Genomic DNA, 230,686 nt, shown 5'->3' with positions numbered 1-230,686 from the left:
ACGACAGAACAAAACCGATCACCAGCCACATTAACATAAATTTATGGTGAGGGAACTGGGAATACAGCATTGTGCGTCTCAGAGAATACATTATAAATGCAGCAGGGTTAAAATTAAGCAGGAGATTCTTAATAGGTGCCGGTATCTGATTCATAGAATCTATTGCATAAAATACTCCTGACATATAAAAGATCAATTTCAAAAATACCGTCAAAATATTCTGCAGGTCTTCGATAAATACACCAAAATGGCATACGATTGCACTTATACCAAAGGTAAACAGACAAAGAATCAGGATCAGCGGTATGAAATATAAGATCTTAAAACTAAATGGTACTCTCCAGATAACCATCATGATAATTACCAGTCCAAAAGAAACCATCATTTTAAATCCGTTTACCAGCATATTTTTTAAAATCAGCATATATTTTGGTACATACACTTTAGAAACAACCGCACTATTGCTTTTTACAACCCTTACACTGCTGATGACCACCTTATTGAAGAAATTCCAGACAGAAAGGCCGATAAATACATAGATTGGGAAAAAATCTATTTTTTTATTGCTGAACACTATCTGAGCAATAAAAGTATATACCATCATAAAAAGCAGCGGATCTAATATCCACCACAGCCAGTTTAAATAAGAACTGGCAACTTCCGATTTCAGCTCAGATCTGGCAGCATACATGGTATATTGATAAAATTTTTTAATATCATTAATAAATCGTTTCATGAATTTTCCGGCTCCTATTTCTTTAAATCCTGTTTTATCTGAGTTGTGGAAATCTCAGGCGTTCTGGGCAGATATACCACATCACAGTATTCTTTCAGGAAATCAAACTTTCCTTCCCAGTCATCCCCCATTACAAAGGTATCCACTTTGAATTCTTTCACATCACTGATCTTCTGGTCCCAGGAATTTTCAGGGATCACAAGATCCACGTAGCGGATCGACTCCAGCAGACGTTTCCTTTCACTATATGGAAAATAACATTTTTTCTGTTTTTCATCCCAGTTAAATTCATCCGTAGACAATGCTACGATCAGGTAGTCTCCAAGCGCCTTGGCTCTCTGAAGCAGATTAACATGTCCATAATGGAGTAAATCATATGTTCCATAGGTAATAATTTTTTTCATCTTTATGCCCATTGCATACCGCAGGTTTTCTGCGATACTGCCACAAATAAAACAAGTTGAAAGAATTACAGCGTGGCTTCCTTTCCATTTCTTATTTTTTCTTTCAACGTTTCACCTCATCTAAATGTACGTTCCGTAATAAACATTCCAGATATTATATCATACAACATTTCCAGGTGCAACTCCCGGCGCAGTTTCACAGATGTTTCAAATTTCATGACACGTCTGCCTCACTGCCTGAACATATCACGCATCATCCCCTCTTAGGATCTGATACAGGTTTCCAGCACGGCACGGCTTGCATTTTCTCCGCAGTGCGGATTGTAAATTTCATTGAATTGTCTGTACTTTTCATCATACCGGAACTCGTCCATAGCTTCCCGGATAGCACCGGGCAATTCCTCTTCTGTCTTTATAATTGTCCCCGGCAGGGTGTCCACATCTATATAAAAGTCCCGCATCTCGTTTTTATACTGTTCAAAATCATACATGTAGTAAATGATTGGCCTCTTCAGGTTAGCGTAATCAAAGAATACACTGGAATAATCCGTCATCAGCAAATCACTGACAATATACAGATCATTAATATCTCCATACTCTGAAACGTCGATGACAAATCCTTCAAACTGCTTTAGATCAATGACATTTTTAATGAAGTAATGGGTCCGGAACAAGATGACACATTCTTCTTTAAATTTTTCCTGCAGAACTGCAAAATCCAGTCCAAGGCTATAGGTACATCCAATGCCCACCTCCTGCATGCTGTCACGCCAGGTAGGTGCATACAGAATCACCTTTTTCCCTTGTGGGATATGAAGTTTACGCTTGATTGCTTCTGCCTGGTCTTCTGTATACTGATACAGAAAATCATTTCTGGGATACCCTTTTTCCACAAAAATATCCGCTTTTCCTAGCGCTTTCAGATTAAATGCGGATGTAATCTTTTCTGTATAGAACGGTGACGGAGATATAATATAATCATATTTCATAGCATCGTATTCATACTCTCTGTTCAGTTCCCGTTCTTCCTGGGCACCGCCTTTATGCACTTTCACATCAAACCCTAATCGCTTCAGCGGCGTACCGTGCCAGCACTGAATATAGACCTGATCCTTCTTTTTCTGTATTTCATCCAGCATCCTGCTGTTTGTCACCCAGTATTTTGCCTGTGCCGCATAACGGAAATACTTTTTACTTCTATGCCGGATCACTATGGTATCTTTTCTATCCGCTAAATCCCGGTGGCACTCAGGATCTTCAAAGGCCCATACTTTCTTATATTCGTCATACCTGCTGTCCCGGATCATCTCTTCATAGACCGCCTTTGGACTGCAGCTGTAACTCTTGCCCTTATAGGCCTCAAATAAAATTAATTTTTCCTGGGTAGCATAACGCCTTTCATACTCCAGCTTGTTACGCGTCCTCCGGTAAAAACTGCGCAGCCTTACACAACCTTCCCGCACAGCGGGATTGGCGCTTAGCATTTTCAGTATTTCTCTTTTCATGGGTACCTCTTTTTCTTTCATTTCAAACACGTTCCAGCCCCTTTAGAGACTGCTTTAAATTGCTCCTATTTGCTAATGCCCGCAAATTCCAGCAGCCTTCTGCAGTTCCCTCCGCCTTTGTAATGATTTACCTTATCATTAATTTCAAGACGTTTTTCCTTATAAGCATCCTCACCTGCAATACAATCTTCTAAAAATCCATAGAAACCTTCCTGGCTTTCAATAATCTCTCCCGGCATGTAATCCAGGGGATTGTCCACTACAAAACCTCTGTGGCTTCCATATTCTTTCATGTCTTCTATGATAAAAGCTTCCGGTTTATCCAGAAGTAAATAATCAAAATATACAGATGAATAATCGGTAATCAAGGCATCGGTATCTTTCAGCAGTCGATACAAACGGACTCTTTTCTGATCCAGATAAGCATTTGTCAGTATCTTAATATTGCTCATATCCTTAATCGCCAGCGCCTCCAGATTCTGTGCCGGATGGAGTTTGATCAGCAGCAGGCTGTTATGCTCCTTCATAAAAGCATTTAGTTTTGTAAAGCTCTCTGCCGTATGAAACAAGGGAATGCCTGCATTTTTTACATAATCCTCACTGGAATCCATAATCAGCTTATCCCGTGAAATACGATAGGTGGGCATCCAGGCAAATACCTTTTGATAATCTCCCTTTACAATTGAAAGCTTATGAAATTCATCTTTTTTTGAAAACAAATCATCATTCCGAGGATGTCCGGCAATGATTACCTGATTCAGTTTGCAGTTAAAAGCTTCCGCCATAATCGGACGGAACATTTCACTTGGCGCTGTTAAATAGGTAAAAAAATCATAGTGGTAATCTCCCAGCTTGTCCTCCAGCATATGATTGATCTTTTTTAAAGGGGTTCCATGCCAGTAGTCAATCGACACCTGATCTTTTGTGGGCATGATTGCCAGAATTTCCCCATGGTAAAAAATAAATCCCGCCGTCATAATTTCCTTTAAACTTCCCGCCAGATTTACAAACCGGACATTTTTTCTCACCAGTTTCTGATAGTCCCGGGGTCTGCCAACTGCACAGACAATCTCATATTTTTCATAAAATTTATACTTCATCAGATAGCAGAACAGTGTTTCGCTGTTATCATAAAGTTCTCCTTTACAGAAGATCAGGATTTTTCTCTTATTTTTGGGAATCACCTTATTTACTGCCGATAATACTGATCCTCCGGCAAAATATATTTTCCGTTTTGCTTTTCCTTTAACCATAAACGCTCCTACTTTGTCTTTCTTAAAATTACTTCATAGAATTTCTTCCGGAAGCCATTGGGTAAAATGCAGATCAGAACCTGTCCGCCTGCCGAAATCAGAAAATCCATCCAGGTAGAAATACCGTTCTTCTTTAAATACCACCTGAACTTCACTGCCAGTTTTGCATAAGCCATACCGCCCCGTCTTGCAAACATGCTCTCTCCTGTTCGCACATAAACAAGCGGCTCTTGTATATTATATCCAACAGCACCGTTTTTCAACATTCTGGCCCAGAGATAATAGTCCTCAAAATAAGGGAAGTCCTGATAACCACCGGCCTTTATCACCGCGCTTTTACGATACATCACCGTTACGTGGTTAAATGGATTTCTCCTGCCTGCACACTTTAAAATGGCTTCATTGGTCTTCGGCGTTACCCTTTTCCCTGAGATTTCATGCATATCACTTGCAAATTCCTCGATAATCCCACCTGTAATGTCCACCTGTTTTTTATTAAATATATAGAGCTGCTTCTCACAACGGTCATTCCGGCTGATATCATCGCTGTCCATGCGGGCAATCAACTCATTTCTGCAATGCTTTATTCCGGTCTGCAGCGCCGGCCCCAGACCGCCGCATTCCTTTAAACGTACAACAAGGAACACCTCCGGATATTGCTCCAGGAAATGTTCCACCACTTCGTCTAATGCTTCTGTTAAAGGTCCGTCACAGACCAGTACAAACTGGTCCGGAAGCACTGTCTGATCCATCATACTGGAAATTGCCGCTTTTAAAAATGCGGGTTCTTCCTTTTTATATACAGACATTAATACAGAATATTTATTTATTTGTTCTCTTTTTTTGCTTCTTCCTCTTTTGTCGCCGCTGTCACCTGCCATGCCTCTACTCCTTCCGTATTTTCTTTCTGAAAGAGAATTTTAACTGTCATCAGCATAAGCTTCCAGTCCAAAAGATAGGTATAATTTTCAATATACGCTAAATCCAGTTTGAGCTTATCGTAAGGAGTGGTATTATACTTACCATACACCTGTGCATATCCGGTGAGTCCGGCCTTCACCTTTAAGCGGTAATCGAACTCCGGAATCTTTTCTTTGTATTCCTTTGTAATCTGCGGACGCTCCGGTCTTGGACCTACCAGAGACATATCCCCTTTCAAAATATTGAATAACTGAGGCAGCTCATCAAAATGAATGTTACGGAGCACCCTTCCAACCGGTGTTACCCTGCTGTCCTGCTTCATCGCAAGGCGTGCTCCCTCTTTCTCAGAATCTACTCTCATGCTTCGAAACTTCAGTACATAAAATGTCCTGCCGCGCTCGGTCAGTCGTTCCTGACGGTAAAACACAGGACCTCTGTCATAGCATTTGATTAAAAGCGCAATGATCAGCATAAACGGAGATGCAATTACAACTCCAAGACCGGAAATAATAATATCGGTCAGACGTTTTGCCGTCTTCTGTTCAATCGTAAGGCCTCTGTTGCGAAACAGCAGAAGCGGTGTATCAAACAGATGTATGCTGTCGGAACTCATAATCATTACATCCGATATTTTTGGAATACAGTAACACCGGATATCTTTTTCAAAACAGTATTTTAACAGCAGATTTCTTTCATGGGAAGGCATATCTCCCAGAATTACTGCCTTATAGCAATCTATTTTACTTTTCAGCTTATCCATGCCATCTCCCAGATGAATGGACTCGCAAATATCATATTTATCTTCTCTGGAGGAAATCTTGCGGATCAGATCCTTTGGATTTTTCTCTCCGTATATCAGCAGCATCTTCCTTGGGGGATATATATGCACGTAAATCCAGCGCATCATAAGCACCCACAAAACGACGATTACTAAATCAATTGCCGTAATATAGAACATCGGCAGCACATGCGCTCCAAAAGTCCAGCGGCCAATCAATGCCATCTGCAGGTAAGTTATTCCGTTCACACATAATACGGATGCAATCTGGGAATAGAGCACATCAAGTACCCTTAAATAACCTACTTTGAATCCTCCGTACAATTTGTAGAAGAAAAACAGCATCAGTGCATACATTCCCACAACTACCCAGTTACCTCTTACAAACGTTGTACGGATAACCCCTCTGGAGTCATAATAGGAAAACCAGACATATGCATATATTGCTGTCTGTACTGCCAGAATAAGCGCAGAAGCAAAAAACATGATGACTCTTTTATATTGTTCTCTTCTCTCCACTAATATTTACCCCTCTTTATTTTTCAATGGTTCATCATAATTATACATCAATACTTGCCAGACTCTATATTACAACAAATTTTACAAAAATACAACAAAAAAGACGTGGCAATCTCAGGCATTATTGGAACTGGCTGTCTCTTCTTTGGGTGTTAACGGTGCAGTATCCTTATAGATTATATAACCATTGGTCTGTCCAATTGCCTTAAACTTCCTTAATTCTATTTTCTTTTTTGAGTCCGCCGTGTCATAATATACCAGATAATTGCACCCGGCCTTTCTCGCCTGCCTGATGATGACCCTGAAATCCGGATTTTCCGATATCATCTGTTCATGTATTTTCCTGTCTCTCTTGCTAAATCTTCCTTTTCTTCCGTATGCCAGTCCAATGCCTGCATCATACTGGCGTATATAACCAGCCAGATCATCGGGAACCACAGCCTTTACCGTCTCACCTTCACCACGGTTCTGTGTAATGATTTCACAGATAGCGTTTGCTGCCGAAGGCAGTTTCTGCAGATTTTCCGTCTTATGAAGAACTGTCCCTGAGACGTAGACAAAATTTCCGGTTACGGCAAGAACACCCATCAGCGCCACAAGCATAACCCCTCTTTTTAATTTTGTATTCTGTGAATACCAGGCTCTTACTGCCACATAGGATAAAACAAGGGGTATGGGCAGCAGCCAGAACATCCGCCAGTAAACATCTCTTCCCACACAGTAATCCATAATAATTTTAGCTGTCAGAGGAAAGAAATAGATGCATCCAAAAGTTACCGCATATCCCACAAATAATTTTTTATTTTCTTTTTCTGCTTTACTACAGGCAATGTAGATAATTGCCGCAAGAAATAATCCCACATGCATGCCGTCAGCCACATACATCCTGTAACGTTCTAATGTCAATCCAAATATCTCCAGCATGTATACAGCCTCCTAACGTATCAAAAGATACATTCCCGCACAAATCAGGCAGGGAATGCAGCATATTACTGCTTTTATAAATTTTCCTAAGTCTCTGCCGCCAATCCCATACAGAATTGCAAAAATGCCAACCATAACCGGCGCCAGCATGATTCCCATGGATGAAACCAGACAGCAGGAAAGCAGAAGGCAAAACAATAATGACCATTCACGCAGGCTGCCGTTTTCTTTCAGCAGACGGATACACATGTAGAAAAGTGCCGGAAGCAGAATCGCTGCCAATACCGCTTTCCCCTGCCAGATACGCACCAGCATAAACGTCCCCTGGGTGTACACGGAATAATAGGAAAACACGTGTATTACGGAAAGGAAGCACAGGAACAGCCCGCTTGCCTTGCGGTCCCCCGCAAACAGTTTTTCACCTAAGAGGGAATAGACCATATAAGCCAATGGCACGAAAAACACCGGCATAATCGTATGTGCAACAATTGCCGGATGCATCTGCACGCTTTCACTGATAAATGCCAGGAAGATTGGAAATGGAGAAAGAACATAGCGGGAAGGCAGACTTTTTAGCAGGTCTCCCGTATAAGCATCAAAACGAAACATTCCATTTGTATGCACTGTTGTTGTAGCCGTTGCCACATAAAAGGCATCATCCAGATCGTCCAGCCTGAAAATCAGGTACGCCGCTACCTGCACTGCAATCAAAATCAGCGCCAGATAGACAGACCAGGGGGTTTCTTTCATGCCTTTCCACTGGAATACCACCATTTCTTTCGTTCTTCTTACATTTAAAATAATGGAAATTACTGCAAGCAGCAGCATACTTCCGCCATAGATATACATCAGTACATGAAAACTGACTTCTGCGAAAATAAGGGGAAGCGCCAGCACTTCAAACACGGCAAACATGGTAATATAACCATACAGCGCCGCCATTTTTAAACTATTTTTTTCTTTATCTTCCACCCGGGTAAACAGCATACCGATACACACCGGTATTACTGCAAACCACAGGAGGATGAGTAAGGCTTTTACCAGATACACGTCCTACCACCTTTTCTTACGGTCAGCGCAGTAATTGCGCAGACCTGATATATAAGTTACAGTGTTTTCATATATGCAGCCAGGGCATCTTCCCAGGGCGCAAAGCTGTAATCTGTAGTCAGCTTCAGCATATAGTTTTCCAGTACAGAATAAGCCGGACGTACGGCCGGGGTGGGATATTCTGCAGTAGTAATACTATCCACCTTTGTATCTTTACCTGCCAGGCGGAATATTTCCTTTGCAAAATCTGCCCAGCTGCACATACCCTCGCAGGTACCGTGAAAAATCCCATAATTAGATGTCGGAATGAGATATTTAATTGCTTTTGCCAGTTCAACCGCACTGGTAGGTGTACCATACTGGTCTCCCACAACCCTTACCGTGTCGTTTGTCTCCGCCAGACGAAGCATGGTTTTCACAAAATTCTTTCCTTCTCCATAGAGCCATGCGGTACGTATTATAAAGAAGTCTTTGGCAAACTGCTGTACAAACTGTTCTCCCGCCAGCTTCGTTGCCCCATACATCCCCTGTGGGTTTGGCGCATCAAATTCCATATATGGTTTTGTTCCATTTCCTTCAAATACATAATCGGTAGAAACATGTACCATTTTAGCACCTGTTTTCGCCGCTGCAATACTTAAGTTTCTGGGGCCGATGGCATTAATGCGATATGCCGCATCCTGCTGGGATTCACATAGGTCCACGGCAGTATGTGCCGCACAGTTAATGATTACATCCGGTTTTACTTCCTCAATGACAGACATTACCTTATCAATATTAGTAATATCCAACTCCATTACATCGGGCTGAAATACATCTGTATTGATAATTTCTACATCCGCATCGTCTGCATACTGCTGATTAATTGCTCTTCCTAATTGTCCGTTACATCCTGTTACTAAAATTTTCATGTTTTTATTCTCCTTTTATTTTTTCGTAATTTTTAACTATATAAATTATCGGTACTGTTTAGTATACTAACTGCTGGTAAAAATTATCTTGTTATGACTTTCTGGAAGATTTCCCAGACTACCATAAACTGTATCAGCCCAACGCTCATGATCAGATTCATGTTAATGCTCTTTTTCAGGGTTATATTTCTGCTTCGCAGAAGGAGTACCACAAGCGGGAGCACCGGAAGGAAATACCTTCCCTGAGTTCCTTCAATTACTTTAGAACCAAATGGCGTCCATGTCAATAAGAACACCATCATCAGTGCACCAATAACCCCGGCACTGATCAGTGCCATGATCCACTTATCCTTTTTTTCCAGATAAAACGGTTCTTTTTCTTTTACAAACACAGAAAGTATCAATATAATTGCCAGTGCAAAAATCAGAACATCTGAAACTTTTATATCCAGCCAGCCCAGTTGCCCGCCCATCATTGTTTCAAAATAAAAATCCGCATATTTCCGAAATGATTCGTAATACATCTGGATAATCGTGAATGGCTGGGATAACAGCCCACTTAAAGTGTACCCGGAACTTTCAACATAAGACAGGGTATTTTCCTGTCTGCTCAGATATTCTGCCATTGTAACAAGTCGAACGACAGCCAATGACAGCACCCCTCCCGCACAGACGCTTAATCTTCCCAGAATACAGCCGATTCTGGTAGCCGATTTCTTAACCGGGATCAAAAGTACCAGCAGGCATAAAAGCACGTAGACAATCTTGCAGGGTGCCATTAGCACAGCCAGAATAATTAATAATATCCAGTCTGCCCGGTCAACCTTATCCTTTTCATATGCCAGATAAAGGCAATGTGCGGTAAACCATGCGCATATTCCTATAATAAAGGAATCATAAGAGAAAGATCCGCCTAATTCCAAGGAAATCGGAAGCAGTAAAACCGTCAGCATCAGTACTTTTGCAAATGGCATCCGCTTTACTGCAAAATATCCGCACAACAGGTAAAATGCCAGCGCAAACAGTCTTCCCAGCATTAATAAACCTACATTTCCTATATTCAGCAGCCGGGCAAGAGAAATGCCTATAATCTGAGGCGTATATACAAATGCAGGTACTCCTGACAATGGCCCACCCGGAAAAGCAGACAGTCCCTTTGCGCCTGCAGTATCAAAAAGATGATCTGCAACCAGTCCGTAAGTTTCCGTATCCGGACGCTTCTCCAGGACTCCCATTAACAGATCGTCCTCTCTTGCAATAGTATTCCCTTCATCATTCACCGCTTCTTTTCCCATTAAACTATTAGAAAACGCATAGGCAGTATAGATATGTGCCTGTTCATCCGGCGTTGAATAAGGCGGAAGAACAAAGATATAGAGTACGCCCAGGCAGATACCCATTAACAGAAACAGCCTGTGAGCCTCCCACTTCATGCCATATCCCAAAAACCAGAGCAATACCAGCATTGCAAAAAGTACAACTGTGATACCCACAAAATAAATTTTCAAATAGGACTGGTCACCATACGTAAAGGTTATATGCAGGCTTCCTTCTTTTTTCTGTCTTCCTACAATTAATTTCTGTCCTTTTATAGATTTGTCAGACTGGTAAACCGTAACTGCATTCCCTGCAGTCCCATCTTCCGAAGCAATCGTTAATATAAACTCCTCTTTCTCTTTTACTTCAATGGTATTTTTCAGAACAAATTCCACCGGAGTATTATCCTTAAGATCTTCCGTGGAGACATCCCAGTTTCCCACTAATATACCTGACTTTATATTCTTCAGCTGAATATTCAAGTGCGCATCATTTTTCCTGTCATAAGTAGCGAAAGTCAGCCTGATTCCGGAAAAACTGACGTTTTCCATTCGGAAACTCTGTTCAATCTTGGTATCTTTAGTGATCTCACCAACTACTGCTTTGTTGCCTCCAATTTTAAAAATCTCTCTGGGCCGGTTCAGACCGGGGCTGACGTATTCCCGGTACATCACTACAGTATGAAATATAAGCATCAGGAAAACCACAAAAATCAGCACCGGAAAGAATATATTCTGCTTCTTTCTATATTTCTCCCTATTCATCTGCCTGCTCCTTTATCTTCAATTCTTTCATCTGCATCTCCTGCATCGTCCGCTCAAGCAGCGCCTGATGCTGGGCAAGAGCTTTTACACGTTTTGAAAGTCTGGAAACCGCAAGGCTCAATGAGAAAATAATAACCAGTGAAAAACAAAAGCCCATAAAAAATATCATATTGACCGGCAGGGATACGCCCAGCAGGTTCGTTAGCCGGTCAGTCAAAACCGGAAAACAGGTTAATACCGTTACACCAATTGCCAGTAAAGTCCACGGCAAAGCATATCTTAAGCTAATCGTTCTTTTTTTTACCATACATGCCAGCACAATCAGTGCTGCAGCAACAGTAATCATAATGATAATCTGCGATCTGATACTCATATTCACACCTCTCTGCCTGCATGGGAATCACAGCAGGACGCATTTACATAAAAGCAATTTTCTTTCAACCTCAGCCTCTCCATGCGGCCATAAAAATAGCCAGAGTTACCTTTATCATATAATACACCGACTTCAAGGGCGATATGGAAGATACCCCCTCCTCCCGCTGTTTCATGACAACCGGTACCTCACCGATTTTTCTGCCTGCTTTAATAATTGCTACCGCACTTTCAGGCTCTGGATAATCCTTGGGATATTCCCTTGTAAATACTTCTATTACATCACGGCTCATCATACGCATTCCTGACGTAGGATCTGTAATCCTCACCTTGGTCAGTGCATAAATCAGCCAGGAAAAATATCGAATTCCCATTCTTCGGATTCCGGAAGACTGAAATCCCTGTTTTTCTATAAATCTTGACCCAATCACCATATCAATCTGATTACAGATGAGACTTTGCTCCATCTCTTTTAAGAATCGGGCATCATGCTGTCCATCTCCATCCATCTGCACCGCCAAATCATATCCTCTGCTGGCAGCATAGAGAAGACCGGTCTGCACCGCCCCTCCAATCCCAAGATTGACCGGCAGATGAATCACGGAAAAATCATGTTCTTCACAAATATCCTTTGTATTATCTGTCGAACAGTCATTGATAATGACATAGTCATAATCCGGTGCCTGTTCCTGAATACTCCGGACAGTTGAATAAATACTGGCGCCTTCGTTATAGGCTGGTATAATAATCAGTTTCTTCATAGGTGCTCCCCAACTACATATTATTTGATTCCTCACTTCTCCCGTAAACAGAAGCTAAAAGCTTTGCAACCGGCAATGGCCAGAATTTACGGAACATGGCGATATCCTCGTCCCGCCTGCCCGTATCTTCAATAATTCTGGTAGTCGCAGATTCTTCATGTATCCGGTGATACACCAGACGCTTCTTACAGTAAAGAAAAGCCCCTTCCTCCCTGGAAATCTTCTCCCATGCCTGCCAGTCTTCATTACTTCGAAAACCTGGCTGAAACACAGGTGCTTTTACATTTTCTTTTGCAAATCCCACAGACGGACAGCAAATCGGTGAACCCAGGGAAAGAATTCTCCTTCGGATAAACCTGCTGTTCTTTGCCGCCTTTATTTCCATTGGAATCAGCATCAGCCTTTTCACTTTTAATAATGTGTTTGAAACAACGATTTTCCCTTTTCTGATTTCCCCGTAATCAGTAAAAAAAATCAATGGCCGTTTTGCCGAATCCATCATCCTGCATAGTTCTTCTGTATATTTTTCATGATAGATATCATCCTGATGGGCGATCGTAACATACCTGGTGTCAGCCTTTTCATATGCAAAATTCCAGTCCTGGATGATTCCCTTTTCTCCTCTGTTTATAAACAGTGATATCTCATTTTCCCTGCAGATACGCTCTATATAGGTGCTGGGTGTTGAAGTCACCATAATGATTCTGCCGGGATGTGACTGCTTTTTCAGTGAGCGGATACATGCCATAAGATAGGGGCTGTCCCCATAGGCACATATTGCAAATGTGTGTTCATAATTATCTTTCATATTTATACCCATTACATATTACAGACGAATCTGCAATACTGCTATTTCTTTTTTCTTTCAGCCTGGCAGTCCATAAAACCTGGTTACTTTCGGCCAGAGTTATTGTATCATAAATTTAAGATCTTGACAACGACGCTGATTTTCCGATCCGATTCTGCAGAAATACAAACAAAAGTACAATTTCAACGGTAAGACCCAGAATCGTAGCAAAACTCGTGCCCTGCATGCCCCATAACTTTATGAAAACTACCGATGATACTGCTCCTGACACAACGGCAGCTACATTACTGATGATCAGTCCTCTAAAGTCCTTAACAACCGTCAGTACACCGCACAGCAGCCAGCTGAATGCAGTGAGAATGGTACACGCTACCAGCGGCAGTAACAAATCAGTATAAGGCAGTATTTTTTCTCCGATTAATATCAGAAGCCCCCACTCCCCTAAAAGCGCTGCACCTGCCATAGCAGCCACAGATACTGCTCCTACTACTTTTACACAGGTGAACAGAAGCTTCCAGAATCCAGCCCGGTCCCCTGCATGATACTTTTCCGCAAAAGCCGTTACGAAAGGATTAAAAATGTAAGTAGATGCCATCTGCACAACCAGGGTAGGCGCCGCAATTGCCGCATACACACCCAGCTTGTCATTTCCGCAGAATTTCTCCAGGAAATATCTTGGAATAGAGCTGATTGCAGCGTTTAGAAACAAATAAACCACTAACGGAAAACACCTGATAAGCAATTCCTGTACTTTTTTTAAATTACCATCAGATTTTATATTGGTTATACGCTTCACATTCCTGCGGTCATAGAATATAATAACGAGAAATGTAGACAGCGCCATTGCCCCAAAAGCAACCGGAAGACTATTGAATAATCCCAGAAAAACTATATAAGAGCAAAGCATTACCACACCGCGGATTACCATAGATTTTCCCAGATAATCCATACGCCAGTATTTTTGAAAAAATCCGGCATAGACATCAAAAAGAGCTTCTCCCAGACGGAAGACCATATAGATTATAATACTTAAACTGGATATCTTGTCGTATCGGTTTATCACTACAAATGCTGTACAAAGAATAAATGCTGTTAAACCGGTCGCTGCCCTGCTCAGTACATAGGTTCCCTGGGAATATTCATTTTCCGTATCTGCCACCTGGAAAGTACGCATCCCATAGACTGCTATGCTATAGAACATATTGGTTATGGACATAGCCAATGTCAGAATACCTGAATTTTCAAATCCGGAAATACGGATCACCAGAACGCTCAAAAGCCATTGACACCCCAGATAAACCAGACTTCCCCAGGTATTCCAGAGAATACTGGTTTTAATCGACATTTTTTTATCTTCCATAGTCATCCCTTACTTTTTATCAGGCACTTCTGCTTCCTGTTTCCCAAAATCCAACTGGTATGGACAATGATTATACCTTTTTTCCACCGGTGGAAGCTGCATATAATCGCCATAATAAGCAGACAGCATTTCGTGCATATCATTGGGAAACGTGAGTTCCAGATGTTCAAACTTCATCTTCTTCAACGGATACAAATCTTTCCTGTCTATCATGCTTGCAAAGGGTCTCGCCTCAGGCAGGTATGCCAGCCTTTTAGTCTTCTGCTTATTATATTTCGTACAGCATCTCTTTCCACGCAAAAAAACGCCTCTCTTGGAAATATGCATCGCTTTCATAAGCTTGTTCCCAACCTGGCACGCAGCCAAAACCAATTTTAATTTTTTACCTTCCAGCAAAAGGCTTGGCTTTGAAATACTGCATAAAATCAGTAATTTACTGTAAATCCATGCCCCATATGCCTGAAGTTTCATCTTCCAATTACAGTCCGGAACATTGTCATAAGCATACAGATCCAGAAAAATCCCAAATTCACAATCCACATCCTTCATTGCGTATTCCCTGAAAACCGTTCCTTTTTTACACATACGCGCAGTAAAAAGCGGATAATTTTCATCGGAATCTCCGCGTAAAATCGTATATTTATCTTTCAGTTCCTCTCCTGCAAGTTTACAAAACCGCTCATAATTTTTTCTTGTAAATGCCAGATCTATGTCGTCATCCCAGGGAATAAACCCCTGATGCCGCAGTGCTCCGATTGCAGTTCCTCCAATTCCAAAATACGGTATCTTATGCTTCTCACAAAAATCCACAAAATCCTCCAGCATCTCCAGCTCCGTTGCCTGAAGCCTGCGAAGTGTCTCATCATCATATTTCTTTCGCTGCATAATTTTCCCCTCAAAATGTATTTATTACAAATCTTTTAATTCCTGTTAATTATAATATAACATTTTAATAAGAATTAGACAACTGTTAATTGTGATGAGGGATGTTACAAAAATGAAATTGGGTATTGCTGGGTAAGGGACGCATACAAGTTTTCCCCAGACACTTGTAAAGAACTTTCTCTTAGGGTATAATCTAACCTGTATCATATAATGCTGACTATGTCTGAATAAGGGGGAATGTCATACATTTTGCAGCAGTACTGATTTAATACCAATGAATAAGGGGATTTAGATAATGAAAAGAAAATTTAATGTAATGTTTACGGCAGTGGTTATCTGTCTGGCTTTTCTATGCCTGCCACTGGCAGCTGATGCATCCGCTAAGAGCAAAACACGGATTCATTTTATTTGTATTGAAGGCAATAACGATGCCATCCTGCTGGAGAGTAACGGACACTTTGGAATGGTGGATTCCGGCGAAGACAGTGACTTTCCAAATGGAAATAATTCGAAATACCCTATGCGTTCCGGTATCAACACTTCCGGGGGGCACGAACAGGAAGTCATTAAGTATTTGAAAAAGGTTGGCGTAAAGAAGCTGGATTTTTATATCGGCACTCATGCTCACAGCGACCATATTGGAAGCGGGGATGAGATTTTAAAAGCTTTTAAAACAGAACGCCTGTATCTCAATAAATACAGTGACAAATACATCTCAGTGAAAACAAATCTCTGGGACAACCAATATTGTTATGATACGCTGATCTCTGCAGCTAAGAGACGCGGTACGAAAATTATCCAGAACTTTTCCAAAAAATCGAATCGGGAATTTACCCTGGGAGATATGCAGATCGAAATTATGAATTATAAGCGCTCCACGGATTCCAAAGGAAACATCGCCAAACGGCCGGATGACAATTTTAATTCACTGGGTGTGAAAGTAACAGTAAATGACCTCACTGCTTTTTTAGCGGGAGATATCAACAATCTGGCACCTGATTACGATGAAAGTAAGCTGGCAAAACAACTGGGGCCTATTGATCTGTTAAAATTGGGACATCATGGTATCGGCGATGCCAATTCACCCAGCTATCTGCGTATGATATCACCGGATTATGCAGTTGCAACCGGTTTAATTACCAATATGTCCGCCTCCGTGAGAAATACGCTGAGCAATATAGAATGTAAGCTCTTTACCACAAACGGACAGCCAAAAAATTCAGCAATCATAGCCGATATGAGCAATGGTAATACACTGAATATGATTTCTCCCGGGAATCTGACCCTGAAAAAGAAAAAGGTCGGATCCAAAAAGCAGTCAGCTTTTTATACATCCAATAACAAAAAGTATTCCAGAAAGAACACCTGGATCTACTATAATGAAAACTACTATTACATAAACAGCAAAGGCTATATAGAAAGAAACAGCTGGAAAAAAGAAGGAAATTACTATTATTACCTGGATAACAATGGTATCATGCAGATGAATGCATCAAAAGTTCGTGGTATACCATACTCCTTTGATGCCAGCGGCAGACTGTCAGAGGGCGGCTGGACAAGGGGATCTACTTCCTGGTCCTATGCAGATAATACCGGAAGGGCTAAAACAGGTTGGGCAAAACTAGACGGCAAATGGTATTTCTTTAATAAATCAGGAGTCATGCAAACCGGATGGATTACCCTTAAGAAAAAACAGTATTTCTTAAGATCCAATGGACAGATGGCAGCCAATACCTGGGTTACCTTCGGCGGTGTTAAATATTATGTAGGCAGCGACGGTGTCATGCTCCGCAATACAAAGAAAAAAATCAAAGGCAAGATATATCGTTTTGATGACGGTGGAGTTTGTATCAATTATTAAACAGTATAAAAGAGCCGCATCGGTAGAACTTTACCGATACGGCTCTTTTCATGCTTTTATTTCTTATTTTTACAAACTCCGTTGGCATCAAACCTATATGTCTTCTTGCCTATTTTTAATCTTTTTCCTACAGCTCTTACGCCATCTGACTTCACATAATACCATTTTTTCTTATAATGAATCCAGGACTTTGTCTGCATTTTTCCCTTTACGAGATAATACCACTTTCCGTTGCTTTTCAGCCAACCGTTTTTAGCAGAACCATCTGAACGAAGGTAATACCAGTTTTTTCCAAGCTTAATCCAACCGGTCTCCATATAACCCTTTTTATTGAAATAATAACGTTTTCCTTCAATGGTAACCCATTTTTTCTTAGGATAAGTACCATTGCCATAGCGATACCACCAGCCAACATTATCCTTGACCCAGCGATTTGGCAATAGGACACCTTTTTCATTCAAAAATACGGTTTCTTTATTGATCACCTGTTTTCCGGTCAGGGCCGCGCCATTATCTCCAAAATAACAGGTTTTGCCGCCCAACGTCCGCTTTCCGGTAACCATATAACCATTTCCGCTGAAATAATACCATTTCCCCTTAATCTTCTTCCAGCGCTTTACCATGGAACCGTCCTTATTCAGATAACATTTCCTGCCCTTATAGGTGATCCATCCGGTCGCATTCTTTCCATCCCATTTTTTAAAATACCAGGTGCTGCCTTTCAAAGTCCAGCTACCGGCAGGAATTGCAATTATAACACCTTTTTCATCCAGGGATACTTTTTTCCCTCCTATGGTCTGCACTCCGGTCATAGCTTCTCCGGAGGGCTGAAAATAATGAATTTTACCGGATATCTTCTGTTTGCCTGTAAGCATGATTCCTCCGGCATTAAAGTAATATACCTTTCCGTCTATGGTCTGCCATCCGGTAGCTCTGCTTCCATCCTGCTTCACATAATATGTATTGCTGCCATCCTTTTTCCATCCGGTATCTACAGCCGGCGGCGGATTCGTTCCGGAAGAACCGGAATCTTTCTTTTTCAGCCCATAATATGCTGCAATTGCCTTGGCATCTGCAACACCAATCTTCTTGATCTTCGAATTGCTGCCGTAAAATTTTACACAGTCATTGGGATTATTGACAAACCCATGCTCAACGATCATTCCCGGAAATCCGGCAAGGACACATCTTCTTACGATTCCATAATAATCAGCCAGAGCCCCGTTTGGATACTGATCCCCTGTCTCCGATAATCGGTACTGTATTCCCTGATTCTTAAACCCTGCCGCATTCAGCTTATCCAGAATCGTATATGCGATATCGTGGGAAGCCTGTGTGATATCGCCCCGGTACTGACCTTTTGATAAAAATACCAAAGCCCCGGATACGCTGTACTGTTCATTACTGTTAGTGGAATTAATATGCTGGCTGATAAATACGGTCGCACCAACAGACGCTCCAAAATCCACTCGCTGATATAATTCCATATACTTGTCGGTAGAACGGGTCAGATATACCTTTACCCCTTCATACTTTTCCAGTTCTTTTTTCGTGTACTTGGAAATCTTTAGCGTAATATCTTTCTCAATATAAGCTTTTCCATTCCAGGTTCTGCACGCTCCTGATTCTGAGCCTCCATGTCCCGGATCCAGAACTACTGTAATTTGCCCATCTGAACCGGCTCTCGGTGCCGAATAACCGCTTCGCAACTTCGGCGCTTGTGCACCCGCCAGTGCCTGCGCCTGGTTCAGTGCATTTGTAATTCCTGCAGAATCATCTGCCAGAACTCTTTTTACGGTACTCTCTTCTGCTTTTTGATCCGCATCAGACTGAACGCTTTTCGCCCTGCTTTTGAAAGATTCGCCATGGCTTCCTTCCACTTTTGAAACAGCAGTGTCACCGCTGGCACGATATGCTTTTAAATCAATATTCCGGTTAACACCTCCGCACACCAGCTCTATCCTGCTAAGGCTGGTATCCGCAAGCCCGCCTCCTTTAACAAGAAACGCAGCATAATTGCCGGATATCTCTGTAACATTCATTTCTCTTTCCGTTCCCGAACCATCCCGGTAATATAACCTGGCTCCGGTCAAAGCTCCATTTCCATCCGCAATCTCCGCCACGATCAACTGTCCCGCTTCACTTGCCATAGACTGCGGCTCCACGTACATCATTTTCAGAATATCTGTGGCTGGCTTTTGCTCCGCTGCGCCGGCAATTTCTGCCGGGATCATGCTAAAGAGCATGACAAATGTTAAAAGCCATGCAACAACTCGTACTCTCCTCTTCATATGCATCTTTTCCCCTGTCTTACCTTTTGTGTGTTAGCTAGTAACTATTACCATTATAATTTTGGAAATCATTATTGTCAAGAAATCATTACAAATTTATAAACTAATTATTACAGTTTATTTGTTAATTTTGCCATTATCCTGTTTGATTTCTTTTATAAAACTCACCACAACCAAAATCATAATAATCCCCAGAGGAAAAGCGGCAATAATGGAAATCGTCTGGAGCATGGATAACGTACTATCAGAAAACAAAAGTGCTATTGGTAGCAGCAGAAATACCAGTGCCCAGAATGCCCGGAGCTTCTTACGGGGTTCTTCTCTTGTTTCCATATTCTTTTCCGAGTACCCTGCCACAACCAGGGTAATTGCATCAAATGTACTTGCATAAAATGCAATCATCGCCAAAATCAGAATCAGCAGCACAACTTCGGTTATCGGAAATTGCCCAAAAACCTGCATAATTACTTCTGATGGAGATTTTCCGGAAGCAAGCTGTCCAGCCAGATCCAGTTTACCGCTAGTCTGCAAATGCAGCCCGAATCCTCCGAACACAATGAAGGATGTATAGGTTCCAAGCAGTCCGCATGAAATCCCGCCAAAGATCGTCTGGCGCAGAGTCCTCCCTTCTGAAATCCTGGCAATAAAAAATGGAGTAGCCACAAACCAGGCGATCCAGTAAGCCCAATAGAATATCGTCCAGTCCTGCGGAAAACCGGAGCCGCCGCTTCCAGACAGACGAAGGGGATCCATCCACGTTGCCATACGGAAGAAATCATTCATAACCGTTCCAATAGCTGTCACTCCGGTTTCTATAATATAGATTTTCGGACCAAAAACTAAGAATACACCAATTAACAGAACAAATATTACCACACAGATTCCCGCCAGATGGGAAATCGCTTTCATCCCTTTCATAACAGCCACAATGAAAACCAGGCCGATGACTGCCAGAATTACTATAGATAAAAATGGCGTGGGCTCAATCCCAAGTATTTTCCCCACCGCCTGGGCGATCAGCGGAGTGGCCAGGGAAAATGTAGTTGCTGTTCCCGCCAGCAGACCTACGATGGAAAAAATATCAATTAACTTTCCTGCCTTTTTATCCACATGATCTTTTAAGACCGGTCTGCATGCTTCTGAGAGGGTTTGTCTTTTTCTCTTTTTCACAAACATCATATAGGCATAGGCACAGGCAGGCAAAAGATAAAATGCCCAGGGTATCGGACCCCAGTGAAACAACGGATAAGCAGAAGCATAATCCTGGTGCTGGGCAAGCGTCATCGCTTCTTTTGCAAATGGTTTTGCACTGTAGTAATAACACCATTCAATTAACGACCAGTAAACAATATCGGCAGCCATGGTAGAAGTAAAGATCATTGCACCCCAGCTAAAATTATTGTATCTGGGTTTTTCCAGATTTCCAAACCGGATATTTCCATGTCTGGAGAATGCCAGTCCGACTGCAGTAAATAAAATGCCCAGACCCAATATAATATAGAAGAAACCCAGTTTATTTACAAACACTTCCCGGAGCATACCGGTAATACTCCCGGCAGTTTCCGGAAACAGCATCAATACCACGGAAATAACAGCAATAATCCCTAATGGCAATAAGGTAATCGTCCAATCAATGGTGGGATCAAATCTTTTCTTTTTCATATTCTGCCTCATATTCTTTCTTCATGCTTAAAGCTCTTAGGAATCTTCCTTCCCCATATGCTCCAAAATCTTCACCTTTCGTTTCTTTCGCAATTGTCCAGGCACTCCAAAGGACATCCTGGCAAATTTGAAACATCAAAAGCTTCTGTTTCTCCAGCCGCCCGGGTTCTTTCTCCAGATAATACTGTAAATACAATTCTTCTTCCTCTTTGGAAAATTCACATTCCAGCAAATGTGCCGCCACATCCCACAAGGGATCATTATATCCAGCATACTCCCAGTCAATCAGGTACATCCTGCCTTTCTCATCAGACACAAAATTTTCTGCTACCAGGTCATTATGACAAGGCCTGCGATCTGCCTTGATCTGATTCAGATCAGATTTCAGATGATAAAAAAATGATTCCAGCTCTTCAAATCCTTTATAAAATCTCCCGCCGTTTTTTAAAATCTCACGTTTATATTTATCATACTCCTCCCAGACATTGAAATCCCCCTGCAGTTTTACTTCAGAATTATGAAGCTTTTTCAAAATAGCCGTGGTTTTTCTCATATAAGCTTCCAGCCTGGCACTACCGGGATTTAACGTTCTGGCACCGCTTATGTATTCGGTGACTTTAACCCCTTTTACCGGGTCGAAATACAGAATGGGTGGATTTAATCCAAGTCCGGAAGCTATCCGGCTGTTATACTGTTCGGCACTTCGATCAATAAATACTTCTGTACAGGCACCCGGTATCCGTAAAATATAATCCCTCCCTTTTACCCTTACAAAGAAATTCTGGTTGGTCATCCCTCCGCCTATGCTGACCTGTTCTATTTCCTCTTCCTTTAAATGCATACATTCCTGCAGTGTTTCTCTAGCCTTATTTTCTTTTCTTAAAACTGCTCTTTTCTTCATTTTAGGAAATAAAATACTGGATGCTTTCTGATACAGCGTCTCATTTTCTATCACACTCCAGATCAGATCATCCACCAGGATTCCGGCTATACGATAAATCCGTCCTATACTTTCAATTGCATATTCATAATTCAAATATGGATTTTCATTCTTTCCATAATACTGCACCATTTTTTCAAACAGTTCCCCTGATATCTTACTGACACCAATCAGTTCAGCATCAATACGGTTCAATTGCTTAATATCCTTGGAAATACGGAAAATGCTCCCATTTTCATCCAGTTCCACATATGCCTCGTCCATGGAATCACTGGGGCCTGCAAGCAGCATACAGTTTTGCTCTTCTGATTTTAGAATCTTTTCAATTGCAATTTCTTCCAGGATCTGATTACTTTCTACCAAAAGAAAATCTTCCGTCAGATATGCTTCAGCCGCAAACAGGGAAGCCATCGTTCCGCTCCATTTATATCTATTGTTTTCCACCAGAATAATTCCCCGGTGGTCAAAATAAGTCTCATACTGTTCTTTCCGATCCCCTACCACAACGACAATTTTCTCTATTCCCTGATTATGTAATGCCTGTATCATATGTTCAATCAGCGGCATTCCGCCAATCTCTAAAAGTCCTTCCGGTTTATCAAAGGCAGGATTATGCCCTGCCGCCAGAATTACTGCAAGCTTCACACCGTTTGCATTTCCCGAAAAATCTATTTTCTCTGTCTGTTGGATACGAATTTTTTCTTCCAGATGCTTTTTACCGGTATCCGAAACCCGATAGATCTTACCCGTCTTTTCCAATAGACCTTTGTCCGCCATTTCCTTCAGGAGATAATTCACCTGACCCAAAGAAATCCCCATAGAATCCGCCAGCTTTCTCTGACTCTGCATCCCCTGCTGATTTATAATATATAACATGCGATCGTATTTATTCAATGCCTTTTCACCTCCGTTCAAAATTTGAACATATTTATTGTACAAAATTTGAACACTGATGTCAAGTTGATTTGAGTTTCTACTGGGAGAAATTGGGGTTTTGCTGAGTATGGGACGCTTTGTGTCAGGAGATAATGCCCGGAAAGATGGGAGTGGGAAACTTGTATGGACTCCGTCAGCTGGCCGCAGAACTGGTATTTTCTAACCTTTCCGAAGCGCTTTTTGGCGGCACGCGGGCATTCACCGGGAAATCCTGATGCATTTCCCGGTGAATGCCCGCTTAGTATCCGATGGGAGCCAGTCGGATACTATCCGCCAAAAAACACTTCGGAAAGGTAAGTAAATACTCAGTTCTGCGGTAAGCCTTCCAAACGCCTGCCATGGCCCGCCCCCTTCTCTTTCCGCGCACTACATCTATCTACAAAGCGTCTCCCTTCTCAGCAAAACCCAAATATTTTTCTGGACTTTCTCTCCTAATTCTTCTACAATAGTCACATCAAATATCACACAGGAGATTTCATAATGAAAATCAAAGTCGAAAACGCCATTATTCTGGCTGCCGGATTTGCTTCACGTTTCGTACCTCTTTCACTGGAGTACCCCAAAGGACTTACCGTCGTAAAAGGAGAAGTTCTCATTGAACGGCAGATACAGCAATTGAAAGAAGCCGGCATTAACGAAATCATTGTCGTTACCGGATACCTTAAAGAACAGTATAATTATCTGAAAGAAAAGTATGGGGTAATCCTGATTGAAAATACAGAGTATTCTGCCCGTAATAACCATTCTTCTATCTATGCAGCCAGAAAATATTTAAAAAACAGCTATATCTGCTCTTCCGATAATTATTTTCCTGAGAATCCATTTCACTGTCAGGAAGTCCATGCCTTTTACGCGGCAGTGTATGCGGACGGACCTACAGATGAATGGTGTATTGCAGCAGATCCCAACGGATTAATTACTCAGGTAAATATCGGCGGATCAGATGCCTGGTATATGCTTGGACATGTATTTTGGGATGCCCGTTTTTCTTCGCGATTCCGATCAATTCTGGAAAAGGAATACCAGGATCCTTCTATTCAGAATTTTATGTGGGAACATTTATATATAAGGCATATTTCCGAACTGGATCTATATATAAAAAAATATCCCCGGGATTCCATTATGGAATTTGATTCTTTAGAGGAATTACGCAGCTTTGACGACTCTTATTTAACCAATAGTAAATCGGCAATATTAGAAGATATATCATGTCAATTGTCTTGTCAGGAGTCTGAAATTCGTAACATACAACCCTTTCATGATGGTTTTGGAGTTTTAGGATTTACATTTACATGCAGAAAATGCACATATTGTTATTGCAACGGATGTCTTACCGGAAACTGACGTTCTATTTAATAAGTTTTTCTTAATTTTTCCGGTATAGGGGGATTTCTCATTGAAAATATAAAGTTAATATATTACACTAGTGGGGAGAACGTTTATGCACAATTAGAAAAGGAGCTTTATTTATGAAAATGAAAAAAGTATTAGCGGCTCTTTGTCTTTCTGCATGTCTGACTTTAGGCTTGTCCTCCGTAGCCTTTGCAGCTGAATCACCCGATGGTTCTGCTCCAAAGACTGTTCAGACAACCAACGTCAACACGGCATCAGAGACAGAGTCTAACACAGAACCTGTTACGGAAGAAACTGCCACTCAGCTTACTAATGAACGTGATTCGGAAACAGAAACACCGGAAAATACAGAAAGTACAGAAGCTGAGACGACATCCGAACCTGTTACAGATGCTACCGAACCTGTTACGGAACCTGCTACACCACCTGCAACAGAAGCTCCCATTCAGCCATCCACAACTGCTCCTAAGCAAGCGGACGAAACCGAAGCTGTTATAGAAGAAAACGGCTGGCATACCGTAGATGGCAAAACATATTACATTCAGGATGGAGAGCGCCTGAAAGGGATAATAAAGGAAATCGATAACAATAAATATTATTTTGATGCGAACGGTATTCGTGTATCAGGTCAGGTTACCATCGAAGGCAAACAGTACTATTTTGATGCGGATGGCATCATGAGATTTGGCTTTCAGACGATCAACGGAAAAAAATACTTCTACAATGCAGACGGTTCCATGCTGATAGGAAGCAATGCACCACAGAAGATCAATAACACTCTGTATTTCGTTTTGTCCACCGGAGAAATCAAGCTTAAAAGCTGGAACACTTATGCAAACAAAAAATACTACTCCAATCCGGACGGTGTATTAGTAACTGGTTTGCAGACAGTAGACGGCAAAAAGTATTACTTTAATGGCGATGGTTCTTTAATTATCGGTAAGAACAGTGCTATGAAAATCAACAATGCATACTATTTTGTGATGACGAACGGGGAAATCAAAACAAACGGCTGGAATACAGCAGCGGATAAGAAAAAATATTATTCCAATCCGGATGGAACACTAGTTACAAAAACAGTCAAAAAAATTGGTTCAAAGTACTATGCATTTAATGTTTCCATGTATAAAAACTGCCTGAAAACAATAGGTGGCAAAAGATACCTCATTTCTTCCAGTGGTGTTGTTCGTACAGACAGAATCACTACATACAAAGGTAAAAAATATTACTCAGACAAATATGGACGTATTAAAACCGGAGTTTTTAAATACAAAGGCAAAAGATATTTTGCAAACAGTAAAGGTCAGATCCGAATCGGACGTTTTACAGATTCCGGAAAATCCTATTATTCAAATAAAAAAGGACAGTTGTATACTGGCTGGGTAAAATACAAAAACAATTATTATTACTACAACAAATCCACCGGCGTTATGCAAAATGGGTGGCTTAAAAGGGGTAAGAGTACTTACTACCTGAATTCCAAGGGTGTACGCCAGACAGGCTGGGAAAAGATTAAAAAGAAATGGTATTATTTCGCTTCTAACGGTAAAATGCTTACCGGCAGAAGAGTCCTTGGCGGATCTACTTATTACTTAGATTCTAAGACAGGCGCCATGAAAACAGGATGGCAGAAAATCAGCGGCAAGTATTATTATTTTAACAAGAGCAGCGGTGCCATGAAAAAGGGCTGGATGAATCTTGGATCCAAGACCTACTACCTGGAAACAGATACGGGAGCAAGACGTACCGGCTGGCTGACCTATGATGCTAAGAAGTATTACTTCAACAGTAAAGGCGTTATGTTAAAAGGCAGACAAACCGTTGATGGAAAAGTATACAACTTTGGTTCCAGCGGCGGAATTGATTTATTATCCACCGGAACACTTACCGTGAAAGTAAACCGTGCAGCAAACACCATTACCGTGTATGCAGACGGTGAACCAATCAAAGCAATGCTTTGTTCTACCGGTATACAGGTTGGATGGACTCCACTAGGTAACTTTACAATGCTGGATAAACTGCGTTGGCATGAATTAGACGGACCCAGCTGGGGACAGTATTGTTCTCACCTGACCCCGGAGATCCTGTTCCATTCTGCACCGGTAACCAGATACAGAGATCCGAACTCCTTACCGGCAGCTACTTATAATCAGCTTGGAAAACCTGCATCCCACGGATGTATCCGGCTGACTGTAGCAGATGCAAAATGGCTCTATGATCATTGTCCAATTGGTACAAAAGTAACCATCTATGATGATGCAAGTAACCCGGGACCACTGGGAAAACCTGCATTACAGTATATGGATGCCAATGCAACACATGATCCGACTGATCCGTTATTTCACTAGAGCGTATTTAAAAGTTGAATTGCGCAAGGATGTACTGGATGTATACAAGAAAAGCTGCAGGATTAAACATCTCCTGCAGCTTTTCTTTTTTGCCTGAATAAATTACTGATATAAAAAGGGGCTGTCGGTTAATACTGATTTTTAAAGCCCCTACACCAAAACAAGCATATCCCGCAGATTTCCTTGCTTTTCAGCAAAGGACGTTCTGCGGGATATGCTTGTTTTTCTTTACTTCTCCTATTTTAGGGCGCAAAATCCCCTTTTACATATTTGCAGCTCCGCTCTGTCAGCTAAGCTGTCTTTTGATCAGATTTTCCTGCGTATTTCTCGATTTCATGGTAAAGAAACCGATGATATTTATTTATATTCCGGCCAATTGCATACAGCATGAATTCTTTATACACTTTTTCTGAATTGCGGTAATTGAACCGACGGAAGTTTTCGTTTTCCTTGATGTCCCCGAAGTGCCCTTCGGTCTGGATGGAACGGATCTGGCGCTTCAGGATCCCCTTCTCGCTCTGGATGTTGGCATTGGATGCTTCTTTCAGTTCCTCCCACTGCTCATTGATCTTCATGACTTTATTTCGGTCACTGTTTTTTTCCGCATTGTACTTATACAGACAACGGGATTTATGTTCACAGCCCCTGCAATCTGCACATCCATAGACTTCCCATGTCTGGCTATACCCGTCCTGCTCCTTACTTTCTGTCCGGATATGACGAAGCTCTCTTCCGTCATGACAGATATAGTAGCGCTCATCTTCAAAGATATGGGTTGTCATGTTGTAATATTTGCTGATATCTTCTTTATAGGCACGGGTTTTCCGTTTTTCGTGATCCTGGAGTTTGATATAACTGGCAATCCCATTGTGTTTCAGATACAAGAGGTTTTTCTCGCTGCAGTATCCACTGTCTGCGGTCACTTCATCCAATACTTTACCAAAGGCTTTCTGATGCTTCTCCAAAACCGGGATCAGGGTGTTATAATCTGTACGGTCATTGCTCACGTATCCGTGAACGATGAAATAGTTCTCCACCGCGATCTGAACGTTGTAAGCTGGTTTTAACTGACCGTTGAGCATGTGGTCTTCCTTCATCCGCATAAACGTTGCTTCCAGATCCGTTTTGGAATAACTGTTGCGGTCTTTCCCCATGATTTTAAAGCATTCTTTATATCCCATCAGGCGGTTTCCGCATTCCTCCAGTTCCTCATACAGTTTTTGAAGCTCGGACTTCGTTTTTCCCTTACTGTGGACGAATGATATCCCCTCACCTTCTGTAATCTGCATCAGATTCTTCTGAAGCTTCAAAATCTCAAGAGGGGAGCAGTTATCTATTTCGATGATTGTATTGTTTGAGAGCTTCTTATGCTTTGTCAGTTTTCGTTTCCGGTTTTCATCAATCACACGTCTGACTTTTTCCATGCCTTCGATGATGAACATCTTTGCATCCCCAAGGTCATATTTCGCTGCATACTCATTTTCATGCAGAAGTGTATTGTACTTTTCATAAAGTGCATCTATCTTATCCAAGAGACCTGCAAGATGGTAATTGATGCTCCCTCTCCAGACAAAAGTATAGCGGTTTGCATTGGCTTCCAGCTTCGTACCATCAATAAAGAGTTCTTTGAGCGTGATCAGGCCCTCTTTTTTCAATCGGCGCATGAATTGGTAATTCAGCTCATCCAGAAGATTACCCGTCAGTTTTTTATTCTTGAATTCATAGAAAGCATCCCGCTTCGGTTTCTGCCCTTTGGTCAGCCAGATAAAAGCAAGGTCCCTTTCGCATAATTCAACAATACGGTCAACAGAACGCACTCCGCGCATGTTTGCGTAGGTAACGACAGCATACATCATGATTGGATTGTACCCGGTTCTTCCCTTATCTGAACAACAGGCAAGCAGGCCTGAAAAATCTAATTCCTCCATCACTTTTTTTAGGGTATAGACTGGATCGTCATCGGGTAAATGCAATTCGAAGAAACTGAAGTTAATTTTCTGTTGCCCTAAATCAAAAAATTCGTTATAATAATCTTGTTTAAGCATAGTTCTATTATAACATGGAACGGAGGAAAAGATGGTTGTCGTTAGCCATCTTTTTTTCTTTTTTAGGATATAGTTCAAGGGGAGGATGTGACCGATGATGGCCAAATCCTCCCCTGTTTTAGGCTATCTATTTCCCGACAGCCCCTTTCCTTATTCTCCCAGTCCGCTCTCTATGGCATTTACAAGTGTTTCCAATGCTTCATTCTCATCTTCACCTTCGCAAACCAGTTCAATTTCATCGCCGCATTTGACACAGGCACCCAACACACTTAATACACTTTTTGCATTTGCCGTACTGCTGTCTTTTGTAAATGTGATTAAGGACTTAAATTGCATCGCTTCTTTACAAAGTACCCCTGCCGGCCTTAAATGAAGGCCCGTCGCATTCTTCACTGTTACCTTTTGACTAACCATAATTATTCCTCCACCGTACTTTTTTCTGTAATTGCAGTTTCTTCTTTTTTCTCCAGATTCACAACAATTATTACATCAGATGCCAAAACATATCCTTCTGGCAGTTCCACTTTTAATGTTACTTTATAAGTTCCAGCTGTTTTATAATCGCTTAAATCCAGTGTCGCCTTAATATCTTCTGCATCAAACTCATTTAGCTCACCTGTTGTAGTTGTGATTATGATTGGAATCTTATCCGATGGCGTCAGTGTTATCTTTAAATCTGTCGGAATATTTTTCGTATTTAGCCTGTTCACCGGTAAATACACCGTTTTTGTTCCTGCTTTTTCAATCCCGACCGTTACAGTAACGGTATCCGTTGCTGTCTCCACCAATTTCAAATCATGCTGTTCCGCCAACATATCCTGAAGCTCAATCTTCTTTGTAACATCAGAAGTTGCCCCTTCTACTGAAACATCCTCATTCAATTGCAAATGACCGTTCAATTCCTTTAAAGCGCTTTCTGTTCCTGCAAGGCTGATTGTTTCCGGTGTTATCGTAGTATCTGTCTTCTTATAACCAACTGCCGGCATACCCACTACATTCACATCCAGCTTGATATCGGGCTGTACCCTCCACAGATCTGCAAAGACCTCCACAGATCCTAATTCTGTGATTGGAACACCACTGGATGTCTTACATTCCATACTCTTCATTTTCGTCTCAGCAAACTCTTCATCATTTTTATCGATGATTTTGAGTGTACCTTTCAGGCTTTTACTTTCATTCAGTCCGTTAACATCCACTGCAACTACGACACGGCTGATAATATTAATCAAAGACTGTGGTCCTGCTACAATAATCGAATCCCCCTGCTTTACGGTTGCATTTCCGATAACATAACCTGTTTTGGGGTTTCCCGTAGTCACAGCTTTTACCGCAAATGATTTTTCTACCTTGGGCTCAATTCTGACCTTTAGGGAAGACGGCTCTACCTTTATATTTTCTTTTTTAATGGATGAGTTCTTACAGGTTATTACATACGGTACGGTCCCCAGGTCATTAAGATTCTCAAGATCAGCCGTTACTCTGAAATCAGAGTTGTCCAGTTCCTTTATCACTGAATTTCTTCCTGTAACATACACGGTAACCGTATCTGTATTATTCAGAACCTCATAGACCTTACCCAGCTTTTCCATACTCTCCTGATTTTCCATTTCTACCTGTATATTGGTAAATGGCTTCGTTTTTTCCGGATCATTATCCTGAACCACGATCATCCAGATAAAAAATGCCAGTACAATGGAAATCAGTTTTAGACCAAAGTTATTCACCAAGCTTTTCTTCATTTTTACCCTTTCCTTTCCAAAGTCTGAACTTTTTCGTGTCTACGGATTTATCCTGAAGAATCACTAATTGCTGTCTCAATACTGCTGCGTCAACATCCCGCATTAGTTTGCCCTTGCTGGCAAGTGAAACGCTTCCCGTCTCTTCTGAAACAATAATTGTCAATGAATCAGTCTCCTCACTGATTCCAACACCGGCTCTGTGTCTGGTTCCAAGTTCTTTGCTGAGCGCCAGGTTATCCGATAAAGGCAGGTAACAGGTAGCGGAAATAATCCGATTCCCCCTTACAATCACTGCCCCATCGTGAAGCGGCGTATTATGCTCAAATATATTAATCAGTAACTGGCTGGTTAATATGGAATCAATAGCGATCCCGGTTCTTTCATACTCAGCCAGCGTAACATTATTTTCAATGACAATTAATGCACCCGTCTTAACCTTTGCCATCTCAACTGTTGCTTTCACCAATTCATTTACCGTTTTATCACTAAAACGTTCTCTGATATCTCTGGCTGTATCAAATGGCGTTAATGTTGTAAATATCTTTTTCTCTCCCAATTCTTCCAATGCCCTGCGAAGCTCCGGCTGAAAAATTACCATTACTGCCATAAATGCAAAACCAATTCCTTTATTAATCAAAAATGTTATGGTATCCAGTTCGAAAATATTGGCTATTAAAACAAACAGCCCCAGGAGCAGGATCCCCTTTAACAAAGTCCATGCCCTTGTATCCTTTATCCATACCAGAAGTCGGTAAACGATAAATGTCAGGATAATTATTTCGATCACATCTCTGTAGTTAATATTGGAGATAGGCTCCGTCAGCTTATAAAGATTTACCATAAAAAATCTCTTTATAACCTCCACTGCTCTCACGCCCCTTCTAATTAATAATCTTTAATATCCAAATCCGACCTTCCCGGTTCCCCTCTTCGAACCCGATTCGGCCTCTTGGCAGCGCCGCTCCCCTCATTTCTTGATTTACGCGCCGGCTCTTCATGCCGTATCTCTTTTTGCCTTGGCTTTACCATCGTCTTCGGCACGGCTTTCACAAAATAGTAATAATCATCATCTTCAAATTGTACCTTTTGTGTCCTCTTATAATCTACTTCAAATAAAAACAATTTTAATAAAAATCCTATAGCTGCCGATACTGCTGTGCCAAGAATGACTGCCAGGAAATTTTTTCCAGTCCCCATAACCATTCCACCCATCAGGGTGCTGATCAGGAATATGAATGTTCCTACCAGTATAGCAACAGACCAGGCATATTTAATCGCCATGCGTCGAATTACATAGACCATAACAATGACTGCCAGCATCGTTATAATGGCGATAATCATCTCCGGATTTTTTAAGATGCTGTCCAACAGGCCCGTCAGTTTCTGAACCATGGCCTCGGTAGCATCTTTCGCCGTTGCCGATACGCCTTTTGCCTTGTCATCCAAAACAGATACGGTATAAAATCCTATGGTTCCAAATGCTATCCCGATTCCTGCAAAAGGTGTCCTGACAAGCCCCAGTACCAAAGGTACCGCACAGGGAATATTAAGCCCACATGCAATTGGTGTCAGAATAATTGCCAGACTCTCTTTGGGGGCAATCCCAAAGTAAAGCAGCAGCATTACCACCAGTATTCCGGTGCCAATCAGAAAAGCTTCCAGTGACAGAGCATATAAATGCCCGATTATAAATGCCGCGCCAAACAAAACAATTGCATTTAACGGCAAAAATGAACAAACTAATGCTAATATTATTACAATGACCGGATTATTCAGCAGATGCATCTGCCCCAGTTTGATATTAATCATCATAAACGCACATAGTGCTATTAAGAACTTTCCAATGGAAACCAGATAGGAATCATACTTTCCATAGAAATTCTTTATAATTTCCTTAAACTCCAGTAACGTTCCCATGCCTGTCTCCTCCCAGTGTTTTACTTCGATCCCTGTTGATACCCGATGCAGATTGCAGGCCTGCTTCCTCACGTTCATATTCTTTTTCCAGTTTTTCCAGCAGTATCTGGTAATACTCAAGGTCTTCCTTTGCCCTGATATATTGAAATGAAAAAATAATATAGGTAATGATTGAATAAACAACCAAAACCACTACATATACAACAACAATCCGCATTACCAGTGCGCCAATGTCCATACTGGTTATCTCTTTTACCAGTTTGTCCATATTATAACAGCCCCATGCCAATAACCCCAGTAAAAAAACAATTGTTATACGGATTGCATTTTTAATCATATGTACACCAATATAATCACTGCGGAAATAATTCTTTACTTTATACAATTCCTCTTCATTTCTACTCTCAAAAATGGCCATTCTTGTCATGAGCTTTATGCGTTTTTCATTAATCATACAGGCCTCCTCAAACATAGCTATACTTTATTTAGTATAGCACAAAAACAGTCTATTGAAAAGTTTATTGTTCAGGAACTTCCTTTTCCAATACACAGACTGATATAATATACCTTTCCAACTCCATGCTCCCGCAGAACTTTTGCAACGGCATCCACCGTACTGCCTGTGGTATAAACATCATCAATGATCAGAACCACATTTAATTTTACATCAGGCTGTTTGATTTTAAAAGCATTTTTCAGATTCTTTTTTCGCTCTTTGCGGCTTAAATCCTTCTGGGAATCTGTATTTATTACCTTTTTCACCAACTTTTTCCGATAGGGAACGGAAAGGAGGTGCGCCGTTTTCCGGGCAAGCACTTCTCCCTGATTATATCCTCTCTTCTGCTGCTTCCTCCAATACATGGGAACCGCAATGACAGCATCCGGATTCCATTTGTGAACCCGGGTTCCCAGATGCTTATAGATTTCTTCAGCAAAAAAGTCAGCGTATTCTCTTTTATTATTGTATTTTAACTGACGGACAGCTTCCTTCATCTCTTTCTCATAAAGATACACTGCCCCTCCGCACTCATAAGTATGCGGGTGCCGGGTGCAGTCAAAGCAATATTCTGACTCTTCCCATAAAATTGGCTTTCCGCACTTTTTGCAGAGAGGCTCACTGAGGGGTTTTACTTTTTCCCGGCATTTTCTGCATGCCGTTCCTTCTGTCCGCTTTACAATTTTTCCGCAGAGGGGACACCTCCTGGGAAATAAAATGCCAAGAAGCAGCTCTTTTATTTGATTCATTTTCTACCTGAAACTCTCTCCCAAGGGTTTTTCAGTATTAAAGAGTTTTTCAGAATCTTTATTGTAATTCTCCCTGCCTAAGATCGTTTAATTCTTTGATCCGCTCCTGAAGTGTCGTATAACGTTTCTGTTCAAATTCATTTTCTACCATCTGATAAAACGTATTTGGGCTTCCTACCAGCGTTACGCATTTTCTCGCTCTGGTTACTGCCGTATAGAGCAGGTTACGGTTCATCAGCATTCTGGGGCCATTTAGCAGCGGGATGACTACAGCGGGATATTCGCTGCCCTGGGCTTTATGGATGGTAATCGCATAAGCAAGCTCCAGTTCATCCAGTTGTTTAAATGAGTACTCTACAAACCTGCATTCATCATATTCTACGGTTAGCAGTTCTGAAAAAGTGTTAATCTCGCGGACAATCCCCATATCACCGTTAAAAACACCATCACCCTTTTCAATGGGAATTCCGTATCTTCCGCGTTTTTCCCACTGAATCTGGTAATTATTTTTAATCTGCATGACCTTGTCCCCTTCCCGGAACAGACCGTCCCCATGTTCCCGCTCATTCTTGCTTTTCTCCGGCGGGTTCAGATACTGCTGCAGTATGCCGTTTAAACGATCTACCCCAAGCAGTCCCTTGCGCATGGGTGTCATAACCTGAATGTCAAACATAGAGGCATCTACAAATTTTGGAAGCTTTTTCTGTATCAATGTCAAAACCACGCTTATGATAACATTTGCATCATTGCGCTGCAAAAAGAAAAAGTCCATACTTTTGTTATCCAGTACCACTTTTTCTCCCTGATTAATCTTATGGGCATTGACTACAATATCGCTTTCACTTGCCTGGCGGAATATTTTCGTAAGGCGCACTACCGGGAAACAACCGGAATCTATCACATCCTTTAGAACGCTTCCAGGTCCCACCGACGGCAGCTGGTTCACGTCACCAACCAGAATCAGCCTGGTTCCCACAGTTATGGCGCTTAAAAGAGCATATATCAAATGTATATCTACCATGGACATTTCATCAATGATGATGACGTCTGCCTCCAGGGGATTCTGGGCATTCCGCTCAAACTGTACCCTGCCTGCCATTTCCTCCATCGCTCCGGATAACTCCAAAAGCCGGTGTATGGTCTGAGCCTCGTAACCGGTAGCTTCCGTCATACGTTTCGCAGCTCTTCCTGTGGGAGCCGCCAGGGATATCATTAATCCTTCTGTTTCAAAATAATCAATCAGGGCATTAATCGTCGTTGTCTTACCGGTACCCGGACCTCCTGTGATAATCAGAAGTCCGTTTCTGACTGCTTCTGTGACTGCAGACTTCTGCATTTCGTCCAGCTCGGTTTCATTTTCCTTTTCAATGGTACTGATCCGGGAAAGGATCTTTTCCTCAGAAACAACGCTGGAAATATTCAGATCGTGAAGCATTTTTGCCGTATTGAGTTCCAGATAATAATAGGATGCGCTGTATACCAGCACTTTACCTGCTTCTTCCTTCAAAATGACTTTACGGTCGACAGCCATGTCCATCAGATGTTTATCCATCAGATCCGGCGCAATGCCAAGGAGTTCTCCTGCCCTCTGAAACAGGATTTCTCTGGGCAGATACACATGTCCTTCCTGGGATGCCTGCAGCAGACTATAAAGAATTCCGCTCTTAATCCGAAAATCAGAATCAGTATGTATACCAACCTTAGACGCAATCTCGTCTGCGATGCGGAATCCCACCCCATCAATATCATCCGCCATTTTATATGGGTTTTCCTGGATGATCTGATAGAGGTTCTGTCCATATTCTTTATAAATCTTCACTCCAAGGGAAGTGGAAATACCGTATTTCTGTAAAAAAATCATCGCTTTACGCATATCCCGTTTTTCTTCAACCTGAGCTGAAATCTCTCTGGCTTTTTTTTCACTGATCCCCTTAATTTCTGCCAGACGTTCCGGTTCTTCTTCAATAATCCGAAATGTATCATCTTTAAAACGGCGCACAATCCTGGCTGCCAGCGCCACGCCGATTCCCTTAATTGCACCGGAGCCCAGATACCGTTCTATCGCCATGGCATCTTCCGGCGCCTTAATCTCATAACTTTCTATCTGGAACTGGCGGCCATAGGTAGCATGCTCTGTATAATGCCCCTGGGCTTCGATTAATTCACCGTCTCCTATATACTGAAGCATGCCAACGCAGGTAACTTCATCCCCTTTACTGACAACAGACATCACCGTATATCCATTATCGCTGTTCCGAAATACAATATGATCTACATAACCTTCAATTCTTTCCATTCAACTTCTCCTGTGGCTGCTGTCTGCACGCACCCGTGTTATTTACAGACACGCTCTGAGGCTGTCGCTTAAGTTTCACGGCGTCAGATCACTCTGCTTGTCCGGCAAACCTAAACCACAGCCTCATTTTCTAATTTTTCTCTGCAGATATCAACTCTATATATCTTCCAGTACCAACAACTACTGCAGTCATGGGTTCCTCTGCAGTCATGGTGTTAATGCCTGTTTTTTCTTCTATTAATTCTTCCAGTCCATCCAGCAGCGCGCCTCCTCCGGTAAGCACAATTCCTCTGTCTACCACATCAGCCGCCATCTCCGGAGGGGTCTTCTCCAGTACATTTCTGACTGCATCCACAATCTGTGTGGTTGCTTCTTTCAGCGCTTCCCTCACTTCTTCTGAAGTAATCTTCACTGTTTTCGGAAGGCTGGTTACCAGATCCCTTCCTTTCACTTCCATCACCTTTTGCTGAGGACGCTCAATTGCCGTTCCTACATGAATTTTAATATCTTCTGCCGTTCGTTCTCCAATAAGCAGGTTGTGCTTTTTCCTTACGTAGCGGATAATCGCCTCATCAAAATCATCTCCTGCCACTTTGATGGAAGTACTTACCACTATTCCATTCAATGAAATAACTGCAACATCGCAGGTGCCTCCCCCGATATCCACAATCATATTCCCGCAGGGTCTTGATACATCAATGCCCGCACCGATTGCTGCCGCTATAGGCTCATCTATAATCTGCACTTCTCTGGCTCCTGCCAGATATGTAGCATCTTCCACTGCCTTCTTCTCAACTTCCGTAACGCTGCTTGGAACACTGATGCTGATCCTTGGCTTGCGAAATGACAATTTGCCGATTGCCTTTTGTATAAAATATTTTAACATCTGCTCCGTAACAGTATAATCGGATATTACTCCTTTACGAAGCGGACGGATCGCTACTATATTACCCGGAGATCTGCCAAGCAGTACTCTTGCTTCTTCCCCGATTGCTTTAATCTTATTTGTGTCTCTGTCAAAAGCCACCACTGAAGGTTCTTTTAATACGACGCCCTTTCCCCTGACATACACAAGGATACTGGCCGTACCCAAATCGATACCGATATCTGACGACGCCATCTTACTACCCCTTTCCAAAAACTGTTGTGCCTTTTATTATATACAATTATTACAAAAATGAAAAGCATTTTTTAGTAAATTAACATTTTCTTTATAATTAGAACATAGTTTGAACACATTTATGTTTTATACTATGTTTATATTAGCAAACAAGCTAATATATTTCATAACTCACACTTCGCAGCCCCCACACGCTGCGAAGTACTCCCTCAAAATATTTTTAATTTTTTCTCTTTCCTTTAGAAAATCCTCAGCGTGCGTTGCTGAGGATTTTCTTTTTGTGCTATTTAATTATTACGTTTCTTTTTGTTAATACCGGTGCCTTTAAAAGTCCGGTCTCCCGCAGCTGATATTCATATGCCCAGCTGCTTCCTTCTGTTCTCCAGGCATTCGGTCCGATCCAGTCTTCTGTGCGGTTACAATTGTGTATGGTACCGAATGTGTTCACCCGGTTCCCAAATGCCGTCAGATCTATTCTATGGATTCCGGCATCTGCTTTCCCAAGTTCCAGACGATAAGGCGAATAACAGATATATCCTGCTTCTTTTCCGTCTATTGCTGCCTTTAATACCGGGTTGCGGAACATGGTGGCTTCCAGTGCCAGGAACGCTTCTTCCGTATTTACGGTGATATGATAGGTAACATTTCCTCCATAGAATGGCAGTCCCTGTCTTGTTATATCTCCGAAATAAAGGGATGTCACCGGACTTATGACCACTGCACTGCTGCCCTGTGCCCTGACGCCAAAATCTCCCAGAAGATACATTGCTTCTACATTCCTTTTAGAGTTGTAGGGGATTTCTGTAATCAGTACATTTTCACCCTTTCTAAGCTGTGACAGCTCTATCACATCGATTTCCCTGTCCGTATACCATCCGGTTCTTTTTCCGGCCATCTGCTCACCGTTGAAAAAGACAAGGGTGTCTTCCCCATTTTCCAGTGCCAGACTTACCTTCGGTAATTCAATTTCAGAATATATGCTAAAACGAAGACTTAATTTATGTTCATAAGGTTCCTCTTCCTGATTGAGCCACGGCTGGGCAAAGGCTTCCATGCGAAGGGGATATGCTAATTTTTCCCGGAACAGATTATCAATTCTCAGAATTTCTTCTTTTTCCTGCCAATCCTCTTCATCAAACCGGTACTGCGCCATATCCAGAAGGTATACATTTGGCTCACTTAAGGTTACCGGTACTTCTTCCGGAAGCTGAATCTGTTTCTCCCTGCTGCAGTCTTTTAGTGCCTCTTCCTTCCGATTCTCTGCATCACATAAATTCTTGCCGCAGTTTACTGCTTTTAAATGCAGAAGAAGACTGTCATGTTCAAACATGCTTCTTTCCAGTACCGTATAACCATTTTCCAGCACTGTATCCACCTGGTGAATCTCCCCGGTAAGGGCATCGTAGCGGGTTATCCTATAATTTCCCCGAATGCGTATAGAAAGTTTTTCCTCTGCCGGAATATCACTGTTAGGCATAGGCATCACATGTGCCAGGAACAGCCAGCGTTCTTCTCCTTCATTACGGAGCTGGTAGATGATGTTCCCCGTCCGGTTTCCATCTTCATTTCGGATATCCAGTTCCCGTTCTTCTTCTAATGCCCCAAGCAGGGAATTACGGTTATAGGGAATACAGAGGCATTGTCGTGCCAGTTCTTTAACCTCATTACTTGGTTCTACCTGAACCATCTGCGCAGCCTCTCCCATGAAAATAACCTTTCCTCCCTGTGCCTTAAATTGTTTCAGGATCTCCAGGGTAGAACGTCTGATGGTTACACATCCCGGAACCAGAACCGTCTCGTATTCCATCTCTCCTACCTTAAGCTTCTTACCCTTCACCTGTATCTCATTTGTCAGTTCCGGCAACAGAGACTCTGCAAGGAAATCAAAATCTACCAGGCCATAGAGCATCCATTCAATCAGATTCTTGAAATTTTCATCCATTTCCCGGCGGATGCCTCCCGTATGTTCTTCCGTTCCCCAATAGAGCCAGTAAGATTCAATGGGATGGATGACACCTACTTTTACGGAAGGTTTTCCTCTGGTAAGGGCCGTATTTAATCTTGCAAAATAATCTTCTACATAATTATACTCTTCATACCATGGGGACTGGTAGCCGATGGCAGCCGGATAGTCCCTCTTCGCCTCTCCCGCCATTGATGTCCAGGTAAGATGGGGCACCCGGACAGTTACTCCCAGCGCAGCCTGCCAGTCACCCTGAAGCTTATGTCCCCGGAAATCAAAATCCCAGTTAGTCACCCCGTAAAGTTCGCTGATGACACCAGGTCTTCCGTACTGCCTTGCTGCGCTTTCTGCCTGCTTTGCGGTGGACAATTCTCTTCTGTCACAGAGCATATCAATTCCGGGCAGTGTAAAAGAGCGGTAGGATCGCATTGCTTCTCCCAGTGCCGCTGTCTGGGATTCCAGCGTAGGCTCTTCCATCATATGTCCGGTAAGCAGAATATCATGTGCTTTACACCAGTCGCCAATGGTATCTGCAAATGCATCTGTAAAACGTTCACAAATGTGGTCGTGGTAGTTATAGCGGATCTTTGAAAACTTTCCTTCTCCCAGCTCCCAGAACAATTCGGGAAGCCCTGCTAAAAGACTGTGTCCGTATACATCCCTATAGGTATCTTCCAGATCATCCGTAAATGGTATGGTAACCTCTTTTCTTTCCTTTGCAAATGCCAGCCTTGTCTTATGGGAAAACTGGGGTTCATCCGTAAATATTCCCGGGATGGATTTACCGAACTCATCTCCCAGTTTCTCATAATATTTCTCATGTGTCACTTCTACAAACCGCTTCACAGCCGCTTTATCCAGTGTGTTCAGATACGCCTGATTATTAAACCATGGATTATCACCCGATATTTCCAGATATGCATACCAGGGCTGGTAACCGGAACGGATTTCTTCATTCTCTTTAAGCATCTGGTAATCATTTAGAAAACCATTCTCTATTTTTACCTGATAACGTGCCAGGAGTCTGCGGTTGTTGCTGCGTACCGCCTGTCCGCTGGAAGATAGCTGATTGGATTTCTCATTCTTGTCTTCCAGCGGGACGGGACTAAAAACCAGGAACCGGATACGGTACTTTTCTTCTCTGGTCACAAGCCCTCCGCCTGCTCCGGATGGCCAGCGGTCTTCATCGTAAAGCCACGCCAGCATTCCTCTCTTTTTCGCTTCCTCATCTGTATAGCGCACCAGATCCATAAATTCTTCGCCCAGATATTCATTTGCCATCCCTGTCCTGCAATGAATGTGACCGCCTCCCATGCCCATTTTCTGTAACTCTTCTAAGGTATGGTCAACTTTTTCTTTGTCCATTTTGCAATTCCATGCCCAAAATGGCGCCCCCCGGTATTCGGAAGACGGATTCTGAAATGTTTCTTTTGATAATTCCCCTGTTTTTTTATACAGCATCGCTCTACCTCTTTTCTTGTTTTTCTATATTTTCAATAAAGTCAGTGGGACAAACTCCTGTATAGGAGCGAAAAATACGGCTGAAATAAAACTGGTCGCTATATCCCACCTGTAATGCAACATCCTTTACAAACACCTTGCCGCCATTACTCATCAGATCTTTTGCCCGCTCCATACGCAGCATTGTCAGATAGTTGTTAAAAGACAACTCTTCGTATTTTCGGAACAGTTTGCTCAAGTATGTCTGTGATACTCCAAACTCCTTACATACCATGCCCAATGTAACGGGTTCGGCTACATGCTTTTTCAGATATTCTTTAATGCTTTCAAAATAGCCCTGGGTATCTAGTTTTGTCTGGCTCTGGATTTCCTCTTTTTTATCTTTAAAAAGGACTTCATTCACATTTTCAGCCAATTCCTCAACGTTCCCGGAGTAGAAAAAAGCTTCTTCCAGCATAAATTCATAGTCGTTGTTCTCTTCTATCTGCCCACTGTAACGCTGCATCATATAAAATATCTGTCTCACCATCCCCTCTACCCAGATCTGGGGCCGGTTTTCATCCTGCCATAAGTTCAGCAGACGCTTGACTTCTCCTTTCATTTTATCATATTTTTGCTTTTCAGCCAGTATCTCAAATTCCCTCAGATACTCAGGATGGTTTTCAAACTTCTCCCCGGCACATCTTTTATCAAGCTCTTCCATAATCAGAATCTGGGTCTTTCCCAGTACTGTCTTTTTATCAATCATCCGGTACAGACGCTTAACCGTTTCCTCCATTTCCATTACTTCAAAGGGATTACGCATAATCACAGCTGTCATATAAGCCGATACCGGCTGTTCTTTTGCGATCTTTCCCCGTATCATGCTTTCAAAACTGGTCATAAAAATCAATTCAGCAGGACAGATGTACAGAGCTTCCATTTCATCCCTGCCATATACAAACATCATTTCATGAATATCTGAAAATATTTCCCGTCCTGCCCCATTCATAAAACGCCTGGGCAGTCCATTGAGTCTCACCACTGCTCCATAATACTGGTTTTGTGGAAAGTACCGTTTCAAAACCGCCTCATCTATGTCAATGCCCCGGCATATTTTACGCATGACGTCATTACGCTCCAGATAATAACGTTTTCTCAGCTTTTCCTCCAAAAGGTCAAACAGGCTTTTCAGCTCCGAGGGCATAACCGGTTTTAAGATATAATCCGTAACACCTGATTTGATCGCCCCCTGGGCATATTCAAAATCCTGGTATCCGCTTACAATAACGGAAATCATCCAGGGAAATTCTTTTTTAATCCCGGCAACCAGCTCCAGCCCATTCATAATAGGCATACGAATGTCGGAAATTACCACATCCGGCTTATTTTGCCTTACCTTGTCCATTGCTTCTTTTCCATTCTCCGCCCGTTCAATCACCTGGAACTCCGGACACTTTTTTTCTATAATAGTACAAATATGATTCAGTGCAGCCGGTTCATCATCTACAACGATTACTGTGAACATCTCTTTTTCTCCTTACCTTCTCATTACTTCCCATGGCATAGCCTGCAATACAGCCTCAGTTTTTTAACTTTCCACCTATCTTTACTACTGCTCCCGTATCACAATTATTAATTTCAAATACAAGATCTTCATTATATAACAGGTAAAGTCTTGCATAGGTATTAATCAGTCCCATACCTCCGATTTCCATTTCCACGTTGCTGCGTTTATTGCCCAGCCTGTCCCGAATCCTGGCTATTTTATGCTGCAGATCTTTCAGCACCTCCTCTTCTATCCCCTGTCCGTTATCCGATACCTGAATATACCAGAATCCGTCCTCTTTCCAGCCTTTGATATCTATCTCCATAATATGGGAGGTCTGGGTAAATCCGTGGTTGATACTGTTCTCTACAATCTGCTGCAATACAATTTTGGGAATAATCTCTGCTTTGATTTCTTCCTCCACTTCCATATGGTATTGCAGTTTGTGTTCATACCTGGATTTAATCAGATAAAAATACTGTTCCAGATACTGCAGCTCCTGACCGATGGCAGCATAGCGTTCTACCGTACTGGTGGCATACCGGAGCATTGCAGCCAGACTGCCGCAGATCTCACAGATTGTTTCGTCCCCGCTGTTCATTCCCCTGTTTGCAATTACGTTAAGAACATTATACAGAAAATGCGGATTCACCTGTGCCTGAAGAGTATCAAACTGCGCCTGAAGCTGCAAAATTGACAGCCGCTTTTCCTTAACAATCGATTCATCCAGACGGGTTAACACCTTTTGATAGGATTTACTGAGCGCCTCCATCTCATCGTTAGATGTATCTAAATACACCTCCTGATCCAGATTCTCGATCCTGGTATTCTCCATTTGCTCTCTTAATTTTTGAATAGGTTTTGTCAAATGCCCGGATACAATAAACACAAATACCATGGAAATCATAAAAAAGCATCCCGCAATCACAAAGGTTAAGGGTGCTACATATCCGATTTCCCGTTCTAGCTGGTTCATATTTTCTATGACCATGATCTTAACACCGGTTTCTTTAGAATTGCTGATAGCTATCAGTTCTTTGTTATTTGTAATATCATTTCGGTATTCGGCCACTCCAAGCTTATCTTTTTGGGCCAGCTTTCGGTAAAAATCATTCTGGTTTCCTTTTAAAGTGGAATACAGTATCTCTCCGTCTTCGGTCACTGCTGCCACATCCATTCCTGATTTCGGAAGCTCAAACAGCTCTTTTAAGTTATTTACGCCGGGTGGCACTACAGTTCTCTGTACTTCAATATACCCCATAGATTTTCCCTGTATTTCTCTGGCAATTGAATAGACCATTTCCTGACTTTTCAGTCCCCAGTCATCTTTATGTATCCCGATCAGAACTGGTTTTCCACGATGTCCCTCTACTTTAGAGAGCCATAACAGATCCTCCGTTTTTTTATTTTGATTTATTATCCTGTTTTCATAATTGGAACTTCCCACTACATCTCCGTATTGATTGAATACCAGAACACGATAGAAATTCTTGATCATATAGTCCGTATTGATCCCGGACTGAATTGTCGTCTTCGCTTCTTCAATATAACCCGACTGGCTTTCGTTGTTGTGATCTGTACTTGCCAGCATCCGTATGGAAGACAGCATTCCGGTATCTGACAATATGTAGTCTGTAATAGATTTCATGGTTTTTATGGATTCATCAAACTGATTTGCCAGCCTTTCCGAAATAAACTGCGTATCATTGTATTCGTTATTCTTATATTCCCGAATTGTATAACGGTTGTACGCAAGCCCTAGTATAAGCGCTGCCATCAACACAAATACTGCATAAGATAATATCATTCTTGTCCGAAATCTCATATGTCCCTCCTATGTCTTTTCACCATTTTATTACGGGAATATTATAACTGCAGATATGCTAAAATACCAGTACAAGTAAAGAATAAACCTCTTCTCCCTTGTACCGGTTATTTACTTTTCTTTTTCAGCCCTTCACGGCTCCGGCTACCATACCATCTACAATTCTTTTGTTAAAAATAATAAACAGAATTAACATTGGTATTGTAATTATCAGAACATCTGCAAAAAGCAGGTTATAGGAACTTGAATACTTGCCCATGAAGCTGTATAGCGTCAGCTGGACAGTTGCGTTTTTATTTCCGGGAAGAAAATATAACGGATTAGTAAAGTCATTAAATACCGTAACTGCGTTCAGAATTGTAACCGTTGCAGTTACCGGTTTCAGCAGTGGAAAGATCACTGCAGTAAACAGTTTGCTTCTTGTACAGCCATCGATATATCCCGCCTCTTCCAGCTCTGTGGGAATTGAACCCATAAATCCACGGTAAAGCATAATTGTGAACGGTATCTGTAATGCTACTTCTACCATGATCATTCCAAACATGGTTTTATAAATATGTAAACCCTGCATTACCCAGATCGTAGGAAGAATAGCCGGCGGAACCATAAGACCAGACATTACGAGAGCATTTACAACACCAGTGGTCTTATCATTTCTTCTTTGCAGAACATAGCCTGCCATAGCGCATACTATAATCAAAACTACAACAGATCCTGCCGTCAGAATAAAACTGTTCTTAAATGCCGTAATTACAATACCATTACTGGTTGTCAATACCTGCTTAAAGTTATCCCACTGTAATTCTTTCGGCCATGCAATGCTGAGCAGATTGGCTTCTCTTCTCTCTTTCAGGGAATTTACAAACATGAAGATAAATGGAATAATAAAGATAAAAAATGCAACTACAATTCCAATCACATCTCCTGCTGCATAAAGCGCTTTCTTTCTCTTCATATTTAGTCAACCTCCTTACTTAACAAGAATCTCTGTAACGGGAATGCCAGAATCGCAATCATTACAAACATAATAACATTACCCGCCGTTGATAATCCATAAAAACCAGCCGCATACTGTTTGTAAACTATGGATGCTACAACGTCTGTAGCAAAACCGGGACCGCCGCCTGTCATTGCCCAGATCAGGTCGAAGCAGCGCATACCACCGATAAATGCCAGTATAATAACAGAGTTCATTGCCGGACGGCAAAGTGGAATAGTCACACTCTTCAGCTGCTGCCACGCGCTTGCTCCATCGATGGAAGCTGCTTCATAATATGTTTTGTCTATGGACTGCATGCCCGCGATATAGATCACTGTTGCAACACCGACTCCTTTCCAGACATCGACACCAATTACGGAAAAGAGAGCCAGATGGGTATTCCCCAGCCAGTCTACCCCATTTAATCCAATTGCCTGAAGCGCTGTGTTAATGAGCCCTTTGGAAGGATGCATCATGGCACTGAATACAATACCTACCGCAACGGTACTCACCAGATTTGGAAAAAATACGATGGAACGCAGAATATTTTTACTTTTTATCTTGCTTGTGAGAAATACGGCAATAAAAAATGCAATTACGACCTTTAAACTACAAGTTAAAAATGCATAGATTAATGTGTTCTTGATACCGATATTCAAAGACCTCTCTGAAAAAAACATTTTAAAGTTGTCCAGTCCAACAAAGGTGAAATCTTTAAAGTTCCATACTGTCAAGCTGAAAAACAACGACGTAAGCATTGGAATAATGAAAAAAATAGTAAATATGATCAGTGCCGGTGCCATAAACCAGGTTGTATAAATCTTCTTCTTATTCATACATTTTCCCTTTCTCTCTTTTATAATTATTGTCTGCAGTACTTATGTAATTCCAGACTGATAACCATGCATGGGAAACAGTCTTTATTAACAGCACGTCATACATGCTTATCAATTTGGAAAGGGCTGTTGCAATTGTTTTGCTCCAGCCCCTTTCCGAATGTTTATTATTTCCAATCCAGACCTAACTGTACTGCCTGTTTTAAACAATCTTCGTCATATGCTTTCGCTGCCTCTTCTGCTGTTGTCTGACCAGAGCCGCATTCCTGGCAGATTGCCGGACAATTTGACCCTTTTACTGCTGTCTGGAATTCCAAAGCTGTAGATGTCTTTCCTGCATCAAAGTATGCCTGTTCCTGTTTTACCGCATCATATGCGTTGTCCGGAAGTTCGTATCCTTTTACACAGTATGGTCCATCCGGTAATATTGCAGACGTATATGCATCTAATGCTTCGTCAGAGATGTAAAATTCCATGAATCTCTTGATGTCATCTACTTTATCAGAATTTTTATTTCCATACCATGATGTAGGCATCCATACCGTTAATCCGTTATCATTCGCGTCATCGCCAGGTACTGCAAATACACCTACTTTATTAACATCTTCCCCGTACAGTTCATAGATATTGGATAATGCCTGTGTCAGTATGATCCAATGAGCACCTTCTCCATTTACGATCATATCGCAGCCGTCATCATAGGTAGTTGCAAGATAATCTGAATTATAATACTGTGTTGTATCTGCTAATTTCTCAAAACTTCTGAGGGCTGCAGGAGTCGTTGCATATTTTGCTGTTCCAGCCTCAAAATCTTTTGCAAAGTTAGGTTCATTTGCCTGAACATTGTAGTGATCTCCCAGATACAATACCTGTGATGTCCAGCTGTCTGCAAATGTACCGATAAGGGCTGTCTCACCTGCTTCTTTTAATACATCACAATTCTTTTTAAACTCATCCCATGTCTTAGGAATTTCCAGATTATATTTTTCGTATAATTCTTTGTTATAAAGAATAGCGCCTGCCTGTGTAGAAGCTGCCGGGACACCGTATACCCCATTTTCCACGGTAACGGATGCTTTGTATGTATCATCCAGCTTACTTGCCCACTCTTCACCGGAAATGTCAATGAAGTATTCTGCAGGATTAAGTGCTGCCAGAAGAGAACCTGAATTGTATCCGCATAAATCTGCCATATCGCCGGATGCAAGGCGAGTCTTAACAATATTATCACCATCTGCTCCGCCAGCTCTGGTTTCGATCTCTACTGTAATGCCTAATTTCTCTTTTGCCAGATTACAAACTGCCTCAATACCGGCCAAAGTCATATCGGTGTCAATCAGCATGGTCAGGTCTGCTTCTTTATATTCCCATTCCCCATCTGCTTTTGCAGCCGTTGTAGAAGCTTCGGAACCTTCTTCTTTACTCGCTGCCTCTGTCTCTGTGTCTTTTGCTGCATCGCCTGGTGCTTCTGTCTTTGCCTCAGTTGCTGCGTCCGTGGCTTTTGATGCTTCTGTCGTCTTTGTTTCACTTCCTCCGCATCCCATAATACTGCCGGCTGCCATTGCTGCTGCAAGTAAAAGTGCTGTTACCTTTCTGATCTTCATTTTGTTTCCTCCCTTTTCTTTACTTCGTTTTGTTGTTTCCTGATGTATTTAATTTAACATAAGGGTAAAAAAAAGAACATGGAGAATCAAATCTTTCTCCATGCACTTTTCAGCACAAAATGATATCTTATTCTGCTCTCCAGCATCCCCCGGGGCGTTCATTAATCTCTTTGATCACCTCAGGATCTACCTTAAAGCTGCGATCAATGTTCATAAGTCCATTGATCTCCTGCTGTACATCCGTTACCTGGGTATAACAAAATCCGCAGATATAGGGAGTCTTTTTTATTGCTGTGGTAATCGAATCAAATCGCTTAATAAATTCTGCTTCATCTCCTACCTTATTGCCATATCCCCAGCCTGATTCCCCATTTTGAAAAGCAATTCCGCCGTATTCACTGATGATAACCGGCTGTCCTTTATATGCATATCCGTCCGCCATAGCAGATTTATGATTGCTGTGATAGATATCGGTACTGAGGATTTCCTCCTTATAACGGTTATAACGGTCAAAGAAGAGATCTCCATATTCTTCATAATCATGCAGCGTAATAATATCAGAAACCGTATGTTCCCATCCGTCATTTACAATTACAGGCCGGAACCGGTCAAATGATTTTGTCAGATGATAAACCGCCTCTGTAAAGTGCTGCTGCTTTCTGTCTGTTTCCACCTTGGATATTCCCCAGGATTCATTAAAAGGTGTCCAGGTAATGATACTTGGATGATTATAATTCTGCCTTACAATATCCATCCATTCCTCAGTAAATTCCTGGACAGCGTCATCAGAAAAACGGTAAGACGCAGGTACTTCACTCCAAACCAGCATTCCCTTCACATCACACCAGTACAGGAACCGCTCGTCTTCTACTTTTTGATGCTTCCGAAGTCCGTTGTATCCCAGTTTCATAATCTTCTCGATATCTTCTACCAGCGCTTCCTCATTTGGAGGGGTCAGATGTGAATCTTCCCAATATCCCTGATCCAGAATCAGACGCTGATAAAGAGGTCTTCCGTTTAACAGAATATTACCCCTGTCTATTCGAATTTCTCTCATTCCAAAATAAGACAGAACCTCATCGCATACATTTCCATCTTCCAATATTCGAATGGAGATGTCATATAAGTCAGGACGTTCCGGTGACCATGTACGAACGCCCCATTCGTCTGCTTCCCGGGAGAATACATTCATTCTGGTTTCCACACGGCTTTCCAAAACGGAAATTACCGATTTATTCACAATCGTTCCCTGAAATGAAATTTCTACTTCTGCCGCCAGATTCCCTGCATATGAGTCAGCCGTTATCTCCAGTTCCAATTCTACGCAATCCTTTTCCAGCAAAGGCGTAATCTTTACTGATGACAGATTCATAACAGGTACATATTCCAGCCATACAGTTTTCCAGATTCCCGTTGTCTGCACATACCAGCAGCCAAAATTCTCGTCTTTCCAACGCTGTTTCCCTCTGGGCTGCGCCATATCAAAGGAGTCATCCGCTTTTACTATGATTTCATTTTCACCATCTTTTATAAAATTGGAAATATCAAAGGAAAATCTGGAATATCCGCCTCTGTGGGAGCCAGCCAGTTCCCCGTTAACCCACACTTTTGTCAGGAAATCGCTTCCTTCAAAATGAAGCATTAATTTTTCTTTTTCCAGACGATTTTTGTCAGCAGTAAACTTTTTCCTGTACCAGACATGATCATGCCTGTTCTCATCTCCAATCCCGCTCAACTTCGTTTCATAGGTAAATGGAACCTCAATCTTAAGTTCTCCGGGAAACTTAGTATAAAACTTTTCTTTTTCTCCCACGTTTCTGTCATCAAACAGAAAATCCCATGTACCGTTTAAGTTCTCCCACTCCTGACGTACCAGCTGGGGTCTGGGATAATCTTTTTTGTAACTTCTCATCATATATACCTTTTTGTCACAATTTTTATGACACTGCCACATATAGCAGGATGAAAGAATGATATTGTGGCATTTTCCCTTCTCTGATTTTATCTTTCATCCTTTTTCATTTACCTTCATTATATCACATCATCCTTTTACACCGGACATGGTAATCCCCTGTACGATCTGTTTTTCAAATAAAATATACAATAGAATGATAGGAACAGATGCCACCATATTTGCTGTCAGAGGTTTCACATAATCTACGGTGTAAGTACCCGCAAAAGTAGGAATCCCGATTGGAAGTGTAAACTTCTGACTGCTCATGGCACATAACAAAGGCCAAAGATAATTGTTCCAGCTTCCGATAAACGCAAATATGCATACGGTTGATATTACTGCTTTGGATAATGGAAGTAATATCCGGAAGAATATGGTCATTTCTCCGCCTCCATCGATTCTTACTGCCTCCATTAATTCATTGGGCAGTCCACGGAAAAAAGTAACCATTATAATCATATTCATAGACCCTGCCACAGCCGGTAAAACCAGGCCTGCATAAGAATCAATCAGATTCAGGCCATTCGCCGTAATAAAAAGAGGAACAATAGTTGCTTCTGCCGGTACCATAATACCGAGCAGAAAATAAAAATATATTGCCTTACTTCCTTTAAAATTTATTTTAGCGATAGCGTAAGCTGCCATTGCCGATAATAATACCGTCAGACCCGTGGTAATAACTGCAATAAACAAACTGTTCATCAGCCATCTTGCCACCTCACTGTGAAGAATGATTTCCGGATAGTTACTAAGCGTATAGGGCGGAAGAAACCAATCCACAACCGAAGTAATCTGCTTTCCTTCTATTTGAAATGATACTGCAAGTGACCATAATACCGGCGCTGTAAAAATAATTGCAATTACTATGGAAATCGTCGATAATATCACATTTCCAGGTTTTATTTTCTTCATGAATCCCGTTCCCCCTTCCTCTGTATCATTTGTTGTACCAGCGAAAGTACGACCAGAATCAGGAATAGGACATAGGACATTGCCGAGGCATAGCCCATGTTGTTTTTCTTAAAGGCATTTTCATAGATATACTGGATTAAAGGCCTTGTAGAAGATGCCGGGCCACCTCCCGTTATCATATAAATCTGTCCGAATACTTTAAAGCAGGCAATTACCTGCAGCAGCACTACCAGATACGTGGTAGATTTTAACAGTGGCAATACGATAGAAAACAATTGCTGCCGTTTCGTAGCCCCGTCGATTGCTGCTGCTTCAAACACCTGGGGCGAAATATCCTGTAACGCTGACAGATAAAGCATCATACTGAATCCTACTGTCCACCATACCGTCATGGATGTAATCGTCCCCCAAACCAGGTTTCCATCCTGCAGCCACTGGAGTTCCTGGTTTGCCCCCAGAACCCCTATGGCATGAAGAAATCCATTGATAAACCCCCTGTATGGTGCGAACATATATTTTGCAATAAATGCCGCCACCGAAACGGAAAGGACACTTGGCAGATAATAACAGATTCTGAGGCCTTTTTTTATCCTGGTAGGGCGGTTTGCCAGCAGTGCCAGAACCATAGCAGTAATCACCAGAAGCGGTGCAGTGATCAGCACAAATACCGTAGTATTCTGAAGCGCTCCCCAAAAGTTTTTATCTCCTATAAATTTCAGATAATTATCCAGTCCTACAAATTTTAATTTCCCCATCAGTGTCCACTTATGAAGACTGACGTAAACCCCCTGAACCACAGGCCATATGGTAAATACGGTATACAAGAGAAAAAACGGTGCTACAAAACCAAGTGCAATGAAAAGCTGTTTTCTTTTATTTCTTGTTTTATGCATTTCTTAACCTCCCGTTTTCCTGGAAATTGAATCTGTTATTCCAGATTCGCTTCCAATTCCCCGTAAAGATTATCGATTGCACCCTGCGCATCGGTCTGTCCCGTCCAGTATGCATTCAGACTGTCTATCATACCTGCTTTCATACCATAGAAATTAGGATTTTTAGTTGGCATTACCGCTTTGTCTAATGCACTCTTATAATCACTTCTATAAGGCAGTTTTAAATAATCATCACTTTCCAGAACCTTGAGGTTTGCCGGTATCTGACCGGATTTTGCCCAGGTCGCACCGCCGTCTGAAGATGCAGCCAGTGCGAATTCCACTGCCGCAAGAGTCTCGTCTTCTGTCCTTTCTTTGCTGAAAGGAATAATCAGTGTATGGGAGTCTGCCCAACAAGCATCATTATCAAACAACTGTGGAAACGTCTGTGCACCAAACTTCAGGTTTTCCGTACTCTCAAGCGCTCCTGTCGCCCATGTTCCCGCAAACAGCAGACCTGCTTTACCGCTTTGGAAAAATGCCTGATGATCATCTATTCCTTCTAATATGTATCCTTTGTCATAAAGACTTTTCACAAATTCTGCTGCCTTTACGGCAATTTCTTTATCCATTGTTACCTGTGTGCCATCATCGCTGACCAGGGCTTTTCCACCCATCTGATAGTAAGAAGCCCACCATAAACGGTATGGATCATCACCGGAATTAGTTAAAGATAATGCACTGCTGCCTTCCGGGATAACTGCTTTTATTTTATCCAGGACAGCATAAAACTCGTCTGTACTTCCAATATCCAGCTGACCGTTTTCATTTAACTCCACACCGGCATCCGTCAGAATATCTTTGTTAAAATACATAATTTCAGCATGTGTATCCAGAGGAACCGCATATACATCTCCGTCAAAAGTTACACTGTCCAGTGAGTTTTGTGAGAACAGACCGGATAAATCCACGCCCAGCTGATCCAGATAGTCATTTAATGCAATTACTGATCCTTCATTTACTAATTCGGGCAGTTTGGACACATGGGATATTCCGATATCCGGTCCTTTCCCGGCAGCAACAGCTGTTTGCAGCTTTGTATAATAATCATCCCACACTAACATGATTGACTGCACGCCCATTTTGGGACTTCCCCCATTATAATCTGAAATAATCTGATCCATAAATGTTCCGTCACCGCCACTGAACAGGGACCAGAAAACCAGCTTTCCATCATCTATTTTCACATTTTCCGGATTGTTCACGGTACCATCCTCGTTTACATCTGTTACAGCACCTGAAGCTGTTTCTCCATCAGATGAACTGTCTGATTGTGCACCAGCGCTGTCAGCCTGGGTATTTATTTCTGTTGAATCTTTGCTCCCTTCCTTATTATCTGCCGTTGTACTGTTTCCACATCCAGCCAATGCTGTTCCTAAAACGCAAACCGCTAAAATCACACTCACTATTCTTTTTTTCATAAAGAACCTCCAACATTATTATAGGTTTTTAAGCTGCTCCCTGTTAGTTTTGCCGGCACTAACGAGTTATTTAAACATATTTACTGTTTAAATAGATAAAATAGAGAATCAAAAAATATTATTATAACAATATTTCTGTTTCTATATTTTGTATATTACGTTATTTTACCATTTTTGTCAATATGTATTTTGCATTAATTGTATAATTTCACATTTATTTTGCTCTATTATTTTTTATCACCATAAATCATGTCATAATATGTATATTTTTCTCACATAGTTCTATTTTTGCAGCACAGATTCTTCACGTCCCTCTGTCTGTAATCAGGTAAACAAAAAAAGATCAGCCCTAAAGGCCAATCTTTCTTTGCCGTTTATTTAAAACAGCCATTACCTGTATTTTAATTTCAAATACTGTTTACACTTTTTAATATTCGATATTCATTACGATATCCTGTTCAAAGTCTCCATATCCTCTGCCAAATATATTGAATCCACCCACATATTTTGTATGTTCCTTATTTCCAATCTTTACATCAATATACGGCAGAGACATTAGATTCAATTCCTCTACTTTGATATCTGAAGCCCTGGCTTCGTTGATATATGCCCCATCCTTGCGAACTTCCCATGTCATGAGCAATCCATATTGTGTAGAACCATTGGGCCATATGGAAGGATTCAGCCTTCCCCGCCTCGCCCCAAAATCTCCCGGGCTTGTCCAGGTTCCGCACTCCGTACCATTAATCCAGACTGTTATATCAGATTTCCAGTCCTCTCTGTAGTTTGGCGCTTCGGAACAGATTTCTAAAGAAACGCTGATACGTTTCGGTAATCGTTTTTTAGGCACTGCGTTTGCAAACTTATATTCCACAAAACCTGAGGATGTCCATAAGAGTTGGGCATTTACCCTTTCCGGCAAATAAAAACTGTACTCCGCATCTTCCATTCCAATCACTCCGGATCTGCTGTATAATCCACAGGTTGGCGATACATTGCACGCGCAATAGGCACCTACCGGCATCTCAATGCTTGTGATTTCATCAATATCCGTATTCACTGCTGACAAATCAATCGTAATAAAATCTCTTTTTCGGTTACAGAGCTTTGTAGACCCCCGGGTTCCCGGCTGCGTCTCCATTCTAATCAATCCCGCCTTCTCCAGAATCTTCAAGTGCAGCGCCGCACTTGACGCAGGAATATCCAGTTTCTTTGCAATGTCTCCAATAATTAACCCCTCTTCATACAAGAGTTTTAATATCTCTATCCGAATAGGTGAAGACAGCGCCTTCCCTACATTGCAAAGTTCCTCTTCACTTGTCATATCCAATTCTAATATCTTTGCCAAGTCTGCTCCCCCTCAAATGCTGTAATATTTCATTTAAAATGGCTTTAATTTTTCCCTTTAAACTCCATTATTATACCGCATCCAATCTGTAAATTCAATGAGAAGCTGAGAGCTGCCAGGTGAAACTCAGAAAGGGAGACAATCATTTTCTAAAGCGTATACTATAACATCCTGATCCTGCACTTGCGCTCATAAAACCATTCTCTGCCACAAACTCCAGACCATCCCCGTCCAGGACTTCTTTTGCCTGATCCAGACAAATCTTAGCCTGTGTATTATGAGGAATACGTACTTTCATAGTTACCTCATCGCCGGAAACATTCCATTGGGAGGTTATATCTCCATATACCGAACTGTAATTTGCTTTCACATAATCCAGTCCGCCGCCAATTCTTGGATATATGGTGGTGAATTTATAACCACTTTTTTCTTCGTTTGCTTCGATTCCGGCAACTACACGGTACAGCCATTCACCAATTGCACCATAAGCATAATGGTTAAAGGAGTTCATGTCCGGGCTCCACATGGTTCCATCCGGTTTCATGCCATCCCAGTGTTCCCAGACTGTAGTCGCTCCCATTTTTACCTGATACAGCCAGGATGGGAAATCATCTTTTAACAGCAGTTCATAAGCTTCTTTTGTATGTCCGTTCTGGCTTAAAGCATGGCAGAAATACGGTGTCCCCACAAATCCGGTAACCAGATGTCCATTTTCTTTATCCAGTAATCTCAATAACCCTTCCACTGTCTTTTCCCGGTATGCTTCCGGAACCAGGTTAAAATACAAGGCTACAATGTGCGCTGTCTGTGTCTGGGCAGTCATATTCCCTTCACTGTCAAAGAAAGTTCTCTGGAATTTATCCACTATTTTTTCATACAGATCACTGTATTGCTTCTCATCTTCGCTGTTCCCAAGTATCCTGGCAATCTTCACAAATAATCCGGTTGAATATGCAAAGTATGCGGTACAGGTCAGGTCATTTGGGGTAGCCCCAAAGTAGCTGCCTTCTTGTGCATCCAATGCCACCCAATCACCAAACTGTAATTTATAATTCCAGATATAGTCTTTTGCATGTTTTTCCATGAAACCGATCCATGCTTTCATACTGGAATACTGATCTTCTAATATCTTTTTATCTCCATAAGTGAGATACATTGTCCATGGGTTAATAACTGCTACATCAGCCCATGCCGCTGCAGAATGACTTCCCTGTTCTAACAGCCAGTCACCATCTGTTTTACCGGAAAGAATGTCTGGTACTACATGGGGAACTCCTCCCTCTGGTGTCTGATCAGCTGCTACGTCTTTCAGCCATTTTGCAAAGAAATGATAAGTGTTCATGAGATAACTTGCAGTACGGCAGAAGATCTGAGCATCTCCGGTCCATCCAAGTCTTTCATTTCTCTGCGGGCAGTCTGTAGGCACATCTACGAAGTTTCCTTTTAACCCCCATAAAATATTATGCTGAAGCTGGTTGATATCCGGATTAGAACATGTAAAGGTACCTGTCTGTTCCATATCAGAATGTACCGCATATGCAGTGAAATCCTCTATTTTAGGTTCACCCGGATAAGCTGCAATCTTCGCAAACTGGAATCCCATAAATGTAAAATTAGGATGGTATTCCGCTTCCTGATCATCTTTGCAAATATATGTAAGAGTCTCTTTTGCCCCTCTTAAGTTATCCAGATAGACATTTCCGGCTGCATCTAATACTTCAAAGCAGTTAAGTTCTACTCTATCTCCGGCTTTTCCTTTTACCTTTACATGAATCCAGCCGGTCATATTCTGACCAAAATCAATCACGGTATCACCCTGTGGTGTTTTAAAAATTCGTTTTGCCGCTACCGGCTCTACCTCTGTTACTTTGCTGAAACTCTGTGCTTCCAGCACTTCTTTATTGAAAGAAACAGTTTCTACATCCCAAAAGCCTTCTGCTGCAAATCCGGCTTCTGCCCAGCCTTCTATTTCCTCTCTGGCATCATAAATCTCTCCATCATAAATCTCGGAAAACAAAACCGGTGCATTACATCCCTTCCAGGAAGAATTGGTCACTATTGTATCTGTGGTTCCATCTTCATATGTAATACATATCTGTCCTAAAAATGCTGTCTGATCACCATAATTATTGCGGTTGCCCACAAATCCCATTTTACCTTTATACCATCCTGCTCCCAGCATTGCTCCTACACCATTTTCTCCTTCTTTCAAAAGCGTGGTGATGTCGTATGTCTGGTAAGTTAAATGCTTCAGATAAGAAGTCCAGCCCGGTGTTAATTCATCTGTTCCAACTTTTTGACCATTAATATAAAATTTATATAATCCCAGGGCAGTAGTGAATGCATAAGCTGCTTTAACTTTTCCTTTCACTCCGAAACTGCTTCTTACATAAGTCCCTTTGGACTCACCTGCATTCTCTTTTGTCTCTGCCGAGATGAATTCTGCTTTCCATTCCTCACTTGTGAGCAGCGCCGTCACAAAATATCCTGTCTCACTCCATTCGCTGGATTCTCCATCTGCATCAGAAGCTTTCACACGTACAAAATATTTTTCAGAAGATTTTATCTGTAACCCATTTGCAAACACGTGAGCGGATTCATCGCTTGTAATCTTCCCGCTGTTAAAAAGCAAACGTTCAAATTCTTCGTCGGCGGCAATCTGCAGCTCATAAGATGCCTGCATAACACTGCGTTTATTACTTTCTAATATCCAGCCAAACTGTGGTACCTCAGTAACTCCCACGGGATTTTCCTGGTAATTCATTTTTAACTTTGCTATTTTCAACATTGTACTACCTCCATTTTTATATTTGTTTCCATGCCCATCCAACATTCAGTTACCATATTTATATTATATAGATTACATGAAAACAGCAGGTTGTACAATAACGGTTCTTTATGCTTCTATTGACCATTTTTTAGGTTGTGCTTTTCCGGTAATCTCCGGGAGTGCATCCCACAGCAGCCCTGAATTTCTTATAAAAAAAGTTCATATTGTTATATCCGCACATGGTTACAATTTCCGTTACCGGAAGGTCTGTATTCTCCAGCAGGACCATCGCTTTATTTAAACGCTGTTCCTGAACATGCTCTACAAAGCTCCTACCCGTCTTTTCCTTTAGGAGATTGGTCAGATACGCAGCATTAAATCCGAAATATTTCGCCATCCCGCTCAGTGTACAATGTTCATAGTTTTCTTCTATATACGATAATACTGAGAGAATCTGAACATTGTGGGAAACATCCTTTTCTTTTTCTTTGGACGCATCCCGGTAGGTTCTCAAAAGCTCTGTGAAAAGTATGACCATATAACTGTCAAGTACTTCCTGTACTCCCAGGTCTTTATTATAATATTCCAACAGAATCTCAACCATGATCTTTCTGACCCTTGGATTGTTATGTGATGGAAAGTATAAATAATGCTTTTTCTGCTGATTTCTTGTCACCGCTTCCATCAAAAACTGGGATAAGATCCCTTGTTTGGTCATTCGTGACAAAAATGCAGATGCAAAAAATTCTTTTCTCATCAGGATATTCAGTATAATGTCATTCTCACCTGCTTTTTCTATGGAATGCACCACACTGGTATCGAAGATACACACATCTCCTTCCTGACTGACTACTTTTCTTCCTTCAATCATCTGGACACAAGTTCCTGACCACACATAATTCAATTCAATATAGTTGTGGGCATGGGGCTTAATATCCACAAAACGGTCCTGCCGGTTAACACCGATATTCTCATAAGGATTCATAAAATAATCCCCTTCAAATAAATATGCTCCCTTTTCCATGGAACTATATTTACTATATTCTCTATGAATCCTGGGATTTTCAAAATCCACTGTCCCCTTTACCAGATTTTCCTTCTCCTGTTCCGTAAAAGAACGCAAAAAAATATCTAATTCATCTTGAGTCATATTACCTCCTGATCTGTTGCTCATCCAGCTCTAACTTAGAATGTGCCTGAAGCACACTTTAGTAATCATTCTAAACAATATATCGAAGTTCGTCAAATACCTTCCGAAATAATCTCATTTTACCTAAAGCAAAAACCCGGTATCATGCCGGATTCCACAGATAAGTTTTCTTATTATTTATATATAGAAAACTTATCTTGAAAACCAGGATGATACCGGGTTCTGTTTCACCCTTACCGTTTACCACTATGCTTCTTCTAAATTCAGGTATTTAGCTACATACTGTCCGGTATAAGATTTTGGATTACGGGCGATTTCTTCCGGTGTACCACTAGCGATAACGGTACCACCTTTGTCTCCGCCTTCCGGGCCGATGTCGATAATATAATCTGCCGTTTTAATTACATCCAGGTTATGCTCGATTACCACTACCGTATTCCCACCTTCTGACAGACGCTGTAATATCTCGATTAATTTATGAACATCCGCAAAATGAAGACCTGTAGTCGGCTCGTCCAGAATGTATATCGTCTTTCCTGTACTACGCTTACTCAATTCTGTTGCCAGCTTGATTCTCTGGGCCTCTCCACCTGATAAGGTGGTTGACGGCTGTCCCAAACGGATATAGGATAATCCCACATCGTAAAGAGTCTCTATTTTCCTGCGAATGGATGGAATATGTTCGAAGAATGTCATAGCTTCTTCCACGGTCATATCCAAGACATCATAGATACTCTTACCTTTATATTTAACATCCAGCGTCTCACGGTTGTATCTTTTTCCCTGACATACTTCACAGGGTACATATACATCGGGAAGAAAATGCATTTCTATTTTCAGGATACCGTCACCACTGCAGGCTTCACAACGGCCGCCCTTGACATTAAAACTAAATCTTCCCTTCTTATATCCTTTCGCTTTTGCATCAGAGGTAGATGCAAATAAGTCACGAATCTGGTCAAACACGCCGGTATAAGTAGCCGGGTTTGATCTTGGAGTACGTCCGATTGGTGACTGGTCGATATCAATCACCTTATCCAGCTGGTCAATTCCTTCGATAGTTACATGCTTTCCGGGTATCACTCTTGCCCGGTTCAAATCCCTTGCAAGCCTCTTATATAAGATCTCATTTACCAGAGAACTTTTACCGGATCCGGATACACCGGTTACGCATGTCATAACTCCAAGGGGAATCTCTACATCTATATTCTTCAGGTTATTCTGTGCTGCACCCACGACTTTAATAAATCCTGCCGGCTCTTTTCTTATTTTCGGAACCGGAATCTTAATTCTTCCGCTGAGATATGCACCTGTCACAGATTTTTTATTTTTCATAATCTGTTTTGCCGTTCCTTCAGCCACGACCTCACCGCCGTGTTCTCCTGCCCCCGGTCCAATATCCACGATATAATCTGCCGCCAGCATTGTGTCCTCATCATGTTCTACTACAATCAGAGTATTTCCCAGATCCTTTAAATTATTTAGTGTACGCAGCAGCTTATCATTATCCCGCTGATGCAGTCCTATACTTGGCTCATCCAGAATATACGCAACCCCTACAAGCCCTGACCCGATCTGCGTAGCCAGGCGGATACGCTGTGCTTCACCACCGGATAAAGTTCCGGTTGCCCTTGCCAGTGTCAGATATTCCAGTCCAACATCGATGAGGAAGCCGATTCTTGCTTTAATCTCTTTTAATATTTGATGTCCAATCATTTCCTGGTGTTCTGTCAGTACCATACTATCCAAAAACTTCTGGAGTTTCCGTATAGACATTGCCGTCACCTGAAAAATATTGGTATCGTTAATTGTAACCGCCAGGGCTTCCTTTTTCAGTCGCTGTCCTCCACAAGTCTTACAAGGTGTTACTCTCATAAATGCTTCATATTCCTGTTTCATGGAATCGGAACCTGTTTCCCGGTAGCGGCGTTCCACATTACGGATCAGCCCTTCAAACGCAACATCATAGACACCTTCTCCACGCTGTCCGCGGTAATATACTTTCACTTCTTTTCCATTTGTCCCATGAATGAGCATATGGCGGATATTTTCCGGCAGATCCTGATACGGCATATTCAAATCAAATTTATACTCTTTTGCCAGTGCATCCAGAATCGCTCTGGTATAACTGCCTTTATCGGTACAAGACTGCCAGCCCATTACCGTAATCGCTCCGTCCGCAATACTCAGGGACTTATCCGGAATCATCAGTTCTTCATCAAACTCCATCTTGTATCCCAATCCATAACAATCCGGACATGCACCGAAAGGATTGTTAAAAGAAAAGCTTCGGGGCTCGATCTCATCAACACTGATACCGCAGTCCGGGCAGGAAAAACTCTGGCTGAACCGCACCGGTTCTCCATCCTGGACATCTACCAGAACCAGTCCTTCTGCCAGATTCAATACATTTTCCAGGGAATCTGTCAGCCTTTTCTGTATCCCTTCTTTTATAACAAGACGGTCTACTACAATTTCGATATTATGCTTTTTATTTTTATCCAGTTTTATTTCTTCAGATAACTCATACATATTCCCATCTACACGGACACGGACATAGCCACTGCGCTTTGCCTGCTCAAACAGTTTCGTATGCTCGCCTTTTCTGCCCCGGATTACCGGTGCAAGAAGCTGAATCTTTGATTTTTCCGGCAAGGACATGATCTGATCCACCATCTGGTCCACCGTCTGCTTCGCGATCTCTTTCCCGCACTTCGGACAGTGGGGGATACCAATTCTGGCATACAGCAGACGGAAGTAGTCATAAATTTCCGTAACCGTTCCAACTGTGGATCTGGGGTTTCTGTTCGTTGATTTCTGATCAATGGAAATCGCCGGCGGAAGACCTTCAATACTCTCTACTTCAGGTTTTTCCATCTGTCCCAGGAACTGTCTTGCATAGGATGACAGAGACTCCATATATCGTCTCTGCCCTTCTGCATAAATAGTATCAAATGCCAGGGAAGATTTACCCGATCCGCTTAGCCCGGTCAAAACCACAAATTCATTTCTGGGAATATTCAAAGTAACATTCTTTAAATTATGCTCGTTAGCTCCTCTTATTTTTATATACTGCTTACCATTTTTTACTGCCATTCTATTCTATCTCCTGTAATTGTTTCTTTAGTGTGATCATCTTGTCACGTAAATCTGCAGCTGCTTCAAAGTTTAATTCTGCCGCTGCCTGCTTCATCTGTTTTTGAACCTCTCCAACCAGTTTTTCCAGTTCTTTTCTGCTCATGGATTCCGGATCTTTTTCGAATTCCATTTCATTTTTAGCCACTGCCTTGGATATACTGATAATATCACGTACCGCTTTTTTAATGGTCTGAGGGGTAATTCCATGCTCCTGGTTATAAGCTTCCTGCACGGCACGCCTTCTCTGTGTCTCGCCAATTGCCAGTCTCATAGAATCCGTTATCACATCTGCATACATGATAACATGCCCGTCTGAGTTTCTGGCCGCACGTCCTATTGTCTGTATCAGACTGGTAGCGGAACGCAGGAAACCTTCTTTATCCGCATCCAGAATTGCAACAAGGGTAATCTCCGGAATATCCAGACCTTCTCTTAACAGGTTAATTCCAACCAGAACATCAAATACACCCAAACGCATATCGCGGATAATTTCAGACCGCTCCAATGTATCGATATCCGAATGCAGATACCTCACTTTAATTCCAATTTCCCTCATATAATCTGTCAAATCTTCAGCCATGCGCTTAGTAAGGGTTGTAATCAGAATCTTATTGCCTTTATCTACTTCTTTATTTACTTCTCCAACCAGATCATCGATCTGGCCTTCTACCGGGCGAACTTCAACCTGGGGATCCAAAAGTCCCGTCGGCCGGATAATCTGCTGTGCTCGCAGCAGTTCATGCTGTTCTTCATAATCTCCCGGTGTTGCAGAGACAAACATAATCTGATCAATTTTGTTTTCAAACTCTTCAAAGTTCAATGGTCTGTTGTCTTTTGCAGAGGGCAGCCGGAATCCATAATCAACCAAGGTACTCTTTCTGGACTGGTCACCTGCATACATTCCCCGAATCTGGGGTACCGTCTTATGAGACTCATCTATAATCATCAGAAAATCATCCGGGAAATAATCAATCAGTGTATGAGGGGTAGCTCCCGGCTCTAATCCCGATAAATGTCTGGAATAATTTTCAATACCGGAACAGAATCCGGTTTCCTTCATCATCTCTATATCAAAATTCGTTCTCTCGGAAATTCTCTGAGCCTCCAGCAGCTTGTCTTCACTTTTGAAATATGCCACTCGTTCCTTCAGCTCTTCTTCAATATTGGCTGCTGCTTCCAGTATTTTCTCCATGGGAACAACATAGTGGGACGCCGGGAAAATGGCAATGTGCTCCAATGAACTTTTAATCTCACCCGTTAATACATCGATTTCTACGATACGGTCAACCTCATCTCCAAAGAACTCCACTCTTACAGCCGTATCACTGGAATCTGCCGGAAATATTTCAAGTACATCCCCTCTTACCCGGAAGGTACCACGCTTAAAGTCCATATCATTCCGGTCATACTGAATGTCAATCAGCTTATGAACCACTTCGTCACGGTCTTTTTCCATTCCCGGGCGCAGTGAGATTACCATCTCCTTATAGTCTACCGGGCTTCCCAATCCATAAATGCAGGAAACACTGGATATAATGATAACATCATCTCTCTCTGCCAGGGATGTGGTCGCTGAAAGCCGAAGCTTATCTATTTCATCGTTTATAGATGAATCCTTCGCTATATAGGTGTCCGATGAAGGGACGTAGGCTTCCGGCTGGTAGTAATCGTAATAGGACACAAAATACTCCACCGCATTCTCCGGAAAGAACTCCTTAAACTCACCGTAAAGCTGGGCAGCAAGGGTTTTATTATGTGCGATAATCAGGGTTGGTTTTTGTAGTTGCTGGATGACGTTTGCCATCGTAAAGGTCTTACCGGAACCTGTGACTCCCAGTAACGTTTCAAATTGGTTGCCTTCTTTAAAGCCCTGAACCAACTCGGCTATAGCCTGCGGCTGGTCGCCGGTGGGCTGATATTCTGATTGTAATTTGAACTCCATAATGTATTTTACCTCCATGGTGACCGAAAAAGTATAGGTTCAAAGAATGTCTGTCTTTTGCAGGTTACGCTAATCCTTCACTGCTTTCCAACAATAATCCATCATAATTGCTCACATACTCTTTGTCCTGCAAAATCCGATATTATTCAAATTCGCTTTCTGCAAAAACTTCAGATTCTTTTTTCATCATTATTAACTGTGTCCTAGTATACCACAGCCCACACTATTTTTCAAACATTTGTTTGCTTTTTTACAATATTTCTCATTCCTAAAAAAAGCCATTATATCAAGGTCTCCCTTCATATAACAGCTTTTCTTATTATTCTAACGCTTTTATAATCTCCCGCTTATAATCCAGAAATGTATCTGTCAGGTTGAAATCAGCCCTTCGGGGCTTTGGCTCCTGTATCCGGATTTCTTTTGTAATCTGCCCTGGCTGCCCGGTTAATAAATAGATGCGGTCCGACAGGATAATGGCCTCGTCTATATCATGGGTGATAAATATGGTTGACAGCCGGATATGTTCCATGACATCCAGATACCATTTATGCATTGCACCTTTTGTAATCGTGTCCAGGGCACTGAACGGTTCGTCCAGAAGTGCCACTCCCTGAGAAAACATATAGGTTCTTAGCAGCGCCGCTCTCTGCCTCATTCCACCGGAAAGCTGGCTGGGATATTTTTTCTCTGTTCCTTCCAATCCAAATTCTTTAAAATAGGAAGATACTTTTTCTCTCGCCGCTTTTTTCCCGATACCTTTTACCAGAAGGGGGAGCGCCACATTATCTTCAATTGTCCGGTACGGAAGCAGCAGGTCTCTCTGAAGCATATAGCTAATGTACCCGGCCTGTCCGGTAATATTTTTTCCATCCAGTAAAATTTCTCCGCCATCCGGTGAAGCCAGCCCTGAAATAACGTTAAAGAGTGTGGTCTTTCCCACACCGCTGACCCCCAGAAGGCAGACCAGTTCCCCTTCACTTACCTCTATTGATACATCTGATAATATCTGTTTATCTTCAAATGCCTTTGATATATGGTTTGCCGCTAATTTTATCATTTTGTCCCCCTGAATCGTGCAAGCTGGCTTGTGCTATTCCTTAATCAGCAGTGTGAAAGCTGTGCTATATCTTAATCAGCAGTGTGAAAGCGATTTTCTTTCACACTTGTCCCCCTGAATCGTGCTGCTTATTGTGGTAAATACTCGTTGGAAAAACCGTATCCTGCAGGAATTTCTTTATCTGCCAGCTTGTTTTCATTAAGCCAGCCATAAAACCCATCCCATCTTGCCGCATCGATATATCCCCAGCTCTTTGCATCCGACTGATATTGGTCCTTTAAATATTCCTGGCTCGCCTGAACCAGTTTGCTGTCCAATTCCGGTGCTGCCTTGCAGAGAATATCCGCCGCACCAGCCGGGTCCTTAATGGCATCCTCGTATCCCTTTGCCAGAGCCGACATAAATGCCTTTGCCGCATCCGTATTATCTTTCAGAAAATCATTATTGGCTACAATAACAGGGGTATAATAATCAAATACCGGGTTGATATCCTTAAATGCGAAATAATCTGTTGGCAGGTCATTTACCTCTGTAGCAATACCACCCCACGCATAATATACCCATATAGCATCCACCTGTTTTGATTTCAGAGCAGTCACTTCATCTGTTACTGTGCTTGGAATCAGTTTCACTTTACTGAAATCACCGCCATCCTGTTCTACTACATTTGCAATCATCGCTTTTTCTACCGGTAGATCCCAGGTAGCATAAACATGGTCTTCCATCCCTTTGGGTGCGTCCATGCCTTCCCCTTTTCTGGAAATAATTCCGGATGTATTATGCTGGATCACAGCTGCAACTGCCGTTACCGGAAGCGGATCTTCCCTTGCAAATGCAGGAGCCAGCGAATCCTGGAAATCCACGCCAAACTGTGCTTTTCCGGAAGCAACAAGTGCCGTAGCACCATCTTCCGGAGGCTGTACAATCTCAACTTCCAGACCGGCTTCCTCAAAATATCCCTTTTCCTGAGCTACATAGAGTCCGGTATGGTTGGTATTCGGTGTCCAGTCCAGTACAAATGTGAGCTTTGTCTTTTCTCCTGCTGTTTTTGCCTGGCTCTCTGACTGCGCTTCTCCGCCGTCTTCTGCCGTATTGTCCTTTTGTGCTGCAGGATTTTCTGTCTCTACAGCTTGTGTATCACCGGATGCACCGGTTATTTCTCCTTTTGACGCACTGGTTCCGCAGCCTGCCAGAGCCATAACCATAGTCAGGCTTAACGTAACCGCCAATAAATTCTTTTTCATTTGTATTCTCCTCTAAATTCTCTGTTTCAAATATATTCACTATTCAAATTACATTCACTGTTGCAAATATTTGCAAATGTTTTTACTATTTTATAAATCACATTTTTTCATGTATTATTCTAAATGATCCCAGGGCATCAACTTCTTGCGCAGTATTGTTACCAGCCACATCAGAACCAGACTAATTGCTGATATCAGAAAAATTACTGCAAACATTTTATCAAAAGAATAAGCACTCCGCACCCGGGTCATGTATACTCCAAGCCCCTGAAATCCACCCAGCCATTCCGCAATCACTGCTCCCACTACAGAATAAGAGACTGAAATTTTAAGACTTGTAAAAAAATTGCCCAACGCACCGGGAAGTTTCACATAGCGAAAAATCTGTCCCTGGCTTGCCCCCATGGATCTCATAAGATTCATGGTATCTTTATCCGCCGCCCGGAAACCTTCTAAAAGTCCCACTGCAATCGGGAAAAAAGTTACGATTACAATCAATGTAACTTTCGGCGCAACATCATATCCCATCCACAATACTAAAAGCGGTGCAATGGCAATTGTAGGGATCGTCTGGGTAATCACCATGATCGGATAAAATGCCTTATACACTCCTTCAAAACGATCCATCAACACCGCAGCCAGAAATCCGGTCAATATGCCGATTCCCAGACCCAGAAAAGCCTCAATCAGCGTTGTCCCCAAATGCATCATCAATAAGTTGAAATCACTTACAAATGCTTTGATGACAGCCACCGGCGACGGCAGCATAAAAGAAGGCACCAGTTCAAATGATGATGCCGCCTGCCATAAAACAAGCAAAGCCAGGATCGCACTGATACAATAAAGCTTACTGGTGATGCTTTGTAACTTTCTTTTCAATCGTAAGTACATCTCCTTCCGGCTTATAGGAAACTTTAATATATGCCGCAACAGACGGTGCACCTGCGCGTATTGCAATGTGCTGGCATTCTTTGATAATATCCATTAACTCATCATAATCACCTTCGATTGCAGTCTCAAAAGGTCCTACATAATAATTTAAACCCGTGCTTTTAATATACGCAATTACTTCATCTACAATACGGATTAATTCCTCATCATTTTTTGCTTCCGGTAAAGTTTGGATCGCTACACTTGCATTCATCTTTCATTTCTCCATTTCTTATATTATTATTTTATATAAAACAAAAACCCTATCTTCTCGATAGGGTTTTATCAATCAGCTGCAATTTATCTAAAGTTACGAAAACTGCTCCATTGGTATATTTCCCTACGCTGGTATGATCCAGATCAGGTTATGGGTCTAAACATTGGTGTAGTTTACTCTCAGCCGGGTTCTCCCGACTCCCCTTATTTCTTGTTGCTTTTATAATTATTATTTGCTGCTTAAATATTTTTCAATATTGTTCATAGCTTCCTGCTCATCGCTGCCTTCTACAATGACATTAACATTTTCACCTGCTACCAGGCCCAAAGTCATCATACCCATTATACTCTTAGCATTCACTTTCTTGTCACCACATTCTACATGGATATCGCTCTCATACTGGCTTGCCACCTGCACCAAAAGTGCTACCGGTCTTGCTTCCAATCCACTTGGAATCTGAATTGTGATAGGTTTTTTAATCATAATGTTTCTCCTCCTTGTTCTCTCTTAGCTCATCCGCTAAATTGCTTAATTTTCTCAATCTATGATTTACTCCTGATTTTCCAACTTGAGGTGTTAACAACATTCCCAATTCCTTTAGTGTCGCATCCGGCTGGGCTAACCGTAGTTCTGCCATTTCAGCCAATCCTTCGGACAGACTTTCAAATCCTGCCGTTGACTGAATATACTTGATATCTTCTATTTGTTTTACTGCCGCGCTGACTGTTTTATGAATATTAGCCGTCTCGCAATTAACCTTTCGGTTCACCTCGTTGCGCATGTCCTTCAAAATCCGGACATTCTCTAAATTCATAAGTGCCACATGTGCCTCCATGATATTCAATATATCGACTATTTGTGCGCCTTCTTTAATATAGACAACATAATATTTCTTTCTGGCTACGATTTTGGCATCCAGATCGAAACTATTTATAATCGCCTGCAGCTGTTCTGCCTTATGTATGGTCGTGCAGACAATTTCAAAATGATAAAACTTCTGCGGATCACTGATCGAACCTGCTGCCAGAAAAGCGCCTCTGATAAATGCCCTTTTACAGCATGTGTTCTGAATCACCATATTATTCACTATGGAAAGATTTTCTTCTACTTCCATATCCTTATTCAGGAGCTTGGCAGCCTTCAAAATCATAAGTGAATCTTCGTGTCGTTTTACCAAAACCATATACACGCGGCTTTTTCTTACAGACACATTCTGTCTGATAGAAACCTCCGTCTCTATATTAAAGGTTTTTCTCAATAAAGTAAAGTACTTTCTTGCGACTGCGATATTTTCTGTCTGGATTCTTACACTGTATTTGTCTTTGCTGGAGATGGATATACCACCGCACATACTTATGATTGCGGTAATTTCTGCAATTTGGCAATGTCTCGCGCTGCTGGACTGTCTTGATAATTCTTCTTTGACATCGCTTGAAAAAGACATAACACACCCTCTTATCTATTAATATCCCTGTGTTCTATTTTCAGTCCGTATTCATCCTTGGGACCAAGGGTTTCGAACAGCCTGTTTGCCAATGTTACTGAACGGTGTTTCCCTCCCGTACAGCCAATGCTGATAACCAACTGGTTTTTTCCTTCTATAATGTAATTCGGTATGAGAAATTCTACCATATCGGTCAGTTTATTCAAAAATTCATGTGCTATGTCATATCCCATAACATAGTCCTGTACTTCCCTGTCATTTCCGGTCTTGTGCTTTAACTCTTCAATATAGAAAGGATTTGGCAGAAAGCGTACATCAAATACCAGATCTGAATCACTTGGTATCCCATATTTAAAGCCGAAGGATAAAATAGTAATCATGATATTTTTAAATTCCTGGTTTTGCACAAATATCTTATCCAGTTCCAGCTTCAGCTCCCTGGTCAGCAGCTGACTGGTATCCAGGATATAATCCGCATGCTGTTTTAAGAAAACCAGCTGTTCCCGCTCTGCGGCAATTCCCTTATCAATTCTGCCGTTTTTTGCAAGTGGATGGGCTCTTCTGGTTTCCTTGTAACGTTTCACAAGAACTGCATCTGCCGCATCCAGAAAGAGGATCTCATAATGGAATCCTTCTATTACCATTGACTCCAAAACATGTTCCAGTTCCTTTAATGCCCTGCCGTTTCGCACATCTACGCCCATTGCCACTTTATTTATCTCGTTTCCCGGTGTACAGGCCAGTTCTGCAAACTTACGCAGGAGCTGTATCGGCAGATTATCTACACAAAAATAACCAACATCCTCCAGCATCTTAAGCGCCGTACTTTTACCTGCTCCGGACATTCCCGTAACAATTACGAATCTCATCCTTAGAATTCTCCTAATCTTTTCACTTCCGGCTCTAATGTCACACCGAACTGTTCTTTCACACGTCCGGTAACTTCATCCATCAGTGCCACAATGTCTCTGGCAGAAGCATTCCCTTTATTAATCACAAATCCACAATGCTTTTCTGAAACCTGAGCATCTCCAACGGAGAATCCTCTCAGTCCTGCATCCATAATCAGCTTTCCGGCAAAATACCCTTCCGGCCGTTTAAACGTACTGCCGGCGCTGGGGTACTCCAGAGGCTGTTTTGTAACTCTTTTATTTTTCAATTCTTCCATAAGGCTTCGGATCTGGTCCGGATCACCTTTTTTTAATTCAAGACTTACTTCCAATACAATATCATTCTGTCTGGCTACCAGACTGGTTCGATACCCTAACTGAAGTTCCTGATTTGACAGCTTTTGAATGCTGCCTTCCTGTGTCATGACCGTGGCAGAAAGAATTACATCTTTCATTTCTCCGCCATAGGCACCTGCGTTCATAACTACCGCACCACCGATTGTCCCAGGAATCCCTGATGCAAATTCAAATCCGGTAAGTCCTGCATCTAAAGCTTTCTTAGCTACTTTCGACAACAAAGCCCCGGACTTTGCAGTGATCTGCGTTCCTTCTATTATAATATCACTGTAATTCTTAAAAATTTGAATAATGACTCCGCGATAACCTTTGTCACCCACCAAAAGATTACTGCCGTTTCCCAAAACATAAAACGGCTCTCCGGTGTTCTTACACACCTGCACCACACGTCCAATTTCATCTTTGGAATGAGGCAATACATAAAAATCTGCCGGACCTCCAATTCGGAAAGTGGTATGTTTCTTCATTTCTTCATCTACATGTACATTGTCACTTCCGACAATCTCACACAACTGATTATACAAATCCTGATTCACTTTTTACCCCTAATCTGTTTTTATATCCAGTACCATATATACCCTTAAACCGGAAAAATAGACCAGCAATTTGACCGGCTGCCCGGTATCGTTGTACCGATTTATAAAAGTCATTTTATTTGGCCTGTACTTTACTCCCTATAATACAATAAAGAGGGCTTTATTTCAAGCCCTCTTTTTGATGGATTTCTCTTACTATGTGAATTTTACAGAAATATATTCTATCATTAAGTACTTTTAAATGTTCTCCTTGATACAATAAATGCAATCTATAAACACTAAGTAATAAGGAGTAAATTTATCAGACTATTTATAAGATCCCACTGGCCCGAATACTCTCCACAATCTCCTCTATCCGCTCCACATTCTCCACCAGGGCAAATCTCACATATCCTTCACCCAAAGTTCCAAAGCTGCTGCCCGGTACACAGATGACGCCGGATTTTTCCATCAGTTCCATTACAAATTCATTCGAATCTGTATAACCATCCGGCAATGGCGCCCATACAAACATTGTGCCCTCACTGTCTGGCACATTCCAGCCGATGCTGCGAAGTCCGCCGCAAAGCGCCTGATTTCTTTTTTCATATTCCCGGCACTGCTCTTCTACCATATGAAACGGTCCATTCAGCGCTGCCGCTGCCCCATACTGAACAGGCAGAAATACACCGTAATCGATCTGGGTTCTGACCGCCCGGAATTTCTCGATAATTTTTTTATTTCCAATGGCAAAGGACATTCTGGCACCGGTGTAGTTAAATGATTTAGATAGGGAATAAAATTCAACACCTACTTCTTTTGCCCCTTCAAACTGCAAAAAGGAACCTCCTTTTCTTCCGCCATAAATGATATCGGAATAGGCATTGTCATGTAATATTACAATTTCATACTTTCTGGCAAATGCGATCAGCTCTTCATAAAAACTGTCAGGAGCAACTGCGCAGACCGGATTTGCCGGATAATTTACTACCATAAATTTTGCGGCTTTTGCTGTTTCTTCCGGAATTTCATCCAGCCGGGGTAAAAAATTATTTTCTTTGTATAATGGATACTGTATTGTCTTTGCATCGCATAGGGATGGACCAATATTGAATATAGGATATCCAGGATTCGGAACCAGCACCACATCCTGCGGGTTGCACAATGTCCATGCAAAATGTGCCATTCCTTCCTGGGATCCATTCATGGACATAATTTCATCCGCTTCCAGCGCAACCTGGAATCTTTTTTGGTAGAAGTCCTGTACAGCCTGTATAAGCTGCGGAATATCTACCAGGGCATATTTGTAGTTGTCCGGGTCTTTTGCAGCCTCAGATACGGCTTCTATGATGTGTGGAGCGGTTTTAAAGTCCGGTGTACCTACCGAAAGATTATATATTTTCTTTCCCTGCCTGATTAACTCTTCCTTTTTTTCATTGAGCACGGTAAATATTCCCGCTTGAAACATATTTGACTTATTGGAAAATGTAATATTCATAACGTTTTTAACCCTCTTTTCTCCGATGTATGTGACACTACTTAACTAATTTACCTGATTAGCTTTTATTTGTTCATTTTCAATAAATTTATGGTTCAAATACACATGCAGTATCTGCTGTATATTTGAACCATATTATTTTTACTCTTATACTTACTTCGTTTTTGCTCAGGTTCTCCTATAAACGCATTACCTTATTCATAGCCAGATGCTAATGAAGACTTATTTACTTTCTTTATATTCCGGTTTCCCTGCAGACTCATTGCTTTCCTCATATTCAGTTCCATCACCCGCTGGCTCATAGTTTTCCTCATACTCAGATTCATCACCTTCAGGCTCATAGTCTTCCTCATATTCAGATTCATCACCCGCTGGCTCATAGTTTTCCTCATACTCAGATTCATCAACTGCAGGCTCATAGTCTTCCTCATATTCAGATTCATCACCCACAGGCTCATAGTTTTCCTCATACTCAGATTCATCACCTACAGGCTCATACTCTTCCTCATATTCAGATTTATTACCTGCAGGCTCATACTCTTCCTCATATTCAGTTCCATCACCTGCAGGCTCATAGTCTTCCTCATACTCAGATTCTCCTGCAGTCCCATATCTTGTTTCATACTCAGATTTTCCTGAATCCTCATAACTTTCTCCAAACCCAGATTCTTCGTAAGCTCCAGTCATACCTTGATAATCATTTTCATAATCTTCATCATAATCATCGTCATCGATATCTTCTTCTTCGCTTTCAGCTATTATGCCTTTTTTCCTTCTGCTTCTTCCTTCCAGCATAATTGTAACCATAAACAGAACAATGCTGGCAATGCTGATAAAGCTTCCGGACCATAATCCTTCCGGCGTAAAGTCCATAGTAATCTCGTGTGCGCCCTCATTCAGGTCAAATCCCATGAGCGCGGTACCAACAGCATACGTTTCGATTTCTTTTCCATCCACCATTACTTTCCAGCCGGTATCATATGGAATGGAGGTAAGCAGGGTTCCTGCTGTTTTCACATCGATATTGCCTCTTATTTTTCCATCTTCCGCCGTTGTTACATTCATCTGGTTTGCTGAAAGTTTTTCATACATCTTCGCATAATCTTCATCCTTGCAGGTATAGACACGGACTCCAACCGGATTTTCGTTTCCTTCTTTATAAGTGATGGTCACGTTAGCTTTGCCATCCTCAGTTACTCTTCCCAGATCAAAGAGATTGGTGTTATAACCGTTAATCGTCTTCTCATACTGCGGAGTCTTGATCACCAGTTTTTCCACATTGGAGGTCATTTCCAGATAGGTCTGTTCGCCCGGGTACAGACGGATAATATATGTGGGACCTTCTTCAATGTCGTACTCTTCTCTCAAAGTATACATCGGATCACTGCCCGTAGCCAATCCGGCAAACTGATCCTGGATTTCCATAGGAACCAGTCCTTCAATCTGCCAGTCCTTAATGGCTGAATCCACCATAAAGCCCAGTGACAGTGCATTTTCATTTTTATAAAGGGCCAGTGGCTCTTCATAACCGACGCGGTTCATATTATAAAGAGTATCTGAATCGGCTTTGGAAACCAGATAACGGACTCCAAATACATCATTAAACAATTTTGTCATACCGTTATAGCCATTCTTATTTGTGCGGGCTTCCATACCAATACCTTTGCACATATTTACCGTAGCAGCCGGCATTGTGGATGAAAACAGCACTACACCATTACCGCCCATGAACATCGTTTCATTCCGCATTCTCTGACTGTCAATTTCACTTCGGTAGAAATCTTTATCTCCCTGCTCCGCCATTAATTTCTTATAGGCACTCTGCTCATCCAGATAAGTACTTCTTCCAACAGTACCATTACTGCAGACACCATAGATTCCCATTGTGATCATCTCCGCCAGCATAACACCCAGAATCACGTTCAGTACAACCACCGCCCGAAGTTTCATAAAGCGGCAGAGCAATAACAGGATACTGTAAATTACAAGCAGTCCCAGCGTTACCAGATAAACATACATATCTCGTTCCCCGGCTTTTGTAATCATGCAGTATACCACAAATCCAATGGGCACAAGACAGGATATTATAATTTTGACTGCATGCATATTTTTCACATGGGTGAAAGCTTCATACCCCATGATCAGAATTAAGCAGATATAAATAAATGAAAAACGGTTAGGCAGACCATTCTGAGTATGGAATCCATGCCATATAAAGTTAAGCATATTGAAATTAAAACTCAGCACCAAAAGTGCACAGAGCAGAATTTTTGAAATTCGTTCCCGCAGGCTCACCTTTTTATCCAGCAGATAAAGTACTACCAGGATCAGTATAATGACGCCGCAGTAAGCATTTACCCCAGCCTGGTCGTCCGCAATGTTGATAGGCTCAACAAAGGCAAAATGGCTGGTGAGCTGATCGATGGTACTGGTGAAGAACTTGATCTTATCCGGAAATCCATTGTCATCCATGGATTCTGTAATTCCCAGCGCCTTATATGCCGGCATCAGAACAAGCGCTGCCATTCCACCGCTGAGCAGTGCATACCAGGCAAAGTTAATTCCGGATTTAAAAAATGCCTTGATGGTAAATCTCTTTGCTGCGATCCACTGTACCAGAAAATATAGACAGGAAAATAAACACAGCATAAATCCGATATAATAATTACAATAAAGCCCCAGGAACAGTGAAAGACCAAAGGTTCTTCCGCTTTCCCCTTTTACAATCCGTTCAATGCCGAGCATGACAATTGGAAGAAGGGCAATGCTGTCCAGCCACATCAAATTGAAATAATATCCAATCATAAAGCTGCTGAGGGCATACATTACGGCAAACACTACCGGAGTAAAATTCTTCCCTTTATTGCGCGTGGTTAAGTAATATCCAAAACATCCCCCGCATAAAGCGATCTTGATAATGATCAGGTAAGCCATCACATCCATCATATTCCTTGCCGGGAATAATACGATCAGGAAATTCAGCGGGCTTGCCAGATAATAAGCATACGTTGCCCAGAAATTATATCCCAGACCTCCGCCAAAAGAATAAAGTAAAGACTCACTGGCAGCAAGCTTGTCATGAAAATCCGTAAAAAACGGGAGATACTGATGCAGGGAATCAATAATCAACACACCATGATCCCCAAACGGAAATACTCCATTCGCAATGTATGCAATCAGCATAACAATTGCCGGAATTCCCGCAGATGCAATGACACACCATTTCTTTGTCCTGCGGATCTTCAATTCTTTTTCCGTCAATTCAGAAATATCCTTTTTTTCTTTAAATACAAACGCTTTGCTGAAAACATAATTTAATACTAATACTACAACCTGAATTACCAGCTTGGCTATTAAATCATTCATGCCCCAGACACAGCTCAGCAGGAGGACCCCAAACACTTCAATATACATGGTCAAAAGCCGCATTCCTACAAACTGCGCACATTCTTTAATAACTTCCCAAACGGTATTTCGCTTACTCTCAAATACAAAGATTTTGTTTACCACATAGGCAAAAGCAATTGCCAGCAATATGGAAATAAAGTTGGCTATAGTAATGTCGATGCCCAATACTGTACGCATAAGCGTATAAGAAACCAGGTTAACGAGTGTGGTACATCCGCCAAAGAAAATGTAACGGACCGCCTGATTTTTAAACAATTTTTTTATCCAGTTCATTTTGCACTCCTCATTTAAAATACTGTCGTGTTAAGTATAGCTTTTGATATTTGAAAAATCAACCATAATTGTGTGAAATCCCCTTAAAACTTCCTTAACATGGAAAGGAACAAAAAGGTCCCTCCCTTCTTATTTGATCCGGATTCCCTTCTGCATCCAGAAGGAATAAAGAATTTTCTCCTTCACCTTTTTCCGGGTCATACGCTCCAATGCCCGGGCATAGCAGTCCAGCTGGATCTTATATTTGTCCACCAGTATTTCGGCATGGGCATCCGGTACATAATCCGTCTTATAGTCAACCAGAATTATTGCCTCATCTTCGTAAAAAAATGCATCAATGATACCCTGAATCAATACAATTTCTTCATTATCCCCAGGCATATCGCAGGCCGGATTGTGATACTGCCCGGGTAAACGGCCTGAAAGTGCTCTTATTTCAGATGCCGGAACCCCCAGGACAAACTGTTGTTCCCGGTACAGATTCCCCTTCTGTTCGGCCTTTGCCATCCGTTTTCCCAGAACCGAATTGGCAAAGCGGACCATCTTCCTTTTATCAATCAGATCTATTTCCTCTCCGGTCATCTTTCCTTCTTCCAGGAGCCGTTCAATCTGTTCATCCAGTTTCTTACCGCTGGAAGCTGCGGCAAAGTCCAGTTCCTCTAAAAGTTTATGATATGCCGTACCACGTACTGCTCCGGGTACTTCGGTTTTCTGCTGCATAAACCGGGGTATGAAAGGAACAATATCCGGTTCTTCGTAAATAGAAAATTCTTCTTCCCCCATACTCAGCAGATTATCCATTGACTGACTGTATTTTTTAAGTTCGGAAACCGTAATTTTACCATGAATATCCGCATCCTGTTCATAGGGATATAACGGATCCATACGCATATTCAAGGCTTCCAGCTGTTCTTCACTCAGCATCCGGTGTCCCCGTTCCAAAAGTTCTTCTTTGGAAACTTTAATTGCCATTTGATGAGCCGCCTCTCTCGTGACCAGCTCTTTCACCGGACATACCCGGATGGAAAAGTATGCTTCTTTTTGATACAGCTCATGTGCCGGGTTATTGGTAAACCCATAGGCTTCCAAAAGCTCCCGGGCGGACTTGTGACGCATAAGTGCAGGCATCACCCAGTCCAGATAGGCAGATGCACCTGATAACTCGGTAAAAGATAGTTTTTCCTCTTCCCTGCGGCAGATCTGGCTCCATTTTTTTATCTTATCGGCGATCCTGGTTACTGCACCGGTCATAATCAGCTTTTCTTTTGCTCTTGTGAAAGCCACATACAATACACGCAGCTCTTCTCCCAGGTTCTCATTGATGGTTTCCCTCTGTATGGTTTTCTTCAAAAGGGTCGGGCTTTTTACACGGAGAACGGGATCAATATAATCACAGCCAATTCCAAGCTCCGGATGCAGCAGCACTCTGCTCCTGCTGTCCTGCTGGTTAAATGTCTTGCCCATTCCTCCTGCAAACACAATCGGAAACTCCAGTCCCTTACTTTTATGGATACTCATTATACGGACCGTATCTTCCTGTTCCCCCACAGTGCTCGCCTCGCCGTAATCTACATTGTATTTCTGTAAATTCTCGATATACCGGATAAAGTTAAACAACCCCCGGTAGCTGGTAGTCTCATAGGTCATGGCTTTCTCCACCAGCATTTTCAGATTTGCAGTCCGCTGTTCTCCTCCAGGCATTGCAGCTGCATAGTCCCCGTATCCGGTGATCTCCAGCACCTGCCACAAAAGTTCATGCATAGGTGTATAGGGTACCAGCATACGGAAATGATCCAGAATTTCGAAAAATTTCTTTAACTTTTCTTTCAGGAAAGAATGATCATTGTCCTCTTCTGCTGTCTCAGCTGCATACAGCCTGCAGCATTCGTAAAATGGCATATCCGGGTTTGCACTTTTTATAGCCGCCAGTTCCCTGGCATCCAGTCCTCCAATCGGAGACTTCAGAACTGCCGCCATGGGAATTTCCTGTCTTGGATTGTCTGCAATCTTCAGAAATGCCAGAATCGTCTGTATCTCAACCGTTGAAAAATATCCGGTCTGTGATCCAGTATATGCCGGTATTCCCTGACTTTCCAAAACTCTTGCAAAAGAATCCGCCCATCCTGAAATGGTACGCAAAAGAATCACAATATCCCCATATCTGGCTTTTCGGTAAATTCCGGTAGATTTATCCAGCACTTCTTCTTTTCCAACAATCTCCAGAATGCGGTTGCCAATGGCTCTGGCTTCCAGTTCTCTGGCATTCTCTTCTACATCCTCTACTACCTCATCCAACGTATCCAGATCTACCAGGAGCATCTCCGTATTCGTAAAATCATCCACCTCATTTTGCTTTTCGGGAAAATCTGCGCCCGGATAAAGGGCCGCATCTGCATCATACTGGATATTTCCAAGATATCTTGCCATAATCTGCTCAAAGATATAGTTTACACTGACCAATACCTGGCTTCTGCTTCGGAAATTCTTATGCAGGTCAATCCTCTGGCATATATTGTCAGTGACAGGATACGTATCATATTTTTCCATAAACAATTCCGGCCTTGCCAGTCGGAACCGGTAAATACTCTGCTTGACATCCCCTACCATAAAAATATTATATTTTCCCAAACATTTCTTAGATATGCTGGTCAGGATCAATTCCTGGACCAGGTTGCTGTCCTGGTATTCATCAATCAGAATTTCTTCATAATGTTCTGCCAGATCCTTTGCAGTCTGTGTAGGCACCGCTTCCCCTTCCTTATCCTCTACGAGAATATCCAGGGCAAAATGTTCCAGATCACTAAAATCTACCACGTTTTTTTCTCTTTTTTTCTGTGCATAACGCTCCGTAAATTCACATGCCAGATCAATCAGCACGCCCATGACTTCCCGGCTTTCCTGCATATCGGAAATCACGGATTCTAAATCATCAAAAAAGTACTGCTCCTGCAGTCCCTTCAGGCTTTTTTTCACCTGTTCCCGGATTGCTTTTACCTGTTCTTTCTTATTTTCAGAGACAGCTTCATCCTTTTTTGTGGAGAGTCTGGCGTATTTACCCATTGCTGCAAATGCCTGTGCGTAATCCCGGTAATTATCTGCCTGATGTATCTTCCGGATCATCGCCTGATCCTGGCATAAAGCATCTTCATACATATAAGGTCCATCTTCCGCCCTGACAATACGAAGTGCCTCTTCTGTCTTCTCTTCTATGTCCTTTAGCTGGCGCTTCAGGTTATCGGTTAATTTTTTCAGCCAGTCCGACTGCAAAAATTCTTCCGCAGATTCTATTTCATAAGCTTTCTTGCATTGCTGCAGCCATTTTTCCGGCCAGGGATAGCTCATAGAGAAATTGTAGAGTCCAAAAATCAGGTCTTCAATCCCCTGATCATTTTTTCCGGATGCATAGCATTCAATAAATTTCAGAAATGCCTCTTCCTTTTTCTCATAACAGTCTTCAATTAACTGCTCTGCCACATCTCTTTTTAAAAGCTTCAGCTCTCCTTCATCCGCTACACGGAATCCGGGATCCAGTCCGATTGCATGAAAATGATTACGGATAACATACTGGCAAAAGCTGTCAATAGTGGTAATCTGAGCATTATGCACCAGCGTAAGCTGGCGTTCCAAATGAACATCCAGCGGATTTTCTGCTGCTTTATTGTCCAGTGCCTTTGCAATACGTTCCCGCATCTCGCCTGCCGCCGCTTTGGTAAAGGTTACAATCAGCAGCTCATCGATATCCACCGGATGCTTTTTATCCGTTACCATGGTTACAATACGCTCCACCAGCACCGCAGTTTTACCTGAGCCCGCAGCCGCTGATACCAGAATATTACGATTTCTTAAGTCTATGACCTTTTGCTGGTCTTCGGTCCATGCTACTCCCATGCTTACCTTTCCTCACTTTCTGCTTCGGCTTGCGTCTGCCCGCTTATTTTTTTCCATATTTCGTCCGGCTTATATTCTTTTAAACGATTATAACGGGTGCCCGGTATTCTCACATCAAATCCGCAAATCTCCCGGTATATGCAGTAATCACAGGCGGTCTTGTCCTTTCGCTCATAGGGAAGAGCTTCCATGTGCCCGTCTACAATCTGTTTTCCAATCTCCGTAATCTTATCATTGACAAACTTAGAAATCTGTCCAAACTGTTCCCTGCTGGCAATACTGGATGCTTTCGAGGGACTGCCATCCTTATTATAGGAAACCGGTATAACGCTGGAATCTTTTCCAATCTGAGTATCCAGATTCTCAATGATTTCTCTGCGATCATTCACAAGTCCGTCCAACCGGAGTTTTTTCAGGATTTTCTGATTAATGATTTCCTGCGTATCTCCCCCTTCACGATCCAGCATGGGATCCTGCATATTGTAATAGAAGATTCCCGCGGGTACAATTTCCTTATCTGGATAAATCCGCTGTTCCAGTTCCATTGCTGCATTGAGATAAACCACCAGCTGCAATTGGAGTCCATAATACAGTGCAACCAGATCAAAACTTGTATTTCCAGACTTATAATCGATTACCTTCACAAATACTTCATCCTCTTCCACCTTCACATCGGTCCGGTCAATCCTGCCACGAAGCTTCATCTTGTCTTCCTCTGTCAGCGCAATATTGACTGCTTCCAGATCCTCCACCATGGAGAAAGATACCTCGTAATTGCTGGGCACAAATGTCCCGGCTTTAATCTGTTCATGTAGTGCCCACACCGTGCGGCGCATAATGCGCTTCATCCGCTCGATGGCATATTCATTCCGCGCAGAGCTGTAGAGAATCTTTGCCCCATATTCAGACGAAACTTCCTCTACCGTTTCTTCAATCATGGAATCCCTTATTTCTTCCGGCAGACTGAACCAGTTGTATTGGCTGTGTTCCACCTTTTTGGAAAACAGCTCGATCACCCGGTGAAAGATATTCCCCATATCCATCGGCCGGAACAGATAAGTTTCCCGCTCCTTTAAGTCCAGTCCATACATCAGAAAATGCGAAAATGCACAGGCTGCAAATCGTTCCAGTCTGGTTACGCTGTTTTCCAGCACACTTCCATAGAGGGAAGAAGCCACTGCCTTTGGAAGCCCTTCATCCTTCCGCTTATAAAATGCGGCATCCACCAGGCCTTCTATCTTCTTCCTGTAATTTTCATTCTGATTATACCAGTCAAACATCACCATCCATTCATCCACCGGCATGGGACGTCCTTCCCTGATATTGCGCAGTCCCTCTATCAGATACGGAATTCCGCTGCCAGGTGATGCCACCCGGTCCAGCATGCTGTCGTACAGGTCTTCATCCTTTTGGGGCACCGCCGGAAACAGTCTTGCCATATCATGCAGCACGTAAGAGGGACGGAGTGTCTTTCCATCTGAATCCACTTTGCTGTAAGACAAATACAGCCGGCTGGAAGGCTTTGTTAAATTCAGGTATAGATAAAACTTCTGCGTATACATATTTTCCCTTGCGGTAGGAGCCAGTTCCACACCGCTTAATTCCAGGGCATTTCGTTCCAGATCAGATAATATCCCCCCTGTTCCTCCCGCTTTTGGCACCCAGCCATCATTAAGCCCTACAAAAAAGAGCGCCTTTATGGCTTTTAACCTCGTTCGCTCGATATCACCAACAACAACCTGATCTACCGCAGGGGGAATAATTCCTACCTTTGCTTCTTCAAAACCGGCATCCAGAATCTGAGCAAAATCCTTTAAGGATAAGCACTCCTCCCCCAGAAGTTCCACTAATTTATCCAGAAGATTCATCACAATCCCATAGATCTGACTGTATTCTTTTGCCATATCCAACCGGTTCTGCTCTTTGAATTCCTCTTCATAAATCGTTAGCTTACGCTGAATATCACAGGAAACAATAAACTCATACAAAGCCGCCGTACATTTGGCTACGGTAGCATTTTTATTTTTCAGCACCTTAGTAAATGGCACCAGCTTCTCCATAAGGGCTGCACGGATTTCGTTACACTGTTCTAACACCTGTTCATCATTTCGCTGGGTAACTTTTTCAAATGGTTTCTGCCATTTACCATACCCCCGCACACCTGCCGCCAGTATATAATTTTCCAGCAGATCCGTTTCCTCCCGTGACACATCACAAAGCCCGGTGCGCATCAGACGAAATACACTTTCATAGGAATAGTTTTTCTGCACCAGCTCCAAAGCCGCACGGATAAATTCTATGAAAGGATTTAACAAAATAGTCTTAGTCTCATCAATAAAACACGGAATCCGGCAGGCTTCAAAAACTTTACGGATATAACTGCTGTAAGCCGCCATATCCCCGGTGATTACCGCGATATCCTGATAGCGGTACCCTGCACCTGTAAGCTGCTTAATCGTGCGCGCCACAAAATTAGCCTCTTCCGTTGGATTTTTGGCATTGTGAATAGAAATTTCATCAATGGGGAACTCGTATTTCCCTCTCCTTCTCCGAAAAAGGTTCTGTTCCAGAAATCCCAGTACCGGGGTATCTTTAAAACGATAAACCTGCCCCTTTCCCAGTAAAACCGGATCTGATATCTCTACATGCTTTTCTTTTGCAATTTTAGTCAGGCTGCGGATCGTTTTCTTACTCAGATAAAAAAGCTCATGTTCTCCATAAATTTTAAAAGGATTTTCATTGGCATCCATAGTTATGGTCACCATGACCCTCTTTGCCAGCACCATAAGCCGCTCCAATAATTTTTGCTGAATCGGGGTAAATCCGGTAAAACCGTCCAATGCAAGTACGCTGCCCTTTAAAATCTCAGACCGGTCAGCCACCTGGCAAAGGGCTTCCAGCACTTCTTCTGCCGTAATATACTGCCCCTGCAGTTTTTCCCGGAATCCGGCATACAAAATACCCACATCCTGCAGTTTATAATACAGCTGCTTTTTTTCTCCGGCAGCAGCGATCATCTGATCCATCTTATCCATGGTCACATCATACTGGGTCAGCTCCGATATCATAGATTTCATCTGAGTGATATAGCCAAGCTTATTTAAATGAGCCCCCAGCACCTGAAGTTCATCTTTTTTCTCGATTGCAACTTTACGCAGCAGCAGATTCTTCCCAGTCTCTTCCAGAACCGTACGTTTATCCGATCCCAGTTCCTCAAATATGCGGTACGCGAGTCTCTGAAAACTAAGCACATCTATATTCAAAATCCCTTTTCTGGGATGAAGGCTGACTAGCTCTTTCTGGGTCTGCATAGTAAACTGTTCCGGTACAATCACGATAAAATGCCCCTTTGGATCAGCGATAGAAGCTTCAATTACCTTATTATATAGTTCATAGGACTTTCCGCTTCCGGAATTTCCCAGGATTAATTGTAATGACATAAATAGACCCTCCAAGTTTCATTTATAGTCAATTCTAACCCGTCAGGCCGGTATTTGGCAACCTTTTTTCTAATACTATGGGAATTTTAAAATGGGTGCTAACACTACTTTGGATAATTCAAGGTTTAAATTGGGGTTTAGCTGAGAAGGGGACGCTTTGTAAATGATAGGTAGTGTACGGAAAGATGGGTGTGGGAAACTGGCATGGGCTCCGTCAGCTGGCCGCAGAACTGGTATTTTCTAACCTTTCCGAAGAGCTTTTTGGCGGCACGCGGGCATTCGCTCCGAAATCCTGATGCATTTCGCAGCTCACTGCCCGCTTAGTATCCGATGGGAGCCAGTCGAATACTATCCGCCAAAAAACACTCCGGAAAGGTAAGTAAATACTCAGCTCTGCTCTACGCTTCCTCCGCCCATGCCAGTTTCCCACACCCATCTTTCCGAGATCCAGGTTGCCGCCACAAAGCTGGTTTTCTCAGCCTGGTGGAGACCCCGGGGCTGTGGCAGACTGTTCTTTATTGGATGCTGCGCAGTATGTTTCGGCTGTTTGCGTAAAAGAAGATGGAAGTTTGCTCCTTTTTCTGGTTACAGAATGGAAAACAAATTCTGTTTTCAAGATCAGTTGCTTTACGCCAATCCCGTCCGGCATGCCACAACCCCAGGGCCACATCATGCTGAGAAAAGCAGCTTTGTGTCAACGAATGCTATCTCGGAAAGAGAAGGGGGCGGACCAGGACATTGGTTTGGAAGGCGTATAGCAGAGCTGAGCATTTACTTACCTTCCCGAAGTGCTTTTTGGCGGATAGTATTCGACTGGCTCCCATCGGATACTAAGCGGGCAGTGAGCTGCGAAATGCATCAGGATTTCGGAGCGAATGCCCGCGTGCCGCCAAAAAGTGCTCCGGGAAGGTTAGAAAATGCCAGTTCTGCGGTAAGCCTTCCAAACCAATGTCCTGGTCCGTCCCCTTCTCTTTCCGTACACTACCTACATCTACAAAGCGTCATTACTCAGCAAAACCCAAATTTATACGTAATAGTAACCCCTCTAAAACCTACTAGGCAGAAAAGGAAACAATTACACTAATTGTCACTTTTTTGTCACTTAACACAGTTAATATGATATCATCAATACGGAAGGGAGTATTATAAATGGAAATACTGCGATGTAACAAACTTACGAAAACTTATGGAAATGAATCCAATAGGATTACTGCTCTGGACCACGTCAGCCTGGCTTTGGAAAAAGGAAGCTTCACGGCGATTATCGGGGCGTCAGGTTCTGGAAAATCCACACTTTTACACATGCTGGGAGGTGTAGACCGCCCTACCAGCGGTAATATCTACATTGAAGACACGGATATCTCAACGCTCAGCATGGAGCAGCTGGCGGTCTTTCGAAGACGCAAGGTGGGTCTAGTCTATCAGTTTTATAACCTGATTCCCACTCTGAATGTGCAGAAAAATATTTTGCTGCCAATACTGCTGGATGGAAAAAAACCAGATAAAAACAGATTTGAACAGATTGTCTCATCCTTAGGGCTAACTGACCGTCTCACCCATCTGCCACAGGAATTATCGGGTGGACAGCAGCAGCGTGTGGCAATTGCTAGAAGCCTGATCTACCAGCCGGCGATCCTTCTTGCTGATGAACCCACGGGTAACCTGGACCGAAAAACTTCTGAAGAAACCATCGAATTGCTCAAGCTATCCAACCGGCGTTATGACCAGACGATACTTCTCATAACCCATGATGAAAAAACTGCCCTGCAGGCAGACCGGATCATCACACTGGAGGACGGTAAAATCTTACATGATGAGGTGGTGTCCTGATGAAAATATTACGTGAGTATGTCTGGGATACGGTCCGTAAGAACAAACGGACCAGCCTGGCAATCATAATCGCCCTGTTCTTAATGACCACACTTATGTCCTGCGTCTGTGGTTTCTTTTATACCATGTGGACAGATGCTATCACGCTTAGCAAATGGGCGAACGGAGACTGGCATGGGGAACTTTTTGATATTACTTATGGAAAAGATTTAGAACATATTGAAAACTATGCTTCCGTTTCCGCTGTCATGATAAAGGGAAACTGGGAAGTTGCCAGACTGAATGAAACCGGCAAGCGCAGCTATCTTATTACCCGGGGTGCCAACAATGAATATTGGGAATCTATGTCCGAAAAAAATATTATCATCGAAGGTCAACGTCCCAAGGGTGAAAATGAAATCGCCTTATCAAAACAATATTTTGACAACCACCCTGAAATAAATATCGGCGATACCCTTACGCTGCCCGTCGGCAAACGTATCCTGGACGGAAAAATCCGCGTGGAAACAGAAGGCTTTGATGAGGATGAAACCTTCCGGCAGACCGGTACAAAAACTTATAAAATTGTCGGAAAAATGGATATGACCACCTCCTCTTCCGTTCCTGCATATACCGGCCTTGGATATCTGGATGAAAATTCCATACAGCCTGATGATGAGATTACCGTATATCTTCGCTTTGATCCAATGAGAAAAACTTACGAAGAGCTTCCGGCACTTGCCGCATCCATCGGATATGAACCGGATGAATATGGAAAATATAATCTCAAATTTAATGGGGATCTGTTATCCAAGTACGCCATTTTCTCCAACGAACAATTAAGCTCTATGAATCAGCTTAGCGCATTGGCATTTCCGCTGATGATTCTGATAGTAGCCATAATGCTAGTGGGCCTGTTTGTATTAGTTATCCACAATGCTTTTGCACTTTCTGCAAACGAAAAGCTTTCCCAGCTTGGAACACTGGCCGGAATCGGGGCTTCTCCACGGCAGATTAAGTCCGCCGTAATTTCAGAAGCGCTGATTCTGACCATCTTCCCGCTGCCACTTGGGGTTATCTCCGGTTGGATATTGGATATGAAATTATTCCAGCTCATCAATACAAATAACGATATTGGCAGAACCGCCCCGGATATTGTTCTGACTTTTGGACTACCGGCAATCCTTCCCGCTATTCTCCTGTCCCTGCTGACCGTATGGCTTTCTGCGCTCATACCTGCACGCAAAATTGCGAAACTGCTTCCGGTGGAAGCCTTGAAACAGGACGGCAGAATAAAAAAGAAAAGATTACGGAAAAGCCGCATTACCAGCCGCCTCGGAATCACCGGTGAACTGGCTGCCAATGCAGTGTCTGCAAGGAAGAACTCCTATCGGACGGCAACGATCTCCCTGTGTCTTTCTTTCCTGCTGTTAACTGGATTTTTATATATTATTTCAACTCAGAAAGCAGCACAGAACATCTATCAATCCGGACTCGATAAGATTCGCCACATACAGTTCAACATTAGTGACGGCCGTACTCCGGATATGGAGGTTCTGGAAAAAATAAAACAAATTCCGGGGATCACCAAAACCGTCATTTTTGATAAACTTCCCTGCGCCACCTGGATAACCGAACAGGACGCATCTGATGATATAGAAACTTATTTTGGTGGTTATGATGAAATTGTTGCCAGAAAAAAATATTCTCCCATTGAAAGAGACGGCAAATTTAGAATTTCCACCACAGTAATTGGGTTGGAAGAAGACAGCTTTATAGACTATTGCAATGAACTGGGTATTGACCCAAAACCTTATCTGGAAGACTCTTCCAAGGCTATCTTCTATAATTATACGGAAGACCCGGATGTAAGTACCAGAAAAAAAAGTGTCCTGAGGGAACTCTTAAATCTGCGTTTGGGCCAGGAGCTTACTTTTACGGAAAAGGCATACGATGAGGATACCGGTGACTTTACCTTCAACCTTACTGCCGGTCTATTGGCAGAGAAGCTGCCGAATATCGATCTCAGACTTTCCAGATTCACACTGGCAGCAATCATGCCTATGGATCATGTTTTAGAAATCGGTGCCTCCTGCAGCAGCAAACGACAGTCAACAGCGAACAGTGTCAACACTCTGCTCCTGACAGACAATAATGGCGGCATCTCTTACCCCTTAATTCAGAAAGTATCCGCAGAGGTGGAAAACCTTCTTACCCGCTATTATGGAACCGGAGACTACCTGATCACTGACCTTGCCATGATGCAGGAAATGGATGAATCTGAAATAAAAGTAATGAATCTGATCGTTGCCTTTCTCACAGGTCTTTTAGCTGTGATCGGATTGTCAAATGTATGGGCAAGCATCTCGGGAAATCTTCGACAGCGAAGAAAAGAATTCGGTATGTTAAAATCCGCGGGCCTTTCACCCCGGCAGTTTTGGAAAATGTTATTTCTCGAAGGAATCACCCTTGGACTCAAGCCTCTGCTCTTAAGCTTACCTTTCCAGGTAATCATATTGACCTTATTTCTTTATATCAATGAGGTTACTTTGCCGGAATATCTGCCTTATGCACCGTTTGCAGCCATTCTTGGCTACACGGTCTTAATCTTACTGGCAATTATAAGCGCCTACTTTATAGGAGGGCAGAGAATACAAAAAGATAATATTATCACTGCTGTAAAAGATGACACGATATAAGTGATATCTGCCGATCATCTATCAGCGTTTAACAGCAGTTCGTTTTCACACATAAAACCGAAGCCGGAAACGGGCATGTCCATCAGAAGTATTTTCTGCGTAGATATGTCCGTTTTGCCTTTCAATAATCAGTCTGGCAAGTGCAAGCCCGATTCCTGCACTGTCCTTTGATGCATCTTCACCCCGGTAAAACCGCTCAAACAAATGGGGAAGATCTTTCTTGGAAAACCCGGAGCCGCTGTCAACAATCTTTAGTTCTGCATAAAGCGGGTTCTTCTCATAAGATACCTGTATGGCTCCTTTTTCCGGTGTATGTTCCACACAATTTTTTAATACGTTCAGAAGTGCTTCACTGGTCCACTGCATGTCTGTCAAAATCCAGGATGGCGGCTCCCCTGGTTTTCCGCATTTTACTTCCAGTGAAATTTTTTTACGATTCATCATTTCCAGAAGAGGTTCTGATGCTGCATTGATTAAATCAGAGACCTCCACCTGACTTGGTTCAAAGGCAATGACATGGGAGTCCAGCTTTGCCAGAATTAAAAGCCCGGATACCAGTTTTTGAAGCCGTTTCGCCTGATTTTTCAAATGTACCAGATATTCTTTCGTTTCCTCCGTCTGATAGTCTTCCAAAAGTTCAGTCATCAAAGACATGGAGGTCAAAGGTGTTTTTAACTGATGGGCGATATCTGCAATTCGCTCTGACAGTACCTGATGGTCCTGTACCGCCGTTTCCTTCGTACACCTTAATTCCAATACCGTTTTATAAATCTCATCCTCCAGCTGGGAAAAGCAGTCTTCTATCCGTGGGAGTGTCTTTGCCTCTCCATAATTTATGGCTTTCAGATATTCTGTTAACTCCTGTATTCTGATCTCCAGCTTAATTTCTTTTCTTCTCTTTTTCATTAACAGAATCCCACCGATACCTTCAAAAAGTCCGATACCTATTAATGAGGTTAATAACATATGATCACCTATTTTACCCAGAGGGCGGTAACCGTATTTCCCCAAATATGCTCTGCCCGCGCTTCTTTGTTCCTTTGAAGCCCGTTTAAGTCCTGCCTGCAGGGAATCGTTTTGCAGCACAGAGCCCACCAGGTCTGCCGTCATATGATATTCATGTACTGTCAAATATGCAGCCATCAGCAAGCCTGTCAGAATGCCAGGAATCAGCCAAAGCAAACATGTTCTTAATAATGCTCTGCACCCTGGACTCATGGTATAATTTCCTCCATTCGGTATCCTATTCCACGTATTGTTAAAATATGACTGGTGTTTCTTAATTTTTCACGCAGACGTTTCATGGTAACCGTCAAAGTATTGTCATTGACAAAGTTTCCTTCCGAATCCCACAACTTCTCAAGGATAAGATTCCGCGGAAGTGTTCTGCCTTTGTTCTCCATGAGAACCAGAAGCAAACGGTATTCCAGTGCTGAAAGAGCGATGTTTTCTCCTTTCAGCACTGCCTGCATCTTTTCCTTATCGATTCGGATATCTCCGCAGGCAATCCATTCTTTGCCGTCTTCCGGCACTCTCCTTAAAACCGCTGCAATCCGCGATTCCAGCACAGCAATATGGAAAGGCTTCGTAATATAATCATCTGCCCCCATATCCAGTCCTTTTGTGATATCTGCCACCTCGTCACGGACAGTTAAAAAGATAATGCTGGTATTCCCCTGTTCCCTTACCCATTTGCAGAACCCGTACCCATTACCATCCGGAAGATTGAGATCCAGTAACACCAGTTGAAATCCCTGGTGAAACTCCTTTTTCGCTTTTTCCAAAGTCTCACAATGCGTAACCGCATAGCCCTTTCGGGAAAGGGCTGCTTTGATTCCGAATGCGATTGTTTCATCATCTTCTAGTAGTAATATATTTGTCATTTTATTTACCTGCGGCTTTCTGGATCTTTATCTTATTTTTGATGTTTAATTAAGTTTTCTAAGTTTGTTTATGACAATAATTCTTTTCTACAAGTATACTATAGTTTGACGCATTTTCCAATCTGCAAAGTTTCTAAGCCTGTTTTTAACTGTATTTTCTGGCATGTTGGGATATTGTAAACATCAAAACGAAATATCTGCTGAAATAAACTGCTAAGTTGAGCATGCTGATTGTTTGTAATAATGATTTTCAGACACGTTATAGGTGCATTAACATATATTTATATAAATCTGGGATATCTTGAATTGCCACATCACATATTTTTTTATATGTTTTTTCATCCAATAAATCTTTTGCTCTGACAAATTTTTTGTTTAATTCATCGAAATTATCTTTTTCTACTTTATATATAATTTCTGGTTTAATAGAATAATTGTACCTAGAACCAATACTTTTTTTTAATATCCACTTTAATTTTCCTTTATAAGACTCTAAAACATTCGAAATCTCTATATAAGATTCATCACTTGAACTACTTTCTTCTATTATAAAATGTCACATTAGCTACATTACTATAAATATTTTTTTTGTCATACATTTCCCACCTTATTTGTTTAACATTATACTTTTTAAATAAGAGTTCTGGTATGGCACATGTATAATCTAACATATTAACTCGCATTCCTTTCATTTCGCTAAACATGAACTAATGTATCTCATATACATTTATTCCATTTGTGGCTTGGCTCCTTTAGGTATTCCTCCCTGCTTTCCATGTTTTGCAGGATTCTGCTACACCCTTAAATAACTTTGCCATAAGTAACACTTGAAACGATGTTTTCTTTTGCATAATCATCAATAAACATAAATTCTTCATTAAATGTATATTTACGATTTGGCATGGGTGTCTCATCAGAAATAAAAATTGATGTTTGATGTCCATAAAAACTAATATTAAAGTTTTCTGAATTACCATCAAAAAAAATACATTTTATTTTATCATTTCCTGAATAAAAGCTTTTTTTATCACCTGTTGAAAGTTTTATTACTACTTCAGTCTTCTCTCTAATAGGCTGAAGCAAATATTTTTCTATTTATTCAGTAGTGAAATTCATGCAATAAGTATCTTTATTATATAAATTATTCATTTTAATCTCCGTTCTGTTACTGACGCTTCCGGCTTACATATGTATGAAATAAGGGCGTGTGCCTATCTCTTGCCTCTGTAAAACACCGTGTCCGCCCATGTGCCGATTAAATGTCCAGGCTTAAAGAAAATACCAAGTGAGACATATATTGGCTAGTTGGGGCAATATGAAAAAATGCATTTTTCTTGGAAATGCTAAAAATAATCAGAGTCGAAATTTGTAAAGGTTAAAGATGTTATGCCATGAAGCGGCATAACATCTGGAGATATCTCCCTAAAGCCGAGCGAATTATAAATATTAAGTGTTTAAACTATTAATAAATATATAAAACAATTCATAGAATTTCTTAAACGCCTCCTCTTCATCGTTTTCGCGCAATTTTATCACATGCTCCCAACCTGCTGCGTTTGATTTAGTTTTATAATAATCGTTTACATAATCACTAAAAGCTTCAAATTTTGTTCTGAATGTACAATCAATTTCATATCGACGATGAAGATAGCCGGCTATATACATATGCAAACGACTTATACTTTTTTTCCCCAGATACATCTCTGGTTTCAAACCAATTTCATATATTTTATTTAATATCAAATCTTGTTTTATAATTATCACTCCTTTACTTTAATTAGAATGGTACTTCGAGCGACCACTACGTTTTCCTCTTTTAGTATAACTAAGCAGTTCAATATGAAACTGTATTATGATTATCATTTAAATCAAGTCCCAATTAAAGTATGTGGGTTAAGGAGCCAAAGGCAGGTGAATGATCTATTCCGAATAGTTAGTTGTCTTTATAATACTGTCTCATTAATCAAAAATAAAATATTCTCATAACTTTTGCTTTCTTCAATACCTGACTCATTATAAATCTTAACTATATAGTTGCATTTTGGATACTCAAAGCCTTTTTCAGATACAACTTCTTCTTGAACTGAAATGCTTTTTGCACCATTTAGCATAACTATAAACTCACAAAACATCGTAAGTATTTCTTTATGCTCCTTATCTTTTAGTTTTCCTTCATATACAATATTTTTATATGTATCACTCGAAGTATAATGCTGTTTGTTATTATCATCTATAAACATAAACTCTTCGTTAAATGTGTAATTACGTTGAGGTGTTAAGTCTTGATCACTAATAAATATCGATGTTTGATGACCATAAAAACTAATACTAAAATTTTCTCTTTCTCCGTCAAAGCTAACAAAACATATTTTTTCTATTGTGTTTTCCAAAACTTCTACATCATCCGCAGATGACATTCTAATCCTCATATTTGAATATTTTTTTAATGGTTTAATTAAATATTCAATTATCTCTTCATTTGTAAACATCATGCAATACTTGTCTTTATTCATTTAAATTCCTCCTAATTATATTATTGTTACTTACTGAAATGGGGTACCTGGGATAAAGTTATCTCTCGAATATTTCATCTGACAAAATTTACATACTGGTATTATCTCCATAGTTCTAGGCCTAATTGCTGGTGTCATCACAATATCTTTTAGAGTTGCCCCTCGTATAATTAGCTGTTCTACTATCATATCCTCAACGCAATAAGTTCTCATTCCACTTTCCTCTAATTTAGCTGCAACAGCTACTTCTCCCGTTATTTTATTATATCCAGCCGCAACAGCCACATACTTTCTTTTTTGGTTGTTGCTTAATTCACATATACGAGCCACTTCAGCATCTCTGGCATTTATTGCCGCTTGAGCATATACAGCATCCCCTTTCCCGGCTTCATCCACCCCAGCCTCAATATTATCTAATATTTCGCCCGCAGCGTCCATTCCAGCAAAGTTCCTGAAAACTGTCTTGATATCTCCCCATATCTCTTTTATATCATCCCAATAGTAAATGATGGTTCCAACCAATGCCGCTGCTGCCAACACATCTAAAATAATTCCATCAAATGGATTTATAATTGCTACTCCCAATGCAGAAAACTGCAGCCTGCACCCCCAGTGCCATTAAGGCATTTACAAGATCCGTCAGGCTTCCTGCATTTTGCATCCCGCTGGTAAGCTGGTACTGTGCAGTGATGTCTACTGCCATGGAACGCGTCCCCGGATTTATATTCACATAACTTTTATCCCAGCCTGCAAAGCTGTATCCTTTTAATCCCGGTACAGATGGCGGAGTTGCATTCCTCCCAATAGCCACTTCCTCTGTCTTTATAACTTCCCCTCTACACCAGAAGCGGACTGTGTATGTTGTCTCTGTTTCCTTATTTTTATCATACTGAGCATATGCATTTTGAGATGATTGATATGCTAATCGGACAAACTAGCTGTATAAAAATTATTTTTGCTATTTTACTTGTACCAAATTAGTGAATTTTATTGACAATTCCGAATGATTCTTTCCATTAATATCTTCATGATACCATAATGTATTATACACAAAGGTTCCCCTCTTTTCCTCAAATAGTTCCTCGGCAATAAGAATCGGTGCTTTCATCATAAACTCATATTTCTTCCAACTTTTTACACCATAAAATCGAAATATTTCCTCAAAACATCCTGGATTGTATGTTACTTGAAGTATATGGTCTGTATATTCAAATATAGCATTGGCATCATGAAATTTAAAGCGAGACAATGTAATTATCGCAGCAGGATAGCCATTTTCTTTAAACTTTTTCCGCTCTTCTTCAAAAAAGTTCCTATATTCATTTAAAACACCTAAGAACTTTGTTCCATAGTACCGTAATTTAAAAAAGTTATATTCATCTAATCTTTTAAATTCACCATTTATATTCAGAATATATTTCGATAAAACATCATAAAAAACAATATTTTTTTTAAAAAAGTACTTGCAATGTGTTATATAATCATTATTAACAATTTCTATTGCTTCTTCATGGGTTCCTATCTTTCTATTGAAGTTTTCTCTTACTATATATTCTTCTAAGCTAATGGCTGGAAGATAAAATATATCGTAAAATGATGCTGATTGTAAAAATTGGTTGGTATAATATTTCATTTTGACCTCACTTTCAATTTAAACATAATACCACACATGTGCTATCCCACGTTTATTGTTAGGCCACATTACATGATAATGCTTATAATAACCACTGTCTCCATGTGCAGAATCCGAGATAGGAGTTCCTAATTTACTGACAAGTAAAGAAGCATTATTACGTGACCAGGTAAAAACACCAAAATGCTTAGTATTCGCAGTAACAATTCCAATTGCATATTCTTCACTTATCTCAGAACCAATATACACGTTATTTGTTGCAATATCTAAAAATGCAGGATAATATTTCCCATATTCTAATGTAGGTATCGCAGTAGTTGCCACTACATAATCAGCAGGAAGAGTTTCTGGAATTATAACAGTCTCAGAACCCCCGGCTTCATCCACCCCAGCCTCAATATTATCTAATATTTCGCCCGCAGCGTCCATTCCAGCAAAGTTCCTGAAGATGACCTTAATATCTGACCATAAATCTTTTATATCATCCCAATAGTAAATAATGGTTCCAACCAATGCAGTTGCTGCCAAGACATCTAAAATGATTCCATCAAATGGATTTATAATTGCCGCCCCTAATGCAGAAAACCCATTTTTCACTGCAACCGGCACTCCAAGTGCCATTAATGCATTTACAAGATCTGACACACTCCCTGCATTTTGCATCCCGCTGGTAAGCTGGTACTGTGCAGTGATGTCTACTGCCATAGAGCGCGTGCCCGGATTTATATTCACATAACTTTTATCCCAGCCTGCAAAGCTGTATCCTTTTAATCCCGGTACAGATGGCGGAGTTGCATTCCCCCCAATAGCTACCTCCTCTGTCTTTATAACTTCCCCTCTACACCAGAAGCGGACTGTGTATGTTGTCTCTGTTTCCGTATTTTTATTATAATGGGCATATACATTCTGAGCTGTCTGGATTCCCGTTATCTGTCCGGACCATTCCCGGAAAGTATATCCGGCATTGACCGGCAGCTTTGGCGGATGCGCATCGTCCCCTACAGGTACATACTCCGTTTTTAACAACTGCCAAGATGGATTCCCTGTTATTTTAACATAAAATGATACTGGACAGGTTAAATAAATTCCTTCTTTATATAATGCCTGTATTTTTAACGGGGATGAAATACGGTAATTTTCTTTGTCCCAGCCTTTAAAGGTATATCCTTCCCGTACAGGTTTTAACGGACTTACTGCACTACCTCCATCTACGACATACTGTGGGTTCAGTAGCGCTTTCCCGTTGTAATCCACAAACTCCACCTTATGCGTTCGGTATTTCCCGCTATAATAGGACGCATATATGTTCTGGCTCCTGTACACATTTGTGTACAGACGGTCCCTGTCCCAGCCCGCAAAAGTATATCCCTCTATCTCTTCCAGCTCTGGTGGTACACCGTCCTCTCCCTCCACTACGATTTCCTCTTTTAGGATTTGCTGTGTGGCCTTGTTTTCACGGTAACCGTAATAATTCAGCGTATAGGTTTTATGCTCACCTTCACGGTACCGGGCGGTCAGCTTCGTATCTTTATGTATCCAGAAACGGCTCTTGTCCCAGCCTATAAAGGTATAACCTTCCCGTACTGGATTTAACGGGCTGACCGCACTCCCTCCGTCTGCGATATACTGCGGGTTCAGCAGCGCTCTCCCATTGTAATCCACAAACTCCACCCTATGCGTTCGGTATTTCCCGCTATAATAGGACGCATATATGTTCTGGCTCCTGTACACATTTGTGTACAGACGGTCCCTGTCCCAGCCCGCAAAAGTATATCCCTCTATCTCTTCCAGCTCTGGTGGTACACCGTCCTCTCCCTCCACTACGATTTCCTCTTTTAGGATTTGCTGTGTGGCCTTGTTTTCACGGTAACCGTAATAATTCAGCGTATAGGTTTTGTGCTCACCTTCACGGTACCGGGCGGTCAGCTTCGTATCTTTATGTATCCAGAAACGGCTCTTGTCCCAGCCTATAAAGGTATAACCTTCCCGTACTGGTTTTAACGGGCTGACCGCACTCCCTCCGTCTGCGATATACTGCGGGTTCAGCAGCGCTCTCCCATTGTAATCCACAAACTCCACCTTATGCGTTCGGTATTTCCCGCTATAATAGGACGCATATATGTTCTGGCTCCTGTACACATTTGTGTACAGACGGTCCCTGTCCCAGCCCGCAAAAGTATATCCCTCTATCTCTTCTGGCTCCGGTGGTATTCCGTCCTCTCCCTCCACTACGATTTCCTCTTTTAGGATTTGCTGTGTGGCCTTGTTTTCACGGTAACCGTAATAATTCAGCGTATAGGTTTTATGCTCACCTTCACGGTACCGGGCGGTCAGCTTCGTATCTTTATGTATCCAGAAACGGCTCTTGTCCCAGCCTATAAAGGTATAACCTTCCCGTACTGGTTTTAACGGGCTGACCGCACTCCCTCCGTCTGCGATATACTGCGGGTTCAGCAGCGCTCTCCCATTGTAATCCACAAACTCCACCTTATGCGTTCGGTATTTCCCGCTATAATAGGACGCATATATGTTCTGGCTCCTGTACACATTTGTGTACAGACGGTCCCTGTCCCAGCCCGCAAAAGTATATCCCTCTATCTCTTCTGGCTCCGGTGGTATTCCGTCCTCTCCCTCCACTACGATTTCCTCTTTTAGAATTTGCTGGGTGGCCTTGTTTTCACGGTAACCGTAATAATTAAGCGTATAGGTCTTATGCTCACCTTCACGGTACCGGGCGGTCAGCTTCGTATCTTTATGTATCCAGAAACGGCTCTTATCCCAGCCTATAAAGGTATAACCTTCCCGTACTGGTTTTAACGGGCTGACCGCACTCCCTCCGTCTGCGATATACTGCGGGTTCAGCAGCGCTCTCCCATTGTAATCCACAAACTCCACCCTATGCGTTCGGTATTTCCCGCTATAATAGGACGCATATATGTTCTGACTCCTGTACACATTTGTGTACAGACGATCCCTGTCCCAGCCCGCAAAAGTATATCCCTCTATCTCTTCTGGCTCCGGTGGTATTCCGTCCTCTCCCTCCACTACGATTTCCTCTTTTAAGATTTGCTGGGTGGCCTTGTTATCACGGTAACCATAATAATTCAGCGTATAGGTCCTATATACGCCCTCTCGATATTGGGCATTTAGCGTTTTATCCCCCTTGATATAGAACCGGCTTTCATCCCAGCCTAAGAAGGTGTAACCCGGCCTTTCCGGCATCACAGGACTTCCGGCACTGCCGCCGTCCTGTACATACTGCCGGTTTCCCGCAAGTCTTCCATCATAATCCATGAAGGTAACAATATGGGTTGCAAATTCCCCGAAAGCATATTGTGCATATACATTCCGGCTGTTTGTCACCCTGGTATAATCTCCGCTCCATCCCAGAAAGGTATACCCTGGTTTTTCCGGAGCTCCCGGTTCTTCTGCTGCTTCCCCTTCCGTTACTGTCTGCTTATCTACGATTACATTATCTGCATAAAATGTTACCGTATACATTTTTTCTGATATCTTCTTCTGTGAAAAATTACCCTCGAAAACTACTGTTTCCGATTCCGTTTCCAAAAGGATGTCTGAACCTGTTTCCCCGGGTTCTTCTGTTTCCATATCCTCCGTAACTTTCTCCTCTGTTTCTATATCCAGTAAATTTTCCTCAGTAGAGTCCTCCGTTTCTATATCATAAGATACTTCCGTCTCTATTTCGGTAAACGCTTCTGTAAACACCTCCGTTTCCATCTCTGATAGTAGTTCTTCCTCCGATGTTTCTTCTGAATCCCCATTTAATATTGCTTCCTCTTTCTGCTCAGATTCTGTTTCTAGTGAGCTCTTCTCTATATCCTCTGCTGACTCAGTCACATCAGCTTTTTCTGCTCCTGTCTCTGTCCTGCGTATCCCGGCATCAGCCAGAACCGTACACGGCTGCAATAGTATCATTACAACTACCATGACCAGCGCCGTCCATCTTTTCCACTTTCTACATAATAACTTATTTTTCATATCCATAACTCCCTCTCCTTTTCGACATATTTTTACAATGTTATCATATATCCATCACATATATTGTCATAATGTAATGAATAGCTCCTTTTACGTCATAAAAAGAGGGGCTGGATATAACAAAAAATCTTTTCCCACTGCCAGTTCCTGGAAGAGCACGATCATGCATAAAAGTATCCATTTTTTTATATCTGCTTCATTAAAAATCCATAACGAAAAAAACTTCCCCGCAGCAAGCTGCGAAGAAGTTTACACCAACATAATTTAATTAATCAAACCAGACACCTCAGCCCTTCAGCCAACGATAAATCGTATCAATCGTCGCCCCCGTAGCGCCCTTCGCCTGGAATTCATACAGCGGCTTTCCAACATGTGCCGTTCCGGCAATATCCAGATGAATCCATGGCACCTGGTTAGCAAAATGCCGGATGAAAAGTCCTGCCGTAATTGCACCGCAGAAACTTTCACCCATATTCTTAATATCCGCAATTTCACTTTCCAGCATTTTTTCATTCTCCCGGTAAAATGGCAGACGGCAGAAATATTCCCCAGTGCCCGCGGACGCTTCTTCCAGCTCATTCCATATCTGGTCGGAATCGGCGATTACACCTGTGACATGGTTCCCCAGTGCATTTGCCATAGCACCTGTGAGCGTAGCAATATCCAGCACCCTGGTAACCCTTTCCTCCATTACGGCATAGCTCACTCCGTCAGCAAGTATCAGGCGGCCTTCCGCATCGGTATTTAATATTTCAATGGTCTGTCCCGAATAGGAAGTAATGACATCCCCTGGGAGAAGGCTTCCGGCTGTCAGGCGGTTTTCACAGATGGGTATTACACAAGTCACATTGACTCTTGCTTTGCTTTTCGCCAATGCCTTTATCACTGAGGCCGTCACTGCACCGCCTGCCATATCACCGTGCATGCCAATCAGGGAATCACGGGATTTCAGACAATAGCCGCCGGTATCCGACGTTACGCCTTTTCCAACCAGTCCGGTGATCTCTTTACTGTCCGGATCTCCATTATAACGCAGTACGCACATGCAGGGCGGGAATTCACTGCTGCCACCTACCGCATTTAATGCACCCATACCCATTTCCTGAAGTTTATCGTAATCATACAATACGTATTCTATACCGCAGTCCTTCACATGCTCTTCAATTTCTTTTGCCAGATCCATGGGCCGCAGTTTATTTCCCGGCATATTCACCAGCTTTCTTGTAAAGATCACTGCATCACCCAGAACTTCCCCTTCCAGGTGGAGTTCCTGTGCCAATGCCAGCTGATCCTCCGGGATTCCGGACAGGAAAATATTATATTCTTCTGTCTTTGCATCTTTTTTATAAGTCAGTCCTTCAGCCAGCCCAAGCCGAATGCTCTCCACACATTTCTCAACACATTGGATACCAAAGATTTTCAGAAGCTCAGAAATATCGATTACCGCTTCTTTCATTTCACAGTTCTTCACTTCTTTTGCTGCTTTTGCCAGCAGTTCTTTCAATTTCAGAATGGTAATCTCTTCCGGATTTCCCATCCCAGTTAAAATACATACTCTGCCTTCCACATCTGTTAAAACCCGGCTCTGCAGATATTTCCCCTGAAAAACGGCAGAAGCCTTTTTGAAATCTTTTTCGATTGCAGAAGACCCTTCCCCATAAAAACGCACGATACAATTTGCAAAGCTGTTATTTCCAATTAATATCATAATACACTCCTTTCAGATCCTCCCATTATTAGTTACAGTGTTTGAAATTGCTTTCTGACAGCTGTATGTACCAGTTTGTGGGATGGATACTGCAGCCATCCCACTTTTCTATTTTAACGTTATCTCTACCACCGTATCGTGTTCATCCGGCAGCGGATAGCAGTCACTGCTATGGGTATCAAAGAAGAAAAATGCATTTTCCGCATATTCCTTTAAGTTCCAGAAAAACGTTTCCTTCACTTCCGACCCATCCTTTAATAAACGCATATGGTCAACCATTCCCGCCATCTTTTCCAGACAGATTGCTCCCGCCTGTTCTTCCATAACATGGGCGTACAGCTTTTTACCGTTCTGGGTAAATCTTCCCCACTCAGGCTTTGGAAATTCTGACAGTCCGCAGCCGTAGATACTTCTGCCGTTCTGCTTCATCCACGTTCCCACTTCTTCCAGAATTTCTACCGACTCTACCGGGATCTCTCCCTTTGCATTGGGACCTACATTTAAGATCAGGTTGCCGTTTTTGCTGACACATTCTACCAGCATATGAATTACCATTTTAGCTGATTTATAATGGTAATCATGAGCCGCATACCCCCAGTTATTATTCAGGGTAATGCATGCCTCCCACGGTATAGGGTTTCCGGCTTCATCACGGATTCCTTCCGGCGGAACCATCTGTTCCGGTGACGCAAAATCCCCGGAATATGCGGTAGGATTTAGGGTACGGATAGACCCGGCATTTTCCGCACTTCCTTCCAGGCGGTTATCAATTACGATATGAGGCTGGATGCTTCTTACCATTTCAATCAGTTCCGATGCTTTCCACTTTTCACAATTCATCGGACCATAAGAAAAATCAAACCACATCAGGTCTAAATGCCCGTAATTTGTCAGCAGCTCTTTTACCTGTCCGTGCATATAAGTGAGATACCGGTCAAAGTCATGTTCTTTCCCTTTAAAGTCTTCATTATCTCTCATTGGATGAAACTTGTCCCCATAATGCGGGAAATCGGGATGGCGCCAGTCAATAATAGAAAAATACAGTCCCACACGAATTCCCTCGGCACGGAATGCATCCAGAAATTCCCGTACAAGGTCTCTTTTGCAAGGAGCATTGGTGGACTTAAAATCTGTCAGTGCCGTGTCATAAAGGCAAAATCCGTCATGATGCTTTGCCGTTAATACCGCATATTTCATGCCTGCTTTTTTCGCCAGTCTCGCCCATTCTTTCGGGTCATAATTTTCTGTGGTAAATTCATCAAAAAACTGATCATATTCTTCCTTTGGCATCCGTTCGGTACTGCGCACCCATTCTCCCCTTGCAGGAATTGAATAGAGTCCCCAATGAATAAACATTCCAAATCTTGCGTCACAATACCATTTCGTTCTCTCAGTTCTCGCTTCTACTACCTGGTTTCCCATTTTTTCACTCATTGCATATCCTCCTGTTCATTTTCTAAATTACTTACACATTCTCAAGAATCCTTAGCAGCATCTGACCGGTTCCAACGTTATATCCGCTGACTGCGTATACCGCACAGAGATCTTCTTTTAACGCCACCACCAGGGGCAGCTGATCAGGATCGACATACACGCTCCTGGCAAGAGTCTGTACATTTTCCCCGAAATCATCATACAATATCTGTATATCCGGGAACGCATCCAGCACTTTATGAAGCGCCTCATCCGATCTGTCCGGTTTTTGCCGGAAGATAAAGCACATCTTTGCCCCGGATTTCAAAAATGCTTCCCTGTTGTCATACAATTCATTTAAAATGTGGTCGGAAGGCTCTTTATTTTCTTCCAGCCAAAAAAGGAAAAGCATGTGGGATGCATCCAGAGAAGATGCCATGATCTCCTTCTTATTTTCATCCAAAAGCTTAAAATTATCAACCGTTATTTCTTCTAACATGTCAGAAATTTTTGCTTCTTTTTGGGATAGGGTAATATGCTTCTCCTGTCCCTTTGCCAAAGAGAAATAATATTTTCTGGCAAATTGCGTACCATTTGGCAGACGGTTGACGGTAATCAAACGGTATTCTCCTGCTGCTGCTGGCAGCCTAAGACCCTGTTTACCACAGCGCTGCCCCTCCAGAACAAGGGAATTCCAGCCTTCTTTTTCCAGTTTGCCCAGACTCCAGTTTCCGGAATAAATCCATTCCGTTTCCGACCCGTCCCCCATAACCGTAACGGCGGCATCGGGTTTCGTTTTTTCCAAAACAGCAGCAAAATGCTCCCCGTCATAATATTCCATTGCCCCTTCTGCTTCCGTAAGCCTTGCCGGTATCCCTATTGACCGGCAGACTGCCACAAACAGAATCTTTTTGGATAGAAAACTACCGGATTTTACTTTTAAGCAGGCACAGGGAAAGGTGATCAGGTTCTCCTGCTCAGCCTCCGGATTTTCCTTTACATGATCTGCAATAAAGTTCCATAGCAGAAGCGGATTATTAATAAAATCCTTCTTTTGCTCCGGACTGAAATATGCGCATAGCCAGGTACGCCAGCAGCTCAGCGGCTCTCTGGATATTCTGGGACAAAGCAGGTACGGCACATATATTTCCTTTGGAAACCTATCTGCATAGGGTTTCGCTTCCCTGCAATGCTCTGCCAGGATATCTGCTTTCAGATCCTGATAATCCTTCTCCCTCAGGCTTTCCAGCAATAAAAGTTTATCCTCCCACTGGTTTTCCATCTGCCCGCTCTCCTGCTTCCATAAATTCCATTTCAGGAATCGGATCACCTCATCGCGGTTTCCCCTGGCTGCTTTTAAAATCGGCTGAAGTCTGTCATCATCTACGGATTGCTGTATTGGAAGTGCATATCCTGCATCATCTGCTTTCCCTTGCGGAGCACTCCCTGCAATCCCTGCGAAAACAACTTCCTGATCAAACCCTTCGATCTTTCTGCGCAGTGCCTTTGCCGCAGCTTTACTTTTCTTTCGTCCCAGCTCTTTCTGTTCTTCGGTTAACGTTACCGGATTTACCGGAGCTGCTGCCGGAGGATAGAATTCCAGATCCTCCCAGACATCTGGCTGCCAGGCTTCACCGGACAGCTGCAGAACCGTTTCATTCTCTTCCCGTGTATCGATACATCTTTCTGCGAAGCTGCCGTCTTTTGCTGCAAACAAATACAGGCTTCCCAGCCCGGTCAAAAGCTCTGCTTCCCCGTTCTGGTTCGTCCGTACAGATGCCGCCGTATCCAGCTGGGCATAATTTAATATTTGGAAATCTACTTTTGCTCCTTCACAGGGCAGGTTATTCTGATCCAGCACCCTCACTTTGATTTTCCGGGTTCTTGCATACTGACGGGTCAGATTTACCGATACTGCGCTGCCATTTTGAAGGACTTCTCCATGCTGTGGTGTCTCCACATCAAACCATCTTGCTTCTACCAGCATTGCCCTGGAGGAAGCACCGGTGAACCAGCCCTTATTCAAGATCTCTTCCGGTTCACAGGCCCCCAGGAAATACCACTTTCCGTCACACCATACCTCCACCCAGGCATGATTATCATCGCAGTGGGACCATCTTGGCACAAATACCTGTCTGGCAGGAATCCCCAGACTTCGGAATACCGAAACTGCAAATACCGATTCTTCCCCGCATCTTCCGGCCCCGCTGCGGTAAACGGTTAGGGGCGGTGCCGTCCGGTCATCCGTGGTCTGATAAGCCGCTTCTTTGGCACACCAGTAATTTAAGCGGATCACATCTGCTATCCTGTCTTCTCCGGTAACGCAGTCCTTTGCCGCCTCCCGGAAAAATTTTCTGCAGGGTACAATCTCTTCACTACTGATCCGGTGATAGAGTACATAGTTCAAGAAAATTTCCCCAGGCATATTCCTGCAGTAAGGCTCCTTTTCCCACAGTGCTATTCCATTTTCGGCATAATCTAAAAATATCTCAAAATCATAATTTGCCGCATCACTCAGAGGCATTATGGCATAGAGATATTTCAGCGCAAACCCTAGGCTGCCCGGATATACGGCAGCCTTCTTTTCAATTTCTTCTCTTTTTTCTCCCAACAGGGAGAGTTTTTTCTTGTAAGCCTCTGTGATCTTATGTTCGTATTCTTCTGAAAACATTTTATATCGTTCCTTTCCAAAGCATCCCATCGGGAATGAATTTTCAAACAGGCATCAGCCCTTCACGGCTCCGATCATAACACCTTTTACAAAATGCTTCTGCACAAATGGATAGATCAAAAGTACTGGAAGTGAAGCTACCACTATTGTGGAATATTTAAGCAGGTCTGTCAATCCCCTTTGTGCCGCCACGGACGATACATCACTGATCATAGTATAGTCAATCTGATTCTGTATCAGTATTTCCCTCATTATGATGGTAAGTGGCTGAAGCTTCTGATCCTTTAAATAAAGCATCGCATCAAAATAGGAGTTCCATTTGGCGACACCATAGTACAGGGTCAATACAGCCAGAATCGGTTTACAGAGCGGAGTTACAATTCTCAGAAGGTATTTAAATGGTGTACACCCGTCAATACTTGCCGCTTCATACATTTCATCCGGGATAGAATTTACCATATACGTACGGCAGATGATCATATTGTATGTAGACATTGCACTAGGAATAATCATTGCAAGCCTGCTGTCAATTAAGCCCAGTTTCTGAACTACCATATAAGTTGGTACCAGTCCGCCGCTGAAATACATGGTAAATACAAACAGCATTGCCAGTTTATTTCTTGCCGCAAATTCTCTTCTGGACAGCGGATACGCACAGAGCATTGTCATTACAAGATTCACCACAACACCTACCGCCGTATATAAAATGGAATTAAAAAATCCATTCATAATCTTCGTGTTTTTAAATACAGCCGCATAGCCCCGCAGGGTAGGATTTACGGGAAACAGAAATACTTTTCCACTGACAACTGCCTGGGGATCGGAAAAAGATGCGCTTACAATATAGACCAGCGGCAGTACAACGATCAAAAATACAGCCGTCAATACCACATATACCATTATAATAAATATTTTATCTCCCAATGAGGAGTTTACAAACCTTGACCATTCTTTCTTATTCATGTCTTCTCCTCCTTACCACAGACTTGTCTCGGTAACTTTTTTACAGACCTTATTTACAATCACCAGCAGAACAAAGCTGACAATGGACTGGAACAGGCCTGCCGCCGTCGAGAAACCAAAGTCGGAGTTCACAATACCGACCTTGTATACGAAGGTGGAGATAACCTCAGACACCCCGCTGTTTAGAGAATTCTGCATTAAAAATACTTTGTCAAACCCGATATTCATGACACTTCCACAGTTGAAGATCAGCATTGTGATAATCGTGGGCAGGATTGCCGGAAGATCCACATGCCAGATTCTCTGCAGCCTGGACGCACCATCCATCCTTGCCGCTTCCTTTAATTCAGGGCTTACACCTGCCAGAGCCGCGATGTAAATAATTGCAGAATAACCCGCTGTCTGCCATAACCCGCTCCACACATACAGTCCACGGAACAGCTTCACATCCCCAAAGAAATTAATGGGATCAATCCCAATTTTACCAAGCAGAATATTGATTACTCCCGTTCGAAGATCCATCATCTGCATCATCATTCCTACCATCACTACGGTAGAAATAAAATATGGTGCATAAGTAACCATTTGTATTGTCTTTTTATAACGCACACTCCGCATTTCATTTAACCCGATTGCCAGTATAATCGGCAGGGGGAAATTAATCAATAATGTATAAACGCCCAGCACAAGGGTATTAATAATAACCTTTGAGCTGGAAGGTGACATCAGAAACTGCTGAAAATATTTAAGCCCCACCCAGTCACTGCCAAAAATCCCTTTTCGGATACTGTAGTCCTTAAATGCCATCAGTATCCCGCCCATAGGAATATATGCAAAAACAAATGCATAAATTGCAGGTATTGCAATAATCAGCCAGAACTGCCAATTAGAAGACTTTATTTTATTTTTTTTATCCACACGGACCTTTGCTGTTTTTGTTATCGCTTTCAAGCAAATCCCTCCTTCTTCCAAAAAGAGGCCGTCACCATAACCTGTCTTATGCAACGGCCTCTTCCATTTCTGTTCTTACTTGTCTTTACCCATCTGTCTTTCATATGCAGTCTGGTAAACACTTAATAAGGTCTGCAGTCCGGCATTATCCAGCCCCTGTTTAAAGGACTCCCAGTCTTTATCCAGATCCTTTTGTCCTGTGATAAATGCTACCTGGTTCTCTGCGATATATTTTTCTACTTCGACGCCTACAGTCTGAATATCGGTTGCCTCCTGATCCGTCAGCTTCAGCTGCGGCATAATATCCAGTTCCCCTTCTTTTTGCGCATATGGTTCCTGAAGGTTCTTGCTTGCTTCATAGAGCATTTTTTCTAATCCCTCTGCCGATCCGATATCAACATTGGGATCTACAGCCTGTCCCAGACGATAATCAGCCGGTGCCACACGGATTCCGATATCCTGCCAGTCATGATTCTGAGTATCCGGAGAATATGCATTGATTACTTTATATAAAGCAGGTTTTCCGTTTAAGCCCACTTCTCCTTCCGGATTCAGTACCCAGTCCTTGCCTTCCTCTGCGCCGTACTGTGAACTTAAGTCCCCTGTTTCCGTAAAGAAAGTATCCACCCAGCGAAGTGCTGCTGCCGGATCTTTACATTTGTCCGTAATACATAACCCAAATTCATCTACTCCTGAATATTTGAAAAATGGAGTAATCTGTGTTCCGTCCGGTCCCTTCACTGGAGACATCGCAACATAGTCCCGGTAAAATTCATTATTTTCCGCTGGGTCAATAACATCGGAAAGGGTACCTGCTGGTACAAATAATACCGGTTCGTCTTCCTGGTTCATCAGGGTTCTAACCTGTTCCTGTGTCTGGGTAAAATCTCCGTCATAGATATAACCCTGTTTGTAAAGCTCGCTCATATATTTAAGGCCTTCTTTGTACTTATCGTCTGTAGCAACGCAGACTACTTTTCCTTCTGGCGTTACTGCAGTCTTATCCCGTACGGCCTGTTGTTTTCCCGGGTCTAAAATGAATGATCCCATCATCCATTCTTCAAAGTTTGCATACCAGCCATTTTTTGCATTTGCCCCGGCAATTGCAATACCATCCGGCTTGTACTCTTTGAATTTCTTACATACTTCCATGAATTCTTCTGTTGTTGTAGGAATCTCAACACCCATCGCATCCAGGTATTTCTTATTTACCCACATTTTTCTTCCATACATACAATGGTAACAATCATTAATTTCCGCTATGGAATAAATATGCCCATCCGTCTGGCGGGTAAGATCCATATACTGGCTCATCATTTTCATATAATTCGGCATATTCTTCTCAATCAAATCATCCAATTGAATAATAACGCCCTCTTTTACCCCATATTTTGCTAAATTAGGGTCTACACCCAGAATAACATCCGGATAGTCACCTGACTGCAGTGCCATATTCAGCTTATCTCTCCAGTCATCCCTGGTACCAGTCTGGAACGTCAGCTTAATTCCCGTCTTCTCTTCCATATACTTTGTAAAATCATTTGTCGCCAAATCCTCAACATTTGGCATTGTCATAGTAAAAACTGACATTTCAATGGGTTCTTTTACGATCGGATAAGTTCCCACCTCATTTAAATTACTTTCATCAGATGCTGCGTTTGACTCTGTCTTTGCGTCTTTGCCATCTACCGTATCGGTACTTCCTCCACATGCTGACAGACTGACTGCCATCGTAAGAGACAATAAAAGTGCAGTGATCTTTACGAATCTTTTTCTCATAGATTCTTCCTCCTTTTCTTTTTTCTTGTTGTCCCAAAGCAGGCTTAAAACTACAAACATAAAAATTTGAAATGATTTTAAGCAAGCCCAATGTGCAATTATACTTTTGAAAAGATTTTTCACAATTCAATCTGTACTTTATAGACAAAGTAATTTTTCGGTTACCAGGTCTACTCCGTACTTTTCATTGTGTTTTTTCACAGTACGCACTAGGTTTTTACACTCTTTTTTATACATTTTTATCACCGCAATAGCAACGTACAAATCTTTTTTTGGACATACAATTTTTGTCAGACCTTGATTTTAGAGGATTTTCACTGCACTTATCATAAAAAAGTACTGCTTCTGTACTTCTTTCATCTTTATTCTATTTTTTTCAGATTACTGGGTGTCGTTCCCATTACCCGTTTAAATGCTCTTCGAAAAGAGTAATCACTGCCATATCCGGTCTGTTCCGCAACCTCTTTTACAGGACATCCTTCTCTTAACAGACGGCATGCATTCCGTATTCTCACCTGCTCCAAAAACTCACTGAATGTAATTCCAAAATAACTTTTAAAATCTTTGTAGAGTCGGTTCTCCGTAATGTGAAGTTCATCTGCCAGCTGTACCAGGGCAAAGTTTGGATTGGAATACCCGGAATTAATCCGGCTTGCCAGATATTCCTTCATCTGGACCGCATACCCTTCTTCTGTCACTTTGGTATACTGCAGATAATACTGTTTCGCCTCACCGATTGCCCGAAAAAGCTTTTCCTGGTTCTCAGCCTTCTGTATGGCTTCCATTATATCTGCAACGGCTTCTTCTTTCTGTACTTTTTCCAGACTTCTGATCGCCGTGCACCGAACCATTTCCAGCAAATGTTCCGTCATAGAGAGACTCATTGTTTTCTTTAAATAGCAATCATTGATATCCGCCATTATTTTTTCCAGTTCTTCTTCTGTTCCCTTTTTAATCGCATTTTCCAAATGTATCTCCATATCAATGGGGAACATGGACACCTCCATTTTGGAAGGAAGGTCCTCTTTGCAAAGGGGAATACGGATACCATAGAACCTGGCGTATTTGCAGATATCCAGTGCTTCATCATACTTTTCCCCAAGCTTTAACAGGTCAGTAACCTCACCGCTGAGTCCTGCAAAAATATAGAGCCTTTTATCGTAATAAAACTTATAATTCAAGCTCTCTATTTTCTGCTTTAATTCATCTTCCGCATAGTATTCCAGTTCTGGAATGATCATTGCATACACCAGCTGGTTTACCTCATAAAGCATATGGGGAAGATCCAGATTTTCCCGGAAATGTTCCTGGACGTATTCCTGAAATTCTTCCACCGATGAGAAAATGTTGTCTTTCAGCGGATCTTCAAATTCCAGCACGGCTACAAAATACCTTTCTGCATCCAGTTCCAGTTTACTGCATTCCAGATCGGCACGCAGGTCATCCCGGGAATCGTATCTTCCATACAACAGCTTCTGGATAACTGCGGCACGCAGAATCGGTTCCTGATACACCACTCTGCTTTGCAGACTTTCCACACTCTCTAAGAACGGATACAGGCCTTCCCAAAAATTACGCGGCTTCTTTCCATCCGCACCTACAATGGTATCACTGCAGTCGCAGTACTTTTTTACGGCATCCTTTCTTTTAAACCAATAAATAAAGCAAATGGCATAGCCGATCAAAATGGAAGTGATACTGAATATAATGATGATATACTTCATATACCCGATCTTCTGCATCATTACCTTCCTTGGAGTAATTGTGGCAAATGTCCATTCCGTATAAGTGGATTTCACCGAAGTTGTAACAATCTCCGATTGTTTCATATCATTTTTAGAAAGGTACTCCGAAAACGTCTGATAAGAAGTATCCTTTTGTCCTTCATCCCCAATAAAGCAGCTGATAATATTACCCTTTTCATCCATAATAAATGCATCATCTTTTTCATCCACCCTGGCTCCGCTCATCAGATGTTCAATGGCACTGTCATTTAATGCAATCGCAACAGCTCCTTTTTCATCCTGAAAGCTGCTGTTGGGTACGGTCTGTGCCATAAATAGGGCAGTTTTCTTTTCCGTCGGTATATCTACAATTGTTCCGGACATATATTTCTTGCAAAAAGTATCTACTACATTTTCATACTCCATACTTCCAAATCCATTTACCGTGTTATAGCCGCTTTTCGTTACCGGTGCCACCGTAGGCATTTTAATCAGATAATTTTTGCCTGGAAAAAGCAGATAAACTGCCTTTATTACCTGATTTGTAGTGGAATAATCCGGAAACCTCCTGGATAAGAGATACATTTCATAAAATTCCTTTGACTTATCCTTGCTGTAAGCTGAATCAGCCATTCTGCATAATTCCGTGTCCTCACTAATGTAAATTCCCACGTTCTTAATTTCTTCCATCTGCCGGTCAAAGCTGGTAACCGCCTCTGACAGAAACCGGTTCGCCTTTTCCTTTTGAACATCCAGCAATGCCGACTGCGCCATAAAATAAATCACGATAATTGCAAGAGTTGGAGCTGCTAAAATTATAATATAAGAGCAAAACAACTGTATTGAAATTCTTTTATGATGTAAAATCCCTGTAATTTCTTTTTTATTTTTCACATTATTCCTCCCATGCATAAAGCAATTAAATCTTATATTTTACAAAATCTGACAATCCACAGCTTGTCAATCCTGCACGCTTATGATAATGTTATATCAGAAGTCAGATAAACAGTCCTCAGATAAGGAGCCGCCTATGTTTTTTAAATCAAAAAAACCAAAAGAAATTCTCTGCATCTACAGCAAAGGCAAACTACTCTATCAGGGTGAATTAAAAGATATTCCCCTCAAAGAGTCCGTTATTTTAGAAAAAAGCTTAGCTTTCTTTAATGATCCGGATCCCTGTTACATCCACAGAAGTGCTGTCCGCGTGCGATTAACAGAAGAACTGCTTCGTGAAATTCAGCAGGAGACAGCTTTATCACACTGTCCGCTTATAACTGAATATGTTGACCTTCCCCACATGGAAGAATTCACTTTTATATCAGAGCAGTAAAAAATATACTGCAAACCCCAAAAACAATGCGGCATTAAACAGCTTCACAGCTCCCATATGCCTAAGCATAAACCCGGATACCCGGTTGACATTTTTTGTCCTGCTGATTATGAGTATAAAAACAAATGAAGGCAGGCACATAAACGTTACATATATTACAAACAAGAGACAAATCCAGAACATATTGCCTGCTGCATGCTTCATCAAATATAAAATATTTGCCATATAGATCTGCCCGGTGCAAAAGAATTCTCCCAGCGAAATTGCTATCCCCAATCCAAAAACCACAAATAAAAGCACCATGGGCCTTGCCGCATGAACCCGCTTAATCAGGCGGTGATTCCAACCCCGCAGTTTTGCTGGAAGCTGCATTCTGATCTTACCGTATTCTTTTTTCCTTACATTCCAATAGTCAATAAAATAGAATACCGCGGCAATCAGGAATAAAACCGTAATACCAATATTTATTGCTGTTCTTGCTGCTGCAAATGCTCCCTGGTCAATCCAGGATACCGCATAATAAATACCTGCCCCAATTGCAAAATAGGTAATATATTTGCCCGCCAGATACAACAATCCGCTTTTTAAAACCGATGTATCCGTGGTCAGCAAAATGGAAAGCAGCATCAGAAGCATGGATACCGCACAGGGATTAAATCCAGCTAAAAAGCCAGATAATGCAAAGGTAAAAAAATCTTTCCCTGTCACACCCTTATCCGTCTTATAATCAGCAGATATGCTTACGAACCGGTCAAAATCTTCGAATTGTGCCTTTCCCCCATCCAGATCTTCTAAAAACCGGTCACAAATATCCTCTGCGCCTGTCAGATACGAATCTCCGTAAAATAAAGCAGGAACCTTCTGATTCTCCTTAGGTACCTGATACTGACGGAAGAATTCCTGCACCAGCATAACATGATTGGCCTCAGCAATGTTATATTCATTCAGTTCAAATTTTTCTCCAGCACCATTATCCAAAAGAAAAGCTTTCACTTTCTCACAATCACTACAGGAATAAGTAGAAAAATACACCACAAAATTCTGTTCCGGGTTTTTGTTTTTTCTTTTTAACTGTGCAATCAGTGTATTTACTTCCACAGCCTCTGATTCCACATTGCTATTTTCCGTAACTCTATCTGCCTGCGCACTGCTATTCCCTGTAACTTTATCTACTTGCTCGCTGCTATTCCCTGTAACTTTATCTGTTTGCGCACTGCTATTCCCTGTAACTTTATCTGCCTGCGCACTGCTATTCTCTGTAACTTTATCTTCTTGCTCGCTGCTATTCCCCGCAGCTATATCTGATGCTTCATCCGCATTTTTTTGACTTTCACTGAAAAAAACCTCTTTCAGATTTTTTTCTATATCCTCATATCCCCAAATCCATTTGGATCCCACAATGAGAACGGGCAGCTGACCATCCTGTTCATTCTTTGCAGCTACACAAACTTCTTCAAATTTCTTTTTATCCTCCGGTTGGAACGTATTATAAGTGCGGATTTCATATATAACCCTGCTTTTCTCCTCCGGGGTAAGGCATTTATTGAAAAGCTCAAAAATCTTTTCATCTTCCTTACATGAGGCACAGGCATTGTTATAAAAAAACTGAATTTCAAGCAGATGATCCCTGGCTTTTGCCGGTAATACAGTCATAATTAGCACAAAAATAATTAACAGACCCACACTGGTCTTCATGCATTTTTTCATTTCATACTCCCTTTTTCTACATATTTTGTTAAATTATAACAAAAAACCTCGCTGTTGTCTAATAACTTTCCATATGGGATTATGCCAGAGCGTCTACAAAGCGTCCCTTAATCAGCAAAACCCAAATTCAAGAAATTGTTCGCTCTAGAACCTGTTTCTTTTAAGACATAAAAAGAATCCCTCCTAAACAGCAGTGTTTCCATTCACACAGCCGCTTTAGAGGGATCATCCCACAAGAAATAAGTTTTTTATAACCTTATAAATATTTTTTAACGAAATTAGCATCTGTAGGATATGCACAGGAGACCTTTCCTATTTTCTGATGTGTCTCACATCCCTTCCCCAATACCAGTACCACACTCTCTTCTTCTGCTTCTTCAATAGCCCTTTTGATTGCGTCTCCTCTGTTTTCAATACATTCATAGGGACAGCCGACACTTTCTACATAACGTGCGATGTCTCCTGAAATATGTGTAAACTGCTCTTCTCCCGGATCATCTGCGGATAGGTATACTTTTTTTGAATACAGGCCCGCGATCAGTCCCAGATCCCTTCTTCTGTTATAAGCTTTATTGCCGGGGCAGCCAAAAACAGATACAATCTTAGAGAAAGGATGCTCCATTAATACTGACTGGAAAAGCTTTTCAAAACTCAGTCTGTTATGGGCATAGTCCACGATCACCGTAAGCCTCCTTTTGTGGCTGACGTACTGCTCCATCCTACCTTTCACTTTTACCTTTTTCAAACCGGCAATCATATATTCAACGGGAATATGATATAAATACGCAACCGCAATTGCAGCTAATGCATTCTCAACATTAAAAACTCCGGGCATACCAAGTGTGAATCGTTCATCAAAACGTCCGCTTTTTACCCGGAAATTAATCCTCCCTTTTTCCTGTTGGATATCATACCCAAAAATATCGGGTATTCTGCCATTTTTAACGTCCCCATCAATCCGATCGGCTTGTCCTGTACCAAAAGTAATAACGGACTTCGCCAGCCTGGATGCCTGAAGAATCCGGTCTGCCTTATCTGAGTCCAGATTAATGCACGCTGTCTGACATTGTCGGAAAATGGATAGTTTTGCACTGAAATAATCTTCAAAGTCATCATGTTCCGAGGGACTGATATGATCCTCTGATATATTCAGGAAAACACCCACATCAAAGTTCAGCCCCCGCACCCGCTGGTACTTCAGTGCCTGGCTGGAAACTTCCATAACCATACTGTGCTTTCCGGATGATACGGCGTTTTTCATATGCCGGTAAAGTTCCATAGATTCCGGCGTTGTCATGCTGGATGTTTTATGTTCCACACCATCTTTAACCTCAATAGATGAAATAATTCCCATACTGCGCAGACCAATGGATTTCTGATACTCATCCATAATCGCCTTGATATAATAAGAAGTGGTTGTCTTTCCTTTGGTTCCTGTAATCCCAACCAAATCCAGTTCCCTGGAGGGGTCCTCATAGAACTGCTTTGCTAAAACAGGCATTGCTTTTCTGATATCCTTTACCAGTATGTAAGGAACTTCATAATCCAGGGGAAAATGCTCCTCTCCAATATAACAGACAGCTCCATTTTTGAAAGCCTGCCTGAGATAGTCTATTTTGAATGCTGCTCCTTTACATATAAATAGTCCCCTTTTCATCGTTTCCCTGGAATCAAAAGTTAAATTTTCAATGATCTGATCTTTCTTTCCATATAAACAACAGGATTTTACTAAATTGGCCTGCTGCAATAATTTCAGATATGTTTTAAGCATATAGTGCATTCCACTTTCCCCCTTATCGGTTGATTTTTTCATTATAACGAATAAATGCATCAAAAAATGCATCTGCTTGTATCCAACTTGTAAACTTATTGTACAAAACCATGCAGACAGTTAGATGTTACTATATATTAGACGCTAAATTTGAAAAAAGGGTTTCAAAAATATTTTAAATATTTCCTTAAGTTCTTAAATATGAAAATATAAAAACTTTTAAGAAGATATTGACATAAAATACCCAACATGCTATATTAGATACATACAGTATGTATCTAATATAGCATGTTGGAAAGGAGGAAAAAATTTGGCACGGAATAAATATCCGGAAATTACGGAAAACCGCATACTTGAACTGTCCATGAAGCTGTTCATAGAAAAAGGTTATGAACAGACCACATTACAGGACGTTGCAGATGCTATGGGCATGACACGCGGAGCAATCTATCATCATTTCAAAAATAAAGAACAAATGGTAGATGCCGTTACCACCTACATGTTTCATAAAGCAGTGCCTTTTGAAACAATTAAGGAAGATACTTCACTGACTGCTCTGGAAAAATTAAGAAAAATCGTACTCTGCTCGGTGTCGTCTGAGGATCAGGTGAATACTTTTCTGGCATTATCCAAGACTTTTCTTGATAATCCAAAACTGGTTGCTGCGTATTTGAACAGTGTGAAAGAAAATGCAGAAGGGATCTTTCTGGAGTTTATTAAAGAAGGAATGTCAGATGGATCTGTTCAGGCAGAAAACCCCAAAATTGTGGCGGAGCTGCTTTCCGTCCTTATGGAAATATGGCTATGCCCTTTCATTTTTATGGAAAACCGGGAAGACTTTAGAATCAAGCTCAGATATGCCGCAAATATACTTAACAGCGTGGGACTGCCAATTATCGATGATGAATTGCTTACTGTATTTGAGAAACTGGAAACAATATTTCCGGAAAGATAGATTGCTGCATAGCAATTTATTTTTTACAATTTTACATACATTCTGTATGTATATATAAGGAGGTTTTAATTATGACTGAAGAAAGATTTGAGAAAATGATGGAACATGCGGGTGATGTGATTGAGAATACTGTGGAAGGTGTGGCAAGTTTCGTTGACAATTCTTTAGAAGCTGCTGCAAAGCACAGAGCAGTTCGTATTCTCTTTAGAGCAATATCATATGCCGGTTCTCTTGGCCTGATCATAGGTGCTGGTTACCTTGAAAAACACGGGCACCACCTGATTGCTAAGATTTGTTTTATTACTGGCTGCGCTGCAATCGCAACGAATATTATTCTCAGTTTCATATTTCGAAGGAAATAACGTGTCCACCGTCATCAGGGTGGTCTAAAAAACGCCGAACCCATGCTTAACATTATATTTATGCAGTGGTTCGGCGTTTCTTTGTTTAAAATTATTCCTTACTTTGTGTCTCTTTTATTGCAGCTGCGCTAATCTCTCTTTTACTTGTTCCATCATTTCTGTATATTTTGCAAGCTTACCTTTTTCTTCATCTATTTTTGCCTGAGGCGCTTTGCTAACAAAACGTTCGTTGCTTAACATTCCATTTACTCTTGCCAGTTCCTTCCCTAAGCGTTCTTCTTCTTTTTTCAAGCGATCGATTTCTTTTTCAATATCTACCAGCTCTGTGAAAGGCATATAGATAACTGCCTCCGGTATCACTGTGGATACTGCATCTTCCCCGATACCCGAGCGGTCTGCCTGAACAGTGACCTCACTTGCATATCCCAGGGTAGCGAAGAATACCTTTCCATTTTCAAATATCTCACGGATATTTTCCTTTTCGGAAACCACAAATACCTTTGCTTTTTTGCTTGGCGGAACATTCATTCCGGTACGGGCATTTCGGATTCCACGTACCGCTTCTTTAATAGTCTCTACTGCCTGCTCATCTGCCGTAAAGTTCCATTCCTCTTTAAATTCCGGCCATTCGGAAATCATAATTGATTCTTCTTCTGTCTGAAGAGTGCAGAAAATTTCTTCTGTAATAAACGGCATATAAGGATGCAGCAGTTTCAGGGCATTTGCCAAAACAGTCTTTAATGTCCACAGTGCTGCTGATTTGGTGGTATCTTCATCGTTATAGAGACGGGGTTTCACCATTTCAATATACCAGTCACAGAATTCTTCCCAGATGAAATCATATACTTTCTGAACAGCGATGCCCAGTTCGTATTTATCCATATTATCTGTAACGTCTTTTGCAAGCGTGTTTACTTTGGACAAAATCCATTTGTCTGCTCCGGTTAAGTCTGAAAGATTCATCCGGGATGAAACCTCTGCTTTTTCCAGGTTCATCATAATAAATCTGGACGCATTCCATACCTTATTAGCAAAGTTTCTGCTTGCCTCCACACGTTCCATATAGAAACGCATATCATTTCCCGGTGCATTTCCGGTCATAAGGGTCAGACGAAGTGCATCTGCACCGTATTGTTCGATAATTTCAAGCGGATCAATTCCATTTCCAAGGGATTTACTCATCTTACGTCCCTGGGAATCACGAATCAGTCCATGAATCAGTACGTGATGGAAGGGAACTTCCCCTGTCTGCTCAAGCGCTGAGAATACCATACGGATAACCCAGAAGAAGATAATGTCATATCCGGTTACCAATACGTCCGTAGGGAAGAAGTAATCCAGGTCTTCTGTTTTGTCTGGCCAGCCTAAAGTAGAGAAAGGCCACAGTGCAGAACTAAACCAGGTATCCAGGGTATCCTCATCCTGTGTCAGATGTGTGCTGCCGCATTTCGGGCAAACGGTTGGTACTTCTTTGGATACTACGATCTCACCGCAGTCATCACAATAATACGCCGGTATCCGGTGTCCCCACCAAAGCTGTCTGGAAATACACCAGTCACGGATATTTTCAAGCCAATGGAGATAAATCTTATCAAAACGCTCAGGTACAAAATTTAAAGTATGGTTCTTCAATGCTTCAATCGCCGGCTTTGCCATTTCTTCCATTTTTACAAACCACTGCTGTTTGATCATAGGTTCAACGGTGGTCTTACAGCGGTCATGGGTACCAACATTGTGGGCATGTGGAACTACTTTAACGAGAAGTCCCATCTCCTCTAAATCCGCAACCATTGCTTTTCTGGCTTCATAACGGCTCATGCCCGCATACTTTCCGCCCAGTTCATTGATGGTGGCATCATCATTCATGATATTGATCTCCGGCAGATTGTGGCGTTTTCCCACTTCAAAGTCATTAGGGTCATGGGCCGGCGTAATCTTAACACATCCGGTTCCAAATTCCTTGTCAACATATTCATCTGCAACAACCGGGATTTCACGGTCAGTCAATGGCAGTTTCAGCATTTTGCCTACCAGGTGTTTGTAACGGTCATCCTCCGGATTTACTGCAACCGCTGTATCTCCAAGAAGCGTCTCAGGCCTTGTGGTAGCAATTTCAACAAAAGCATTTTCTTCCCCTGCTACCGGATAATTAATGTGCCAGAAATTTCCGTCCTGATCCACATGCTCTACTTCTGCATCTGAAATGGAAGTCTGACATACCGGACACCAGTTAATAATTCTGGAACCCTTATAGATATAACCTTTTTCATATAATTTGATAAATACTTCTTCAACCGCTTTGGAGCATCCTTCATCCATGGTAAAGCGTTCTCTGTCCCAGTCAGCCGAGGAACCTAACTTCTTCAACTGGTTGATGATCTTTCCGCCGTACTCTTCTTTCCACAGCCAGGCATGTTTTAAGAATTCATCTCTGCCGATCTCATCTTTATCAATTCCCTGTTCTTTCAGCTTCTCTATGACTTTGACTTCAGTCGCAATCGCTGCATGATCCGTTCCAGGCTGCCATAAAGCATTATATCCCTGCATTCTTTTATAACGGATCAGAATATCCTGCATGGTATTATCCAGTGCATGGCCCATGTGAAGCTGTCCCGTAACATTCGGCGGCGGCATCACAATCGTAAATGGTTTTTTGCTCCTGTCTACTTCTGCATGAAAATATTTCTTGTTCATCCACTTATCATATAAGCGGTCTTCAATTCCTTTCGGATCATAAGTCTTTGCTAATTCTTTGCTCATTGTCCTATTATCTCCTTTTTCATTTTTAGCTGCCCGTGCAGATCCCTCTGCACATACATATATGGGTTATAAAATATACGGATTCCCATTTCCCTGCCTGATTTTGCATAAAAAAATGCCCCTTGCTTCTGCAAAGGGCGAATAATCCGCGGTACCACCTTTATTTATATTTACAGAAATCTTCTGCAAATACATCTCAGTCATCCGATAACGTGGATGATACGTGAAAATCTACTTTACGATGAAATCTTATCCACAGATATCCGGCAAATCCGCCAGGTTATCCACAATTTCATCCGGTTCAATCCTCCGGTTCAAAAGCTACCTTCCATTCACACTGCCTTGAATATTCTTCCAGCCGATGAAATATTCTCTCTGTCAGGGTTTTGAATGTACTCCTCTTTCTCACTACCTTTTTATTATGATATCTTTTGTGATATATTTTCCATAATAATCAAGATGGGGGGATTTGTCAAGGGATTTTGATTAAATTAATTCTAATTTAATTATACCATGTGGTAAATCAGTCTCTGGGTCTACGTATACTGCACCTGTGATGTCATCCTGATTTGAATTCAATTCCATAGAATGCAGAAGCCCCTTATAACCTCCAAGTAATAATACATCATCTGATATATCTTGTAATAAAGACAATTGTTTCGAAACCTTATGAAGTTTTGTTTTCATCCCCTCCTTATAATTCTTTGTTTCTAATTCATATAAATAATCTAACATTTGATTTATTTTTATCTGGGTCGATTTTTTTGCTTCGTCTATCAACTCTTTGAAAGCCGGCAAGCCTTCCAAATAGATCTCCCCTACTAATTCAACCCCTGCTTTAATCATTTCAACTCCTACCTTATCAAAGAATTCACTAATGCAAGCTTCGTTCTCTTCCTCAAGATATTGCGCCTTAAAGATATTACGTAAAACTATATCATCATTTGGAATTAAAACATCGTCCACCATTATTTTAGACGTTTTATATTTCTTCTGGCATAATGCTCCTTTTAGCGAAGATCCCGGTAAATAATACGATGCACCAGATGGATTATATCCATCATATTCCCCATACTGATAAAAGGGATAAATCACTTTCAAATTTTTTTTCAACAAAAACTGGGAATTTTCCTGTATCTGATTCCCCGAAAAATCCTTTAAGTCTACATATAATGCAAGATTTGCTCTGGGGGTCACAATAAGGCTGGAAATCGTACTCAGCCTATAAGTAAACTTTTCCATTTTAATTCCCTCCTTTCATCTGCGGTAAATGAAATAAAAAAGCATTTCCAAAGACTATATCACGTTCTTTGTTAAACAGAGATTCAATTGATTTCCCCGTGCACTCCACTCTTTCCGGAACTGATATCACACTTCCTTCTGCAATAAAACTCATAAAATACTTACTACATTTCTTGTTCCATCCTCCCTGCATCTCAAAAGGACGCCGTTCAGATGTAAATATTTTAAGAGTAGAGTTATGATAATCTATATGATCCGGCAATAACATACCTGTATTAAGGAAGTAGCCTGTTGAAGTATAATACTGTTCCTGTTCTTCAATATCTACAAAGCGATACATATTAAGTCCCTGAGATGCTCTTTTACCTAATATCATAATTCTTTGCTCATTAACTGCCTTAACTAACATTTTGTAAACTTTGTTAGCGCATGTGCTGTTGTCCATTTGAAAATAAAAACTGAATTTATTAACATACGAAGTTACTTCTTCATCAACGGTAATTTCCGATAAAGTCATACAAGGTACAGAATAAAGTTTTGTATCAAAATCTGTGACATTATCCAAAGAAGCCCGGAGTTGTTGTATATTCTGCTGCTTCACGTAAGGATATAATTGTTCGCAATTAATCGGATCTTTGATAGCCTCATTTAACTGTGACAATTTTAAATAACTTCTTTCTTTAATAGCTGCGCGTTTTTTCTTCAGATCAATGTCATTACGGCTATGTTGCGATATCTTATCAATTAAATACTCCTGAGGTGTGGGTAAATAATCACATGGTAATAAATTGGATAAGGTAATATGTATCTTTTTATCTAAAATTTGCTTAGTTAATTTTGCAGCAGCATCATTACCATATTCTTCTGAATACATATATACTAAAGCTCCAAATAACTTTTGTGAGTCTGGAACCTGGGTGATAGTCCCTAATGATGTCAAAGATACCTTATAATTTTTCATACTGTTAAACCCCGCTTTCGTCAGAGGTTAACACCTCTACTTTTCCATATCCGCGGCTTTTTGAATTCCCCAAACGATAAACTCCATCATTAAACTTAGCTAAATTATATAAAATATATTTTTTGCACAACTCTTGCGCATTACTACTTAAAAGTTCCATTTTGTAAAAATGAATTTCTCCCTCAAATATTAATCCGCTTCGAGCTGCCTTATAAGTTCTAGGTGTAGATTCAGGTGTCCCGCCATTTAAGTCTATCTTATTTTTCATGTCAATAGAAAAACACGTCTTTTTGTTACGAAACTCATCACATAATAACATATCACTAAAAAGTAATTTAGGTGTGTTATTAAAACCTTTAATTCCAAAAAGATAGTCAGCTGATATATTTTCGATGGCTTCAATATATCTTTTTTCAAAATTGACGATAACCTCTTTACTCCACTTTTTTTCATTAGCTTTTTTGTACGACTTCAAATATGAGTCATACAACTGCATAATCTTTTTTCCTATATCACTTTGATCATCTCTTACAATAGACCGAGATACTCCTTTAATAGAAGAACCCGGTATATACGGAAAACCATCCTGGTCTACCACTGTATGGCAATCGATTCCTCCAATTTCAAATGGTGCAGGTAATCCTCCAATATATAGATTCGATCTTGTTTTTATCTTTATTTTAATTGCCTGTAAATTTTTCATTTCGTAGCTCCTCCCTAGTTATCTTTTGGATAATATTTTCTAAATTTCATCTTCATTTTGTTATACTCATATAGCAACATCAAAGCTTGGACAAAATCCTGATTCCATTCAGAATATTTTAAAATAGAGCAAAATTTATTTTTGTCAAAATATAAGCGGTTAGGCAATTTATCCTCTTCTATTCTCTTTTTATTACAATCTTCAATTTTTTTTCTTTCGTCATCTGTAGATGGATTATGCAACTCGATCATATCTGCCACTTTACCATATCCTAAATCCCCCTTTTTTATTTGACTTAGTTTAAAGAACATACTTTTATCTATATGTAATACTTGCAGATTATCTCTTCTATTGTTATATAAAGCAAAGCATTTCGTAAGTTTATTCTTTTTAAGTATCTTATTATATAAATATATCTTTGGCTTAATCAATAATACTTTCTTCGCATCTTCCAGCTTATCAATTGAAAAATCAATCTTCCTCATTTCAAAGTTTTTATATATATGAAAACGTTCTTCGGAAAACAATAGCATCATTCGCAGATAAGTTTCAAGACGATGTTTAGATTCTTTATCTAATATAAGATCTAACCCTTTCGATCCCTTTTTATTTAACTGTTTCATAATTCCTGCATTTAAAATCAATTCCATTTCCCGCAATTCTTTGTCTGGATTATCCATATATTTTGGCAAAAGATGATATAGTAAGCTTATAATATATTTTGTATCATCCCCCTGTATTTCTTCATTCGTAATCCGCTCTAAAAGTGTATAGAAAAAACCTGGGAATCCGAGCAACTCCTTGTACTTATTATCATTTGACTTAATCATTTTTAGTACACTTAAATCAGTTAAGAAAAAATTCCATACAGGAATATTTTGTAATGCAGAATTAATTTCTCTTTTCGTCAGACAATTTTCACATGTACAATTTCCTTTCTTATTTTGGGCACATTTAAGTTCAGTCTTAAAATCCTTAATCTTATCATAAGCAACATCCAGGTATGTTAAATCACAAAATGATATTTTTGATAATATAAATTTTTCCAATACTTTTTGTTCCAAAGTATTTTTAGTATCTTTTGCCTTTTTTAATTGTTTTTCTACCATATTTAAATAATAACGTATTGGTTGATTGTTAAAAGTTATTTCAATGCCAATGCTCATTGACAAATGCTGAAAACCTAAGCGATCAAATTCTTCGTTAATATCCAACAAAATTTGTCGGCAAACTGATACTCCATTCATAAAATTAGCAACTGATACAGCAAAGAAAATATCATCCCCTGCAATATAAAACGGAAAAAGCCAGCCATAACCACAATCTAAATTTAACGATTCTGCTGTATTATGTAAATTTTTCAATGATATACCTTCATTAAGTATCTCACTTACTTTTCTATAAATATCAAAATTTCTTATATTTTTAAACATGTCCCCCATACCATCTAAATCAGCCTTGATTACAGCAATGCGAAAATGATGTTTATTATCCATTTCATCTTCGAAAAATAGTGAATCAAGATCCTTAGCAAACATCGGATAGACTGTTTCATCTTCTACATACAAATTGTTCTGGTTACACACTTTCTGAAATGAAAATAACATATCCTTGCTATTTTCTATAACTTTATTAAAACATTGAGATCGTTTAAGACGTTTCTTAACCTCTTGTATTGCATCAAGTTTGTTATTTTCATATTTTTTTGCAGGTAAGTATGTATATTTTAACAATTTCTGCCCCTGTGATTCCAGATAATAATGCATAAATAATTTATTTAGTTTAGTTTCCAATTCCTCTGCCGATAATTCACAAATAAATATATACACTCCGGAACAGTACAACAATTTCTCTACTTCTGATTCTGGAAATTCTTTATCTATCGTTTCATAAAATCCTTTAGATATTTCCATTGAAGAATTCATAATACTTTTTAAAGTTGCCTTTTCAGTTTGCTTTTCCTGTACATGTGCGTTAATTGCTCCTGTCAGATAGCTTTGTACCTTATCGATTGTAATTGCCACAATATGTCTATATCTCATTTGCTACTCCCCCTCTACATATTTCTTAAACATTTGGGCGTATGCTCTGTGAGGAAACAACATAGGATTATTGATAAGCATAAGAAGCTGGTTCAGCTGCAGATTAAATGTCAAAAGTGAAACAGATTTTATTTCACTTTTGACTTCATATTCTGATAGGCTAACCTCCTGAATTTCATCACTTTTTTTTATATTCTTGCCATCATAACTCAAACCTTCACTATGTCCAACATGGTCTAATGCAAAATACCAATCTTGCAACGTACTTTTATCTTTATCCATTTCTATAGATAATTCTTTTTTATTTTTTGTGGCTTTAATAACTATATCGAACATTTTATCCCCACAATCCATATAACAATTATTAAATCTTTCCGTCACACAGCATAATATACGTAATGGACGGGTTGCTGTTTGCGTATACTCTCTTTTCTTATCCACAGTGTTTCCAGCCACAATACCAGAAAACATTCTTGTATAAGTGTCTTGAGATGTTCTTAAAGATAAAATACTTGTTGCCCAATTTTTTAAAATATTTTCATCTAATGATGTACTTTTGCACTCTACTACAACTGCAACCGCCTCTATCGGTATAAATTTTAATCTCCCATAGCGAAATATATAAGGTGTATAAGTCTCATCAAAAATAGCCAAATCTACTTCTTTTGATACATTACCATTGGAATCAATAATAAATACGGACTGTTCAATAACAAATTTTTTAGGAACAATTTGTTCAAACATCCCTCGCCATATATCTTCCCGGTACCCTCCAATCGTTGGACCATGTGTAGCTTTAAAGTTTAATTGGTCTATTATTGCTTTCTCATTTTGTACATAATTATTAATAATATTATTGATAGTTGTGCTTTGAATATGTTCCTTGTCTTTTTCTTGTTTACTCACGTTATACCTCCCTTTTTATAAATGAATTACTCAAATTAAACACTAAAGTTATCATGAATCCTACGAAGTAAAAACCAAATATTCTAAGAATATATAACTTAGACTATTGTTATATTTTACCATATTATTGATATAAATGCACGGTATTTTTATTATCACTTACAATATATGCTAAATTTTTTAGAGTATTTATAAATTCATTATAATAAATACCAAATAAGTATTTTAGTTTATTATTGTTTTAAAATGTTAGTTCTATGGCACGAAACCTTGACTAATATCAATTGATAAAAGACAGATACTCAAAAATAATATTAGTTTTCTTTTATATAATTATAAATTTATTAATCCATTGTTTCTATTTAAAGTAGCTTTTCCTAATCATTTGCAGTACAATAAACACATAACTAACATTTTACCCCAACTAAACCAATGAGGAATATCATGAATATCAAAAGTGTACACTGTTTAACCTTTAGCCCCACCGGCACCACAAGAAAAATTACAGATACTATTTCTGCTGTTTTTCAAACCAAAATTCATAATCATGACGTAACCTATGACAGAACAAAAGACTTCCCCGATTTCGCCAGTGAAGATCTGCTGATCGTTGGCATCCCTGTCTACGGTGGCAGAATCCCCGCATTATTAGAAGATCTGTTTCACCGCCTTCATGGGAACCAGACGCTTTGTATTCCTGTTGTTCTCTATGGAAACCGGGCTTTTGAAGATGCTCTTCTTGAATTATCTGATCTGCTGAAAGCGCAGGGCTTTATAACTGCAGGCGCGGGTGCTTTTATCGGGGAACATTCATATGGAAGTGAAATTGCAGGCGGACGCCCCAATGTATTTGACCTCGCAGAAGCTAAAAAATTTGCTGAAGCCGTCCGGGATAAGATCACTGGTATTGAATCCCACGAAGCTATAAAACCATTACATATTCCGGGAAACCATCCTTATAAAGAACGTTCCGCCCCGGGCATTCCATGGGGTCCTATTACTATGGATTCATGCAATAATTGTGGAATCTGTGCTACCGTCTGTCCCATGGGTATCATTGACCGGGAAGATCCGAAAAATATTACGGATCCAGGCAGCTGCCTGCATTGCTGTGCCTGTATAAAAACCTGCCCGCAGAATGCTAAGGCTATGGAATCAGAATTTTACAAGAAGTTCAGAGGGTTCTTAATTGCAAATTGTTCTGAGACACAAAAAGAACCCGAGATCTTTATCTGAATCTAATTAAAGCGAACCCTCCAAGATCTTATATAGTTAGTATAAGCCTTAAAGTTACTAGACATTAAATTTGGGTTTTGCTAAGTAATGACGCTTTGTAGATGTAGGTAGTGTACGGAAAGAGAAGGGGGCGGACCAGGACATTGGTTTGGAAGGCTTACCGCAGAACTGGCATTTTCTAACCTTCCCGGAGCACTTTTTGGCGGCACGCGGGCATTCGCTCCGAAATCCTGATGCATTTCGCAGCTCACTGCCCGCTTAGTATCCGATGGGAGCCAGTCGAATACTATCCGCCAAAAAGCACTTCGGGAAGGTAAGTAAATGCTCAGCTCTGCTATACGCCTTCCAAACCAATGTCCTGGTCCGCCCCCTTCTCTTTCCGAGATAGCATTCGTTGATACAAAGCTGCTTTTCTCGAGGCCACTGAAAAAGTTTAAGCCAAAGTAATATTGCACAAAAGGTTAAAAGTTTAAAGTTCTCTACTCTTCAAGGAACGTGATAGATTCGTTTGTTAAGGTCCTATAAAAACATAAAACTAATATTTATTTGTGTAATATGACAAACTATTTTAAAAATAGGGGACTTTTTCAGTGGCCTCGCTTTTCTCAGCATGATGGGGCCCTGGGGTTGTGGCATGCCGGACGTGATTGGCGTAAAGCAACTGATCTTGAAAACAGAATTTGTTTTCCATTCTGTAACCAGAAAAAGGAACAAACTTCCATCTTCTTTTACGCAAACAGCCGAAACATACTGCGCAGCATCCAATAAAGAACAGTCTGCCACAGCCCCGGGGTCTCCACCAGGCTGAGAAAACCAGCTTTGTGGCGGCAACCTGGATCTCGGAAAGATGGGTGTGGGAAACTGGCATGGGCGGAGGATGCGTAGAGCAGAACTGAGTATTTACTTACCTTTCCGGAGTGTTTTTTGGCGGATAGTATTCGACTGGCTCCCATCGGATACTAAGCGGGTACTGAACCGAGAAATGCATCAGGATTTCTCGGTGAATGCCCGCGTGCCGCCAAAAAGCGCTTCGGAAAGGTTAGAAAATACCAGTTCTGCGGCCAGCTGACGGAGCCCATGCCAGTTTCCCACACCCATCTTTCCGTACACTACCTACATCTACAAAGCGTCTTTAATCAGCAAAACCCAAATTTATTTGTATTACTTCTTACAGAGACTCCAACATCATAATCCGAAACTATTACCCCATAGGTACGATCAGGCCAAGAAGTTCTTACATAGTAACAAAAAAGTTCCGCGCCATAACACTGGCAGCGGAACTCTTTTAGTTATCCATGAAAGCGAAAGATATAATGATATCAGACCGACTCTGAAAGTTCCAAATTGCAGTCAACGGTTGTCAGCACCTTATTTAGTGTCATTGAGTGCATAATTCTCATCCACGCCTGCTTTGTATTTTCAAAGTCCTGATAATGTTCAGCTACGTGCTTTCGGAAAAAATCCAGTTCTTCTAATAATACATAAAAATCATCATTCCCAAAATGTTTACAGATTTTCGGTATGGTAAATTTCAGACTCTTTTCAATATTCTCCATTGCGTCCTCATACTTGGCTCTTTGGGTAATATATAACAGAAGAGGCTTATACCTGACCCAGCCAATGGATGCTTTTAAAAATCGTTTGGAAATACTTCCCCCATTGGATTTCATTGCTTTTAGTTCATTTGGCAGTGCTCCGGATAATAAGCTTCCATACGCTGAAAACCCATCATGAAAGGTATAACACGGGATTCTTGTAATGATATTCTCTCCAATGCAAGTACTTAAAAAAGTATCTTCGCCTCTCGCCCCGGGAGGATTATAAAACGGAAATAGTTTGTCTGGATCTTTCAGATTAATGCCGAGATTGGCACCTGATATAAACTTCATACCATTTTTTTCTTTTACTTCACTGACAACTCCATGGTCGATTTTACCTATATCTGCATAGGTAACGCCGCCGTTCTCCATCTTTTCCCTGACGGATTCCCAGTTAATAATATCATTGCTGATGGCTTCTATAAAGATCTGAAAATCATGTTCCGTGAAATTTTCATCGAAAGATATCTTGGGAATTGGAGAGATATAACCACAATGACAGCCGTTTGTCATATCTGATCCCTTAATATTCTGAATATGAGACTCGAGCACTGACTGCCCTACCCACATTAGACTTTCACCCATCTGCACATTGGCAATAGGATACTCATCATCGTCCAGAAATATCAATTCATCCATCTTATTTAACATGGCGAAATATAGCACTGCGTTACGCTTCATGGCATATCCTTCACCAAAGATTAATTTTGCATCTCTGACACTCAGAATTTTTTTTGAAACTAAGGCAGATGCTTCATTTGCTATGGCTGCTTTTCCCAAATAGTGCACCGAGTCTATCAAATCCAGTATTTCTTCATCCACAATCTGATAATCCGACAATTCTGTGTTGGTAAACTTCAGGTCATATGCCACAAATAAATGAAGTGCATATTTTTTGATGTCAATCGTCTGTGAATCTTTCCAGTCATTCAGGTACGATCTTACTACCTTTCGAAAATTCTTTCTGCCTGTTACAAAACCAATCCCTATATTTATTTTTTTATTTTTGATAACATTGTCCTTCTCTCTATTGGGCAAACACAACTTTCTTACTGTATTTTTTTCTTCTTTTGCACAAGTTCCGGTTCAGCTGCTTCTGTAGTCACTGCAGATGGCAATACTGCACTTTTCTTTTTCTTCTTGCCTTTTTTTGGATTTTTGTCTCCCATAATATTGACCTCATATCTTTCTTTTCCCTGTAGGAAATAAAAAAAGCCACTTTCATTATAAAAGTGACTTGTTTCGAGTTCATATTTAATTTACCTCAGCGCCCTTTCACCAGGAGATGCTGATAGAGTAAGTGTAACACCTTTCGGACATGTTGTCAAATTTACCGGCATTTTTGCAGGCTCTTTCCTTTATCCAAACCGGTGAATCCTCATTTCACAATCAGACTTTTCCTCATATACAACCTGTATTTTCTTCGGTATCCTGGCTCTGCATTCTTTCCTTCCACTTTCCCTGCTCCACTCAATATGGATTACTCCATGAGGTGTAGGCACATCTCCTCTGCACCACTTCATATCCCATAACGGATCTTTTATTTCTACTTTTGCAAAGCCATCCTCCAGCATCTGTACCCCAAGGGCATATTTAATGAAAAAATATGCGGGTGAAGCCGACCAGGAATGACAGTAACTTCTGGTTCTGCTGACTTCGTAAAAGCCCGGAAATACTTCCCAGCAGGTAGTGGAATCATATTTCAGCATTTCACCCCATCGGATTTTAATATCATCCATAATATCCTGCAGTCTGCCCTGTCTCACCAGACACTCATACTGGTAATAAAGCATAAATGGAGAACCGGCCTGTATCATTTCCTTTGGAGCATGAAGAATGTAATCCTCTGCTGTTTTCTTCTTATCTTCATCCAGGATTCCGCCATAAAGCAGCAGCAGAATATGTGTCTGTATGCTGAATGTACGGGAAGGTCCATACTGGGGAGAATAGCCGTCCCGATACATTTTTTTATCAGAATCCCAGAGCTTCGTATCCATATAAGCTAAAAGCCTCATTCTGCAGTCCCCAAAATAGGCTGCGTCTTCCTCATGATCATTTTTTCCCGCATACGCTGCAGCTAATCCGTAACAATATGCCAAAACAGCCTGCTGTCCCGTGACTACACCATGATTATGAATATCCATATCTGCCCAATCCATCATATTCCAGGCATTAATTAAGAAACCTCCGTCCTCCTGTATAAATCCTGCATAATAATTCAGGGTTTCTTTTACCACACCATACATCTGTGGGAAGATAGCTGTATCGCCGCTCACCTTTGCATACTCGAAAATTGAGATGATCCAGTTCATGGTCCACATTGGAATAGAAGTATTCCAGTCCGTAGGTGTCAAAGCATTTAGCAGGGGTGTATTTGCCCTGGCTTCTGCAGAGAGCTCTATACTGTGCTTTATCAGGTCATATTCTCCAAAAAGGTAGGCATTTGTAACGGCACTGATGCCTGCATCTCCAATCCAGAAAGCCTGTTCATAAGTTGGACAGTCCGTAAAACTATCTTCCATACAAAGCTGATGGGTATGGCGGCACATTTCAAAAATCCGGTTTAACAGATAGTCATCACAAGCAAATCCTCCGAAATTACTGGGCGCATAAGTTGCATAGCTGACTCTGAAATCCCGAATCATCACTATATTCCTGCATTCCCGGAAGGTCAGCATGGCATAACGCATCCCCATACGTGCCATACAACGGTATGACTGCCATCCTTCTTTACAGATGTAACGCACGCTGTTATTCAGACCTATGGTATAATCGATCTCCCCCTGATACATATTTTCAAAGCAGTAGATATCTAAAATAGTTCCCGCCGGCGCTTTTATTGTAAATTCCAGACTCCCGGCGTAGATATCCTCGAAGTCCACAATCATCCGGTTCCAGCCATTGGATACCGGAGGGTCTAACACGGTAATTTCCTGATTGTCCCACAGCATTCCCAGATGCCGGGGCTCCACGGCTGATTCTGCAACTACTTTATCTCTCTTCGCCAGGGAGTAGATATATGCATCACTAAAAATATACTGCGGCTCTATGTAGGTAACCGGACCTCCTGCCTCCACCATTTCTTCCAGTGAGGATACCGTGAATAAACGTTTATGAATATCCGGATAATCCTCCAGCCGGTTATATTCATCCAAACCTCCATATACCCTTTTATATCCATCAACCACTGGAACGATTCTGGATGTAGGCCCTTTTACGAAAAAGTTTCCTGCTACCATCAGCTTCTCCGGAAAGCAAAATTCCATATGGCAATATAAATCATCAAATTTCCCCGATATCTGCAGCAGGAAGAAGTGCTTTCCTTCTTTAAGAAATACCGGTATTTCCCTATATTCATTGGAAACCTCATACAGCTTTCCATCTATAGTAAAATCCCCGATTATCCCATTCCAGGTCCTGTTTGGAAATGCAATCACACCCTCCATATCCTGTGGTACAATAATTTCACACCCCAAAAACCCGGAAAATATCGTCTCGTCTGCATCTTTGCGCCCCGGGAAGAAAGCATTTCTTGTATTTACAGAAAATTGCTGGCACCCTGGCATTACCTCCTGTATCCTTTTAATCTTTGCAGGGGTCTTTGCCTCCCTCTGGAATTGACGCAGCGGATTCTTTTTTAACCTGCCCTGTCTGTATTCCAATACCCTGGCTGTTCCCCAGTTTTTTGATATCTCCGGTTCTTCCATCCACCGGCTGTCAAATTTATTGGCATTGTAATAATCTCCAAAGCCCAGGTTCACATTTCTCTTTACCGTATGAGAAATATGGCCGCTGTCTTTTGCACATTTCGTTTTCTCCCCGGAAGCTGTTAATACTTCATCATTGGAAGCAACCTGAAACCATACTTTCCCCTCTTCTGCAACAGTCTGATAGGTAGACCATCCGTAACTCCACACCCGCACTGCAAGAAAGTTGCTGCCAGGCTTAACATCCGGGGTCATATCATACAAATCATAAAATAATTCACCCGGTCCGGAACGGATCGGTCCCCGTCCGATTTCTTTTCCGTTTAAATAAACAATGTATCTGGTAACCCCGCAGATCATTAGTTTTATATCCTCCGGCTCCCACCCGGCATAAAATTCTGCGGTAAAGCAGCCCCTTTCATTTTCTGATTCCTGATGTTCTGAAATCCAGATCCACTTTCCCTCCATCATAATACCTCCTGGTCTGTACAATAATCGTATTTTTTAAAAACCGTCCAGCATATCATATATCATATCGCACCTACCCCTTCACGGCTCCGCCTGTAAGCCCTGCCACAATCTGATCCGAGAAAAGAAAATATATAATAATGACAGGAATCAGCGCAACAGTTGCTGCTGCAAAAACCTTATTCCAGTTTGCAAGAAAATTTGCAGTGTAGGAATATACGCCCAGCGTAAGAGTTCGCACAGAAGCCTTTGTCAAAAATACCAGCGGCAGATAAAAATCATTCCAGATCGTAACAAAGTTTAAAAGCCCAACGGTAGCAATTACCGGTTTTGAAATAGGTGTAATGATGCTTTTAAATATCTGAAACTCCCCTGCTCCGTCAATTCGCGCCGACTCAATCAGGGATTCCGGCAATTCATTAAAGAATTTCGTAAAGACAAACACCGGAAAAGACATATTCGCAGTATAGATCAGCGCCAATCCCAGCAGATTATTAGTCAGATGAAGCCTGGAAAGCATGATATACAGCGGCAGTATTCCCAACTGGATAGGAAACATAAGCCCCACTAAAAAATAGGTCTGCAAAAATTTACGGCTCTTAAACCGATACTGGGCAAGTCCGTATGCAACCATGGAAGCCACTATAACCAATAGCATTAAAGAGACTCCAACCAGAAAAATACTGTTAAAAAAGTAGCGTAAAAATCCATCATCCCCCAGAACAATTTTAAAATTATTCATTGTAAATTCTTTCGGAAAACCTATGGTATTATTGATCAGATCCTGTTTTGTCTTAAAAGATGAAAGGATCGTATTTCCGATTAAAAAGATAGATAAAAAGGTGTAAATAACCAGGATTACCGAGATGATATTTTTCCCGATTACAGCCCGTTTTGATTCAATTCTTCTGTTTGACTTTTTTTGCCGTTTTCTCATCATATTCCCCATTATATCCCCTCCTAATCCTTCTTACGCTTCAATAATTTTGTAGTGACCAGAGAAAACGTAAGAATAATAAGAAACATGGCAACACTGATGCTGGAACCAAATCCGATAGACGTTTCCCCGAAATAAGTACCGCCAAAAGCGTAACGGTAGAACACCATATTGACAAAATCAATCTTATTATTCACTCCACCCTGGGGGCCAACCAGAATATAAGGGATATCAAACATCGTCAGAGCATAGATCACGCTCAGTGTAATATTTGTAGACATAGAAGCGCTCAGTGATGGCAGTACCACATACCGAAACCGCTTCCATCCGCTCGCCCCGTCAATAATGCTGGCTTCAATAATTTCCTCCGGTATCTCCTGCATATCAGCATAAAAAATCATCATACCGGAGCCGATACACTGCCAGATTACCACCATAACAAATATTTTAAATACCAGGTCCGGATTGCCCAGCCATGCACTTTTTGCCTGGTTGCCAAACAGGCTTCCCACTATCTCATTGAGAACTCCAATATTGGGATCCAGCATAATGATTGCAAAAAACCCAACAATTGACGTACTGATTACGTACGGTAAAAATAACATCATACGGATGTATTTATGGAATTTGATCTTTATATAGATCATGTAGGCAAAAAAGATCTGCAGCGGTGTAATTACAAGCAATACGCAGACAAGATATTTAATGTTATTGCCTAGTGCATTGAAGAATATTTTCGACATTCTGGGATCAAACATCAGCTTTCTAAAATTATCCAGACCAATAAATTTCATATCTCCAATGCCGCTCCATTCAAAGAAGCTGAAATAAACGGCACATATAATCGGTACTATCATAAATATGGTATAAATCAAAAATCCCGGTGCTATAAAACCGATGTATGCCTTTCTTTTTCTCATTGCAGGCACCCCTTTCATTATAAAATCAGGGGGTGCTGTACAAACACCCGTCTGGATGGTACAACACCCCTTTCCTATCCGTTTATCCTGTTTTAACGGGTCAGTGCCGCAAGTTCATCCGTAAATTCCTGTGCTGTCATACCTTTGGTAAATACTTTTGTCTGATCCTCTTCCCATACATTTCTGGGGCTTTCCCCCTCTTTCTCCAAATATCCCAGAATATTGTAGTAGCTCTCCGTCTGGATATCAAACTGGGCAATTTCGTTAATCACTTCATTTTCCGATACAATCTTATCGGTACACGGAATGGAATCTAAAGATTTAATCCAGGTTGTCTGCCCTTCCAGGCTAGCAAAATAGTTCACAAATGCAAGTGCTGCATCCGGATTTTCCGTGTCCTTGCTGACGGAAAAACCAACGGAACTGGTTCCTACAAACGGTCTTTTACCATCTTCCGTAGGAAGCTGGAATGCGCCAAAGTTCAGCTCGGGGTTATTTTCCTGGATAGTCTGGATATTCCAGGTTCCTTCGATACACATTGCCGCGTCACCTTTGGAGAATGCAAGCAATGCACCGGACTCATCCACTCCGGTATATCCAGGCCCATAATATCCTTTATCTGCCCATTCTAACATCTTGTCATATGCTGCTACTACTTTCGGATCATTTACTTTCGCTTCTCCGGTATCTACATATCCCTGAATCCAATCCAATGCCGTCGCTGCCAGGACCGGTTCAAACTGGAATAAGATTGCCCACGGATCGGAAGCACTAAAGGAAATCGGAAGATAACCTGCATCATTGATACTTGCCAGAGCGGATTCAAATTCACTGAATGTCTTCGGTACTTCCAGTCCCAGTTCTTTAAAAATATCTTTGTTATAGAATACAGCTCGTCCACCTACTTCTGCTGTAGGAGATGCGTAGGTTTTATCGTCCACCTTAACCAGGCTCATTGCATTTGTTCCGTCGTATAAAGAAAAATCCACTTTATCGGTCAGATCCATTAACAGTCCCTGTTTTACGTAAGCCTCCAGATTCGTGGTAGCTGTGCCGTTTGTCCAGAACAAGTCCGGTGTTTCGCCCGCCTGCATCGCTGTCTGAAGCAAATTGTAATATTGATCGGAGGTCTTAATCTGGTACTCTATCTCCACATTGGGGTATTTCTTATTGAATCCTTCGATTACAGCTTTCAGAGGTGCCTCAAACTGCGCCGTATGCTCCCATACCACGAGTTTTCCGCCATTGTCTCCCGCATTTGCATCCCCGCCCGTACTTTCTTTTTCTGTCTTCTTTTCTGTCGTCTTCTCTGTCACTGCCCCGGTGGTTTCAGAAGCCTTTGCCTGTGTTTCTTCTGCTTTTTCTGTTTCAGCCGCCGCTTCTGTAGTCTCCAAAGCCTTTGTATCCCTGGCCTGGGTCTGTGCCGGCTCCGTACCGCCTCCGCATCCCGACAAAATACCTGCCGCCATACTTACGCACAATAAAGCACTGATCATTTTCTTCTTCATATTGATACCTCCCATATCATTTGATATATTTATTCTAACAAGAAGGCTTCTTTTTCACTAGTAAGAAAATTTATTCATTTATTCAATATTTTTCTGTCTTTTCCACTTTCCTAACTGCCTGTTCACGATATTATGATTTATTCACATAATTTATATCAGAATCCATAAAAACGCCTTTTCTAAACTCACCTACTGTTTTCCCGGTGATCTGTTTAAATACCCGGAAAAAATAATTGCTATTCATAATCCCTACCTTTGCAGCAATTTCCTCAACGGACTCTTCCCCCTTTAGCAGCAGTGGTTTTGCTTTTTCAATCCGCAGGCAATTGAGATAATGAACGAAAGTATCCCCCGTATGTTTCTTAAAATATTGGCAGAAATAGGCTGTACTCATATGAAAATGTTCAGCAACCTCTTTCAGCGGCAAATCCTTGACATAATGCTCTTCCAGATAGGATTCCATTTTTTCAGCCATACTCTCTTTGTCCATGAGATAAGCCTGTACCCGCTTTCGGATATCGGACAGCCATAGCAGCAGCTCCTGCCCCGAATCAAAACTATTTACCAGAATATAGTTGGGGGATTCTTCCTTGGCGAATAATTTATAAAGTTCTGTCTGGTAATATTTACTCAGATAATCTTCCATATCATGTATAAATTTTACCACCTGCAGCTTTACCTCTTCCGGCGGCCGGTTTGCTTCCTTTTCCGCTTTTAAGAACCGTTCCATCTGTACAGATGCCTGTTCCATCCACTGCTCACTAAATGCCTCTTCTTTTTCAAATACAGGCGCCGGCATTATCTGCTCCCGGGACGTGGAATTGTGAAGTTCTATCAGTCTGGAAGTTTCATAGTAAAAAGACAGGCTGCATCCCTCTTTGGCTTCTTTATAAAAATGATTCACCTGACTCAGACTGTCAAATATGTCCGTAATGGACAGAAATAGATTTTTATTAAAATAATTCTTCATATTTTTTCTGGCATTCTGATAAAAATCCAGTACTTTTTTATTGATCTGATCGGATGTCTCTTCCGGTTCAAACCGCATAATACAGAAGACTTCCTTTCCGTGTCTCAAAAAACATTCTCCCATGTGGTTAATATTCAATATTTCCTGGAGGATCTCAACGAGAAAATCATAATCTGTATTTTCTTCACTGATTGTTGTCCGCTCTCCGGTTCCTCTCAGGTTTATATAAGCAATACGATAGCGCTTATCTCCATTTCCGTCTTCAAAAAAAACCGGATTATCATTTCTGCCCTTGGAGATCATGCCTTTTTTTAATTTTTTCTGATAAATTTCGGAAACCAGTTTGGGAAGCTCATCTTCTGACAGTTCATGCTTTAATATGTATTTATCCACACCAAGTTCCATGGCACTTCTGGCATAAGAAAAATCCTCATAGCAGCTCAGAACAATGACTGCCATATGGGACATCTGGGATTTCAGATGCCTGATCAGATCCAGCCCTGTCTCACCGTTCAAACGAATATCCGTAATCAACACATCTGCCGTATTCTGCTGAAAATAACGTTCTGCATCTTCACCGGAGCCAAAAGCCGCAGCCACTTTCATTTCAGCGGAATATTCATCCAGACACATTTTCATGCCCAGGCGGACCAGCATTTCATCTTCTACAATTACTATATTAATCAAAATTTATACCTTCCTCCTCACCAATAACCGGAAGCCGCAGTAAAACCTCCGTTCCTTCGTTCTCATGGCTTACGATAGACACGTGATAGCTTTCACCATAGTTCAGGCGGATACGCTCCATTACGTTTACAATGCCAACGTGATCCATTCCTTTTGAGGTATCCTTCGCATTACAATCCGCCAGAACACCGGTATTAAACCCTTTTCCATTATCTGTGATCTTTACATAGAGTGCATCTTCTTTGTAAAACTCCATGAGGATTCTGCCCCCATCCGGCTTATCTCCAAATGCATACTGAATGCAGTTTTCCACAAAAGGCTGCAGAATCAGCTTTAATATTTTTAAATTCCCCAATTCCATAGGCAGATCATATTCAAAATCAAAATTCATAAAACGCATTTTCTGGATATAGACATAACAGCCCAGCAGTTCTACTTCCTGCCGGAGAGTGATTTCCTCATTAGTATTATAGGTAACGCTGACCATTAGTTTAATCAGGGACTCTATCATCTTCTTGATGTTCGTCTGCTTATTGGCTGCTGCCATCCATTTAATGGTATTCAGGGTATTGTAGATAAAATGCGGTCCAATCTGCATAGAGAGCACTTTGATCTTTTCTTCATTCTTGGCCTTTTCTTCTTCCCTGATATCCCGGATCAGACATTGTATTTCATCCACCATATAATTAAAATTTGCTGTCAGCATTCCCATTTCATCTGCGCTTCCGGTTTCCCTGATCCTTTGGAAATCCCGCTCTGATACTCTGCGCAGGCCCGTACTGAGATTTTGCATTGGTTTGAAAATATAGTGAGACAAAATATAATAGGCAGTAAACAAAAAAACCGCATAGAGGCATGCTATCACCGAAGCCATCCATTTAATATAGTTTACATCCTTAAAAATAACACTCTGATCCGTCACTGTTAAAAGTACCCAGTCATTCACCTCGGATGAGGAACAAACCACCGTCTTTTCTTTTCCTGTATCCGGGTCCTGATAGGAAAAGGATCCGTTTTGCTGCATGAGCGCCTTCGTAAACAGTTCTCCATTTTGAACCACCCCTGTCTCTTCTTCATAATTGCTGGTAACGATATGCCTGTTCCGGGAGACAATATAATAATCCGTGCCTTCTTCATGATATATGGGATTTTTTAAAATATTCGTGAACAGATCTTCTGAGAAAAACAGCCACAGGGTACCTACATTTTGATTCGCAGAGTTGATCGCTCTCGCCAGTGCAAAGTTTTTCGGTCTCTGATTGTAGGATGCAGACATCTGCTGCGTTGGAATCCAGATCACCTTCCCTTTTTTATCAAGGACCTGCTCCAGATGTTCATCCAGGTACTCCTCCCAATTCAGATAGTGATAACCCGAATTATATATAATCCCATTCAGGTCCAGTACTGCGGAAACAATATATTTCTCAGAATTCACAATACTGCTTAGCAACTGGGATATGTACTTATCCTCTTTGGAATAGTCTTCTCTGTTAATATAATTTTTGGCAGCCTCATTATAATACAGGGACATTGAAGTGTCCTTGAAACTGGAGAACTGTAATTCAATATTTTTATGGGTTTCTTTCATGATGTTCTGCTTCTCGGCAATGATGCTCTTTAGCGCATAAGAAAAATAGCTTTTTACAAAAAAGCCTAAAAAGAAAATACTTGGAATAATAACACAGACAACAAAAATAACAATAATCTTGCTTTTTAGCTGGAAAATGATTTGATGATGACGTCTTTCTTCCATAGAACCCCCCGTCCTATTAAAAAAATCTGTATACTTTGATATTTTTCCCTACTTTTTACTATATAACAAAAACGCGGGAATGTCAAAATAGGGGGATAAACTTTTAAAGTTAACACTTTTAAAGCTACAGATTTAATAAATTCAGGTTTTGTTGAGAAATAGATGCTATGCGGATGGGGGCGTATACGAAAAGATAGGGCATAGAGGAATTACATGGACTCTGCCGACTGACCGCAGACGTCCACGCAATTCCTCTATGCCCCATCTTTTCGAAATTCAGGCTGTCGCCACAAAGCTGGTCTTAAGAGCGAATACATGCCCTGATCTATTCATTTTCATAATGTACCCGGACCATAATATCCTGGTTATAATTCCCGAATCCCGCACCAAATAACGTGAGTCCGCCCACATGTTCCGATTCCTTCTCTACTTCAAATCGAAACCGGATTACCCCTGCATCTTCCAGCCGTAACTGATCCAGCCCCACATTCGATATCTGGAGACCGTCTACATATGTACCGCTTCGGCTGATGACTACCAGTTTTAAAAGACCGTACTGATTCAGGCTTCTGCTCCACCAAAGCGGCGTATAAATGCCATGTCTTCCTCCAAAGTCTCCGGGACTTGTCCACTTTCCAAGTGACTGCCCATTGAGTTTGAAAGTAACATCCGACATCCATTCATTGTTATAACTGGGTGCCTCGGATGAAATCTCAAAACAGAGCGTAATCTGGGAAATATGGTGCCCCGGTGACAGCAGTCTGGACATATTGTACTCTACATATCCCTGGGTAAACCAGATAATACCTGCATCCACATGCTCAGGTCTTGCAAAATCTTCCGGATTATCCCATCCGCCAATCCGGTGATCCCCGGTAGCCAGACCACAGGTGGGGTATACCTCGTAATCACAATAATCCCCCACCATAAATTCTGTCTCTAACAGAGTCATTTCTTTTTTATCCTGTTCCTTTGCATCCACCAGAATTTCATTCACCTTAAGCCTGCAGATTTTCTGGTTTCCCCTGCCGCCGCATTCTGTCAGCACATCGATAATCCCTGCTTCTGACAGCTTTTTTATATGGCTGGTAATGGCACCGTTTGTAATATGAAGCGCCGATGCCAGTTCCCGCATATTCATTTCATTATTTTTTATAAGCAGCTTTATGATATTCACTCTGAGATCAGAGCCCAACGCTTTAAAAACCGAAGCGCCTTCTTCTAAACTGTTTATTACCAGCATCTTTTATCCTCCCTGAAATACGAACCCTGTTTGTGAACTTTGCGGAAATGAAAAAGCGGGGATTCCCGCTTTATATCCTTAAAAGTGGAATTTCTTATGCAGTTCCACCATAAAATCTTTCCATTTAAATATAACCAATGCTGCAATAAATAAAAATGACAGTCCGGAACAGATCACAGAAGGATAGTGGACACCTACACATCCAGTCAATATCAGCAGAAACGGAACAATTCCAACACCTGCGGACATTACGTAATAAATCATATATTCCGGTGGTCCTAATTGCTGTACCTTGGAAATTGTCAGGATCGATATCGTAGTCAGAAGGCTGATACCCGGCAGTACATAATCAATGGACCACCTGTTCCACCCGGTAAATGCATCCCAGGCGAGACAACAGGCAATGATAAGCAGCAGCTGCCACATGGCATTTTTCAGTAAATTTCGTCGTTTGTAAAATCCAACTGCAAGTGCCAGCCACATACAGAGCATGGCTCCCCCCACAAAGAGTGACCAGATACTATGAGGTGTAATAATTACATTTGCCATAACACAGATTACCACAGCCGCCAGACATAAAAAGGAAAACAGTTTAAAGAACTGCATTCCGGGATACACCGGTTTTCGCTTTTCCGGGTATTTATCCTTTAGCATCTCCACTTCAACGCCCTGTTCGTTTAGAATGCGGAAAAAATTCCGCTGAACATTTTCACTTTCAAACCTGGAGGTAAAGCTTAAAACGACATGGTCTTCAAAGGAACACATACAGAGTTCCGTTTTCGGCGTACTGGTAAACACATGGAACCATTTAATATAAGGCCGGTATACTTCCGGCATGTCCACAACACCCATATTCGAAAAGATTGCGGTTACATTTTTAGAGGTAAACTTTGCCGCTGCCTGCAGACAGAGATTCTTAAGCGCCAGCGGTGCCACTCTCAAAAAAGGATTCTGTTCCAGGTTCATGAATTCATTCATCCTGCCTGCAACCCGCTCCTTGGTAAGTTCAATTTTAAAAAACTCTTTCACATGGTTTACCACGTCTTTGAATGTGGTAACTCCCGTTTCAAACTGGAATCCGGCATCAATCCAGCTGAAAAAATTAAGCATGGACTGGGATGGAAAGTACTTGCGCAGATTAACCGGAATCATCAGAACTACCGGATATTTCTCCTGTCTGGGACTCATTTCCCGGTGAATGGCACACAGATAAACTGCCGTCAGAAATACGGTCATCGACACACCATATTCCCTGGACTTTTCCAAAAGCTGCTTTACGGACACCATTCCTTCCGTAATATGCATATTTTCATAATCTGATTTCAATCCCCGAAGCTGATAGGAATGAACAGATTTTTGTTTCTCATCTGATTTTGTTTTAGAATAATATTTAAAGAAGCTGTCGTCTTCCATATCTGCATCGGTAAGATCCTGACTGTCCAGAGGTATCTCTTCCGGAAATTCCTCTTTGTGGGCTTTTAGAATATAATTTTTCACCAGTTCCCTGGTAAACTGCATGGCACCCGTACCATCTGTCAATGCATGGAAAACCTCAAAGTTAATTCTGTTTTTGAAATAGGTTACTTCAAATAAAAGACTCTTCTTATCCCGGACATAGATATTGCTGCAGGGAAGTTTACTCTCTTCCTTTACAACAGGACGCAGGGAACTTTTCTCCAGATAAAACCAGAAAAATCCTTTCCGCATCACAGAGCAGAACATCGGATAAGCCTCAATGGTTTTATCCAGCGCCTCCTGAAGGATTTCTTCCCGGATCGTTTCCCTTAAATCACAAGAAAAGCGAAATACCCTGGTATCCTTCTTCCCGCTGGTAGCCGGAAATATTTTCGCCGCGTTATCTAATTTTCGCCAACGGGCCAGCTTGGTCTCAGCCATTTCCTAGACCCCCTTTAAAAAACTGTTTATAATTTCAAAACTCTCCTGAACATGATAACTCATAATCCCAAGCGCAAAAAAACCATGCAGGGCATCCTTAATACGATGCACCTCCACTGCATTTCCCGCTTCTATTAATTTTCTTGCATACTCCTCCCCTTCATCCCTGAGAGGGTCAAATTCTGCCGTAATAACCAGTGTTCTAGGAAGACTGGAAAAATCCTGTGCCAGAAGCGGTGCAAAATACGGACTCTGCCGATCCTCGTCACAACTTTGATACAGATCCAGATAATCACTCATTTTCTTGGCAGTCAAAAGAAAATCCGTCCCATTTTCCTGCACGGATAGAAAGGGGGATTTTTCAGAATAATCATTACTGACAGCCGGATAGATCAGGATCTGCCTCTGGGGTACGAATTCTTTTCTGTCCCTTGCCATCTGGCAGATCGCTGCCGTCAGATTGCCTCCGGCACTGTCTCCGATAATTGTAATTCGCTCAGGGTCAACATTTAAAATCATGCGGTTCTGATAGACTGCCTTTACTACTGCATAGCAATCCATAAGCCCGATAGGAAAACGATGTTCCGGCGCAAGCCTGTATTCAATCGATACAACTACATGACCGGTACTTTTCGCCATACGGGCGCAAACACGGTTATAATTCTCAACGCTTTCCGTAACCCATCCGCCGCCATGAATGAAAATCAGAACCGGGCAGGTGTTGCCTTTTGTTCCTTCCCCGGTCAGAATATCTTCATCCGGCATATAGATTCTGACCGGCACCTGATAATCACCATTGTATATCTTATCATCGATTGTCTTATAGAAAATCTTAAGCGGATCAATTGCCTTAAGATTAGCCATATGTCTGGCTGAATCTATTTCGATTCCTCCATAAGACAACGCTTTAAGTGCCAGTCTGAGCGGTTTATTTATCGTCATTCTATTCTCCTTTGGTATTCAGCTGTCCTTTTACCAGAAGCAGATTAAAGCCCATTGGATTTAAGACAATTCCCTTTGCCTGCTCCACAACTACTTTATTCAGATTCTGGAAAGGCATTGCAATAGCCCTGAATTTCTTTTCTTTATTAAATTTATGGAATTCTCCGGGGTCTGTGAATACCGGCTGGTAAACATCGCCATTCTCGTATTTTACAAATGGTACCATAATATTTTTATTATCTCTGGTCAGTTCTTTTGGCTCTTCTTCGCCTTCATTTAATTCCTTGAATTGAATCGGCACCAGATAGTTGCCTCTTCTTATATTAACCAGCATTTCTTCTTCTAATTCCCGTAATCCCTGTTTTTCTTCTTTTTCAACAGGTCTTCTCAGTTCCTGCATGAAATAAAGAGCTGTCAGCTGCAGTTCCGGATTCAATACCGGTATTTTTTCTTTTGGAGCATTGGTATAGTCCGGTTTCTTACATAATTCTTCCAATTGGATTTCAAGAGAATTCACTCCACGGTCAATTACAACTGCATTTGCTCCCATTGGGAATAAATTTATGTAAAAACCAAGGAACTGGTCCTTATTGAATTTAATAATCTGTACCGGTTTCTTTTCCTCATTTAATTTTGCTGCTTCCCGTTGAGCAAACTGCTCTCTGGAGAATATAAAAATCTGGTCATTAAATGTATCTTCATCGCAATGAATATAAGGCATGTTGGTTCCCTTGGAAAATAAAACAAACATCTCTTCTAATACTTTCAGTTTTTCCAAAACTACATTATAGAGAAACTTGGATTTTGTCTCAAAAAACTTAAATGCATTTTCATCTTCTTTATTCTGTTCCATTAAAGATCTGCCGGTCTGGCATAAAATGATAATCTCCTGCATATCCAGCTCTTTATATTTTTCAACCTGAAAGTCATTGCTGACTAATAATTTCTTAAGTTCCTGTTGTCTTTCCTCAGTCATAGTTTTTCCCCTTGCATTTTATTTTATGTGAACATATGCATTTATTATACACTACCATTATAAAAAAGTCAGCACTTATTTGGGGGTTTTGTGGTGGAAAATGGGAATAAAGATATCTTCTATCGAAATTATAAATATAAGTTTGACGGAGATCCTTGCATATTATGACAGAAATTCTATTCATTTTCACTACTTTATAATTCCCTGCATATTTAATAGTACATTGATAATATTTGTTTTTTTATTGATGTAACAAAAAATGTATTAAAGGAGTGATAGATATGTATAACGATAATCAGCTGTATGGCATTGATTTACTGCAGGATGCGGGACCCACCGGGCCAACCGGGCCTACAGGGCCGACTGGTCCCACCGGCGCAGATGGAAGTGTAGGTCCTACCGGCGCTACCGGAGCTACCGGTGCGAATGGCTCAACCGGACCCACTGGTGCCAGAGGTGCTACAGGAGCAAACGGCGCTACCGGCAGTACCGGGCCAACCGGCAGCACGGGTGCCACAGGCGCGAATGGTTCTACCGGACCCACTGGAGTTACCGGACCTACCGGCGCGAATGGGATCACTGGTCCTACCGGCGCAAGCGGCGCTACCGGACCCAACGGAGCTACCGGTGCCACCGGTGCGATGGGCAACACAGGGGCTACCGGCGCGAATGGTTCCACCGGACCTACCGGGGTTACCGGAGCTACCGGTGCGAATGGGATCACTGGTCCCACTGGTGCAAGTGGCGCTACCGGACCAAATGGAGCCACCGGAAGCACAGGACCGCGTGGTAATACAGGTGTTACCGGCGCAAACGGTACTACCGGACCCACAGGTGCTGCTGGCGCTACTGGTGCAAACGGAATCACGGGTCCCACCGGAGCTGTGGGTTCTACCGGTGCTGCCGGAAACACCGGGGCTACCGGGGCAATCGGAGCTACCGGGCCTACAGGCGCTAACGGCGCTGCCGGAATAACGGGTGCCACAGGGGCTACCGGCGCCAACGGAATTACCGGACCCACAGGTTCTAACGGTGCCACGGGAGCTACCGGCGCTGCCGGTAGTACCGGACCTATTGGGGCTACCGGGCCAACCGGGGCAGACGGAATTACCGGACCAACAGGCGCTACCGGTTCAACGGGGTCTACTGGGGCAGATGGGGCTGCCGGTCCTACCGGACCAAACGGCGCTACCGGCGCTACCGGATCCGATGGTCCTGTCGGGCCTACCGGCTTAACAGGCGCTACCGGCGCAAATGGTGCTACCGGCGCCACCGGACCCGATGGGGCTACCGGACCGACCGGAGCAGACGGTCTTGAGGGTCCTACCGGTACTGCATGATTCGTACAACTGCATTCAAGCTATTGTTCCCTTAAAACATATTCTAACAATCCCTCACAGCCTTCGTAAATATCTTCATAAGTCCGGTCAAAATTACCGGTATACCAGGGATCCGCAATGTCTCCGGGATTGTTAGTAAAGTCCAGGAGCTTAAATACCTTATTATCCCTGTCTTCTCCCATAATCCGAATCATATTCCGGATATTAGCCTGCTCCATTCCGATGATATAATCATATTTCTGATAATCATTCCCGGTCAGGCGTATAGCTCTTTTCCCATCTGCAGAAATATTGTACTGCTTTAATTTCTTCCTTGTTCCGGGGTGAACCGGATTTCCAATTTCTTCGCTGCTGGTTGCAGCTGAGTCAATGATGAATAAATCACTGAGACCTCTTTTTTTTACCATATCTTTGAAAACAAATTCTGCCATGGGGGATCTGCAGATGTTGCCAAGGCAGACGAATAGGATTTTTATCATACTCCAAAACTCCTTATCAAAATTATTTTTGCCGAATTCTCCATTCGTTCATAAAGTAAATATTGACAATGAAATACTATCTTATTGATCTACTATATCTCATCATATTTCAAATTTTTCCCTCTAATCTTTTCCACCGGATACTTCTCGCCATTCTTCTGAATCTTATTCTCTAAAATAACCCCCAGATCTATATGGTTCATCTGGGCAAACCGCAGAATAAAAAACAAAGTATCCGCCAATTCCTCTTCTATATGCTCTCTCTTTGACTGATCTGTGAAGAATTGACTCATTTCTTTCTCTGATTTAAACCGAAAAATATCAAGCAGTTCATTTGCTTCTGTAGAAATTCCGATGGCTAGGTCTTTGGGATTATGAAACTGGTCCCAATCCCGTTCTTCACAAAAATTTTTAACTTTTTCCATTAATTCTTTTACTGTATTTTCATTCATATTCTATCCTCACTAAATAGCGGCTGCAGCTTCTTTCAGCGCTTTTCTCAGTTCAGCGTCACAGGCGTAAATATAAAGTCCATTTACACCACGTGTCATCAGCACTCTTACCTCATGTTGTATTAATATCTCACCAAACTTTTCTTTTGTTCCGTCTGATAAGGTACGATTTTGAATAGCTTTTGCATTATGACTTTCCACCGGATCAAATATAATTTTTCCATTGCGGTATTTTACAGACGGTCCTAATATTACACCTGCATAATTTAAGTCAAACCCCTGAATGGTAAAAGTAGATCCCACCTCGTTTACCGTCTGCGGCTGTTCCGCCCAGGACAATGATTTGATTTTCTTCTTTTGTTTCCGGTCCAGTTCTTTTTCCAACTCATAATTCCAGGGCTTATGCCAGTTTCCAATGCTAACCTCCCAATATTTCCTTAACCTGTCTTTTGCCCAGTCTTTTGCCCGGTTTTTAGCGCTGTATTCCCAGTCATACGTAGCAATCATTCTGGAGAGTGCACAGTCTTTTGTAGATATCTTCCTCTTTATCTCCAATTCAAGTTCCACCGGCTGGTCAAAAATTTTAATCTCATAGCCGGTTTTGTCAGCTGGAATCTTATTCAGTTTCCGGGATTTCGTAAAAGCATCAATCCAATTTACGGTTGCTTTATCCGCTGATATTCTTAACTGATTCTTTAACTCCATATAATTATGGTTTTGTTTCGCCAGCGTTTTAAAATGATCCAGTACCTGAGCTTCCCAAAGCTGCTCTGTTGTCAGTATCTGGTTTTCATCAAACATGACCACCGTCACTTTAGCTCTGTCAATAATATCCTGCAATTGATTTTTTCCCCGATAGGATTGTTTGCCCTGGGTTAATAATAAATGTGCTTCATCTATAAATGCCACATCCACCGGATCTTCCGTTGTATGGTGATTAATAAATGTTGTGGGTTTGCATACAAATTTATCCGTTATGCCAAGTTTCTTTGCAATCTGCTCATATACCGTTATCTGCTCAGTATGGTTTACCATCATATAGCATTGTAATTGATCCATGCCCAGATCCCCTGCTTTTGTAATCAAGTCATAAAAGGTACTGCTGTTTAACACGGTCTTTCCGGTTCCCGCTTCCCCTTCAATAAATATCAGTTGTTTTGTCTGATTCCCCTGCATTGCACGAATCACCTTTTGGATAATTAATTCTTTTGCCTGCAATTGCTCCGGTGTCATTTTATGCAACGGAGATGCCTTAAATATAGCTGAATCTTTAATTTCTGTTTCTGTTGGAAACAGATTCGGATCCTCTTTTCTTAATTTACTCCATATATTATGGAAGATAACATCCAGTTCCTCAACTGTATAGTACTTATTTTGGGGATTTTCATTTTGATTATGTACTTTTTTAACATGCTCTATGCTCATCATATAATGCATCAACCGGTTTTCAATATCAAGGGTCAGAGATTTATTAAAATGCTCATGACCAATCAAAAACAGCCTTGCTCTGTTCTTATGCAGCTGGTATTGCCATTTCTTTTTATCGTTTGCTTCCTTATAATGCTGTTTTGTTCTCTGAATTACATTATTTGATTCCCCTATATAGACTTCATAATCATTTGATTCCTGCCAGTTATGGATATAAACAGTTGGATAATTCAATATGAGATCCTGCACCTTTTCCGATTCGGCAGTCTGCAGTCTCTCTTCAAATTCTTTTAATGAAGCATCATTATCCTCAATTTGAAATATAATTGGTTTAAGATTTTCAATTTTTGTCATAATCGTACCTCCATATACTGCCGAAACAGAACATTTATCCATATATTACCACATAATCATTGAAAATTCATTTCTTTTCTCACCTTTTCGGAAACATCAATTCCACAAAATAAAATCTCCCCATAAAACTTCCCATTCGTTTCTATTCACTCATTCACAAAGATTTTATGCTCAAATACAACATACGCACCACCGGATTTCAGGTTACCGATTTTAATAGTTCCACCGAGTAGCTCCACTAACTGTCTGGCGATATACAATCCCAGACCGGAATGTCCGTCTTTGGTTTGCCGGGCTTTATCGCCTCTGTAAAATTTTTCAAATACTTTTTGTGTATCTTCCATACTGAATCCTGTACCTGTATCACTGATTTCATATGAGATACATTGATTTACAGCATTTACCGTTATTGTTATTCTCCCTCCCGTTGGGGTATACTGCAGACTGTTCGATAAAATATTGTCCAGTATTCTCTCCAGTTTGCCGGGATCTGTTAAAAACGGGTCCGGTATATCTCCTTTGATATTTAATTGGATGGAGATATCCTTTCTCTCCGCCTGGACTTCATAATCATGTACTTTCTGCTCCATAAATTCAGGCAGATTTACCGGAATCAGATGGAGCTGGACAGATGATCTTTCAAGATCCGAGGTATATTGCATTTGCTGTACCAGTGAGACACTTTTTTCTATATTTTCTTCGATAACGTTAAGGTATTGCAGCTGTTCCTCATTCACTTTTGTATCATCAATCAACGCTTCTGCGTATGCCTTTATCACAGACAGCGGCGATTTCAGGTCATGTGCCAATGACTCCACCATTTCTACCCGTTCCTGTTCCATCCTCCACTGGGCTGACAGGGATTTTTTCAGTTCATCTTTCATTTCCATAAAAGCAGTGCAAAGTTCACCCAGCTCGTTATCGGAATGATAATCGATTTCAAAATCCAGATTTTTATTTTTTATCTGACGGGAGCCTTCTTTTAAAAGCTGCAGGGGACTGGTTATATTTTTCGTCAGTCTCCTGGAAAACAGAATAATACATGCTATGAAATAGAACACTGGTGAGAAAGCCACAAGGATAATTGCATAGTTTAGCCATTCATTCCCTTTATTTACAGCAGATAAGCTTAATTGATAGGCGAGGGAAACTGCTCCTTGTATTTTTCCGTCATCGCCAATAACGGGTACTATACGAACATAATTTCCGGAGATGAGCAGCGTCATATTCAGGTTGTCATAGAGCTCTTCTTTCGTTTCAAAAAGCCGGTCAGGATATGTGCCATACAAAATATCGCCTTCCCCATTTACTACCTGATAAGTAAGTCCGGTTCCCTGAATGATATTTTTCAGACCCTCTTCGCTGGATAAAGACAGAATATCTGCTTTTTTATCCCGAACATAGTCTATTATTCTGGGAATTTGCTGTTCATAATAATCCTGTGGATTGATCTCATTGTTATTAACAGCCTGACGAAACAGCATTATTGCACCTGCATAGGTAAGCAATGATGCAATTAAACTGGTAACTACAATTAAAACCAGTGTGATACGGAATTGTGCTGCAAGTGACCGTTTTTTCATAGCGATTTCCCCTTCTACATTTTATTCCACTTATACCCAATTCCCCAAACCGTAGCGATATAAGGAATAGTAGGCGTGACAGCTGCAAACTTGGTGCGGATATTTTTAATCCTTTCAACTACCGTTGTATCATCTCCACACGAATCATATCCCCATACGTTTTCATAGATCTGTTCTCTTGAAAATACCTGCCCCGCATGGAGGGCAAGCAGTTCTACAATCTCATATTCTCTTTTTGTAAGGGAAATTTCCTCATTGCCAATGTGAACTGTCCGTCCCCGTAAATCCAGGGAGAGGCTGCCAAAATACAGTTTCGGACGCTTCTGCTCTGTATTGATATATTGAGACCGTTTTTCACGCCGTAAATTAGCTTCAATTCGCGCCATTAACTCCCTTAATCCAAAGGGCTTTGTGATATAATCATCCCCGCCAAGAGTCAGCCCCTTGATTTTATCAGTTTCCGATTGTTTGGCACTTAAAAATATAATCGGGCATAACACATCGTTTCGTATGGCATGGCAGACTTCAAAACCGTCCGCTTCCGGCATCATAATGTCCAGTATAATAAGATCCGGCTGTCTCTTTGCCAGTTCAATACCTCTCCTGCCGTCATCTGCAATCAGTACTTCATGCCCTTTTGACTTTAGTTTTTTCTCTAATAAAGCAGTCAATTCTCTTTCATCATCAATAATTAATATTTTACTCAATTTTACATCGCCTCCCATTCCAAAACGTTTAGGACAGGCTTTTAAAAGCCTGCCCATATAGTATCCGCCAATTTTCCCTATTGGTCAAGTTTATGAAAAAGTTGGTAATCACTACTTACCGTATTTGGCAGTTATTCCCTTAATTCTCTGCCTTCCCATCTATTAAACCAGATAATTCCGCCAGCCAGAAAAATAAAAAGCCCGAATGCGGTCAGGATAAGTTCTAATATTAATATTCCGCTCCCGGAAATATTTGCAGTTGAAGACCCGGTCTGAAAACAAACTGCCGGCAGCATTGCCATTTTTACCGGCCAGGACCAGGGAATGATCATCCAGATTTTCCCTCCAAGACCGGTTGCCCCGATCAAAGCAGCCATCAGGATTCCACCCATGCTGATTCCGATAGATGCCCCCATTCCCCACAGCAGGCTTACCCACAAATGTATGGACAGTACAGGAAGTGCACCAACTACAGCAAGAAGTGCCGCAGATATAAATAAAAAAATATTACCTCCATCAGATATAACCACCTTCATTCCGATACAGAGAATAAGTATCGCAATAAATGTGCAGCACGTCAGGCAGAAAATTAACATCAGAAACTTCCCCATATACAACTTCATTCTGGAAATATGATTGTTCAAAAAACCGGTAAAACTTCCTGCCAGTTCTTCCTCTTGTATCATAAATCCTGACAGAACACCCGCCCCTACCGGAATAATCATTGCCGTCCACACAACAAAAAAACCTTCATAAACAAACTCAGATGTAACGCCACTGCGGATTGACAGATAGGCAACTATGCAAAGGGCAACGATTACAGGCATACAAAAAGTAATCCATCGAATCGCTGTTCGTTTTGTTTTCAACCATTCTGATAATAATAATCTGATCAATGTATTTCCCTCCTTCTAAACCAAACGCCTGAAATTGCAGTTATGATAATTAACAGAATTACGGACACAGCAATTCCAACAGGGATTACAGAGCTGTTCAGCAGCGGATTACCGGATTTCAATTCAGTACCGTTGGGATGAACCCCAATAATCGGACACATTAACCTCGTTGCCCAGGACCAGGGTACCAGAAACCAGTAAGACTGCGGTGCTGCCATTACCCCTGCTATCATCCCTGCAAACGCAACTCCCATGCTGAAAAGGATTCCCTTCCAGGCAGCCGCCCATAGCTGTATGGGAATCAGCACAAGAGATACCAGCCAGCATACCAGACAACCGGTTATCATCTGGTATATGGGTATCTCACCTTTTGAGGAGAACAGTCCGGAAATTATAATGGAAAAAAACAGAACCAGTGCTGATAACAGGCTGTGAATTGCCATGGCTGCCACCTTATGTACCCAGACAGCCTTCGGCGAGATATCATGTACCAGAAGTGCGCGGTAATCTCCGGCTTTCTTTTCCTGAGCGGCTGCCATGCCGGCAAACAGTCCCATACCAAGGGGCAGGAATATCAATGGCCACCAGTTAAATACTAAAACCATGATACCTCTCCATGAGTTGGAAAGGGTCGGGACCAGCATTCTGATCACTAAGGAATAAAGTGCAAAAAACAAAGGAATCCATACAATCAGTTTTCTCATGAATGTTCTTTTGTATTTTAACATTTCCGATTTTAAACCATTCATCCTGCTTTTCCCCCTTTGATAATTACATCCGTAAAAAACGCTTCCAGATCTTCATTGGGATTAGGCACACCCTGAAATAAAAGCCTTCCTCCGCTGATAATCCCGATTTCATCAACAACCTGGGCAACTTCCGATAAGATATGACTGGATAGAATTACCGTAATTCCCTTTTCCGGCAAAGAAGAAATAAATTCACGTAATTCCTGAATGCCAAAAGGGTCAAGCCCATTGGTAGGTTCATCCAGAATGAGTAATTCCGGATTATTAAGCAGGGCTGTGGCGATTCCGAGCCGCTGTTTCATTCCCATTGAAAACTGTGATGCTTTCTTTTTTTTGGTATCTTTAAGATCAACCGTTTTCAGTACTTCGGGAATTCTTTCATTTGGGATTCCCAGAAGCCTTGTATGCACCAGTAAATTTTCCTCTGCTGTAAGATTTCCATATAGAGCGGGTGACTCTATCAAAGAACCTATTTTTGCAAGAGATTCCCGTTTCCAGGGTTTTCCCTTAAAGATAATCTGCCCTTCCGTAGGTCTGAGAAGCCCAACAATCATTTTAAGGGTTGTGGATTTCCCTGCACCGTTGGGACCAAGAAGCCCATAGATACTATTTTGCTCAATTTGCAGCGAAATTTGGTTGGCTGCCATTTGCTCTCCAAATCTTTTTGATAAATTTTTTGTTTCCAATATCATTTTTCCCATATCTAACCATCCTTTCCTGTAATAGTTCCAAGTCATGTTCCTGTCTATTACAGAAATGATCTTAGCATATAAAAATAACGTTTCTATAACGCGTATCAATTTTAATTTCCACGGACAACGTAATGGTAAGGTCCGCTAAATTGCTGCAAAGTAAAAAGCACATCCGCTCAGACGTGCTTTCTAAAAAATGTTTCTTATTCTTCATTCATTTTCATTTTGCTTTAAGCAATTCCCTTATCCACAGGTGCCATGAGTACTTTTCCCGTGCCACGGTAAACATTCACAAGTCCTTCACCTGATGCAGCTGAACCGATCAGTGTTTTTCCGGAACGCTCAACTGTAAAATCCAGGCTGCCGCTCCATGCTATCGCCATGTTCCCGTCAATTTTCAGTACATCATTATTTAAAGTAATCTCAATCAGTTCCTCTCGGGGAGACGGAGATTCCAGGCATAACACACCGGCACCATTCACACTGAGGTTAAAAAGCCCTTCATTGCCGGCTACCGCTGAAGAAAGATTTGACCGCATTACTGCCTTATGTTTTAAATTAGAGTCGCAGGCAAGGAATAAACCGTCATCCAATACAATAGAACCATTCCAATCCTGCACATCGATCAGCAAAATATGTTTGTAAGTCGGCTCCAGCACTAAGGTGCCGTCTCCGGTATATTCCGGCTTAATTGCTGATTCACCGGTAACTTTTCCACGTACGGCTTTACTGAACAAATCACCCACGCCTTTAATTCCGGTTGTAGCATTTACATTACCAACCATCCACTGCATTGCTCCTGCCTGAAGTGTAATATTGGCTTTGGTCATATCACAGATTACCTGTCTCTTGCGAATATTCATTGCATTGCAGAAATATGCTCTCTGTGCGTCTGAAGGCATTACGCTTAAATCACGTTCATACTCTATTACGGTAAAAGGTCCCATAGATTCCAGTGTGTTAATATCATCATTTTCTGTTAAATTCGAAATACGGTACATATTAAATCCTCCTGATCTTCTTTTTACTGAATTATCTTGTTATTGATTATAACAAATTTCGACCTGAAATACAATTAATTTATTGTGCACATTGATGAAACTTAAAAGAAAAAAATCGCTATATCTCAGCTTATATGCTTATCCCATCCATTTTATGTATCGGTATTCTAATTTAGAAGTTCATAGTCTATCTTTACCTGCTCCTGCTCTTCCAGAAGCGCAATCAATAGTTGAAAGACGCTCTCTGCTTCCGGCAGTTTTATTTTCTGCCTACCTGCAGCTGACCGTTCTTCGTCTGAACGGTCTGCTCCTTGCATTTCTGCTCCATTTACTTCCTCTTCCAGTTTTCTATATTCCGGTTTTTCCATATTCCTGCAGCCTTTCTGTACCTCATCCATATAAACTATGCTTCACCCTTTATCCTGCTACATCACATCAGGGCTCATAATCCACCGCCATTTCTCATAAATTGCTAAACATAAGGAGGGATACAAAATGTTGCCAGAAATATTAGAATACTCATCCCAGCCTGTCACACGCTGCGCACTTTATATCCGGGTATCTTCATCCGAACAGGCAATGCACGGAAAATCCCTGGAAGCCCAAAGAATGTATCTGGAAGAACATGCCGTTAAAAATTCTTATAAAATTGCAGGTATATATGCGGATGAGGGGAAAACAGCCAGGAAGGAATTAAAAAAAAGAAAAGCGATCCATGCCCTGCTGGAATCGGTAAAAAGAGACGAGATCGATGTAATATTATTCTGGAAAATGGACAGATGGTTCCGAAACGTATCCGACTTTTATAAAGTACAGGAGGTTTTAGACCAACACCACGTGAAATGGTTTGCAGTTGCCGAACCAAACATGAACCTGGATACCCGGGATGGACGTTTAAATCTGAATATTATGTTATCTATCGGTCAAAATGAGGTGGATACCACATCCGAAAGAATAAAATTTGTAAATGAAGCTTCCATCTCCCAGGGCAGATTAATATTTGGAAAATGCTCCATGCCCTATGGATATACATCACAAAACATAAATGGAATTAAGAAAATGGTAATTGATAAAGAAAAAGAGGCAATTGTCCATGAATGGGCACGATTTTTTCTGATGTCGCAAAGCAAACGCTCCACGGCTGAACACATCCGCACAAATTTTGATGAAAACTTTACCTATGATATCATGAACAGTATGTTGAAAAGTGAATTCTATATTGGTAAATACAGAGATAACACCACATACTGTGAACCCTACTTTTCATCCCAAACATGGGATATGATTCAGAAAGCAGCAAACCGGAATGTAAGAAAGCCAACCGGAGAAAGAGTATACCTTTTTACTGGATTGATTAAATGCCCCTATTGCGGAAGATCATTGTCTGCATCCTATTCTACTAGAGTTCTGTATAAAAAAACTGGTGCCAGAAAAACATATATTTACTACCGCTGCTCCTATGGAACAAATAATAAACTGCACAAGATTAACCCGCTGAATGAAATTAAAATAGAAAATTATTTACTGAAATACTTACTTAAGAAATATGCCGGATACAAAACCAGATGTATTAGAATTAATGAAGTAAAAAAATCAAAACCAATTGGTAATCCGGATAAAATAAAAAAGGAAATAGAACGATTAAATTTTCTCTTTCAAAAAAGCCGAATCAGTCTGGAAAAATATGAAAATGAATATAGCGATCTGACCCGGCAACTGCATGAAACAGAGTCCCTCTCCACTATAACGCAACAAAAAAAGGAACTGTCCGAATTAGAAACTGTTATAAACTGCGGTTTTCATGAAATCTATAGAAGGCTGGGCAGGCAGGGAAAGCAGCGTTTCTGGCATCATATTATTAAAAAAATTAATGTGAACCAAAAAAATGAAATCGTATCTGTTGAATTCAATTATTTTTGATTGTGTTGTACAAATCCGGGAGTACCTACCGGGCCTACTGGTAATACGGGCGCAGACGGAGCTACAGGGCCCACAGGAGCTGCCGGGGCCACCGGCGCTGATGGCGCTGTGGGCGCTACCGGACCGACCGGAAATACAGGACCTGCAGGCGAAACTGGCGCCACAGGACCTACCGGAGCCACAGGCGCTGGCGGAGCCACCGGAGTTACCGGCGCTACCGGAAGTACCGGGGCCACTGGAATTACCGGCGATACAGGCGCTACCGGCGCAGTCGGACCTACCGGCGCTACCGGGGCTGATGGGGTTACCGGTGTTACGGGCACTACCGGGGCTACCGGCGCTGACGGAGCGGACGGACCGACCGGCGCTACCGGGGCTACCGGCGCTAATGGAATCACCGGGGCTACCGGACCTATTGGTGCCACCGGACCGACCGGGGCTGATGGCACCGCCGGTGCTACGGGAGCAACAGGTGCTACCGGCGCTAATGGAATCACTGGGCCTACCGGCGCTGCAGGCCAGGCAGGAGCTACGGGAAGTACCGGGGCTACCGGGGCAGTAGGTCCCACCGGGCCAACCGGGGCAGATGGTCCTGCAGGCGCTACCGGGGCTACCGGCGCTACCGGAGCAAACGGGGCCACCGGACCGACGGGCGCCGTTGGTGCCACAGGGCCTACCGGAACCGCAGGAACAAATGGAAATACCGGAGCTACCGGCGCTGCAGGCGCAACTGGTGCTACGGGTGCTACCGGACCTTCTCCTACCCAGACAAATGCAAGATATACGGTAACCTCTTCATCTTTAACAAATAATGCAGCGATTGCTTTTGGTGTTGTTTTCAATAACGGCACCAACATCACCGCACCTACAACTACTACGTTTCAGTTAGCAGCAGGTCATGTTTATTCCGTATCCTATATTGTGAATGCCACCGTAACTTTAGCTGGATTTATCGGAGTAACACCACAGGTAAACGGTGCTGCACAGACCGACTTTGTGACAAACAGCACCTCCACACTATCTGCGACAAACCCTGGCGTATCGGGAACTTTCCTTATTAATGCCACTGCAGCTACAACACTGAGCTTTTTATTTAATTCCTCTCTGACAGCTACCGCTCCACATGGTGCAGTATCGATCGTAGAGTTATCATAATCGCTTTTTAAGCAGAAAGGGAGCTGAATCACAGATGGGTAACCATCTATGACTCAGCCCCTTATTTTTCCTGCATCAGATCATCACGCGGAAGGGTCCCAGAACTACTCCCAGCACCTTCCAGATCACATTCTTAATAAAAGGAACCTCCGCCACTTTTACATGTGCGGGTGTCTCATAAGTATCTTCATCTATGACTTTTCTGGCATCCTGCTGCAGTTTGTCCATATAACCCTCTAATTGTTTGTTCAGCTCTTTGCTGTCTACAACCAGCATCAATTCCGTATCCACATAAGTGCTTCGAAGATCCAGATTATAAGATCCTACAATCGAAATATCATCATCAATTAAGATGGATTTCCCATGATAAGACTCACCCCCGTCATATTCATAGATCTGCACTCCGGTATCAATGATCTTTCCTTTATTTTTCAGATAATCCGATGAAGCAACAATATTATCACCGTTTTCCACCGAATTGATCAGCATGGTGAAATCAACGCCGGTTTCACTGATTTCTTTCATACCCTGGTACATATCGTTACTTAAGACAGCGTATGGGGTATGTAATACCACCCGCTCTTTTGCATGTGCCATCAATTGCTGCATTTCATACCATGCAGTGGGTTCTTTTCCATAGATATCTTTGGGGTTGGAAACCAGTGTTGCCTTATTAGTGGGAACCGTCACCTTATCAAAATAATCATCTTTAACAAATAACTCCGGTTTTTCTTTTTTTATTTCCCGGTAATGCTGTTTTAAGGACTCCACCTCGGCCTTTACACCGTCTTTTTCCTGAAGCCTGCTGTCGGAATGGAAGACTCTGCAGTACTTGTAATCCCACATTTCATTAAAATAGGACTCCAGTTCAAACAGGGAACTTTCCTTAGTCCGGTCCGTCCCTGCCGCTGTATTATAAATAAAAACTTCCCGATCCAGGCTCTTGTCATCTTCGATATAGTTTCCAAGGAAATAGTCAAATGTATTTCTGCCGCCTAAAAGGTAATACTGATCGTCAACAATCAAATATTTATCATGCATTCTTCCATGAAATGTCCAGGGCTTTACCGGGTTTGGCATATTATAAATGCGCACCTCAATGTTGGGATGACTGGAAACCGCATAAAAAAGCTCTTTTCCCTCCATTCGGATTAAGCCGCTGATTCCATCTACCAGAATCTGAACTTTCACCCCACGGTCTGCCGCATTTAAGATCATCGCCAGTATGTCTCTTGTGCTGTATCCCGGACGCATATCAAAGGTGGATAAAATAATCCGCTCCTTTGCCTGCTCAATCATCCTGATCCGCTCATCCAGAGCATCCATACTGTCTTCCACAATATATGCCCGGTCTACAGACAGGGTATCGGAATAATATTTATCTGCACTGGATCCCGCCTTATAGTCTGCACTGACCTTTTTTATTTCCAGAAAAGGTGCCAGCATTCCGATTACGAGATATAAAATAATGGCTATGATAGTAATGATAAGCCAGTGTCTTCTTAAATATGCCTTCATACTATGCTCCTTCTTCCTTTACACATGCTCTATCTCCACTTTAGTTCCGCTGATACCGCTTTGTGCCGGACTGACAATCAGCCGTACCGGAACCCTTGCCTTTACTGATTCCACATGAGAGATGATTCCTACTTTCAGATGTTCATTGTGAATCCGCTCCAGGGATGTCATAACTACATCCAGAAGATTCTCGTCCAGGGAACCAAATCCTTCATCCAGGAAAAACAGTTCCAGCGGCGCTGTTCCCTTAAGCTGGATTTCTTCGGACAGGGATAAGGCAAGTGCCAAAGAAGTCACAAATGTCTCTCCGCCGGAAAGGGTTGCCGGAGCTCTTAACACCCCGCCGTTTTTATTGTCCCGAATCACAAATTCTCCTTCCAGATTCGTTTCCAGCTCATAATTACCGTTTGTAATCTCTGACAGCCGTCTGGATGCACTTCTGGAAATATACTTCAGGCGCTCTGCCGCCATATATTCTACAAACCGTTTTCCCCGGCTGACCCCTTTTAAATCCTCCAGAATACTGATCTGATGCTCCACGGCATCCAGTTCTTCCCTGAGCTTCTTCTTTTTCTCCAGATTGCCCTTAATACTTTTCACCTGCTGTTTCCATTCACCCAGCTGCTCCTTTTGTTTGTTCAGCGCAGCTTCAAGCCCCTGGCACTTCACATTTAATTCTTTTATTTCTGCTTCCGATACAGCTCTTCCACCCAGCTTTTCACCGGTTTCCTTTATCTTCAAAGAACACTCTCTTAATTCATTATAATGATTATCAATAGACTTTTCAAACTCCTGATATTGCTTTTTGTCTAAAACAGCATTTTTCACTTCTTCCATATCTGCAAAGTTCAGACGGGCCATCTCTTGCTTTAAGCTCTCCTCCGATTTCACACGGGCATTCTTATTACCTTCAAGCTGCCCAAGCAATTGATCTGACTGCTGCTTTATCGACTGGCTTTCCTCCGTTGCCTGTTGAAATTCCAGTCTGTATCTCTCGTATTTCTCCAGCAGTGAAGAAAGTTCTTTTTCCAGTAATGTTACACAGGCTTCCGGATTCATTTCATTTCCGATTTTTTCTGCAACCTGCCTTTTCTTCTCCCGAATACTGCTCTCAAGAGGTATCAGCTCCAGCTGTATTTTATTTGCAGCTTCTTTACCTGTACTGATATTTGCCTGGATATTCTTCTGTAAATCCCGGTTATCACTCAGTGACTGCCTTACCCTTTGCAGCTGTTCTTCTCTTTCTTCCCTGTCTTTGTCAAGGCTCTGAATCCTTTTCTTTTCCTCTTTAAAATCCAGTATCCCCGTTTGTGACTGCAAATCCAGTAATAAGGCATTCTGATTTTCCCAGTCAGTCCCGGCTATTTTAATCTCTGCCTGCAGTTCCTCCTGCTGGCGGGACAGAAGATTTATAATACCTGCCTGGCTGTCCTTTTTCCGCTCCAGCATTTGGATTTCAGCATTGCATGTTTCCAGCATTTCCTCCAGATTTTCTACCTGGTTTTCTTCACCCGGCTGAAAGCCATCTGTCTGTTCAGTGTCTTTTCCCCACTCATGATGTCTCCCACCGCATACAGGACAGGGCTCTCCTTCCTTCAGTTCTTTGCGAAGGAGTGCTATCTGCCTGTCTCTGATACCTTGCTTTAATTTTGTTAACTGTTCCGTAATCTGCTGTCTTTCCCTGAATTTTCCCTCTAATTTTTCGGAGAATTCATTTGCAGTAACTTCTTCTTTCTGAAGTTTTTTGATGCCGGCTGTCCGCTTATTTTCCTGGCTGTTCAGATCCTTTTTAGAATTATTTACGGATTCACTCTGATGAATACCATATTCAATCTGATCCCGGTAATCTGCCGTTACTTTTAACTCCAGAAGGCTCGTTTCCAGTTTATGAATATTCTGGCTTTCTGTTATTTCCTCCTGAATCAGATGTTCCTGTTTCTTTTCAAGATCTTTCAACTGTTCCTGCTGCATAGACAACTTCTTTTGAAGCTCCTGCTGCTGCTGCTGCATGCCCGGAAGTTCTTTCCACTGCTCCCATGCCTCTTTGGCACTCTGCAGCTTTAAGCGGATGCCGCTTTCCTGCTCTTCCCTCTGCCTTGCAATATTCTGAAATGATAATTCTTTCTCCTTTTTCCTTGCATTCGTCTCTTCCAGCCGGAGCTCCCACTCCCGGATCTGATCCTGCAGCATTCTTTCCTGTCTTGCCAGTTCCTCATAAGAAACCAGCATGGGCGCTATACCCCTGGCTCGGTCTGCAGCTTTCAGTTTTTCTTCCCGCAGGGCTATTTTTTCTGACTGTTTTGTCAGTTCACCAAGCCTTTGTTCATGCACCTCCCGCTCTTTCATTAAAAAACGGACTGTCAGAAATTCCTGGTACGTTTCCCCCGTAATCCGAAACTCCTGTTCTGTCTTAGCCAGAAGCTGCTTTCCCTCTTCCAGCTGCCTGCTGCGCTGCTCCAGCAGTTCTTCACTGGCAAGAACATAGGCCTCCATCTGACCCTGGATATTCGACCGTTTTGCCCTCTCCTCATTTAAGGCACTGTTCAGCTTTTCCTCCAACCCTTTACCGTATTCTTCCAGACGGAACAGGCGCTCCAGAATTTCTCTTCTGTCCTTCCCGCTGACTTTTAGGAATTCACTGAATTTCCCCTGTGGAAGTACAACTGTCCGCATAAAATCATCAGCAGTCAGTCCGATAATATCCGCACAGGCACGATCCACTCCTTTCACGGTATCCTCTAATATTAATTCTTCCTCTGTAACATCCACCAGTTTACATTTCCCGGCTTTCGTTCCCTGGGTAGTCAGCTTAAATTCCCGTTCTACCCGGTAGCGCTTTGCCCTGACACCGGTAACCTGGAATTCATAGCTGACAGAAGCGCTCTGGCAGTTCTTGTTAATAAATTCATTTGTTCCCCGGGACATGGCTTTTATTCCGTACAATGCCATAATCATCCCGTCCAGTATGGTAGATTTTCCGCTTCCCGTAGGACCGAAGATTCCAAAGAAGCCACGCTTGGCAAGCTCCGTAAAATCAATTGTCTGTTCTTCAACAAAGCTGTTCAGTCCCCGTATCTTAAGTCTGATCGGTCTCATGTTCCACATCCTTTCCCAATAACCCCAGCAATACCTCCATGGTTTCCTCCGGAGCCGGAACACCCCGCTCATGGAGATAAAATTCCTGGAACAGCTCATGAAACGGCCTCTCCCGAAACCGGTATTCACCCTCTTCTCTTTGGGTCTCCGGAAAAATGGGATGTATCTCCAGGATATCTTCCTTTAACTGTTTCATCTGTTTGATCTCATCTTCCAGAATCGCCCGTCCCGTTTCAATCTCCAGATAAACCCAGCAGACTTTCTCTGCATTATCCTGGCACAGGGAAATCGCATCCGTTACACTTTTGCAGCGCCATACTTCAATGGGCTTATACTGTTTCAGAGGAATCGACGTGATCTTTGCTTCTCCATGGGCACTTACATCCACCAAAAGCACCTGCTTCTGATAGATCTCTTCCCCTCTGTGATATTGGAGGGGTGCCCCGCTGTAACGTGCAATGTGGTTTCCCGGCACTACCTGCGGTTTGTGAATATGTCCCAGCGCAATGTACTGGGCCTTTTCAGGGAAAATATCCCCGCCTACGATATAACTGCCGCCCAATTGAATGCTTCGCTCTGACCCGCCTTCCACACTGTTCATGACAAACAAATGAGATACGATAAGATTTACCGTATCTTCCCGAAAATGTCCTTCCAGAGAGGTGAAAAGCTGCTTCATCCGATCCCCATAGGTAAGCAGCCGCTGCTCATCCGTATCCATATCTCCATAGAGCACTTCATTTAATCTCTTTTCACTTGGAAACGGAATCGTCAGTATTACCGCCCTTTCCGCACCCAGATCGATCTCTACATATCCCTCATTGGATTCCGTCACCTGATGTTGTCCATACCGCCCCGGAGAAATCACCGTTTTTGGCGTACCCACCATAATAATACCATGATCCATAGCCAGAGGCGTCGCTGCTACAAGCCGCTGTGGATTATCATGGTTTCCTGCAATGACCACCGTTATCCTTTTACCCTGACCTGATATCCTTTTCAAGGTATCGTAAAAAAGCTTCTCAGCACGGGCGGACGGGTTGGCGGAATCATAGATATCACCCGCAATCAACACAAGATCCGGGTTATTTTCTTCTACTATTTTCACAAAGTCTTCCAGGAACAGTTCCTGTTCATCCAGCCGGCTTCTGCCCTCCAGATTTTTACCCAGATGCCAGTCGGCGGTGTGTAATATACGCATCCAATGCCCTCCTTTTTCCTGTGTAGTTATTATACTTCCCAAACCGGCAAATGTCAAAAAAACTGGATGCAGCAATTACGTTCATCAGAACACCATTAACACCCTTGCACCCCCAAGTCCCCTGGAATTACCCAGTTCAATCCGGCCCCCGTGTGCCTCGGTAACACTTTTTGCAATAAACAGTCCCATCCCATAATGAAGTTTTGAATTTCTGCTCTTATCACCCTGGTAAAATTGTTCAAAAGCCCGTTTGATCTCCTCCTCTGTAAATCCTCTGCCTGAATCCTCAATGCAGACTGCCAGATGATTGTCTTCTTCAAATCCACTGATCTTTATTTTTCCCCCATCCGGTGTGTATTCCACTGCATTGGCAAATGCATTCATGACTGCCCTGCAAAAAGCAGACTCATCCAAAGCCATTTGCTCCGGCAGATTCCTCAGGTCCACTTCTATCCCTATGGATTTCTCCAAAACCAGTATTTTTGCCTGAGATACCACTTCTTCCATCAAAACCTGCGGATTGGTCTCTTTTCGAAAAATTTCAAACTCCCTGCGGGCACTGTTAATATCCAGCAGCATACGGATATAACCCTGCATCTCTGCTGCACTATGCAGTATATTACCACTATACATCTGCTGTTCCTCATCCAGGTCTGTCTCGGATAAAAGCTCTGCATTTCCCCGCAAAACAGTGAGCGGTGTTTTTAAGTCATGGCTTAATGCCGCCACCTGATCTCTTCTGCTCTCTTCCAGTTTCCACTGCTGTTCCAAAGAATCTTTCAGATTTTTCCGCAGTTTTGCAAAAGAATCCAGAACATTGCTGATTTCTTTAATATCAGAACTCTCCATCTCAAAATTAAGTTCTTCCATCCTTATTTGTTCCGTGGTCCGCTCCAGTACGGCAATCTCACGGGACAATAATTTTCCAAACCGCCTGGAGAGCCAGATAATGATCCCCAAAGTCAACAGTATAAATATAATTGCAAGACACACCAGCGGGTTTGGAAGATATTTTTGAAGCACCGGATTGGTAAAGCTCATGGCTATCTTATATAAGATAACGCAGGTTCCTCCCGTGACAGGTACCGTTTTAATAAAATAATCCCGAATGGTATTCGCTCCCTTTACAGCGTTGTCATAAGCCTCATCCTTTAAGTCTTCCTCTATACTTCCCTTTCTGAAAATGCCATCTTCATCATATATGCCATAGAGGCATCCCCTGGGAATAAAAGCGGATACATCTGTACTCTCTGCAATCTGATCCCTGTACGCCTCTATCTGGCGTTCATAATAGTTTGCCGGAAGCACACTTGTGCTGTATGCCAATGCCTGCAGAATCAGTATCACCACTCCTGCCGCCGCCAGTATTCCAAACCCGAGAAAGACCACATATCTTGTAAATATATTTGTTATTGTCGTCTTCTTTTTTAATCTCTCCATTTATATCCCATACCCCATACCGTTTCAATCGGACAGCAGCCATATTTAGACAGCTTGCCTCTGATATTCTTAATATGCTCCACAATTACCGCAATGTCACTCTCTTTATCGTAACCGAAGACCGCTTCGTATATCCGCTCTTTGGAAAAAACCTGTCCGTGGTTCAACGCAAGGTATTCACAAATCTCATATTCACTTTTCGTGAAAAGAATCTGGTTTTCCTGAAACCAGACTTCTTTTGCCTTCAGCTGGAATGTCAGCCCCGACAGATGAAAGGCATTTTTCTTCTGCCTGTGATCCCTTCTAATATGTGCTTCCACCCTAGCCCTCAGTTCTCCAATGCCAAAAGGTTTCGTAATGTAATCATCGCCTCCGATGCTAAGCCCGGTCATGAGGTCGGACTCCATGGTCTTAGCCGTCAGAAACAAGATTGGACAGTCCACTTTGTCCCGTATTTCCCGGCACAGGGTAAAACCATCTGTTCCCGGCATCATTACATCCAGTAATATCAAATCAAAATTATATTTTTTTATTTTCAATACTTCATCCGCACGGTCATATGCCGTGACATGGTGACCGGATTTTTCCAGCGCACTTTTAATAATCATAAGGATTCCTTTTTCGTCATCCACTGCTAAAATTTCTGCCATACCTGCTCCTCTAAGATGTACTCTTTCTGCCTTCAAAACGGGAAATAAACACCAGTGATATCAGAAATACAACCATAGTGGCAATGAACATCCCTGCCGGTTTTCCAGCGTCCAGAAACATTTCCATCTGCCCCTGTGGGTAGTATAACAAAAAATAATCACACAGTCTAGCCCCCCAGGAACAAGGTAAAAAGCCCCATATTCCATCACCAAGCCCGGTAAGCATCAGCGCTGTCACAAGGCATTCTACCACTGCAAGCCCCATAAGTGAGCCTTTCCCAAAACGTATCCCCACCATAAGATGAATCGTATACATAATTACCTGACAGCAAATTATGATTACCGCCGCCCATGCAAATAGAGAAAAATCAACCTGACCTGTTCCCGGCAGAGAACGAAATCCCAGCCAGAAGGTTCCAATTGTAAAAACAGCTACTGCCATACCGGATAAAAACAGCATAATAAATTTACTGATCCAGACTTTCCATCTTGGATACTGTTGTGACAGCATTTCTTTAAATCCCCCTGCCATTGCCTCCTGCTCTGCCGCCATAGCGGTTACTACTGCTCCAATCAGTGGAAACGCAATTGCCACTACTTCTAAATATGCCTGTACTTTACCTGCCGGCTCCCAGGGAGAAATCACAAAATATACCAGAAAGAGAACATTCCCAAGCAATGGTACCAGAATATGCACCGGAAAAAATGCCGTATGTCTCATCTTCATAAAATCTGCCTTTAACAAATACCATAAGCTTCTCATTAATTCTGCGCCTCCCTGTTTTTATACCATCTGCCTGTAAGATAAGTAATTACGGCAAACAGCAGTAAAGATAATATAATTCCCGGCAAAAAAACACCCTTTGAAAGGAGTTCCGGTGTAAAGGTATAACTTCCCGGTTCAGCCATAAGTCCGTTGGGCAGAATTCCAATAGCAGGTATCATCAGCCTTGCCGTATAAGTATAAGGTACTGCCATCCACCAATTACTTAAGGAAACCGTTGCACTAAATACAATATATGCCGCCAGATTTATAATAAAGGTTGGGAATATACCAATCTTATACCCCAGAAACATACACAGTGGAATCTGCCACAGAGAAGTTATGATCATCAGTGCCGTTCCAGCCAGCATAGATAAATTGGAAACAAGGGGGTATCCGGTATCTTTAAATAATATTCCCTCCACAAATGAAACAATTAGAATCAGCAGGCAGGAAATGGCAAACCGTTCTGCCATAACAGCCGTCTTCGCATACCATATATGTTTCATTTTAACCGGCATAACCAATACTGCCTGGTCTTTTAATTTCTTGTCAATTCCGGCACTTAGCGTACAGGCAATCGTCAGCATACCGGGCATAATCATTCCATACCACCAGTTAAAATTATCAATCTGTGCATAATTAGAGGCGAGGAACAGGGAAATAAAGGAAGTGACTAGCGGTGCCGCAAAAAACAATACTTTCAAAAACGTATGTCTTATTTTTATTCTTTCTGAAATGATACAATTGTACATTAGATTTCCCCCTCTCTGCGGTATGTTCCCGCCACTTCCATAAATAAAGCTTCCAGGTCATCTTCTTTATTGAATTTACCCTGGTATCCCAGAATTCCACCTGAAATAATTCCCACATAATCTGCCATCTGATTCACTTCGCTGAGTATATGACTGGAAATGATAACGGTAATTCCCTTTCCCGGGAACGAGCAGATCAGTTCCCTTAATTCCTGGATTCCAAAAGGATCCAGTCCGTTAGTAGGTTCATCCAGTATTAGTAGCTTCGGATGATTTAAGAGTGCAATGGCAATCCCCAGACGCTGCTTCATCCCCATAGAAAACTGTCCTGCCTTTTTCTTACCCGTACCCGTTAATTCTACCGTCTGCAATACTTCCTCAATTCTTTTTTCCGGAATCTGAAGAGCGGTTGTCCTGACCAGCAGATTTTCTCTTGCCGTCAGATTTTCATATAGAGGTGCCGATTCAATAAGCGCCCCAATCCTGGCAAGATCCTTCCTCTGCCACTGATGTCCTTCAAAAAAGATCTCTCCTGAAGTAGGCCGCAGCATACCGGTCAGCATTTTTAATATGGTAGACTTTCCTGCCCCATTGGCGCCCAACAGCCCATATACGGAATTTTCCGGTATCTTTAAACATACATTGCTAACCGCTTTCTGTTCCCCGAAATTTTTACATAAATTACTTGTTCCTAAAATAACATTCATTTTCTCACCTATTATTCATTACAGGCAATCCTGCAATACTGTTTCCTCTCTTTTAATTGATACCAGTATCATACAGCCCAATTATAAGAAATCTATAAGGAAAGAAAAAAAGCCATGATTACTCATGACTTTTACCCCTTTGTCTGACATTAAAATAAATTGTAAATGTTGTTCCATTTCCCAGATGGGATTCTGCTTCTATCCAACCGCCATGTCCATCAATAATTGTCTTTGCGATATGAAGTCCCAGTCCCTTTCCTTTTGGTTCCCCGGAAGCTCTCTTCGAATAATTTGCTTCGAAAATATGTGGCAGATCCTCCGGTGCAACACCTTTTCCAGTGTCACTGATTGTAATCCGTATTTCTTTTTTTATATCCATCCGGATATGAATCTTACCTTCAAAGGGGGTGAAATCAAACGCATTATAAATAATATTTCCAAACGCCCTGGCCAATAAATTCTCATCCAGTTCCATATAGATCTTCTGTTCCGGAAGGCTGATATTAAAATAAATGCCATATGCCTGTGCATCCGGAAGATGATTTTCATAGAGTTGCTGTAAAAAATCGTTGAGAAGCTGCCTTTTTTTCTTAAATATAATTCTGTCGTCCACAGAAAGCTCCTGCAGATTTGCAACTCTGCTTTGTACCTCTTCCGACTTTTGTTCAATGGCTGTCAGATAGGCTCTCGTCTCGTCGTCAATTCGTACATTACTGATTTTCATAAATTCGATAAAAGTCTGAATGGAAGATACCGGTGCCTTCAGGTCGTGAGCAACCTCAGAGAGCAGTTTCTTTCTTTCATGAAGAAGCCCGGTCAATTCCCGGGTACGCACATTGACCTCCTGCTCCAGATGCCTGGTCAGCCTCTCGTTCTCTTCCTGAATCTCACGGATATAAAACTGCAGCATAACCGAAAACACAATGATCAGGCAGAAACCCGCGTATTCCTTCGGCCAGGCTCCCCGGACCGGTTCGAACAGATTACTGGTAAATACATCCCAGAGGATTCCGATTCCATATATCACATTGCCGGCAAGCATCAGGTAGAATCCCCGTTTTCCCAAGAGAATCCCTTTAAATGCCATCAACAGCATATAGCAGCTGATAAAAATCTGATATCCGTCTATTACACTGCCGTAAATTCCATTCAGACTGGGCGCTTTTGTTAATATTAATAATGGAACAAAAAAGGAAAAAAGACACATTCCGATACATAAGGGCAGCATACCCTTCTTAAAATAAAGTTTTTTGTCCTCCCCTGCAACCAAAGCACTTATCGCTGCTGCACAGGCGATCATGATATACTCACTGCTGTCTTCCAGCGCATACAGGAAATTCACATTCAAAACCCCGATCCAGCGTACAAAAGGATAACTTACATGTATCCCATAAGCCAGACATAATACACCATAGAGGACATATATTTTCTTGTTTCCATTTCTCCAGACTACCAGAGAAAACAGTGCCATAGTTAATGCTGCAATACACAGAATTCCATAAACAATCAGGCGTGCAAACACAATCCCCGTTACGGTTCCTGTAGTTCCAAGAATCACCGGATAAAACATGCCGCTGTAATAATGTTCGTAATTGGTGATTTCCAACACCAGCTCCGTTTCTTTTCCGGCTTCAAAACTCACCACCTGATTTTGAACAACACCACGGTAAGTATCCTTATCCAAGTCACCAAGCTCAGCCACAGATTTTCCGTTGATATAGATCCTGGAAGCGCTGAAAAGCTCCGGCACCTCCATGCTTAAAATCACCGGTTCCCCCAGGTTCACAATCTTCAGACGGTAGGAAGCACTCCCAAATGCACTTTCATTTTTCTGACGCATGGAATAGTCGGAATATTGTCCGATAAATATATACCGGGGTTTTACCCTTTCCCCGGAACCACTATAAAAAAGCGTTTCATTATAAAATTCCCAATCATCAATCGGGCACAGATAACTTCCATTCGCAAAAGTATCCCCATCAATGGTCAGTACTCCTTTTACCGGCTGTGCAGAAAAATGGGAATATTTATTATCCAGCTTATCCAAAATGCCAAACACCGCCAATATAAGGATTCCAATGGCACAAACCATTAACAACCCGGAAATGATCTTTTTATAATTATGAATTGAACTTATATCCTCTTCCCCAAATCGTTTCAATGTAATTGTGTCCCTCCCTCAGACTGTTCATTTTCTTGCGTGCCTGTGCAAGATGAACCTGGACGGTATGTGCGTCGCCAAGGTTTGGCTGGTTCCAGACATTATCATAGATCTCTGCGGCTGAAAACACCTTGTCCGGATGCCTTGCCAAAAAATAGATGATATTAAATTCCGCGGCAGTAAAAGTGATTTTTTTATCCCCGCATAAAACCGTTCTTGTAGAAACATAGATTTCAATGGGCGGAAAATGTAAAATGCGATCCGCGGCCTCCTGTGTACCATAGGGCTTCAGCCTGGCATAAATGCGAAGCTCTAACTCCTTAAGACTGTATGGCTTTGTAAGGTAATCATCCCCTCCAGCCAAAAATCCATTAATCCGATTCTCTTCCTCCAGATGATTGGATACAAATATAATCGGTATGTCTCTCTTCTCTTTCATCTTACTGCAGACTTCAAATCCATTCCCATCCGGAAGGGATATATCCAGAACAACACAGTCTGCTTCTGACTTCTCCATCATACTGTATGCCTGTTCCACATTTTCTGCCTCGCAGACCTGGAATCCTGCCTGTTCAAAATAAATTTTATTTACAGTGCGCAGCGCACGGTCATCTTCAACGATTAGAATTCGATACATATATTTATCTATTCTCCTTTTTAACACCCAGAGCAAGATAGAGCGTGGTGTTTTACAATTGCTCAATTTCGATGTACATTACGATATGCTCTGGATTATTTCTATTAATCTTATATACGAATCATTTCCTTTTCTATCTCACTAATTTAATGTTTTGTAACTTTATGGTTAATTACCATACCGCTCCCCGCCAAAAGGAAAAAAACTGCTGCTACTATTTTTTTATTGGACTTTCCCGCTTCATTCACCGGCTTGGGCTCGGTAAAGGCCGCAGCTCCACCTGCTTTCCGGTGGGATTTTCCGTCTGTTTGCTCCAAAGTAGAATCCTCATTATTGCTCTTTATAAATTCCGCAGCATTCTCTTTCGCTTCTGAGGATAGTTCCGTGGATGACTCACCCTGAAAGCCTGTATCTTCACTTTTTTCCTCCAATGTTTCTCCATCTTCCGGGGTGCTTACTGCTCCCTGCGTAAGATCCGTTTCTATGCTGCCGGTTCCCTTCTGCCTGCCACTAAATGGCTGCGCAGCCGGATCAGCAGTAACTCCCTGAACCGTTTTGCCGCTATTTCCATTCAAATCTTCCTGATCTGCTTTGCTTTCGCTCCCGTTCCCTACTTCCTGATCCGCCTTGCCTTGGCTCCCGTTCCATACTTCCTGATCTGCCTTGCCTTGGCTCCCGTTCCATACTTCCTGATCTGCCTTGCCTTGGCTCTCATTTTTATCTTCTTGCCCTCTATCTCCAGACCCGTTATTTCCTTTATCCGGTTTCTGCTTGTTCCCTGATCCGGAAGAAAGACTGCCGCCCCCCGAAGGGGTATTGGGGCGTCGGTCCGGCTCTTTCGTTCCCCCGCCGCCCCGGTCGCCTCCGCTGCCTCCGTCTGCCAGTTCTGTTTCCTTAGGATCTGTTTCCGTCTCCGTACCAGAACCGCTTCCATTCGAGGTATTATTACCGGTAGTTTCATCGGTATCCGGTGGGTTTACACTTTCTGACGGCTGGTACTTGCTGCATATACCCGTAGCATACTCCGCCTTCCAGATATCTGTATATCCCTCATAGACAAAATCCATAATTTTAAGCCGCACATAATAGACCTGATCCAGAGGCACATACAACATGCATGATCCCACATCATAATAATCATTCTTCATGGAATCCGTAACGTTACGGGAGGTCCAGTTTACCAGGTCATTGGAATACTCAAGCCAAAGCTGTCCTGCACCCCATGGTTTATCATAACTAATAATCAGATTCTTCTGATTCCATTTCACTTTCAGACGTCTGGCATTTGCAGCTGTAGTCATGCGGATCGCAAGCTGGGGCTTTACCTCTTCCCAGTTCTCAATGCCTGCCTTCTGGTCATCCGTTAATACAAAGTCACCTTCCAGAATAAAATCCCGCCCCCCTGCCAGGCCTTTTTGAAAACTTTCCTCGGACCACACAACCGGTAAGCTTGCATGCAAAGCAGGCTGCGCAGAATCCTGTCCATCCATTTCATTTTTCTCATAGAGCAAAACCTCTATTTCTCCAGGAATCTTTACCTGCTCCATAGCCGAATTATTTAAAGTAATAACCGGATCCATATATGGTGATAAAACCATTCTGTATTTCTTTACATTACCGGAAACAGTGTATTCTTCCGCGTTCACCATTTCATTTTGAATTCCGGGACACTTTGCAGCCTGAACCGGCAGTTCTCCTGATCCCAATACTATAACAGATATAAGAAAAAATAAAAGAAATCCTGTTCTTCTCATTTTATGTATTCACCCCTCTGACAGCTTTCCGATCTGTATTCCTTCAAACCCCTCTCTACTCCCGAAAAACTTCAGACATTCAATAAAAGAATTTATCCCCACATTGATAAACTTATCCTTATGGTAAACCAAATCAAAACTGCGTTTCCACCTGTTTGTATCTTCCCGGAACATGTACATCTCACCGGAACGCACTTCTTCTTCCACAAGTCTGTAAGCGATCACACTCAGACAATTATCCTTAATTATCGCATGCTTAATTGCCTCCGTTCCCACTACTTCCCAGGCAACATTTACACTAACCCCGTGTTTTTCCAGGTCTTTTTCAAAAAGCTCCCTTGTTCCGCTTCCTTTTTCACGCATCACAAACTTCTGACCTTCCAGCTGACAGAAATAGAGCCTTTTCATTCCAGCGAAAGGATGTTTTTTTGCACATACCAAAACCAGTTCATCTTCAATCATCGGTTTAATAAACAGATCCGGACTCTTAACCTGTCCTTCAACCACCGCTATATCCAGTTCCGCATCCATAAGCTTTTGTTCTATCACTTTTGTATTATTCACACAGGCGAAAATATCCACGTCCTCCTGCATCTGCTTAAACCGCTGAACCATGTCCGGTAAAAGGCAGGTGCCTACTGTCATAGAGGTTCCTACTCGCAGTATTTTCATCTGCTTTTTGCTCAGCATCTGCTCTTCCAGATATTCAAACTGACGAAGGACATCCCTTGCATGCCCCAAAAGCTTTTCTCCCAGATCCGTTATGTAAAGATGTTTTGACAACCGTTCAAACAACAGTCCCCCATAATGTTCCTCTAATTCCCGTATCGCCTGACTCACCGTAGGCTGGGACAGGAACATTTTTTCCGCTGCCAGACTCATTGTCCCGCAATCTGCTACCATCACAAAAATCCTCAGATGCCTGATTGTCATATCCATTCCTTCTTCCAAATTTATCTATAGGTTTTACCTATGTTTATAATAAGATAATATCATTTTTATTATTAATAAACAAGTGTTATAGTAATACATATAACAGGAAAAGAGGTTTTGTACATATGAAAGTATTAATCATTGGAGGCGTCGCTGCCGGCACCAAAGCTGCTGCTAAATTGAAACGTGAAAACCAGGGATATGAGGTACAGATTCTGACAAAAAGCGCTGAGATCTCCTATGCCGGATGCGGTCTTCCTTATTATGTGGGAAGCATCATTGAGGATAAGGAAGAACTAATCGTGAATACACCGGAGAGTTTTGCTAAACAGACCGGTGTCATGGTATCCACTGAAACCGAAGTAACCCATATCGACCGGTCCGAAAAAACAGTAACCGCTTTAAACCTGAAGACCAAAGAATCTACTGTTTATTCTTATGACAAATTAATTGTCGCTTCCGGGGCAAGTCCCGTTATACCTCCAATCGATGGTATTCATTTAAAAAATGTCTTCTATATGAGAACACCCGAAGATGCAATTTCTTTAAGGGAAACGCTGGAAACATACGGAATCAAACGTGCGGTTATTGCAGGGGCAGGTTTCATCGGCCTTGAGGTTGCAGAAAATCTGGCATCTAAAGGTGTGCGCGTTTCTGTCATTGATATGGCGGATCAGATTTTACCCGGATTCGATACCGAATTTGCCGCATATATCGAAAACCACCTGGCTGATCACGGCATAATGTCCTTTACCGGAACACGTTTAGAAGCCATTCTCGGAACAGACACAGTGGAAAAGGTTCAGACTTCCAGGCGTGCTATGAAAGCCGATGCCGTTATTCTCTCTATCGGTATCCGTGCAAACACAGAATTTCTGGCTGACACAGGTATCGAGCTAATGCCAAACAGAACCGTAAAAGTAAATGAGCACTTACAGACCAATGACCAGGATATTTACGCCATTGGTGACTGTGCCTGCGTCATAAATGCCATAACAAAAGAACCTGCCTGGTCACCAATGGGGTCTTCCGCAAATATTGAAGGCCGTATTGCAGCAAAAAATATAGGTGGGAAAAATATCTCCTACAATGGCGTTCTCGGTACAGGGGTCTGCAAACTACCGGAATTAAATGTAGGCAAAACCGGATTGAGTGAGGCTGCTGCCATTGCTGCCGGATTTGATGCCGTCAGTGTTATTTCCGTAGTCGACGACAAAGCTCACTACTATCCCGGAGCCTCTGCTTTTATCGTAAAAATGATTGCAGATAAAAAAACGCATAAACTGCTGGGATTACAGGCTGCCGGAAAAGGTGCAGTTGATAAAATGGTAGATATTGCAGCTGCCGCCATTTCCCTGCATGCAGCGTTAGAGGATGTTGAAAATATGGATCTTGCCTATGCGCCTCCTTTTTCCACAGCTATCCATCCATTCTCTTCGACTGTCAACATATTACTAAATAAACTGAGCGGAGAATTTGAAACTTTCACACCGGTTGAATACCAGGAAGGCAAAGCAGAAGGATATCGGCTCATTGATGCTTCCATAACCCCTCAGATTGACGGCGCACGCTATATAGACCTTTCATCCGTAGATGGTCCTGTACCGGAATTAAATACAGATGACAAGCTGTTGCTCGTCTGCAACAAAGGAAAACGCGCCTATATGCTTCAGAACCGCATGAAATACTATGGATATACCAATACCAGAGTCTTAGAAGGCGGAACAGCATTTAATGAAATAGAAGGATAAGCGATAACCGGATATCAGCAGCTATAAAGAAGTAACTCAGAACAAACAAATATAATTACATAACTCAGGAGGAAAGAAATGGCAACTTTAACAATCAGCCCAGAAGAAGAAAAAAGAGTAAAAGCATTAGGATTTTTAAGCAACAAAGGAACGGATAATTTTTCCGGCAGAATCATTACGATAAACGGTAAAATTTCAGCGCAGCAAATGCAGTGTATCTCGGAAGCCGCAAATCTATATGGAAACGGGGTAGTAACCCTGACCACCAGACTTACCATAGAAGTACAGGGCATTCCCTTTGATAAAATCGAAGACTTTCGTACCTATCTTTCCAAATCCGGCTTAGTAACCGGCGGCACCGGATCTAAAGTACGTCCGGTAGTAGCCTGTAAAGGAACCACCTGTCAATACGGCCTGTTAGATGCCTTTGCAATCTCCGAAGAAATTCATGAGCGCTTCTATGTGGGCTACAATACGGTAAAACTGCCGCACAAATTTAAAATTGCCGTTGGGGGATGTCCCAATAACTGTGTAAAACCGGATCTGAACGATATCGGTATCATCGGTCAGATGACTCCTGTCTTCGAAGAAGACTGCTGCAACGGATGTAAAAAATGTTCCGTAGAAACAGCCTGTCCGGTGGGTGCTGCCAAAGTAGTTGACGGCATCCTGGAAATTGATGAAGATGCCTGCAATAACTGTGGCCGCTGTATCGGAAAATGCCGCTTTGATGCCATTGAAGAAGGTGTACCAGGATTTAAAATCTATATCGGAGGCAGATGGGGAAAACGTATTGCTATAGGCAAAGCATTAAATAAAGTATTTACTTCCAAAGAAGAAGCACTGGATGTTATTGAAAAAGCAATCCTCCTTTTCCGTGAACAGGGAAAAACAGGTGAACGTTTCTCCACAACAATAGAACGTTTGGGCTTTGAAAATGCAGAATCACAGCTTTTGGCAAACGATCTGTTAGAACGTAAACAGGAAATTCTGGATGTCAAACTACATCTGGTAGGCGGCGCTACCTGCTAAATGGCATAATAATCTGAAATTGTAAAAAAGTACTTGCTTTTTTCGACAATTTGTGATAATCTTTTAACAAAGAAAAGGGAGTAGCTACCATCGTAATTATTAATCAGATGGTACATGAAGGCGTCAGAACGATAGCGATATCCGCGTCATGTAAGTAATTAGCAAGACTTTTATTCCAGCAGTCAGTCTGGGGTAAAAGTCTTTTTTTAATACCTTTTTCTTTTGTAACTTGAGTTTGTCTTAAAAATGATCATTTATAAGGCATACTCTTAGAGGGAACGGCACATAAATTTCTGCCATGGAAGTTATTTATCTGCCGGACAATTACGAGGAGGATTTGTATGTGGAACCCGAACATGAACAATAACATATTTAATGAATCAAAAAAGAATTTCCAGAAAAACGTTAAGAAAACAGCCAAAGGTGTAAAAAAAGTAGTTATTATCGTCGCAGCGGCTGTGGCAGCCGTCTTCATTGTATCCGGATCCTTTTATCAGATTCAGGAACAGGAGCAGGCTGTACTTACCACCCTTGGAAAACCCAAAGCTGTCACTGAGACTGGTCTTCATTTTAAAATTCCTGGAATTCAGCAGGTAAAAAAAGTAAATACCACAATTCAGGGTTTTCCGATCGGCTATACGATTGAAAATAACCAGACTGTAGATACCGAAGGCATTATGATAACTTCTGATTATAACTTTATTAATGTAGACTTTTTCGTGGAATACCGTATTGCAGAACCGGTCCAGTATTTATATGCTTCTCAGCGTCCGGAGGATATCTTAAAAAGTATCTCCCAAAGCTGTATCCGTACTGTGATCGGAAGCTATAAAGTAGATGATGTATTAACTACCGGGAAAAGCGAAATTCAGGCTAAGATCAAAGAAATGATCATAACCAAAATTGAAGAACAGAACCTCGGTCTCCAGCTGGTGAATATTACCATACAGGACTCCGCTCCCCCTACCCAGGAAGTGATGCAGGCGTTTAAAGCTGTGGAAACTGCAAAGCAGGGAAAAGAAACCGCAATCAATAATGCCAACAAATACCGGAATGAAAAAACACCGGAAGCTGATGCAAAAGTAGACCAGATTATCAAAGATGCACAAGCCCAGAAACAGACCAGAATTAACGAAGCAACTGCACAGACATCCAGATTCAAAGCCATGTATGAAGAATATCAGAAAAATCCTGTTGTAACAAAACAGCGTATGTTCTACGAAACAATGGAAAGTGTACTTCCGGGATTGAAAATAGTAATTGACAGCGGTAACGGCATCCAGAAGGTACTGCCTTTAGCACCATTTTCAGAAAACGATACATCAGCAGATAATGGGCAGAAACCGGAAAAAGACGATACCCAAGAGACCGATGCTCCAAAGGAAAACAAGACCAATAACGCCGAAAATCCAACTGCCGAAACTACAAACCCGGAAACGCCACAAACGGATGCACAATAAGGAGGACTAGAATTATGAAGAAAAAAGTTGTTATAGGTTGTTTTGCTGCGGTAGTTGTTGTGGTTACACTGGCTTCTTCCGTGGTGATTTCCAGACAAAATGAATATAAGCTGGTACGCCAGTTCGGTAAGGTCAGCCGTGTAATTGCTGACCCCGGAATCCATTTAAAGATTCCTTTTATCCAGACTGCAGATACTTTGCCAAAAGAAACTCTGCTCTCTGATTTAGTACCGTCTGATGTAATCACTAAAGATAAAAAAACTATGATCAGCGACAGTTATGTCTTATGGAAAATTGTAGATCCTTTAAAATTTGCACAAACCTTAAACTCTTCCCAGACTAATGCGGAAAACAGAATTAACACTGCCGTTTATAACGCAACGAAAAATGTAATCAGCAGTATGACCCAGGATGAGGTAATTACCAGCCGTGACGGTGTACTTTCTACAAACGTTATGAAAAATATCGGTAATAATATGGAACAGTATGGTATCGAACTTCTGGTTTTCGAAACGAAGCAGCTGGATCTGCCCAATGATAACAAGGAAGCTGTATTTGAACGTATGATCTCAGAGCGAAACAACATAGCCGCCACTTATACAGCAGAAGGAAAATCAGAAGCTAAGGTTATCAGAAACACAACCGATAAAGAAATTGCCATTAAGATATCCGAAGCAGAAAAGCAGGCAGAAATCCTCATAGCAGAAGGCGAAGCTGAATATATGAAGATTCTGTCAGCCGCTTATGCAGATGAAGGGAAAACAGATTTTTACTCATATGTAAGAAGCCTGGATGCTTTAAAAGCTTCCATGACCGGAGATAACAAAACCGTGATTCTCTCGGAAGATTCCCCTATCGCCAAAATTTTTCAGGGTTACGAATAAAAAACAGGGCCATTCACAGCATAAATGTGAATGGCCTTGTGCTATTTGCTTTCTAAACAATGCATGAATCAGAACCTGTGTCTCTGTTCACGTATGATTTTCAAATTGGATCTATTCGGTGATCTGATTGATTTTCTCTAACAATGCATCCAGTTCTTCTTCACTTACTTTACCCTGTGCAAAAGTAATTACTCCGCGGATTGGCATATACATCATCATCGCTTCATTCATGGCCGTCGTACTTTCACCCAGTGCATCATCTGCTGCATCCCCTAAAACTGCCACTTCTTTCAGAAGATATCCTGCAATCTCCATCGCTTTTTCATCCTTCATTAAATCACCAAAGGTCGTATTGCGATTATATGATCTGGTTTTTTTACTTGTGCTTTCCACATGAACAGATGCTGCAGCAACGATATCCCGGGATGATTTTCCAATCTGGATCTCATAGTCTGCATTTTCTACTTTCCAGTCTCCTGCTTCCATATCAAAGTAAGCAAATGCACGTTTTTCAAGTTCAAAGCTGACTGTCTTCGTTTCGCCCGGATTTAATTCAATTTTATCAAATCCTTTTAATTCCCGGACCGGACGGATGATACTGCCATTTAACGGAGCCACATACAACTGAACAACTTCTTTGCCTTTGATTGTTCCTGCATTTGTTACATCTACCGTAACTCTGAGGGTCTCGGTATCCTTCATATTCTCCTTATCCAGCACCAGATTACGGTATACAAAGCTGGTATAACTCAGTCCATGACCGAATGGGAAGAGAACATCCATCTTTTTCTTATCATAATAGCGGTATCCTACAAATACACCCTCTCTGTACTCTACCTTGTCGCCTTCTCCCAGATAGTACAGATAAGAAGGATTATCCTCTAAGCGAATGGGAAATGTTTCCGCAAGTCTTCCGCAGGGATTTGCTTTTCCGAACAGAATATCCACGGTTGCAGCGCCTACTGCCTGGCCGCCCAGGTAAGCTTCTAATACGGCTTTCACATCCTGAATCCATGGCATTTCTACCGGAGATCCATTATGAAGTACAACCACGGTATTTTTATTCACAGCTGCTACCTGACGGATCAGCTCATTCTGGCAGTCCGGAAGTCTCATGTGCTTGCGGTCAAATCCTTCGGATTCAAAGGAATCCGGCAAGCCGGCAAATACAACTGCTGTCTCTGCTTTTTTCGCTGCTTCTACCGCTTCCTTTATCAGCGCTTCATCTATCACATCTTTTTCTGTGATAAATCCCGGTGAATATGTTATATGCTCCATTCCTGCTACTGCATCCAGCGCGGATTCCACCTTAAATGAATTTATATGAGAACTTCCTCCACCCTGATATCTTGGTTTTTTGGCAAATGCACCGATAAATACGGTATTTTCCTTCTCATCCAATGGAAGAATCTGGTCATTTTTTAAAAGAACCATGCATTCTGCTGCTATTTCTTTTGAAAGCTTATGGTCTGCTTCTTTATCGAATACCGCGTTTTCGTTACGGTTCTCAACAAATTTATATACAATATTTAAAACTCTCTCCACCGCTTCATCCAGGCATTCTTCTGAAAGTGTACCTGCTTTTACTGCCTCTGCAATTTTTTTATCATTAATACCAAAGGAAGATGGCATTTCCAGTTCCAATCCAGCCTTCAGACTGTCAACTCTGTCATTTACAGCGCCCCAGTCACTGACTACGAAGCCGTCAAATCCCCATTCATCTCTCAGGATATCCGTGAGGTATTTTTTATTTTCGCATGCATATGTACCGTTAATCCGGTTATAAGAACACATCACAGTCCACGGCTTAGACTGCTTTACTGCTCCTTCAAATGCAGCCAGATAGATTTCCCTCGCAGTACGTTCATCCATCTCAGAGCTGGAAGACATTCTTCGGTGTTCCTGGTTATTAGCCAGAAAATGCTTGATGCTGGTTCCTACATTTTTGCTCTGGACTCCTTTGATATGGCTTGCTGCAATTTCAGATGCCAGATAAGGATCTTCTGAGTAGTATTCAAAATTTCTTCCGCACAGCGGGGAGCGTTTGATGTTCACTGCCGGTCCTAAAATTACTGCAACGTTTTCTGCCTGACACTCTTCTCCCAGGGCTTCTCCCAGCCTGGTTGTCATCTGGCGGTCAAAGGAAGCTGCCAATGCACAGCCAGCAGGAAAACAAACTGCCTTGATGCTGTCATTGATTCCAAGATGGTCTGCTTCCTGATCCTGTTTGCGCAGTCCGTGAGGTCCGTCGCTTACCATAATTGCCGGGATTCCCAGACGCTCTACCGTCTTTGTATGCCAAAAATCCTGACCGGAACATAACCCGGCTTTTTCTTCTACTGTCATCTGACCTATTAATTCTTTTACGTTCATAATCAATCCTCCTGATTAAAAATTAACTGCTGGATATTGCCTGTATGAACGTATTATATTACATTTTATAAGTCAAAAAAAGAGAGATTCTGGCTTCTTTATAGGTCAATCTTGACTTTTTTAAAAAAGACGTTCTCTTGATGACGAACACACTTAACCGTTATGCTTCCTGCAAAGCAGCCTTTGGGTCTGTATATTCTCTGCCAAGAGCATCTGCAACGCCTTTGAAGGTAACCTTGCCCTTATACGTGTTAAGACCAGCCATAAAATCAGCATCTTCCCTTAACGCATCCACACCTTTATCCGCCAGCTTTAAGACATAAGGAAGAGTACTGCTTGAAAGGGCAATGGTAGAGGTTCTGGAGACCGCGCCAGGCATATTTGCAACGGAATAATGTATTACGCCATGCTTTTCAAAACACGGATTGTCATGCGTTGTAATCTTGGTCGAAGTTTCCACGCAGCCGCCCTGATCAATTGCAACATCTACAATGACACTGCCTTTTTTCATTTCCTTAACCATATCCTCTGTTACCACTTTCGGCGCTTTTGCACCCGGTATTAATACCGCTCCGATTACCAGATCAGCATCTTTTACTGCTTCTTTTAAGTTATAAGGATTATTAAACTGGGTATGGATTCTGCCTCCGCTGATGTCATCAATATATGCCATTCTTTCAGCATTGATATCAAATACAGTGACATCTGCTCCCATGCCTGTGGCTACTTTCGCAGCATTTAACCCTACAACTCCGCCGCCTACAACAACTACCTTTCCAGGCATAACTCCGGGAACTCCACCGAGAAGGACTCCGCTTCCTCCATTATAATTCTGTAGCATATAAGCTCCAACCTGTACGGACATTCTTCCTGCAACCTCACTCATAGGAGCCAGCAGCGGAAGTCCTCCATTTTTGCCGCGGATGGTTTCATAAGCTATTCCTGTGGTTTTGGATTCCAGTAATGCATCTGCCAGAGAGGCATCATTTGCTATATGCAGATAGGTAAATACCAACTGGTCTTCTCTTAAATATTGATATTCTGACTCCACATATTCCTTTACCTTTACAATCATATTCGCTTTTGCAAATACATCTGCGGCATTTGCTGCAAGTTCGGCTCCCGCACTTATGTATTCCTCATCCATAAATCCGCTTCCTTCTCCTGCCTTTGTCTCCACGATCACCTGATGTCCCGCATTCACCAGCGTATATGCACCTGCTGGCGTAATTGAAACTCGATTTTCATTATTTTTAATCTCTTTTGGCACTCCAACTATCATAATAATTCCCATTGTATATCACAGGTTTGCCTGCAATACAGCCACTACCTTACAAAAGCTGAAAGATCTGCAGCGTGGCATCCTTTCTCTTAGATATTTTCTTTCAACTTTAAATAACTAGTTAACAGTATATCATAAAATCTTCTATTTTCCACATTATTTTCACATTATATCCATTCATAATTATAGTTTTTTCCACTTGTAACTGATATTTAAATGTAGTATAGTTTATCAAAATACACAACCGGAGGTACTTATGAAGGAATTATATCATGTTTCGGGTACGCTGAATGAAGGCTTTGTTGGACAGATTTCATATACGGTCTGCCTGGATAAAACTTACGATGAACTGGATATCGAATTTACCTTTGACAAACAACACTATACCGATATCACGGATGAATTAAAAGAGGAAATGAAATCTCTAGTGGAAAAGGAATATGGCATTACTGCTTCTTCTGAAGAAGAAATTATAAGGGTAATCAAAAATGATATGAAAACGGAAATACATACGCTTGCTACATTAAATGATACATTTATCGGATGCGTACACCGCCAGCTTACCACTCGCCATATGCACTTTACCCCGCTGACAGCGACAGAAGGCTGCATTGCCATGCCCTGCTTTGAAGGTGTTTTAAAAGTGACTCTGCTGGTGTTTAATGTAATACAAAACGATACACACTATGAATTATCCGTATTTGCAGGAGGGAGGAACAAAACATGTACAAACGTTTAGAACTGCACAATCATACCACGGAATCTGACAGCAGCATTACCTGTGAAGAACTGATTGACCTGATGGTAAAGGACAAAGCCGATGCTTTTGCAATTACCGATCATAATACCATTTCCGGACATGGCAAAATCCGCAGGCTGTTAGAAGATCGGGGATATCCCATCGATTGCATTTACGGAATGGAATATACCACCTATTATGGGCACATTCTCTGCCTGAACCTTCACGAATATGTCCCCTGGGAGAATATCAATCTTCATAAACCGGAATTGCTGTTTGAGGCTGCCAAAGAAAAAGGGGCTCTGACGGGGGTTGCACATCCCTTCTCCTATGGACACCCATTTGCCAGAGGATGCCGCTTTGACATGAAAATTACGGACTTTTCTTCTCTGGATTTTATTGAAATCTTTAATAATCCGGAACCGCTGCACGAAGTGAATGAACGGGGACTGCTGTGGTGGGAATCCCTGGTTCTGGACGGACACCGGTTAGCTATGACCTGTGGCATGGATCTCCATGGAAAATGGGACATGGGCGGACAGTTTGCCACCTTTATACCCGGCAGGAAAGATGGGAATACCTCCCAGGAACTTGCTGATGCCGTTCATTCCCAGAAGACCTGTATTTCTAAAGGACCTGTACTGCAAAGTAATATGGATGAGAATAGCAACTCCATAGCATTTTCAATCGTTCCTACAGACAAACCCGGATATTATCAATCCGCTACCGATTCTTATTATCTGACACTGAAAACGTCAGCGGAAACCATCCAAAAAGAAATTCAGCCGGACGAAACACTTTATGTTGACCTGGCAAAGCTCAAGGGAGAAAAAATCATCATTCCAAAATTATATCATCAGGATACTACTATAGAAAATCTGGTTTGTGTTGGCTCTGTTATTTATACTCAGCATAACATATAATATTACTGCCAACGGCGTACATCCTGCTGCAATCTCCGGGTCTCCCCATGCTTAGAAAAACAGTTTAATTTGAAGTGCGTATTTCTTGACCCCTCTTCTCTCCTATGCTATTCTTAATACAAACACGACGATTACTTCTATTAAAGAAAGGCATCATTTTTACCATGGATAATTATTACTATGAGCAAACCCGTTTGGTTTCAGAACTTCATGTGAATTTCGAGCGTATTCTGATTTCTAAAATGTACATTCCAGGTCACTGGCATGAAAGTATCGAGATACTTTATATGAAGGACGGATGTCTGGAAACGATCATTAAGAATCAGACTTTTATACTTAAAAAGGATGACTTTATCCTGGTAAATCCACGGGATTTACACAGCACCAGATGCCTTAGTTACTGTGACTATATCCTTCTCCAGATTCCATACCCTATGCTCAAAAACTATATTCCGGATATTGATACGATTCGATTTGAAATCAACGATCCCGCAGTAAATCCAATTATCCAGACGAAGCTGCGCCAAATCAAAGAAATTATACAGCAGATGCTGGTTCTGTTTGATGTGAAACCTCTGGGTTCCCATTTGAAATTCACCAGCCTGCTGTTTGAGATGCTTTATCTTCTCTACCATAATTTCCAGGTGCCGATTGATCCTGAAACAATGGAAAAAGACACCCGGAATCTGGAACGTTTGAAACCAATCCTGGATTATGTGAAAGAGCATTACAATGAAAAAATACTCTTAAACGAGATTTCTGCCTATGCCGGATTTACTCCGGAATATTTTTGCCGTTTCTTCAAAAAGCACATTGGCATCACCTTTGTGGAATACTTAAATCAATATCGATTCAACTGTATTTATCAGGACCTCGGCAGCACGGATACACCTCTGCTTACTCTCCTGGAAATGCATGGATTTACCAATTATAAACTTTTCCGTAAAATGTTTTATGATATCTACGGATGTACCCCGGGACAAATCCGAAAAGAACTTGTCACAAGAAAAGATACCGGCAATCAACATGCGATTTCTTTTTGGATGAATTCTATAAATGCATCCAAAGACATCTGACCGGTGCTCTGGCTGTCACGGCCACGCAGTGAAATTGTGCCTTCTTCTTCTTCCTTCCGGCCCAGTATCAGCATATAAGGCACTTTTTCCAACTGGGCCTCTCTGATTTTATATCCTACTTTTTCATCTCTTTGGTCCATCTCGCAACGAATACCTGCTATTTTTAACTGTTCTGTGATTTTCATGGCATATGCGTTGGACTTTTCCGATACCGGTAATATCTTGACCTGAACCGGTGCAAGCCATACCGGAAATTTTCCTGCATAATGCTCAATCAGGATTCCGATAAAACGCTCAATAGAGCCAAATACTACCCGGTGAATCATGATCGGCCGGTGCTTTTCTCTGTCTGCCCCGATATATTCTGCTCCAAATCGAAGGGGCAGCTGGAAATCAAGCTGTATTGTTCCGCACTGCCATGTCCTGCCAATGGAATCCCTTAAATGAAAATCGATCTTCGGTCCATAAAAAGCTCCATCCCCTTCATTTACATCGTAGGACATACCAAGTTCATTTAAAGCATTCTTAAGGCCGTTTGTAGCCAAATTCCAATCCTCATCACTTCCGATGCTGTTTTCCGGTTTTGTAGATAATTCCACATGATACGTAAATCCAAACTTCTGGTACACTTCATCAATTAATCGGACAACACCTTTTATTTCCTCCGTGATCTGTTCTTTTGTCATAAAAATATGGGCATCATCCTGCGTAAAACTGCGCACCCGCATCAATCCATGAAGGGAACCTGATTTTTCATGACGGTGTACTACGCCCAATTCCCCAATGCGCATGGGCAGCTCCCTGTATGAATGCGGCTCTGACTGGTAGACCAGCATCCCACCCGGACAGTTCATTGACTTGATGGCAAAATCTTCTCCATCAATAGAAGTCGTGTACATATTTTCTTTGTAATGATCCCAATGCCCGGATGTCTCCCAGAGTTTCCGGTTCAACATGACAGGAGTGGAAATTTCTACATAGCCTTCCCTTTGATGAATTCTTCTCCAATACTCAATTAACTGATTTTTAAGCACCATTCCCTTTGGCAGGAAGAACGGGAATCCAGGTCCTTCATCCATCATGGTAAACAGCCCCAGTTCTTTCCCGAGCTTTCTGTGGTCTCTTTTCTTTGCTTCCTCCATCTGCAGCAGATATGCTTTTAGCTGAGATGGTTTTTCAAAAGAAATACCATAGATTCTGGTAAGCATTTTGTTTTTCTCACAGCCTCTCCAATAAGCTCCTGCAAGTGCCGTCAGCTTCACTGCACCAACACATTTTGTATTCTTTAAATGAGGCCCTTTGCACAAATCACAAAACTCACCCTGCCGGTAAAAACGAAATTTCTCTTCTGCCGGCATGTCATTCATCAGTTCCAGTTTGTAAGGTTCCTCCTTTTCCTTCATAAAAGAAATCGCTTCTTCTCTGGATAATTCCAAGGATTCTATCTCATAACCTTCCTCTGCGATATTTCTCATTTCTTTTTCAATCTTATCCAGGTCTTCTCCTGTCAAAGGGATCTTACAGTCAAAATCATAATAAAATCCATTTTCAATTGCAGGACCGATTGCCAGTTTTGTCTCCGGAAACAACCGTTTCACTGCCTGTGCTAAAATATGTGCCGTTGTATGATAAAACACACTCTTATCAATTTTTTCTTTCATCTGCTCCATGCTCCTTTACCTTTTTATGATAGGGAATAAACTTCTGCTGAAAATCCTATAACAATTTGGCCAAATTGCAGTAACATAAGAAAAGCACCCTCAAACGTACAGCAGTATAACTGCCAACACGTTTAAGGGTGCATACTAATCAGAATGCACGGTTCCACCTTAATTTTTCTCTTTCAGATTCTAACAAATCCAAGCCTTTAACGCAGGCATACGGCAATGCTTATTCTCTCGACTTCGCACCGCTGCTCGGGAATGGTCTTCGCTGACATTTCACATGAGAAACTTCCACCAATCTGTTTCTCTCTCTGACTGCTTCCTGACAGTTACTGTTTCCTTCATAGCTTTTCTTATATTGAGGCTATTATAGCACTTTAAACGCAGCTGTCAAGGTAGATTTCATTATTTATAAATTTTTTTAGCGGAAAAGCCTCTTCCCCGTACTTCATTTACATGGCTGATCACCATAAATGCTTTGGGATCTTCCTCCATAACCAGTTGATTCAGCTTCACCAGTTCCCGGTTTGAAATAACAGTCAGAATTATCGGCTGTTCATTTTGCATATATCCAGTCTGCGCATGAATAAAGGTGGTTCCCCGATCCAGGCGCTTTAATATCTCCTGGTTGATCTCCTCATATTTTTCGCTTATAATTTTCACCTGGGTCTGAGCGGTTCCCATAAAAAGGATTTTATCCAGAACTACCGAATAGATCAGTACAAGGAGAATTCCATATACAATCTGTTCCGAATCCGAAAACAGCATCTGCAGTATCAGAATCGTAAAATCAAAAACATAGAGCATTGCCGAAACCGGCAGCCCGAATTTCTTATTCAATACCAGCGGCGGGATATCCATACCTCCGGTGGAAGCCCCTGCACGAATCACAATTCCGATTGCAAAACCGATCATAATTCCACCGCAGATGGTAGATAACATCCGGTCATTGGTGACCTGCCCTAATATGGGGATTTTCTGAAACACACCCAGAATAATCGGATAGTAAAAGGTACTGATCAGCGTCGTAAGCGCGAAACGCCTGCCCAGGATACAGGCTCCCACAATAAACATAACGGCATTAAAACAAAATACAAATGCTGATATCGGAATTTGAAAATAATGATGAAAAGATAATGCCAGCCCCGTGGTGCCTCCCGTAATCATTTGATTTGGAAGAATAAATATGGTGATTCCAAGTGCATAAATCGTATTCCCTAAAAATACATAGAGAACATTTTTCATTTTTGATAACTGCGATAACATAAGATCCCCTCTTTCTAAAATTCTTTTCTTCTCTTGTTTCTTGATTTTTGTTAATTCATTTTAACTAAATATCCTTTAAAGACTGACGTTTATATCTTAAAAGCAATAAACTACATTTATAAAGGATTCTGTTATATTACTACAGTAAAGCACAAAAAAAGCAGGTTACTAAGTAACCTGCTAAACCTGCTTATATTCCGAAAATAATATTTAGTTTTTTTCAAATCCTTTTGTAAGCTCAATGAAATACACATCCTTCTTTATCTTTGATAAGAATACCACAAATAGTTAAGGGAGTAAAGCTATAGTTTCTAAACCCGACTGATTTTATATCAGCTATTTCATAATCGTCCGGTAAACATCCATGAATCCCATAACGGTAACAATCACTACCAGAATCGGTGTAATAAATCGAATACAGATCAGCCATGCCTTTTTCAGTTTGAAAGAAATCCCGTCTGATTCCACATGCTGCAAAATGCGCTTTGGTCCCCATATCCATCCAACGAAGATACACATGAGAATTCCGCCTATCGGCATCAGAATATTATCCGTCAGCATACCCATAAAATCAAATACAGAATAATTCAATATGGTTACGTCACCCAGTACCCCGAATGATAAGGCACTTGGGATTCCTAACAGAAATACACCCAATGCCACGAAAAACACAGCCGTTCTCCTTTTGCACTTAAAGTGATCCAACACGGAAGATACCACACATTCCAGAAGTGCTATAGCGGAAGTTAATGCTGCAAAAAACATCAATCCAAAAAACAGCAACGCAAAAATCCAGCCGCCGGACATACTTTCAAATACTTTCGGAAGCGTTCCGAATGTAAGGCTCGGTCCCTGTGCCGGCTCCAGCCCAAATGCAAATACTGCCGGAAAGATTGCCAGCCCCGCTAAGATTGCAACAAAGGTGTCAAGACCTGCTACAATAAGGGCATTTTTCGGTATATTTTCTTTTCTGTTCAAATAACTGCCATAAGTGATCGTGATTCCCATACACAAACTCAGTGAGTAAAATACCTGTCCCAGCGCAGCCGGTACAGATTTCAGGTCAAATCCTCCGTTCAATTTAAAAACGAAATCCACACCTTGTTTAGCCCCCGGAAGTGTCAGGGAACGTATAACAATGATGACCAGCAAAATTAACAGTGCCGGCATCATAAACCGCGATGCTTTCTCTATCCCTTTTGTTCCTCTGTAACACACAAATCCTGTACATGCCATAAATACCAAATGCCAGATTACAGGTGATGCCGGCTCTGCGATATAAGCTGCGAAATCTGCCGGTGCATTCATGCTTGTAACATAACTTGCAATATATTTTAAGATCCAGCCACCGATAACACTGTAGTAAGATAATATAATAAACGCACATAAAATCCCCATAATACCAATGATTTTTGATTTGGGATTTAAATTCTCATATGCCTGAACCGGACCTTTTCCTGTCATTCTTCCAATACTCATCTCCGTAATCATAACCGGAAGCCCTAATACCGCTATAAAAATTAAATACGTAATTAAAAACTGAAATCCACCGTTCTTTCCCATCAAATACGGGAACTTCCACAGATTTCCTAGCCCAACCGCTGCTCCCGCAGTTGCCAGGATAAAACCCAGGCTAGATGCCCATTGTCCTTTTTTCTCCATTTTGCCCTCCAATTAAGATTGTCTTACCCTCTGCTTAAAAGAACAGAGTTAAAATCAGTTTAACAAAATTGTAGGTATATTTCAACAAAATTAATCATTTTTCCATATATATCTTCAAACTTTTTTAATTTTTCCCATAAACTTGTAACAGAAATATAACTTGCTTCTATTCTATGGCAGATGTAAAATAACAGTAACGAAAAAAGGAGGTGAAATCCATGTCAAAGAGAAAATACATATGGTTTGCCATTTGCAATATTATTTTTCTACTATCTACATTTCTCCATGAATGTATTCACGGTTTTAGCATGGCACGGCTTGGTCAGTCTGTAAGTACAGGTTTCAGACGAATTGGCAATGTGTATCTCTACCCCAGAGATTCCGGTTTCCGCATGAATCTGGATCTGGATATTAAGACACTTATGGATTTTAGTGTTCTGCTGACACTTACGCTGGCAGTCATATTCACCTTACTGTTTTGCAAAATCCGTTTTAAAAACCCTTTTACCAAAATGATCATTCTGGCACTGGCTCTTTGTAATTCCTGTCTGAGAATTATAGCATGGGGTGCTTCTCTTTTGCTTCCTGTCTTTGTCGGGCAGTCAGTAAGAATTGATGAATTGAATACCGGAACTGCGCTTGTCACAGCAACAGGTAATCCTTCCCTTCTCTACGTTCCTGCGATTCTTTCCGTTTTTATATCTCTCCTCTGTTTTATCAAGCTGCTTATGCGTCTGCGAAGAAGCCGTGATGAAGGCTATAAAAACTTTATCTTTTTGTTTTTTATGGCACTTATCAGTTCTTTTATCATTTCAAATATACTTGATAATTATATAAGAATTAACTGGATTGCCTGATTAGCACAGTATTCAATGCATAGAAAGGCAGGGAACAGATTATTTGCGCTGTTCCCTGCCTTTTCTTTAGCTGCTGTCTTTCTTAGTTAAAAAATCTGGCTCCTACATAACCAACAAGTCCGTTTGCTTCTACTTTATACCATCCGCCTACATCTTCTAAAAATGTAACTGCCTGTCCTGCCTGCAGTGTATCCAGGATGGCTCCGTCATAACTTGGTGCTTCACGTATGTAAGCTGCTGCATTCATGTAAATTGTCTGGGGTACGGGTGCATCTGTAGCTTCTGTCTGAGGTGGTGCATCTGTCTGCGGTGCCTGCGTCTGTGCTGTTGCCGCATCTGTTGCTTCCGTCTGTGCATTCGTCTGTGCATTAGCCTGAGCCCCGGCATTTGTGGATCCCCCACCGTTTACTGACTCCGATGATTTTGTAGATTCCCCGGGAGTTTCTGTTGATTTCTCTGTTGTTTTCTCCGTTGTTTTTTCTGTTGATTTATTGGTTTCTGATTTCTGTGTCTGCTTTTGTGTATCTGGCTGCTTTTCTGTTTCTTTCTTATTCTCAGTTCCATTTTCTGTGCCGGGCTTTGTTTCTTCTGTCTGTTTTTTGCTGCCATCGCCGTTTGTCATCATATTCCCAAGCAGCTTATAACCGAAAAATAAAATACAAATCACTGCAATTACTGCAATCGCCAATACGAAATACCTTAAATTATCTGATAACCATTCTTTGAATTTTTTCATTACATTACCTCCATAACGAAATAACAGAAAACTTACCAGAGCTTTCTATTATTTAAATTAGTTTATGCCTGCTGCCCTGCAAACTGAGAATGATACAACTGTTCGTAGAAACCTTTTTTCTCCAACAGAGAATTGTGCGTACCCTGCTCTACAATATTACCATCTTTTACGACAAGAATCAAATCTGCATTTTTAATTGTTGATAAACGATGTGCAATAACGAAACTGGTTCTTCCTACCATTACCTTTTTCATTGCGTCCTGCAGCATTTTTTCAATTCTGGTATCCACAGAAGAAGTTGCCTCATCCAGTATTAATATATCAGGATCTTTTAAAATTGCCCTGGCTATGGTCAGAAGCTGTTTCTCTCCCTGGGAAATGTTTCCGCCTTCCTCATCGATGACCATATTATAGCCCCCGGGCAGAGTTTTGATAAAATGATGGACATTTGCCGCCTTTGCTGCATCGATGACTTCATCTTTTCTGGCATCCAGTCTACCATATTTAATATTTTCAAAAATACTTCCGGAGAAGAGCCAGGTATCCTGCAATACCATGCCGAATATGGAACGCAGGCTGCTGCGCTTCATCTGACGGATATCTACACCATCGATTAAAATCCTGCCCTTGTTTACATCATAAAAGCGCATCAGCAGGTTAATCAGTGTTGTTTTTCCTGCACCGGTTGGACCTACGATGGCAACCATCTGTCCGGAATGTACCTCTACCGTAAAATCTTTGATAACAGGCTTTTTCCCATATCCGAAATATACATGGTCAAATACCACCTTGCCCTGAACATCCGGAAGCTCTACAGCCGGATCTGCTTCTTTAACCTCTTCTTCTTCACCAAGTATCTCAAATATACGGTCCATTGCTGCAAACGCAGCCTGAATCTGGGAAGAAAGCTGGGAAACCTGGGACAATGGGTCATTAATCTGCCAGATATAACGAATGAACGCCTGCAGATTACCTATTGAAATGCCTCCACTGATGGCAAAAACAGATCCCACTACTGCAACACTGCCGATTGTCAGATAAGTAATCAGGGATATCAGCGGTGACATGACAGAGGACATAAATTGTGCTTTAAATGCATGTTTACGCAGATCCTCATTTATATTTACAAATTCTTCCACCGAAGATTCCTGCTTATTGAAAAATAATATCTCCTGAAAACCGGTATACATTTCTGTAATCGTACCGTTTAATTCTCCCACGGAATCCTGCTGCGCCCGGAACTGCTTCTGGCTTTTTCCTACAATAAATCTGGTAACCAGAAGTGCCAATGGTATAATGCAGATTGCCATACATGCCATTACCGGCTGTATGGTGAACATCATTGTAATCGCCAGAATCAATGTCAGAACCCCGCTGATGACCTGACTAAAACTCTGCTGCAATGCTCCGGATACGGTGTCGATATCATTAGTTATCCGGCTTAAAACATCCCCAAAACTATTCGTATCAAAATAGCGTACCGGGAGTCTGCGTATCTTGTCCTGAACATCATTTCTCAGGTCATGCATGGCATTCTGAATAGAATCGGTCAGCAAATATACACTGATTATCTGAGAAAATGTTTTAATCAGATAAATTACAGCCAGCAGAACCAGAATTTTAGTTACTATCTCAAAGTGAACACCTGCATCCGGCAGCTTTTTCATAATATCCATTGCATCTTTTGAAAGCTGTGTGGTGATCATACCTTCTACTCTGGGAGCCACCGTCATGGCAGCTACCGATACAATAACCATCAGTACAGCACCGATAAATTTCCATTTATACGGAGCAATATACCTTTTCATCTGCTTCAGATTTTTAATAAACTTGCCTTTTTTATTACTACTCATGATCCAATTCCTCCTCACTCAGCTGAGAAGCTGCTATTTCATGATAAATCGGGCATTCCTTTAAAAGCTGTCTGTGGGTTCCCCTGCCAACAACTTTTCCTTCATTTAATACAATAATCCTGTCCGCATCCATAATACTTGCAATACGCTGTGCCACCACAAGGACAATTGCATTTCCGGTTTCTTTTTTCAGATCCTCCCTCAATTTTGCATCGGTTTTAAAATCCAGTGCAGAAAATGAATCATCAAATATGTAGATTCTTGGCCTTTTTGCTAATGCCCGGGCAATAGAAAGCCTTTGCTTTTGTCCTCCCGATACATTCGTTGCATTTTCCGTAATGTTTTCGGAAAATCCTCCCTTTTCCATAATAAATTCATAAGCCTGAGCAGTTCTTGCTGCCTTTTCCACTTCCGCCATGGTAGCTTCCGGGTTTCCAAAGCGGATATTATCAGCAATCGTACCGCGGAAAAGCATTGCTTTTTGTGGAATAAATCCGATCGTATTTCGCAGACTTTTCAGATCGTATTCCCGAATGTCTGTGCCATTCATGGTGATCCTGCCCGCAGTCACATCGTATGCTCTGGGTATCAGATTTACAAGGGTACTTTTTCCAGAACCGGTACTGCCAATAAAGGCAACCTTTTCCCCCTTTTTAGCTGAAAATGAGACATCTTTTAATACTGCTTCCTCTCCGTCCGGATACACAAAAGTCACATGATCAAAGTTGATTTCCTCTACCTCGCACTCCATCTGTTTTCCATTATCAGGATTTTTCACCTTTACATCCTGCTTTATTACTTTTTCAATACGTTTTGCACTGACTCTTGCCCTGGGATACATCATGAAGACTAGACAAAACAGCATAACGGAAAACATAGCATGAAACAGGTAATCCATAAATGCCACCAGCATTCCGATTTCCAGATTTCCTTTGTCAATCATTTTAGCTGCAACTGCAAAAATAGCCATTCCTGCAATATTCATTAACAGGAAGAAAGTCGGCTGGGTCATAGACATCAGCTTAAAGAGCTTTTTGGAATATTTCATATACTGATTGTTTTCTTCATTAAAACGCTGCTGCTCATGTGTATCGTTATTAAATGCCCGGATCACACGTATTCCGCTTAGATTTTCTTTGGAAACACGGTTAATTGCCTCCATTGCCATCTGCTGATTTTCACTGATCGGCTCAGAAATCTTAGCAACTGCGATTACACCCACTATAATGACCGGGACCGTAGAAATAATGATCAGCGATAATGGCAGTGACGTACGCAGTACCAGACTAAAGCTGACAAAAATCATAACCGGTGTCATAAGCGCTGTACGAAACAGCACATTCATAAACATCTGTATCTGGAATGCATCATTGTTTGTCCTTGTGATCAGGGATGCTGCACCAAACTGGTGATATTCACTGTGTGAAAATCCCTGCACCTTCCGGAACATCTCTGTACGGATATCACGGGTAATGGCAGTGGATAAATAAGCACAGCAATATCCCAGCAGTATGGTACCCGCAACCCCTAACAGGGAAATCACCAGTATAATGCCACCCATTTTAAAAATGTAATTCTTGTCTCCTGTCAAAACTCCCTGGTCAATCATCCTGGCTACAATCGTTGGTATGCCAAGTTCCACCAGTGCAAATCCAAAGACAGACAAAATGTTTAATAAAAACATTTTCTTGTAATTTTTAAGATATTTAACTATTAAATTCATGGGGATTCATCTCCAATATTCTTTATTTAATTTCAGCGTACTAACGTACTAAGATGAAGGGCACGTAGCGGGCTACGTAACCTGCATTCGGGGCAAATATGCCGCAAAGCCTGGCATGCAGATGGGTGAATGAATTTTCAAACACGCTCTGGCGCCTACCTTCCGGATCCTGCCAATATATCATAATTAATAGTCCTATAAAATAACGTTTCTATTTCTTCCCAGGACGCAGGCTTTTTGCCCATAATCCACATTGATTTCGTTACAACTGCCTCCAGATTCATGTCCTTCGCTTCCAGATAGCGGATCTTTCCTTCCAGTCGTTTCCCTACTTCATAGACTGATATATGGCTTCCCTCAGACATAACCTGGGTTGTAATTACCAGCACTTTCTCCTGTGGCTTATAGCTGTTCTGGCATTTACAAAAAGTATCCAGCAATTGATCCGGAATCCCTCCCACACCAAATCCTTCTATAATAATTACATCATACAGCCGGTATATTTCTTCAATAAGTTCCGGAGAGCTGCAGGGAGTCAGTTTCAGCAAAAATACTTTGGGATTTAGGTTTAATTCAAATACGGCATTTCCTCCCCTGGGGGCGGTAATGTAACGGATCACCTGACTATTGCGGATCACTGCAATATCCGGAAAATTAATACTTGAAAAAGCCTGATAGCTCAGCGTATTTATTTTTTTAGCTCGGGTTCCTGCAATTGCACGCTGTCCAAATACTACCTGTACACCATTGGTATCATCCTGAAGCATATAATGGAAACTGTCACGAAGATTCATCATTGCATCTGTTGATTCGAAAGAGATCGGCTTTTGTGCCCCGGTTAAAATCACAGGCTTTTTAGAATTCTGTATCATATAGGACATGGCAGCTGCCGTATATGCCAGAGTATCTGTTCCATGAGCAATCAAAAATCCATCATAACGATCATAATTTTCCTGGATACAGCTTACCAGTTTACACCAGTAACTATAGTTCATATTGGTGCTGTCGATATTGCAGATCTCTAAAGTATCTACCGTGCAGAGTCCTTCGATATCCGGTATATATGAAAGCAGTTCATCGCCGCCCAGAGCCGGAAGCAGCCCATGCTCACTCTCCTTAGATGCAATTGTCCCGCCAGTCGTCAGCGTTAAAAATTTCTTCATTTTATGCATTTCCCTCCTGTCTTTTTTCATACTCATGAAGATCAGTATACAATGAATTCTTCTTTTTGTACATGCTAAACATAAGATATTTATAGTACAATTATTCATGTTTTTACAAAATATATACAAAAAACCAGTGTTGAATATTCGGAAGCATCACATGATCTGATTCTTCTGATTATCATTCGCACTGGTTTTATATTCTCAACTAATTAATTCTGTCTGATTATTTATAATTATCATTATTTTTGTAATTTTAGAGTTCTTTAATTATAGTTTAAGCAATTGTATATCCCCCATCCAGAATCAAATTGGCACCATTAAACAGACTGGCGGCATCACTTGCCAGATAAACTGCACAGGCTGCTACTTCCCGTGGATAACCAAAACGTCTGGATGGAATCATCTGCTTAAATGCATCTCCCTGCTCATTGTTCCAATTCATGGAACCCATAGGAGTTAATATAATAGTCGGGGAAATCGCATTCACTCTCACATTGTATTTTCCCCATTCCAGTGCAAGCTGCTTAGTCGCCTGAATCAGACCTGCCTTTGCGGTTCCATATGCAAGATGACGTTCTAATGCCACTACTCCTGCCTGAGAAGCAATATTTATAATGCTTCCGCCGCCATTCCTTATCATTGTTTTCCCAACAGTCAGTGACATACGCACAGCACCTGTTAAATTAACTGCCATTGTCAGATCCCAGACATGTTCCGTACTTTCCTCTGCGGATTCCAGATAGCCAACGCCGGCGCAGTTCACAAGGATATCAATCTTACCAAATGTTCCTATAGCTTCATTCACCGTCTCTTCAACCACTTCTTTACTTGTAATATCACCGGAACAAGACAGAAATCTTTTTCCCTGTCCGGATACATATTCCTTCAACTCCGGGGAATCTTCCAGATCAAATGCAATTATATCTGCACCTTTTCTGGCGAACATCTTAGCGATCTCCAACCCTATGCCACTGGAAGCACCGGTAATAACCGCATTCTTTCCATCCAATGTAAAGTCTTCATTCATATTATTATAACTTATCTCAGGATTCATTCAAACACCTCTCTTCCTTATCGGATCCCCAATATGATCACTCAGAAACCTGAATGAGAACCTTTAGGCTGCTGTCTTTATGTTCTTCGATATACCGGAAAGCTTTTGCATAATCAGCTAATTCAAAAGTTTTGGAAATTAGAGGCTTTGTGTGGATCATACCTCTGTTCATCAGATCAATCGTTCGATCGTAATCTTTTTCCACGTACATCAGACTCCCAATTAACCGCAGTTCTTTATCCTGCACCAGACTCATATTGATTTCCGGTCGATTTCCAAATACTCCCACTACAACAATATCATGTCCCTTTTTAGACAGTTCTATTGCCTGATTAACGGTAGCACCAATGCCAACGCATTCAAAAAATATATCTGCTTTGTCCCCTTGGAATGCCTGTTTCATTGCTATTTCCACAGATACTTTTCCCGTATTTGCAATTTGCGAAATACCACATGCCCTGGCAACCTCCAGCCGGTAATCGGATAAATCCGTAATCAGAACCTGCTTAGCCCCTTCCGCAAGAGCTGCCTGCGCTGTCAGATTCCCTATTGTACCAGCACCCATTACAACTACATTTTTTCCTTTAACATCAGCACCTCTATGTACCGCATGGACACCTACTGCTGCAGGTTCTATGGTAGCTGCGATTTCTTTTGGCATTCCCTTCGGTATTTTCTTCACCAAAGAAGCATCAAAAGCAAAATAATCACACGCAGCTCCCGGAGTCTGGCATCCTATTACTTTCAGGGTATCGCATATATTATATCTGCCGCTCCGGCAGGGCTCACATTGGTGACAGAAAATCTGCGGCATTGCCGTGACCAGTTCTCCGGGCAGTACCCCTTTGACCTCTTTCCCGGTTTCCACCACCCTGCCTACGAATTCATGTCCTAAAGTAATCGGGCATGTAATAAAAGGATGCTTCCCATAATAGGCATGAATATCAGAGCCACAGATTCCTATATAATCCACCTTAATCACAATCTCATTTTCTTTTGCTGCAGGTTTGGTCGTTTCTGTAATTAAAATTTCTTCCGGATTTGTCAATGTTGCTATTTTCATCTTTATACCTCCTACATATCCCAGGTTCCGCCTGCGATACTGCATTAATAAGTAGTTTCAGTTCTATTTAATCTGTCCGTTTTCGGTATGAATCTTAATCCACTCATCTACATTCTTCTCATCTATCAACTGTCCTTCAATTAAAGTTTTTTCAAATTCTTCCTTGCCTGAAAGGACTTTATCAATTATCCCAAATGTAGTTTCAGCCATTACTTTTGCGTTCTGGACACAGGTAGCAGTCAACCCGCCATCTTTGATGGACAACACTGCATCTGCCAATCCGTCGACACCGTAAAAGGTCATATTTTCCGCCCTTTTCGCATCTTTCGCGGCTTCCAAGGCTCCAAGAGCCATAGCGTCGTTCATCGAAACCACTGCATCAATCTGATCATATGCCTGCAGCCAGTCTTCCATAAAATTCATCCCCTTTGATTTTTCCCAGTCTCCAATCTGCTCATCCAGAATCTCAATATCTGGTCTTGCATCAAACAACGTCTTTTGAAAACCTTCTCTTCTTCCAATAGAATGAGAATTTCCGGATGGTCCCAATAAGATTACAACCTTCCCATTTTGCGGGATTTTCTGTGCTGCAACTTCTGCTACAATAGACCCCTGTTCTATGGGATCACAATCTACATTGGATGCGTACTGGCTACCGCCGTCGCTCTGGTTAACCATCAAAATCGGTGTTCCATCCTGTACATACTGATCTACCAGATCTGCTTCCGCATCGGGCTCCAATGGATGCAGAATAATATAATCATATCCCTGGGTAACACAATTTTCCAGATTCGCCAGCTGGGTAGATAATGTATTCTTAGAATCCAGAATCGTCAGGGTCATATTGGGATATTGTTTCACTGCAATCTGAAGTTCCTGTGCCAGCCAGGCAGCAAAAGTTGCTGACATGTCAGTAGGAAGCAGTGCAATTTCAAACTCTCCCTTTGCATCACTGGCGGCATTTGATACTGCTTCCATTGCTGTCTCTGCCGTCTCTTTTGCTTCTTCTTTTTCCGTTACCGCTCCTTCTGCCCCGCCGCTGCTGCATCCTGTAAACAATGCCGCCATCATAACCGCTGCTAACATTACGCTTAATACTCTTCTTTTCATTTTAAACCCTCCTTGATTTCATATTTATTTACTACTCTGAGCTATTTCAGAGGTAGTTTCCATAATCTTCATTTTCCGTTTACCTCTTTTCGACCGAATATCAAACAATACCGCTATAATAATCAAAAAACCTTTGATGATCTGCTGGGAATAAGACTCTACCCCTAACAGATTCATAATATTATTTAATATTCCAATAATTAATGAACCAACCAGCGTTCCAAAAGCCGTACCCACACCTCCGGCAAAACTGGTTCCTCCCACAACCGTGGCCATTATGGCATCTGTCTCATATCCTGTTCCTTCACTGGGAATTCCTGCATTTAATCTTCCCATTAAAATCATGCCGGCAATCGCTGCAAAAACTCCTGAAATAATAAAGGTGACCCATTTTGTCTTTCTAACCTGAATACCTGCTGCATTTGCTGCATCTTTATTTCCACCAATTGCATATATGTATCTTCCAAACTTTGTATATTTTAATAAAATATGGGTGATCAGGCACATAACAGCCATAAACACTACGGTAATTGGAATTACACCAAATACGGTACCCTGTCCAAGAATCTTAAAATCACCAATCTTATAGACATTATTTCCAGCGGTATACAGACAGATACTGCCAAAGGTTATCGTCTGCATCGCCAGGGTAACGATAAACGAAGGAAGTCCAAAATGGGCTACAAATAACCCGTTTAAAGCGCCAACTGCAGCCCCCAGAAGAAGTCCGAATAAAACAGCCAGGAGCAGATTGCCGGTAGCCACATATAAGATACATGCATAAGTTCCAGCCATTCCCGCAAGGCTTCCGATGGAAAGATCTATTTCACCGCTGATAATTACCATACCCTGGGCAAAAGACAAAATTGTTACAATGCTCACTTGCTTTAATATGTTCATTAGATTTGTTGATGTCATGAATTTCGGTGACAAAAAGGAACAGATCACCACCATCACAATCAAAATCAAAAATGTAGAAAATTTTTGTATTCTCGTTTTTACATTACTTTTCATTTTTATACCCCTTGCATATTGCAGGCCTGTCTGCAATACTGCCACAAAATAGTAAAGGTGAAAGTATCACAGTGTGGCTACCTTTCCATCTTAAATTTTCTTTCACCCGTTTCTCCTTTTCCCCCGGTTTTTGTAGCTAATTTCATAATTCTTTCCTGGGAACACTCAGCTCTTCCAATGACACCCGTCACATACCCCTTATTCATAACGTATATGCGGTCACACATTCCGATTAATTCCGGCAGCTCAGAAGATATCATAATGATACTGAGTCCTTTTTCTTTCACCAGCTTCATCATGATATTATATATCTCCAGCTTTGCCCCCACGTCAATTCCTCGGGTCGGTTCATCCAGTATCAGTACTTCACCATCCAGCATGAGCCATCTTGCCAGTATTACTTTCTGCTGATTTCCTCCGCTTAAAGATCCCAGATCAGTTTCTATACCGGCGCCTCTCACGTTCAGCATGGAAGACATTGATTTTGCTTCTTCCATTTCTTTTTTAAGGTTCAGAAAACCGCCCTTCCTTACCCGGAGACTGGCAAGCGCAATATTTTCGCGAATACTTCTGATTCCCACCACCCCTTCTTTCTTGCGGTCTTCTGATACCATCAGTATTTTGTTACGAATAGCCTGAGAAACATTTTTAATCTCTACTTTCTTATCATTTAAAATAATTTCCCCTGAATCATATGGGTCCAGTCCAAATATCGCCCTTGCGACTTCCGTCCGCCCCGCTCCCACGAGTCCTGCCATTCCAATAATTTCCCCTTTTCTTAAGGTGAGGTTTACCTTTTCAAAGGTATTCTTGCTGGATAAATCCCGAACTTCAAAGATTACTTTTCCAAGGGGAACCTCCTCTTTGGGATAGATATTGGAAATTGGTCTTCCTACCATATGGGCAATCAGGGTATCATTGTTAAAATCAGCTGCCGGACCTGTGATAATCGATTGTCCATCCCGAATCACCGTTATATCATCTGCTATCCGGAAAATTTCTTCCATTTTGTGCGAAATATAAAGAATACTGATTCCCTGACTGCGCAGACGGTTAATTGTCTCAAAAAGAGCTTCCACCTCCTGATTGCTGATGGAAGATGTAGGTTCATCCATAATAATTACTTCCGCCTTAAATGCTACTGCTTTTACAATTTCAAGCATCTGAATATTAGAAACGGAAAGCTCCTTAATTTTCATTCCCGGATCATAATCCAGACCATTCTCCCGGAAAATAGATTTCACATTATTGCGCAGTTCCTTCCAATCAACCACTCCGGCCTTTCCGGGATGCTTTCCCATAAAAATATTCTCTTCAATGGTAAGATCGGGAAAGAAATTTAATTCCTGATAAATCATTGCTATTCCCGCTGCCGAGGATTCCAGCGGGCTTGCAAAAAACACTTCTTTCCCATCCAGCAGTATCTGTCCGGAATCTCTTTGATACAGACCATTGATGATTTTCATCAGGGTAGATTTTCCTGCACCATTTTCTCCCATCACGGCATGTACCGTTCCCTTACGCAATGAAATATTAACGTGATCCAGTGCCTTGACACCGGGAAATCTTTTACAGATATTTCTTAATTCCAGTTTTACGTTATTTTCCATTCCTTCCTCTTTTCCGCAGTGTGTTCTAATTGCCTGCTTACTTTACCCCTTCCATCATAGCCTTTACTGAATCCGGACTGATCTTACCTTCCATTGGACCAAATGCCATTGTATTCAACGCTCCTGCGGCCGATGCCATCCGGGCAGCCTCAATTAAATCTCTGCCTTCCAGCAAACCACATATAAATGCTCCGTCAAAACAGTCTCCGGCACCGGTTGCATCTACCGGTTCAATCGAAAAAGCACAGATATCTGATTTTCCTTCCCTCGTATGGATACTGCATCCCCTGGAACCGTTTTTAAGCACCAGTATCTCCAGTTCCGGGTTTTCAAAGCAGGCTTCTACTGCCGTTTCCACTGTGCTTTTCCCTGTAATCTGGAGAAGCTCATCCACGCCCGGTAAAAAAATATTTGTATTAGCCATGACTTCTCCCACAATCCCTGATACTTCCTGGTCATGCATTAATTCCTTGCGGATATTGGGATCAAAAGAAATCTTTGCCCCTAAGCTTTTTGCAAGTTTCATGGTATCAAGGATCTCTTTGGCAAAATTCTTATTAGAAAGAAGAGAGCATCCCATAACATGAAAAAATCTGACACCATTCATTACTTCCCTGCCGGGCATTTTAGCTTCGGCTGCAGGAGTGTTGCCCATATGAAAAATGAACTTCCTGGAACCATCGGAAAAATAGGTTACAAATGCCACTCCGGTTGCCCCTGTATCACTTTCCAGCACACAGGAACAGTCTACTCCGTCCCCTCTCAGACGATTCAGAATATTTTTACCAAAGTCATCTTTTCCGACTCCGCCGATTATCCCGGCGCTGTGCCCCAGTCTTGCTGCCGTATCAATGAAGATTGCCGGAGCCCCGCTTGGAAACGGACCTTTGAATAAACCCGGCTGATCCAGCAAAACCCCCTCTTCGATCCGCATAATCTCTACAATCATCTCACCCATAATCCATATATCTGCCATCCGTTTAATCTCCTTTTATATCGTTTTCTTTTTGAACTTACTTTTCAGAAAGACCAGAGAATCCGCAAGCTCTCTGCTGAGCCTCTCTTCATCAGCCCCATTGCTCAGATCCCTCCATACTTTGATATCCTTACCTATCTGTCCGCCCATCTTCACAAATGGCTCCATTACAACACTTCCCTCATATCCAATCTCCTGAAGTGCCTTGCCGATTTCTCCCCAGGGAAGTGCTCCCTGTCCCGGTAGTTTACGGTTTCCTTCTCCTACATGGAGTTCTCCCATATAGTTTCCGGCACATCGTACAGCCTTTGCAATATTGTCTTCTTCGATATTCATATGAAATGTATCTAACAGCAGCTTCACGTTAGGTGACCCGACTTCCCTGCAGAATTTTACTCCTTCTTCACAGGTGTTGAGAATATGAGTTTCAAATCGGTTTACTACCTCCAGACACATCTCAATCCCCAGTTCCTCTGCCGTCTTAGCCATCTTTCCTACACTTTCAACACCTCTACTCCAGATTTCATCTTTATTCAGGTCCGAAAAATCATTAGGCCAATATGTATACATCACTCCTACAATTTTCTTCGCTCCTATCTTCACCATATTTTTCATAATATCCGTTAAATAAGAGATTCCGGCTTCCCGGACTGACGGATCTTTAGAAGCAACATCTTTCTCCTTCGCCGGCCCTATATTCGCCGTAATCTGCAGCCCCAGTTCACTACAGGTATTTTTCAGTTCCAGTAGCTGTAAATCCGACATCTCCAGCAGATGTCCTGCCCCTACTTCCATAATATCAAAACCTGCTTTCTGAATCTTTCCAGCTGTTTCGATATAATCGCATCTCCATTCATTTCCCCAGTAGGAATATAACACTCCAAATTTCATTCTTCAATCTCCTTTCAAATTGTGCTCGTGCTCATTAGGTAAATAAATCATAACACGCAATAGATTTTATATCAATAGTTTAATTTTACCTATTTTTTATATTAGAATTTGTAACTATATACCAAAGATAAAATTTGTCATTGAATTTGTAATTCAAGTACATATATTCTTGATTTCTAAAGGAATAGACATCACAGAAATTATATGATAATATGAAAAAAAGAGATTGACCGAAAGGAAGTAGAAGTTTATGGCCGTTACGATCAAAGAAATCGCTGACCTGGCTAATGTGTCACGTGCAACTGTAGATAAAGTGATTCATCACAGACCGGGTGTAAAAAAAGAAACAGAAGAACGAATCCTGACGATCCTGAAAGAATTAAATTATCAGCCTAACCTGATCGGAAAGGCATTGGTAAATAGTAAAAATCCATTTAAACTGGGGATTATTTTAACACCGGAATATAACACCTACATACAATATACCCTCAAAGGAATCCGAAGAGCAGAAAAAGAATTTTCGCACTTTGGAATAGATGTTACGGTTAAAATGCTGACATCTTTAGAGCCAGTTGAACTTATGAGTATCCTGAATGAATTTCAGGCAATGCATATCTCCGGCCTGGCTATCCTTCCTATGGACGATGCCCAGGTAAAGGCTAAGATCAATCAAATAGCAGGAGAAGGCACTGCAGTCGTAACTTTTAATTCAAGATTAAGGGGCATTGATGAGATTTGCTTTATCGGACAAGACCATTACAAAGGCGGAAGAATAGCCGCAGGACTTATGGAAAAAATTGTCCCGGAAGAGGGGGACATCGGAGTTATTATCAGTACAAAAAATCTGTCCTGCCATCAGGACCGTTTATCGGGATTTACAACACGAATTGCAGAAAGTAAGATTCCCCTTTCCATTGTCGATATTCAGGAGAACCAGGATCGGAAAGAAGATGCCTTCCGTATCACACTGGAATATTGCAACAAATACCCTAATCTGAAAGGTATTTACCTGGCTGGCGGTGGGATCACCGGCGTTGCCAGCGCACTGTCATTATCTAACAATAAGAGTCGTATAAAATTAATATGCCACGATTTGCTTCCGGAGTCAAGTACTTTATTAAAAAATGGCATTGTTGATTTTGTTCTGGGTCAAAGTGCAGAAGAACAAGGCTACCAGCTTATCAAGGTACTATTTGATTTTCTTGTAAAGGAACAGACTCCAAAAGATCAGTTTTATGAGATTCCGGTGGAGATTATTACCGGGGAGATGGTGTAGATGTAACCGGGATTCACAATTCTCTGTAAACTAAAGTACAGCCCTTATCATATATGATAAGGGCTGTATTCAGCTTATATTAATTCCTATTTATTATTCAAAGCTGCCTGTGCTGCTGCTAATCTAGCGATCGGCACACGGAATGGTGAGCAGGAAACATAGCTTAAACCAATCTTATGGCAGAATTCTACGGATGAAGGATCTCCACCGTGTTCTCCACAGATACCAAGTTTAATGCCTGCATTTGTTGAACGGCCTTTCTTAACTGCCATTTCTACTAACTGGCCAACACCGTTCTGATCTAATCTTGCAAATGGATCTGATTCGTAGATTTTTGCTTTGTAGTAAGCATCTAAGAACTTACCGGCATCATCACGTGAGAAACCAAATGTCATCTGTGTTAAATCGTTTGTACCAAATGAGAAGAATTCAGCTTCTTCAGCAATTTCGTTAGCAAGTAAAGCTGCTCTTGGGATTTCGATCATTGTACCGATGTGGTAAACGATGTCAGATCCTTTTTCTTCTTTTACTTTTTCTGCTGTTTCAACAACAACATCTTTAACGAATTTTAATTCTGTTTTATCACCAACTAATGGGATCATGATTTCAGGAACTACGTTGTAACCTTTTTCAGCTTTTACTTCGATAGCTGCTTCCATTACGGCTCTTGTCTGCATTCTTGCGATTTCAGGGTAAGTTACAGCAAGACGGCATCCTCTGTGTCCCATCATTGGGTTGAACTCGTGTAAGTCGTCACATTTAGCTTTTACTTCTTCTGGTGTCAAGCCCATGTCTTTCGCTAATGCAGCAATATCTTCTGCATCAGTAGGTACGAACTCATGAAGAGGAGGATCTAAATAACGAACTGTCATTGGTTTTCCTTCGAGAACTTCATACATTGCTTTGAAGTCAGCTTTCTGGAATGGGATTAATTCGTTAAGAGCTGCTTCTCTTGCTTCTACACTGTCAGAAAGGATCATTTTACGGATCTTAGGAATTCTGTCAGCATCAAAGAACATATGCTCTGTACGGCAAAGACCGATACCTTCAGCTCCTAATTTAACAGCGTTAGCTGTATCTGCAGGAGTATCTGCATTTGTTCTAACTTTCAATGTTTTGAATTTATCAGCCCATCTCATAATTCTTCCGAAATCTCCGCTTACGGATGCTTCTTCAGTAGCGATGTCGCCTAAATAGATCTTACCTGTAGAACCGTCTAAGGAAATGTAATCTCCTTCTACAATTTTGTGTCCGCCAAGTTCGAAGTATTTTGCTTCTTCATCAATTTTGATTTCTCCACAACCGGATACACAAGCTGTACCCATACCACGTGCAACTACTGCTGCGTGAGATGTCATACCGCCGCGAACTGTTAAGATACCTTCTGCTGCATGCATACCTTCGATATCTTCAGGAGATGTCTCAAGACGAACTAAGATAACTCTTTCACCAGCTTCGTGAGCTGCTTTTGCTTCGTCTGCTGTGAAGTATACTTTACCTGCTGCTGCACCTGGAGATGCCGGCAGAGCTGATCCGATTACTTCGCCTGCTTTTAATGCTGCTGCATTAAAGGTAGGATGTAATAACTGATCCAGGGATTTTGCTTCGATTCTGCAAACTGCTTCTTCTCTTGTGATCTTTCCTTCATCAACTAAATCACAAGCGATTTTCAGAGCTGCAGGAGCTGTTCTCTTACCGTTACGTGTCTGTAAGAAGTATAATTTACCTTCCTGGATTGTGAATTCCATATCCTGCATATCACGGTAATGATTCTCTAATTTTTTAGCGATTGCCATGAATTCTTCATAGCATTCCGGTAAATCTTCTGCTAATTTAGAAATTGGCTGTGGTGTACGGATACCGGCAACAACGTCTTCACCCTGAGCGTTGATTAAGTATTCACCGTAGATACCATTGTCACCGGTAGATGGATTACGTGTAAACGCAACACCTGTTCCGGATGTTTCGCCCATGTTACCAAATACCATTGCCTGAACGTTTACAGCTGTTCCCCAGCTTCCAGGGATATCGTTCATACGACGGTATACGATAGCACGAGGGTTGTCCCAAGAACGGAATACTGCTTTAACAGCTTCCATTAACTGGATCTTAGGATCCTGTGGGAATTCTTCGCCCATTTTTTCTTTGTAGATTGCTTTATATTTTGCAATTACTTCCTGTAAATCTTCTGCTGTAAGATCTGTATCGAATTTAGCACCTTTTTCTTCTTTGACATCTGTTAAGATACCTTCAAAGAAAGTTTTGCTCATTTCCATAACTACGTCTGAGAACATCTGGATAAATCTTCTATAAGAATCATATGCGAATCTTGGATTTCCAGTTTTCTTAGCGAATCCTTCTACTGCAACATCATTTAAACCTAAGTTAAGAATTGTATCCATCATACCTGGCATAGAAGCTCTAGCTCCTGAACGTACAGATACTAATAATGGATCTTCATTATCACCAAATGTTTTGCCCTGAATTTTTTCCAGTTCTCCGATTGCTTTGAAAATCTGATCCTGCACTTCTTCTGTAATTTTCTTGCCGCTATTGTAATAGTCAGTACAAGCTTCTGTCGTAACGGTGAAACCTTGAGGGATTGGAAGTCCTAAGTTAGTCATTTCAGCTAAGTTAGCACCTTTTCCACCAAGAAGGTTTTTCATACTTGCGTTTCCTTCTTTGAATAAGTAAACCCATTTTGCCATTTTTACTAATTCCTCCTAAAATGTATTTGTATATGTTAGTACAGAGTATCTGATCCCTGCATAACTACCATATCTGCGAGCTTTGCGCACAGTTTTATTTTAACACATATCCTAGTCTAGTCAAGTGAAAAACCGCATTAATAACCCTATATTACGTATTTTTTTCAGTAATCCCGCAAAAATATAAGCCCTGCCGCGGTTTTTTGTCGCGTCAGAGCTTATATTATTTACAATATGTTACACTTTTTTTATTTATAAACCAAATGTCTCGGGATACCGTCTACCATTACCGGAGGATAATCTCCCTGTACCAGCGGCTTCACATATGCCAGAAATTCATTGGTAACATACGTTCCGTCTTTGGATATCCAATCCCTTGGAACCAGTTTTTCATCATTTGCGATCTTATGCACATCATAAATACCGGTAGCACATTGATATGGATCATCCGATACACGGTCAATGACAACCATCTTTCCCGTATCTCCTTCGTCAGCTGCTTTAACGGCAGCACCTCCTACCATAAACGCTTCGTTAATATCCACTCTGGATGCCACATGGGATGCACTTCTTTGCAGCGTGCTGAATTCCACGCCCCGTGTCTTACATCCAATCTCCGCTGCTATAAGGTTCGCCAGATAATCCGCTGTTCCGCTAAGCTGCTTATGTCCAAATGCATCTATATAGTCAGAATTCTGGGAAAGTTCACATACATATCTTCCGTCTGCTAATTTAATTCCCTCGGAAACGGCTACCACTATAGAATGTTTTTTCTTTATCAGGGAACGTATTTTATCTAAAAACTTTGATACATCGAATGGAAGCTCCGGCAGATAAATTAAGTCCGGTCCATCACAGTCCTCTCCTTTTGAAAGGGCTGCCGCGCCGGTAAGCCAGCCTGCATTTCTTCCCATAATTTCGATGATTGTGACAATATCCTTCTTGTATGACAGTCCAAGACCGTCCCGGATTACTTCTTTTGTGGATGTTCCAATGTATTTTGCCGCACTGCCAAAACCAGGAGTATGATCAGTAAGTGCCAGGTCATTGTCAATGGTTTTCGGCACGCCTACAAATTTCTGCGACTGTCCCGTAAGTATTGCATAGTCGGAAAGCTTCTTAATGGTATCCATGGAGTCATTGCCGCCGATATAGATAAAGCTGTCAATCTCCAGCCTGTTTAATATCTCGAATATCTTCTCATAGATATCTTTATCTTCATGTATCTCCGGCAGTTTATAACGGCAGGATCCCAGATAAGCCGATGGAGTTCTCTTCAGTAATTCAATATCCAGGTCATTCTTGATATATTTAGACAGGTCAATGTATTTCTCATCTAAAAATCCCTGAATCCCATGAAGCATACCAAACACTTTATGAAATCCTCTATCCCTTGCAGTCTTATAAACACCGGCTAAACTGGAATTAATAACTGCTGTCGGGCCCCCCGATTGTCCTACAATAACATTTCTTTTCATGTCAATACCTCCGTCCTCGCATTCTGCACAAATTTATAGTTGCTATTATATCAAATAAATACAAAACATACAAGGTTTTTGTTTGGAAACGTGCAATTTTACTTTATCTCCAAACTTTTAGCACATTTTCATATGCAATTTGCTTAGCTTCTGCCAAAGTCACCTCATCCGTTCCGGTTTTTCCATCCAGATAGTACCAGAAGGCGCTTATCTGCGGAAACAGCCCAACTGCTGCGCGGTAATAGGATATTGGCTGAGGGATCAGCTTTTCTTTGTAAGCCTGATTCACCAGCCCGGTGACAAAGCAGCGCAGTCCGCTGTCATACCCTTCCAGCTTCAGAATGCTTTCCAGATGCTCCTGCTCCATTGTGATGGACTGTGCATGGAAACACAGATACTGAAGCCAGCTTCTTCTGGTCTTATAATTATTCTCCATATTGTTCAGGATCTCGTATATTTTATCCTCGAAACAATCTTTTTTCATTACACAGTGTGCCATATCACAGATGCTTTTATGGATATTGTAAAGAATCGCCTTTGTTATGATTTCTTCTTTACTTTGAAAATAGTCATATGCCGTACCTTTCCCTATGCCCGCCTTTTGGGTAATATCCGATACTTTGATGGAATGTAAACTCATTCCATCAAGCACCAGTTCATTCACTGCCTCATACATAGCCGTGACCTTTGGGGAATTCAGCTGCAGCAAATCCTGTAACTTTCCTGCGTCCATTTATATTTCCTCCTCTGTGATGTCTTCTTTCCGGTTAAAAATATCATAAATACAGGGAACAACCACCAGCGTAAGCAATGTTCCGTAAATTAATCCGCCTATCGTTACAATTGCCATAGGCTGAACCATATCGGAACCCATTCCGATTCCCATGGCCATGGTGGAAAGCCCTAAAACCGTTGTCAGCGCCGTCATAATAATCGGGCGCAGTCTGGTCATTCCGGCTTCTGCAATTGCTTCTTTTTTCTCCATACCGCCTTTTCTAAGCTGGTTAATATAATCAACCAGAACAATACCATTGTTTACAATAATACCGGACAGCATTACAAATCCGATCATGGCTATGACGCTGACTGGATTATTGGTGAGAAACAGTCCCAGTAAACCACCCGTAAATGCAAGGGGTATGGTAAACATAATGATAAATGGTGACAGCAGAGACTGAAATTGTGCAACCATGATCAGATACATAAATACCACTGCAAGACCCAGCATTTTAAATACTTCCGTCATCGATTCTTTTATTGTCTGATCCTCTCCTGCCATCTCTACGGTATAGCCCTTTGGTACATCGTAATTGACCAGCTTTTTATTAATTTCATCTGATACAATACCGATATTCGCATCTTTGTCCAGACCGGCTGTTACAGTTACATAACGGGTCTGCGATTCTCTGTTAATGGAAGTAAAGCCTTCTGCATCCACGAATTTTACAATATCCATAAGCGGTACATCTTTATCTTTTCCTTCTGCATCTTTTCCGGTAATACGCAGTTTTTTAATTTCTTCTCTGGTTAGGGATTTGTCTGCACCATCCACCACCATAACTGAGTAGTCTTTGGCATCTGCTGAAATCGTAGTTGCTGATTTTGCATCTGCCAGTTTCCCCTGCAGATACTGGAAGACCTGCGCAACCGTCAGCTGATATTCAGAAGCTGCCGTTTTGTCTACGACCAGACGCATTTCCTGTGTTTTCTCTTCCACACCGTCAGACACATCCTGCGTACCTTTTACTTCTTTTACGATCCCGGCAACATCTGCTGCTATTTCCTTGATCGTATCCAGCTCACGCCCCTTAACCTTTATGGATACCCCGCTTCCTCCCAGCGCTGACATATCCATGCTGGAAGTCTCTACTTCGATTTCGCAGGGGAAGTCCTTTGTCCTGTTTTTAATTTCTTCTGCTATCTTGTCGTTGGAGGCTTTCTTATTTTCGCTTAACAGTACATACATGGTTACTTTATTGGTTTTTGCTTTTCCGCCTCCGAACATACCTGCACCGGAATTTCCCGCCATTGCTCCCACATCGGCAACATCCTGGATATTCTGTATTTCTTCCATTACTTTATCAGACATTTCTCCGGTTTCTTTCAGGGTAGCCTCATCCGGCATGGTCAGGCTCACATTCATCTGGGTACTCTCCATGTCAGCCATAAATGCAGTACCTCTGGATACCGCCAGTACGCCGCTTAATATCAGCAGAACCACTGCACCAATGAGAACAACCGGCTTAAACTTAAGCGCCAGCTTTATAATTTTTCCATATCCCGCAATCAGCCGGTCCAGTACCTTACTTTGCTTTTCAGCAGTATTTTTTAACAGTCCTGCCCCCATCATCGGCACCAGAGTCAATGCTACTGCAAGACTTGCCAGGAGGGAAAACGCAATAGTAAGCCCCATATCCACAAACAGCTGCCTGGTAATGCCTTTGGTAAACACAATCGGTGCAAATACGCAGATGGTAGTCAGGGTGGATGCTGCAATTGCACCTGCAACCTGATGAGCCCCCTCTACTGCCGCCTTTTTCACCGGAAGTCCTTCCGTCCTCAGACGGTAAATATTTTCTATAACAACAATGGAATTGTCCACCAGCATCCCCACTCCCAAAGCCAGCCCGGATAAGGAAATGACGTTCAGGGTAATCCCGGTAAAATACATCAGCACAATAGCGGTCATAATACTGATCGGAATGGAAAATGCAATAACCAGTGTCGGGCGGAAACTCTTTAAAAATAAAAACAGCACAAGGATTGCCAGAATACCGCCCATAATCATATTCTGAATAACCGAATCTACTACCAGATCAATGTATACCCCCTGATCCATAAGGGTAATAAAGTGAGCCTGGGGGTTGGACTGTGTCAGTTCATCAAACCGGGCTTTGATCCGGTCTGATACCTCTCCGGTGGAATATCCGGACTGCTTCTGCATGGTAAATAAGATACCTGCATGGCCGTTAATCTTTGCATATACCTCATCGCTGTTATCGGTTACTGCAACATCTGCCACATCCGACAATTTAACGGGCTCTACTCCATCCATATGCATATCCATTAAAACCAGGTCAGATAAGTCTTCCACCTCTGTAATCTTGTCGCCTACCCTTACCAGATAATCCACGCCATCTTCCGTAACGTATCCGGCAGGCATGGTAAAGTTCTGGGCAGCCAGAATCCCTTTTACCATATCTGCTGTTACAATCTGATCCAGATCGGCCTTATCGTATGCCGCATCTCGCTGAGAATCCAGCTGGTCTTTTGCAGATTTTAACTCTTTTTCCCCACTGCTTAATTCTGCCTTTGTGGCTGCCAGTTCAATCGTAGCCGTTACCTTCTGCCTGTTCAGCTCTTCCAGTGCTTCTGCTACGGTGGACTGTCCTGTTTTTATCTGCGTCTTCGCTGTCTCTAACTGCTGTTTCGCAGTTTCCAGCTGAAGAGCGCCCTCATCCAGCTGTGCTTTCCCATTTGTGATCTGATCCTGAAGCTCATTAAGCTGGGACTTCAGTACTTCAATCTGTTCTTTTCCCTGGGCGGCCTGCTTTTTTCCTTCTTCGATGAGCGCAGCTCCCACATCCGTCTGATCTTTGCCTGCGGATACCTCCACCGCTTTTTCCAGCAGGGCTTTGCTCTGAGTCAGCTTAGATTTGGTATCTGTCAGTTCAGCCAGCTTTTCATCAATCTGGCTTTCCTCTATACCCATCTTTTTTAAACCGTCTTCTATTGCACGGATACCTGCTTCTGTCTGCTGCAGCTGCTTTTCCAGTTCTTCTATTTTATCAGCTGGTGCCATTTCACCCAGTGCCCGAAGCTGCTCCAGTGCCTTTGTAAGCTCTTCCTGCGCCTTTCGCAGTGCCGGGAGCTTCTCTTTCGCCTGGGTTAATGCTGCCTCGGCATCTGTAATCTGCTGTATCTGGTTTTCCAGTTCTTTTAGCTGCTCCGGCAGAGACTTCATCTGAGTGGCCGCATCTTTTAATTCTTCTGCCTTTTTTTCCAATTCTGCTTCGCTTTGGGCAAGCTCGCTTTCCTTGGCTGCCAGTTCTGCCTGTCCCTGGGTAAACTTAGTTTCCAATACTTCAATGAGAGATCTGGATGTTTCCAATGTCTGCTGTTTTTCTGCTATAGCGGCAAGCGCTGAGTCGATCTGTACTTCGTTTTTCAACAGTTCGTCCTTACCGCTGCTAATCTGAGCTTCTGCATTTGCAGTCTGGTCAGCCAGTTCTTTCTGTCCTGAATCTAACTGCTTTTTGCCGTCTTCGATCTTGCTTTGGGCTTGATCCATTTCCGTTTTTGCATCCGCAAATTTAGCATCCAGGGATGCGATAATTTTCTGATTCACTGCATCTACTTTTTCCTGGCGGATGACAACCTTTATATCTTCCTTCACATCTCCCGAAGTAGATGCGGAAGCTACACCCTCAATACTTTCCAGATCCGGGAGCAGTTTGTTCTTCACCAGTTCCGTAAGTTCTGAGCTGCTCATATCACCGGCTTCCACTGCCGCTACCATAATGGGCATCATGTCCGGATTCAGCTTCATGATTATCGGACTTCCCACGGCATCATCCCAGTAACCTTTGATCTGGTCCAGACTTTCCCGCATTTCAATGGTGACTGCGTCCATATTGGCACTCTGGGAAAATTCAAGTATAACCTGTGATACATTTTCACTGGATACTGAGGTAACATTTTCAATATTACTAATGGTTGCCATTGCCTGTTCCACAGGCTTGGTGACCATCGTCTCTACCTCCTCCGGGCTTGCTCCCGGGTACGTAGTCATAACAATTGCATAAGGCAATGTCATATCCGGAAGCAGATCTGTCTTCATATTTAAAAATGACACAACCCCCAGTATAATTACCAGAACCACAGCCACTACTACCGTATACGGCCGTTTCACACTATATCGAGATATCATATTTCCTCCTTCCTTTGCGTATAACCCCACAATCATATTATTTGCAGATAATTTCCTATGTTCTTCCGTCCGACCAGTCAGTCAGTTTTGTGAAATCGAAAAACCGCGATGCAAATGTTTATTGCTATCGCGATTTTTTAAATCTATAACGTTATGTTCCCGCTTAGTTACAGCTCGTCAATCAAAGCCCAGATTTCATCCCTGCCCTGTTTTGTCTCTGCAGAAAATGGTATTATCTGAGTTCCTTCTACCACATTCAGACCTGTCCTGACCTGTTTTAAATGCTTTGGAACCTGGCTTCTTTTCAGCTTGTCCAGTTTCGTTGCAATAATAATTGGCTCATATCCATTATGCAGAATCCAGTCATACATGGTTTTGTCATTTTCCGACGGCTCATGGCGGATATCAATTAACAGAAACACTGCTTTAAGCTGTTTTGACTCATGGAGATAACGCTCAATCAGTTTCCCCCATTTTTCTTTTACCGCCTGGGCAACCTTTGCATAACCATATCCCGGAAGATCAACCAGATACATTTCATCATTAATATTATAGAAATTGATTGTCTGGGTTTTTCCAGGCGAAGAACTGGTTCTCGCAAGGGATTTCCGGTTCATCAGCCCATTAATTAAGGAAGATTTTCCCACATTGGACTTCCCTGCAAATGCAATCTCCATTTTATCATTATCCGGAAGCACGCTGGTTATTCCGCATACTGTCTCTAATGCTACATTTTTTATTACCATATTTTCCTCTCATACCGCTATTGCTGCGGTTTCAAACATCTTCCCGGTTAAGCTTTAACCAGTGCCTCAGGCAGAATGTCTTTCATCGTCTCGGCGAACCGGATTTCCAGTCCCCTTTTAATTTCGCTTGATATTTCTTCTACATCTGGTTTATTTTTGGCGGGAACGAATACCGTCTTCATTCCTGCATTTTTAGCAGCCAGCAGTTTTTCCTTCAGTCCTCCAATGGGAAGAACTCTTCCTCTCAAAGTGATCTCCCCGGTCATCGCTACATCTGCACGGACCGGTGTTTCTGTAATTGCTGAAATCATTGCGGTTGCCATTGTTACTCCGGCAGAGGGACCGTCTTTGGGTACTGCTCCTTCCGGAATATGTATGTGAATATCATGCTTTTTGAAGAAATCATCCTGAATCTTATACGCTTTGCTCAAAGAGCGTATATAGCTGATGCCTGCCTGTGCAGATTCTTTCATTACATCTCCCAGTTGTCCGGTCAGTAAAAACTCACCTTTTCCCGGAAGAATATTAACTTCTATCTGAAGGGTATCTCCGCCGACACTGGTCCATGCCAGTCCCCGGACAATCCCGATTTCATTTGTTTCATTCAAGCCCTGGAAGCTGTATCTTTTCTTACCAAGGTATTTGGCCAAATTAGATTCTGTAATTGTAATCCGGGACTTCTTGTTTTCTAAGATTTCCCGTGCTGCCTTTCGGCAGATCTCTCCAATTTTTCGTTCCAGGTTACGAACTCCTGCCTCTTTTGTATAAGAAGCTATGATTGTCCGCAGTGCTGTGTCACTGATGGATAATTGCTTTGCATTCAGTCCATGACGTTCGATCTGCTTTCTGATCAGGTGTTCTTTGGCAATATGAAGTTTTTCATTCTCCGTATAGCTGGAGATTTCGATTATCTCCATTCGGTCCAGCAGCGGTCTTGGAATCGCCTGCATATCATTTGCTGTGGCTATGAAAAGCACTTCTGACAAATCAATGGGGATTTCCAGATAATGATCCCTGAATTTATTATTCTGTTCAGAATCCAGTACCTCCAGAAGTGCAGAAGATGTATCCCCCTTATAATCACTGCTGACTTTATCCACCTCATCTAAAAGCATCAGTGGATTTTTAACTCCTGCCGTTTTCATGCCACTGGCAATTCTTCCCGGCATGGCGCCAACATAAGTTCTGCGGTGACCTCTGATCTCAGCCTCATCCCGTACGCCGCCAAGGCAGATACGGACATACTTTTTATCCAGTGCTCTGGCAACAGACTTCGCAATGGAAGTCTTACCTGTTCCGGGAGGTCCTACCAGACAGAGAATAGGGCTTTCCCCTTTCTTTGTCAAAATGCGGACAGCCAGAAACTCCAGGACTCTCTCTTTTACCTTTTCCAGTCCATAGTGATCCTGATCCAGGATCTTCTGGGCATTTTTCAGATCTTTGTTGTCTTTGGATGCCTTATCCCAGGGCATTTCCAGCAACGTCTCCAGGTACCCCCGGATAACTGCACTTTCAGAAGAATTGGATCCAACGCTTTTAAAACGTTCAATCTCTTTTGCGATCTTCTCCTTTACCTTGCCTGAAGCCTTCAGTTTATTCAGTTCTTCTTTAAAATGATCGGCATCACCTAAAAGGTTATCTTCGCCTAATTCCTGACGAATTACTTTGAGTTGTTCACGCAGAAGATATTCTTTCTGATTCTTATCCACATGTTCTTTTACTTTTTCCTGTAAATCACGCTTAATCTTCAAAACATTAATCTCGTTACTCAGTATCACGCTGAGCAGTTCGTAACGTTCAAAGATATCTACGGCTTCCAACAGGCGCTGCTTATCTTCAAAATAAAGTGGTATATTAATACCAATCTGATCCACCAGCTTTTCGATCTCTGTTATTTCCAAAAGCTGATGTACCAGTTCTTTACTCATTTTTCCGTTTTCTTTGCTATAGTTTTCAAAAATTTCTTTTAAATTCCGAACCATAGCCTGTTTCATATAGTCATCCATTGGCTGCGCAGGCTCCTGTGAAAAGGTACCTGCCTCAACTACCAGATATTCCTCTGTCTCTGATAAATCCAGAAGTTCAGCACGTTCCAGCCCTTCAGCCAGAACGCGGAAAATATTCTGCGGCAGTTTGACCACCTGCTTGATCTCAACAATTGTACCAATATGATACAGGTCATTTAACTCCGGATCAGATAGATCCGGGTCTTTCTGCGTCACTACAAACAGCCTTTGTTCTTTTAACATTGCCTCTTCGATAGCTCTGATGGATTTTGTCCTGCTGATATCGAAATGTACAATCATAGAAGGTAAAATTGTCATTCCCCGAAGTGCAACTGCTGGTATATTCTTTATTATTTCACTCATTTTTATCCCTCTAGTACAGTATTTCGTAAATTTCAGAGAATAGAGTGCCTGATATTTTCGTCAGTACAAGGCATTGTCAGTCAGGCTCTACGCAGTCTCTGAACTTATCTTTAGTTTTCTGCGGGTACCTTTTGATGGAAGTGCTCTTTCATCCCGGTGCATAATCTCGGGATCTCCCGTACCTTCAATGGTTTCCTTGTTTACAACACATTTCTCAATGGTTTCATCCGAAGGAACAGTGTACATCAGGTCCATCATGGATTTTTCCAGTATTGCACGCAAGCCTCTGGCTCCGGTTTTTCTGGCAAGAGATTTCTCGGCAATCGCCTCGACTGCTCCTTCATCAAAGTCCAGATCTACCCCGTCCAGTTCAAACAGCTTCTTGTACTGCTTGATAATGGAATTTTTCGGTTCTCTTAAGATACGGATTAAGGTTTCTTTATCTAATGCTTCCAGAGAAACTGTTACCGGCACACGTCCGATAATTTCCGGTATCATACCAAATTTTACGAAATCCTGGGGAAGTACATGACGCAGGATTTCTCCGATGTCTTTTTCCCTTTTATCTGCTATCTGAGCATTGAATCCCATTGACTTTGTATCCATACGGGTCTCAATGATTTTGTCCAGTCCTTCAAAAGCTCCACCGCAGATAAACAGAATGTTGGTTGTATCGATCTGGATTAATTCCTGATGAGGGTGCTTTCTGCCGCCCTGAGGCGGAACACTTGCAACAGTTCCCTCCAGTATCTTCAGCAATGCCTGCTGTACACCTTCTCCTGATACATCTCTGGTAATGGATGCATTTTCTGATTTTCTTGTAATTTTATCTATCTCATCAATATAAATGATTCCGTACTGTGCACGGTTAATATCGTAATCTGCTGCCTGAATTATTTTAAGCAGAATATTTTCTACGTCTTCTCCAACGTATCCTGCTTCTGTTAATGCGGTCGCATCTGCAATGGCAAACGGTACGTTTAATAATTTTGCCAGAGTCTGCGCTAATAGTGTCTTACCGGAACCGGTCGGTCCAAGCATCAGGATATTACTCTTCTGAAGCTCTACACCAAGATCTTTTCCTGCCATAATTCTCTTATAGTGATTATAAACTGCTACGGACAACGCTTTTTTCGCTTCGTCCTGTCCTATTACATATTCATCTAAAAATGATTTAATTTCTTCGGGTTTCATGAGATTAATCTCGTCCCCGTTGTCCATTCCGAAATCGTCTTCTAATTCCTCTTCAATAATTTCAGAACAGATTTCAATACACTCATCACAGATATATACCCCGCTGGGGCCTGCAATCAGTTTTCGAACCTGATCTTCTGATTTGTTGCAAAACGAACACCGAACTTTTGGTTCTGCATATTTCCCTGCCATCTTTCCACCTCATAATGATTTCTTTGGCTGCAAAGAACAGCCCTTTTATTACTTCCAAATCTATATAAGACTCCCACTCACAGAGCAGGAGCCTTATCTTCATGCATAGTTTAACGATTCGCAATCACATCATCGATGATGCCATATGCTTTTGCTTCTTCTGCACTCATATAGTGATCTCTCTCTGTATCCACTTCGATAACTTCAAGGGGCTGACCCGTATTTGCAGCAAGATGCTCGTTTAATTTTCTTCTGGTACCTAAGATCTGATCTGCAACAATCTTAATATCGGTTGCTTGTCCCTGTGCACCGCCGGAAGGCTGGTGAATCATGATCTGTGAATTGGGAAGTGCAAATCTCTTTCCTTTTGCACCGCCTGCCAGCAGAAATGCTCCCATGCTGGCTGCCATACCCATACAAATAGTAGAAACATCGCATTTGATATAGTGCATGGTATCGTAAATTGCCCATCCTGATGATACGGAACCACCCGGACTGTTAATGTAAAGGTGGATATCCTTTCCAGGATCTTCTGATTCTAAAAATAATAACTGTGCTACAATTAAATTGGCACTGACATCATTCACTTCCTCACCGAGAAAGATAATTCTGTCTTTTAATAATCTTGAATAGATATCATAGGATCTCTCACCCCTGCTTGTCTGTTCAATGACATAAGGTACTAAGCTCATGATGACTCCTCCTGTCTATCTTCTATAATTTATGTGTTCACCAAAAGTCTGATTAGATTTCTTTTGCAGCTTCGGTAACCATGGTTACAGCTTCCTGAATAGCTAAATCATTTTTGATCTGTTCTTTTTCATAATCGCCCATGATTTCTTTCAGTTTTTCTACTTCCATTTTGTACATTTCAGCCATTTTTGCTAATTCTTCTTCTACCTTCTCATCGCTGATCTGGATATCTTCTGCTTTCGCAACTGCTTCTAATACAAGGCTGTTCTGGATGCGTTTTTCAGCTTCCGGTCTCATCTGTTCGAATAACTTTTCAGCTGACATTCCTGTAAACTGGAAGTACTGCTCTACGGATAATCCCTGGGACTGGATTCTTCTTGCAAAATCATCAGCCATCTGACGAACCTGTCCGTCTACCATTGGATCCGGGATTTCCATTGTTGCATTTTCAACAATTTTAGCAACTACTGCGTTTTCTTTTGCTGTTTTTGCTTCTTTTTCTTTTTTCTCAGCCAGATTCTTCTTGATGTCTTCTTTGTATTCTGCTAATGTATCAAATTCAGAAACATCTTTCGCAAAATCATCATCTGCTTCCGGAAGTTCTTTTACTTTGATTTCATTTACTGTACATTTGAAAACAGCTGCTTTACCAGCTAATTCTGCTGCCTGGTACTCTTCCGGGAAAGTAACGTTAACTTCCATTTCTTCTCCGATCTTTGCACCAACTAACTGCTCTTCAAATCCAGGGATAAAGCTTCCGGAACCGATTGTAAGGTCATAGTCTTCTCCCTTACCGCCTTCGAACGCTTCTCCGTCAACAAATCCTTCAAAATTCAATTTGACCATATCGCCGTTTTGAACAGCTCTGTCATCAACATCGATTGTACGGGAGTTGTTTTCTCTCTCTTTATCAATCTCTGCCATAATTTCATCATCTGTTACTTCAACTGCCTGCTTTTCCACTTCCACACCTTTATATTCGCCAAGTGTTACAACCGGTTTTAAAGCAACTTCTGCTGTAAAGATAAAGGATTTTCCTTTTTCAATCTGTACAACATCAATCTTAGGCTGTGAAACGATATCTAAATCGCAGCTTTCCACTTCTTTTGCATATGCGTCTGGAATTAATGCGTTTGCTGCATCTTCATAGAAAACGCCCGGGCCGTACATTTTTTCTATCATAACCCTTGGAGCTTTTCCTTTACGGAAACCTGGCATGTTAATTTTACCTTTATTTTTCTGATAAGCAGCCTGAATTGCTTTTTCCAGCTCTTCTGCAGAAGCTTCAATAGTCAGCTTCGCCATGTTCTTTTCTAACTTCTCTACCTGTAAACTCATGTTATCTAATTTCCTCCTTAATCAATCGTATGGAGAACGCTATATTTTCCCATACTTACAGTCATTTTAATAGTATAGCACAAGCCTTTCTAAATTGCTATACTTTTTTTATTTGATATTCGTGAACTTTTTATAAACATTCTTCAGCAAATCCGGGCAGTTCATAGGTGTTGCTGAACCCGTTTTCGATCACATATGTTCTTAATACGCCATACAGTTCTGCCTCAGTGGCAGCCATATAGGGATTCACATACAGCACATTTGCAATGCCGCAGGATATGCCGCCCAGAATCATCCATGGGATAAATGATAATTTTAGTATAAATACTTCCCAAAGCTGTCCGCTCATCATCTCCGCACTGAGTTCAAAAGCCCTTTTCCGTTCAATATCCGGATTCTCTGCAAGAATATAAGGAACCATCATATACTGCAGGCTTTTAATAATTCCCGGTACGATAAGCAACAGAGTCCACAGGAAAATTTTCACTTCCCGCAAAAACATAGTCAGTACAACATTGATCACATATTTGCTTTTAAATGCGTATAACAGTTCGCCCACTCCGGTCCGTCTTTCCCTGCTGCACATAAAAAACCTTTTTGCGCCTACCAGGATCGGCATTCCGATGAGGAGATGCATTACAATGCTGAATAACAGCATCATCAGTCCCATATAAACATAGATCGGGAATAAGCCTCTTGTCAGCAGTCCGCTGATTCTGGTACCGGCATCCTTTAATAATCCCGTCGCGCCACCGGTTATTCTCCCGGTTATCCCGGACTGTCCGTCAACACTTCCATCTTCATCTGCCATATCATTATCCCCGGTATCTTCTCCCGAGAACCATTCCATAGTGCTGTTGTTACCGGATGACCTGCCGCCGGATCCATTTCCGCCAAACTCCCCGCTTAGCAGACCTGTAATCAGGCACACCAGTATTGCAGACCAAATGCAGCCCCGCAGCACATTCTTCGCTCTGTCTTTTAATTCATATCTGGTCCATAACATAGACTTTCCTCACTATCTTCCTTTTCTATTTATATATAATTGACTCTGATATCCTTCGTGCTTCCGCTTCTCCCAGAAATCTTTCAATTATCGCCAGGGAAAAATCAATTGCTGTTCCCATCCCCCGGCTGGTGATGATATTTCCATCCACTGCCACCGGATCATCCGATACTTGTGCACCAAGCAGTTTCTCTTCAAAGCCAGGATAACAAACCGCTCTTTTTCCTTCTAAAATACCATTTAAACCCAGTACACTGGGTGCGGCACAAATCGCAGCGATCTTTTTATTATCTGCATGGGCCGACTTTAGTAAACTGACCAATCCTGTATGATTGCCCAGATTTAAAGTTCCGGGCATTCCTCCAGGCAGAATAAGCATCCCTGCATCTGAAAAATCAACCTCCTCAAAGACAGCGTCTGCCAACACCTGGATTCCATGGGAACCAGTCACAGTCAGACCACCCGCTACGGATACCATAGTAATATCTAAATTTGCACGACGCAGCATATCCACTACAGTCAGTCCTTCTATTTCTTCAAACCCATCTGCTAAAAAAATATATATCCTGCTCATTTATAAGCCTCCTTTGACTATTTTCTCTATTCTACCAAAAAAATTTTCAATATACCAGTAGTTTAGAAAAACAATTTACTTTCTTATCTAAATATATTATGATTAATCTCATAAAGGAGGTAACGATATGGAGATTGAACGAAAATATTTAATTAAAGATCTGCCGGCAAATCTGAATTCCTACCCCTATCATATTATTGAACAGGGGTATTTATGTACAGAGCCTGTGGTACGCATCCGAAGACAGGATGATGATTATATTCTAACTTACAAAGGAAAGGGCATGATGGTGCGGGAAGAATATAACCTTCCTCTTACAAAGGATGCCTACGAACACCTAAAACCGAAAGCAGATGGGAACATCATTTCCAAAAAGAGATACGTGATCCCCCTTGAACAGGATTTAAAAATAGAACTGGATATCTTTGATATTCCATTTGCCCCCTTAATACTGGCTGAGGTAGAATTCCCCGACGAAAAAACTGCGGATAATTTTATCCCGCCTGATTGGTTTCAGGAAGATGTAACATTCGATGGCCGTTATCACAACAGCTATCTGAGTCAGATACAATTCTGAATATCCGGGAGGGTCTGCCCACAGGCTTCTCCCGGATATTCTTATTCTACAGATGCAGTTCTCTCCATGCATTCTGCTGATTCTGTTAATGTCATACCTCTTTCTTTTTTCTATTATAAACTCCCACACACTCCTGTAGTTTCATTTTTATACCCATTGCATAGGGCAGCTTGTCTGTAATACTGCCATAAATAAGAAATGTGAACATATTTTTTGTTTACACTCTTTATCATATTCCAAAAATTTTATAGACATAATTTTTCCTTTCAGACTAGTATTTTGCGATAAATTCAGTATGTGGCATCCCAGTTTCATTTCGTGTCCTAAAAGGAAATATTTACCATTACTTGCTATAATATTTAAAATATTTGGAGGTATCTTATGTTGAGATCAACTTTAGGACAGCGTCTTCGCCGTTTACGTGAAGACCGCGGATATACACAGGAGCATGTCAGTACGATATTGAATGTAGAACGTCAGACATATACAAATTATGAAAATGGTTACCGGACTCCGCCGCTGGATTCATTAGTACAGTTGGCTGATTTATTTGGTATCAGCATGGATTATCTGATCCGCGGACAGCAATATGACCTGATTTCCACTATTTTGACAAAAGAAGAGCAGGAATTATTATACAGCTACAATCATTTAAGCCCTATACTTCAAAAAGAAGTTCAGGAATTTATACAGTTTAAAATCAGTCTTCAAAAGCCCAGGCATCACTAATCTTTGCAATTCTTTACATTGTATTCTGAAATCTTTATTCCCTCTTTGCAAAATTAAATATTGCATATGTTGGTTTATGCCTTGTTTCGTTTTTCCCTCACAAAGAATAAACTATATGCAAGGAGGAATTCATATGGATAAAATGAACAAAAAACGCCAAAGTCAATATAAGCAGCTCGGTCTTACCGTTGCTTATTACCGCAAAATGCGCGGCCTTACCCAGTTGCAGCTGGCTGAACACACCAACTTGAGCCGGACACACATCAGCAATCTGGAAGCTCCGAATATGCCCACATCAATATCATTGGACAAGTTATTTGATATCTCCGATGTTCTGGGTATTCCGGTAAAAGCTTTATTTGAATTCAGAGAGTAGTAAGATACATATTAAGAAAGGGCTGCTTTACCTATGTGTAAAACAGCCCTTTTTTAGTATGTGATTATAATCCCTTATATTAACGTATATTCCCGGCCAGTAACTCAATATATTCCGGGGTAGTACCACAGCATCCCCCGACAATTCCGGCACCCGCTTTTACAAGCACCATCATATGCTTTGCAAAATCTTCAGCATTCATATTGTATATGGCTTCTCCTGTTTCCGTGATAGTGGGCATTCCGGCATTTGGCTTAGCCATTATTGGAACCGATGCAACTCTTTTCATGGAAGCAACTACCGATTCCAGCTGATCCGGTCCCACAGAACAATTAAGCCCCACTGCAGAAGCTCCCATTTCCTGAAGGGATTCTACCGCATCCCATGCAGTTCCTCCGGCAAACACACTTCCATCAGCTTCCAGAGTCATGGAACACATCACCGGCAGATCGCAGACTTCTGCTGCCGCATCTAACACTGCCAGCGTCTCATCAATGCTGATCATTGTCTCAGCAACCAGTAAATCTACGCCTGCCTCTACCAGATAAATGATCTGTTCCTTATACATTTCCAATAGCGACTCATAAGTCACTTCGCCAGAAGCTCCAATAATCTTACCGGATGTAGTCAGATCGCCCGCGACATAAGCTCTCCCCTGTACCGCTTCTTTTGAAAGCCTCACAAGATCGTGGTTCATCTGTCTGATGTTCTCATCTAATCCATAATATTTCAAATTCATGCGGTTCGCTGCAAAGGTGGGAGCATAAACAATATTACTCCCGGCATCCACATATGCCCGCTGTAAATCAATAAGAACCTGGGGATGTTCCAGGATCCACTGTTCTGTACAGACACCGCGCCCCAGACCTGCTTTAATCAGATTAGATCCCGTTGCCCCATCCAGAATAATGGTTTCCCGCCCTGCCCACTCTGCAAATTCCTGTTTTGTCATGCGAAGTTATGCTCCTTTTCTACAAAAAATACCTGGTACCAGATCAAGAATGTATAGATTACCCAGATCTTCCTGCTGTTATCCCGAATGCCTGCCTTGTGGTCATCCAGCAGCTGCATGATCTGTTTCTGATTAAAGAACTTTCCAGCACTTTCACCGGTAAACATAGCCTTGGTTCTTCCATAACCGCTGTCCTGTTTCAGCCATACACGGATGGGAACCGGGAAGCCCAGTTTTTTCTTCTCACTTGTCTGTTTCGGTAAATATTTTTCAGCTACCTTACGGAATGCATACTTAGTTGTATGGTCTTTTAATTTTTCTTCTGTATTAATTTTTCTGGCCACATCAAATACTTCTTTATCCAGGAACGGTACACGCAGTTCCAGGGAATGTGCCATACTCATCTTATCAGCTTTCAGCAGAATATCCCCTGGAAGCCAGTTAGTCAGATCGATGTACTGCATCTTAGTAGTATCATCATACTTCGCCATTTTTTTATAATTTTTATCCAGGAACTCCTGCGGTGTCATAACCTTAGTAGGATGTTTCAGGATGGACTTTCTTTCTTTTGCAGTAAAGATATTGGCATTTCCGATAAAACGTTCCTGTACGGATTTGCTTCCACGGATCAGGTAACTTCTCCCCTTCATGTGTTCCGGCAGTTTCATCGCTACAGAAGCAAAAGCCCTGCGGACTGGCTTTGGAATCCATTGTACATATTTTAATGCCAGAGGTTCCCGGTAAATTGTGTATCCTCCAAAAAATTCGTCAGCTCCTTCACCTGAAGTAACAACTTTTACATGTTTTGCTGCTTCCTGCGCTACAAAGTAAAGTGCTATTGCTGCTGCATCTCCAAGCGGTTCATCCATATGATACATGATCTTTGGAATCGCATCCCAATACTCCTGTTCAGATATAATTTTACTGTGATTTTCCAGATTCAGATGCTTGGAAAGTTTTTTCGCAAACTGTGTCTCATTATAAGGACTGTTTTCATCAAAAAATCCAACCGTAAAGGTTTTGTTTCCGGAATATTTGGCTGCAATGAAACTGGAGTCTACACCGCTTGATAAGAACGCACCTACTTCCACGTCTGCCAGCATATGTTTTTCAACGGACTCACTCATCACATTATCTATTTTCTGGATTAATTCTTCTTCGGTCTCATTTGTTTTCTGTGGTGCCAGCGTCGGATCAAAATACTGGGTGATCTCCAGCCTGCCGTCCTGAAGCGTCAGGTAATGACCAGGTAATAATTTATATATTCCTTTAAAGAAAGTCTCCGCCATAGCAGAATACTGGAATGAAAGGTATTGTTCCAGGGCTTCTTCATTTACTTCTCTCTTAAATCCGGGGAATTCTAATATACTTTTAATCTCTGACCCGAAAACCAGGCTACCGTCTATCATTGCATAATAAACCGGCTTAATTCCAAAGAAATCTCTTGCCATGAATAACTTCTTATTTGGAGCATCCCAGATAGCAAATCCAAACATACCACGAAGTTCATTTACTAATTTTTCACCGTATTCTTCATATCCATGTAAAAGTACTTCTGAGTCTGAACGATTGGCAAAAACATGTCCCCTTTTCTGAAAACGCTCCCTCAGTTCCAGACAGTTGTAAATCTCACCGTTAAATACTAAGGCTAAATCACCTGTTTCATTGAACATAGGCTGTGATCCACTCTCCAAATCAATGATGCTCAGTCTGCGAAAACCCAGAGCAGCTTCGTCGGTACAGAACTTTCCTTCTGAATCAGGTCCTCTATGTTTAATAACATCCATCATATTTCCCAAAATTGTTTCTTTATCCGTTACATTGCCTACAAATCCGCAAATTCCACACATGGCTATCCATCCTCTTCTGAAATTATGTATTTATCCATAGTGTACCCAGACTATATCATCATCACTCATTCAATTTCTGGAATGATTATTCACAAATATAGCAACACTGTTTATAGTATACACTATCCAATAAGTTCATTTCTACTGTTATTTTATAAAAAATTACTTAAGATTGCCCCCATTTATTGTGATGTTTTCTCTTCTCCCGTCATATTCTTTCGTCAGTATTACGGATCCGGCTTTCTATCAAGTCTGCCTTACTGCTTAATCCATTTCCGCTGCCTGTCACGCGAATCAAAAAAGCTTGTATGTTCGGCAATAAAACGATTAAAGCCAATACACATTTGTAAAATTAACGTGTATTGGCTTCTTACCGATTCTCTCTATTATGCTTTTCTTTTTTTTCTATATGTATACCGTACAGTTAACATAGATGCAAGCCCCATGATTAACCAAAGTGCCGTGTTCGTTTCATCACCGGTTTTTGGTGCGGTTTTGGTTGCGGTTGTTGTTGTTTTTTTTGTTCCAGATTCGGATGTTGTTGTGTTTGATTTGTTCGCAGCCTGTGTTCTCTGTGTTTCTGGCTCGCTCTCATCATCATCTTCGCCATCATCCACACCGCCGTCACTTCCATCATCCTCTTCCTCTTCATTTTCAAGCTCGTCTTCTTCCTTTACGGTATACGAGCTTTGCCTGACATTGGTAGGTAAATCTTCAGAGCCATTTTTCATCTCATTGACTTCAAGTTTTATTTCGTAAACATCTCCCATTTTAGCCATTGACTTTAGATCAAAATATAAATAAAGCATATCTCCTTCCAGCTTAACTCCCTCCGCCGAAGAAATAGTCATCTCTATTGTTCCCTCTGTTGCAGCACCATTATTCGCATCATTGATCTGGCATGTCATATCATTGTTATCATAAGCCTCTAAATCCTCTGTATCTGCACTTTCAAGAGTCATTATGTTTTTATCATAGGTAAATGTTAATTTTCCATTCGTTATTTCTTTCTTCGACGAAATCGCACATGTTGCTGTAAGCATATCTTCTCCTGCAGTCATGTCGTCAATGGTAAACGTAAGGGTTATCTCATTATTTTTATTATTGCCTGTATCTGTGTCATTGTTATTTGAGCTAGCTGCCCTGACAGACGGCAGACCGCCACCATCAACCAACGTGATCGGATTTTCGGAAGCAGAAATTTTCTCAAGACTACTATCTTTTCTGGTTTCCTTATTCAATATAGTGGTTTTTTCAGACTCGCTTTCCACCCCTTCACTCCGGTTCACTCTAATCTCATCGATATGATGATTGTAATCATTTCTGGTTTCTTCTATATTAAGAGCTTTCATTATGTCTTCCAGATCCGTTTCTTTAACTTCCTTTTCTAAAACCTTTACGATTACATTGGGGTATTCGGTCAAAAACAATTCATCTTCTGGAGAGCAGCCATTAAAGATAACTACCACTTCTGTAAATATATCTGATACTTTTTTAATATATTTTTTTTGTTTTTTTGTAAGATTTACAGTTTTTACCGGATTGCTTGCCTCCATCATTTCTGTCTCTGGGATTTTTACCGGCAATTCATTCTCTTTTAACATTCTGGTATTGGCCGTTTCTTCGTATGTCTCATCTGTCTCAGACATTTGCGTTTTGGCCGCTGTTTCATCATATGTTACATCCGGCTCAGACATTTGGGCCTCGGCTATGACTTCGGATGCCTCACTTGGCTCAGACATTTGAGCCTCGCTCATTACTTCAAATGTCTCACTTGGCTCAGATCTTTGGGTTTCAGTTGATTTTTCATATACCTCATCTGACACTGGCAAATTAGTTTCTTGTGATTCTACAACCGTTTCCGTTTCCGTTGCAAGTTCGGATATATCTGTTTGGGTAACTTCTTCTGTCGGTGCTTTCTGGGATTGAAACACTACAAAAGCAGTTTCCTGCTTGTCCCTTTTTCCCTCTTTCTTCAATTCTTTCCACTCTTCTTCGCTGACACTGGTCAGCAGCGCTTCTTCCTCCTGCCCCCTTATATAAAGAGAATGTTCCAGAGGATTTTCTTTCTCTGTATTAGCAGCCGAAATTTGATGATCAGCCGCAAAAACCGTCACTGAAAATAATACCACCATAATGAGTATTGCCATCCCTTGTACCAGCCATTTTTTACTTTTCATATTTTTATATCCTTTCAGGTGAGCTATTTTTGCCGTTTTAACTGTCAAGCATAATTTTATATTGATTATACCATATAGAAGCCTCCGTCTGCAATTATACTTTAGGACAAAAAACAAGAATTTCTTCTGCTCTATACGGCTGACTCTGTGCCAAATGAGGATAGAAAAAACAAGAAGAACCTACAGGAAGGAGACTCAGGGACAAAATGTAAATATATGCGAAAAACCTTTTTAATTTTATGCCAAGAATATTCAATCAATCAGTACCACCGGCTTAGCCGGTGGTTTGTTTTCCGCCCTATAAGGGCTCGTTTCCGGTACTGGAGTCTAAAGACTCATCGAAAGGTTCGCCAGCCGCAACGTCAGTTACCTGCTAAGCCCCTTGGGCTTATTTCTTTTTGCTTTTGTTTACTGGCTCACCCGTAAACGGGTCAATATACTCCTTCAAAGACATTTGATCATATTCCAAATCTTCCTTTAGTTGATTCCGAATATACTCTTCTATTTTTTTTGCATTTTTTCCTACTGTATCTACATAGTATCCTCTGCACCAAAAGTGTCTATTTCCATACTTATATTTGAGATTAGCATGTCTCTCATATATCATTAAGGTACTTTTTCCCTTTAAATACCCTACAAAATCTGACACACTTATCTTTGGCGGTATTTCTACTAACATATGAACATGATCTGGACAGATTTCTGCCTCCACAATATGCACTTTTTTGCGCTTGCATAACATACTTAAGATATTTGCAATATCCTTTTTCAACTCGCCATATATAATTTTTCTTCTATATTTCGGTGCAAAAACTATATGGTACTTACAATTCCACTTTGTGTGTGCTAAACTATTATTGTCCATTTGGACTACCTCCTTTGATTTATAAAACGGTTGGCGAACCTATTTTTATTATATCATTGGAGGTTTTTTACACAACGCTAAAGCTATTCCAACCACCCGCAGAGCAGGTGGTTTATTTGTTCTCCAAAGTTCCGTTTTTCGGATCAACGAAAAACTCCTCAATGGAGAACAGGGCCATGCCCTAACAAAAAAATCCCGCAAGCAACATACTTACGGGACATTTTCAGACTATTATACAATTCCTTGTGCGTTCATAGCAAAGGCAAAAGATCCCTTATAAATAGATTCCGAAGAATTATCTCTGCCTGCCTGTCCATTTGAAATCCTATGATTTTTTAATCACAACCGTATCTTTCTGTCCTTTATTTTTGAAAAGTTTTTTATAGCCTGATATTTTTTTTGATGGCACCTTGATGAACGCTTTTTTGTATATATACTTCAGTGAATTCCGTCCTATCTTTTTCAACTTACTGGATTTAACAGTAATTGCCTTTAACTTACTGCATCCATAGAAACACTCTTTTCCAATGGTTTTTATGTTAGAACCAATGATTATACTGCGCAATTTTTTGTTATTTTTAAATGCCTTATCTGATACACTGGTAACTGCAAAAGTATTTTTGTTTATTTTGATTGCTGATGGAATAACAGCATTCTTATAAGTCTTTTTCGTTGGTTTTAACAGTTCCACGGTTCCATTTTTAACAGCAGATTTGGTCACTTTATATTCATATCTTCCTATTCTTACTGTAGAACCCTTCTCTGGAATCTGCGGTTTTGGAACCGGCTTGGTAACTAAGCTTATCATCGCATTTTGTATTGCGCCGGTAACCGTGCCTATTACATCTTGTAATTCTGCCTTAGGATTAATTTTTAATAGCGCCTGCCCAGTATTAATAGTATTGTCCAAATTATTCAGGGATACCTGTGTATATTTGCTTCTATCCAAAGCTCCTACTTTTCCCAAGATCGCTTTAAGAGCAGATACATCTGCATATTTCACCGGTGCAATTTCTTTTTCCTTTAAATTATTCAGTGCTGTCGATAATGCAATGATGGCTTTATCTGCTTCCTCTTGCAACACACTACCTAAATCCTGATTCAATAATTTATCCGCGTTTCCTAGCTCCTTATCCAAGCCTTGCAAAGATTCGGGTGTGTACTTGCTCCTGTCTATCTGGTTCGCATACATATAAACAGACTTCAATGCCGTTAAGTCTATAACCGTCACATTGTCCAGCAATACTTCCAGATAATCTAAGTCAATCGTATTTGGCTGATTAGCATCTGTTTTTATCATAATTGCATTGTTTCCTGCATTCAAGTCCATATAAATCTGTAAAACCTTGAAGTTTCCCCATCCAGACGTAGCATCAAAACTCTGTTCCTCTACAAAGATATCGTTCCGATAAATACTTCTTTTTGCCATACCCGAACCAGCGGCATATGCAATATTTACTTTATATGTCCTGGTCTCCGGCACCTCTACCATAAAGGTTACATATTTCCCCTCATCATCCATACCACCGACGATGCCCTGGTTGGAAGCATTTCCAGATGATCCTGTCTTTGCATTAGTATCTGCTTTTTCAGCTTCATATCTCATCTGAGTTTTGACCGTTACCGCATTGGACCAAGGACTGACACCGGCGGCATTCTTTGCGCGAACCTTGAACGTATAGAAGGTGTCTGCTTTCAATTGACTGATAATCTGTGGTCTGATAACATTGTAAATAATTCCGTTTGCTTCTACTTCATAAGCGAAGGCACTGCCCACTTCATTCCACTTGAGATCCACCGAAGCTCCATCAATTGGCTCCGCCTTAAGACCGGATGGGGTTTCCGGCAGTATACTGGAAGAATCATCTACTTTCAGTTCGAACTCTACAGGCCCATTGTGCATGATAGTAAGCTTATATAAATTACTTTTTTCATCCCAGCTTTCTCTATAAGTAAAGTCATTGACATTTACCCCTTCACTCTTAATAATCAATTCCGGTTTTCCGTCATGGTACGTTCCGCTTACCCGAATATCCGTCTGACGAAGGGTTTTATCATCCTGCTTTCCGAACATAAGATTGTTATATATGAAATTATTTATATCATCATTCATCTCATCAAATTCCAGCTGATTATCTTCGGTATAAATACCATCCATATTGATTCTATAATTTCCAATTAATCCCTTGAACCCTTCTTTAGATTCCTGGATGGTCGCATAAGTATGCGGTCCTGCACCAATATAAAAATATCCGCTTTTATTGATCTGAGGCTTAAGTACGGAGCTCTGATAAATATCCGTATTTTCACTGCTGTTCATCCAGAACCACTGATCCCCGGTACGTGTGGCAAAGGTATCTGTCGCCCATGTTTCTTCCGGATATAGGCTGTCCAGATAAGTCTTATCTTTTTTTACTGTGGAAACATTTTTAAATCTGGCTAATTCCTCATCATTTACATTCAAAGGAAGCAAAGGAATTGTTCCATAACGTCCTGTTTTGTAATAAAGATTCGAATACGGCGACTCATAAGGAATTGCGAATGCGTCTCTTCCCTGGTATATGATACGATTCTTTTCCAGTACGCGATCCGCTGTTTCTTGATTTCAGAAACAAGGAGATTCAGACTCCACTAGGCTCGTTTCATACCCAAAGTCAGAGGGATGTTTACAGGCAAGGTCGATGATCTTAAGGATTTGTTCCTGCGTAAATACAGGAGAACAGCCAGAGCGTACTATATTCTTGCTGCAGAGCCTCACTGGTGATTACTCAGATTAGCGGTAAGCTGTTGACGGCTTTCAGAACACGCGATTTTCACTCGCTAGAACGCACCCGCGGCGTGCAAATGAACCGTGCGTTTCCTGACTCACGGTTAAAAGCTGGGTGGCTTGTCGCCACCCAGTCAGAGAATATCTCCAGCAAAGCGGATCGCATATTTACTTTGTTATGAATGCACCTTTCGGAGATTCCCAAATGAGACAATTACAAAATATATTAATTAGCTCCTCCTTATTCTTAATATGATACTTCTTATCAATATATTCTTCCTCACGTTCTAATAAAATCGCAAATTTATCTAATTTCAATAAATTTTCTAACAATTTAAAAATATCATGCTTCTTTAACCTATCTGTATTATGGCAGTTAATTAACATTTCAACATCTAACAGATGGTTTCCCAACAAAATAAATGGTATAAACTCATCAATATTTAAATCATTTCCAATAATATTATTAAAATTTCTTTTATAATAATCTATATTAAGAAATTTTTGAAATAGTAAAGATGAATTATTATACACATATTGTGGGGGATCTTGAGAGAATTTTTCACCACCCCATTCAACTAGTCTTTCTGATATATTTATTTTTTCAATTTCTTCTTCTTTTATTAAAACAATTAAATCAAATACCATACTACCAATCCTTTCAATAATTAAAATTTGTTGGTCCTTGACGCATCCATTTTCGCTGAACAAAGTCATATATAAACTGATGTTGATGTGGATTTACATGATACGCAGGTTTACCATGGTCTCCCCAATGTATTTCACTCCAAGGAACATTTTGCCCATTTGCTGTCGGCCATGTTCCTTCTGGAAATGTAGCCGACTGTCTATATGGCAAACCCGTTTCCGAACTTATTTTCCCACCCAATACTGTATGAGGGCCTTGTGCATTTGAATCTGGCAATGGTATATCTTGCCCATTTACTCTTTGTTTTGCTAATGGAATAGGATTACCATCTGCATCTCTAGGTATATAAGGCTCTTTGTTACCTTTTAAATCCCCACTGCCGCCCTTATTAGGATTAACCAACTTCCCTTTCAACATATCTACTCCGTAACGCACACCGCCAGATACAGCTTCGCCTACAGCCCCTGCGATACTTCCATGCATAAACCCAGACGCTGCACCAACTACCAGTGCCTGCCCAGATCCTTCCCAGCTTCCAGTACTAATACGGTTGGTGATTACTCCTGATATGCCTCCTATTGCTGCCCCCTGATGCCGCTCCGGCGACTGCCCCAGTTAATGCTCCGGATGCTACTGCCCCGGCAAGCCCTGCAGCTGCTCCTCCTGTTACCACTGTGGCTACTGCCGCTACTGCAATAACGGTTGCACCTACCACTACTTTCCCTACTGTCGTAGAAGTAAATTCCTTAACCATCTTTCCAGCCACTGAAGCAGCACTTCCAATTGCCCGCCCCACAGACTTTACTCCTGATATCAGGTTTCTGCCTGTGTTCTTTATTCCTTCCCATGCTTCACTAAAAAACAAGCCGCTGGGATCGTGATACAAAACAGGATTTCCACCAGCATAGGCATACCAGTTTGTCCCCTGCTTCGCCGGGTCCGCATTCAAAAACCGTCCCAGTTTGGCATCATAATATCTCGCCCTCAGATAAATGTATCCTGTTTCTTCATCCCGGTATTCCCCAGAGATGTTACCTAGTCCTGCGAAATCTTAAACTTCTCAATTCTTTAATAAAAGGAGATTTAATATTTTTGTAACTTCGGCATAGCCAATACATCTACTACCTTCATACATCTGAATTCTTTTACCTAACCACATTGTATGCGGATATTCTTCTGGGGATATGAAAGTAATTGTTCCAAAAACCTTGTCTGACTTAGTTGAACATTCACTATTATAATGATGCACTCCTGTTGTTAAATATTTTTCTTTTATTAGATGTGAGGGTCTGTATCCATTACAATTCTTTGCATTTTTATTACAAAAGTCAAAAATCACTTCTACATCTGGTTTCATTTTATATTTCCTCGTATTCATATTTTTTATTTCTCTGATAATTTAGCATATTAGGTTCAACTACAGGCTTG

Annotated in this window: 174 protein-coding genes, 1 pseudogene, 1 riboswitch and 1 other annotated feature (1 of these 177 only partly in view); of the genes and pseudogenes, 26 read left to right on the top strand and 149 right to left on the bottom strand. The window is 41.6% G+C overall.

Translation table 11 applies throughout. From position 1 onward, the window contains the following. The 15 genes from CD03_RS0130040 to CD03_RS0129970 all read right to left on the bottom strand — a co-directional run. On the bottom strand, positions 1-736 hold the 5' portion of the coding sequence (locus CD03_RS0130040) for an ABC transporter permease (RefSeq protein ID WP_027296780.1). It extends 56 nt beyond the left edge of the window; the window shows 736 of its 792 coding nt (coding positions 1-736); it begins with the start codon at positions 734-736; its stop codon lies off the left edge, out of view. Positions 737-750: 14 nt separating this feature from the next. After that, positions 751-1,140 carry a glycerol-3-phosphate cytidylyltransferase gene (tagD, locus tag CD03_RS0130035; RefSeq protein ID WP_027296779.1) on the bottom strand — a complete coding sequence of 130 codons (390 nt, stop codon included), beginning with the start codon at positions 1,138-1,140 and terminating at the stop codon, positions 751-753. A gap of 263 nt (positions 1,141-1,403) precedes the next feature. Next, positions 1,404-2,645 carry a CDP-glycerol glycerophosphotransferase family protein gene (locus CD03_RS35305; RefSeq protein ID WP_161597407.1) on the bottom strand — a complete coding sequence of 414 codons (1,242 nt, stop codon included), beginning with the start codon at positions 2,643-2,645 and terminating at the stop codon, positions 1,404-1,406. Positions 2,646-2,710: 65 nt separating this feature from the next. After that, on the bottom strand, positions 2,711-3,898 hold the full coding sequence (locus CD03_RS0130025; protein ID WP_027296778.1) for a CDP-glycerol glycerophosphotransferase family protein: 1,188 nt from the start codon (positions 3,896-3,898) through the stop codon (positions 2,711-2,713). 8 nt (positions 3,899-3,906) lie between these two features. Continuing rightward, positions 3,907-4,779, bottom strand: coding sequence for a glycosyltransferase (locus CD03_RS0130020; protein ID WP_081820426.1), 873 nt, complete (start codon positions 4,777-4,779; stop codon positions 3,907-3,909). Next, positions 4,725-6,116, bottom strand: coding sequence for a sugar transferase (locus tag CD03_RS0130015; protein WP_027296776.1), 1,392 nt, complete (start codon positions 6,114-6,116; stop codon positions 4,725-4,727). Before CD03_RS0130015 ends, CD03_RS0130020 begins: the two co-directional genes overlap by 55 nt. 114 nt (positions 6,117-6,230) lie before the next feature. Next, a complete protein-coding gene (locus CD03_RS0130010) occupies positions 6,231-7,040 on the bottom strand; it encodes a hypothetical protein (RefSeq protein ID WP_027296775.1) in 810 nt (269 codons plus the stop codon). A 12-nt stretch (positions 7,041-7,052) separates the two neighbouring features. Next, the gene (locus tag CD03_RS0130005) at positions 7,053-8,090 is read right to left on the bottom strand and encodes a DUF6077 domain-containing protein (protein WP_027296774.1); all 1,038 of its coding nucleotides are present in this window, start codon (positions 8,088-8,090) and stop codon (positions 7,053-7,055) included. A gap of 56 nt (positions 8,091-8,146) precedes the next feature. Beyond that, the gene (gene rfbD / locus CD03_RS0130000; protein ID WP_027296773.1) at positions 8,147-9,001 is read right to left on the bottom strand and encodes a dTDP-4-dehydrorhamnose reductase; all 855 of its coding nucleotides are present in this window, start codon (positions 8,999-9,001) and stop codon (positions 8,147-8,149) included. Positions 9,002-9,084: 83 nt separating this feature from the next. Continuing rightward, complete coding sequence (locus CD03_RS0129995) at positions 9,085-11,082, bottom strand: DUF2142 domain-containing protein (protein WP_027296772.1); 1,998 nt, start codon at positions 11,080-11,082, stop codon at positions 9,085-9,087. Next, complete coding sequence (locus tag CD03_RS35300) at positions 11,075-11,455, bottom strand: DUF2304 domain-containing protein (RefSeq protein WP_044289765.1); 381 nt, start codon at positions 11,453-11,455, stop codon at positions 11,075-11,077. Before CD03_RS35300 ends, CD03_RS0129995 begins: the two co-directional genes overlap by 8 nt. A 70-nt stretch (positions 11,456-11,525) precedes the next feature. Continuing rightward, positions 11,526-12,215: a glycosyltransferase family 2 protein gene (locus CD03_RS0129985; RefSeq protein WP_027296771.1), complete on the bottom strand. Its 690-nt coding sequence runs from the start codon at positions 12,213-12,215 to the stop codon at positions 11,526-11,528. 13 nt (positions 12,216-12,228) lie between these two features. After that, on the bottom strand, positions 12,229-13,035 hold the full coding sequence (locus tag CD03_RS0129980) for a glycosyltransferase family A protein (protein ID WP_242849172.1): 807 nt from the start codon (positions 13,033-13,035) through the stop codon (positions 12,229-12,231). A 103-nt stretch (positions 13,036-13,138) separates the two neighbouring features. Continuing rightward, a complete protein-coding gene (locus CD03_RS0129975) occupies positions 13,139-14,383 on the bottom strand; it encodes a lipopolysaccharide biosynthesis protein (RefSeq protein ID WP_027296769.1) in 1,245 nt (414 codons plus the stop codon). Positions 14,384-14,392: 9 nt separating this feature from the next. Then, on the bottom strand, positions 14,393-15,268 hold the full coding sequence (locus CD03_RS0129970; protein ID WP_044289764.1) for a LicD family protein: 876 nt from the start codon (positions 15,266-15,268) through the stop codon (positions 14,393-14,395). Between the two features lie 295 nt (positions 15,269-15,563). On the opposite strand from CD03_RS0129970, the gene CD03_RS0129965 reads away from it, so the two are divergent. Beyond that, positions 15,564-17,129: an MBL fold metallo-hydrolase gene (locus CD03_RS0129965; protein WP_027296767.1), complete on the top strand. Its 1,566-nt coding sequence runs from the start codon at positions 15,564-15,566 to the stop codon at positions 17,127-17,129. Positions 17,130-17,185: 56 nt separating this feature from the next. On the opposite strand, the gene CD03_RS36635 is transcribed toward CD03_RS0129965, so the two are convergent. The 3 genes from CD03_RS36635 to CD03_RS0129950 form a co-directional block, all read right to left on the bottom strand. Continuing rightward, positions 17,186-19,420 carry an N-acetylmuramoyl-L-alanine amidase gene (locus CD03_RS36635; RefSeq protein WP_197041708.1) on the bottom strand — a complete coding sequence of 745 codons (2,235 nt, stop codon included), beginning with the start codon at positions 19,418-19,420 and terminating at the stop codon, positions 17,186-17,188. Positions 19,421-19,537: 117 nt separating this feature from the next. Beyond that, complete coding sequence (locus CD03_RS0129955) at positions 19,538-21,082, bottom strand: BCCT family transporter (protein ID WP_027296765.1); 1,545 nt, start codon at positions 21,080-21,082, stop codon at positions 19,538-19,540. Further along, positions 21,063-22,916, bottom strand: a complete 1,854-nt coding sequence (locus tag CD03_RS0129950) for a phosphotransferase (RefSeq protein ID WP_156043063.1) — start codon at positions 22,914-22,916, stop codon at positions 21,063-21,065. Before CD03_RS0129950 ends, CD03_RS0129955 begins: the two co-directional genes overlap by 20 nt. A 134-nt stretch (positions 22,917-23,050) precedes the next feature. On the opposite strand from CD03_RS0129950, the gene CD03_RS39095 reads away from it, so the two are divergent. The 3 genes from CD03_RS39095 to CD03_RS0129935 all read left to right on the top strand — a co-directional run bounded on the left by CD03_RS39095 (position 23,051) and on the right by CD03_RS0129935 (position 26,659). Then, positions 23,051-23,173 carry a hypothetical protein gene (locus CD03_RS39095; protein ID WP_255348123.1) on the top strand — a complete coding sequence of 41 codons (123 nt, stop codon included), beginning with the start codon at positions 23,051-23,053 and terminating at the stop codon, positions 23,171-23,173. A 265-nt stretch (positions 23,174-23,438) separates the two neighbouring features. Next, on the top strand, positions 23,439-24,302 hold the full coding sequence (locus CD03_RS0129940; RefSeq protein ID WP_044289763.1) for an NTP transferase domain-containing protein: 864 nt from the start codon (positions 23,439-23,441) through the stop codon (positions 24,300-24,302). 125 nt (positions 24,303-24,427) lie between these two features. Next, positions 24,428-26,659, top strand: coding sequence for a L,D-transpeptidase family protein (locus CD03_RS0129935; protein WP_027296762.1), 2,232 nt, complete (start codon positions 24,428-24,430; stop codon positions 26,657-26,659). A 290-nt stretch (positions 26,660-26,949) separates the two neighbouring features. Here CD03_RS0129935 and CD03_RS0129930 read toward each other — a convergent pair whose 3' ends face one another. The 36 genes from CD03_RS0129930 to addB form a co-directional block, all read right to left on the bottom strand. Continuing rightward, positions 26,950-28,704, bottom strand: coding sequence for an IS1182 family transposase (locus CD03_RS0129930; protein WP_027296761.1), 1,755 nt, complete (start codon positions 28,702-28,704; stop codon positions 26,950-26,952). Between the two features lie 150 nt (positions 28,705-28,854). Further along, positions 28,855-29,118, bottom strand: coding sequence for an HPr family phosphocarrier protein (locus CD03_RS0129925; RefSeq protein ID WP_027296760.1), 264 nt, complete (start codon positions 29,116-29,118; stop codon positions 28,855-28,857). 2 nt (positions 29,119-29,120) lie between these two features. Beyond that, a complete protein-coding gene (locus CD03_RS0129920) occupies positions 29,121-30,446 on the bottom strand; it encodes a CdaR family protein (RefSeq protein WP_027296759.1) in 1,326 nt (441 codons plus the stop codon). Beyond that, positions 30,424-31,287 carry a diadenylate cyclase CdaA gene (gene cdaA / locus CD03_RS0129915; protein ID WP_044289762.1) on the bottom strand — a complete coding sequence of 288 codons (864 nt, stop codon included), beginning with the start codon at positions 31,285-31,287 and terminating at the stop codon, positions 30,424-30,426. The genes CD03_RS0129920 and cdaA overlap by 23 nt, the downstream gene beginning before the upstream one ends. A gap of 44 nt (positions 31,288-31,331) precedes the next feature. Continuing rightward, positions 31,332-32,363: a hypothetical protein gene (locus CD03_RS35290; protein ID WP_052378047.1), complete on the bottom strand. Its 1,032-nt coding sequence runs from the start codon at positions 32,361-32,363 to the stop codon at positions 31,332-31,334. Then, entirely contained in the window at positions 32,341-32,817 is a 477-nt protein-coding gene (locus CD03_RS35285) for a hypothetical protein (protein WP_044289761.1), read from the bottom strand. The genes CD03_RS35290 and CD03_RS35285 overlap by 23 nt, the downstream gene beginning before the upstream one ends. A gap of 71 nt (positions 32,818-32,888) precedes the next feature. Continuing rightward, positions 32,889-33,608, bottom strand: a complete 720-nt coding sequence (locus CD03_RS0129900) for a ComF family protein (protein WP_027296757.1) — start codon at positions 33,606-33,608, stop codon at positions 32,889-32,891. Between the two features lie 58 nt (positions 33,609-33,666). Further along, positions 33,667-35,904, bottom strand: a complete 2,238-nt coding sequence (gene recD2, locus CD03_RS0129895) for an SF1B family DNA helicase RecD2 (RefSeq protein ID WP_027296756.1) — start codon at positions 35,902-35,904, stop codon at positions 33,667-33,669. Between the two features lie 130 nt (positions 35,905-36,034). Continuing rightward, positions 36,035-37,024 carry a rod shape-determining protein gene (locus CD03_RS0129890; protein ID WP_027296755.1) on the bottom strand — a complete coding sequence of 330 codons (990 nt, stop codon included), beginning with the start codon at positions 37,022-37,024 and terminating at the stop codon, positions 36,035-36,037. 283 nt (positions 37,025-37,307) lie between these two features. Next, complete coding sequence (locus tag CD03_RS0129885) at positions 37,308-40,448, bottom strand: hypothetical protein (RefSeq protein ID WP_027296754.1); 3,141 nt, start codon at positions 40,446-40,448, stop codon at positions 37,308-37,310. Positions 40,449-40,452: 4 nt separating this feature from the next. Beyond that, the gene (locus CD03_RS0129880) at positions 40,453-41,955 is read right to left on the bottom strand and encodes a response regulator transcription factor (RefSeq protein WP_027296753.1); all 1,503 of its coding nucleotides are present in this window, start codon (positions 41,953-41,955) and stop codon (positions 40,453-40,455) included. 55 nt (positions 41,956-42,010) lie between these two features. Beyond that, positions 42,011-43,801, bottom strand: coding sequence for a sensor histidine kinase (locus tag CD03_RS0129875; RefSeq protein WP_027296752.1), 1,791 nt, complete (start codon positions 43,799-43,801; stop codon positions 42,011-42,013). Positions 43,802-43,925: 124 nt separating this feature from the next. Beyond that, entirely contained in the window at positions 43,926-44,756 is an 831-nt protein-coding gene (locus CD03_RS0129870; protein WP_027296751.1) for a carbohydrate ABC transporter permease, read from the bottom strand. Positions 44,757-44,758: 2 nt separating this feature from the next. Next, positions 44,759-45,616, bottom strand: a complete 858-nt coding sequence (locus tag CD03_RS0129865) for a carbohydrate ABC transporter permease (RefSeq protein ID WP_027296750.1) — start codon at positions 45,614-45,616, stop codon at positions 44,759-44,761. 167 nt (positions 45,617-45,783) lie between these two features. Next, positions 45,784-47,220, bottom strand: coding sequence for an ABC transporter substrate-binding protein (locus CD03_RS0129860; protein ID WP_027296749.1), 1,437 nt, complete (start codon positions 47,218-47,220; stop codon positions 45,784-45,786). Between the two features lie 127 nt (positions 47,221-47,347). Further along, complete coding sequence (locus CD03_RS0129855; protein WP_044289760.1) at positions 47,348-49,135, bottom strand: glycoside hydrolase family 2 protein; 1,788 nt, start codon at positions 49,133-49,135, stop codon at positions 47,348-47,350. Between the two features lie 126 nt (positions 49,136-49,261). After that, positions 49,262-50,086 (bottom strand): carbohydrate ABC transporter permease, encoded by an 825-nt coding sequence (locus CD03_RS0129850; protein WP_027296747.1) that lies wholly within the window; start codon positions 50,084-50,086, stop codon positions 49,262-49,264. Then, positions 50,083-50,979: a carbohydrate ABC transporter permease gene (locus CD03_RS0129845; RefSeq protein WP_027296746.1), complete on the bottom strand. Its 897-nt coding sequence runs from the start codon at positions 50,977-50,979 to the stop codon at positions 50,083-50,085. The genes CD03_RS0129850 and CD03_RS0129845 overlap by 4 nt, the downstream gene beginning before the upstream one ends. A 35-nt stretch (positions 50,980-51,014) precedes the next feature. Then, positions 51,015-52,439, bottom strand: a complete 1,425-nt coding sequence (locus tag CD03_RS0129840; RefSeq protein ID WP_027296745.1) for an extracellular solute-binding protein — start codon at positions 52,437-52,439, stop codon at positions 51,015-51,017. Positions 52,440-52,866: 427 nt separating this feature from the next. After that, positions 52,867-53,787 carry an ArsR/SmtB family transcription factor gene (locus CD03_RS0129835; protein WP_027296744.1) on the bottom strand — a complete coding sequence of 307 codons (921 nt, stop codon included), beginning with the start codon at positions 53,785-53,787 and terminating at the stop codon, positions 52,867-52,869. A 142-nt stretch (positions 53,788-53,929) separates the two neighbouring features. Then, positions 53,930-56,575 (bottom strand): alpha-L-rhamnosidase, encoded by a 2,646-nt coding sequence (locus CD03_RS0129830; RefSeq protein ID WP_027296743.1) that lies wholly within the window; start codon positions 56,573-56,575, stop codon positions 53,930-53,932. A gap of 130 nt (positions 56,576-56,705) precedes the next feature. Further along, positions 56,706-57,707, bottom strand: coding sequence for an AraC family transcriptional regulator (locus tag CD03_RS0129825; protein WP_027296742.1), 1,002 nt, complete (start codon positions 57,705-57,707; stop codon positions 56,706-56,708). 246 nt (positions 57,708-57,953) lie between these two features. Further along, a complete protein-coding gene (gene uvrA / locus CD03_RS0129815) occupies positions 57,954-60,803 on the bottom strand; it encodes an excinuclease ABC subunit UvrA (protein ID WP_027296741.1) in 2,850 nt (949 codons plus the stop codon). A gap of 1 nt (position 60,804) precedes the next feature. Continuing rightward, positions 60,805-62,805 carry an excinuclease ABC subunit UvrB gene (uvrB, locus tag CD03_RS0129810; protein ID WP_044289759.1) on the bottom strand — a complete coding sequence of 667 codons (2,001 nt, stop codon included), beginning with the start codon at positions 62,803-62,805 and terminating at the stop codon, positions 60,805-60,807. Positions 62,806-63,106: 301 nt separating this feature from the next. Beyond that, positions 63,107-63,844 (bottom strand): ABC transporter ATP-binding protein, encoded by a 738-nt coding sequence (locus tag CD03_RS0129805; protein WP_027296739.1) that lies wholly within the window; start codon positions 63,842-63,844, stop codon positions 63,107-63,109. A gap of 128 nt (positions 63,845-63,972) precedes the next feature. Continuing rightward, positions 63,973-65,088, bottom strand: coding sequence for an ABC transporter substrate-binding protein (locus CD03_RS0129800; protein WP_027296738.1), 1,116 nt, complete (start codon positions 65,086-65,088; stop codon positions 63,973-63,975). 114 nt (positions 65,089-65,202) lie between these two features. Next, the gene (locus tag CD03_RS0129795) at positions 65,203-65,967 is read right to left on the bottom strand and encodes an ABC transporter permease (RefSeq protein WP_027296737.1); all 765 of its coding nucleotides are present in this window, start codon (positions 65,965-65,967) and stop codon (positions 65,203-65,205) included. Further along, complete coding sequence (locus CD03_RS0129790; protein WP_027296736.1) at positions 65,936-66,232, bottom strand: thiamine-binding protein; 297 nt, start codon at positions 66,230-66,232, stop codon at positions 65,936-65,938. Before CD03_RS0129790 ends, CD03_RS0129795 begins: the two co-directional genes overlap by 32 nt. 106 nt (positions 66,233-66,338) lie before the next feature. Next, positions 66,339-66,449: riboswitch (TPP riboswitch) on the bottom strand. 14 nt (positions 66,450-66,463) lie between these two features. Further along, entirely contained in the window at positions 66,464-66,718 is a 255-nt protein-coding gene (locus tag CD03_RS0129785; RefSeq protein ID WP_027296735.1) for an HPr family phosphocarrier protein, read from the bottom strand. Beyond that, the gene (gene whiA, locus CD03_RS0129780) at positions 66,711-67,679 is read right to left on the bottom strand and encodes a DNA-binding protein WhiA (protein WP_027296734.1); all 969 of its coding nucleotides are present in this window, start codon (positions 67,677-67,679) and stop codon (positions 66,711-66,713) included. The genes CD03_RS0129785 and whiA overlap by 8 nt, the downstream gene beginning before the upstream one ends. Positions 67,680-67,690: 11 nt before the next feature. Then, positions 67,691-68,548 (bottom strand): RNase adapter RapZ, encoded by an 858-nt coding sequence (gene rapZ / locus CD03_RS0129775; protein WP_027296733.1) that lies wholly within the window; start codon positions 68,546-68,548, stop codon positions 67,691-67,693. A 2-nt stretch (positions 68,549-68,550) separates the two neighbouring features. Then, positions 68,551-69,462 (bottom strand): UDP-N-acetylmuramate dehydrogenase, encoded by a 912-nt coding sequence (gene murB / locus CD03_RS0129770; protein WP_027296732.1) that lies wholly within the window; start codon positions 69,460-69,462, stop codon positions 68,551-68,553. 310 nt (positions 69,463-69,772) lie between these two features. Continuing rightward, positions 69,773-70,939, bottom strand: a complete 1,167-nt coding sequence (locus CD03_RS0129760) for an aminotransferase class I/II-fold pyridoxal phosphate-dependent enzyme (protein ID WP_027296731.1) — start codon at positions 70,937-70,939, stop codon at positions 69,773-69,775. 222 nt (positions 70,940-71,161) lie between these two features. Further along, entirely contained in the window at positions 71,162-74,620 is a 3,459-nt protein-coding gene (locus CD03_RS0129755; protein ID WP_027296730.1) for a YfhO family protein, read from the bottom strand. 129 nt (positions 74,621-74,749) lie between these two features. Then, the gene (gene addA / locus CD03_RS0129750) at positions 74,750-78,508 is read right to left on the bottom strand and encodes a helicase-exonuclease AddAB subunit AddA (RefSeq protein WP_027296729.1); all 3,759 of its coding nucleotides are present in this window, start codon (positions 78,506-78,508) and stop codon (positions 74,750-74,752) included. A gap of 2 nt (positions 78,509-78,510) precedes the next feature. Further along, a complete protein-coding gene (gene addB, locus CD03_RS0129745) occupies positions 78,511-81,948 on the bottom strand; it encodes a helicase-exonuclease AddAB subunit AddB (protein ID WP_027296728.1) in 3,438 nt (1,145 codons plus the stop codon). A gap of 173 nt (positions 81,949-82,121) precedes the next feature. On the opposite strand from addB, the gene CD03_RS39090 reads away from it, so the two are divergent. The 3 genes from CD03_RS39090 to CD03_RS0129725 all read left to right on the top strand — a co-directional run bounded on the left by CD03_RS39090 (position 82,122) and on the right by CD03_RS0129725 (position 86,456). Continuing rightward, on the top strand, positions 82,122-82,244 hold the full coding sequence (locus CD03_RS39090) for a hypothetical protein (RefSeq protein ID WP_255348122.1): 123 nt from the start codon (positions 82,122-82,124) through the stop codon (positions 82,242-82,244). An 853-nt stretch (positions 82,245-83,097) separates the two neighbouring features. Further along, the gene (locus CD03_RS0129730) at positions 83,098-83,778 is read left to right on the top strand and encodes an ABC transporter ATP-binding protein (RefSeq protein WP_027296726.1); all 681 of its coding nucleotides are present in this window, start codon (positions 83,098-83,100) and stop codon (positions 83,776-83,778) included. Continuing rightward, positions 83,778-86,456, top strand: a complete 2,679-nt coding sequence (locus CD03_RS0129725; protein WP_027296725.1) for an ABC transporter permease — start codon at positions 83,778-83,780, stop codon at positions 86,454-86,456. Before CD03_RS0129730 ends, CD03_RS0129725 begins: the two co-directional genes overlap by 1 nt. A gap of 45 nt (positions 86,457-86,501) precedes the next feature. Here the strand turns inward: CD03_RS0129725 and CD03_RS0129720 are convergent, their stop codons facing one another. The 16 genes from CD03_RS0129720 to CD03_RS0129635 form a co-directional block, all read right to left on the bottom strand. Continuing rightward, on the bottom strand, positions 86,502-87,674 hold the full coding sequence (locus CD03_RS0129720; protein WP_027296724.1) for a sensor histidine kinase: 1,173 nt from the start codon (positions 87,672-87,674) through the stop codon (positions 86,502-86,504). Continuing rightward, positions 87,671-88,339, bottom strand: a complete 669-nt coding sequence (locus tag CD03_RS0129715) for a response regulator transcription factor (RefSeq protein WP_027296723.1) — start codon at positions 88,337-88,339, stop codon at positions 87,671-87,673. The genes CD03_RS0129720 and CD03_RS0129715 overlap by 4 nt, the downstream gene beginning before the upstream one ends. A gap of 801 nt (positions 88,340-89,140) precedes the next feature. Then, on the bottom strand, positions 89,141-89,422 hold the full coding sequence (locus tag CD03_RS0129705) for a hypothetical protein (RefSeq protein ID WP_027296722.1): 282 nt from the start codon (positions 89,420-89,422) through the stop codon (positions 89,141-89,143). Positions 89,423-89,785: 363 nt separating this feature from the next. Next, positions 89,786-90,082, bottom strand: a complete 297-nt coding sequence (locus CD03_RS0129700; RefSeq protein WP_027296721.1) for a hypothetical protein — start codon at positions 90,080-90,082, stop codon at positions 89,786-89,788. A gap of 200 nt (positions 90,083-90,282) precedes the next feature. Continuing rightward, complete coding sequence (locus CD03_RS0129695) at positions 90,283-90,852, bottom strand: hypothetical protein (RefSeq protein WP_027296720.1); 570 nt, start codon at positions 90,850-90,852, stop codon at positions 90,283-90,285. Positions 90,853-90,882: 30 nt separating this feature from the next. Further along, positions 90,883-91,437, bottom strand: a complete 555-nt coding sequence (locus CD03_RS0129690; RefSeq protein ID WP_027296719.1) for a hypothetical protein — start codon at positions 91,435-91,437, stop codon at positions 90,883-90,885. Beyond that, positions 91,409-91,663 (bottom strand): hypothetical protein, encoded by a 255-nt coding sequence (locus CD03_RS0129685; protein WP_027296718.1) that lies wholly within the window; start codon positions 91,661-91,663, stop codon positions 91,409-91,411. The genes CD03_RS0129690 and CD03_RS0129685 overlap by 29 nt, the downstream gene beginning before the upstream one ends. A 147-nt stretch (positions 91,664-91,810) precedes the next feature. Next, the gene (locus CD03_RS0129680) at positions 91,811-92,485 is read right to left on the bottom strand and encodes a hypothetical protein (RefSeq protein WP_027296717.1); all 675 of its coding nucleotides are present in this window, start codon (positions 92,483-92,485) and stop codon (positions 91,811-91,813) included. 18 nt (positions 92,486-92,503) lie between these two features. After that, the gene (locus tag CD03_RS0129675; RefSeq protein WP_027296716.1) at positions 92,504-96,490 is read right to left on the bottom strand and encodes an InlB B-repeat-containing protein; all 3,987 of its coding nucleotides are present in this window, start codon (positions 96,488-96,490) and stop codon (positions 92,504-92,506) included. Positions 96,491-96,770: 280 nt separating this feature from the next. Beyond that, positions 96,771-98,192, bottom strand: coding sequence for a leucyl aminopeptidase family protein (locus CD03_RS0129665; RefSeq protein ID WP_052378046.1), 1,422 nt, complete (start codon positions 98,190-98,192; stop codon positions 96,771-96,773). A gap of 108 nt (positions 98,193-98,300) precedes the next feature. Then, positions 98,301-99,626 (bottom strand): alpha-L-fucosidase, encoded by a 1,326-nt coding sequence (locus tag CD03_RS0129660; RefSeq protein WP_197041707.1) that lies wholly within the window; start codon positions 99,624-99,626, stop codon positions 98,301-98,303. 31 nt (positions 99,627-99,657) lie between these two features. Beyond that, on the bottom strand, positions 99,658-102,306 hold the full coding sequence (locus CD03_RS0129655) for a transglutaminase-like domain-containing protein (protein WP_044289758.1): 2,649 nt from the start codon (positions 102,304-102,306) through the stop codon (positions 99,658-99,660). A gap of 24 nt (positions 102,307-102,330) precedes the next feature. Beyond that, positions 102,331-103,239: a carbohydrate ABC transporter permease gene (locus CD03_RS0129650; RefSeq protein WP_027296712.1), complete on the bottom strand. Its 909-nt coding sequence runs from the start codon at positions 103,237-103,239 to the stop codon at positions 102,331-102,333. Between the two features lie 12 nt (positions 103,240-103,251). Continuing rightward, positions 103,252-104,190, bottom strand: a complete 939-nt coding sequence (locus CD03_RS0129645; protein WP_330377445.1) for an ABC transporter permease — start codon at positions 104,188-104,190, stop codon at positions 103,252-103,254. A 75-nt stretch (positions 104,191-104,265) separates the two neighbouring features. Continuing rightward, a complete protein-coding gene (locus tag CD03_RS0129640; RefSeq protein WP_027296710.1) occupies positions 104,266-105,969 on the bottom strand; it encodes an extracellular solute-binding protein in 1,704 nt (567 codons plus the stop codon). A 362-nt stretch (positions 105,970-106,331) separates the two neighbouring features. Next, positions 106,332-108,587, bottom strand: a complete 2,256-nt coding sequence (locus CD03_RS0129635) for a helix-turn-helix domain-containing protein (protein WP_027296709.1) — start codon at positions 108,585-108,587, stop codon at positions 106,332-106,334. Positions 108,588-108,723: 136 nt separating this feature from the next. Here CD03_RS0129635 and CD03_RS35280 point away from each other — a divergent pair, with 136 nt between their 5' ends. After that, a complete protein-coding gene (locus tag CD03_RS35280; protein WP_044289757.1) occupies positions 108,724-109,023 on the top strand; it encodes a hypothetical protein in 300 nt (99 codons plus the stop codon). Here the strand turns inward: CD03_RS35280 and CD03_RS0129625 are convergent. Together CD03_RS0129625 and CD03_RS35275 are read right to left on the bottom strand one after the other, a co-directional pair. Next, positions 109,012-110,730 (bottom strand): hypothetical protein, encoded by a 1,719-nt coding sequence (locus tag CD03_RS0129625; RefSeq protein ID WP_027296708.1) that lies wholly within the window; start codon positions 110,728-110,730, stop codon positions 109,012-109,014. The two genes, CD03_RS35280 and CD03_RS0129625, sit on opposite strands and share 12 nt — an antisense overlap. Positions 110,731-110,986: 256 nt before the next feature. After that, positions 110,987-112,543: a Mur ligase family protein gene (locus CD03_RS35275; RefSeq protein WP_242849171.1), complete on the bottom strand. Its 1,557-nt coding sequence runs from the start codon at positions 112,541-112,543 to the stop codon at positions 110,987-110,989. A gap of 268 nt (positions 112,544-112,811) precedes the next feature. Here CD03_RS35275 and CD03_RS0129615 point away from each other — a divergent pair, with 268 nt between their 5' ends. Further along, the gene (locus CD03_RS0129615; protein WP_027296707.1) at positions 112,812-113,456 is read left to right on the top strand and encodes a TetR/AcrR family transcriptional regulator; all 645 of its coding nucleotides are present in this window, start codon (positions 112,812-112,814) and stop codon (positions 113,454-113,456) included. A 71-nt stretch (positions 113,457-113,527) separates the two neighbouring features. Further along, the gene (locus CD03_RS0129610; protein WP_027296706.1) at positions 113,528-113,818 is read left to right on the top strand and encodes a hypothetical protein; all 291 of its coding nucleotides are present in this window, start codon (positions 113,528-113,530) and stop codon (positions 113,816-113,818) included. Between the two features lie 114 nt (positions 113,819-113,932). On the opposite strand, the gene CD03_RS0129605 is transcribed toward CD03_RS0129610, so the two are convergent. From CD03_RS0129605 to CD03_RS0129575, 6 genes are all read right to left on the bottom strand, one after another. Continuing rightward, a complete protein-coding gene (locus CD03_RS0129605) occupies positions 113,933-116,578 on the bottom strand; it encodes a valine--tRNA ligase (protein WP_027296705.1) in 2,646 nt (881 codons plus the stop codon). Positions 116,579-116,708: 130 nt separating this feature from the next. Next, positions 116,709-116,996, bottom strand: a binding site (T-box leader). 68 nt (positions 116,997-117,064) lie between these two features. Beyond that, positions 117,065-117,820, bottom strand: coding sequence for a hypothetical protein (locus tag CD03_RS0129595; protein WP_027296704.1), 756 nt, complete (start codon positions 117,818-117,820; stop codon positions 117,065-117,067). 1 nt (position 117,821) lies between these two features. Further along, a complete protein-coding gene (gene csm4, locus CD03_RS0129590) occupies positions 117,822-118,781 on the bottom strand; it encodes a type III-A CRISPR-associated RAMP protein Csm4 (protein WP_027296703.1) in 960 nt (319 codons plus the stop codon). A 4-nt stretch (positions 118,782-118,785) separates the two neighbouring features. Further along, entirely contained in the window at positions 118,786-119,484 is a 699-nt protein-coding gene (locus CD03_RS0129585) for an RAMP superfamily CRISPR-associated protein (RefSeq protein WP_027296702.1), read from the bottom strand. Positions 119,485-119,498: 14 nt separating this feature from the next. Beyond that, entirely contained in the window at positions 119,499-121,526 is a 2,028-nt protein-coding gene (locus CD03_RS0129580) for a Cas10/Cmr2 second palm domain-containing protein (protein ID WP_027296701.1), read from the bottom strand. Between the two features lie 3 nt (positions 121,527-121,529). Then, positions 121,530-122,432, bottom strand: coding sequence for a DUF6602 domain-containing protein (locus CD03_RS0129575; RefSeq protein ID WP_052378044.1), 903 nt, complete (start codon positions 122,430-122,432; stop codon positions 121,530-121,532). A 444-nt stretch (positions 122,433-122,876) separates the two neighbouring features. On the opposite strand from CD03_RS0129575, the gene CD03_RS0129570 reads away from it, so the two are divergent. Continuing rightward, positions 122,877-123,668: a 4Fe-4S binding protein gene (locus CD03_RS0129570; protein ID WP_027296699.1), complete on the top strand. Its 792-nt coding sequence runs from the start codon at positions 122,877-122,879 to the stop codon at positions 123,666-123,668. Positions 123,669-124,655: 987 nt separating this feature from the next. On the opposite strand, the gene CD03_RS39085 is transcribed toward CD03_RS0129570, so the two are convergent. The 12 genes from CD03_RS39085 to CD03_RS0129500 all read right to left on the bottom strand — a co-directional run bounded on the left by CD03_RS39085 (position 124,656) and on the right by CD03_RS0129500 (position 141,273). Next, a complete protein-coding gene (locus CD03_RS39085) occupies positions 124,656-124,778 on the bottom strand; it encodes a hypothetical protein (protein WP_255348072.1) in 123 nt (40 codons plus the stop codon). A 209-nt stretch (positions 124,779-124,987) separates the two neighbouring features. Continuing rightward, positions 124,988-126,304: a hypothetical protein gene (locus CD03_RS35270; protein WP_176731069.1), complete on the bottom strand. Its 1,317-nt coding sequence runs from the start codon at positions 126,302-126,304 to the stop codon at positions 124,988-124,990. A gap of 320 nt (positions 126,305-126,624) precedes the next feature. Next, a complete protein-coding gene (locus CD03_RS0129545) occupies positions 126,625-129,444 on the bottom strand; it encodes an alpha-L-rhamnosidase-related protein (RefSeq protein ID WP_081820421.1) in 2,820 nt (939 codons plus the stop codon). Positions 129,445-129,514: 70 nt separating this feature from the next. Continuing rightward, positions 129,515-130,390 (bottom strand): carbohydrate ABC transporter permease, encoded by an 876-nt coding sequence (locus tag CD03_RS0129540; RefSeq protein WP_027296696.1) that lies wholly within the window; start codon positions 130,388-130,390, stop codon positions 129,515-129,517. An 11-nt stretch (positions 130,391-130,401) separates the two neighbouring features. Further along, the gene (locus CD03_RS0129535) at positions 130,402-131,298 is read right to left on the bottom strand and encodes a carbohydrate ABC transporter permease (RefSeq protein ID WP_027296695.1); all 897 of its coding nucleotides are present in this window, start codon (positions 131,296-131,298) and stop codon (positions 130,402-130,404) included. Positions 131,299-131,390: 92 nt separating this feature from the next. Beyond that, the gene (locus tag CD03_RS0129530) at positions 131,391-132,806 is read right to left on the bottom strand and encodes an ABC transporter substrate-binding protein (RefSeq protein ID WP_027296694.1); all 1,416 of its coding nucleotides are present in this window, start codon (positions 132,804-132,806) and stop codon (positions 131,391-131,393) included. A 130-nt stretch (positions 132,807-132,936) separates the two neighbouring features. Next, the gene (locus tag CD03_RS0129525) at positions 132,937-134,463 is read right to left on the bottom strand and encodes a response regulator transcription factor (protein ID WP_027296693.1); all 1,527 of its coding nucleotides are present in this window, start codon (positions 134,461-134,463) and stop codon (positions 132,937-132,939) included. Further along, a complete protein-coding gene (locus CD03_RS0129520; protein ID WP_027296692.1) occupies positions 134,456-136,216 on the bottom strand; it encodes a cache domain-containing sensor histidine kinase in 1,761 nt (586 codons plus the stop codon). The genes CD03_RS0129525 and CD03_RS0129520 overlap by 8 nt, the downstream gene beginning before the upstream one ends. A gap of 325 nt (positions 136,217-136,541) precedes the next feature. Further along, entirely contained in the window at positions 136,542-137,459 is a 918-nt protein-coding gene (locus tag CD03_RS0129515) for an ArsR/SmtB family transcription factor (protein WP_027296691.1), read from the bottom strand. Between the two features lie 78 nt (positions 137,460-137,537). Next, positions 137,538-139,355, bottom strand: coding sequence for a DUF6320 domain-containing protein (locus tag CD03_RS0129510; protein ID WP_027296690.1), 1,818 nt, complete (start codon positions 139,353-139,355; stop codon positions 137,538-137,540). A gap of 3 nt (positions 139,356-139,358) precedes the next feature. Continuing rightward, the gene (locus CD03_RS0129505; RefSeq protein WP_027296689.1) at positions 139,359-140,297 is read right to left on the bottom strand and encodes an alpha/beta hydrolase; all 939 of its coding nucleotides are present in this window, start codon (positions 140,295-140,297) and stop codon (positions 139,359-139,361) included. Position 140,298: 1 nt separating this feature from the next. Beyond that, on the bottom strand, positions 140,299-141,273 hold the full coding sequence (locus CD03_RS0129500; protein WP_052378043.1) for an SseB family protein: 975 nt from the start codon (positions 141,271-141,273) through the stop codon (positions 140,299-140,301). A 281-nt stretch (positions 141,274-141,554) separates the two neighbouring features. Here CD03_RS0129500 and CD03_RS35265 point away from each other — a divergent pair. Further along, a pseudogene (locus CD03_RS35265) lies at positions 141,555-142,604 on the top strand (exosporium protein); the annotation flags it as partial. 29 nt (positions 142,605-142,633) lie between these two features. Here the strand turns inward: CD03_RS35265 and CD03_RS0129490 are convergent. The 10 genes from CD03_RS0129490 to CD03_RS0129445 all read right to left on the bottom strand — a co-directional run bounded on the left by CD03_RS0129490 (position 142,634) and on the right by CD03_RS0129445 (position 151,352). Continuing rightward, positions 142,634-143,092, bottom strand: coding sequence for a low molecular weight protein-tyrosine-phosphatase (locus tag CD03_RS0129490; protein WP_027296687.1), 459 nt, complete (start codon positions 143,090-143,092; stop codon positions 142,634-142,636). Between the two features lie 92 nt (positions 143,093-143,184). Continuing rightward, on the bottom strand, positions 143,185-143,544 hold the full coding sequence (locus CD03_RS0129485) for a nucleotide pyrophosphohydrolase (protein ID WP_027296686.1): 360 nt from the start codon (positions 143,542-143,544) through the stop codon (positions 143,185-143,187). Between the two features lie 12 nt (positions 143,545-143,556). Next, a complete protein-coding gene (locus CD03_RS0129480) occupies positions 143,557-145,326 on the bottom strand; it encodes a DUF2075 domain-containing protein (protein WP_027296685.1) in 1,770 nt (589 codons plus the stop codon). A gap of 146 nt (positions 145,327-145,472) precedes the next feature. Further along, positions 145,473-146,909 (bottom strand): sensor histidine kinase, encoded by a 1,437-nt coding sequence (locus tag CD03_RS0129475; RefSeq protein WP_027296684.1) that lies wholly within the window; start codon positions 146,907-146,909, stop codon positions 145,473-145,475. A 14-nt stretch (positions 146,910-146,923) separates the two neighbouring features. Further along, on the bottom strand, positions 146,924-147,616 hold the full coding sequence (locus tag CD03_RS0129470) for a response regulator transcription factor (protein ID WP_027296683.1): 693 nt from the start codon (positions 147,614-147,616) through the stop codon (positions 146,924-146,926). A 131-nt stretch (positions 147,617-147,747) separates the two neighbouring features. Next, the gene (locus CD03_RS0129465; RefSeq protein WP_027296682.1) at positions 147,748-148,512 is read right to left on the bottom strand and encodes a lantibiotic immunity ABC transporter MutG family permease subunit; all 765 of its coding nucleotides are present in this window, start codon (positions 148,510-148,512) and stop codon (positions 147,748-147,750) included. After that, entirely contained in the window at positions 148,509-149,261 is a 753-nt protein-coding gene (locus tag CD03_RS0129460; RefSeq protein ID WP_027296681.1) for a lantibiotic immunity ABC transporter MutE/EpiE family permease subunit, read from the bottom strand. The genes CD03_RS0129465 and CD03_RS0129460 overlap by 4 nt, the downstream gene beginning before the upstream one ends. Continuing rightward, a complete protein-coding gene (locus CD03_RS0129455) occupies positions 149,258-149,962 on the bottom strand; it encodes a lantibiotic protection ABC transporter ATP-binding protein (RefSeq protein WP_027296680.1) in 705 nt (234 codons plus the stop codon). The genes CD03_RS0129460 and CD03_RS0129455 overlap by 4 nt, the downstream gene beginning before the upstream one ends. A 221-nt stretch (positions 149,963-150,183) precedes the next feature. Next, positions 150,184-150,954, bottom strand: coding sequence for an AIM24 family protein (locus tag CD03_RS0129450; RefSeq protein WP_027296679.1), 771 nt, complete (start codon positions 150,952-150,954; stop codon positions 150,184-150,186). 167 nt (positions 150,955-151,121) lie between these two features. Beyond that, complete coding sequence (locus CD03_RS0129445; protein WP_027296678.1) at positions 151,122-151,352, bottom strand: hypothetical protein; 231 nt, start codon at positions 151,350-151,352, stop codon at positions 151,122-151,124. A 97-nt stretch (positions 151,353-151,449) separates the two neighbouring features. Between CD03_RS0129445 and CD03_RS35260 the strand changes: the two genes are divergently transcribed. Continuing rightward, positions 151,450-152,874 (top strand): recombinase family protein, encoded by a 1,425-nt coding sequence (locus tag CD03_RS35260; protein ID WP_044289755.1) that lies wholly within the window; start codon positions 151,450-151,452, stop codon positions 152,872-152,874. Then, positions 152,875-154,029 carry a hypothetical protein gene (locus CD03_RS36630; protein WP_081820417.1) on the top strand — a complete coding sequence of 385 codons (1,155 nt, stop codon included), beginning with the start codon at positions 152,875-152,877 and terminating at the stop codon, positions 154,027-154,029. A gap of 75 nt (positions 154,030-154,104) precedes the next feature. Here the strand turns inward: CD03_RS36630 and CD03_RS0129430 are convergent, their stop codons facing one another. The 12 genes from CD03_RS0129430 to CD03_RS0129375 all read right to left on the bottom strand — a co-directional run bounded on the left by CD03_RS0129430 (position 154,105) and on the right by CD03_RS0129375 (position 169,644). After that, positions 154,105-155,547, bottom strand: a complete 1,443-nt coding sequence (locus CD03_RS0129430; RefSeq protein ID WP_027296677.1) for a phospholipase D family protein — start codon at positions 155,545-155,547, stop codon at positions 154,105-154,107. A gap of 18 nt (positions 155,548-155,565) precedes the next feature. Beyond that, positions 155,566-158,643 carry an SbcC/MukB-like Walker B domain-containing protein gene (locus CD03_RS0129425; RefSeq protein WP_027296676.1) on the bottom strand — a complete coding sequence of 1,026 codons (3,078 nt, stop codon included), beginning with the start codon at positions 158,641-158,643 and terminating at the stop codon, positions 155,566-155,568. Next, positions 158,624-159,844: an exonuclease SbcCD subunit D gene (locus tag CD03_RS0129420; protein WP_027296675.1), complete on the bottom strand. Its 1,221-nt coding sequence runs from the start codon at positions 159,842-159,844 to the stop codon at positions 158,624-158,626. Before CD03_RS0129420 ends, CD03_RS0129425 begins: the two co-directional genes overlap by 20 nt. Positions 159,845-159,928: 84 nt before the next feature. After that, positions 159,929-161,284, bottom strand: coding sequence for a HAMP domain-containing sensor histidine kinase (locus CD03_RS0129415; RefSeq protein WP_027296674.1), 1,356 nt, complete (start codon positions 161,282-161,284; stop codon positions 159,929-159,931). Beyond that, positions 161,272-161,934 (bottom strand): response regulator transcription factor, encoded by a 663-nt coding sequence (locus tag CD03_RS0129410; RefSeq protein ID WP_027296673.1) that lies wholly within the window; start codon positions 161,932-161,934, stop codon positions 161,272-161,274. The genes CD03_RS0129415 and CD03_RS0129410 overlap by 13 nt, the downstream gene beginning before the upstream one ends. A gap of 10 nt (positions 161,935-161,944) precedes the next feature. Next, complete coding sequence (locus tag CD03_RS0129405) at positions 161,945-162,697, bottom strand: lantibiotic immunity ABC transporter MutG family permease subunit (RefSeq protein ID WP_027296672.1); 753 nt, start codon at positions 162,695-162,697, stop codon at positions 161,945-161,947. After that, on the bottom strand, positions 162,697-163,452 hold the full coding sequence (locus tag CD03_RS0129400) for a lantibiotic immunity ABC transporter MutE/EpiE family permease subunit (protein ID WP_027296671.1): 756 nt from the start codon (positions 163,450-163,452) through the stop codon (positions 162,697-162,699). Before CD03_RS0129400 ends, CD03_RS0129405 begins: the two co-directional genes overlap by 1 nt. Beyond that, positions 163,452-164,159, bottom strand: coding sequence for a lantibiotic protection ABC transporter ATP-binding protein (locus tag CD03_RS0129395; RefSeq protein ID WP_027296670.1), 708 nt, complete (start codon positions 164,157-164,159; stop codon positions 163,452-163,454). The genes CD03_RS0129400 and CD03_RS0129395 overlap by 1 nt, the downstream gene beginning before the upstream one ends. A gap of 118 nt (positions 164,160-164,277) precedes the next feature. Continuing rightward, positions 164,278-166,320, bottom strand: coding sequence for a sensor histidine kinase (locus CD03_RS0129390; protein ID WP_052378042.1), 2,043 nt, complete (start codon positions 166,318-166,320; stop codon positions 164,278-164,280). Further along, on the bottom strand, positions 166,280-166,957 hold the full coding sequence (locus tag CD03_RS0129385; protein WP_027296668.1) for a response regulator transcription factor: 678 nt from the start codon (positions 166,955-166,957) through the stop codon (positions 166,280-166,282). The genes CD03_RS0129390 and CD03_RS0129385 overlap by 41 nt, the downstream gene beginning before the upstream one ends. A gap of 146 nt (positions 166,958-167,103) precedes the next feature. Then, a complete protein-coding gene (locus tag CD03_RS0129380) occupies positions 167,104-168,711 on the bottom strand; it encodes a hypothetical protein (protein WP_027296667.1) in 1,608 nt (535 codons plus the stop codon). Positions 168,712-168,720: 9 nt separating this feature from the next. Next, entirely contained in the window at positions 168,721-169,644 is a 924-nt protein-coding gene (locus CD03_RS0129375) for a LysR family transcriptional regulator (protein ID WP_027296666.1), read from the bottom strand. Between the two features lie 125 nt (positions 169,645-169,769). On the opposite strand from CD03_RS0129375, the gene CD03_RS0129370 reads away from it, so the two are divergent. The 4 genes from CD03_RS0129370 (at position 169,770) to hflC (ending at position 174,771) form a co-directional block, all read left to right on the top strand. Beyond that, entirely contained in the window at positions 169,770-171,395 is a 1,626-nt protein-coding gene (locus tag CD03_RS0129370) for an FAD-dependent oxidoreductase (RefSeq protein ID WP_027296665.1), read from the top strand. Between the two features lie 78 nt (positions 171,396-171,473). Then, positions 171,474-172,427, top strand: a complete 954-nt coding sequence (locus tag CD03_RS0129365) for a 4Fe-4S binding protein (protein ID WP_027296664.1) — start codon at positions 171,474-171,476, stop codon at positions 172,425-172,427. Positions 172,428-172,768: 341 nt separating this feature from the next. Continuing rightward, the gene (gene hflK, locus CD03_RS35250; protein WP_044289752.1) at positions 172,769-173,887 is read left to right on the top strand and encodes an FtsH protease activity modulator HflK; all 1,119 of its coding nucleotides are present in this window, start codon (positions 172,769-172,771) and stop codon (positions 173,885-173,887) included. Between the two features lie 14 nt (positions 173,888-173,901). Further along, positions 173,902-174,771 carry a protease modulator HflC gene (gene hflC / locus CD03_RS0129355; protein ID WP_027296663.1) on the top strand — a complete coding sequence of 290 codons (870 nt, stop codon included), beginning with the start codon at positions 173,902-173,904 and terminating at the stop codon, positions 174,769-174,771. A 111-nt stretch (positions 174,772-174,882) separates the two neighbouring features. Here the strand turns inward: hflC and CD03_RS0129350 are convergent, their stop codons facing one another. Beyond that, the gene (locus tag CD03_RS0129350; protein WP_027296662.1) at positions 174,883-177,144 is read right to left on the bottom strand and encodes a glycoside hydrolase family 3 C-terminal domain-containing protein; all 2,262 of its coding nucleotides are present in this window, start codon (positions 177,142-177,144) and stop codon (positions 174,883-174,885) included. Positions 177,145-177,304: 160 nt separating this feature from the next. Further along, positions 177,305-178,438: an alanine dehydrogenase gene (gene ald / locus CD03_RS0129345; RefSeq protein ID WP_330373822.1), complete on the bottom strand. Its 1,134-nt coding sequence runs from the start codon at positions 178,436-178,438 to the stop codon at positions 177,305-177,307. 244 nt (positions 178,439-178,682) lie between these two features. Here ald and CD03_RS0129340 point away from each other — a divergent pair, with 244 nt between their 5' ends. The 3 genes from CD03_RS0129340 to CD03_RS35245 all read left to right on the top strand — a co-directional run bounded on the left by CD03_RS0129340 (position 178,683) and on the right by CD03_RS35245 (position 181,164). Continuing rightward, a complete protein-coding gene (locus CD03_RS0129340; protein WP_027296660.1) occupies positions 178,683-179,165 on the top strand; it encodes a DUF6669 family protein in 483 nt (160 codons plus the stop codon). Further along, complete coding sequence (locus CD03_RS0129335) at positions 179,150-180,088, top strand: CehA/McbA family metallohydrolase (protein ID WP_027296659.1); 939 nt, start codon at positions 179,150-179,152, stop codon at positions 180,086-180,088. Before CD03_RS0129340 ends, CD03_RS0129335 begins: the two co-directional genes overlap by 16 nt. Positions 180,089-180,252: 164 nt before the next feature. Further along, a complete protein-coding gene (locus tag CD03_RS35245) occupies positions 180,253-181,164 on the top strand; it encodes an AraC family transcriptional regulator (RefSeq protein WP_052378041.1) in 912 nt (303 codons plus the stop codon). Here CD03_RS35245 and thrS read toward each other — a convergent pair. The 3 genes from thrS to CD03_RS0129315 form a co-directional block, all read right to left on the bottom strand. Continuing rightward, on the bottom strand, positions 181,110-182,825 hold the full coding sequence (gene thrS, locus CD03_RS35240; RefSeq protein ID WP_242849170.1) for a threonine--tRNA ligase: 1,716 nt from the start codon (positions 182,823-182,825) through the stop codon (positions 181,110-181,112). The genes CD03_RS35245 and thrS overlap by 55 nt on opposite strands. Positions 182,826-183,233: 408 nt before the next feature. Beyond that, positions 183,234-184,094, bottom strand: coding sequence for a YitT family protein (locus CD03_RS0129320; protein WP_027296658.1), 861 nt, complete (start codon positions 184,092-184,094; stop codon positions 183,234-183,236). Positions 184,095-184,430: 336 nt separating this feature from the next. After that, positions 184,431-185,756 (bottom strand): sodium-dependent transporter, encoded by a 1,326-nt coding sequence (locus CD03_RS0129315; protein WP_027296657.1) that lies wholly within the window; start codon positions 185,754-185,756, stop codon positions 184,431-184,433. A 218-nt stretch (positions 185,757-185,974) separates the two neighbouring features. Here CD03_RS0129315 and CD03_RS0129310 point away from each other — a divergent pair, with 218 nt between their 5' ends. After that, complete coding sequence (locus CD03_RS0129310; protein WP_027296656.1) at positions 185,975-186,613, top strand: hypothetical protein; 639 nt, start codon at positions 185,975-185,977, stop codon at positions 186,611-186,613. An 82-nt stretch (positions 186,614-186,695) separates the two neighbouring features. On the opposite strand, the gene CD03_RS0129305 is transcribed toward CD03_RS0129310, so the two are convergent. The 12 genes from CD03_RS0129305 to CD03_RS0129255 all read right to left on the bottom strand — a co-directional run bounded on the left by CD03_RS0129305 (position 186,696) and on the right by CD03_RS0129255 (position 199,809). Next, positions 186,696-187,349: an SH3 domain-containing protein gene (locus CD03_RS0129305; protein WP_027296655.1), complete on the bottom strand. Its 654-nt coding sequence runs from the start codon at positions 187,347-187,349 to the stop codon at positions 186,696-186,698. Between the two features lie 62 nt (positions 187,350-187,411). Beyond that, on the bottom strand, positions 187,412-189,202 hold the full coding sequence (locus CD03_RS0129300) for an ABC transporter ATP-binding protein (RefSeq protein ID WP_044289750.1): 1,791 nt from the start codon (positions 189,200-189,202) through the stop codon (positions 187,412-187,414). After that, a complete protein-coding gene (locus tag CD03_RS0129295; RefSeq protein ID WP_027296653.1) occupies positions 189,195-190,925 on the bottom strand; it encodes an ABC transporter ATP-binding protein in 1,731 nt (576 codons plus the stop codon). Before CD03_RS0129295 ends, CD03_RS0129300 begins: the two co-directional genes overlap by 8 nt. 40 nt (positions 190,926-190,965) lie before the next feature. Next, positions 190,966-191,109 (bottom strand): DUF6783 domain-containing protein, encoded by a 144-nt coding sequence (locus CD03_RS40255; protein ID WP_377139881.1) that lies wholly within the window; start codon positions 191,107-191,109, stop codon positions 190,966-190,968. Beyond that, positions 191,081-192,088 (bottom strand): asparaginase, encoded by a 1,008-nt coding sequence (locus CD03_RS0129290; protein WP_044289749.1) that lies wholly within the window; start codon positions 192,086-192,088, stop codon positions 191,081-191,083. Before CD03_RS0129290 ends, CD03_RS40255 begins: the two co-directional genes overlap by 29 nt. Positions 192,089-192,365: 277 nt before the next feature. Next, a complete protein-coding gene (locus tag CD03_RS0129285; RefSeq protein ID WP_044289748.1) occupies positions 192,366-193,145 on the bottom strand; it encodes a GolD/DthD family dehydrogenase in 780 nt (259 codons plus the stop codon). 37 nt (positions 193,146-193,182) lie between these two features. Then, a complete protein-coding gene (locus CD03_RS0129280) occupies positions 193,183-194,208 on the bottom strand; it encodes a zinc-dependent alcohol dehydrogenase (RefSeq protein WP_027296650.1) in 1,026 nt (341 codons plus the stop codon). 63 nt (positions 194,209-194,271) lie between these two features. Then, on the bottom strand, positions 194,272-195,318 hold the full coding sequence (locus tag CD03_RS35235; RefSeq protein WP_052378040.1) for a sugar ABC transporter substrate-binding protein: 1,047 nt from the start codon (positions 195,316-195,318) through the stop codon (positions 194,272-194,274). A gap of 24 nt (positions 195,319-195,342) precedes the next feature. Continuing rightward, positions 195,343-196,377 (bottom strand): ABC transporter permease, encoded by a 1,035-nt coding sequence (locus CD03_RS35230; RefSeq protein WP_156043059.1) that lies wholly within the window; start codon positions 196,375-196,377, stop codon positions 195,343-195,345. 32 nt (positions 196,378-196,409) lie between these two features. Next, entirely contained in the window at positions 196,410-197,942 is a 1,533-nt protein-coding gene (locus CD03_RS0129265; RefSeq protein WP_044289747.1) for a sugar ABC transporter ATP-binding protein, read from the bottom strand. Between the two features lie 37 nt (positions 197,943-197,979). After that, the gene (locus CD03_RS0129260) at positions 197,980-198,918 is read right to left on the bottom strand and encodes a sugar kinase (protein ID WP_027296648.1); all 939 of its coding nucleotides are present in this window, start codon (positions 198,916-198,918) and stop codon (positions 197,980-197,982) included. Between the two features lie 15 nt (positions 198,919-198,933). After that, positions 198,934-199,809, bottom strand: a complete 876-nt coding sequence (locus tag CD03_RS0129255) for a D-psicose 3-epimerase (RefSeq protein WP_027296647.1) — start codon at positions 199,807-199,809, stop codon at positions 198,934-198,936. A 250-nt stretch (positions 199,810-200,059) separates the two neighbouring features. Here CD03_RS0129255 and CD03_RS0129250 point away from each other — a divergent pair, with 250 nt between their 5' ends. Beyond that, complete coding sequence (locus tag CD03_RS0129250; protein ID WP_027296646.1) at positions 200,060-201,085, top strand: LacI family DNA-binding transcriptional regulator; 1,026 nt, start codon at positions 200,060-200,062, stop codon at positions 201,083-201,085. Between the two features lie 86 nt (positions 201,086-201,171). Here the strand turns inward: CD03_RS0129250 and ppdK are convergent, their stop codons facing one another. From ppdK to CD03_RS0129195, 11 genes are all read right to left on the bottom strand, one after another. Then, positions 201,172-203,793, bottom strand: a complete 2,622-nt coding sequence (gene ppdK / locus CD03_RS0129245) for a pyruvate, phosphate dikinase (RefSeq protein ID WP_027296645.1) — start codon at positions 203,791-203,793, stop codon at positions 201,172-201,174. Between the two features lie 248 nt (positions 203,794-204,041). Further along, the gene (locus tag CD03_RS0129240; protein WP_138003522.1) at positions 204,042-205,277 is read right to left on the bottom strand and encodes a 6-phosphofructokinase; all 1,236 of its coding nucleotides are present in this window, start codon (positions 205,275-205,277) and stop codon (positions 204,042-204,044) included. A 97-nt stretch (positions 205,278-205,374) separates the two neighbouring features. Further along, positions 205,375-206,004 (bottom strand): TetR/AcrR family transcriptional regulator, encoded by a 630-nt coding sequence (locus CD03_RS0129235; protein WP_027296643.1) that lies wholly within the window; start codon positions 206,002-206,004, stop codon positions 205,375-205,377. Further along, positions 206,005-210,201, bottom strand: coding sequence for an efflux RND transporter permease subunit (locus CD03_RS0129230; RefSeq protein WP_027296642.1), 4,197 nt, complete (start codon positions 210,199-210,201; stop codon positions 206,005-206,007). Between the two features lie 167 nt (positions 210,202-210,368). After that, a complete protein-coding gene (yihA, locus tag CD03_RS0129225; RefSeq protein ID WP_027296641.1) occupies positions 210,369-210,947 on the bottom strand; it encodes a ribosome biogenesis GTP-binding protein YihA/YsxC in 579 nt (192 codons plus the stop codon). Between the two features lie 47 nt (positions 210,948-210,994). After that, positions 210,995-213,316: an endopeptidase La gene (lon, locus tag CD03_RS0129220; protein WP_027296640.1), complete on the bottom strand. Its 2,322-nt coding sequence runs from the start codon at positions 213,314-213,316 to the stop codon at positions 210,995-210,997. An 87-nt stretch (positions 213,317-213,403) separates the two neighbouring features. Beyond that, positions 213,404-214,702 carry an ATP-dependent Clp protease ATP-binding subunit ClpX gene (gene clpX / locus CD03_RS0129215; RefSeq protein ID WP_027296639.1) on the bottom strand — a complete coding sequence of 433 codons (1,299 nt, stop codon included), beginning with the start codon at positions 214,700-214,702 and terminating at the stop codon, positions 213,404-213,406. A 110-nt stretch (positions 214,703-214,812) separates the two neighbouring features. Further along, the gene (clpP, locus tag CD03_RS0129210; protein ID WP_027296638.1) at positions 214,813-215,394 is read right to left on the bottom strand and encodes an ATP-dependent Clp endopeptidase proteolytic subunit ClpP; all 582 of its coding nucleotides are present in this window, start codon (positions 215,392-215,394) and stop codon (positions 214,813-214,815) included. 52 nt (positions 215,395-215,446) lie between these two features. Beyond that, positions 215,447-216,733 (bottom strand): trigger factor, encoded by a 1,287-nt coding sequence (tig, locus tag CD03_RS0129205; protein ID WP_027296637.1) that lies wholly within the window; start codon positions 216,731-216,733, stop codon positions 215,447-215,449. 130 nt (positions 216,734-216,863) lie between these two features. Further along, complete coding sequence (locus tag CD03_RS37520) at positions 216,864-217,739, bottom strand: DUF975 family protein (protein WP_052378038.1); 876 nt, start codon at positions 217,737-217,739, stop codon at positions 216,864-216,866. Positions 217,740-217,764: 25 nt separating this feature from the next. Next, on the bottom strand, positions 217,765-218,313 hold the full coding sequence (locus CD03_RS0129195) for a DJ-1 family glyoxalase III (RefSeq protein WP_027296636.1): 549 nt from the start codon (positions 218,311-218,313) through the stop codon (positions 217,765-217,767). A 127-nt stretch (positions 218,314-218,440) separates the two neighbouring features. Here CD03_RS0129195 and CD03_RS0129190 point away from each other — a divergent pair, with 127 nt between their 5' ends. The 3 genes from CD03_RS0129190 to CD03_RS0129175 all read left to right on the top strand — a co-directional run bounded on the left by CD03_RS0129190 (position 218,441) and on the right by CD03_RS0129175 (position 219,995). Beyond that, positions 218,441-218,890, top strand: coding sequence for a CYTH domain-containing protein (locus tag CD03_RS0129190; protein ID WP_027296635.1), 450 nt, complete (start codon positions 218,441-218,443; stop codon positions 218,888-218,890). A gap of 381 nt (positions 218,891-219,271) precedes the next feature. Beyond that, entirely contained in the window at positions 219,272-219,619 is a 348-nt protein-coding gene (locus CD03_RS36620) for a helix-turn-helix domain-containing protein (RefSeq protein ID WP_052378037.1), read from the top strand. A gap of 133 nt (positions 219,620-219,752) precedes the next feature. Then, a complete protein-coding gene (locus tag CD03_RS0129175) occupies positions 219,753-219,995 on the top strand; it encodes a helix-turn-helix domain-containing protein (RefSeq protein ID WP_330373816.1) in 243 nt (80 codons plus the stop codon). A 79-nt stretch (positions 219,996-220,074) separates the two neighbouring features. On the opposite strand, the gene CD03_RS0129170 is transcribed toward CD03_RS0129175, so the two are convergent. From CD03_RS0129170 to CD03_RS35215, 9 genes are all read right to left on the bottom strand, one after another. After that, positions 220,075-220,947: a homocysteine S-methyltransferase family protein gene (locus tag CD03_RS0129170; protein WP_027296633.1), complete on the bottom strand. Its 873-nt coding sequence runs from the start codon at positions 220,945-220,947 to the stop codon at positions 220,075-220,077. After that, positions 220,944-222,797, bottom strand: coding sequence for an asparagine synthase (glutamine-hydrolyzing) (asnB, locus tag CD03_RS0129165; RefSeq protein WP_027296632.1), 1,854 nt, complete (start codon positions 222,795-222,797; stop codon positions 220,944-220,946). Before asnB ends, CD03_RS0129170 begins: the two co-directional genes overlap by 4 nt. 386 nt (positions 222,798-223,183) lie before the next feature. Next, positions 223,184-224,977 (bottom strand): LPXTG cell wall anchor domain-containing protein, encoded by a 1,794-nt coding sequence (locus CD03_RS0129160; protein WP_156043058.1) that lies wholly within the window; start codon positions 224,975-224,977, stop codon positions 223,184-223,186. Positions 224,978-225,365: 388 nt separating this feature from the next. Further along, the gene (tnpA, locus tag CD03_RS0129155; RefSeq protein WP_027296395.1) at positions 225,366-225,842 is read right to left on the bottom strand and encodes an IS200/IS605 family transposase; all 477 of its coding nucleotides are present in this window, start codon (positions 225,840-225,842) and stop codon (positions 225,366-225,368) included. 325 nt (positions 225,843-226,167) lie between these two features. Beyond that, positions 226,168-228,378: a glycosyl hydrolase family 98 C-terminal domain-containing protein gene (locus CD03_RS0129150; RefSeq protein ID WP_255348133.1), complete on the bottom strand. Its 2,211-nt coding sequence runs from the start codon at positions 228,376-228,378 to the stop codon at positions 226,168-226,170. Between the two features lie 399 nt (positions 228,379-228,777). Next, on the bottom strand, positions 228,778-229,257 hold the full coding sequence (locus CD03_RS0129145; RefSeq protein ID WP_027296629.1) for a hypothetical protein: 480 nt from the start codon (positions 229,255-229,257) through the stop codon (positions 228,778-228,780). A 13-nt stretch (positions 229,258-229,270) separates the two neighbouring features. After that, the gene (locus CD03_RS0129140) at positions 229,271-229,741 is read right to left on the bottom strand and encodes a hypothetical protein (protein WP_027296628.1); all 471 of its coding nucleotides are present in this window, start codon (positions 229,739-229,741) and stop codon (positions 229,271-229,273) included. Between the two features lie 58 nt (positions 229,742-229,799). Then, entirely contained in the window at positions 229,800-230,288 is a 489-nt protein-coding gene (locus CD03_RS0129135) for an RHS repeat-associated core domain-containing protein (protein WP_081820412.1), read from the bottom strand. 30 nt (positions 230,289-230,318) lie between these two features. Then, positions 230,319-230,615 (bottom strand): hypothetical protein, encoded by a 297-nt coding sequence (locus CD03_RS35215; protein WP_044289743.1) that lies wholly within the window; start codon positions 230,613-230,615, stop codon positions 230,319-230,321. Between the last annotated feature and the right edge of the window lie 71 nt (positions 230,616-230,686).

It is taken from the genome of Robinsoniella sp. KNHs210 (assembly GCF_000686105.1).
Classification (GTDB): Bacteria; Bacillota; Clostridia; order Lachnospirales; family Lachnospiraceae; genus Robinsoniella; species Robinsoniella peoriensis.
Note: the sequence above shows the minus strand (reverse complement) of the source record. Positions and strands in the feature narration are given on the sequence as shown.

Bases quoted from the DNA above. Each gene is read 5' to 3' on its own strand.
- CD03_RS0129190 (WP_027296635.1), top strand. From the start codon at position 218,441: ATGGAGATTGAACGAAAATATTTAATTAAAGATCTGCCGGCAAATCTG.
- CD03_RS0129680 (WP_027296717.1), bottom strand. From the start codon at position 92,485: ATGAAATATTATACCAACCAATTTTTACAATCAGCATCATTTTACGAT.
- thrS (WP_242849170.1), bottom strand. From the start codon at position 182,825: ATGAAAGAAAAAATTGATAAGAGTGTGTTTTATCATACAACGGCACAT.
- CD03_RS0129570 (WP_027296699.1), top strand. From the start codon at position 122,877: ATGAATATCAAAAGTGTACACTGTTTAACCTTTAGCCCCACCGGCACC.
- CD03_RS0129175 (WP_330373816.1), top strand. From the start codon at position 219,753: ATGGATAAAATGAACAAAAAACGCCAAAGTCAATATAAGCAGCTCGGT.
- CD03_RS0129520 (WP_027296692.1), bottom strand. From the start codon at position 136,216: ATGGAAGAAAGACGTCATCATCAAATCATTTTCCAGCTAAAAAGCAAG.
- CD03_RS0130020 (WP_081820426.1), bottom strand. From the start codon at position 4,779: ATGGCAGGTGACAGCGGCGACAAAAGAGGAAGAAGCAAAAAAAGAGAA.
- CD03_RS0129370 (WP_027296665.1), top strand. From the start codon at position 169,770: ATGAAAGTATTAATCATTGGAGGCGTCGCTGCCGGCACCAAAGCTGCT.
- CD03_RS0129545 (WP_081820421.1), bottom strand. From the start codon at position 129,444: ATGATGGAGGGAAAGTGGATCTGGATTTCAGAACATCAGGAATCAGAA.
- CD03_RS0129655 (WP_044289758.1), bottom strand. From the start codon at position 102,306: ATGGGATGCTTTGGAAAGGAACGATATAAAATGTTTTCAGAAGAATAC.
- CD03_RS0129510 (WP_027296690.1), bottom strand. From the start codon at position 139,355: ATGGCTGAGACCAAGCTGGCCCGTTGGCGAAAATTAGATAACGCGGCG.
- CD03_RS0129695 (WP_027296720.1), bottom strand. From the start codon at position 90,852: ATGAATAAAGACAAGTATTGCATGATGTTTACAAATGAAGAGATAATT.
- CD03_RS0130025 (WP_027296778.1), bottom strand. From the start codon at position 3,898: ATGGTTAAAGGAAAAGCAAAACGGAAAATATATTTTGCCGGAGGATCA.
- tig (WP_027296637.1), bottom strand. From the start codon at position 216,733: ATGAGTTTACAGGTAGAGAAGTTAGAAAAGAACATGGCGAAGCTGACT.
- CD03_RS0129305 (WP_027296655.1), bottom strand. From the start codon at position 187,349: ATGAAAAAATTCAAAGAATGGTTATCAGATAATTTAAGGTATTTCGTA.
- CD03_RS0129420 (WP_027296675.1), bottom strand. From the start codon at position 159,844: ATGCGTATATTACACACCGCCGACTGGCATCTGGGTAAAAATCTGGAG.
- CD03_RS0129970 (WP_044289764.1), bottom strand. From the start codon at position 15,268: ATGCAGCGAAAGAAATATGATGATGAGACACTTCGCAGGCTTCAGGCA.
- CD03_RS0129650 (WP_027296712.1), bottom strand. From the start codon at position 103,239: ATGAATAAGAAAGAATGGTCAAGGTTTGTAAACTCCTCATTGGGAGAT.
- CD03_RS0129160 (WP_156043058.1), bottom strand. From the start codon at position 224,977: ATGAAAAGTAAAAAATGGCTGGTACAAGGGATGGCAATACTCATTATG.
- CD03_RS35280 (WP_044289757.1), top strand. From the start codon at position 108,724: ATGTTTTTTAAATCAAAAAAACCAAAAGAAATTCTCTGCATCTACAGC.
- addB (WP_027296728.1), bottom strand. From the start codon at position 81,948: ATGTCATTACAATTAATCCTGGGAAATTCCGGAAGCGGAAAGTCCTAT.
- CD03_RS0129340 (WP_027296660.1), top strand. From the start codon at position 178,683: ATGAAGGAATTATATCATGTTTCGGGTACGCTGAATGAAGGCTTTGTT.
- CD03_RS0129760 (WP_027296731.1), bottom strand. From the start codon at position 70,939: ATGAATATTACATTTTCCAATAAGTCAAATATGTTTCAAGCGGGAATA.
- CD03_RS0129580 (WP_027296701.1), bottom strand. From the start codon at position 121,526: ATGAGATATAGACATATTGTGGCAATTACAATCGATAAGGTACAAAGC.
- CD03_RS0129585 (WP_027296702.1), bottom strand. From the start codon at position 119,484: ATGAAAAATTTACAGGCAATTAAAATAAAGATAAAAACAAGATCGAAT.
- CD03_RS0129640 (WP_027296710.1), bottom strand. From the start codon at position 105,969: ATGAGAAAAAGATTCGTAAAGATCACTGCACTTTTATTGTCTCTTACG.
- CD03_RS0129540 (WP_027296696.1), bottom strand. From the start codon at position 130,390: ATGGGGAATATGATGAGAAAACGGCAAAAAAAGTCAAACAGAAGAATT.
- CD03_RS0129290 (WP_044289749.1), bottom strand. From the start codon at position 192,088: ATGAAGAAATTTTTAACGCTGACGACTGGCGGGACAATTGCATCTAAG.
- ald (WP_330373822.1), bottom strand. From the start codon at position 178,438: ATGGGAATTATTATGATAGTTGGAGTGCCAAAAGAGATTAAAAATAAT.
- CD03_RS0129195 (WP_027296636.1), bottom strand. From the start codon at position 218,313: ATGAGCAGGATATATATTTTTTTAGCAGATGGGTTTGAAGAAATAGAA.
- ppdK (WP_027296645.1), bottom strand. From the start codon at position 203,793: ATGGCAAAATGGGTTTACTTATTCAAAGAAGGAAACGCAAGTATGAAA.
- CD03_RS0129715 (WP_027296723.1), bottom strand. From the start codon at position 88,339: ATGACAAATATATTACTACTAGAAGATGATGAAACAATCGCATTCGGA.
- recD2 (WP_027296756.1), bottom strand. From the start codon at position 35,904: ATGGAAAGAATTGAAGGTTATGTAGATCATATTGTATTTCGGAACAGC.
- CD03_RS0129415 (WP_027296674.1), bottom strand. From the start codon at position 161,284: ATGGAGAGATTAAAAAAGAAGACGACAATAACAAATATATTTACAAGA.
- CD03_RS35305 (WP_161597407.1), bottom strand. From the start codon at position 2,645: ATGAAAAGAGAAATACTGAAAATGCTAAGCGCCAATCCCGCTGTGCGG.
- CD03_RS0129605 (WP_027296705.1), bottom strand. From the start codon at position 116,578: ATGAGCAAAGAATTAGCAAAGACTTATGATCCGAAAGGAATTGAAGAC.
- CD03_RS0129335 (WP_027296659.1), top strand. From the start codon at position 179,150: ATGTACAAACGTTTAGAACTGCACAATCATACCACGGAATCTGACAGC.
- CD03_RS0129660 (WP_197041707.1), bottom strand. From the start codon at position 99,626: ATGAGTGAAAAAATGGGAAACCAGGTAGTAGAAGCGAGAACTGAGAGA.
- CD03_RS36620 (WP_052378037.1), top strand. From the start codon at position 219,272: ATGTTGAGATCAACTTTAGGACAGCGTCTTCGCCGTTTACGTGAAGAC.
- CD03_RS0129425 (WP_027296676.1), bottom strand. From the start codon at position 158,643: ATGAGACCGATCAGACTTAAGATACGGGGACTGAACAGCTTTGTTGAA.
- CD03_RS0129830 (WP_027296743.1), bottom strand. From the start codon at position 56,575: ATGTTGAAAATAGCAAAGTTAAAAATGAATTACCAGGAAAATCCCGTG.
- CD03_RS35290 (WP_052378047.1), bottom strand. From the start codon at position 32,363: ATGGGAACGTTACTGGAGTTTAAGGAAATTATAAAGAATTTCTATGGA.
- CD03_RS0129500 (WP_052378043.1), bottom strand. From the start codon at position 141,273: ATGACTGAGGAAAGACAACAGGAACTTAAGAAATTATTAGTCAGCAAT.
- CD03_RS0129485 (WP_027296686.1), bottom strand. From the start codon at position 143,544: ATGAATGAAAATACAGTAAAAGAATTAATGGAAAAAGTTAAAAATTTT.
- CD03_RS35245 (WP_052378041.1), top strand. From the start codon at position 180,253: ATGGATAATTATTACTATGAGCAAACCCGTTTGGTTTCAGAACTTCAT.
- CD03_RS0129365 (WP_027296664.1), top strand. From the start codon at position 171,474: ATGGCAACTTTAACAATCAGCCCAGAAGAAGAAAAAAGAGTAAAAGCA.
- CD03_RS35235 (WP_052378040.1), bottom strand. From the start codon at position 195,318: ATGAAAAGAAGAGTATTAAGCGTAATGTTAGCAGCGGTTATGATGGCG.
- CD03_RS0129720 (WP_027296724.1), bottom strand. From the start codon at position 87,674: ATGAGTCCAGGGTGCAGAGCATTATTAAGAACATGTTTGCTTTGGCTG.
- whiA (WP_027296734.1), bottom strand. From the start codon at position 67,679: ATGTCTTTTTCAAGCGATGTCAAAGAAGAATTATCAAGACAGTCCAGC.
- CD03_RS0129975 (WP_027296769.1), bottom strand. From the start codon at position 14,383: ATGGAAGATAAAAAAATGTCGATTAAAACCAGTATTCTCTGGAATACC.
- clpX (WP_027296639.1), bottom strand. From the start codon at position 214,702: ATGGCAGGGAAATATGCAGAACCAAAAGTTCGGTGTTCGTTTTGCAAC.
- CD03_RS0129725 (WP_027296725.1), top strand. From the start codon at position 83,778: ATGAAAATATTACGTGAGTATGTCTGGGATACGGTCCGTAAGAACAAA.
- CD03_RS0129450 (WP_027296679.1), bottom strand. From the start codon at position 150,954: ATGTACCGTATTTCGAATTTAACAGAAAATGATGATATTAACACACTG.
- CD03_RS0129925 (WP_027296760.1), bottom strand. From the start codon at position 29,118: ATGGTTAGTCAAAAGGTAACAGTGAAGAATGCGACGGGCCTTCATTTA.
- CD03_RS0129930 (WP_027296761.1), bottom strand. From the start codon at position 28,704: ATGCTTAAACAAGATTATTATAACGAATTTTTTGATTTAGGGCAACAG.
- CD03_RS0129595 (WP_027296704.1), bottom strand. From the start codon at position 117,820: ATGGAAAAGTTTACTTATAGGCTGAGTACGATTTCCAGCCTTATTGTG.
- CD03_RS0129140 (WP_027296628.1), bottom strand. From the start codon at position 229,741: ATGCATGGAAGTATCGCAGGGGCTGTAGGCGAAGCTGTATCTGGCGGT.
- cdaA (WP_044289762.1), bottom strand. From the start codon at position 31,287: ATGGTAAATCTTTATAAGCTGACGGAGCCTATCTCCAATATTAACTAC.
- CD03_RS0129900 (WP_027296757.1), bottom strand. From the start codon at position 33,608: ATGAATCAAATAAAAGAGCTGCTTCTTGGCATTTTATTTCCCAGGAGG.
- CD03_RS0129375 (WP_027296666.1), bottom strand. From the start codon at position 169,644: ATGACAATCAGGCATCTGAGGATTTTTGTGATGGTAGCAGATTGCGGG.
- CD03_RS0129955 (WP_027296765.1), bottom strand. From the start codon at position 21,082: ATGAAAAAGAAAAGATTTGATCCCACCATTGATTGGACGATTACCTTA.
- CD03_RS0130010 (WP_027296775.1), bottom strand. From the start codon at position 7,040: ATGCTGGAGATATTTGGATTGACATTAGAACGTTACAGGATGTATGTG.
- CD03_RS0129410 (WP_027296673.1), bottom strand. From the start codon at position 161,934: ATGGCAGAAATTTTAGCAGTGGATGACGAAAAAGGAATCCTTATGATT.
- CD03_RS40255 (WP_377139881.1), bottom strand. From the start codon at position 191,109: ATGATATATTGGCAGGATCCGGAAGGTAGGCGCCAGAGCGTGTTTGAA.
- CD03_RS0129430 (WP_027296677.1), bottom strand. From the start codon at position 155,547: ATGAAGGCATATTTAAGAAGACACTGGCTTATCATTACTATCATAGCC.
- CD03_RS0129260 (WP_027296648.1), bottom strand. From the start codon at position 198,918: ATGGCAGATATATGGATTATGGGTGAGATGATTGTAGAGATTATGCGG.
- CD03_RS0129850 (WP_027296747.1), bottom strand. From the start codon at position 50,086: ATGAAGAAAATAAAACCTGGAAATGTGATATTATCGACGATTTCCATA.
- CD03_RS0129455 (WP_027296680.1), bottom strand. From the start codon at position 149,962: ATGGGAAAAATGATATTGGAAACAAAAAATTTATCAAAAAGATTTGGA.
- CD03_RS0129995 (WP_027296772.1), bottom strand. From the start codon at position 11,082: ATGAATAGGGAGAAATATAGAAAGAAGCAGAATATATTCTTTCCGGTG.
- CD03_RS0129855 (WP_044289760.1), bottom strand. From the start codon at position 49,135: ATGATGAGAAGTTACAAAAAAGATTATCCCAGACCCCAGCTGGTACGT.
- addA (WP_027296729.1), bottom strand. From the start codon at position 78,508: ATGGGAGTAGCATGGACCGAAGACCAGCAAAAGGTCATAGACTTAAGA.
- CD03_RS35260 (WP_044289755.1), top strand. From the start codon at position 151,450: ATGTTGCCAGAAATATTAGAATACTCATCCCAGCCTGTCACACGCTGC.
- CD03_RS0129280 (WP_027296650.1), bottom strand. From the start codon at position 194,208: ATGAAAATAGCAACATTGACAAATCCGGAAGAAATTTTAATTACAGAA.
- CD03_RS0129515 (WP_027296691.1), bottom strand. From the start codon at position 137,459: ATGCTGGTAATAAACAGTTTAGAAGAAGGCGCTTCGGTTTTTAAAGCG.
- CD03_RS0129665 (WP_052378046.1), bottom strand. From the start codon at position 98,192: ATGATATTAATTGGAAATAACAGCTTTGCAAATTGTATCGTGCGTTTT.
- CD03_RS35300 (WP_044289765.1), bottom strand. From the start codon at position 11,455: ATGAGTATCAGATCGCAGATTATCATTATGATTACTGTTGCTGCAGCA.
- rapZ (WP_027296733.1), bottom strand. From the start codon at position 68,548: ATGAGATTCGTAATTGTTACGGGAATGTCCGGAGCAGGTAAAAGTACG.
- CD03_RS0129800 (WP_027296738.1), bottom strand. From the start codon at position 65,088: ATGAAAAAGAATTTATTGGCGGTTACGTTAAGCCTGACTATGGTTATG.
- CD03_RS0129480 (WP_027296685.1), bottom strand. From the start codon at position 145,326: ATGACAAAAATTGAAAATCTTAAACCAATTATATTTCAAATTGAGGAT.
- CD03_RS0129845 (WP_027296746.1), bottom strand. From the start codon at position 50,979: ATGCATAAAACAAGAAATAAAAGAAAACAGCTTTTCATTGCACTTGGT.
- CD03_RS0129405 (WP_027296672.1), bottom strand. From the start codon at position 162,697: ATGAGAAGCTTATGGTATTTGTTAAAGGCAGATTTTATGAAGATGAGA.
- CD03_RS0129890 (WP_027296755.1), bottom strand. From the start codon at position 37,024: ATGGCGTCGTCAGATATCGGTATCGATTTGGGTACGGCCAGTATCCTT.
- CD03_RS0129825 (WP_027296742.1), bottom strand. From the start codon at position 57,707: ATGACTCAAGATGAATTAGATATTTTTTTGCGTTCTTTTACGGAACAG.
- CD03_RS0129625 (WP_027296708.1), bottom strand. From the start codon at position 110,730: ATGAAAAAATGCATGAAGACCAGTGTGGGTCTGTTAATTATTTTTGTG.
- CD03_RS0129880 (WP_027296753.1), bottom strand. From the start codon at position 41,955: ATGTTCACAGTAATCGTTGTAGATGATGAACCGGCTGCACTGAATCAT.
- CD03_RS0129380 (WP_027296667.1), bottom strand. From the start codon at position 168,711: ATGAGAAGAACAGGATTTCTTTTATTTTTTCTTATATCTGTTATAGTA.
- CD03_RS0129490 (WP_027296687.1), bottom strand. From the start codon at position 143,092: ATGATAAAAATCCTATTCGTCTGCCTTGGCAACATCTGCAGATCCCCC.
- CD03_RS0129785 (WP_027296735.1), bottom strand. From the start codon at position 66,718: ATGATTAAAAAACCTATCACAATTCAGATTCCAAGTGGATTGGAAGCA.
- CD03_RS0129755 (WP_027296730.1), bottom strand. From the start codon at position 74,620: ATGAACTGGATAAAAAAATTGTTTAAAAATCAGGCGGTCCGTTACATT.
- CD03_RS0129940 (WP_044289763.1), top strand. From the start codon at position 23,439: ATGAAAATCAAAGTCGAAAACGCCATTATTCTGGCTGCCGGATTTGCT.
- hflK (WP_044289752.1), top strand. From the start codon at position 172,769: ATGTGGAACCCGAACATGAACAATAACATATTTAATGAATCAAAAAAG.
- CD03_RS0129400 (WP_027296671.1), bottom strand. From the start codon at position 163,452: ATGTACAATTGTATCATTTCAGAAAGAATAAAAATAAGACATACGTTT.
- CD03_RS0129980 (WP_242849172.1), bottom strand. From the start codon at position 13,035: ATGGGTATAAATATGAAAGATAATTATGAACACACATTTGCAATATGT.
- CD03_RS0129385 (WP_027296668.1), bottom strand. From the start codon at position 166,957: ATGTATCGAATTCTAATCGTTGAAGATGACCGTGCGCTGCGCACTGTA.
- tnpA (WP_027296395.1), bottom strand. From the start codon at position 225,842: ATGGACAATAATAGTTTAGCACACACAAAGTGGAATTGTAAGTACCAT.
- CD03_RS0129965 (WP_027296767.1), top strand. From the start codon at position 15,564: ATGAAAAGAAAATTTAATGTAATGTTTACGGCAGTGGTTATCTGTCTG.
- CD03_RS0129295 (WP_027296653.1), bottom strand. From the start codon at position 190,925: ATGAATTTAATAGTTAAATATCTTAAAAATTACAAGAAAATGTTTTTA.
- CD03_RS0129505 (WP_027296689.1), bottom strand. From the start codon at position 140,297: ATGACGATAAATAAACCGCTCAGACTGGCACTTAAAGCGTTGTCTTAT.
- csm4 (WP_027296703.1), bottom strand. From the start codon at position 118,781: ATGAAAAATTATAAGGTATCTTTGACATCATTAGGGACTATCACCCAG.
- hflC (WP_027296663.1), top strand. From the start codon at position 173,902: ATGAAGAAAAAAGTTGTTATAGGTTGTTTTGCTGCGGTAGTTGTTGTG.
- CD03_RS0129350 (WP_027296662.1), bottom strand. From the start codon at position 177,144: ATGAACGTAAAAGAATTAATAGGTCAGATGACAGTAGAAGAAAAAGCC.
- CD03_RS36635 (WP_197041708.1), bottom strand. From the start codon at position 19,420: ATGAAGAGGAGAGTACGAGTTGTTGCATGGCTTTTAACATTTGTCATG.
- CD03_RS0129235 (WP_027296643.1), bottom strand. From the start codon at position 206,004: ATGGACGCAGGAAAGTTACAGGATTTGCTGCAGCTGAATTCCCCAAAG.
- CD03_RS0129445 (WP_027296678.1), bottom strand. From the start codon at position 151,352: ATGGATGAGGTACAGAAAGGCTGCAGGAATATGGAAAAACCGGAATAT.
- CD03_RS0129230 (WP_027296642.1), bottom strand. From the start codon at position 210,201: ATGATATCTCGATATAGTGTGAAACGGCCGTATACGGTAGTAGTGGCT.
- CD03_RS0129840 (WP_027296745.1), bottom strand. From the start codon at position 52,439: ATGAAAAAAAGAATAGTGAGTGTGATTTTAGCGGTTTGCGTTTTAGGA.
- CD03_RS0129250 (WP_027296646.1), top strand. From the start codon at position 200,060: ATGGCCGTTACGATCAAAGAAATCGCTGACCTGGCTAATGTGTCACGT.
- CD03_RS0129610 (WP_027296706.1), top strand. From the start codon at position 113,528: ATGACTGAAGAAAGATTTGAGAAAATGATGGAACATGCGGGTGATGTG.
- CD03_RS0129885 (WP_027296754.1), bottom strand. From the start codon at position 40,448: ATGCTGTATAAAAAAACAGGGGAATTATCAAAAGAAACATTTCAGAAT.
- CD03_RS0129920 (WP_027296759.1), bottom strand. From the start codon at position 30,446: ATGAAGAAAAGCTTGGTGAATAACTTTGGTCTAAAACTGATTTCCATT.
- lon (WP_027296640.1), bottom strand. From the start codon at position 213,316: ATGAGTGAAATAATAAAGAATATACCAGCAGTTGCACTTCGGGGAATG.
- uvrB (WP_044289759.1), bottom strand. From the start codon at position 62,805: ATGGAGGTAAAATACATTATGGAGTTCAAATTACAATCAGAATATCAG.
- CD03_RS0129860 (WP_027296749.1), bottom strand. From the start codon at position 47,220: ATGAAGATCAGAAAGGTAACAGCACTTTTACTTGCAGCAGCAATGGCA.
- CD03_RS0129530 (WP_027296694.1), bottom strand. From the start codon at position 132,806: ATGAAGAAGAAAATGATCAGTGCTTTATTGTGCGTAAGTATGGCGGCA.
- CD03_RS0129535 (WP_027296695.1), bottom strand. From the start codon at position 131,298: ATGAGAAAAAGAAAGGCATACATCGGTTTTATAGCACCGGGATTTTTG.
- clpP (WP_027296638.1), bottom strand. From the start codon at position 215,394: ATGAGCTTAGTACCTTATGTCATTGAACAGACAAGCAGGGGTGAGAGA.
- CD03_RS0129865 (WP_027296750.1), bottom strand. From the start codon at position 45,616: ATGAATAAGAAGAAGATTTATACAACCTGGTTTATGGCACCGGCACTG.
- CD03_RS0129475 (WP_027296684.1), bottom strand. From the start codon at position 146,909: ATGAAAAAACGGTCACTTGCAGCACAATTCCGTATCACACTGGTTTTA.
- CD03_RS35215 (WP_044289743.1), bottom strand. From the start codon at position 230,615: ATGAAACCAGATGTAGAAGTGATTTTTGACTTTTGTAATAAAAATGCA.
- yihA (WP_027296641.1), bottom strand. From the start codon at position 210,947: ATGGTAATAAAAAATGTAGCATTAGAGACAGTATGCGGAATAACCAGC.
- tagD (WP_027296779.1), bottom strand. From the start codon at position 1,140: ATGAAAAAAATTATTACCTATGGAACATATGATTTACTCCATTATGGA.
- CD03_RS0129805 (WP_027296739.1), bottom strand. From the start codon at position 63,844: ATGATAAAATTAGCGGCAAACCATATATCAAAGGCATTTGAAGATAAA.
- CD03_RS0129255 (WP_027296647.1), bottom strand. From the start codon at position 199,809: ATGAAATTTGGAGTGTTATATTCCTACTGGGGAAATGAATGGAGATGC.
- uvrA (WP_027296741.1), bottom strand. From the start codon at position 60,803: ATGGCAGTAAAAAATGGTAAGCAGTATATAAAAATAAGAGGAGCTAAC.
- CD03_RS0129310 (WP_027296656.1), top strand. From the start codon at position 185,975: ATGTCAAAGAGAAAATACATATGGTTTGCCATTTGCAATATTATTTTT.
- CD03_RS0129875 (WP_027296752.1), bottom strand. From the start codon at position 43,801: ATGAGATTTCGGACAAGAATGATATTATCTTATGCAGTATTTGTGTTG.
- CD03_RS35275 (WP_242849171.1), bottom strand. From the start codon at position 112,543: ATGAAAAAATCAACCGATAAGGGGGAAAGTGGAATGCACTATATGCTT.
- CD03_RS0129790 (WP_027296736.1), bottom strand. From the start codon at position 66,232: ATGAATGCAAGTGTAGCGATCCAAACTTTACCGGAAGCAAAAAATGAT.
- CD03_RS0129395 (WP_027296670.1), bottom strand. From the start codon at position 164,159: ATGAATGTTATTTTAGGAACAAGTAATTTATGTAAAAATTTCGGGGAA.
- CD03_RS0129460 (WP_027296681.1), bottom strand. From the start codon at position 149,261: ATGAATGGTTTAAAATCGGAAATGTTAAAATACAAAAGAACATTCATG.
- CD03_RS0129300 (WP_044289750.1), bottom strand. From the start codon at position 189,202: ATGAGTAGTAATAAAAAAGGCAAGTTTATTAAAAATCTGAAGCAGATG.
- asnB (WP_027296632.1), bottom strand. From the start codon at position 222,797: ATGTGTGGAATTTGCGGATTTGTAGGCAATGTAACGGATAAAGAAACA.
- CD03_RS35285 (WP_044289761.1), bottom strand. From the start codon at position 32,817: ATGATTAATGAAAAACGCATAAAGCTCATGACAAGAATGGCCATTTTT.
- CD03_RS0129320 (WP_027296658.1), bottom strand. From the start codon at position 184,094: ATGTTATCGCAGTTATCAAAAATGAAAAATGTTCTCTATGTATTTTTA.
- CD03_RS0129870 (WP_027296751.1), bottom strand. From the start codon at position 44,756: ATGAAGAGAAAGAAAGCGCTTTATGCAGCAGGAGATGTGATTGGAATT.
- CD03_RS0129935 (WP_027296762.1), top strand. From the start codon at position 24,428: ATGAAAATGAAAAAAGTATTAGCGGCTCTTTGTCTTTCTGCATGTCTG.
- CD03_RS0129170 (WP_027296633.1), bottom strand. From the start codon at position 220,947: ATGACAAAACAGGAATTTGCAGAGTGGGCAGGGCGGGAAACCATTATT.
- CD03_RS0129145 (WP_027296629.1), bottom strand. From the start codon at position 229,257: ATGGTATTTGATTTAATTGTTTTAATAAAAGAAGAAGAAATTGAAAAA.
- CD03_RS0129985 (WP_027296771.1), bottom strand. From the start codon at position 12,215: ATGAAGAAACTGATTATTATACCAGCCTATAACGAAGGCGCCAGTATT.
- rfbD (WP_027296773.1), bottom strand. From the start codon at position 9,001: ATGAAAATTTTAGTAACAGGATGTAACGGACAATTAGGAAGAGCAATT.
- CD03_RS0129315 (WP_027296657.1), bottom strand. From the start codon at position 185,756: ATGGAGAAAAAAGGACAATGGGCATCTAGCCTGGGTTTTATCCTGGCA.
- CD03_RS39095 (WP_255348123.1), top strand. From the start codon at position 23,051: ATGCCCGGAAAGATGGGAGTGGGAAACTTGTATGGACTCCGTCAGCTG.
- CD03_RS0129285 (WP_044289748.1), bottom strand. From the start codon at position 193,145: ATGAATCCTGAGATAAGTTATAATAATATGAATGAAGACTTTACATTG.
- CD03_RS0129730 (WP_027296726.1), top strand. From the start codon at position 83,098: ATGGAAATACTGCGATGTAACAAACTTACGAAAACTTATGGAAATGAA.
- CD03_RS0129265 (WP_044289747.1), bottom strand. From the start codon at position 197,942: ATGGAAAATAACGTAAAACTGGAATTAAGAAATATCTGTAAAAGATTT.
- CD03_RS0129675 (WP_027296716.1), bottom strand. From the start codon at position 96,490: ATGGATATGAAAAATAAGTTATTATGTAGAAAGTGGAAAAGATGGACG.
- CD03_RS37520 (WP_052378038.1), bottom strand. From the start codon at position 217,739: ATGTTATGGACCAGATATGAATTAAAAGACAGAGCGAAGAATGTGCTG.